This is a genomic window from Micromonospora sp. L32, assembly GCF_052068055.1.
Taxonomy (GTDB): Bacteria; Actinomycetota; Actinomycetes; order Mycobacteriales; family Micromonosporaceae; genus Micromonospora; species Micromonospora purpureochromogenes.
In genome coordinates this window covers 400356-625181 of the sequence record NZ_JBQHDD010000003.1, presented here as the reverse complement: position 1 = coordinate 625181, position 224826 = coordinate 400356, and the positions used below count along the sequence as shown (strand labels likewise).

At 73.4% G+C, this 224826-nt stretch carries 211 protein-coding genes, 6 tRNA genes and 6 pseudogenes (2 of these 223 running past the window's edge); 124 read left to right on the top strand and 99 right to left on the bottom strand.

The genetic code is table 11. The annotated features are described in order from the left end of the window. Positions 1-194, bottom strand: partial view of an aldo/keto reductase gene (locus ACTMTB_RS11830; protein WP_441144943.1) — the start only. 793 nt of this gene lie to the left of the window's left edge; the window shows 194 of its 987 coding nt (coding positions 1-194); it begins with the start codon at positions 192-194; its stop codon lies off the left edge, out of view. A 63-nt stretch (positions 195-257) separates the two neighbouring features. Then, positions 258-1007, bottom strand: a complete 750-nt coding sequence (locus tag ACTMTB_RS11825) for an SDR family oxidoreductase (protein ID WP_441144941.1) — start codon at positions 1005-1007, stop codon at positions 258-260. Positions 1008-1109: 102 nt separating this feature from the next. Here ACTMTB_RS11825 and ACTMTB_RS11820 point away from each other — a divergent pair, with 102 nt between their 5' ends. Further along, complete coding sequence (locus ACTMTB_RS11820) at positions 1110-1937, top strand: helix-turn-helix transcriptional regulator (RefSeq protein ID WP_441144939.1); 828 nt, start codon at positions 1110-1112, stop codon at positions 1935-1937. 4 nt (positions 1938-1941) lie between these two features. Here the strand turns inward: ACTMTB_RS11820 and ACTMTB_RS11815 are convergent, their stop codons facing one another. Next, the gene (locus ACTMTB_RS11815; protein ID WP_441144937.1) at positions 1942-3477 is read right to left on the bottom strand and encodes an NAD(P)/FAD-dependent oxidoreductase; all 1536 of its coding nucleotides are present in this window, start codon (positions 3475-3477) and stop codon (positions 1942-1944) included. A gap of 223 nt (positions 3478-3700) precedes the next feature. On the opposite strand from ACTMTB_RS11815, the gene ACTMTB_RS11810 reads away from it, so the two are divergent. Then, positions 3701-4954, top strand: a complete 1254-nt coding sequence (locus ACTMTB_RS11810) for a hypothetical protein (protein WP_441144935.1) — start codon at positions 3701-3703, stop codon at positions 4952-4954. Positions 4955-4961: 7 nt separating this feature from the next. Here ACTMTB_RS11810 and ACTMTB_RS11805 read toward each other — a convergent pair whose 3' ends face one another. From ACTMTB_RS11805 to ACTMTB_RS11775, 7 genes and pseudogenes are all read right to left on the bottom strand, one after another. Further along, positions 4962-5654 carry a hypothetical protein gene (locus tag ACTMTB_RS11805; RefSeq protein WP_441144933.1) on the bottom strand — a complete coding sequence of 231 codons (693 nt, stop codon included), beginning with the start codon at positions 5652-5654 and terminating at the stop codon, positions 4962-4964. A gap of 91 nt (positions 5655-5745) precedes the next feature. Further along, the gene (locus ACTMTB_RS11800; protein ID WP_441144931.1) at positions 5746-6597 is read right to left on the bottom strand and encodes an aldo/keto reductase; all 852 of its coding nucleotides are present in this window, start codon (positions 6595-6597) and stop codon (positions 5746-5748) included. Positions 6598-6748: 151 nt separating this feature from the next. Continuing rightward, positions 6749-6973, bottom strand: a complete 225-nt coding sequence (locus tag ACTMTB_RS11795) for a hypothetical protein (RefSeq protein WP_441144929.1) — start codon at positions 6971-6973, stop codon at positions 6749-6751. Positions 6974-7042: 69 nt separating this feature from the next. Beyond that, positions 7043-7891 carry a DUF4352 domain-containing protein gene (locus ACTMTB_RS11790; protein ID WP_441144927.1) on the bottom strand — a complete coding sequence of 283 codons (849 nt, stop codon included), beginning with the start codon at positions 7889-7891 and terminating at the stop codon, positions 7043-7045. Positions 7892-8067: 176 nt separating this feature from the next. Then, positions 8068-8478, bottom strand: coding sequence for a hypothetical protein (locus ACTMTB_RS11785; protein ID WP_441145014.1), 411 nt, complete (start codon positions 8476-8478; stop codon positions 8068-8070). A 94-nt stretch (positions 8479-8572) separates the two neighbouring features. After that, positions 8573-8719, bottom strand: a pseudogene (locus ACTMTB_RS11780) (ATP-dependent DNA ligase); the annotation flags it as partial. Beyond that, positions 8650-9072: an ATP-dependent DNA ligase gene (locus ACTMTB_RS11775; RefSeq protein WP_441144925.1), complete on the bottom strand. Its 423-nt coding sequence runs from the start codon at positions 9070-9072 to the stop codon at positions 8650-8652. The pseudogene ACTMTB_RS11780 and the gene ACTMTB_RS11775, both read right to left, overlap by 70 nt. A gap of 437 nt (positions 9073-9509) precedes the next feature. Here ACTMTB_RS11775 and ACTMTB_RS11770 point away from each other — a divergent pair, with 437 nt between their 5' ends. Continuing rightward, positions 9510-9698, top strand: a complete 189-nt coding sequence (locus tag ACTMTB_RS11770) for a hypothetical protein (protein ID WP_441144923.1) — start codon at positions 9510-9512, stop codon at positions 9696-9698. Positions 9699-9707: 9 nt separating this feature from the next. Here ACTMTB_RS11770 and ACTMTB_RS11765 read toward each other — a convergent pair whose 3' ends face one another. Beyond that, positions 9708-10103 (bottom strand): helix-turn-helix domain-containing protein, encoded by a 396-nt coding sequence (locus ACTMTB_RS11765; RefSeq protein ID WP_441144921.1) that lies wholly within the window; start codon positions 10101-10103, stop codon positions 9708-9710. A 16-nt stretch (positions 10104-10119) separates the two neighbouring features. Here ACTMTB_RS11765 and ACTMTB_RS11760 point away from each other — a divergent pair, with 16 nt between their 5' ends. Further along, positions 10120-11007, top strand: a complete 888-nt coding sequence (locus ACTMTB_RS11760) for a serine hydrolase (protein WP_441144919.1) — start codon at positions 10120-10122, stop codon at positions 11005-11007. A 154-nt stretch (positions 11008-11161) separates the two neighbouring features. After that, entirely contained in the window at positions 11162-12130 is a 969-nt protein-coding gene (locus ACTMTB_RS11755; RefSeq protein ID WP_441144918.1) for an MBL fold metallo-hydrolase, read from the top strand. Between the two features lie 59 nt (positions 12131-12189). Here ACTMTB_RS11755 and ACTMTB_RS11750 read toward each other — a convergent pair whose 3' ends face one another. From ACTMTB_RS11750 to ACTMTB_RS11740, 3 genes are all read right to left on the bottom strand, one after another. Further along, entirely contained in the window at positions 12190-12417 is a 228-nt protein-coding gene (locus tag ACTMTB_RS11750) for a TM2 domain-containing protein (RefSeq protein WP_088963721.1), read from the bottom strand. A gap of 142 nt (positions 12418-12559) precedes the next feature. Continuing rightward, on the bottom strand, positions 12560-13099 hold the full coding sequence (locus tag ACTMTB_RS11745; RefSeq protein WP_441144917.1) for a DUF1697 domain-containing protein: 540 nt from the start codon (positions 13097-13099) through the stop codon (positions 12560-12562). Beyond that, entirely contained in the window at positions 13096-13824 is a 729-nt protein-coding gene (locus tag ACTMTB_RS11740; RefSeq protein WP_441144915.1) for a dienelactone hydrolase family protein, read from the bottom strand. Before ACTMTB_RS11740 ends, ACTMTB_RS11745 begins: the two co-directional genes overlap by 4 nt. Before the next feature lie 125 nt (positions 13825-13949). On the opposite strand from ACTMTB_RS11740, the gene ACTMTB_RS11735 reads away from it, so the two are divergent. Continuing rightward, positions 13950-15026 carry a hypothetical protein gene (locus tag ACTMTB_RS11735; RefSeq protein WP_441144913.1) on the top strand — a complete coding sequence of 359 codons (1077 nt, stop codon included), beginning with the start codon at positions 13950-13952 and terminating at the stop codon, positions 15024-15026. On the opposite strand, the gene ACTMTB_RS11730 is transcribed toward ACTMTB_RS11735, so the two are convergent. The 5 genes from ACTMTB_RS11730 to ACTMTB_RS11710 form a co-directional block, all read right to left on the bottom strand. Continuing rightward, positions 14945-16396 carry an amino acid permease gene (locus tag ACTMTB_RS11730; protein ID WP_441144911.1) on the bottom strand — a complete coding sequence of 484 codons (1452 nt, stop codon included), beginning with the start codon at positions 16394-16396 and terminating at the stop codon, positions 14945-14947. The genes ACTMTB_RS11735 and ACTMTB_RS11730 overlap by 82 nt on opposite strands. Before the next feature lie 73 nt (positions 16397-16469). Continuing rightward, positions 16470-17033, bottom strand: coding sequence for an SOUL family heme-binding protein (locus ACTMTB_RS11725; RefSeq protein ID WP_441144909.1), 564 nt, complete (start codon positions 17031-17033; stop codon positions 16470-16472). Between the two features lie 40 nt (positions 17034-17073). After that, positions 17074-17799 carry a YqeB family protein gene (locus tag ACTMTB_RS11720; RefSeq protein ID WP_441144907.1) on the bottom strand — a complete coding sequence of 242 codons (726 nt, stop codon included), beginning with the start codon at positions 17797-17799 and terminating at the stop codon, positions 17074-17076. After that, positions 17796-18578, bottom strand: a complete 783-nt coding sequence (locus ACTMTB_RS11715; RefSeq protein ID WP_441144905.1) for an ABC transporter permease — start codon at positions 18576-18578, stop codon at positions 17796-17798. Before ACTMTB_RS11715 ends, ACTMTB_RS11720 begins: the two co-directional genes overlap by 4 nt. Continuing rightward, positions 18575-19474 (bottom strand): ABC transporter ATP-binding protein, encoded by a 900-nt coding sequence (locus ACTMTB_RS11710; protein ID WP_441144903.1) that lies wholly within the window; start codon positions 19472-19474, stop codon positions 18575-18577. The genes ACTMTB_RS11715 and ACTMTB_RS11710 overlap by 4 nt, the downstream gene beginning before the upstream one ends. Before the next feature lie 132 nt (positions 19475-19606). Between ACTMTB_RS11710 and ACTMTB_RS11705 the strand changes: the two genes are divergently transcribed. The 3 genes from ACTMTB_RS11705 to ACTMTB_RS11695 all read left to right on the top strand — a co-directional run bounded on the left by ACTMTB_RS11705 (position 19607) and on the right by ACTMTB_RS11695 (position 22296). Next, entirely contained in the window at positions 19607-20851 is a 1245-nt protein-coding gene (locus ACTMTB_RS11705) for a sensor histidine kinase (RefSeq protein ID WP_441144901.1), read from the top strand. Continuing rightward, positions 20830-21528, top strand: a complete 699-nt coding sequence (locus tag ACTMTB_RS11700) for a response regulator (RefSeq protein ID WP_441145011.1) — start codon at positions 20830-20832, stop codon at positions 21526-21528. Before ACTMTB_RS11705 ends, ACTMTB_RS11700 begins: the two co-directional genes overlap by 22 nt. Before the next feature lie 267 nt (positions 21529-21795). Continuing rightward, positions 21796-22296 (top strand): hypothetical protein, encoded by a 501-nt coding sequence (locus tag ACTMTB_RS11695; protein ID WP_441144899.1) that lies wholly within the window; start codon positions 21796-21798, stop codon positions 22294-22296. Positions 22297-22454: 158 nt separating this feature from the next. Here ACTMTB_RS11695 and ACTMTB_RS11690 read toward each other — a convergent pair whose 3' ends face one another. Further along, the gene (locus ACTMTB_RS11690) at positions 22455-23240 is read right to left on the bottom strand and encodes a D-Ala-D-Ala carboxypeptidase family metallohydrolase (RefSeq protein WP_441144897.1); all 786 of its coding nucleotides are present in this window, start codon (positions 23238-23240) and stop codon (positions 22455-22457) included. A gap of 325 nt (positions 23241-23565) precedes the next feature. Between ACTMTB_RS11690 and ACTMTB_RS11685 the strand changes: the two genes are divergently transcribed. Both ACTMTB_RS11685 and ACTMTB_RS11680 read left to right on the top strand, forming a co-directional pair. Next, positions 23566-24207 (top strand): DUF6642 family protein, encoded by a 642-nt coding sequence (locus ACTMTB_RS11685; RefSeq protein WP_441144895.1) that lies wholly within the window; start codon positions 23566-23568, stop codon positions 24205-24207. Between the two features lie 54 nt (positions 24208-24261). Next, positions 24262-24726: a PPOX class F420-dependent oxidoreductase gene (locus ACTMTB_RS11680; RefSeq protein WP_441144893.1), complete on the top strand. Its 465-nt coding sequence runs from the start codon at positions 24262-24264 to the stop codon at positions 24724-24726. Positions 24727-24729: 3 nt separating this feature from the next. Here ACTMTB_RS11680 and ACTMTB_RS11675 read toward each other — a convergent pair whose 3' ends face one another. Then, positions 24730-25368 carry an NAD(P)-dependent oxidoreductase gene (locus tag ACTMTB_RS11675; protein WP_441144891.1) on the bottom strand — a complete coding sequence of 213 codons (639 nt, stop codon included), beginning with the start codon at positions 25366-25368 and terminating at the stop codon, positions 24730-24732. 46 nt (positions 25369-25414) lie between these two features. Beyond that, positions 25415-26647 (bottom strand): serine hydrolase domain-containing protein, encoded by a 1233-nt coding sequence (locus tag ACTMTB_RS11670; protein WP_441144889.1) that lies wholly within the window; start codon positions 26645-26647, stop codon positions 25415-25417. Between the two features lie 78 nt (positions 26648-26725). On the opposite strand from ACTMTB_RS11670, the gene ACTMTB_RS11665 reads away from it, so the two are divergent. From ACTMTB_RS11665 to ACTMTB_RS11655, 3 genes are all read left to right on the top strand, one after another. Next, positions 26726-27319, top strand: a complete 594-nt coding sequence (locus ACTMTB_RS11665; protein ID WP_441144887.1) for a pentapeptide repeat-containing protein — start codon at positions 26726-26728, stop codon at positions 27317-27319. Between the two features lie 209 nt (positions 27320-27528). After that, entirely contained in the window at positions 27529-28416 is an 888-nt protein-coding gene (locus tag ACTMTB_RS11660; RefSeq protein ID WP_441144885.1) for a hypothetical protein, read from the top strand. 76 nt (positions 28417-28492) lie between these two features. After that, the gene (locus ACTMTB_RS11655; protein WP_441144883.1) at positions 28493-28930 is read left to right on the top strand and encodes a nitroreductase family deazaflavin-dependent oxidoreductase; all 438 of its coding nucleotides are present in this window, start codon (positions 28493-28495) and stop codon (positions 28928-28930) included. 134 nt (positions 28931-29064) lie between these two features. Here ACTMTB_RS11655 and dacB read toward each other — a convergent pair whose 3' ends face one another. After that, positions 29065-30648, bottom strand: a complete 1584-nt coding sequence (dacB, locus tag ACTMTB_RS11650; protein ID WP_441144881.1) for a D-alanyl-D-alanine carboxypeptidase/D-alanyl-D-alanine endopeptidase — start codon at positions 30646-30648, stop codon at positions 29065-29067. A gap of 341 nt (positions 30649-30989) precedes the next feature. On the opposite strand from dacB, the gene ACTMTB_RS11645 reads away from it, so the two are divergent. Beyond that, the gene (locus ACTMTB_RS11645) at positions 30990-31271 is read left to right on the top strand and encodes an iron-sulfur cluster biosynthesis family protein (protein WP_441144879.1); all 282 of its coding nucleotides are present in this window, start codon (positions 30990-30992) and stop codon (positions 31269-31271) included. Between the two features lies 1 nt (position 31272). Here the strand turns inward: ACTMTB_RS11645 and ACTMTB_RS11640 are convergent, their stop codons facing one another. Further along, on the bottom strand, positions 31273-32367 hold the full coding sequence (locus ACTMTB_RS11640; protein WP_441144877.1) for a beta family protein: 1095 nt from the start codon (positions 32365-32367) through the stop codon (positions 31273-31275). 164 nt (positions 32368-32531) lie between these two features. Between ACTMTB_RS11640 and ACTMTB_RS11635 the strand changes: the two genes are divergently transcribed. Further along, positions 32532-33110 carry an NADPH-dependent FMN reductase gene (locus ACTMTB_RS11635; protein ID WP_441144875.1) on the top strand — a complete coding sequence of 193 codons (579 nt, stop codon included), beginning with the start codon at positions 32532-32534 and terminating at the stop codon, positions 33108-33110. A gap of 36 nt (positions 33111-33146) precedes the next feature. Here ACTMTB_RS11635 and ACTMTB_RS11630 read toward each other — a convergent pair whose 3' ends face one another. The 3 genes from ACTMTB_RS11630 to ACTMTB_RS11620 all read right to left on the bottom strand — a co-directional run bounded on the left by ACTMTB_RS11630 (position 33147) and on the right by ACTMTB_RS11620 (position 35662). Next, complete coding sequence (locus ACTMTB_RS11630; protein ID WP_441144873.1) at positions 33147-33599, bottom strand: PepSY domain-containing protein; 453 nt, start codon at positions 33597-33599, stop codon at positions 33147-33149. 90 nt (positions 33600-33689) lie between these two features. Next, positions 33690-34967, bottom strand: a complete 1278-nt coding sequence (locus tag ACTMTB_RS11625; protein WP_441144871.1) for an ATP-binding protein — start codon at positions 34965-34967, stop codon at positions 33690-33692. Next, positions 34964-35662: a response regulator transcription factor gene (locus ACTMTB_RS11620; RefSeq protein WP_154943182.1), complete on the bottom strand. Its 699-nt coding sequence runs from the start codon at positions 35660-35662 to the stop codon at positions 34964-34966. Before ACTMTB_RS11620 ends, ACTMTB_RS11625 begins: the two co-directional genes overlap by 4 nt. A 103-nt stretch (positions 35663-35765) precedes the next feature. Between ACTMTB_RS11620 and ACTMTB_RS11615 the strand changes: the two genes are divergently transcribed. The 3 genes from ACTMTB_RS11615 (at position 35766) to ACTMTB_RS11605 (ending at position 38791) form a co-directional block, all read left to right on the top strand. Next, on the top strand, positions 35766-36224 hold the full coding sequence (locus ACTMTB_RS11615) for a septum formation initiator (protein ID WP_441144869.1): 459 nt from the start codon (positions 35766-35768) through the stop codon (positions 36222-36224). A 293-nt stretch (positions 36225-36517) separates the two neighbouring features. Further along, positions 36518-36910, top strand: a complete 393-nt coding sequence (locus ACTMTB_RS11610) for a cupin domain-containing protein (RefSeq protein WP_441144867.1) — start codon at positions 36518-36520, stop codon at positions 36908-36910. A gap of 96 nt (positions 36911-37006) precedes the next feature. Next, positions 37007-38791: a glycoside hydrolase family 15 protein gene (locus ACTMTB_RS11605; protein WP_441144865.1), complete on the top strand. Its 1785-nt coding sequence runs from the start codon at positions 37007-37009 to the stop codon at positions 38789-38791. Between the two features lie 71 nt (positions 38792-38862). Here ACTMTB_RS11605 and ACTMTB_RS11600 read toward each other — a convergent pair whose 3' ends face one another. Further along, the gene (locus tag ACTMTB_RS11600; protein ID WP_441144863.1) at positions 38863-40056 is read right to left on the bottom strand and encodes a threonine synthase; all 1194 of its coding nucleotides are present in this window, start codon (positions 40054-40056) and stop codon (positions 38863-38865) included. A gap of 14 nt (positions 40057-40070) precedes the next feature. Further along, positions 40071-41117 carry a DNA polymerase ligase N-terminal domain-containing protein gene (locus ACTMTB_RS11595; RefSeq protein WP_441144861.1) on the bottom strand — a complete coding sequence of 349 codons (1047 nt, stop codon included), beginning with the start codon at positions 41115-41117 and terminating at the stop codon, positions 40071-40073. 85 nt (positions 41118-41202) lie between these two features. On the opposite strand from ACTMTB_RS11595, the gene ACTMTB_RS11590 reads away from it, so the two are divergent. Next, positions 41203-41991 (top strand): aldo/keto reductase, encoded by a 789-nt coding sequence (locus ACTMTB_RS11590; protein WP_441144859.1) that lies wholly within the window; start codon positions 41203-41205, stop codon positions 41989-41991. A 69-nt stretch (positions 41992-42060) separates the two neighbouring features. Here ACTMTB_RS11590 and ACTMTB_RS11585 read toward each other — a convergent pair whose 3' ends face one another. Further along, positions 42061-43194, bottom strand: a complete 1134-nt coding sequence (locus ACTMTB_RS11585) for a GH12 family glycosyl hydrolase domain-containing protein (RefSeq protein ID WP_441144857.1) — start codon at positions 43192-43194, stop codon at positions 42061-42063. 408 nt (positions 43195-43602) lie between these two features. Here ACTMTB_RS11585 and ACTMTB_RS11580 point away from each other — a divergent pair, with 408 nt between their 5' ends. Continuing rightward, positions 43603-44709: an FAD-dependent monooxygenase gene (locus ACTMTB_RS11580; RefSeq protein WP_441145009.1), complete on the top strand. Its 1107-nt coding sequence runs from the start codon at positions 43603-43605 to the stop codon at positions 44707-44709. Positions 44710-44838: 129 nt separating this feature from the next. After that, complete coding sequence (gene ctaD / locus ACTMTB_RS11575; protein ID WP_441144855.1) at positions 44839-46593, top strand: aa3-type cytochrome oxidase subunit I; 1755 nt, start codon at positions 44839-44841, stop codon at positions 46591-46593. A 904-nt stretch (positions 46594-47497) separates the two neighbouring features. Here the strand turns inward: ctaD and ACTMTB_RS11570 are convergent. From ACTMTB_RS11570 to ACTMTB_RS11555, 4 genes are all read right to left on the bottom strand, one after another. Beyond that, positions 47498-48721: an MFS transporter gene (locus tag ACTMTB_RS11570; RefSeq protein WP_441144853.1), complete on the bottom strand. Its 1224-nt coding sequence runs from the start codon at positions 48719-48721 to the stop codon at positions 47498-47500. Between the two features lie 64 nt (positions 48722-48785). Next, positions 48786-49367, bottom strand: a complete 582-nt coding sequence (locus ACTMTB_RS11565) for an isochorismatase family protein (RefSeq protein ID WP_357919840.1) — start codon at positions 49365-49367, stop codon at positions 48786-48788. 16 nt (positions 49368-49383) lie between these two features. Continuing rightward, positions 49384-50670, bottom strand: coding sequence for a nicotinate phosphoribosyltransferase (locus ACTMTB_RS11560; RefSeq protein ID WP_441144850.1), 1287 nt, complete (start codon positions 50668-50670; stop codon positions 49384-49386). A gap of 16 nt (positions 50671-50686) precedes the next feature. Then, complete coding sequence (locus ACTMTB_RS11555) at positions 50687-53365, bottom strand: LuxR C-terminal-related transcriptional regulator (protein WP_441144848.1); 2679 nt, start codon at positions 53363-53365, stop codon at positions 50687-50689. Between the two features lie 203 nt (positions 53366-53568). On the opposite strand from ACTMTB_RS11555, the gene ACTMTB_RS11550 reads away from it, so the two are divergent. The 11 genes from ACTMTB_RS11550 to rdgB all read left to right on the top strand — a co-directional run bounded on the left by ACTMTB_RS11550 (position 53569) and on the right by rdgB (position 62746). Next, positions 53569-55131: a hypothetical protein gene (locus tag ACTMTB_RS11550; protein ID WP_441144846.1), complete on the top strand. Its 1563-nt coding sequence runs from the start codon at positions 53569-53571 to the stop codon at positions 55129-55131. A gap of 115 nt (positions 55132-55246) precedes the next feature. Further along, positions 55247-55537 carry an ATP-dependent Clp protease adapter ClpS gene (gene clpS, locus ACTMTB_RS11545; protein WP_088963684.1) on the top strand — a complete coding sequence of 97 codons (291 nt, stop codon included), beginning with the start codon at positions 55247-55249 and terminating at the stop codon, positions 55535-55537. Positions 55538-55539: 2 nt separating this feature from the next. Then, the gene (locus ACTMTB_RS11540) at positions 55540-56034 is read left to right on the top strand and encodes a DUF2017 domain-containing protein (RefSeq protein ID WP_172894756.1); all 495 of its coding nucleotides are present in this window, start codon (positions 55540-55542) and stop codon (positions 56032-56034) included. A 54-nt stretch (positions 56035-56088) separates the two neighbouring features. Continuing rightward, positions 56089-56577: a Mov34/MPN/PAD-1 family protein gene (locus ACTMTB_RS11535; RefSeq protein ID WP_441144844.1), complete on the top strand. Its 489-nt coding sequence runs from the start codon at positions 56089-56091 to the stop codon at positions 56575-56577. 62 nt (positions 56578-56639) lie between these two features. Then, on the top strand, positions 56640-56984 hold the full coding sequence (locus ACTMTB_RS11530) for a MoaD/ThiS family protein (protein ID WP_441144842.1): 345 nt from the start codon (positions 56640-56642) through the stop codon (positions 56982-56984). Positions 56985-56996: 12 nt separating this feature from the next. Next, positions 56997-57962 carry a PLP-dependent cysteine synthase family protein gene (locus ACTMTB_RS11525; protein WP_441144840.1) on the top strand — a complete coding sequence of 322 codons (966 nt, stop codon included), beginning with the start codon at positions 56997-56999 and terminating at the stop codon, positions 57960-57962. Positions 57963-58154: 192 nt separating this feature from the next. Then, the gene (locus ACTMTB_RS11520; protein WP_441144838.1) at positions 58155-58901 is read left to right on the top strand and encodes an MBL fold metallo-hydrolase; all 747 of its coding nucleotides are present in this window, start codon (positions 58155-58157) and stop codon (positions 58899-58901) included. 150 nt (positions 58902-59051) lie between these two features. Next, on the top strand, positions 59052-60191 hold the full coding sequence (locus tag ACTMTB_RS11515) for a glycosyltransferase family 4 protein (protein WP_357607888.1): 1140 nt from the start codon (positions 59052-59054) through the stop codon (positions 60189-60191). Continuing rightward, entirely contained in the window at positions 60188-61357 is a 1170-nt protein-coding gene (locus tag ACTMTB_RS11510) for a glycosyltransferase (protein ID WP_441144835.1), read from the top strand. Before ACTMTB_RS11515 ends, ACTMTB_RS11510 begins: the two co-directional genes overlap by 4 nt. A 46-nt stretch (positions 61358-61403) precedes the next feature. Continuing rightward, positions 61404-62132 (top strand): ribonuclease PH, encoded by a 729-nt coding sequence (gene rph / locus ACTMTB_RS11505; RefSeq protein ID WP_210774969.1) that lies wholly within the window; start codon positions 61404-61406, stop codon positions 62130-62132. Next, positions 62129-62746, top strand: coding sequence for an RdgB/HAM1 family non-canonical purine NTP pyrophosphatase (rdgB, locus tag ACTMTB_RS11500; RefSeq protein WP_441144833.1), 618 nt, complete (start codon positions 62129-62131; stop codon positions 62744-62746). The genes rph and rdgB overlap by 4 nt, the downstream gene beginning before the upstream one ends. Before the next feature lie 115 nt (positions 62747-62861). Here the strand turns inward: rdgB and hutH are convergent, their stop codons facing one another. The 6 genes from hutH to ACTMTB_RS11470 form a co-directional block, all read right to left on the bottom strand. Continuing rightward, positions 62862-64397, bottom strand: coding sequence for a histidine ammonia-lyase (gene hutH / locus ACTMTB_RS11495; protein WP_280838513.1), 1536 nt, complete (start codon positions 64395-64397; stop codon positions 62862-62864). Continuing rightward, a complete protein-coding gene (hutI, locus tag ACTMTB_RS11490) occupies positions 64394-65563 on the bottom strand; it encodes an imidazolonepropionase (protein ID WP_441144831.1) in 1170 nt (389 codons plus the stop codon). Before hutI ends, hutH begins: the two co-directional genes overlap by 4 nt. 69 nt (positions 65564-65632) lie before the next feature. Next, a complete protein-coding gene (locus ACTMTB_RS11485; protein WP_441145007.1) occupies positions 65633-66985 on the bottom strand; it encodes a formimidoylglutamate deiminase in 1353 nt (450 codons plus the stop codon). Next, the gene (locus tag ACTMTB_RS11480) at positions 66982-68181 is read right to left on the bottom strand and encodes an allantoate amidohydrolase (protein WP_441144829.1); all 1200 of its coding nucleotides are present in this window, start codon (positions 68179-68181) and stop codon (positions 66982-66984) included. Before ACTMTB_RS11480 ends, ACTMTB_RS11485 begins: the two co-directional genes overlap by 4 nt. Further along, positions 68178-69833 carry a urocanate hydratase gene (gene hutU / locus ACTMTB_RS11475; RefSeq protein WP_441144827.1) on the bottom strand — a complete coding sequence of 552 codons (1656 nt, stop codon included), beginning with the start codon at positions 69831-69833 and terminating at the stop codon, positions 68178-68180. Before hutU ends, ACTMTB_RS11480 begins: the two co-directional genes overlap by 4 nt. A gap of 13 nt (positions 69834-69846) precedes the next feature. Next, positions 69847-70698 (bottom strand): MurR/RpiR family transcriptional regulator, encoded by an 852-nt coding sequence (locus tag ACTMTB_RS11470; protein WP_280838517.1) that lies wholly within the window; start codon positions 70696-70698, stop codon positions 69847-69849. Positions 70699-70884: 186 nt separating this feature from the next. Between ACTMTB_RS11470 and ACTMTB_RS11465 the strand changes: the two genes are divergently transcribed. After that, on the top strand, positions 70885-72876 hold the full coding sequence (locus tag ACTMTB_RS11465) for a trypsin-like peptidase domain-containing protein (protein WP_441144824.1): 1992 nt from the start codon (positions 70885-70887) through the stop codon (positions 72874-72876). Between the two features lie 19 nt (positions 72877-72895). Here ACTMTB_RS11465 and ACTMTB_RS11460 read toward each other — a convergent pair whose 3' ends face one another. Then, on the bottom strand, positions 72896-73846 hold the full coding sequence (locus ACTMTB_RS11460) for an acyltransferase family protein (RefSeq protein WP_441144822.1): 951 nt from the start codon (positions 73844-73846) through the stop codon (positions 72896-72898). 186 nt (positions 73847-74032) lie between these two features. Between ACTMTB_RS11460 and ACTMTB_RS11455 the strand changes: the two genes are divergently transcribed. Further along, on the top strand, positions 74033-76228 hold the full coding sequence (locus ACTMTB_RS11455) for a sialate O-acetylesterase (RefSeq protein ID WP_441144820.1): 2196 nt from the start codon (positions 74033-74035) through the stop codon (positions 76226-76228). A 110-nt stretch (positions 76229-76338) separates the two neighbouring features. Here ACTMTB_RS11455 and ACTMTB_RS11450 read toward each other — a convergent pair whose 3' ends face one another. The 6 genes from ACTMTB_RS11450 to ACTMTB_RS11425 all read right to left on the bottom strand — a co-directional run bounded on the left by ACTMTB_RS11450 (position 76339) and on the right by ACTMTB_RS11425 (position 83869). Beyond that, on the bottom strand, positions 76339-77574 hold the full coding sequence (locus ACTMTB_RS11450) for an O-antigen ligase family protein (RefSeq protein ID WP_441144818.1): 1236 nt from the start codon (positions 77572-77574) through the stop codon (positions 76339-76341). Between the two features lie 112 nt (positions 77575-77686). Next, complete coding sequence (locus ACTMTB_RS11445; RefSeq protein WP_441144816.1) at positions 77687-79072, bottom strand: lipopolysaccharide biosynthesis protein; 1386 nt, start codon at positions 79070-79072, stop codon at positions 77687-77689. Continuing rightward, positions 79048-80115 carry a glycosyltransferase gene (locus ACTMTB_RS11440; protein ID WP_441144814.1) on the bottom strand — a complete coding sequence of 356 codons (1068 nt, stop codon included), beginning with the start codon at positions 80113-80115 and terminating at the stop codon, positions 79048-79050. Before ACTMTB_RS11440 ends, ACTMTB_RS11445 begins: the two co-directional genes overlap by 25 nt. Next, positions 80115-81080, bottom strand: coding sequence for a glycosyltransferase family 2 protein (locus ACTMTB_RS11435; protein ID WP_441144812.1), 966 nt, complete (start codon positions 81078-81080; stop codon positions 80115-80117). The genes ACTMTB_RS11440 and ACTMTB_RS11435 overlap by 1 nt, the downstream gene beginning before the upstream one ends. Before the next feature lie 90 nt (positions 81081-81170). Next, positions 81171-82601, bottom strand: a complete 1431-nt coding sequence (locus tag ACTMTB_RS11430; protein ID WP_441144810.1) for a sugar transferase — start codon at positions 82599-82601, stop codon at positions 81171-81173. A gap of 215 nt (positions 82602-82816) precedes the next feature. Next, on the bottom strand, positions 82817-83869 hold the full coding sequence (locus tag ACTMTB_RS11425; protein WP_441144808.1) for an LCP family protein: 1053 nt from the start codon (positions 83867-83869) through the stop codon (positions 82817-82819). Between the two features lie 127 nt (positions 83870-83996). On the opposite strand from ACTMTB_RS11425, the gene ACTMTB_RS11420 reads away from it, so the two are divergent. Both ACTMTB_RS11420 and ACTMTB_RS11415 read left to right on the top strand, forming a co-directional pair. Beyond that, positions 83997-84830, top strand: a complete 834-nt coding sequence (locus ACTMTB_RS11420) for a class I SAM-dependent methyltransferase (protein WP_357607952.1) — start codon at positions 83997-83999, stop codon at positions 84828-84830. A gap of 86 nt (positions 84831-84916) precedes the next feature. After that, a complete protein-coding gene (locus tag ACTMTB_RS11415) occupies positions 84917-85804 on the top strand; it encodes an expansin EXLX1 family cellulose-binding protein (protein ID WP_441144805.1) in 888 nt (295 codons plus the stop codon). Between the two features lie 3 nt (positions 85805-85807). Here the strand turns inward: ACTMTB_RS11415 and ACTMTB_RS11410 are convergent, their stop codons facing one another. From ACTMTB_RS11410 to bcp, 4 genes are all read right to left on the bottom strand, one after another. Beyond that, the gene (locus ACTMTB_RS11410) at positions 85808-86338 is read right to left on the bottom strand and encodes an N-acetyltransferase family protein (protein ID WP_441144803.1); all 531 of its coding nucleotides are present in this window, start codon (positions 86336-86338) and stop codon (positions 85808-85810) included. 88 nt (positions 86339-86426) lie between these two features. Beyond that, positions 86427-86502, bottom strand: a tRNA-Leu gene (locus ACTMTB_RS11405). After that, positions 86493-87086 (bottom strand): HNH endonuclease signature motif containing protein, encoded by a 594-nt coding sequence (locus tag ACTMTB_RS11400; protein WP_441144801.1) that lies wholly within the window; start codon positions 87084-87086, stop codon positions 86493-86495. The genes ACTMTB_RS11405 and ACTMTB_RS11400 overlap by 10 nt, the downstream gene beginning before the upstream one ends. 31 nt (positions 87087-87117) lie before the next feature. Further along, a complete protein-coding gene (gene bcp / locus ACTMTB_RS11395; protein ID WP_441144799.1) occupies positions 87118-87594 on the bottom strand; it encodes a thioredoxin-dependent thiol peroxidase in 477 nt (158 codons plus the stop codon). Positions 87595-87718: 124 nt separating this feature from the next. Between bcp and ACTMTB_RS11390 the strand changes: the two genes are divergently transcribed. From ACTMTB_RS11390 to ACTMTB_RS11375, 4 genes are read left to right on the top strand one after another with little or no spacing between them, the layout of a single operon-like run. Next, positions 87719-88435, top strand: coding sequence for an energy-coupling factor ABC transporter permease (locus ACTMTB_RS11390; protein WP_441144797.1), 717 nt, complete (start codon positions 87719-87721; stop codon positions 88433-88435). Further along, positions 88432-88833 (top strand): PDGLE domain-containing protein, encoded by a 402-nt coding sequence (locus ACTMTB_RS11385; protein WP_441144795.1) that lies wholly within the window; start codon positions 88432-88434, stop codon positions 88831-88833. The genes ACTMTB_RS11390 and ACTMTB_RS11385 overlap by 4 nt, the downstream gene beginning before the upstream one ends. Before the next feature lie 15 nt (positions 88834-88848). After that, positions 88849-89619, top strand: a complete 771-nt coding sequence (gene cbiQ / locus ACTMTB_RS11380; protein ID WP_441144794.1) for a cobalt ECF transporter T component CbiQ — start codon at positions 88849-88851, stop codon at positions 89617-89619. After that, positions 89616-90386 (top strand): energy-coupling factor ABC transporter ATP-binding protein, encoded by a 771-nt coding sequence (locus ACTMTB_RS11375; protein WP_441144792.1) that lies wholly within the window; start codon positions 89616-89618, stop codon positions 90384-90386. The genes cbiQ and ACTMTB_RS11375 overlap by 4 nt, the downstream gene beginning before the upstream one ends. 270 nt (positions 90387-90656) lie before the next feature. On the opposite strand, the gene ACTMTB_RS11370 is transcribed toward ACTMTB_RS11375, so the two are convergent. Genes ACTMTB_RS11370 through ACTMTB_RS11355 form a run of 4 tightly spaced genes read right to left on the bottom strand, consistent with a single transcriptional unit; the run spans position 90657 to position 93605 of the window. Continuing rightward, complete coding sequence (locus ACTMTB_RS11370; protein WP_441144790.1) at positions 90657-91754, bottom strand: hypothetical protein; 1098 nt, start codon at positions 91752-91754, stop codon at positions 90657-90659. Beyond that, positions 91751-92467: a DsbA family protein gene (locus tag ACTMTB_RS11365; protein ID WP_441144788.1), complete on the bottom strand. Its 717-nt coding sequence runs from the start codon at positions 92465-92467 to the stop codon at positions 91751-91753. Before ACTMTB_RS11365 ends, ACTMTB_RS11370 begins: the two co-directional genes overlap by 4 nt. Then, positions 92460-92984: a MauE/DoxX family redox-associated membrane protein gene (locus ACTMTB_RS11360; RefSeq protein ID WP_441144786.1), complete on the bottom strand. Its 525-nt coding sequence runs from the start codon at positions 92982-92984 to the stop codon at positions 92460-92462. The genes ACTMTB_RS11365 and ACTMTB_RS11360 overlap by 8 nt, the downstream gene beginning before the upstream one ends. Positions 92985-93017: 33 nt before the next feature. After that, entirely contained in the window at positions 93018-93605 is a 588-nt protein-coding gene (locus ACTMTB_RS11355) for a sigma-70 family RNA polymerase sigma factor (RefSeq protein WP_441144784.1), read from the bottom strand. A 108-nt stretch (positions 93606-93713) separates the two neighbouring features. Between ACTMTB_RS11355 and ACTMTB_RS11350 the strand changes: the two genes are divergently transcribed. From ACTMTB_RS11350 to ACTMTB_RS11335, 4 genes and pseudogenes are all read left to right on the top strand, one after another. Further along, positions 93714-94358 carry a zf-HC2 domain-containing protein gene (locus tag ACTMTB_RS11350; RefSeq protein WP_088963654.1) on the top strand — a complete coding sequence of 215 codons (645 nt, stop codon included), beginning with the start codon at positions 93714-93716 and terminating at the stop codon, positions 94356-94358. Positions 94359-94459: 101 nt separating this feature from the next. Then, positions 94460-96124, top strand: a complete 1665-nt coding sequence (locus ACTMTB_RS11345; RefSeq protein ID WP_441144782.1) for a copper resistance CopC/CopD family protein — start codon at positions 94460-94462, stop codon at positions 96122-96124. Positions 96125-96144: 20 nt separating this feature from the next. After that, complete coding sequence (locus ACTMTB_RS11340; protein WP_441144780.1) at positions 96145-96879, top strand: YcnI family copper-binding membrane protein; 735 nt, start codon at positions 96145-96147, stop codon at positions 96877-96879. Positions 96880-97544: 665 nt separating this feature from the next. Further along, positions 97545-97949, top strand: a pseudogene (locus ACTMTB_RS11335) (hypothetical protein); the annotation flags it as partial. A 147-nt stretch (positions 97950-98096) separates the two neighbouring features. On the opposite strand, the gene ACTMTB_RS11330 reads toward ACTMTB_RS11335, so the two are convergent. Then, entirely contained in the window at positions 98097-99347 is a 1251-nt protein-coding gene (locus tag ACTMTB_RS11330; RefSeq protein ID WP_441144778.1) for a glycosyltransferase family 87 protein, read from the bottom strand. Positions 99348-99419: 72 nt separating this feature from the next. Between ACTMTB_RS11330 and orn the strand changes: the two genes are divergently transcribed. Continuing rightward, positions 99420-100010 (top strand): oligoribonuclease, encoded by a 591-nt coding sequence (orn, locus tag ACTMTB_RS11325; protein WP_441144776.1) that lies wholly within the window; start codon positions 99420-99422, stop codon positions 100008-100010. Positions 100011-100121: 111 nt separating this feature from the next. Further along, positions 100122-100197: transfer RNA gene (locus tag ACTMTB_RS11320), tRNA-His, on the top strand. A gap of 50 nt (positions 100198-100247) precedes the next feature. Here the strand turns inward: ACTMTB_RS11320 and ACTMTB_RS11315 are convergent. Then, complete coding sequence (locus ACTMTB_RS11315) at positions 100248-101534, bottom strand: Ig-like domain-containing protein (protein ID WP_441144774.1); 1287 nt, start codon at positions 101532-101534, stop codon at positions 100248-100250. A 234-nt stretch (positions 101535-101768) separates the two neighbouring features. Continuing rightward, complete coding sequence (locus tag ACTMTB_RS11310) at positions 101769-103028, bottom strand: Ig-like domain-containing protein (RefSeq protein WP_441144772.1); 1260 nt, start codon at positions 103026-103028, stop codon at positions 101769-101771. A 185-nt stretch (positions 103029-103213) separates the two neighbouring features. Here ACTMTB_RS11310 and ACTMTB_RS11305 point away from each other — a divergent pair. The 4 genes from ACTMTB_RS11305 to ACTMTB_RS11290 all read left to right on the top strand — a co-directional run bounded on the left by ACTMTB_RS11305 (position 103214) and on the right by ACTMTB_RS11290 (position 106319). Further along, positions 103214-103286, top strand: a tRNA-Lys gene (locus ACTMTB_RS11305). 624 nt (positions 103287-103910) lie between these two features. After that, positions 103911-104711 (top strand): MarR family transcriptional regulator, encoded by an 801-nt coding sequence (locus tag ACTMTB_RS11300; RefSeq protein ID WP_441144770.1) that lies wholly within the window; start codon positions 103911-103913, stop codon positions 104709-104711. 698 nt (positions 104712-105409) lie between these two features. Beyond that, positions 105410-105613, top strand: a complete 204-nt coding sequence (gene cspE / locus ACTMTB_RS11295) for a transcription antiterminator/RNA stability regulator CspE (RefSeq protein WP_013283833.1) — start codon at positions 105410-105412, stop codon at positions 105611-105613. Between the two features lie 424 nt (positions 105614-106037). After that, positions 106038-106319: a hypothetical protein gene (locus ACTMTB_RS11290; RefSeq protein ID WP_441144766.1), complete on the top strand. Its 282-nt coding sequence runs from the start codon at positions 106038-106040 to the stop codon at positions 106317-106319. A 28-nt stretch (positions 106320-106347) separates the two neighbouring features. Here the strand turns inward: ACTMTB_RS11290 and ACTMTB_RS11285 are convergent, their stop codons facing one another. Further along, entirely contained in the window at positions 106348-107529 is a 1182-nt protein-coding gene (locus tag ACTMTB_RS11285; protein WP_441144764.1) for a low temperature requirement protein A, read from the bottom strand. Between the two features lie 479 nt (positions 107530-108008). Continuing rightward, positions 108009-108575, bottom strand: coding sequence for a helix-turn-helix domain-containing protein (locus ACTMTB_RS11280; RefSeq protein WP_441144762.1), 567 nt, complete (start codon positions 108573-108575; stop codon positions 108009-108011). 47 nt (positions 108576-108622) lie between these two features. Between ACTMTB_RS11280 and ACTMTB_RS11275 the strand changes: the two genes are divergently transcribed. Both ACTMTB_RS11275 and ACTMTB_RS11270 read left to right on the top strand, forming a co-directional pair. Then, entirely contained in the window at positions 108623-109414 is a 792-nt protein-coding gene (locus ACTMTB_RS11275; protein WP_441144760.1) for a class I SAM-dependent methyltransferase, read from the top strand. Positions 109415-109971: 557 nt separating this feature from the next. Continuing rightward, on the top strand, positions 109972-110199 hold the full coding sequence (locus tag ACTMTB_RS11270) for a hypothetical protein (RefSeq protein WP_441144758.1): 228 nt from the start codon (positions 109972-109974) through the stop codon (positions 110197-110199). Positions 110200-110486: 287 nt separating this feature from the next. Here ACTMTB_RS11270 and ACTMTB_RS11265 read toward each other — a convergent pair whose 3' ends face one another. Together ACTMTB_RS11265 and ACTMTB_RS11260 are read right to left on the bottom strand one after the other, a co-directional pair. Next, positions 110487-111062 (bottom strand): flavoprotein, encoded by a 576-nt coding sequence (locus ACTMTB_RS11265; RefSeq protein WP_441144756.1) that lies wholly within the window; start codon positions 111060-111062, stop codon positions 110487-110489. Continuing rightward, positions 111059-112402: a hypothetical protein gene (locus ACTMTB_RS11260; protein WP_441144754.1), complete on the bottom strand. Its 1344-nt coding sequence runs from the start codon at positions 112400-112402 to the stop codon at positions 111059-111061. The genes ACTMTB_RS11265 and ACTMTB_RS11260 overlap by 4 nt, the downstream gene beginning before the upstream one ends. A 425-nt stretch (positions 112403-112827) precedes the next feature. Between ACTMTB_RS11260 and amcA (ACTMTB_RS11255) the strand changes: the two genes are divergently transcribed. The 6 genes and pseudogenes from amcA (ACTMTB_RS11255) to ACTMTB_RS11230 all read left to right on the top strand — a co-directional run. Then, the gene (gene amcA, locus ACTMTB_RS11255; RefSeq protein ID WP_441144752.1) at positions 112828-112992 is read left to right on the top strand and encodes a multiple cyclophane-containing RiPP AmcA; all 165 of its coding nucleotides are present in this window, start codon (positions 112828-112830) and stop codon (positions 112990-112992) included. Next, positions 112989-113321, top strand: coding sequence for a hypothetical protein (locus ACTMTB_RS11250; RefSeq protein ID WP_441144750.1), 333 nt, complete (start codon positions 112989-112991; stop codon positions 113319-113321). Before amcA (ACTMTB_RS11255) ends, ACTMTB_RS11250 begins: the two co-directional genes overlap by 4 nt. Further along, the gene (locus ACTMTB_RS11245; protein ID WP_441144748.1) at positions 113318-114118 is read left to right on the top strand and encodes a hypothetical protein; all 801 of its coding nucleotides are present in this window, start codon (positions 113318-113320) and stop codon (positions 114116-114118) included. The genes ACTMTB_RS11250 and ACTMTB_RS11245 overlap by 4 nt, the downstream gene beginning before the upstream one ends. Continuing rightward, positions 114115-114297, top strand: coding sequence for a multiple cyclophane-containing RiPP AmcA (gene amcA, locus ACTMTB_RS11240; RefSeq protein ID WP_441144746.1), 183 nt, complete (start codon positions 114115-114117; stop codon positions 114295-114297). Before ACTMTB_RS11245 ends, amcA (ACTMTB_RS11240) begins: the two co-directional genes overlap by 4 nt. A 73-nt stretch (positions 114298-114370) precedes the next feature. Beyond that, positions 114371-115057: a pentapeptide repeat-containing protein gene (locus ACTMTB_RS11235; protein ID WP_441144744.1), complete on the top strand. Its 687-nt coding sequence runs from the start codon at positions 114371-114373 to the stop codon at positions 115055-115057. Positions 115058-115343: 286 nt separating this feature from the next. Continuing rightward, positions 115344-115513, top strand: a pseudogene (locus ACTMTB_RS11230) (cyclophane-forming radical SAM peptide maturase AmcB); the annotation flags it as partial. A gap of 31 nt (positions 115514-115544) precedes the next feature. Here the strand turns inward: ACTMTB_RS11230 and ACTMTB_RS11225 are convergent. After that, the gene (locus tag ACTMTB_RS11225) at positions 115545-116618 is read right to left on the bottom strand and encodes a uroporphyrinogen-III synthase (RefSeq protein WP_441144742.1); all 1074 of its coding nucleotides are present in this window, start codon (positions 116616-116618) and stop codon (positions 115545-115547) included. 263 nt (positions 116619-116881) lie between these two features. On the opposite strand from ACTMTB_RS11225, the gene ACTMTB_RS11220 reads away from it, so the two are divergent. The 4 genes from ACTMTB_RS11220 to ACTMTB_RS11205 all read left to right on the top strand — a co-directional run bounded on the left by ACTMTB_RS11220 (position 116882) and on the right by ACTMTB_RS11205 (position 120815). After that, positions 116882-118126: a CmpA/NrtA family ABC transporter substrate-binding protein gene (locus ACTMTB_RS11220; RefSeq protein WP_441144740.1), complete on the top strand. Its 1245-nt coding sequence runs from the start codon at positions 116882-116884 to the stop codon at positions 118124-118126. Between the two features lie 206 nt (positions 118127-118332). After that, a complete protein-coding gene (gene ntrB, locus ACTMTB_RS11215; RefSeq protein WP_441144738.1) occupies positions 118333-119127 on the top strand; it encodes a nitrate ABC transporter permease in 795 nt (264 codons plus the stop codon). After that, positions 119124-119930: an ABC transporter ATP-binding protein gene (locus ACTMTB_RS11210; RefSeq protein ID WP_441144736.1), complete on the top strand. Its 807-nt coding sequence runs from the start codon at positions 119124-119126 to the stop codon at positions 119928-119930. Before ntrB ends, ACTMTB_RS11210 begins: the two co-directional genes overlap by 4 nt. Positions 119931-120095: 165 nt before the next feature. Continuing rightward, positions 120096-120815 (top strand): Clp protease N-terminal domain-containing protein, encoded by a 720-nt coding sequence (locus tag ACTMTB_RS11205; RefSeq protein WP_441144734.1) that lies wholly within the window; start codon positions 120096-120098, stop codon positions 120813-120815. A 176-nt stretch (positions 120816-120991) separates the two neighbouring features. Here ACTMTB_RS11205 and ACTMTB_RS11200 read toward each other — a convergent pair whose 3' ends face one another. After that, positions 120992-121513 (bottom strand): hypothetical protein, encoded by a 522-nt coding sequence (locus ACTMTB_RS11200; RefSeq protein WP_441144732.1) that lies wholly within the window; start codon positions 121511-121513, stop codon positions 120992-120994. 113 nt (positions 121514-121626) lie between these two features. Then, a complete protein-coding gene (locus tag ACTMTB_RS11195; RefSeq protein WP_154943277.1) occupies positions 121627-121827 on the bottom strand; it encodes a DNA repair protein in 201 nt (66 codons plus the stop codon). 221 nt (positions 121828-122048) lie between these two features. Between ACTMTB_RS11195 and ACTMTB_RS11190 the strand changes: the two genes are divergently transcribed. Beyond that, positions 122049-122711: a GNAT family N-acetyltransferase gene (locus ACTMTB_RS11190; RefSeq protein ID WP_441144730.1), complete on the top strand. Its 663-nt coding sequence runs from the start codon at positions 122049-122051 to the stop codon at positions 122709-122711. A gap of 334 nt (positions 122712-123045) precedes the next feature. Further along, entirely contained in the window at positions 123046-123438 is a 393-nt protein-coding gene (locus ACTMTB_RS11185; protein WP_441144728.1) for an STAS domain-containing protein, read from the top strand. Positions 123439-123480: 42 nt separating this feature from the next. Here the strand turns inward: ACTMTB_RS11185 and ACTMTB_RS11180 are convergent, their stop codons facing one another. Further along, entirely contained in the window at positions 123481-124932 is a 1452-nt protein-coding gene (locus tag ACTMTB_RS11180; RefSeq protein ID WP_441144726.1) for a glycoside hydrolase family 3 protein, read from the bottom strand. 153 nt (positions 124933-125085) lie between these two features. Here ACTMTB_RS11180 and ACTMTB_RS11175 point away from each other — a divergent pair, with 153 nt between their 5' ends. After that, complete coding sequence (locus ACTMTB_RS11175; RefSeq protein ID WP_441144724.1) at positions 125086-126261, top strand: ROK family transcriptional regulator; 1176 nt, start codon at positions 125086-125088, stop codon at positions 126259-126261. A gap of 136 nt (positions 126262-126397) precedes the next feature. Here ACTMTB_RS11175 and ACTMTB_RS11170 read toward each other — a convergent pair whose 3' ends face one another. Together ACTMTB_RS11170 and ACTMTB_RS11165 are read right to left on the bottom strand one after the other, a co-directional pair. Next, on the bottom strand, positions 126398-127411 hold the full coding sequence (locus ACTMTB_RS11170) for an ABC transporter permease subunit (protein ID WP_441144722.1): 1014 nt from the start codon (positions 127409-127411) through the stop codon (positions 126398-126400). Then, positions 127408-128427 carry an ATP-binding cassette domain-containing protein gene (locus tag ACTMTB_RS11165; RefSeq protein ID WP_441144720.1) on the bottom strand — a complete coding sequence of 340 codons (1020 nt, stop codon included), beginning with the start codon at positions 128425-128427 and terminating at the stop codon, positions 127408-127410. Before ACTMTB_RS11165 ends, ACTMTB_RS11170 begins: the two co-directional genes overlap by 4 nt. A 75-nt stretch (positions 128428-128502) precedes the next feature. On the opposite strand from ACTMTB_RS11165, the gene ACTMTB_RS11160 reads away from it, so the two are divergent. Beyond that, entirely contained in the window at positions 128503-129402 is a 900-nt protein-coding gene (locus ACTMTB_RS11160; RefSeq protein ID WP_357615232.1) for an ABC transporter ATP-binding protein, read from the top strand. Between the two features lie 73 nt (positions 129403-129475). Next, a complete protein-coding gene (locus tag ACTMTB_RS11155; protein WP_441144718.1) occupies positions 129476-130378 on the top strand; it encodes a ribokinase in 903 nt (300 codons plus the stop codon). Positions 130379-130413: 35 nt separating this feature from the next. On the opposite strand, the gene ftrA is transcribed toward ACTMTB_RS11155, so the two are convergent. Further along, positions 130414-131373, bottom strand: coding sequence for a transcriptional regulator FtrA (ftrA, locus tag ACTMTB_RS11150; protein ID WP_441144716.1), 960 nt, complete (start codon positions 131371-131373; stop codon positions 130414-130416). Between the two features lie 73 nt (positions 131374-131446). On the opposite strand from ftrA, the gene ACTMTB_RS11145 reads away from it, so the two are divergent. Then, on the top strand, positions 131447-131905 hold the full coding sequence (locus ACTMTB_RS11145; protein ID WP_441144714.1) for a rhodanese-like domain-containing protein: 459 nt from the start codon (positions 131447-131449) through the stop codon (positions 131903-131905). 111 nt (positions 131906-132016) lie between these two features. Here the strand turns inward: ACTMTB_RS11145 and ACTMTB_RS11140 are convergent, their stop codons facing one another. Beyond that, positions 132017-132787, bottom strand: coding sequence for a hypothetical protein (locus tag ACTMTB_RS11140; protein WP_441144712.1), 771 nt, complete (start codon positions 132785-132787; stop codon positions 132017-132019). Between the two features lie 112 nt (positions 132788-132899). Here ACTMTB_RS11140 and ACTMTB_RS11135 point away from each other — a divergent pair, with 112 nt between their 5' ends. Beyond that, a complete protein-coding gene (locus ACTMTB_RS11135) occupies positions 132900-134405 on the top strand; it encodes an alpha/beta hydrolase (protein WP_441144710.1) in 1506 nt (501 codons plus the stop codon). A 164-nt stretch (positions 134406-134569) separates the two neighbouring features. On the opposite strand, the gene ACTMTB_RS11130 is transcribed toward ACTMTB_RS11135, so the two are convergent. Further along, entirely contained in the window at positions 134570-135052 is a 483-nt protein-coding gene (locus tag ACTMTB_RS11130; protein WP_154943292.1) for a DUF6232 family protein, read from the bottom strand. 561 nt (positions 135053-135613) lie between these two features. Here ACTMTB_RS11130 and ACTMTB_RS11125 point away from each other — a divergent pair. Then, entirely contained in the window at positions 135614-135781 is a 168-nt protein-coding gene (locus ACTMTB_RS11125; protein WP_441144707.1) for a hypothetical protein, read from the top strand. Here the strand turns inward: ACTMTB_RS11125 and ACTMTB_RS11120 are convergent. After that, positions 135727-136248 carry a DUF6232 family protein gene (locus ACTMTB_RS11120; protein WP_441144705.1) on the bottom strand — a complete coding sequence of 174 codons (522 nt, stop codon included), beginning with the start codon at positions 136246-136248 and terminating at the stop codon, positions 135727-135729. The genes ACTMTB_RS11125 and ACTMTB_RS11120 overlap by 55 nt on opposite strands. A gap of 97 nt (positions 136249-136345) precedes the next feature. On the opposite strand from ACTMTB_RS11120, the gene ACTMTB_RS11115 reads away from it, so the two are divergent. From ACTMTB_RS11115 to ACTMTB_RS11100, 4 genes are all read left to right on the top strand, one after another. Continuing rightward, complete coding sequence (locus ACTMTB_RS11115) at positions 136346-137119, top strand: enoyl-CoA hydratase-related protein (protein WP_441144703.1); 774 nt, start codon at positions 136346-136348, stop codon at positions 137117-137119. A 123-nt stretch (positions 137120-137242) separates the two neighbouring features. Beyond that, positions 137243-138865 carry an acetolactate synthase gene (locus tag ACTMTB_RS11110; RefSeq protein ID WP_441144701.1) on the top strand — a complete coding sequence of 541 codons (1623 nt, stop codon included), beginning with the start codon at positions 137243-137245 and terminating at the stop codon, positions 138863-138865. A gap of 149 nt (positions 138866-139014) precedes the next feature. Then, on the top strand, positions 139015-139986 hold the full coding sequence (locus tag ACTMTB_RS11105) for an ATP-binding cassette domain-containing protein (RefSeq protein WP_357617395.1): 972 nt from the start codon (positions 139015-139017) through the stop codon (positions 139984-139986). Then, a complete protein-coding gene (locus ACTMTB_RS11100; protein ID WP_280840654.1) occupies positions 139983-140795 on the top strand; it encodes an ABC transporter permease in 813 nt (270 codons plus the stop codon). The genes ACTMTB_RS11105 and ACTMTB_RS11100 overlap by 4 nt, the downstream gene beginning before the upstream one ends. Before the next feature lie 109 nt (positions 140796-140904). On the opposite strand, the gene ACTMTB_RS11095 is transcribed toward ACTMTB_RS11100, so the two are convergent. The 3 genes from ACTMTB_RS11095 to ACTMTB_RS11085 are packed head-to-tail and all read right to left on the bottom strand — an operon-like array spanning position 140905 to position 142061. Then, complete coding sequence (locus ACTMTB_RS11095) at positions 140905-141315, bottom strand: PLDc N-terminal domain-containing protein (protein WP_441144698.1); 411 nt, start codon at positions 141313-141315, stop codon at positions 140905-140907. 27 nt (positions 141316-141342) lie between these two features. Further along, on the bottom strand, positions 141343-141642 hold the full coding sequence (locus ACTMTB_RS11090; RefSeq protein WP_280840652.1) for a DUF202 domain-containing protein: 300 nt from the start codon (positions 141640-141642) through the stop codon (positions 141343-141345). Then, a complete protein-coding gene (locus ACTMTB_RS11085) occupies positions 141639-142061 on the bottom strand; it encodes a YidH family protein (protein WP_441144696.1) in 423 nt (140 codons plus the stop codon). The genes ACTMTB_RS11090 and ACTMTB_RS11085 overlap by 4 nt, the downstream gene beginning before the upstream one ends. Positions 142062-142072: 11 nt before the next feature. Between ACTMTB_RS11085 and ACTMTB_RS11080 the strand changes: the two genes are divergently transcribed. Further along, positions 142073-142870, top strand: coding sequence for a GNAT family N-acetyltransferase (locus ACTMTB_RS11080; protein WP_441144694.1), 798 nt, complete (start codon positions 142073-142075; stop codon positions 142868-142870). 2 nt (positions 142871-142872) lie between these two features. Then, positions 142873-143280 carry a hypothetical protein gene (locus ACTMTB_RS11075; protein ID WP_441144692.1) on the top strand — a complete coding sequence of 136 codons (408 nt, stop codon included), beginning with the start codon at positions 142873-142875 and terminating at the stop codon, positions 143278-143280. Positions 143281-143283: 3 nt separating this feature from the next. Here ACTMTB_RS11075 and ACTMTB_RS11070 read toward each other — a convergent pair whose 3' ends face one another. Then, the gene (locus ACTMTB_RS11070; RefSeq protein WP_441144690.1) at positions 143284-143490 is read right to left on the bottom strand and encodes a hypothetical protein; all 207 of its coding nucleotides are present in this window, start codon (positions 143488-143490) and stop codon (positions 143284-143286) included. A gap of 218 nt (positions 143491-143708) precedes the next feature. Here ACTMTB_RS11070 and ACTMTB_RS11065 point away from each other — a divergent pair, with 218 nt between their 5' ends. After that, positions 143709-144488 (top strand): electron transfer flavoprotein subunit beta/FixA family protein, encoded by a 780-nt coding sequence (locus ACTMTB_RS11065; RefSeq protein WP_154943305.1) that lies wholly within the window; start codon positions 143709-143711, stop codon positions 144486-144488. 11 nt (positions 144489-144499) lie between these two features. Further along, complete coding sequence (locus ACTMTB_RS11060; RefSeq protein WP_441144688.1) at positions 144500-145459, top strand: electron transfer flavoprotein subunit alpha/FixB family protein; 960 nt, start codon at positions 144500-144502, stop codon at positions 145457-145459. A 165-nt stretch (positions 145460-145624) separates the two neighbouring features. Here the strand turns inward: ACTMTB_RS11060 and ACTMTB_RS11055 are convergent, their stop codons facing one another. Continuing rightward, positions 145625-146116: an anti-sigma factor gene (locus ACTMTB_RS11055; RefSeq protein WP_441144686.1), complete on the bottom strand. Its 492-nt coding sequence runs from the start codon at positions 146114-146116 to the stop codon at positions 145625-145627. Between ACTMTB_RS11055 and ACTMTB_RS11050 the strand changes: the two are divergent. From ACTMTB_RS11050 to ACTMTB_RS11025, 6 genes and pseudogenes are all read left to right on the top strand, one after another. Continuing rightward, positions 146027-146227: pseudogene (locus ACTMTB_RS11050) on the top strand (class F sortase); the annotation flags it as partial. The gene ACTMTB_RS11055 and the pseudogene ACTMTB_RS11050 overlap by 90 nt on opposite strands. A 124-nt stretch (positions 146228-146351) precedes the next feature. Next, positions 146352-147527, top strand: coding sequence for a cysteine desulfurase family protein (locus tag ACTMTB_RS11045; RefSeq protein WP_441144684.1), 1176 nt, complete (start codon positions 146352-146354; stop codon positions 147525-147527). 196 nt (positions 147528-147723) lie between these two features. Next, entirely contained in the window at positions 147724-148797 is a 1074-nt protein-coding gene (gene mnmA, locus ACTMTB_RS11040) for a tRNA 2-thiouridine(34) synthase MnmA (protein ID WP_441144682.1), read from the top strand. A gap of 50 nt (positions 148798-148847) precedes the next feature. Then, a complete protein-coding gene (locus ACTMTB_RS11035; RefSeq protein WP_441144680.1) occupies positions 148848-149852 on the top strand; it encodes a methionine synthase in 1005 nt (334 codons plus the stop codon). Positions 149853-149888: 36 nt separating this feature from the next. Beyond that, positions 149889-150257: a VOC family protein gene (locus ACTMTB_RS11030; protein WP_280840642.1), complete on the top strand. Its 369-nt coding sequence runs from the start codon at positions 149889-149891 to the stop codon at positions 150255-150257. 33 nt (positions 150258-150290) lie between these two features. Further along, on the top strand, positions 150291-151304 hold the full coding sequence (locus ACTMTB_RS11025; RefSeq protein WP_441144678.1) for an ADP-ribosylglycohydrolase family protein: 1014 nt from the start codon (positions 150291-150293) through the stop codon (positions 151302-151304). 94 nt (positions 151305-151398) lie between these two features. On the opposite strand, the gene ACTMTB_RS11020 is transcribed toward ACTMTB_RS11025, so the two are convergent. Then, on the bottom strand, positions 151399-151902 hold the full coding sequence (locus ACTMTB_RS11020; protein WP_441144676.1) for a type II toxin-antitoxin system PemK/MazF family toxin: 504 nt from the start codon (positions 151900-151902) through the stop codon (positions 151399-151401). A gap of 175 nt (positions 151903-152077) precedes the next feature. Between ACTMTB_RS11020 and ligA the strand changes: the two genes are divergently transcribed. From ligA to ACTMTB_RS10990, 6 genes are all read left to right on the top strand, one after another. Continuing rightward, a complete protein-coding gene (ligA, locus tag ACTMTB_RS11015; protein ID WP_441144674.1) occupies positions 152078-154213 on the top strand; it encodes an NAD-dependent DNA ligase LigA in 2136 nt (711 codons plus the stop codon). A 157-nt stretch (positions 154214-154370) separates the two neighbouring features. Continuing rightward, complete coding sequence (locus tag ACTMTB_RS11010) at positions 154371-156755, top strand: putative bifunctional diguanylate cyclase/phosphodiesterase (protein ID WP_441144672.1); 2385 nt, start codon at positions 154371-154373, stop codon at positions 156753-156755. A 215-nt stretch (positions 156756-156970) separates the two neighbouring features. Continuing rightward, a complete protein-coding gene (gene gatC / locus ACTMTB_RS11005) occupies positions 156971-157276 on the top strand; it encodes an Asp-tRNA(Asn)/Glu-tRNA(Gln) amidotransferase subunit GatC (protein ID WP_088963593.1) in 306 nt (101 codons plus the stop codon). After that, entirely contained in the window at positions 157273-158748 is a 1476-nt protein-coding gene (gatA, locus tag ACTMTB_RS11000; protein WP_441144669.1) for an Asp-tRNA(Asn)/Glu-tRNA(Gln) amidotransferase subunit GatA, read from the top strand. Before gatC ends, gatA begins: the two co-directional genes overlap by 4 nt. A gap of 13 nt (positions 158749-158761) precedes the next feature. Then, the gene (gatB, locus tag ACTMTB_RS10995) at positions 158762-160261 is read left to right on the top strand and encodes an Asp-tRNA(Asn)/Glu-tRNA(Gln) amidotransferase subunit GatB (protein WP_441144667.1); all 1500 of its coding nucleotides are present in this window, start codon (positions 158762-158764) and stop codon (positions 160259-160261) included. Between the two features lie 122 nt (positions 160262-160383). Continuing rightward, complete coding sequence (locus tag ACTMTB_RS10990; RefSeq protein ID WP_441144664.1) at positions 160384-162741, top strand: transketolase-like TK C-terminal-containing protein; 2358 nt, start codon at positions 160384-160386, stop codon at positions 162739-162741. 604 nt (positions 162742-163345) lie between these two features. On the opposite strand, the gene ACTMTB_RS10985 is transcribed toward ACTMTB_RS10990, so the two are convergent. The 3 genes and pseudogenes from ACTMTB_RS10985 to ACTMTB_RS10975 all read right to left on the bottom strand — a co-directional run bounded on the left by ACTMTB_RS10985 (position 163346) and on the right by ACTMTB_RS10975 (position 168115). Next, positions 163346-164923 carry a metallophosphoesterase gene (locus tag ACTMTB_RS10985; RefSeq protein ID WP_441144662.1) on the bottom strand — a complete coding sequence of 526 codons (1578 nt, stop codon included), beginning with the start codon at positions 164921-164923 and terminating at the stop codon, positions 163346-163348. A gap of 123 nt (positions 164924-165046) precedes the next feature. Then, entirely contained in the window at positions 165047-166222 is a 1176-nt protein-coding gene (locus ACTMTB_RS10980) for a PQQ-dependent sugar dehydrogenase (RefSeq protein WP_441144660.1), read from the bottom strand. Between the two features lie 70 nt (positions 166223-166292). After that, a pseudogene (locus ACTMTB_RS10975) lies at positions 166293-168115 on the bottom strand (SpoIIE family protein phosphatase). 162 nt (positions 168116-168277) lie between these two features. On the opposite strand from ACTMTB_RS10975, the gene ACTMTB_RS10970 reads away from it, so the two are divergent. Further along, positions 168278-169204 (top strand): 2-hydroxyacid dehydrogenase, encoded by a 927-nt coding sequence (locus tag ACTMTB_RS10970; protein WP_441144658.1) that lies wholly within the window; start codon positions 168278-168280, stop codon positions 169202-169204. 6 nt (positions 169205-169210) lie between these two features. Here ACTMTB_RS10970 and ACTMTB_RS10965 read toward each other — a convergent pair whose 3' ends face one another. Continuing rightward, positions 169211-169585: a PH domain-containing protein gene (locus tag ACTMTB_RS10965; RefSeq protein WP_357997768.1), complete on the bottom strand. Its 375-nt coding sequence runs from the start codon at positions 169583-169585 to the stop codon at positions 169211-169213. Between the two features lie 212 nt (positions 169586-169797). On the opposite strand from ACTMTB_RS10965, the gene ACTMTB_RS10960 reads away from it, so the two are divergent. Further along, positions 169798-172383: a putative bifunctional diguanylate cyclase/phosphodiesterase gene (locus ACTMTB_RS10960; protein ID WP_441144655.1), complete on the top strand. Its 2586-nt coding sequence runs from the start codon at positions 169798-169800 to the stop codon at positions 172381-172383. Positions 172384-172412: 29 nt separating this feature from the next. Here the strand turns inward: ACTMTB_RS10960 and ACTMTB_RS10955 are convergent, their stop codons facing one another. Then, a complete protein-coding gene (locus tag ACTMTB_RS10955) occupies positions 172413-173432 on the bottom strand; it encodes a LacI family DNA-binding transcriptional regulator (RefSeq protein WP_441144653.1) in 1020 nt (339 codons plus the stop codon). A gap of 256 nt (positions 173433-173688) precedes the next feature. Here ACTMTB_RS10955 and ACTMTB_RS10950 point away from each other — a divergent pair, with 256 nt between their 5' ends. Beyond that, positions 173689-176181, top strand: coding sequence for a glycoside hydrolase family 2 protein (locus tag ACTMTB_RS10950; RefSeq protein ID WP_441144651.1), 2493 nt, complete (start codon positions 173689-173691; stop codon positions 176179-176181). 338 nt (positions 176182-176519) lie between these two features. Here the strand turns inward: ACTMTB_RS10950 and ilvD are convergent, their stop codons facing one another. Then, positions 176520-178367 carry a dihydroxy-acid dehydratase gene (gene ilvD, locus ACTMTB_RS10945; protein WP_441144649.1) on the bottom strand — a complete coding sequence of 616 codons (1848 nt, stop codon included), beginning with the start codon at positions 178365-178367 and terminating at the stop codon, positions 176520-176522. A 110-nt stretch (positions 178368-178477) separates the two neighbouring features. Here ilvD and ACTMTB_RS10940 point away from each other — a divergent pair, with 110 nt between their 5' ends. The 5 genes from ACTMTB_RS10940 to serA all read left to right on the top strand — a co-directional run bounded on the left by ACTMTB_RS10940 (position 178478) and on the right by serA (position 186805). Then, positions 178478-180829 carry a putative bifunctional diguanylate cyclase/phosphodiesterase gene (locus ACTMTB_RS10940; RefSeq protein WP_441144647.1) on the top strand — a complete coding sequence of 784 codons (2352 nt, stop codon included), beginning with the start codon at positions 178478-178480 and terminating at the stop codon, positions 180827-180829. Positions 180830-181065: 236 nt separating this feature from the next. Next, positions 181066-182949, top strand: a complete 1884-nt coding sequence (locus ACTMTB_RS10935; protein WP_441144645.1) for an acetolactate synthase large subunit — start codon at positions 181066-181068, stop codon at positions 182947-182949. Then, positions 182949-183464: an acetolactate synthase small subunit gene (gene ilvN / locus ACTMTB_RS10930; RefSeq protein WP_088963577.1), complete on the top strand. Its 516-nt coding sequence runs from the start codon at positions 182949-182951 to the stop codon at positions 183462-183464. Before ACTMTB_RS10935 ends, ilvN begins: the two co-directional genes overlap by 1 nt. An 86-nt stretch (positions 183465-183550) precedes the next feature. Further along, positions 183551-184564: a ketol-acid reductoisomerase gene (ilvC, locus tag ACTMTB_RS10925; protein ID WP_088963576.1), complete on the top strand. Its 1014-nt coding sequence runs from the start codon at positions 183551-183553 to the stop codon at positions 184562-184564. A 642-nt stretch (positions 184565-185206) separates the two neighbouring features. Beyond that, on the top strand, positions 185207-186805 hold the full coding sequence (gene serA / locus ACTMTB_RS10920) for a phosphoglycerate dehydrogenase (protein WP_441144642.1): 1599 nt from the start codon (positions 185207-185209) through the stop codon (positions 186803-186805). 63 nt (positions 186806-186868) lie between these two features. Here the strand turns inward: serA and ACTMTB_RS10915 are convergent, their stop codons facing one another. Then, the gene (locus tag ACTMTB_RS10915; RefSeq protein ID WP_441144640.1) at positions 186869-187225 is read right to left on the bottom strand and encodes a hypothetical protein; all 357 of its coding nucleotides are present in this window, start codon (positions 187223-187225) and stop codon (positions 186869-186871) included. A gap of 361 nt (positions 187226-187586) precedes the next feature. Beyond that, positions 187587-188462 (bottom strand): FAD:protein FMN transferase, encoded by an 876-nt coding sequence (locus ACTMTB_RS10910; protein ID WP_357616737.1) that lies wholly within the window; start codon positions 188460-188462, stop codon positions 187587-187589. A gap of 221 nt (positions 188463-188683) precedes the next feature. Here ACTMTB_RS10910 and ACTMTB_RS10905 point away from each other — a divergent pair, with 221 nt between their 5' ends. Beyond that, complete coding sequence (locus ACTMTB_RS10905) at positions 188684-189715, top strand: 3-isopropylmalate dehydrogenase (protein WP_441144637.1); 1032 nt, start codon at positions 188684-188686, stop codon at positions 189713-189715. A 232-nt stretch (positions 189716-189947) separates the two neighbouring features. Continuing rightward, positions 189948-191045 (top strand): branched-chain amino acid aminotransferase, encoded by a 1098-nt coding sequence (locus ACTMTB_RS10900; protein WP_441144635.1) that lies wholly within the window; start codon positions 189948-189950, stop codon positions 191043-191045. 149 nt (positions 191046-191194) lie between these two features. Here the strand turns inward: ACTMTB_RS10900 and ACTMTB_RS10895 are convergent, their stop codons facing one another. From ACTMTB_RS10895 to ACTMTB_RS10880, 4 genes are all read right to left on the bottom strand, one after another. After that, positions 191195-191935: a tyrosine-protein phosphatase gene (locus tag ACTMTB_RS10895; protein ID WP_441144633.1), complete on the bottom strand. Its 741-nt coding sequence runs from the start codon at positions 191933-191935 to the stop codon at positions 191195-191197. Positions 191936-191991: 56 nt separating this feature from the next. Then, complete coding sequence (locus tag ACTMTB_RS10890) at positions 191992-192450, bottom strand: PRC-barrel domain-containing protein (protein WP_441144631.1); 459 nt, start codon at positions 192448-192450, stop codon at positions 191992-191994. A gap of 159 nt (positions 192451-192609) precedes the next feature. Next, positions 192610-193140 (bottom strand): carboxymuconolactone decarboxylase family protein, encoded by a 531-nt coding sequence (locus tag ACTMTB_RS10885; RefSeq protein WP_441144629.1) that lies wholly within the window; start codon positions 193138-193140, stop codon positions 192610-192612. A 1-nt stretch (position 193141) separates the two neighbouring features. Then, positions 193142-193702 carry a peroxiredoxin gene (locus ACTMTB_RS10880; RefSeq protein ID WP_210778166.1) on the bottom strand — a complete coding sequence of 187 codons (561 nt, stop codon included), beginning with the start codon at positions 193700-193702 and terminating at the stop codon, positions 193142-193144. 367 nt (positions 193703-194069) lie between these two features. On the opposite strand from ACTMTB_RS10880, the gene cimA reads away from it, so the two are divergent. Beyond that, a complete protein-coding gene (gene cimA, locus ACTMTB_RS10875; RefSeq protein ID WP_441144626.1) occupies positions 194070-195653 on the top strand; it encodes a citramalate synthase in 1584 nt (527 codons plus the stop codon). Positions 195654-195696: 43 nt separating this feature from the next. Here the strand turns inward: cimA and ACTMTB_RS10870 are convergent, their stop codons facing one another. After that, positions 195697-196680, bottom strand: coding sequence for an endonuclease/exonuclease/phosphatase family protein (locus tag ACTMTB_RS10870; RefSeq protein ID WP_441144624.1), 984 nt, complete (start codon positions 196678-196680; stop codon positions 195697-195699). Between the two features lie 348 nt (positions 196681-197028). Here ACTMTB_RS10870 and ACTMTB_RS10865 point away from each other — a divergent pair, with 348 nt between their 5' ends. From ACTMTB_RS10865 to ACTMTB_RS10830, 8 genes are all read left to right on the top strand, one after another. Next, positions 197029-197559, top strand: a complete 531-nt coding sequence (locus tag ACTMTB_RS10865) for a hypothetical protein (protein WP_441144622.1) — start codon at positions 197029-197031, stop codon at positions 197557-197559. Positions 197560-197736: 177 nt separating this feature from the next. Next, positions 197737-198786 carry an AAA family ATPase gene (locus ACTMTB_RS10860; protein ID WP_441144620.1) on the top strand — a complete coding sequence of 350 codons (1050 nt, stop codon included), beginning with the start codon at positions 197737-197739 and terminating at the stop codon, positions 198784-198786. Beyond that, positions 198783-199787 carry a DUF58 domain-containing protein gene (locus ACTMTB_RS10855; RefSeq protein WP_441144618.1) on the top strand — a complete coding sequence of 335 codons (1005 nt, stop codon included), beginning with the start codon at positions 198783-198785 and terminating at the stop codon, positions 199785-199787. The genes ACTMTB_RS10860 and ACTMTB_RS10855 overlap by 4 nt, the downstream gene beginning before the upstream one ends. Then, positions 199784-200743: a VWA domain-containing protein gene (locus tag ACTMTB_RS10850; protein ID WP_441144616.1), complete on the top strand. Its 960-nt coding sequence runs from the start codon at positions 199784-199786 to the stop codon at positions 200741-200743. The genes ACTMTB_RS10855 and ACTMTB_RS10850 overlap by 4 nt, the downstream gene beginning before the upstream one ends. A gap of 31 nt (positions 200744-200774) precedes the next feature. Then, positions 200775-201638, top strand: a complete 864-nt coding sequence (locus ACTMTB_RS10845; protein WP_441144614.1) for a S1C family serine protease — start codon at positions 200775-200777, stop codon at positions 201636-201638. 107 nt (positions 201639-201745) lie between these two features. Continuing rightward, positions 201746-202054, top strand: a complete 309-nt coding sequence (locus tag ACTMTB_RS10840) for a hypothetical protein (RefSeq protein WP_441144612.1) — start codon at positions 201746-201748, stop codon at positions 202052-202054. A 9-nt stretch (positions 202055-202063) separates the two neighbouring features. Beyond that, positions 202064-202489, top strand: coding sequence for an alternative ribosome rescue aminoacyl-tRNA hydrolase ArfB (arfB, locus tag ACTMTB_RS10835; protein WP_334568763.1), 426 nt, complete (start codon positions 202064-202066; stop codon positions 202487-202489). 48 nt (positions 202490-202537) lie between these two features. Further along, the gene (locus tag ACTMTB_RS10830) at positions 202538-202912 is read left to right on the top strand and encodes a DUF4180 domain-containing protein (protein WP_441144610.1); all 375 of its coding nucleotides are present in this window, start codon (positions 202538-202540) and stop codon (positions 202910-202912) included. 142 nt (positions 202913-203054) lie between these two features. On the opposite strand, the gene ACTMTB_RS10825 is transcribed toward ACTMTB_RS10830, so the two are convergent. Both ACTMTB_RS10825 and ACTMTB_RS10820 read right to left on the bottom strand, forming a co-directional pair. Further along, positions 203055-203591: a class IV adenylate cyclase gene (locus ACTMTB_RS10825; RefSeq protein WP_441144608.1), complete on the bottom strand. Its 537-nt coding sequence runs from the start codon at positions 203589-203591 to the stop codon at positions 203055-203057. A gap of 12 nt (positions 203592-203603) precedes the next feature. Beyond that, a complete protein-coding gene (locus ACTMTB_RS10820) occupies positions 203604-204731 on the bottom strand; it encodes a radical SAM protein (RefSeq protein ID WP_441144606.1) in 1128 nt (375 codons plus the stop codon). Between ACTMTB_RS10820 and ACTMTB_RS10815 the strand changes: the two genes are divergently transcribed. Further along, complete coding sequence (locus ACTMTB_RS10815) at positions 204622-205935, top strand: helix-turn-helix domain-containing protein (RefSeq protein WP_441144604.1); 1314 nt, start codon at positions 204622-204624, stop codon at positions 205933-205935. The genes ACTMTB_RS10820 and ACTMTB_RS10815 overlap by 110 nt on opposite strands. Here the strand turns inward: ACTMTB_RS10815 and ACTMTB_RS10810 are convergent. Together ACTMTB_RS10810 and ACTMTB_RS10805 are read right to left on the bottom strand one after the other, a co-directional pair. Beyond that, entirely contained in the window at positions 205901-206815 is a 915-nt protein-coding gene (locus ACTMTB_RS10810) for a 3-methyladenine DNA glycosylase (RefSeq protein ID WP_441144602.1), read from the bottom strand. The genes ACTMTB_RS10815 and ACTMTB_RS10810 overlap by 35 nt on opposite strands. Before the next feature lie 34 nt (positions 206816-206849). Then, on the bottom strand, positions 206850-208328 hold the full coding sequence (locus ACTMTB_RS10805; RefSeq protein ID WP_441144600.1) for a hypothetical protein: 1479 nt from the start codon (positions 208326-208328) through the stop codon (positions 206850-206852). Between the two features lie 167 nt (positions 208329-208495). On the opposite strand from ACTMTB_RS10805, the gene ACTMTB_RS10800 reads away from it, so the two are divergent. From ACTMTB_RS10800 to ACTMTB_RS10785, 4 genes are all read left to right on the top strand, one after another. After that, the gene (locus ACTMTB_RS10800; RefSeq protein WP_154943356.1) at positions 208496-209299 is read left to right on the top strand and encodes a fumarylacetoacetate hydrolase family protein; all 804 of its coding nucleotides are present in this window, start codon (positions 208496-208498) and stop codon (positions 209297-209299) included. Between the two features lie 106 nt (positions 209300-209405). Beyond that, positions 209406-209477, top strand: a tRNA-Gln gene (locus tag ACTMTB_RS10795). Between the two features lie 138 nt (positions 209478-209615). Then, positions 209616-209688 (top strand) — tRNA-Glu (locus tag ACTMTB_RS10790). A gap of 167 nt (positions 209689-209855) precedes the next feature. Beyond that, positions 209856-209928, top strand: a tRNA-Glu gene (locus ACTMTB_RS10785). Between the two features lie 671 nt (positions 209929-210599). On the opposite strand, the gene ACTMTB_RS10780 is transcribed toward ACTMTB_RS10785, so the two are convergent. Continuing rightward, positions 210600-211286: an IclR family transcriptional regulator gene (locus ACTMTB_RS10780; protein ID WP_088963553.1), complete on the bottom strand. Its 687-nt coding sequence runs from the start codon at positions 211284-211286 to the stop codon at positions 210600-210602. Between the two features lie 49 nt (positions 211287-211335). Here ACTMTB_RS10780 and leuC point away from each other — a divergent pair, with 49 nt between their 5' ends. The 4 genes from leuC to ACTMTB_RS10760 all read left to right on the top strand — a co-directional run bounded on the left by leuC (position 211336) and on the right by ACTMTB_RS10760 (position 216456). Continuing rightward, positions 211336-212778, top strand: coding sequence for a 3-isopropylmalate dehydratase large subunit (gene leuC, locus ACTMTB_RS10775; RefSeq protein ID WP_441144597.1), 1443 nt, complete (start codon positions 211336-211338; stop codon positions 212776-212778). A gap of 15 nt (positions 212779-212793) precedes the next feature. Further along, positions 212794-213381: a 3-isopropylmalate dehydratase small subunit gene (gene leuD, locus ACTMTB_RS10770; RefSeq protein ID WP_441144595.1), complete on the top strand. Its 588-nt coding sequence runs from the start codon at positions 212794-212796 to the stop codon at positions 213379-213381. Positions 213382-213553: 172 nt separating this feature from the next. Next, on the top strand, positions 213554-214207 hold the full coding sequence (locus ACTMTB_RS10765; protein WP_441144593.1) for an HU family DNA-binding protein: 654 nt from the start codon (positions 213554-213556) through the stop codon (positions 214205-214207). Between the two features lie 131 nt (positions 214208-214338). Beyond that, positions 214339-216456: an endonuclease/exonuclease/phosphatase family protein gene (locus ACTMTB_RS10760; RefSeq protein ID WP_441144591.1), complete on the top strand. Its 2118-nt coding sequence runs from the start codon at positions 214339-214341 to the stop codon at positions 216454-216456. A 23-nt stretch (positions 216457-216479) separates the two neighbouring features. Here ACTMTB_RS10760 and ACTMTB_RS10755 read toward each other — a convergent pair whose 3' ends face one another. The 3 genes and pseudogenes from ACTMTB_RS10755 to cofC all read right to left on the bottom strand — a co-directional run. Next, a complete protein-coding gene (locus ACTMTB_RS10755; RefSeq protein WP_441144589.1) occupies positions 216480-217364 on the bottom strand; it encodes an NUDIX hydrolase in 885 nt (294 codons plus the stop codon). A 102-nt stretch (positions 217365-217466) separates the two neighbouring features. Next, positions 217467-219767 (bottom strand): RNA degradosome polyphosphate kinase, encoded by a 2301-nt coding sequence (locus tag ACTMTB_RS10750; RefSeq protein ID WP_441144587.1) that lies wholly within the window; start codon positions 219765-219767, stop codon positions 217467-217469. Between the two features lie 270 nt (positions 219768-220037). Beyond that, a pseudogene (gene cofC / locus ACTMTB_RS10745) lies at positions 220038-220661 on the bottom strand (2-phospho-L-lactate guanylyltransferase); the annotation flags it as partial. Between the two features lie 138 nt (positions 220662-220799). Here cofC and ACTMTB_RS10740 point away from each other — a divergent pair. The 5 genes from ACTMTB_RS10740 to ACTMTB_RS10720 form a co-directional block, all read left to right on the top strand. Continuing rightward, positions 220800-221525 (top strand): lysophospholipid acyltransferase family protein, encoded by a 726-nt coding sequence (locus ACTMTB_RS10740; RefSeq protein ID WP_441144585.1) that lies wholly within the window; start codon positions 220800-220802, stop codon positions 221523-221525. Positions 221526-221589: 64 nt separating this feature from the next. Next, positions 221590-222597: an NAD(P)H-dependent glycerol-3-phosphate dehydrogenase gene (locus ACTMTB_RS10735; protein WP_088963545.1), complete on the top strand. Its 1008-nt coding sequence runs from the start codon at positions 221590-221592 to the stop codon at positions 222595-222597. Next, on the top strand, positions 222594-223736 hold the full coding sequence (locus tag ACTMTB_RS10730) for a cystathionine gamma-lyase (protein WP_441144583.1): 1143 nt from the start codon (positions 222594-222596) through the stop codon (positions 223734-223736). The genes ACTMTB_RS10735 and ACTMTB_RS10730 overlap by 4 nt, the downstream gene beginning before the upstream one ends. Positions 223737-223874: 138 nt before the next feature. Beyond that, positions 223875-224666, top strand: coding sequence for a putative protein N(5)-glutamine methyltransferase (locus ACTMTB_RS10725; RefSeq protein WP_441144581.1), 792 nt, complete (start codon positions 223875-223877; stop codon positions 224664-224666). Positions 224667-224774: 108 nt separating this feature from the next. Beyond that, on the top strand, positions 224775-224826 hold the 5' portion of the coding sequence (locus tag ACTMTB_RS10720; protein ID WP_441144579.1) for an ROK family protein. It continues 992 nt past the right edge of the window; only the first 52 of its 1044 coding nucleotides appear in the window; it begins with the start codon at positions 224775-224777; the stop codon falls past the right edge of the window.

The following is a 224826-nucleotide window of genomic DNA, read 5'->3' as shown; positions in this document are numbered from 1 at the left end:
CCCTGCCCGCCGTTCATCCAGAACGCGTAGTTGTCCGAGGTGTCGACGAAGGTGCCACCGGCCTCGACGTACCGGTCGAGGATGGCGTACGACGTGGCCTCGTCGGTGGCGGTGCCGAAGAGCATCGCGCCGAGGCTGAGCACGCTCACCTCGCGCCGGGTCCGCGGGTCCGTGCCGATCGTGCGGTACCGCATGAGGTCTCCCATTCGACGTGGAGCCTCCACCCTGGACGTTCGAGCGCACTCGAAGTCAAGGGCTCACCAGGGCAGCACCCCGTACGAGTCGCCGGCGGCGAGGTGCCCCCAGAGCTGGCCGCTCGGCCCGCCCGCCGGCAGCGTCGCCAGGTGCACGCCCACCTCGGCCCCCTGCTCCGGCGTGCGGTAGCCGGAGGAACCGTTGAGGTCCGTCGCGCAGTAGCCCGGGTTCGCCGCGTTGACCAGGATCGGGGTGTCGCGCAGCTCCTTGGCGTACATGGCGGTGACCATGTTCAGCGCCGTCTTCGACGACGGGTAGGGCACCGAGGTCAGCGGCCAGAGGAAGCTCTCCGGGTCGGTCATCGCGGTGATCGAGCCGACCTCGCTGGAGACGTTGACGATCCGCGCGGCAGGGGCGCGGCGCAGCAGCGGCAGGAACGCGTTCGTCACCGTCACCACCGCGAAGACGTTCGTCTCGAACACCTCGCGCAGGGTGGCGAGGGTGGTCTCGCTGGGCAGCGCCGACCCGTCCGCCCGGGCGATCCCGGCGTTGTTCACCAGCACGTCCAGCCGGCCGTACGCCTCCTCGACGTGTCGCGCGGCGGCGGCGACCGACGCCGGGTCGGTCACCTCCAGCGGCACCGGGTGGGCGTCCGCGCCGCCGGCGCGCAGCGCCGCCACCGCCTCCCGGCCGCGCCCGGCGTCCCGCGCGCCGACCAGCACGGTCATCCCGCGAGCGGCGAGCTCCTGTGCCGTGGCGTACCCGATGCCCTTGTTGGCCCCGGTGATCAGGGCGATGTTCGTCGTGGTCATGGCGTCGAGCCTGCCGGCGGGCCGCGCCGGCCGGGAGAGACCGGCCGGGACTGGGACCGGCGGTACCACCTTCGGCGTCCGCGCGTGCGGCAGGCTGGGGGCATGACCGAACCCGGGTTGCGCCGCGACGAACTGGCCACCTTCCTGCGCACCCGTCGGGCCCGGTTGCGCCCCGCCGACGTCGGCCTCCCCGACGGGGTACGCCGCCGCACACCGGGCCTGCGCCGCCAGGAGGTCGCCCAGCTCGCCGGGCTGTCGGTCGACTACTACGTGCGGCTGGAGCAGGGCCGGGGGCCGCACCCGTCCCGGCAGGTGCTCGCCGCGCTGGCCCGGGCCCTGGTGCTCACCCGCGACGAGCGGGAGTACCTGTTCCGGGTGGCCGGCCAGAGCCCGCCGCCGGTGCCCGGGCCGAGCCGGGAGGTCACCCCCGGACTGCGCCACCTGATCGACGCGATGACCGAGACCCCGGCGTACGTGGTGGACGCCAAGTACGACGTGCTGGCCGTGAACCGGCTGGCCGCGCACTTCGTCGGGGACCTGTCGGCGGGGGAGCGCAACATGATCCGCTGGATGTTCCGCCAGCCCGCCCCGCGTCCGGACGACCCGGAGATGCTGCGCTTCGTGCGTGACTCGGTGGCGGACCTGCGCGCCGCCTACGGCCGCTATCCCGGCGACCGGGGCCTGGCCGAGCTGGTCACCGAGCTGCTCGGCGTCTCGCCCCGGTTCGCCGCGCTCTGGGCCGAGCACGACGTCGCCGAGCGTCGTCCGGTGGTGAAGCGGGTGACGCACGCCGAGCTGGGGCCGCTGGAGTTCGAGTGCCGGGTGCTGCTGGTGCCGGAGACCGACCAGCGGCTGATCGTCTACACCGCCGCGCCCGGCTCGCCCACCCGGGAGGTGTTCCGCCGGCTCGCCGACCGGGTGGGCACCTGACGAATCAGTTGACCCCGGTCGGTCGACGCTCCGCCGCGTGGGCGGCGGTCGTCGTGGCGACGGTACGTGCCGGCACGGTCGGCGCGTCCCGGCCGGTGCCCCGTCGCCCGTCGCCGCCCTTGTCGTTGCTCTGCTCGTGGTAGTCCTGCTCGACGTTGACCGTCCAGACGTCGTGGCCGGCGCCGTGCACGATGTTCTCGGCGGTCAGCATGGCGGTCAGCATGGAGTGGTCCTGGTTGTTGTAGCGGTGCATCCCGTTGCGCCCGACGGGGTGCACGTTGGGCAGCTCCCGCGCCAGCCACGCCCGGATGGTGTCGACGTTGTGCTGGTAGCGGTCGTCGTACACCGGGTAGGCCTTCGGCATCCGCACCACGTACCCGCTCTCCACCGCGCCCGGCCGCACCAGGCCGAGCTGCTCCAGCTCGGCGGTGGCCCGCGCGACGAGGTCGGCGTCGGAGGTCCGCCAGGTCTCGTCGTCCTCGAACACGAAGTACTCCAGCCCGAGGCAGGTGCGGCCGTCCTTGACCAGGTACGGCGACCAGGAGCCGAAGTTCTGGATCCGGCCCACGTTCACCGCCGGGTCGTGCACGTAGATCCAGTTGTCCGGGAAGGAGAACTCCTCCGGCACCACCAACGCCACGGTCAGGAAGTCCCGGTAGCGCAGGTCGGCGGCGCATTCGAGCACCTCGGGCGGGGCGGCCGGGCGCACCGCGGCCACCAGTTCGGAGATCGGCATGGACGAGATGACGTGGTCGACGGGGAGCCGGCGTTCCCCGCCCGGCCCGTCGACGGTGACCGCCACCGCCCGCCTGCCCTCGTGGTGCACGGCCTTCACCCAGGTGCCGGTGGAGACCTCGCCGCCGCGCTTGCGGATCTCCTCCGTGCAGCGCTCCCACATCATGCCGGGACCGAACTTCGGGTACTGGAACTCCTCGATCAGGCTGGTCACGTCCTTGCGGTTGCGGCGGGGCAGCAGCGCGTTGAGCACCGCGCGGGCCAGCGACAGGTTCTTGATCCGCTGGGCGGCCCAGTCGGCCTGCAACTGGTCTGCCGGCATCCCCCAGACCTTCTCCGTGTAGGTCTTGAAGAAGATCGAGTAGAGCCGCCAGCCGAAGCGCGCCGACACCCAGCCCTCGAAGTGCGACTGGTCCTTGGGCGGGCGCAGCCGCGCCCGGGCGTACGAGCCCATGCAGCGGGCCGCCTCCCGTACGCCGAGGTTGCGCAGGGCGTTGCCGGCGTTGAGCGGGTAGTCGTAGAGCGCACCCCGGTAGAAGATGCGGCTCATCCGGGGCCGGAGCAGGAACTCCTCGTCGGGCAGGATCTCGTGCCAGAACTCCTCGACCCGCCCCACCTTGGTGAAGAACCGGTGCCCGCCGATGTCGAAGCGCCAGCCGTCCCGCTCGACGGTACGGCTGATCCCGCCGACCACGTCGTCGGCCTCGAACACCCGTACCGTCGCGCCGTGCCTGAGCAACTCGTACGCGGCGGTCAGGCCCGCCGGGCCCGCGCCGATGACCACCGTGCCGTGACGCTCGTCCATCCTCACGCCGCTCCCTGCCCTCGGGTCCGTCGGACAGGCGCGGTTACCCGTTCTCTGCGCTGTCTCACCTCCACCGGCCCGGAACTCCTGATCATGCCGCTCGGGGCCGGGCGGTGGGGGGCGCGGAGGTGTCAGCCGGCGTAGGCGGGGGATGCCCGGCCGGCAGGTTCGCGGCCGCCGTGGGTGGGTCGCGGGTCGGACCGACTCCGTGAGGAAGCGCCAGATGACCGACGGGCCGCGGGACACCGCAGCGGACGGCCGCGCGCCCGCGACCGGTCTCCCGGCGCGCTGGGACCGCCTGCTCGGCCACGCCGGCGACCTCGTCGTCCGGGTGCCCGAGCGCTGGCGGTACGTGCTGGCCCTGTTCGTCGGCGCGAAGGTCGTCCTCAGCCTGGTCGGGGTGATCGCCCTGGCCGCCTGGGAGGGGGCGCCCGCCGCGCCCCCGGCGGACGAGATCAACACGCGCCTCGACCAGACGGAGATCTCGCCGCACCGCTGGATCTCAATGTGGTTCGCCTGGGACGCGCTGATCTACGACGGCCTGAGCCGGCAGCCGCTCACCGGCGAGTGGAAGGGGGGCTTCGGGTTTCCCCTGCTCTACCCGTTCCTGGGCCGGGTGGTGGCGGTGCCGCTGGGCGGCGACACCGCCCTGGCGCTGCTGCTGATCAGCAACGTCGCGTTCCTGCTGCTGCTCTACTACGCCCTGCGGCTGGGCGAGACGCTGCTCGGCGACGACGCCGCGGCGCGCCGGTTCACCCGCTACCTGGTGCTGCTGCCCACCGCGTTCCTGTTCCAGGCGGCGCTGACCGAGTCGCTGTTCCTCTGCCTGGCGCTGGCCACCTTCCACTACGCCGAGCGGGGACGGTGGGTGACGGTGGGCGTGCTGGGCTACTTCCTCGGGCTCAGCCGCTCGGTGGGCTTCCTGGTGGCCGTCCCGCTCGCCCTGGTCCTGCTCCGCCAGCACCGCTACCGGCTCGACCCGCGCAGCCTCTGGAGGTACGTCCGCACCGGCTGGCCGTTGCTGCTGATCCCGGCCGGCTGGCTCACCTTCATGGCGTTCTGCCGGTGGAAGGGCGGGGACTGGTTCGCCTACAAGCACGCCCAGGAGAAGGGCTGGGGCATCCGGGTGCAGAATCCGCTGCCGGTGATCTGGAACGGTCTCACCGGCGACACCCGGGACGCCGTCCGGGTCTGGTTCGCCGTCGCCGTGCTGGTGATCGTGATCGCCGGCGTCCGCCGGCTCGGGCTGCCCTACCTCGTCTACGCCGTGCTGATGGTGCTCGCGCCGCTGTCGATGGGGCCACCGGTGTACAAGAGCCTGCTGCGCTACCTGATCGCCGCGTTCCCGGTCGGCCTGGTCCTGGCCCGGTGGGCCCGCAACGCCACGGCGGACGCCTGGTTGAGCGCCGCGCTCGCCCTGGTGCAGGGCGGGCTGTTCGTGGTGTGGCTGGCCTACTGGACGCACTTCATCATCTGAACCGGCGCTACGTCGCCTCGCGGAACGGGTCGACGGCGACCCGGTGCAGCCGGGTCAGCAGCTTCGCGGACTTCTCCAGGTCGCCGGCCTCACCGGCGTTGAGTTCCAACACGTAGCTGCCGCGCGCCACCAGCACCGTGCAGAGGTAGGAGGTGTCGTCGTTGACCAGCCGCTCGCACCAGGAGACGGTGTCGGCGTCCGCGGGCACCAGCGGCGCCTTGGGGCGTACGACGGTGGTGGTCGTCCGGCCGTCCGGTTCCTGGTAGGTCCGGCACTTCGCCAGCGCCGACTTCAGCTCGCCGACCAACTTGCGCCCCGGCACGGTGAGGTAGCCGACGACGTACTGCCGGATCCAGACCTGCTCGCCCTTCCACTGCCGCTCCCGGTTCGCGGTCCGCTTGCGGTCCGACGGGAGGTTGTCGCGGCACGGGTGGGCCAGCTTGAACGCCTCGGCGGTCTCCGAGGTGACGTCCGTGATGGCCGGGTGGAAGTCGGTCAGGTCCACCAGCGCGGCCTTGACCTGACCGCGCACCTCGGCGGTCGACGTCGGGGTGGGCCGGGGCGGTGGTGGCGGGGTCGGTGCGGCGGAGACCGGCGCCGACCAGCGGGCCGGGGTCGCCTCCTCGGCGGGGCCGCAGGCAGCCGCGCCGAGGGCGACCAGCATCGACAACAGGAGTGCGGGGGTACGGCGGTGCGACATCGCGCGGACGCGGTCCTTTCGTACGCAAAGAAGGGGCCCCGGTTCGGGCCCCTTCTTTCGTGCGCCGTGCCGGCGCGCCGCGTTACACCCGTCAGCTCGGCAGGTAGTCGAACTCGTCCGGGTTGGGGCCCTGCCGGCCGGCCTCGCCCCGGTCCAGCCCGCTGATCCGCTCCATCGCCGCGTCGTCCAGCGCGAAGTCGAAGATCTGGAAGTTCTCCGCGATCCGGCTCGGGGTAGTCGACTTGGGGAAGACGATGTCGCCGCGCTGCACGTGCCAGCGCAGCACCACCTGGGCCGGGGTACGGCCGACCTCCTCGGCGACGTCGACCACGGTCGGGTCGTCGAGCACCTTGCCCTGGGCGATCGGCGACCACGCCTGCGTGATGATGTTGTGCCGCCGGTCGTACGCGCGCACCTCCTCGTTGCCGAAGTACGGGTGCACCTCGATCTGGTTGACCGCGGGCACTACGTCCGCCTCGGCTGCCAGCCGCTCCAGGTGCGGCACCTGGAAGTTCGACACGCCGATCGAGGTGGCCCGGCCGTCGCGCTGGAACTCCTCCAGGACCTTCCAGGTGGAGACGAAGTCGCCGTCGTAGCGGGTGGGCAGCGGCCAGTGGATCAGGAAGAGGTCGATGTGGTCCATCTTCAGCGCGGACAGCGTCGACTCGAACGCCCGGCGGGCGTCGTCCGGCCGGTGGAAGGCGTTGCTGAGCTTGCTGGTCACGAAGACCTGGCCGCGGTCCAGGCCGGAGGTGCGGACCGCCTCGCCGACCTCGGCCTCGTTGCCGTACATCTCGGCGGTGTCGATGTGCCGGTAGCCGATCTCCAGCGCCCGGCCCACGGCCTCGACGGTGTCCTTCGGCTCGATCTGGAAGACCCCGAAGCCGAGCTGCGGGATCGTGTTGCCGTCGTTGAGGGGGATGTCGGGAATCGTGTTCGCCATCCGGCTCTCTCTCCCATCGTCAGGGGCACCCCTCGGGCGCCGGAAGCGCTTCCACGGCGTCCGCCGCAGTGGTGCCACCCGGCTGTCCTACCCGGTCGGGCCGCTCCCTCACGGGCCCGGCCGGGTGATCTGCGACAGGCCCCACCACTGTTCAGTCGGCCGTGGCGTCGAACAGCACCGGCCAGGGCCGGGCCGACGGCGCCACCGCGGCCGGCGGCGCGGGCTCGACAGTGGCCAGCACCTCGGCCGCGAACTGGCCGAACATCGGTGCCGCGGGGTGCGGCTCGCGGTCCGGCCAGGCCGCCGCGGTCCGCTTCACCAACGGCCGCCCGGCCAGCGGGCGCCACCCTCGCCCCTGTAGGTTCAGCTGCTGCACGCCTGCGGGCCGACGATATCGGCGACAGCCCCGGCGGTTCTCCGGGGCTGTCGTCTGTTGCTGGGCCGGTCACAGAGTGACGACGGCGTCCTCGGCGAGGGTGAGCAGGCCGGCGGCGAACGTGATGGTCTTCAGCTTGGTGCCCTTCGGCACGTCGAAGTAGACGTTCGCCTTCACCGAGTTGCCCGGGTTGATCTCGTCGAGGAAGCCCTTGGCGTCGTCGTTGCCGTAGATGGCGGCTTCCCCGTCGACGTCGTACTCCCGGCCGGAGGCGTCCTGGGCGGTGATGGTGCCGTCGGCGTGGAACAGGTGGGCGCTCTTGGTGACGTTCTTAGCGGTCACGCTGACCCGGCAGAAGGTGCCCTGAGCCTTGTGGTTGAAGTAGCTGCTGCCGACCTGGGAGATCCCGCATTTCACGCTGTTGACGGTGAACTCGAAATCGCCGCCGCGCACCTTGTCGCCGATGCCGAAGGTCGTCGGCTTGGCCGGGGCCGGGGCTGCGGTCGTCTTCGCCGGCGCGGGCGCCGGGGCCGAGGTGGTCGGCGCCGCCGCGGCCGGGGCGGAGGTGCTGGTGGTGACGGCCGGGATGTCGCTGCTGGCGGACACGTCGGTCTTCTTGCCGTTGTCGCTGGCCAGGCCGATCACCATCGACCCGCCGCAGCACAGCACGACGAACGCACCGACGCCGATGAGGGTGGGGATCAGCCAGGGCCGCTTGCGGGCAGCAGGCGCCGCCGGCGCGCCGGGCTGCTGCCATCCGCCGGGCGGCGGCGGGTACTGGCCGGGCTGCTGAGGGAACTGGCCGGGGGGCGGAGGGTACTGCCCGGCGGGCACCTGCGGGAACTGGGCGGTCGGCGGCATCGGCTGCTGGCCCGGAGCCGGCGGCTGGTTCTGGGCAGGGTCGTAGGGGGTCGTCATTGAGTGGTGGTCTCCCAGGTCTGAATTCGCGCTGCCCCGTACCGAGCGCAATGCATCCAACGTTGTCACAGTGCTTTCACAGGCGCAGTCCCCCGGCCGTCCCGTCGTATACGCCGGTCAGCTCGGGAAACACCCGATCTGATGACCGCCGGTCGGACGTTGAGCCATCCCGGTGTCTACGCTCCGGCCGCGGCGTCCCAGAACGGGTAGGCCTCGTCGCCGAGCAGCAGGGGCACGTCGTACACCGACAGGTCCAGCCGCGGGCGCACGTACCACATTCGGTGGCGCCATCGCCGGTGCTCGAAAGCGGTGTCCACTTGGATCTCGGCCACCACGGTCGGCTCCACCTGCACGTAGCGCAGTGGCTCGGGTCGGTCCAGCTGCCCGCTCCAGCTCTCCGGCAGCGGCTGCGGCCAGGGGTGCGCGACGATGCCCCGGCGCTGCAACCGGGGTGGGGACAGCATCGGCGCGAGCTCCCGGCGTTGGACCATCGCCAACGGGTGCGTCCTTCCCGTGTAGCGCAGGTGTCCCCGTCGATCGAACCGGCCGAGGAGCAGCGTGCTCGGATTGGCGAGGCTGCTGGTCACCCCGCCGATGATCGCCTCGGTCGCCGCGCACCCGGAACTTCTGCCAGCCGCGCCGGCCGGGCTCGTACCGGCCGTCCAGCCGTTTGACGACCACACCCTCGATCCCGGCCGCGGTGTAGGTGGTCGGCCACTCCCCGACCTCGTCCATGTCGGTGGTCTGCGGCGTGCGGGTCAGCTGCGCGGGCGCATCCTCGAGCAACTCCGCCAGCCGGGCCTGTCGGTCGAACAGCGGCGCGTTGATCGCGACGTGGCCGCCGGCGTCGGCGAGCAGATCCCACATGACGTAGTGCGCCGGTGTTCCCGCGCCATTATCAGCAGGCCCCGGCCGGCGGTGATCCGGCGCTGCAGTCGGGCGACGCTGATGCGCCCCCGCTCCCACACGATCAGCTCCCCGTCGAGGATCACCTGCGGTGGGAAGGTGTGGCGGATCGGCCGGGTGATGTCCGGGAAGTACGGGGTCAGGTTCTTGCCGGCGCGCGACTGCAGGTAGACGCCGGCCGCCTCGACGAAGGCGAGGGCGCGGAAGCCGTCCCACTTGGGTTCGTAGGCCAGGCGCGGCCCCTGCGGCACCGCGTCCACAGGGGCCGACAGCATCGGTGCGAACGGCCGCCGCATCACTGGCTCGGCCCGGCCGAGGGTCACCCCGGCCGGGCCGAGCCGCCCTGGCTGCGCACCGTGCTCATCCGGCCCCCTGCCGCGATCGTGCCGGACCGGCATGGCACCGCGGGCGCAGATCGGGAAGGGCGAATGGCTCAGCGCTCTTCTACCCTGAACACGACGACGCCCCGGGCACGGACCGGGGGGCTGTCGTCGTGTTCTCGGTGTGCCAGCTCCCCGTCGGGCTGGCGATGTCGTTCGCGACCCGCATGGGTTCACCAGGGTTACCTCGTGCAGGAGTAGAGGGCTACGCTTCCGACCGTGCATCCGCTTGGGCGCGGCGTGACATCCGCCGTCAGCGTGACAAGCCGGCTGCGGTGCCGGTACTTGCGGCTGTGCGACGAGGGCCCGCGCCCTACAGAGGAGCTGCCTGGATGAGTGGAGCAGAGAGGGAAGGCGGGAAGAAGAAGCCCTCACCGCTGCGTGGGCTCCTGGTCGGCCTCGTCATCCTCCTGATCTTCCCCGCTACCCGCGACATGCTGTTTACCCTCGGTGCTTGGATTCTGGGCGCCCTCGCCGCCGTGCTAATCGCGATCTTCATTTTCCTGAAGCCCAGGCGATAGCGCGAGCGGTTAGATCGGGTCTACCGCCAGCGTGCTCCGGCTGAAGGCAGCCAGGATCCGTTGATGGGTCTGGCGGGGGAGCGATCGTGACCCAGGTTCACCGAGCGGCGTACCGGGCCTGGCCGGCGCCTGACGCATCAGGTGGCGTACCCGAAGCTCGCCGGCCAGCAGCTCCTCGGCCTCGCCGAGCAGCAGCTGGCCGGCGGTGGTCAGCCGCACCTGCCGCCGGGACCGGTCGAACAGCTCCACCGCCAGCTCGCGTTCCAGGCCCTGGATCGACTGGCTCAGCGGCGGTTGCGCCATGCCCAGCGCCTCGGCCGCCCGGCCGAAGTGCAGCTCGCGGGCGACCACCACGAAGTGCCGTAGGTGGCGGAGCAGGTCACGCCCGGACCCTACGGCAGCCACCGGTTACCGTGCCGGGGTGGCAGCGGAGCAGCGCGTCGAGGAGATCTTCGCCCGGGCCGGCATCACCGGCAGCCTGCACGTCGTACCCGTGGACGGCCCGGCCGGGCGGGCGGTCGCCGTGCGGGCGGACGAACAGACCCCGATCGCCTCCGTGTTCAAGATCCTGCTGGTGCTGGAGTTCGCCCGGCAGGTCGCCGCCGGGCAGCTCGATGCGAGCGAGCGGGTGCTGGTCCGGGCCGGCGACCGGCTCGGCGGGTGGGGGGTGGCCGGCTGCGCCGACGACGTCGAGGTGTCCCTGCGCGACCTGGCGTACTTCGCCATGTCGGTCAGCGACAACACCGCCGCCGACCTGCTGCTGCGCCGGGTCGGCGCGGACGTGCTGCCGATGCTCGCCGCCGAGCTGGACCTGCCGCGTACCCGGATCCTCGGTGGACCAAGGCAGCTGGTGGAGCTGATGCTCGCGGACGTGGGCGCCCACACCGAGGCGGACTTCGCCCGGATCTTCCCGACCCTGCCGGAGGATCGGGTCCGGGCGATGCGGGTCTTCGACCCCGCGCACACCACGTCGAGCACGGCCCGGGAGATCACCCGGCTGCTCGGCCTGATCTGGCGGGATGAGGCGGGCCCCGCCGCGGCCTGCGCCACCGTCCGGGAGCTGATGTCGCGGCAGCTCTTCTGGACCCGGCTGGCCTCCGGCTTCCCGGCCGGGGTACGCGTCGCCGCGAAGACCGGCACCCTGCCGGGCCTGCACCTGGAAGCCGGGGTGGCCGAGTACCCGGACGGCAGCCGGTACGCGATGGCGGTCTTCGCCCGCACCGACCGCCTCGCCACCCGCCGGATCGACGTCGACCTGGCCATGGGGGAGGCCGCCCGGACGGCGGTGGAGGCGTTGCGGGCGGCCTGACTTTCCGCACACCGACCCGGCATCCTGGCGGCGGTGAGCTGGACCGATATCGCTGCGGATATCGCCGACGCCGGCCTTCGATCTTGGACGTGGCGGTGGGCGCGGTGGTGGGGTGGGAACCGACCGTGCACACCGCAGACGGGGAGGATCCACCATGTCCGCACGCCCGCTAGACCGCCGACGTTTCCTGCGCACCACCGCCGCCGGGGCCGCCGTGGTGACCGCCGGCGGACTCGCCACCGGGACGCCGGCGCCGGCCGCGCCGACCGCCGCCGCCGGCCGCACCCGCCAGGGTGCGGTGAGCTTCCGCTGGTGGGGCACCTCCGGCTGGCGCATCGACATCGGCGACCGCACCGTCCTGGTCGACCCGTACCTGAGCCGCTACGACACCGGGCTGTTCCGGGGCGCCTTCAACCCGGCCACCCCGCTGACCGTCGAGACCGCCGTCGTCGACTCCCTCGTGGACCGGGCCACCACCGTGCTGGTCACCCACACCCACTGGGACCACTACAACGACGTGCCGCACATCGCGAAGAAGGCCGGCGCCCGGGTCTTCGGCACGCTGACCGCGTACCACCTCGGGCTGGCGTACGGGCTGCCGGCGAGCCAGCTCAGCCCGGTCAAGGGCGGGGAGGTGCTCGACTTCGGCGACCACACCGTCGAGGTGGTCAGCTCCCTGCACAGCCGCAACGCCGGCTGGTCGATGGCCTTCCCCGGCGTACGGGTCAGCCAGCCCACCCGACCCGCCGCCATCGCCGACCTGCCCGAAGGGGACACGCTGGCGTACCAGGCGCGCGTCGACGGCGGTCCGGCGGTGTTCTTCATGGGTGCCAGCGACTTCGCCGAGCGCAACCTCACCGGACTGGCCCCGGACGTGGCGATGGTGGCGTTGCAGTCCACCACCGCGACCGCGGACTACGTGCCCCGGCTGATGGCCGCGCTGGACCACCCGAAGGTCGTGGTGCCGGTGCACTGGGACAACTTCGAGACCCCGCTGGTCAACCCGCCGGTCGTCGGTCCCGCCGACCGGCGGCGCCTCGACGACCTGGTCGCCGCCGTCCGCCGGGCCTCGCCCCGCACCCGCGTGCTGGTGCCGGAGTACGGGACGGCGTACCACTTCTGAGCGGGGACGCGGCGGGGCCGGGATCGCGCGGATCCCGGCCCCGCCGGCGTACGCCCGAATCACTTGGCGAGCGGCTGGCCCTGCTTGTCCTTGAAGGAGCCGACCAGGATCATGATGAAGTCGATCAGGGTCCAGATCCCGAGGCCACCGAAGGTGACCAGCTGGAGGACGCCGGTGCCGACCTTGCCGACGTAGAAGCGGTGCACGCCGAGGAAACCGACGAAGAAGCAGAGCAGCAGCGCGACGACCCAGGACTTCTGGGTGCCGACGGTAACGGGAGCGGTCACTGCGATCCTTTCTCAGGTGAGATAGCCGCGGGAGCGTATCGAGAGGCACCGACCCGAGGCAAGATCGTAAAACCGCCGACCAGCCGGACGGACGAGCAGTTCCGGACCGATATGGTGGCCCCGGCCGCTCCGGTCGCTCCGGTCAGGACGCGGTCAGGTCCCGCAGGGCCCGCACCGACTTCCAGTTGCGGGTCGTGGCCACCACACCGAGCTGCTTCTCCAGGTACGCGTTGGTGAACTTCGACCGGCCGTACCCGCCGTCGGGGAAGTGCAGGTGGACCTCCCGACCGGCCACGGTGAACTCGACGTTCTCGTTGCCGGGCACGGTCAGCGCCGCGACCTTCGCCTTCGTCGGGGCCGTGGCCAGGAAGGCGACCAGCAACCGGGTCGGGTCGTCCTGCCGGCCGGCGTACGGGCTGCCGTCGACCACCGCTGCCAGCTCCGCGCCGCTGCGGACCAGCACCGGCACGGTCAACCCCAGCTCGCCGGCGAGCGCCTGTTCGATGCCCTTCGCCAGCCGGGCGGCGTCGGTGGAGGTGCTGCCGAACACGACGTTGCCCGACTGGAGGTAGGTCTTCACGTCGGCGTGCCCCAGATCGGCGACCAGGCGGCGCAGGTCGGCCATGGACAGCCGGGTGGTGCCGACGTTGACGCCGCGCAGCAGCCCCGCGTACCGGATCATGCCGGCTCCCCGGCGGTGCTCAGGTGCCGGTCGAAGAAGGCGACGATGCGGCGCCGGGCCTGGGTCGCCGACGGCTCGTGCGGCCCGCCACCGACGCGGGCCACCACCTGCTGCATCCGGGTCAGCTCGCCCGGCCGGTGGTGGTTGAGGAAGCCGTGCCGCGCCTGCGGGTAGACGGTGACCTCGTGCGGGACCTCATTGGTGGTCAGCGCCGCCTCCAGTCTGGCCGGGGCCGACCGGAGGCTGACGTCCTTTCCGCCGAAACTGCCGATCACCGGGCATGCCTCGGCCAGCAGCCGTTCGGCGGCCTTCGGTACCTGCCCGTAGTTGATGCTCGCGGCGGCGAACCCGTGCCCGGGCGCGAGTTGCAAGGCGAAGCCGCCGCCCATGCAGAAGCCGATGACCCCGATCCGGCCGGTGCAGTCCGGCCGTCCGGCGAGCCAGGCGCGGGTCGCGTCCAGTTCGTCGAACGCGCGGCCGGTGCCGCTGAGCAGCGCGCGGAAGGTCGCGCGCACGCAGCGGCCCCGCTTGTCCCACGAGTAGAGGTCGGGGGCCACCGCCAGGAAACCCTCGCCCGCCAGCCAGTCCACCTGGCGGCGGACATCCGGCGTCAGGCCGAAGGCGTCGTGGACGACGACCACGCCGGGCCGCGGCCGGTCACCCTCCGGTTCGCTCAGGTACGCGGGCAGCGTCCCCTGAGCGGTCGGGATCTCCACGTCGGCCACGGAGCCTCCTCACCTGTCGACGCCCGGTACCGCCCAGCCTAGGCAGACCCGCTACTCACGTGAAGGCGCGAAGCGCCCTGATAACGGACACCACGATCACGGCGGCGGGGGACTACCGTGCCAGGATGCGCGCCCTACGCCCCGCCGCCGGCCTGCTCCTCGCGGCCACCGCCGTGGTGCTCTGGGCGGTCGGCATGACCGTCCTGCAACCGCTGACCGAGCCGATCGGGCCGTGGCCGGAACGGTTGGCGGGTATCAACACCTACTGGGCGCGCGACGTCCGCTTCCTCGCCATCCTGCTGGTCGCCCTCGGGTTGGTGCTGGCCGGCGGGGGCGACCGCCGGTGGACCCACCCCGCGCTGGTGCTCGGCGCCGGGGCGGTGGTGGCGGACGTGCTGCTCGACCGGGCCGACGTCACCGGCGTCCCGGCGACCGTGCTGCTGGTGGCCGGCGGTTGGGCGGCGGTCGGCCTGCTCACCGCGTTCCTGGTCCGCCGGCACGGGCGACCCGGCCGGCCGGTCCACTGGCAGCACCGCCGCGCCCTGGGCATGGCGGCTGCCGTCGCCGCGACGCTGGTCGTGGTGGCCGGCGCGCTGCGGTCGCCCACCGACCGGGAGCCCGAGCTCACCCCGGCCTGCCTCGCCGCGGCGGCGCTGTCGCTCGCCGCGTCGCTGGGCTGCGCACTCGCCGCCGCCCCCGCGCCCGGCCGGGAGCGCCGGTGGTGGGCGGCGCTCGGCCTCGCGCTGGCCGGCGCGGTCGGCCTGGCCGTCGGCCGGCTTCTCCCACCCGGTCACCGGTGGTGGCCGGTCCTCGCCCTCGGGGTGGTCCTGCTGACCGGTACGACGCTGCTGTCCTGGGACCGCCCGGGCGGCCGCCCGCCGTGGCGGCGGCACGCCATGGCCGCCGTCGCGATGCTCCTCGGCCTGCCGACCGTGGGCTGGCTGGCGCTGCTGGCCCAGGCCGCCCTGCCGGTGGGCGCCGTGCTCACCGCCCGGGCGGGCAACATCGCGGTCGACGCCATGGACACCGACGCGCTCTGGTCGCTGGCCGGCCTGCTCACCGGCCTGGTGCTGGGGCTGCTGCTGGCCTGGCCCAACGCCCTCGGGCACCCGGCCGGGGGTCAGCCCCGGCCGGCGGCGCCCGGACCGGAGGGACCGCCGGGACCGGACGGGCCGCGCCGGGCCAGCGCCGAGCGGCGGTAGCCGTACAGGGCGTAGACGACCGCGCCGATCACGAACCAGACCGCGAACCGCAGCCACGTCTCCGGGGCCAGGAAGGTGATCAGCCAGACCGAGAAGAGCGCGCCGACCGCCGGCACCACCGGCATACCCGGCAGCCGGAACGTGCGCGGCGCCTCCGGGCGGCGGTAGCGCAGCACGATCACCGCGATGCAGACCACCACGAAGGCCAGCAGGATGCCGATGTTGGTCAGCTCCGCCGCCTCCCGGATCGGCAGGAAGCCCGCGATCAGCGCGGAGCCCACCCCGACGATCCAGGTGACCCGGGTCGGCACCCGACGTACCGGGTGCACCTTGGCGAACCAGGACGGCAGCAGTCCGTCCCGGCTCATCGAGAACCACACCCGGGTCACCCCGAGCATGAAGGTGAACATCACGGTGAGGATGCCGATGATCGCGCCGACGGCGATCACGCTGGCCAGGCCGGAGAGGCCCACCGAGGCGAACGCCGAGGAGAAGCCGCTCTCCGGGTCGATCTCCCGGTAGTTCTGCATGCCGGTGAGCACCAGCGTGGCCAGCACGTACAGCACCATCGAGATGAGCAGCGAGTAGATGATCGCCTTGGGCATGTGCCGGCGGGCGTCCCGGGATTCCTCGGCGGCGGTGCTCATCGCGTCGTACCCGAAGACGGCGAAGAAGACGGTGGCCGCGCCGGTGAGCGCCCCGCTGATGCCGAACGGGAAGAACGGCGAGTAGTTGGCCGTCCGGATGTGGAAGAAGCCGACCACGATGACCAGCAGCACCACGGCGACCTTCAGCCCGACCACGAACGTCTCGAAGCGGGCCGCCGTCTTGATGCCCAGGGTGAGCAGGTACGCGATGAACAGGCAGAGCACCACGGCGAACAGGTCGACCACGTGCCCGTCGCCGGTGCCCGGCGCGCCGAGCATCCAGGCCGGCAGGTCGAGGCCCAGCTCGCCGAGGAGGAAGCCGAAGTAGCCGGAGATGCCGATCGCGACCACCGCCACGATCGCGGTGTACTCCAGCAGCAGGTCCCAGCCGATGAACCAGCCCACCGCCTCGCCGAGCACCACGTAGCCGTAGGTGTAGGCCGAGCCGGCCTTCGGGATCATGCCGGCGAACTCCGCGTACGACAGCGCGGCGGCCGCGCTGGCCAGGCCGGCGATCAGGAACGACACCAGCACGGCCGGGCCGGCGGTCTCGCTGGCGACCGCGCCGGCCAGGGCGAAGATGCCGGCGCCGATGATGCCACCGATGCCGATCGCGGTGAGCTGCCACAGCCCCAGCGAGCGGGACAGCTGCTCGCTCGTGTCGGCGATCTCCTCGACCGGCTTGCGACGGAAGATGCCGGTGCCGTTGCCTGCGGAGCTCATCGTCGTCCCCTTCACCCTCAGTGTCGAGTCCCGCCGGGGGACGTACGCCCCAACGACGCGACCCGGGCCCCGGTCACTCGACGACCGGGAGCACGACCTCGTTGCGGCGCAGGAACCAGGGCTTCCACGGTGGGTCGAAGCGGGCGTACCGGATCGCGCCGGTGGGACTCAGCCCCGCCGCGGTGACCGCCCGGCCCAGCGCGGTTGCCCGCTGTTCGAACGCCTTCTGGCTCCACCGGCCGGAGAACCGCATGGCGGCGGCGAGCTGTGCGGGGACCTCCCGGATGGTGATCCGGGGATCCTCCGGTTCGGGCGCGGTGGCGGCGGTGAGCGCGGCCGGCAGCACGAAGCGCACCACCCAGCAGCCGGGTCGCTCACCCTCCTCCTGCACCATCGGCGCCGTCCGCGCGATCTGCTCGGAGCCGGCGGACTCCTGCACCACCGGGGCGGTCATGCCGACCTTCCGCCGGGACCGGTTCGCCCCGGAGATGTACGCGGCCAGCGGCCGGAACCCCGCGCTGCCCGCCTCCAGGAACGATCCGTCGACGCGCAGCTCGGCGACCAGGTGGGCGGGGTACCGGCGCAGCTCGAAACCGGGGTGCCTGGCCACCACCCGGTACGGCTGCTGCTCGGTCATGGGCCACGCTCCCGGCCGTCAGGGCTCCTCGACAGCCACGCTACAGTCCGTCACCGCTTTCCTCCGGGTGAAGCGGAAGCCGGACCAGCCGCCAGTACTGCCGCCCGTCCTCGTCGCGTACCACCACCCCGAGCCGGGCCAGTTCCCGGCGCAGGTCCCGCGCGTCGTCCCCGCGCCGGGCGTCGACGGCCCGCTGCCGGGCCCGCAGCAGCGCGTCCGCGCCGGCCGGCAGCCCCGGCAGCCCCTCCACCCACCGCCGGTACGCGTCCCGGTGCGGGTCGTCCTCCTGCCACGGCCAGCCCTGCGCGGTGAACGCCGTGCGCAGCCGCTCGCGGCTCAGGTCCGACTTCTCCCGGGCCAGTTCGGCGTCGTCCCGGTCGAGCAGTACCAGCGCCTTGCCGTCGACGAAGACGCAGGCGACCGAGGCGCGGGCGATGTCCCGGCCGTGGCCGTCGCGGTGCAGCCGCACCGCCGTCCGGTCGACCGTCACGGTGAGCCGTTCCCGCGTCCCGACGTACGCGACGAGCAGGCCGGCCAGCGCCGGCAGCGCCGTACCGCCGGCCAGCGCCTGCCGTTCGGGCAGCCCGGCCAGCAGCTCGAACCAGCCCTGGAACGGCACCCACGGCAGGTCGGCGAGCCAGCCGGACACGGCGGTCAGCGCCGCGCCCAGCCCCGCGCCGAGCAGCGGGAACCCGCCCCACATCAGCACCAGCTCGCCGACGCCGCCGTCAACGACGCTGGCCTGCTCCTCGGCGCGCACGCTCACGCCACCTCGCGGCGCAGGGTGCGGACCAGGCCGGCGGCGAGCGGTGCCACCATCCAGACCAGCAGGGACACCCCGAGCCGCCCCCACTGCCCGGCGGTCACCTCGGCGCCGAACAGCGGCTCCATGGTCACCGAGGTGTCCAGCCAGCGGGCCGGTCCGCGCAGCGCCGCGACCGTCATGGCGAGGATGCTCCACACGGTGGGCAGCAGCAAATAGGTCACGATCGCCAACGGGGTGTTCAGCAGCAGCAGGCCGAAGGCAGCGCCCATCAGCGCGCTGGTGACCTGGAGCACGGCCGCGTGCCCCAGCTGGGACCAGTCGAAGACCCAGCTGCCCGCCCCGCCGGTGGCCCGGGCGGCCAGCGTGCCGGCGGTGGCCACCGCCAGGCTGACCGCCACCGAGGCCAGCGCGGCCAGCACCACCGCGGCGAGCTTCGCGACCACCACCCGTTCCCGGCGCGGCACCAGCGCGAAGGTGGTCAGCGCGGTGCGCTGCGACCACTCGGCGGTGATCGACAGGATGCCCAGCACCGGCAGCAGCAGCCCTACCGGCAGCAGCGACGCGGTGAAGAACGCGGTGAACGTCTGCGCGGCCTCGTCGAGGACGAAGAGCTGCACGGTGGCGATGGCGGCGGCGATCAGCCCGATGGTGGCCAGCAGCCAGCGGCCGGCCCGGGTGTCGGCGAGCTTGCGCAGCTCCACCTCGGTCAGCCGGACCAGCGACGGTCCGGGCGGCGCGGGACGGACGGTCACGGCGGGTGCGGCGGTGGTGGTGGTCATTTCACGGCTTCCTTCGTCGACGTGCCGGCGGTGAGGGTGAGGAAGAGCTGTTCCAGGCCGCCGCTGCCGGCAGGCCGTAGCTCGGTCAGGACGAGACCGGCGTCCGCGGCGACCTGCCCCACCGCCTCCGCCTCGGCCCGCACCAGGAGCCCGCCGTCGGTGCCGGCGTCGGCGGGCAGGCCGGCCCGGTCCAGGGTCAGCCGCAACGCCCGCGGGTCCCGGGCGCGGACCAGGGTGCCGGTGCCGGCGAGCAGTTCGTCCTTGCCGCCCTGCGCGACCACCCGGCCGGCGCCGATCACCACCAGGCGGTCGGCGACCGCCTCCACCTCGCGCAGCAGGTGCGAGGAGAGCAGCACGGTGCCGCCCCGGTCGGCGAAGTCGCGCAGCAGGCCGCGCATCCAGAAGATCCCTTCCGGGTCGAGGCCGTTGGCCGGCTCGTCCAGGATCAGCACCCGGGGGTCACCCAGCAGCGCCAGCGCCAGGCCGAGCCGCTGCCGCATCCCCAGCGAGTACGCCCCGACCCGCCGCTTCGCCGCCACCGCGTTCAGCCCGACCAGGTCGAGCTTGGCGGCGACCTGCCGCCGGTCGACGCCCATGGTCCGGGCGGCCAGGGTGAGTGCCTCCCGGCCGGTGCGCCCCGCGTGCTGGGCGGAGGCGTCGAGCAGGACGCCGATCTCCCGCCCAGGGTTGGCCAGCTGGCGGTAGGGGCGTCCGGCGACGGTGGCCCCGCCGGACGTCGGCGGGGTCAGGCCGCAGATCATCCGCATGGTGGTGGACTTGCCGGCGCCGTTCGGGCCGAGGAAGCCGGTGACCGTCCCCGGCTCGCAGTGGAACGACACGTCGTCCACGACGGCGTGCGGACCGTACCGCTTGGTGAGGTGTTCGACCGTGATCATGCCGTCGAGCCTGTCGGGGCCACCCGGCGTCGCGCTGCGGCCGGTGGTCGAGAGCCCGGTACACCTGTGGCCACGGCGGTCGTCGACTTTGGTAGCTGTCGCCGACGCCGGACGGCTACCTAGCATTGGCGGGTGAGCAGTGCCGCCGTACCCGAACTTCCCTGGCTGTTGCCGGGGGCCCTGACCCCCGCGACCCCGGTGGCCCGCCGCACGACGCGCGACTGGCTGGTCGACGGGCTCGCCTTCCTGCTCGCGCTGCTCTGGGCGCTGCTGGCCTTCGCGGACTCGGTCGGGCCGGCGCCGGAGTTCGCGCTCAACGCGGGGCCGTCCTGGCTCAACGAGGTCGACCTGGTGACGGGCCTGCTCACCGCGGCGGCCCTCTGGCTGCGCCGGCGCTGGCCGGTGGCCCTGGCCGTGGCCAGCCTGCCGCTGGCGGTCTTCTCCGTCACCGCGGCGGTGGCGCTGCTGATCATCCTGTTCACGGTGGCGGTGCACCGGCCGTTCCCGGTGGCGGCCACGCTGGTCGGCGCGCACCTGCTGGTGACGCCCGTCTACATCAGCGTCCGGCCCGACCCGGCCCTGCCGTTCTGGGCGGCGCTGATCTGGACGACGTCGTTCCTCGGCGGGGTGCTGGCCTGGGGGATGTTCGTCCGGGCCCGCCGCCAGCTGGTGACCTCGTTGCGGGAGCGGGCGCACCGGGCCGAGGCCGAGCAGCAGCTGCGCGTGGCCCAGGCCCGCCAGCTGGAACGCACCCGCATCGCCCGGGAGATGCACGACGTGCTGGCCCACCGGATCTCCCTGCTCAGCCTGCACGCCGGGGCGCTGGAGTTCCGGCCGGACGCGCCGCCGGAGGAGGTGGCCCGGGCGGCCGGGGTGATCCGGGCCAGCGCCCACGCCGCTCTGCAGGACCTGCGCGAGGTGATCGGGGTGCTGCGGGCGGAGACCGGCGAGGCGGAGCCGGAGACGCCGGAACGCCCCCAGCCGACCCTTGCCGACGTGCCGGCGCTGATCGCCGAGTGCCGGGCGGCCGGCGTCCGGGTGAGCACCGAGGACCTGGTCACCGATGCCGCGTCGGTGCCCGCCGCGGTCGGGCGCAGCGCGTACCGGATCGTGCAGGAGGGGCTGACCAACGCCCGCAAGCACGCCCCGGGTGCGGTGGTCCGGGTCGGGCTGGCCGGCCGGCCCGGTGACGGCCTCACCGTCGAGATCCGCAACCCGTGGCCGGTGGGGGAGCACGCCGCGCCGTCCATCCCGGGGGCGGGCACCGGGCTGGTGGGCATCGCCGAGCGGGTCGGGCTCGCCGGTGGCCGGCTGGAACACGGACGCGACCCGGCGGGCGACTTCCGGCTCGCCGCCTGGCTGCCGTGGCCGGCGTGACCGGCCAGGAGGCGGCACCGGTCCGGGTGCTGATCGTCGACGACGACGCGCTGGTCCGGGCCGGGCTGTCGATGATTTTGGGCGGGGTGCCGGACGTACGGGTGGTCGGCGAGGCCGCCGACGGCGCCGAGGTGCCGGCGGCGGTCGAGGCGTACGCGCCCGACGTGGTGCTGATGGACATCCGGATGCCCCGGGTGGACGGGCTGGCCGCGACCGAGGCGCTGCGGGCGCTGCCCCGGCCGCCGGAGGTGCTGGTGCTGACCACCTTCGACGCCGACGACCAGGTGCTGCGGGCGCTGCGCGCCGGGGCGGGGGGCTTCCTGCTCAAGGACACCCCACCCGCCGAGATCGTGCAGGCGGTGCGCCGGGTGGCGGCCGGTGAGGCGACGCTCTCCCCGACGGTCACCCGCAAGCTGATCACCCACGTCACCGCCGGCGGGCCGGCCGGCCCGGATCCCCGCCGGGAGCGGGCGCTGCGGCTGCTCGACGGGCTGACCGGGCGGGAACGGGAGGTGGCCGTCGCGCTGGGGCGGGGCCGGACGAACGCGGAGATCTCCGCCGAGCTGTACATGAGCGTGGCGACGGTCAAGGCGTACGTGTCGCGGCTGCTGACGAAGCTGGAGCTGAACAACCGGGTGCAGGTGGCGCTGCTGGTGCACGACGCGGGCCTGGTCTGACGCCCCCCTGCTCGCCCTCAGGAAGGCACTCATTTTTGGTTGTATCACCGATGAGAGTATCGGTGGGATCGACGCCAATGACCTGGGGCGGCTGCTCGCGTGACCTGGGGCGGCTGCTCGCGCAGCGGGCCCGGATGCCCGGGGCCGGCGGAGGACCTCCTCACCGGGTGGCGCGATTGAACTTTCGTCCGGTTCGGGCCGTACCACTGGCCGAGGATGCGCTGCGGCGATCAGCCGCAATCGCTGCCGAGCTGCGGGAGGCCTGCCTTGCGAGTTGGTGAGCAGTCGACGGATCCCATCGATCAGATCCTGGGTGAGGTGCCGGTGCCGGCGCCGCTGACACCGGAGGACGTCCGGCTCGCGGTCCGGGCGGTGGTGGTGCACGCCGCCGAGGAGTGGCCCAACGGGCCGCTGTGCCGCAACGACGGCGCGTCGTACCCGTGCCGCCTGCACCGCTGGGGCCGCCGGGTGCTGGAGACGCACGGGCTCAACGAGCGTCAGATCGACGCGTTGATCCGGCACGGCAACCCCTTCGTGCACGTGCCGTTCCCGTTCACCTTCAACGGTCCCGCCACCGCCCGGGCCGACCGGCCGGCCCCGGTCCACCCGGGCCGTACCCCGACCGACCGGCCGGCCCCCGGCCATCCGACGCGCGGCCAGACCGGCCGGGTCACCGCACCGGGAGTCCGGCCCGCCGTCCGGTCCGGTGGGCCCGGCCGTCCGGTGGCGCCCCCCGCCACCGCGCCGCGCTGGCCCCGGGCGAGCTGAGCGGAGGTACGACCGCCCGCATCGCCCGGGCGCCACCTCGCCGGCCGGCCCGACGGTCCCCTACCCCCGGGTCGGCCGGCGATGTCCTCGCCGACCGGTGTGCGCGACGTGGCGGCGTCCCACGGAGGGACACCGCCACGTCGGGTGGATCGTTCGGCTCAGTCGCCGCTGCCCACCCCGCAGTCCGGGGCGGACCAGGAGGTGGTGTTCGCCGTCCGGTCGCTGTTGTTCTCCCGGCGCGAGTCCACGTGCACGTGGGTGCTGTGGCCCGGGTACCCGGGGCCGAGGATCCCGCTGAACCCGTGGTTGCGCGAGGCCCGGGCGAGCTCGCACAGCGACCTGTTCCGCGAGGTCAGGTCGGCGGCGTTGCCGTAGAGGTGCTGGCTGTCCGACGCGCCGCCGACCTGGTTGTTGCAGGTGGTGCTGCGGAAGCCGCTGGTGACGTTGATCGGCTGGTCGCCGAGCCCCCGGCGCAGCGCCTCCAGCTTCCACATGGTCCGTACCGCGTTGGCCCGGGTCTGATCCGCCGACAGCGGGCCCCCGCTCCACCCGCTGCGGCCGCAGCCGTTGTCCAGCTCCGAGTAGCTGAAGTGCGCCGGGGTGCAGTCGTTGTCCTGCAACTGGTAGAGCTTGTTGAAGGTCTGTGGCCCGGCGATGCCGTCGCTGCGCAGCCCGTACGCTGTCTGGAACCGCTTGACCGCGGCGGCGGTCTCCGGTCCGTAGCGGCCGTCGATGCGGACGATCCCGCCGGCGCCGGCCCAACCGGCGACCCGGATCTGCAACTGACGAACGTCGTTGCCGGAGCTCCCGGCGGAGAGAGTGCGTTGCCAGGTGTAACAGCCGTCGGCGTGGGCCGCTGGAGCCGCGACCACCGCGGCGATCGCGGCGCCCGGCAGCGCCAGGGCGAACGCGACGGCAGCTCGCTTCAAGGTGTTCACGCGCACAGAAGTCCTCCCGATAGGAGAGCGATTGAGGTGACCCGTCAGGACATCGACCGGAACGTCCCGCGCTTTTCACCCTGACAGTTCCCCTGCCGGTTGGTGGCGATTAATGAGAATTGTCCTCACGATCGGCCGTCCCTGGGCATTGCCTGGGAATTGCGGTGAATTGCGAAACACCCGTTCGGAGCAGACATCGCGGGACCGGAATGGACGACCCGGCAGGTCGGGAAGGTGACACGGGGGAGCCGGCGGGCACACTCCGGGTGATGTCGCCGCACCGTCCGGGCCCGGTAACGTCAGGCGCGGCGGTGTGACGGGGGAGGTGGACGTGGCACGCGGTGGCGTCTTCTGCGTCGAGGGGCAGTGGCACCGGGACCTCAACGAGCGCGGCTCCGTGCTGCCCACCCTGGAGCTGCTGGAACGGCTCGGCCGGATCCGCTTCATCCACAAGGACGCCGCCACCCGGGACGAGCTCTTCTACTTCCTCGACCGCTGGCTGCTCAAGCAGTACGCCGACTACCGGGTCGGTTTCTTCGCCATGCACGGCGAGCCGAGCCGGCTCTGCCTCACCGACTGGGATTCCGTGGAGCTGACCGACGTGGCGCAGCGGATGGCCGGCCGGTGCGAGGGACGCCGGCTCTATTTCGGCAGTTGTTCGGTGCTGCGGGCCTCCGATGCCGTGCTACGCGACTTCCTGGAGGTCACCGGAGCGGCCCTGATCTGCGGTTTCACCCGCGACGTCGACTGGGTCGAATCGGCCGCCTTCGAAACCGTGCTGCTCGACGTGCTGTCCAACGGCCAGCGGCACAACGCCGCCGAGCTGCGGATGGGCTCGGCGCACTGGGCGCCGCTCGCGGCGTACCTCGGTTTCCGGGTGATCTACGCCAACGGCCGCGCCTGGCGCCCGCCGTCCCGGCCCCGGGTCCCCACCCAGGCGGCTCCCGGTGGGGTCTCCGGCCGGGCCCGCTGACCCGGCCCGGCCCGCGGCCGGAGCACGCCGGCCCCGGCCTGGTAGAACCGACGCATGGCACGCACCATCGCGAGCAACACCCGGGTCGACCGGGACGCCCTGATCGAGTTCATCCGCCCCCGACACCGGGTCCTGCTGATGACCACCCGGTCCGACGGCCGGCCGCAGTCCTCGCCGGTCTCCTGCGGCGTCGACGCCGAGGGCCGGCTGGTCATCTCCACCTATCCGGAACGGGCGAAGGCGGCCAACATCCGCCGCGACCCGCGCGTCTCCGCGTGCGTGCTCTCCGACGACTGGGACGGCCCCTGGGTGCAGGTCGACGGCACCGCCGAGGTGCTCGACCTGCCGGACGCTGTGGAGCCGCTGGTGGAGTACTTCCGCAGCATCTCCGGCGAGCACCCGGACTGGGACGAGTACCGGCAGGCGATGCTCCGCCAGGGCAAGTCCCTGATCCGGGTCACCATCGAGAGCTGGGGGCCGATCGCCACCGGCGGCTTCCCGGCCCGGCTGGCCGACTGAACCTCAGTACGCTGCGGTGAACCGCATGTTCTCGAAGCGCGGGTTCTCGATCTCGTCGACGATGGCGACCGCCAGGTCCTCGTAGGTCAGCACCGAGCGGCCGCCCTCGTCGACCACCGGGTGCTCGGTGCCGGTGCGGTAGCGGCCGGTCCGCTCGCCCGGGTGGAACTCCACCGGCGGCGGGGACAGATACGTCCAGGTCAGCCCGTCGGCCGAGGACCGGTAGAGGGCGAGGGCGTCGGCCTGGCCCAGCGCAGCGTCCCGGTACTCGTCGGGGAAGTCCGGCTCGTCGAGGAGCGGCGTGTCGTTCGGCGTCAGCAGGGTCGCCCCGCCGCCGACGTGGATCAGCCGGGGCGGGTTCGGCACGTCCCGCAGGACGGTGACCAGGTTCTCCGCCGCGTCGCGCCAGAGCGCCCGCTCCCCGCCGCCGATCGCCACCACGATGACGTCGGCGTCGATGGCCAGCTCCCGGACGCTCTGCGCCGAGGTGGCGTCCCCGGTCACCACCTTCACCCCGGCGGGCAGCCAGGTGAGCGCCTCCGGGCGGCGGACCGCCGCCGTGACCCGGTGTCCCCGATCGGCCGCCTCCGTGACGATCCGCGAGCCCGCGGCACCGGCGCCGTACACCACGACGTTGCTCATGCCGTCCAGGCTATGGACCGGCCCGGCCGCTCGTCGGCGGAACGGCTCAGTCGACCAGGGCGGAGTAGACCAGCTGGCGCAGCTGCGAGCGCAGCGGGTAGGTGCTCGACGGCATCAGCTGGGTGAACAGCAGTGCGGTGATCTCCTCCACCGGGTCGACCCAGAAGGCCGTGCTGGCCAGGCCGCCCCAGTAGTACTCGCCGACGCTGCTGGGCACCCGGGCGGGCACCGGGTCCTGCACCACGGCGAAGCCCAGGCCGAAGCCGATGCCGTCCAGCACCGTCTCGGCGAACCCCTCCGGCTCGAACGACGCCAGGTCGCCGCCGCCGGGCAGGTGGTTGCGGGTCATGTAGCGCACCGTGCGGGGCGCGAGCAGCCGTACGCCGTCCAGCTCGCCGCCGCGCAGCAGCAGCTGGGTGAACCGGTGGTAGTCGGCGGCCGTGGAGACCAGCCCGCCGCCGCCGGAGAGGCAGTCGGGGCGGTTCAGCGCGGCCGCCCCGATCCGGTCGACGCGGACCGCCTGCCCGGTGCCGGGATGCGGGGTGTAGAGGGCGGCGAGCCGCTTGGCGTCCGGCTCGTCGACCCACCAGCGGGTGTCGGTCATGCCCAGCGGGGTGAGGATCCGCTCGGTGAAGAACGCGTCCAGGCGCTGCCCGGAGACCACCTCGACCAGCCGGCCCAGCACGTCGGTGGAGACGCCGTAGTTCCAGCCGGTGCCGGGCTGGAACATCAGCGGCAGCCGGGCCATCCCGGCCGAGGCGCCGGCCAGGTCCAGCCCGGCCGGCACACCCAGGTCGTAGCCGGCGGCGCGGTAGAGGGCGTCGACCACCGAGGTCTGCGCGAAGCCGTACGTCAGGCCGGAGGTGTGGGTGAGCAGGTGCCAGACCCGGATCGGCTCGATCGCCGGCACCGTGTACGGCTTGAGCGCCGAACCCTTGTCGAAGACCCGGACGTCGGCGAACTCCGGCAGCCAGCGGCTGATCGGGTCGTTCAGCTCGAAGTGGCCCTCCTCCCAGAGCATCATCGCCGCGACGGAGGTGATCGGCTTGGTCATCGAGTAGATGCGCCAGAGGGTGTCCCGCTCCACCGGCGCGCCGGCCTCCACGTCGCGCATGCCGTACGTCGAGGAGTGCGCGATCTCGCCGCGGCGGGTGACCACGATCTGCCAGCCGGCGAGCCGGCCGTCGTCGACGTACCGGCCGAAGTGTCGGTCGATGCGCGCGAGCCGCGCTGGATCGAAGCCGATGAGGTCCGGGTCGGTAGTACGTGCCACGCTCACGTCGCCGAACCTACTAGTCGGTACGCGGGCGGCGGAAGGCCCACCGCCGCTGTCGGTGCCGCCGCATAAGGTGGTGCGATGCCCGAGCCGACCGAGGACGTCACCTTCCGCCAGCAGGACTGGTACGCCGAGGAGCTGGTCGACCGGCACTTCGTCAACTGCGTCTTCCACGATGTCGACCTCACCGAGGCGGTCAGCCGGAACGCCTCCTTCACCGGGTGCACCTTCGGCAACGTGCGGTTCAACTCCTCCCGGCACGTCGACTCGGCCTTCACCCGCTGCGTGTTCCGGCGGTGCAACTTCTTCGAGGCGGAGTTCACCGGCTGCAAACTGGTGGGCAGCACCTTCGACCAGTGCGACCTGCGGCCGCTGCGGGTCGCCGGCGGCGACTGGTCGTTCGTCGCGCTGCCCGGGGCGGACCTGCGCGGGGTGAGCCTCACCGACGTGCGGATGCGGGAGGCGGACCTGACCGGGGCCAACCTGACCGGGGCGACGGTGACCGGCGTCGACCTCTCCGCCGCCCAGCTGCACGCCGTGCGGCTGGGCCGGGCGGACCTGCGCGGCAGCGATCTCACCGCGCTGGACCCGACGGCGGTCGAGCGGGCGGGCGCGGTGATCGACGCGGAGCAGGCGCTGGTGCTGGCGCAGGCGCTGGGCTTCGAGATCCGCTGATTCCCGGTGGGACGCGGCTGGCCCCGAACCGGACAGGCGGCTATAACTGACAGGAAAGTTTCCGTTACTACCGCTTGGTAACGAACTGGAAACGCCCCTGCCCCCGCAGGTGGCGCAAGAGGCCGTTCGGATGAAAACGTGAGGCGGCTCACGCAGCGACCCGCGACCGCCGCGCGGGCGCGACCGTGGGTGGGGAGAGCGGAGAAGCGGTGACGGACGACGAGCCGAGACGGACGGGGTTCGACCGGGGCCTGAGCACGGCACGCCGGATCGCCCGGCACCGGCACCGTCGTCGGTGGACCGTCGAGGCGCTGACCGCCGTCGTCTGCCTCGCCGCGCTGGTGGCGTACCTCAGCATCGATCCGAAGCCCGAGCCGCGCGGTGAGGGCGAGGCGCTGCCCGGCGCGGCCTCCACGCCGGCCGGCCGCCCGACCGGCCTGCCCGGCCAGGTGACCGAGGCCGGTGTCGCGTCGCCGGGGCTGCGGCCCCGGCAGCGCCCGCCGACGCCCTCACCGTCGCCCTCGCTGACCCCGACGCCGGCGCCGAAGCCGACGCCGCCGCTGCTCAGCGTGGACCGGGCCGACGTGCCGGCCATGGTGGACCTGACCCACCTCGGCGCCCGGGACTGGGTGCACTGGGGGCTGCGCGGCCCGGACTCCGTGGTCCGCAAGCGCGGAGGCTCGGGCGAGATCCGCGACGAGGGCGGGCCGGGCGCGCGCAGCAGCTACGACACCGACCCGGAGCTGTTCGGCTGGCGCGACGGCGCCCCGGTGCAGGGCGAGGGCGGCACCTCGACCGGCATCCACACCTGCCACGTCGGCAACGGGTTCCGCCTCGCCGTGCTCGGCAGCGGCGAACTGCGCACCGTGCACCTCTTCGCCGGGCTCTGGATGGCCCGCGGCCGGCTCGATGTTCGGCTCTCCACCGGTGGCTCGACCAGCACCCTGCGCCTGGAGGACCCGCACACCAACCACAGCGCCCAGTTCGTCGTCCGGTTCCGGGTCGCGCCGGGGCAGAAGCTGCTGATCTCCTGGACCAACGAGGAGACCTTCAACGACTGCGGCAACGTCGCGCTGCGCGCGGTCGCCCTGCGCTGACCCGGTGCGCCGGCTCTGCGCGGCCGGCCGGAGTAGCGTGGGCGCGACGACGGCGACGAGGCGCGGGAGGCGGGCCGTGACGGCGAGCGAGCAGGTGCTGGACAGCCCCGAGGGCTGGGTGGCCGACCACATCCGACGGTACGTCGAGACCGGTGGCGAGCAGGGGCACGAGTGGCGGCCGGGCGTCTTCACCCTGCTGCTGACCACCCGTGGCCGCCGCAGCGGCAAGTTGCGCCGGACCGCGCTGATCTACGGCCGCGACGGCGACGACTACCTGGTCGTGGGCTCGCAGGGCGGCGCGCCCCAGCATCCGGCCTGGTACCTGAACCTGCTCGCCGATCCCGAGGCCGAGGTGCAGGTGGGCGCGGAGACGTTCGCGGTGCGGGCGCGGACCGCCGGGCCCGCGGAGAAGCCCCGGATGTGGCGGACGATGGTCGACATCTGGCCGGCGTACGACGACTACCAGACCAGGACCGACCGGGAGATCCCCGTGGTGGTGCTGGAGCGGGTCTGACGCAGCATCGTCCCCAGTGGCCAGCGGGTCGGGCCGGGCTACGACCCGCGCCGCGCCGTCGCCCGACTGCGGGAGGCCGCCGCCGGCTGAGCCGGCGGGTGCGGGGCCCCGTCCCGGCGGCCCCGCACCCGTTCTCAGCAGGCGATCGGCTTTACCCAGGAGCACTCCAGCCCCTCGGGGGCGCGCGGCGCGTCGGGCGCCACCGGCGGCGCCACCCGCGCGGTGCTCACGCTCTTCTCGGTGTACGACGCCAGCGCGATGGCGATCTGGTCCTCCAGCCCCTTCACCGACGAGGCCAGGTAGTTGTTGAGCACCACGGAGAAGGCCAGCACCCGGCCGTCGGCGTCGGTGACGTAGCCGGAGAGGCCGGAGACCCCGGTCAGGCTGCCGGTCTTGGCGTGCACGTTGTTCGCCGCCGGCGTGTTGCGCATCCGACTCCGCAGCGTCCCGCCGACGAAACGCTCGGCGTTGCCGGCGATCGGCAGGGCGGCGTACCAGTCGGCGAACCAGGGCTCGGCGCGCACCGCGGCGAGCAGGGCGACGAACTCGGCCGGCGGGATGAGGTTGCGCCGGGACAGCCCGGAGCCGTCGCGCTGGCGCAGGGTGCCGGTGTCCATGCCGGTGTCGGCGACGTACTCGCTGATCGCGGTCAGCCCCGTCGACCAGGTGCCCGAGCCGGAGATGACCCGCCCGATCTCCTTGGTGAGCACCTCGGCGTGCCCGTTGTTGGACAGCTTCAGGAACGGCACCATCAGCTCGACCAGGGTCATCGAGTCGTGCCGGGCCACCGGTGCCGCGTCGTCCGGGGTGGCCCGGCCGAGCACGGTACGCCCGAGCACCCGCACGCCGTGGCGGCGCAGCGCGGCCCGGAAGACGTCAGCGGCGTACCCGGTCGGCTCCCAGACGGTCATCCAGTCGCTGGACGGCGCGTCGCCGACGGCGATCTGGCCGGTGACCACCACGGTGTTGGTGCCGTGCTCCCGTTCGAAGGTGATCGTGGTCTCGCCCTCGGCCACCGTCTCGGCCCGGTTGTCGATCCGCACGTAGCCGTTGGGCGGCGTCATGGTGACCGTCGGCGGCGCGCCCGCGCTCGTGGCCGGGGCGGCCTGCACGATCACGGTGCCGGCGTCGTAGTCGGTGTCCGGGGCGACGGTCAGCGCCGAGACCTGCGCAGCGTAGTAGTACGACTCGTCATCCCACGTCCAGTCCGGACCGAGCCGGGTGCGGTCGTAGCGGGTGTCGTCGGCGACCAGGTTGCCGGTCACCACCCGTACGCCGTCCGCGGCCACCTCGGCGGCGAGCGCGTCGTAGTCGGCGGCGAGCATCGTCGGGTCGCCGCCGCCGCGCAGGTAGAGGTCGCCGGAGACGAGCCCGGCCCGGCGCTGCCCGGTGGAGTGCACGTCGGTGGTGAACCGGTGCCCCGGGCCGAGCAGTTCCAGTGCCGCGGTCGAGGTGAGCAGCTTGGTGTTGGAGGCGGGGATCAGCCGGCGGTCACCGTTGCGGTCGTACAGGGTCTGCCCGGTGGCGGTGTCCACCACGACCACGCCCGCCTGCGCCCCGGTGAGCCGGGCGTCGGCGAGGATCGCGTCGATGGTGGCGTGCAGCCGGGTGGCCGCCGGGGTCGGCGACTCGGCGGTGGCGGGGAGGGCGCCGGCGGCGGCCACGGTGGCGGCGAGCGTCGCCAGCGCCAGACTCCGGGTAAAGAGACGACGATGCATGCGTCGACGCTGTCATGGAGATTTCCGCCAGGCAAGACTCCTCGCCGAAAGTTTTTTCCGGATCTCGGTCCTGGTGCGGCGGGGCGGCGGCTGACCGGTCCCGGCCACCTCGGTCCCAGCGTACGGTGCCAGCGGCGCTGAGGAGCGGAAACGCCGTAGGCGCGGGGGCGCTCCCACAGAGCCCGGTCTATTTGACGGACGCCCGCCCAGGGGGCACGGTGGGGGTGAGGGGGCTGCGCGATGCGCCCCGATTCGCCGGGCGACGACAGGTTCGCCATCAGGTGCGCGCTTCGCCACTCCGCGCGAGGCCCCGCTGCCGAGAACCCATGAGGAGTTCCGACATGCTCAAGATGACCGACAACGCCGTGATGGTGATCCGCGACCTCGCCCTCCAGCAGGACGTCGCCCAGGACGGCGGGCTGCGCATCGCCGCGGACACCGACGCCGGCTCGCTCACCATCGAGCTGGTGCCGGAACCGGCGCAGGGCGACAAGGTGGTCGACAACCAGGGCGCCCGCATCTTCCTCGACCCGGACGCCGCCGAGCTGCTCGAAGACACCTCCGTCGACGCAACCGTCGACGACGAGGGCATCGTGCAGTTCGGCTTCACCGAGAAGGGGTGACTCAGCCGGCCCGGCGCGCCTCGCCGCCCCGGTGCGGCCGGGTGGGACGTCCGCGTTCCTCCTCGCCGTGCCACGGGCCGGGGCGCTGGTCCCGGGCCGGCCGGGTCAGCGTGGCCAGCACGTGCGCCAGATGGTGCGACGTGCTCCACGCCGTCCAGTTGGTCGGCGAGCCCGCACCGGCCACCCGCCGGGCGCGGCGCAGCAGCTCGTGGTCGCCCCAGGAGAAGCCGGCCCCGGCCGGCGGCCAGTGCGGCGCCGCCACCAGCGTGCGGCACAGGTCGGCGAAGCGCTCGTCGCCCCGGCCGCCCCGCCGCGACCAGCGGTAGACCCACCAGGCGCCGTCCGCCGTGTACCGCACCGTGGGGAACCGGTCACCCGGCCCCTCCCCGGCGGGCGACGCGGCGGCGACGCCGTAGTCGCCGTACCCGACGCCGAGGTCGGCGAGGCGCTGCCAGAGCAGCCAGTCCCAGCGGTCCAGGCGTACCGGCTCGTCGGTGGGGAGGCGGGACAGTGTCGGCGGCATCCCGCCGGCCGCCACGGTCACCGTGCGCCAGGCGTGCCGGCGCGCCCAGTCCACCAGCCGCCGCACCCGTGGCTCGGTCACCCGCAGGTCGGCCGGGCAGCAGACGTCGCCGGCGTCGATGAGCAGGTCGCACTGCTCCGGCACCAGCCGGCCGTACCGCCAGATCCGCTCCGCCGCGGCGGTGGTCGCGTCCGGCCCGGCCCGGTCCTGGCCGGCCCGCAGCCGGACCACGGCGCGCCGGGCGTACGCCTGCGCCGCGACGCCGTGCGCCACCAGCCGGCGGTCGCTGTCGGCCAGCCCGATCACCGGCACCACCGGTACGCCCCAGCGGACCAGCTCGGTCTCCGGCAGCTCGGGCAGGGCGGAGACGTCGACCGCCGGGACGAGCCCGGCCGGCAGTCGGCCGAGCAGGTCGAGCGTGATCGGGTCGACTGTGGAGAGTTCGATGACCGGAGCGAGCAGTGGAGCCACGGCGCCGTCCAGATGGGACAGCGCCTCCAGCTCGCCCCGCCGGCTGGCGAGGATGGGGTGGTAGACCGGTTCCGCCACCCGGCCCCGGTGGGCGGGCACCATACTTCAGCCTAGCCAGACATTCGCCTGTATCACAGGGTTGAACGGCCGGTGGTGACCGCAAACCGTTGCGGCCGACCGCCGATCGGCCCGGCCGAAGTCAGGGGTGGGCCGGCCGCTCGGGCCGTGCTTGACTGGCCGGTGCCGCCGACGGTGAGGAGCAGCCGATGCCGCAGGACGCCCGGATCCTGCTCGTCCCGGGGAGCACCCGGGCCGGGTCCACCAACACCGCCGCCCTGCGTACCGCATCCGCCCTGGCGGTGCCGGGGGTGACCACCACGCTGTACGACGCGCTGCGGGAGCTGCCCGCCTTCGACCCGGACCAGGTCGACGCGCCGCCTCCGCCGGTGGTGGCGCTGCGCGCCGCGCTCGCCGACGCCGACGCGGTGCTCTTCTGCACCCCCGAGTACGCCGGCACCCTGCCGGGCAGCTTCAAGAACCTGCTCGACTGGACGGTCGGCAACGGCGACCTGTACGGCAAGCCGGTGGCCTGGGTGACCGTGGCCGCGCCCGGCCGCGGCGCCGGGGCGGAGCAGACCCTGCGGATGGTGCTGGGCTACCTCGGCGCCGAGATCGTCGAGCCCGCCTGCGTACGCCTGCCGGTACCCCGCGACGGGGTCGGCGCGGACGGGTTGCTGGCCGACGCGGAGCTGCGGACCGGCCTGGCCGACCTGCTGGGCCACCTCGGCGCGCACGTCGACCGGGCCGTCGCCGTGCCGGCCTCCGGTCCGCCCGCCCGCCCCTGACCGGGCGCCGGCGGGCGGTCCGGCTCCGCTGCCGGCTCAGTCCCCGTGCCGGTCCCCGCCGTGGTCGTCGCCGCCCCGATCGTCCCCGCCGTGCCGCCGGTCGTCGTCGCCGGTCTCCGACCGGACGCGCAGCACCGCACCGGTGTCCCGGTCGACGTGGACGTCCCAACCGGCGACGCCGGCCACCACCTCGACGCTCCACACCGGACGGCCGTGCTCCCGCTCGGCCTCGACGTCGACGACCCGGCCGCCGCCCACCGCGGCGAGGGCGATCGCCCCGGCCCGGTCCCGGCCGACCCCGACCGGCGTCGCCCCGGCGGTGGACGGGCTGTCGTCGGGCGTGGGAGTGTCGCCGACGCCCGTGACGGCGAGGGCGGCGCGCGGGGCGCCGGCCTGCCGGTCGGCGGCGGTGACGCCGAGGGCCGCGCCGGTCAGCGCCAGCACCGCCACGCCACCGGCCGAGGCCAGGATCAGAGAGGTACGCCGCATGATGTCCACCTTCCGTCGGTCCCGTTCGCTGTCCTGCCGAGCATCGACCGGAGGCGGATAGCGGCGCGCTGTCCCGACGCTAAACGGTGGTTATCCCGGCGGTCGGCCCAACCGCAGGCGCACCACGGCCCCGCCGCCCGGCCCGGTGCCGAGTTCGAGGTGACCGCCGCCGGCCCGGGCCGCCCGGTCGGCGATGTCCAGGCCGAGGCCGGTCGACCCGGCCCCGCTGGACCCCCGCCGGGCCGCCCCGGCGGGCAGCCCGGGCCCCTCGTCGGTGACGGTCAGCAGCACCCCGTCGGCGTCCGCCGCCAGCTGCACGGCGAACGGGGTGCCGTCCGGGGTGTGCGCGAAGACGTTGCCCAGCAGGGCGTCCACCACCGCCGCCAGCTCGTCGGCGGCCACCCCGACGGGCAGCGGCCCCGACGCCAGCTCCAGGGTCACCCGCCGGCCGGTGTCCTCGGCCAGCACCGACCAGAACGCCACCCGCTCGCCGACCACCGCCGCCGCGTCGCTGACCGCGCGGCCGGCGGCGGGCGAGCTGCGCCAGCGGGCCTCGCGGATCAGCCCGCTGACCGCCCGTTCCAGCCCGTCGACGGCCGCGGTGACCCGGGCCGCGTCGTCCGGGTCGCGCAGCGACTCCGCCTCCAGCCGCAGCGCGGTCAGCGGGGTGCGCAGCCGGTGCGACAGGTCCGCCACCTGCTCCCGCTCCTCCCGCAGCAGCACCTGGATCCGGCCGGCCAGGTGGTTGAGCGCGCCGGCCACCTCGCGCAGCTCCGCCGGCCCGGCCGGCTCGACCCGGGCGTCCAGCTCGGCGTTGGCCAGCCGGTGGGACACCGTGGACAGCTCGGTGATCGGACGGGTGAGCGAGCCGGCGAGCCGGTCGGCGACCACCAGCCCCACCACCACCAGGAGCGCGCCGAGCAGCGCCAGCACCGTCCACGCCCGGGTCACCCCGGCGGTCAGCTCGGCCCGGGGCACCACCGTGCGGATCACCGCCGCCCCCTCCGGCCGGCCCTGGACGGCGATCACCACCTCCCGCCCGCCGTCGGACTCCGCGGTCAGGCTCTGCCCGCGCGCGGCCAGCGCCACCGCCGGCGTACGCGGCGCGGGCGCGCCCAGCACCGTGCCGTCGGGCAGGAAGACGGTGACCGGCCGCCCCGACTCGGCGACGAGCTGCTCGACGGTGATCCGGACCGTGTCGAGCTCGGCGGTGCCGACCACCGGCACCAGGCTCTGCGCGTCGGCCGTCGCGCGCACGGTCGCCCGGTCCTCGGCCACGGTGCGGACCAGCAGCGCCAGCGGCACCAGGAAGGCGATCAGGGTGAGCACGCTGACCGACGCGACCAGCAGGGCCAGCCGTCGTCTCACCCGACGGTCCCGGGCGGCGGCGCCAGCCGCACGCCGACGCCCCGGACGGTGTGCAGGTAGCGGGGCTGCTGGGCGTTCTCGCCGAGCTTGCGGCGCAGCCAGGACAGGTGCACGTCGACGGTCTTGTCGGCGCCGCCGTACGGGATCCGCCACACCTCGGTGAGCAGCTCCCGCTTGGTCACCACCTGCCCGGGCCGGCCGGCCAGGTGGTGCAGCAGGTCGAACTCGCGCGGGGTCAGCTCCACCGGGACCCCGTCCAGGCTGACCTGGCGGGTACGCGGGTCGATCCGCAGTCCGCCGACCACCAGCGCCGGGTCGGCGTCCCGGTCCTCCGGGGCGGCCCGCCGCAGCACCGCGCGGGCCCGGGCGTCCAACTGCGCCGCGGTGAACGGCTTGACCACGTAGTCGTCCGCCCCGGCGTCGAGGATCCGGACGATCTCCCGCTCGTCGTCGCGCGCGGTGGCCACGATGACGGGCACCGAGCTGACCGCCCGGAGCATCCGCAGCAGCTCGGCGCCGTCCAGGTCGGGCAGTCCCAGGTCGAGCACGACCAGGTCCGGCCGGTCCTCGAGCGCGTCCCGCAGGCCGGTCAGGGCGGTGGAGGCGGCGGCCACGGCGTGCCCGCGGTCCCGCAGCGCGCGGATCAGCGGCGTACGGATGGTGAGATCGTCCTCGATCAGCAGGAGGCGGGCCACACCTGGCAGGCTAATCCGCGCCGCCGCTGCCGGCCGCCGGCCGCAACCCTCCCTTAACCCTGCCCTGGGCGCGCCGCAACCCGGCGTCCGGCAGACTCGGGGAATGCCCGGTCGCCCCCTGCTCGCCGTGCTCGGTTGGCTCGCCACCGCGGTCGCCGCGCTGCTCATCGGCCTGGCGGCGATCCGGCTGGTGGGGGAGAGCATCAGCGGCACCCCGGGTGGCGTACGCAGCCAGGAGGAGGTGCGGGCGCTCGCGGCGGGGCCGCCGTCCGCCGCCGGGGTCACCCCGCCGGCCGCCGGCCCGACACCCTCCGGCGGCGCCGTCACCTCGGCCGCGGGCGCGCGTCGGGTGCTGGCCGCCACCGGCGGGACGGCGGTGGCCGAGTGCGGACCGTCGGGGGTGCGGCTGGTCTCCTGGGCACCGGCGCAGGGCTACCGGGTACGCGACGTCGACCGGGGCCCGGACGAGCACGTCGAGGTCCGCTTCGCCGGCCCGGAGGGCGAGGACGAGCTGAGGGTGGTCTGCGTCGGCTCCCCGCCCGTGCCCCAACGCCGCCACTGAGGCATAACCGCAGGTCAGAGGCGCGCCCATGGTCGGCCCTGACGTGAAAGCCCGGACACGGGCGCACGGCGCCGCCCGACCCCTGGGTCGTCACGTCGCCGCGCTCCGGCCGTCTCCCACCACCGCAGCCCTTCGGCGGTACGCCAGCGGGGACCTGGCTCGACAGCCGCGCGTACGCAGCCGTCAGTGTGGTCGATGCCCGTTGCGCGGGGCGGCAAACCTCGGGCGGGTGGGGAATTCCACCATCTGACAGTCCCGGCGTGACGGAGGCCCGGGCCGGGTATGAGCGCGCCATGAAGCATTTCACGATCGCGACCGTCGCCCAGAAGAGCCCGGACTTCCGCCGGGTGCTCTGGACCGGTGAGAAGACCCAGCTTGTGATCATGACCATCCCGCCAGGCGGCGAGATCGGTGAGGAGGTGCACGACGGGATCGACCAGATCCTGACCTTCGTCAGCGGTACCGGCGAGGCGCGGGTGGCGGGGGAGACCAGGGAGGTCGTCCAGGGCGACCTGGTGGTGGTGCCGGCCGGCACCAAGCACAACTTCGTCAACACCGGGCCCAACCCGCTGGTGCTCTACACCGTCTACGGCCCGCCGGAGCACGCCGACCAGGTGGTGCACCGGACGAAGGAGGAGGCCGACGCGGCGGAGGCGGCCGGCGAGGACGAGCCGCCGACGTCCTGACCGCCCCGGCGGCACGGTCCACGGGCCCCGCCGACCGGCCCGCCCGGCCGGCCCGTTGACCGGCCTGAACCCGGTCGGTCCGGGTACCCGGGGCGGGTGGACCAGCCGCCGATCTCCGACTACGGGTTCCTCTCCGACTGTCGCTCCGGTGCGCTGGTCGGCCGGGACGGCTCGGTCGACTGGTGGTGCCCTGACCGGTTCGACGCGCCGTCGGTCTTCGGCCGGCTGCTCGACCCGGACGCCGGGTACTGGCGGCTGGCGCCGCTCGGGCCGTCCCGGGTGGAGCGCGCGTACCAGCCGGACACGCTGGTGCTGCGGACGGTCCACCACACCCCCGAGGGGAGCGTCGCGGTCACCGACGCGCTCGCCGCCGAGGTGGGCGCCCGCGGTCACCAACTGGGCATGAACTCCCCGGCGGTGCTGCTGCGGGTGGTCGAGGGGCTCGGCGGGCGGGTCCGGATGGGGCTGGACTTCGCGCCCCGCCCCGAGTACGGCCTGCTCACGCCGTACCTGCACGAGAAGCCCGACGGTGCGGTGGTGGCCGTCGCCGGCCCGGTGGCGCTGACCCTGCGCAGCAACGGGCCGGCGCTGCGCGCCGGGCGGGACCGGGTCCGCCAGGAGTTCGAGGTCACCGCCGGGCAGTGCGTCGGCTTCGATCTGGCGTACGCGCCGGTGCACGGCGACCGGCCGGCCCGGGTGGACCCGTTGACCGCGCTCGTCGAGACGGAGCGGGCGTGGCAGGCGTACCGGGGGCTGCACCACTACGACGGTCCGTACGCCGAGCAGGTGCGCCAGAGCGCGACCGTACTCACCGGTCTGACGTACGCCCGCAGCGGCGCGGTCGCCGCCGCGCTGACCACGTCGCTGCCGGAGCGGTACGGCGGCGACCGCAACTACGACTACCGCTACTCCTGGCTGCGCGACTTCGCGATGACGATGCGGGCGCTCTGGGTGGCCGCCTGCCCGACCGAGCCGAACCGGCTCTTCGCCTGGGCGGCCCGCGCGATCGGCCGGATCGGCGACGAGCCGGTCCCGGTGCTCTTCGGCCTGGCGGGGGAACGGGACATCTCCGAGCGCGAGCTGGTGCACCTGCGCGGCTACGCGGGCAGCCGCCCGGTGCGGGTCGGCAACGACGCCTGGCGGCAGCGGCAGCTGGACGTGCCCGGTGAGGTGATCTCGGCGGTCTGGCGGCTGCACGATTACCTCGGCGAGACCTTCGACGAGGAGCTGCGCGAGATGGTCGTCGGGCTGGCCGAGCAGGTCGCCGCGACCTGGCGGTTGCCGGATCACGGAATCTGGGAGACCCGGGACGCCGAGCGGCACCACCTGTCGTCCAAGGTGCTCTGCTGGTGCGCCCTGCACCGGGCGGTCCAAATGGCGCCCCGGCTGGGTGAGCGGGCCGACCCACGGCGGTGGGCCGCGATCCGCGACGAGATCCGGGACACCGTGCTGCGCGACGGCTGGAACGACCGGGTCGGGGCGTTCACCGGGGTTTTCGGGTCGGCGGAGCTGGACGCCTCGGCGTTGCTGCTGCCGATGTCGCAGTTCCTGCCCGCCACCGACCCTCGGATGCGCGCCACCATCGACGCGATCGAGCGGGAGCTGGGCGGCGACGACGGCCTGGTACGACGGTGGGGCACCGACCCGGCCGGTTTCGTGCTCTGCTCGTTCTGGCTGGTCGAGTGCCTGCTGTTGGCGGGCGAGGAGGGCCGGGCCCGGCGGCTGTTCGAGCAGGTGCTCGGGCACGCCAACGACCTCGGGCTCTTCGCCGAGCAGGTGGACCTGCGTACCGGCGCGCAGCTGGGCAACACGCCGCAGGCGCTGTCGCACATCGGGCTGATCAACGCGGCCTGGCGGTTCGCGGACCTGAGCTCCGGCTGAGCGCCGCGACGAGATCCTGCAACACTCCTGCAACCGCCAGGCATTGACGGTGCTCGGCCGCCCCGACCGGGTCAGGCCGCCACCACGGGTACGCCGGAGACGTCCACCGTCTCCGGGTACTTCAGCCCCGCCCCGGTGTTCAGCACCACCACCCGCTCGCCGGCCCGGATCCAGCCGCCGGCGCGCAGGTGCCGGGCGGCGGTCAGGCAGGCCGCCCCCTCCGGGCAGAGCAGCAGCCCCTCCCGGCAGGCGAAGTCCCGCAGGTCGGCCAGGATCTCCGCGTCGTCAACGGCGAGCGCGGTGCCGCTGCTCTCCCGCAGCGCGGCCAGGATCAGCTCGTCGCCCAGCGGGGCAGGAACGGTGATGCCGAAGGCGACGGTGCGCGCGTCCGCCCAGGGCTCCGCCCGGTCCTGCCCGGCGGCGAACGCCCGCACCACCGGGGCGCACCCGGTGGACTGCACCGCGACCAGGCGAGGCAGCTTGTCCTCCACCCAGCCCAGCTCACGCAGCTCGTGCATGGCTTTGTGGATGCCGATCAACCCGACCCCGCCGCCGGTCGGATAGATGATCACGTCGGGCACCTGCCAGCCGAGCTGCTCGACGATCTCGTACCCCATGGTCTTCTTGCCCTCGAGCCGGTACGGCTCGCGCAGCGTGCCCGCGTCGAAGACCGTCCCGCCCGAGTCGGCGACCAGCTTCGCCACCCACCGGCCGGCGTCGCTGATCAGCCCGTCCACCAGGCGCAGGTCCGCGCCCGCGGCCAGGCACTCCCGCCGGCAGATGGTCGGCGCGTCCAGCGGCATGGCGATGGTCGCGCCCATGCCCGCCCGGGCCGCGTAGGTGGCCCAAGCCGCCCCCGCGTTGCCGTTGGTCGGCATGGCGATCCGCTCGACGCCCAGCTCCCGGGCGCGGCTCACGCCCACCGCCGCGCCGCGCGCCTTGAACGACCCGGTCGGCGTCAGCCCCTCGTCCTTGACGATCAGGTCCGGAATGCCGATCTGCGCCCCGTACGCCGGCGCGCGCAACAGCGGCGTCCAGCCCTCGCCCAACGTGGTGACGTGCCGCTCGTCGGCCACCGGCAGCACCTCGCGGTAGCGCCACAGGTCGGCCGGGCGCAGGCCGAACCGCTCCGGCGTCACCGCCTCGGCCACCGCCGCGAGGTCGTAGCGGGCCAGCAGCGGCGAGCCGCACCCACACAGGTTGGCCGGTCGGTCGGCGTCGTGCTCCCGTCCGCAGCGCGGGCACTCCAGGTGGGTCAGGTACACGATGCTCCTCGCCGTCAGCCTGGCTCGATGCTCAGCCAGCGGCGGCTGCGTCGGCCCGGCTCGTAGACCGAGTCCAGCCGCTTGGCCACCACCCCGGGCAGCCCCTGCCCGCGGGCCGTGTCCAGCGCCTCGGCGCCGGTGCCGGGGAACCACGGCGGAGTCTGCCAGTGCGGCCCGGCCAGCGCCAGACCGTCGAGCAGTTCCCGGCGCTGCGCGTACGGCACGTCGAGGCTGGCCACACCCTCCAGCCAGAGCAGATCGAAGAGCAGGAACTGCGCGTCGGCGGCGGCCCGCTTCGGCCGGGCCGGGCGGACCCGGCCGGCGGAATCGATCCGGACCAGGACCCCGTCCAGCACGGCTTCCGTCGGGGCCAGCGCCTCGGCCATGTCCCGCAACCAGGGGTACGCCCCGGTGACGTCCTCGTCGGTCTCCGACAGCAGCCGCAGCCGGCCGCCGGAGACGTACGCCATCGCCCGCACGCCGTCCCAGCGCAGCTCGTAACCCCACTCCGAGCTGTCGCCGGGTAACCGGCCCGACGGGGTGGGGTGCATCGGGCGGACCAGCTCCGGCATGCTCGTCCAGCCGGGCGGGGGCGGGTCGGTACGGCGGACCATCCAGTCCCGCCCGTCGCGGCCGCCGGTGGCGAAGAGGACGTACCGGCCGCTGGTGCGCGCGCCGTGCAGCACCACGATCACCTCGTCGTCGCGCCACTTCTCGCACTGGTAGGTGCCCCGGTCGTGCACGGTCATCGTTCCGCCGCCGTACTCGCCGGCCGGGATCTCGCCGTGGAAGTCGAGGTACTCCATCGGGTGGTCCTCGGTGTGCACGGCCAGGTGGTTGCGCCCGGTGTCCCGGGGCAGGCCGCGCGGCACCGCCCACGAGGCGAGCACCCCGTCGCGCTCCAGCCGCAGGTCCCAGTGCAGCGCGCGGGCGTGGTGCTGCTGGATCACGAACCGGGCCTCGCCGGCCCTCCGCCGCCGGCGCGGCCGCTCCGGCGGCACCGGTTCCGGGGTACGCGCCGCGTCCCGCTTGCGCCGATACTCCTCCAGACGGTCCGCCACACCGGCATTCTCCGGCAAACCGCCTGGCTCCGCCGGTTGCCCGGTTCCGGGCATGTCACCGGCGATCACGGGTAGAACGGTCGGTATGGACCAGCACCTCGACCAGCCCACCGCGCTGCTCCCCGGCGACGTCCGGATGCCGCTGCTCGGCTTCGGCACCTGGCAGGCCAGCGGCCAGGCTGGTTACGACGCCGTGCTGGCCGCCCTCGACGCCGGCTACCGGCACATCGACACCGCCACCATGTACGGCAACGAGGAGGAGGTCGGCCGGGCGATCAAGGAGAGCGGGCTGCGCCGCGAGGACATCTTCATCACCACCAAGCTGCCGCCGGACCGGGTGGGGCGGGAACGGGAGACCATCGAGGCCAGCCTGCGCGCGCTCGACACCGATCACGTCGACCTCTGGCTGATTCACTGGCCGCCGTCCTCGCCGGCCGACAGCATCCCAGTGTGGCGGGAGCTGCTGGCGGCTCGGGACGAGAACCTGACCCGGGCGGTCGGGGTGAGCAACTACAGCACTGCGCTGATCGACGAGCTGATCCAGGCCACCGAGGAGAACCCGGCGGTCAACCAGATCCGCTGGAGCCCGTCGCTGTACGACCGGCAGCGCCACGTCGAGCACCGCGACCGGGGCGTCGTGCTGGAGGGCTACAGCCCCTTCAAGACCAGCGACCTCTCCGATCCGGTACTGACCCGCATCGCCACCGCGCACGACGTGTCGCCTGCCCAGGTCGTGCTGCGCTGGCACATCGACCACGAGATCGTGGTCATCCCCAAGTCGGTCACCCCGGAGCGGATCAGGGCCAACGCCGATATCTTCGATTTCTCGCTGACGGCCGAGGAGATGCGCGACATCGACGCGCTCGGCGGCTGACCAGTGGACGCTTCAGCAGGTGGGAAGGGGCGTGACCGAGTGGTCACGCCCCTTCGGTCAGCTGGAACGTCACGCCCGTGAGCAGGCCACCCCGTTGAGCGAGAAGCTGGTCGGCGACGAGTAGGCGCCGCTCAACGTCCCCTGATACCCGAAGTTCGCGGTACCCCCCGGCGCGATCGACCCGTTGAAGCCGACGTTCCGCGCACTCACCGCCGACCCGCTCTGCGTCACGGTCGTGTTCCACGCGTTGGTGACCTGCTGCCCGGCAGGCAGGTTGTAGGTCAGGTTCCATCCGTTGATGGTGCTGGAGCCGCGGTTGGTGATCGTCACGTCGGCGGTGAAGCCGTTGTTCCACGAGTTCGGCGTGTACTTCACCGCGCACCCGCTACCCGTCGGCGGCGGCGTGGTGGTCGGCGGCGGCGTGGTGGGCGGAGTCGTCGAGCCGCCGCCGTTGACGCTGGCCGAGAAGGAGGACACCCCGAGCCCGGCGCCGCCCTGCCACGGCTCGAAGCCGGCCTGGATGCTGGTCAGGTACCAGCTGCTGGTGATCGCGCCGCGGTCTTTCACGTCGTTGATGAAGTCGAGGACGCTGAGGTTCATGCTCGTGATCGGCGACGGCGCGACGTACGAGATGACGTTGTTGGAGCCGTTGCTGCCTCGCCAGACCTCCCAGGTCCGGCCGACGACGGTGGTCGTCCCGACCGGCGAGCCGATCGGCTGGATCGGGCCCTGGCGGTTGAGCCAGATCATGATCTCCATCTGGTTCACCCCGTCCTTCTTCGGCGTCGGGTCGAGCCAGATGTCGTACGAGGCGTTGTAGATGGCCCCGCTGACGTACTTGTAGCTGATGCTGCTGGTGGCGCTGCTGATCTGGCTGACCTGGATCGGCAGGTTGGTGCCGGGGGAGCAGTTGGTGTAGTGGCAGCCGAAGAAGACCGACGGGTACGCGGTGGGGGCGCCGTTGGTGGGGTTGCTGCCGTTCTGGGTCGTGATCTCGAAGCCGGTGCTGGTGACGTTGATGCACTGCTGGGCGGAGGTGCCCCAGCGGTTGTTCTGCACGACGTACCGGTTCTGGATCACGGTGGAGCCGAACTGCTCGCAGATCTGGGTGTCGGCTGAGGCCGTGCCGCCGAGCGCGACGGCGACCAGCGATCCGGCGGCCAGCAGGCCGGCGGCGGCGATGGCGCGGAGTGGACGTTTCATCATGCTCCTCGAGATGCCGGCGTGGGGGCGCCGGATGGGACGGGGGAGAGGCGCGGGAGCGCTCCCATATCATTCGACACATTTACATGTCTGCAACAGGAGTGCAACCGGACCGGCTGCCTGAACCCGACCCGGACGGCGGAGGGCGCTGCGGTGGACCTTCGACGCCGCTTCCGCATCGCGCCATCGCGAGCCGGCGAAGCCGCAGCTCAGTCGGGAGTGGGAGGCGTCGGCGTACCGGGGGATGGCGGGTCGGCCAGGCGGTGACGTGAATCGTTTACACGAATGGGAGCGTGGGTCCGACGAGCGGTACCGCCAGGGCCGATCAGGCCTACCGTGTGTCGATCGCGCGGAGTAGTGTCTTGCCTCCAACGCGTGCCGATCCCCCCTCCGGAGGCGTACACCACCATGGGTGGCTCCCCCCTGCGCATCCTTGTCGTCGGCGCGGGCATCGCCGGTCTGGCCGTCGCCCGGGCGCTGCGGATGGCGGGTTTCCGTCCGGACGTCACCGAGAAGCTGCCCCCGAACGAGCTGGTCGAGACCGGTCTCTATCTGCCCGGCAACGCCGACCGCGCGCTGCGCCGGCTCGACCTGGACGGCCCGGTCCGCCGGCTCGGCCAGGTGATCCACCGCCAGCGCTTCCTGGACGCGGCGGGCGAGCCGCTCTGTGAGGTGGATCTCGACGCGCTCTGGTCCGGCGTCGGCGAGTGCCGGGCGCTGCTCCGGCGCGACCTCTACCAGGTGCTGCTCAGCGGCGCCGGCGGCGCGGTGCGGCACGGCGCCGAGGTCAGCGCCGTCGAGCTGCTGCCGGCCGGTGTCGGGGTCACCTTCACCGACGGCACCGGCGGCGAGTACGACCTGGTGATCGGCGCCGACGGGCCCCGTTCGGCGGTGCGTTCCCTGGCCGCGCTCGGCGGGCCGCCCCGCCCCGCCGGGCAGGTGGTCTACCGGGGCGTGGTGCGCGACGGTCCGGAGATCGCCGAGTGGACGGCCCTGCTCGGGCAGCGCGCCGGCTTCCTGGTGGTGCCGATCGGCGCGGGCCGGCTGTACTGCTACGCCGACGAGGCCGGCACGGTCGTCCCGGCCGATCCGGACGCGCGGCTGCGCGAGCTCTTCGGCGAGTACGGCGGGCCGGTGCCCGCGGTGCTGGACGCGCTGCGCGACGTCCAGGTGGGGCTCACCGACGAGGTCGAGCTGGGCCGCTGGCACCGCGGGCGCGTGCTGCTCGTCGGCGACGCCGCCCACGCCACCGCGCCGACCCTGAGCCAGGGTGCGGCGATGGCGCTGGAGGACGCGGTGGTGCTCGCCGAGTCGCTGACCGCGGCCGGCAGCGTCGAGGCGGCGCTGGTGGCGTACGAGAGTCGCCGCCGCCCGCGTACCCGATGGGTGCGGGACCGGACCCGCGACCGCAACCGGACCCGGGACGTCCCGCCGGCGCTGCGCGACCCGCTGCTGCGCGGGCGCGGCGGTCGAATCTTCCGCGAGCACTACCGGCTGCTCGTCGACCCGCTGTAGAGCGGCCCTCCATCCTGCCGCACCACCCCGAGCGGCGCACCCACCTGCCGGGGACTATCCTCCTTGCGGATGACGGCTCGCAGATAGAAGCGCGTGCCGAGCGGGACAACCGAGAACCGGAGGCCATTCGTGACCACCGTCGCACCCAAGCCGGTCGTGACCCGGCCATGGCCGGTCCGAGAGCCGGTCAAGGGGTCGGCCATCGCGCGGCTGCTGCGCACCACGGACGCGAAGCAGATCGGGATCATGTACATGGTCACCGCGTTCGTGTTCTTCATGATCGGTGGCCTGATGGCCCTGATCATGCGTGCCGAGCTGGCGCGGCCGGGCCTGCAGTTCCTGTCGCCCGAGCAGTACAACCAGCTGTTCACGATGCACGGCACGATCATGCTGCTGTTCTTCGCGACGCCGATCGTGTTCGCCTTCGCGAACTACGTCGTGCCGCTGCAGATCGGCGCCCCTGACGTCTCCTTCCCCCGGCTCAACGCCTTCGCCTACTGGCTCTACCTCTTCGGTGGCACCATGGCGACGGCCGGCTTCATCAGCCCGGGTGGCGCCGCCGACTTCGGCTGGACCGCCTACACCCCGCTGAGCACCGTCGAGCACTCGCCGGGCGTCGGCGCCAACATGTGGGTCGTCGGCCTGGCCATCTCCGGTCTGGGCACGATCCTCGGCGCGGTCAACCTGATCACCACGATCCTGACCCTGCGGGCCCCGGGCATGACGATGTTCCGGATGCCGATCTTCACCTGGAACATGCTGGTCACCAGCCTGCTGGCGATCCTGGTCTTCCCGCTGCTGGCCGCCGCGCTCTTCGCGCTCGCCGCCGACCGGCTGATGGGCGCCCACGTGTACGACCCGGCCACCGGCGGGCCGATGCTCTGGCAGCACCTGTTCTGGTTCTTCGGCCACCCCGAGGTGTACATCATCGCGCTGCCGTTCTTCGGCATCATCAGCGAGGTCATCCCGGTCTTCTCCCGTAAGCCGATCTTCGGCTACAAGGGTCTGGTCGCCGCGACCATCGCCATCGCCGCGCTGTCGATGAGCGTCTGGGCGCACCACATGTTCGGCACCGGCCAGGTCCTGCTGCCGTTCTTCAGCTTCCTGAGCTACCTGATCGCCGTGCCCACCGGTATGAAGTTCTTCAACTGGCTCGGCACCATGTGGCGGGGCCAGATCACCTTCGAGACGCCGATGCTCTTCTCCATCGGCTTCCTGGTGACCTTCCTCTTCGGTGGTCTCACCGGTGTGCTGCTCGCCAGCCCGCCGATCGACTTCCACCTGCACGACTCGTACTTCGTGGTGGCGCACTTCCACTACGTGCTCTTCGGCACGATCGTGTTCGCTGTCTTCGCCGGCATCTACTTCTGGTTCCCGAAGATGTTCGGCCGGATGCTCGACGAGCGGCTCGGCAAGATCCACTTCTGGCTGACGATGATCGGCTTCCACACCACGTTCCTGGTGCAGCACTGGCTGGGCAACGAGGGCATGCCGCGTCGGTACGCCGACTACCTGCCCAGCGACGGCTTCACCACGCTGAACACGATCTCCACGATCGGCGCGTTCATCACCGGTATCTCGACCCTGCCGTTCATCTGGAACTGCTGGAAGTCGTACAAGACCGGCCCGGTGGTCGAGGTCGAGGACCCGTGGGGTCACGGCAACTCGCTGGAGTGGGCGACCAGCTCCCCGCCGCCCCTGCGCAACTTCGACCGGATGCCGCGGATCCGCTCCGAGCGGCCGGCCTTCGACCACAAGTTCCCGGAGCTGGCCGCCGGCCACAGCCTGGCCGGTCCGCCGGAGGGCGGCTCCAAGCCGCTCACCAGCGAGTCCGACGGTGGCGCCAGCTACCGCGAGGACACCGCGAGCAACATCGACCGCTGACGCGCCGCACGCGACACCGACGACGGGCGCCGCACCCCACCAGGGGTACGGCGCCCGTCGCCGTTCCGGCTCGGGCCGGTGTCGGTCGTGGCGTTCCGGTCTGGGCCGCACCCGGTTTAGGCGACGCCCGTCGCCGTTCCGGCTCGGACCGGCGGCGGTCGAGGCGTTCCGGTCTGAGCGACGCCCGTCGCCGTTTCGGCTCGGACCGGCGTGAGCCGTGGCGTTCCGGTCTGGCGGCGCTCGGTTGCCCGTCGCCTGGGCGGCGCTCGCGGCTGGCCGGTCGGGTCTCGGCGGCGGCGTCTGCCCCGGTTCCGGGCTCGGCTCTCCTGGCGCCGGCCCCCGCATCGGGAACAGCTGGTCCGCTCGACCCCGGCTCGCCGGCGACCGCGGAATCTGGGCGGGTGAATCGTGGATCGTCACACCCGCCGGGAGGCGCATGCGCTCGTGAGCGATATACCTGAGAGGCATAAATATGCCTCTCAGGTATATCGCTCATCGGGTATGTGTCCGAACGCCGAGACACGCCGACCCGGGGCCACCGCGACACGCTTGACCCCCGATGCCCGACACCCGGCTGCCGGTCTGCCTGGCTTGGGCCATCCGATCGCTGGCCTGCCCGACCGCCCCGACCGCCCGACCGCCCGGCTGCCGGGTCGCTGGCCTGCCCGACCGGCGGCGTGGCCGACCGGCGGCGTGCCCGACCGCCGGGGCCGCCGGTCTGCCCGACCGCCGGGCTGCCGGCTGCGCCAGCGCCGGGCCGCCGGGCACCGGGGTTGCCGGGCACCGGGGTTGCCGGGCCGCCGGGCACCCGGGCTGCCGGGCCGCCGGGCACCCGGGCTGCCGGGCTGCCGGGCCGCCAGGCAGGGTGCGAGAGCGGTACCGGACCGCCTGGCGGACGGCGGGGTCAGGTGGTGGCGGGGGCCAGGTCGGCGGCGTCGGCCACGTCGGACACGGCGGCGGTCTCGCGGCGGTGGCGCAGTTCGACGGGGAGCACGGCCAGCGTCACCGCCAGCCCGATCGCGCCGGTGACCGCGAAGCCCCACAGCGGCAGCGAGGCGTCGATCACCGCGCCGGCGAGCGGCGCGCCGAGCGCGATGCCGACGGTGACGGCGGAGCCGTGCAGGCCCATCGCCTCGCCGCGTACGCCCGCCGGGGCGAGCCGGCTGACCGCGTCGGAGGTCGCCGCGATGGTCGGGGCGCAGAGCGCGCCGGCCGGGATGAGGGCCAGGCAGAGCAGCCACCAGTGGCCGCCGCCCAGCCCGACCGGGATGGTGCAGAGGCTCAGCGCGGCGGTGAGCGCCAGCGGCGAGAACGAGCGGCGGACCGCCCCGTACGCGAACCCACCGACCAGCGAGGCGACCGCCCACATGGTGAGCACGGCGCCGGTCCAGCCGACCTCGCCGCTGGCCCGCAGCACGGCGACCACCGCGACGTCGGTGCCGCCGAGGACCAGGGTCGCCGCGCCGCTGACCGCGAGCACGGCCAGCATCCGGGGGGTGAGCCATTCCCGGCGGGGCGTGCGGGGCTGCGGACCGGCCGGCTCGTCCGCGCTGCGGGTGGGCGGGTTGAGCAGCCAGAACGCGACGCCCGAGGCGACCACGCCGGTGCCGACCGCCCAGAGGGTGGTGCGCGCCGAGACGGTGGTGGCCAGCGCCACGGCGAGTGCGGGCCCGACCATGAACGACAGCTCGACGGACATCGAGTCCAGCGCGTACGCGGGGCGTCGCCGGTCCTCGGGGGCGAGCGCGGCGATGGACTGCCGGATCACCGAGAAGATCGGCAGGGCGAGCAGGCCGGCGAGGAACGCGGCCGGCAGCAGCACGGGCAGCGAGAGCGTCGGCGCGCTCGCCCAGAACACCGCCTCGGCAACGGTGGTCAGGGCGACCACCGGGCGCAGGCCGCGCCGGTCGACCAGGCGGCCGAGCAGCGGCGAGCCGAGCGCCGCCCCGACGGTCATCGCGGCCCCGACCAGGCCGGCGGCGCCGTAGCCGCGGCCGAGGTCGAGCACCACGAAGAAGGTGAGCGTCACCCCGGTCGCGGTGAGCGGGATGCGGGCCAGCACGGACACCAGCAGCAACGACCGGAGCCCGGGCAGGGCGAGCGCTTGCCGGTAAGGCGTCAAGTTCATGATGGTCCGTACCTCCGGCGGCCATCCTCGACCGGAGGTACGACATCGGCAAGCGATTACCGGCTCAAGCGTCCCTGATCACAGGCTCGCCCCGCAGGGTGACGCCGGCGCCGTCCATCGCCCGCAGCGCCACGTCGAGGGTGGTCCGCGCGACGGCGGCCGTGAGGTCGAGCAGCACGGTGGTGGCGAAGCCCTCCCGGGCGGCGTCCAGCGCGGTGGCCCGGACGCAGTGGTCGGTGGCGATCCCCACCAGGTCGACCCGGTCCACGTCGTGCCGGCGCAGCCAGTCGGCGAGGCACTCGCCGTCGTCGGCGTGCCCCTCGAAGCCGGAGTACGCCGCGGCGTGCTCGCCCTTGTGGAAGATCATCTCGACCCGGTCGGTCTCCAGGTCCGGGTGGAACTCGGAACCGGCGGTGCCGACGACGCAGTGCCGAGGCCACGAGTCGACGTAGTCCGGCGGATCGCCGAAGTGCGCGCCCGGGTCGACGTGGTAGTCCTTGGTGGCGACCACGTGGTCCCAGCGGTCCGGCTCGGCGGCGAGCAGCCGGGAGACGCCGGCCGCGACCCCCGCGCCACCGGCGACGGCGAGGGACCCGCCCTCGCAGAAGTCGTTCTGCACGTCCACGATGATCAAGGCGTTGGCCATCGGAGTGACTCCTTCGTCAGCTTGCCGGGACGACGGTGACCGGCACCGCCGGGTCACCGCCGGAGAGCTTGAGCCCTTCCCACGGAATGGAGATCAGGCACTGCCGCAGGTGCTCCCGCGACTCGTCGAGCGAGGGCAGCACGACCGGCTCCCCGTCGACGATGAAGGAGCGCTGGAGCAGCCGGTCGTTGGGCTGCCGGTCCGGCACGCCCTGCGGCACGATGATCTCCTCGGTGGCGGTGCCGGTGGGCTTGTGCCGGCGTACCGCGACCTTCCGGCCGCCGATGGTGGCCTTCTGCTCGGAGCGCTTGACCACCGGCCGCCCGTCCACCTCGACCAGCTTGTAGACCAGCCCGACGGTGGGCGCGCCGGAGCCGGTGACCACGGCGGTGCCGGCGCCGTACATATCCACCGGCTCGGCGGCGAGGGCGGCGATGGCGTACTCGTCGAGGTCACCCGAGACGATGATCTTCGTTTCGGTGGCGCCGAGCGAGTCGAGCAGTTCCCGGGACTGCTGGGCGATCACCGCCAGGTCGCCCGAGTCGATCCGGATCGCCCGCAGCTCCGGCCCGGCCACCTCGATCGCGTTGCGGATGCCCTGGCTGATGTCGTACGTGTCGACCAGCAGCGTGGTGTCCTTGCCCAGCGTGGCGACCTGCGAGGCGAACGCCGTCTTCTCGTCGTCGTGCAGCAGGGTGAACGCGTGCGCGGCGGTGCCGGCGGTGGGGATGCCGTAGCGCCGGCCGGCGGCGAGGTTGGAGGTGAACCGGAACCCGGCCAGGTACGCCGCCCGCGCCGCGGCCACCGCCGCCTCCTCGTGGGCCCGCCGGGAGCCCATCTCGATCAGGGTGCGGCCACGGGCGGCGGTGACCATCCGAGCGGCGGCGGCGGCCACCGCGCTGTCGTGGTTGAGCACCGACAGGACCAGCGTCTCCAGCACCACGCACTCGGCGAAGCCGCCGGAGACGGTGAGGATCGGTGAGCCCGGGAAGAAGAGCTCGCCCTCGGCGTACCCGTCGACGTCGCCGGTGAAGCGGTAGCTGGCCAGCCACTCGGCGGCCCGGTCGTCCACCACCCCGGTGCGGCGCAGGAAGTCCACCTCGTCGGCGTCGAAGCGGAAGTCGCGGATCAGGTCGACCAGCCGGCCCGTCCCGGCGACCACCCCGTAGCGCCGCCCGGCGGGCAGCCGCCGGCTGAACACCTCGAAGGCGCAGCGGCGTTCGGCGGTGCCGTCCCGGAGGGCGGCGCTGACCATGGTCAGCTCGTAGTGGTCGGTCAGCAGCGCGGGGCGAAGGGAGCTCACCGACCCAGCCTAGAGTTCACGCCGATTCCGTGCCGTCGTGGCCCGTGAACGACCGCAGCGCCGCCGGCAGCTCCGCCCGCCCGGTGATGCCCAGCTTGCTGTAGACCCGCTGGAGGTGGTTCTCCACCGTGCGGGTGGAGAGGAACAGTCGCTCGGCGATGGCCCGGCTGGTCACCCCGGCGGCGGCCAGCGTGGCGATCTGCCGTTCCCGATCGGACAGTGCCGGTCGCAGCGCCTCCAGCGCCGGTGTGCGGATCTGGTCGCAGCCGCCGAGCAGGCCCGCGAGCCGCTGGTGGGCGGCGCCGGCCGAGGCGGCGCGTTCCCGGCGCAGCTCGCGCAGCGCGGTCGCGGTCGCCTCGGCGGCCCAGACCGGCAGGTCGAGCGCGGCGAAGCCGTCGGCCACCGCCAGCAGCTCGGCGTCGTCACCGGCGACGGTGGCCCGGGCGTACCGGGCCAGCAGCGGCGGCAGCACCCCGTCGACCTGCTCGGAGAGCTCACCCAGCCGTTGCGCGACGGTGCGCCGGCTGCCGTCCGTGCAGGTCGGGCCGACCGGGGCCGTCGCCTGCCCGAGCCGGACGAGGTCGTGCAGGACCAGCACCTCGTGCCCGGCGAAGCCGTCGGCGCGGAGCCGGTCGGCCAGGTCGCCCAGGTGCTTGGTGGCCCCCGGCAGGTCGCCCCCGGCCGCCAGCACCGCCCCGCGGGCCTGCTCCAGCCAGGGGTAGAGCACCACCATGCCGGGCGCGTGCGTCCGGTCGGCCTCGGCCATCGCCTCGGCGGCGTGCTCGGCCTCGCCGCGCAGCGCCGCCGCCTGGGCCCGTTCGGCCTGCGCCAGCCCGGCGTAGACGCGGCTGGTGGCCAGCACCGCGCAGGCACCGAGGCTGACCTTGAGCGCCTCGCCGCTGCGGCCGCGCAGCCGGGCCGCGTACGCCTGGAGGATCGCCAGGTAGCCGGTGCCGAGCCGGAAGTCGCCGGCCCCGGCCAGGTCGGCGAACTCGTCGGCGACGATCGCGTCGATGCCGGCCAGGTCGCCGGCGAGGGCCAGCCGGGTGCCCCGGGCCAGTTCCATCGCGAGCTGAAGATAAGGCATGTCGCTGCGCCAGTGCGGCGCCTCCGCCGCCACCCGGGCGATCGCGGTCGCGCTGCTGCGGAACTGTCCCCGCGCCGCGTCCAGGTGGGCGATGGTGCAGCGGGCCAGCTCCCGCGCCGCCACACTGGCGGCCGGGCGGTCCAGCACCGACCGGGCGAGCCGGAGCGCCGCTGTGCCGTCCAACCCGTGCAGCCGCATGATCGCCTCGAAGGCGCGGACCCGCGCCTGGTCGCCCGGGTCGGTCAGGGCCGCGCCCGCCTGGGCGATTTCCTCCACGGTGGACTCCCGGCTGAGCCCCCAGTAGCTGACCATGCCGCGCACGGTCAGCCAGCGGCTGCGCCGCCGGTCGCCGTCGATCTCGCCGGCCACCGCGTCGAGCACCCGGATCGCCTCGTCGGGCCGGTCGGCGAACATCAGGATGGTGGCGAGCAGCTCCGCGGCGTCGAAGCCGCCGCCGGCGTCGAGCGCCGCGCGGGCCAGCCGGGTCGCCAGGGGTACGTCGTACCGGGCGAACGCCTGGGCGGCCGCGCCGAGCAGCAGCGTGGCGTCCTGGGCGGTGCCGGAGTCCAGCCGCCACACCGCGACCCGGAGCAGGTCGCCCCGGCGCCGCGCGCCGACCTGCTCCAGCAGCTCCGCCAGGCGGGCCTGCAACCGTCGGGTCCGGGTGACCGGGCAGCGGCGGCGCATCATCTCGCCGTAGAGGGGGTGGGCCAGCCGGACGTCGAGCCGCCGGTCGTCGCGGACCATGGTGATCAGGCCACGCTCCTCGGCCAGCTCCACATCGGCCTGGTCGGCGGCCTGGTAGAGCAGGTGCAGGCCGAGCGGTTCGCCGAAGGCGACCAGCTCCACCACGGCGCGCACCCCCGGCTCCAGCCGCCCGATCCGGGTGTCGATCAGGTCGGTGAGGCTGGGGGCCAGCTCCAGCCGGCCGGTCCAGCGCCAGACGCCGTACTGGCGGTCCAGCTCACCGCCACCGGCGGCGGCCAGCACCAGCTCGCGCAGCAGCAGCGGGTTGCCGGCGGAGAGCCGGAACAGCCGGTCCGCCGAGCCGGCGTCGACCGGACCGTCCAGGATGGCCGCGAGCAGGTCGGCCGTCTCGGCCGGGCCGAGCGGGGCGAGCTCGAAGTGCTCGACCAGGTCGTCGGTCCACAGCGCCCGGATCGGCAGCGGCACCTGCTCGCCGTTGCGCAGCGTCCCCAGGATGGTGGTGTTCTCCTGGCGGGCGAGCAGGTGGACCAGCGCGGCCGACGGCGGGTCGAGCAGGTGGGCGTCGTCGATGGCGAGCACGATCCGCCGCCCCGCGGCCTGCTCCTGCAACACCTCCACACCCCAGCGCAGCACGCCGGCGGGGGAGAGCCCCTGCGGCTGCTCGGCGGGGAGCACCTGGGCCAGCCCGCCGAACGGCAGCGCCGCGGTGGCGGTGCTGGCCGCCACGTACCAGATCGCGTAGCGGTCGGCGGGCAGCGCGCTGACCCCCTCGCGCAGCAGCCGGCTCTTGCCGATGCCGGCGTGGCCGCTGAGGATGAGCCCACGCCCCTCGGCTTCGTCCACGGCCGACTGCAGACGGTCAAGTTCATCCGTTCGGCCGACGAAGCTCCACCGACTCATCCGTGCAGCATATCGACGGAATTCCGTCCGCGCGCACACCGTCACGCTGCGAAGTTGAGTAATCTCGTGGTTACCGGTGAGTACCCGCGGTTTTCGGTGCTGGGGGGTGTCGGACGTACCCTTCCGGCAGTCGGGTGCCACCGCACCGGATGTCCATGCGGGCTGCTCACCGCCGCCCGCCCGCCAGCCACGGGAGGCCGCCGATGAAGCCCGGTCCACTCCCCGGGGTCGACGTGCCCGGCGGTCCCGGCGGGGCGGCCGAGCTGCCCCGCTGCGGTCCGCTCCCCGCCCGCGTGGGGGTCACCGAGCCCGGCCCCGACGAGCCGCTCGTGGCGGTCGCCGCCGGGCCGGCCGCCGCGGCCCGCCGCGAGGTCCTCGCCGCCCTGCTCGGCGTCGCCTCCGGCATGCTGGACGTGCCGGCGGGCAGCTGCCTGCTGGTCCGGCACGCCCGGGTCGCCACCCGCGCGGCGTACGTGCCGGGCTACCGGCAGCCGCACTCCTACGGCGCCGACCAGGCGGCCGCCGGCCCGGCGCTGGCCCGCCCGCCCCGCCGGGTCGAGCTGAGCCTGCCCGAGCCGCTGCTGCGTCACTTCGCCGTGCTCGACACCCCGGACACCGACACCCTCGGAGTCGCCGGCGGCCGGATGCTCCTGGACGCGGTCGGCCGCGGCGGCGCGCTGCTCTACGTCATCGGCGCCGACCAGACCTTCACCGGCGCGGAGCTGCACCTGCTGGCCGAGGTGGCCCGGGCCCCGGTCGAGGTCTTCTTCGTGGTCACCCCCGGCGCGGGCGGCTGGGCCCCGGCCGAGGCGGCGGGCGGGACGGACGACACGGAGGCGCCCGTCCCGTCGCCCCGCGACGCGTCGTCCGAGGCGCCGGCCCTGCTGGACCCGGCGGAGGTCAGCGTCGAGGCGCACCGGGCGGCCCTGCTCGCCGCCGTGCCCGCCCTCGCCGGCGCCCGCTGGTTTCCGGTGCACCGGGCCGAGCATCCCGGCCTGCGCCGGGCCCTGGTCGGCTGGGCCGCCGACGAGGGGCTGCGCCGGGCCAGCCTCCAACCGCCCGTGCTGCCCGGCGCCCACGGCCGGGTGGCCGTCGTGCCCGACGCCGACGCGGGGGACTGGTCGGAGCGGCTGGAGCGGCAGACCCGCACCTGCGCCCGCAGCATCCGCCAGCACCTCGCGCTGGAACTGGCCAACATCCACCTGCGCGCGGTCCAGGAGATCGTCTTCGGGGTGGGCTGCGCGGGCCTGCCGCAACTGCTCGACCGGGAGATGGAGGCGCTGTCCCTGCTCGCCACCGCCCAGTGCGACGAGGCCGTGCGCGCGGTCATCGACGACGCCGCCGCGCGGGTCCTCGGCGCGCCGCTGGCCGAGGGGGTCCGGCAGCGGATCGCCGCGGCCGTGCGGTGGGGCCTGGCCGACCAGCCGCAGGGCCGGGACCTGGAACGGGTGCTCCTGGTCACCAGCACCGCCGGGGTGGGCGACCTGGTCGGCACCGGCGCGATCGACGCGCTGGCCGGCCATCCCGGTGCCACCCGTTCCGAGGTGCTGCCGCCGGTCGCGGTGGCGCTCTCCGGCGGGTGCTGGCAGCACTGGCGCACCCCGGGCAACAACGACCCGATGGCCGCCCGGTCCTGGGCCCAGCGCGCCCTGCGCGAGGTGGAGCTGGAGCTGTCCCGCGAGGTGTCCCGGCGCTTCGAGGCGGTCCGTCTCTCCCTTGGCGCGGTGCTCTCCGATGCCCTCGACCACGGCATCCTGCTCGCCTGAGCGCGGCGTCGTCACGTCGCCGCCTCGCCCGGTCCGCGCCGCCCGGGAGGGTGATCCGGGCCGCCCCGGCGTTCCGGTTCATCGGTTCGCCGAATCCGGTGGCACGATGGGGGGCATGGCGGCTCCACAGGTTGCACCGGTCGAGACGCCGGACACCGACGAGGTGCCGGTCTCGGACCGGCCTTGGGTGACGATCGTCTGGGACGACCCGGTCAACCTCATGACGTACGTGACCTGGGTCTTCCAGAAGCTGTTCGGGTACAGCCGGGAGAAGGCCGAGAAGTTGATGCTGGACGTGCACCACAAGGGTCGGGCCGTGGTGTCCAGCGGCGCCCGGGAGCGGATGGAGCACGACGCGTCGCAGCTGCACGCGTACGGGCTGTGGGCGACGGTGGACCGCTCGTGAGCATGTTCCGCCGCCAGGGCGGCCGCTACGTCGCCAGCTTCGCCGTCGACGAGGTGCGGGTGCTGCGCAAGGTCGCCTCCGAGGTGGTCGGGCTGCTCACCGACGGGTTCGACCACTCCGACCCGGTGGTCGGGCGGCTCTTCCCCGACGCGTACCCGGACGACCCGGCGAACACGGCGGAGTTCCGCCGGTACACCGAGGGCGACCTCAAGACCGCCAAGATCGACCAGGCCGGCGCGATCCTGGCCGCGCTGCCGGACGAGGCGGGCGGCGAGGTGCGGCTGGACGCCGAGGCGGCCGAGGCGTGGCTGCGGGCGCTCAACGACGCCCGGCTGGCGATGGGCGTCCGGCTGGAGATCAAGGACGGCACCGACCTGGGCGAGGAACTCGACGACGCGGTCGCCGAGGACCCGACCTCCTCGCGGGTGTTCCAACTGTCGGTCTACGCCTACCTGGGGTATCTCCAGGAGTCCCTGCTCAACGCCCTGATCGACTAAGTGTGACGGTCACCGCCTCGCAGTCGGCGGCCGGTGGGCGCTAGGCTGGGCGGCGTGCTGAGCATCGACCGGTCGATCGTCGAGGCGATCGTGGCGCACGCGCGCCGGGACCACCCGGACGAGGCGTGCGGCGTGGTCGCCGGTCCCGCCGGCAGCGACACCCCCACCCGGCACATCCCGATGGACAACGCCGCGCGCTCGATGACGTTCTACGAGTTCGACTCGATGGAGCAGCTGCGGGTGTGGCGGGAGATGGACGACCGCGACGAGGAACCGGTCGTCATCTACCACTCGCACACCGCGACGGAGGCGTACCCGTCCCGGACGGACATCTCCTTCGCCGGCGAGCCCGGGGCCCACTACCTGCTGGTATCCACCCGCGAGCCGGGCAGCGAGGAGATCCGCTCCTTCCGGATCGTCGATGGCGTGGTGACCGAGGAGCCGGTGCGGATCGTGGACGCCGCGGTGGACCCGCACGCCGTCCAGTCCTACATGTTCGGGCAGAGCCCGGCGACGGTCGACTACGAGTGTTCCGGCCGCTGACCTTCAGCGCCGTTCACTTCCCGTCCGTCACCGAGGCACACCCGATCAAGGAGCACGACACCATGGCCATCGAGGTTCGCATCCCCACCATCCTGCGCAGCTACACCGGCGGCGCGAAGGTCGTCGAGGGCGCCGGGGACACCCTGGGCGACCTGCTCACCGACCTGGACTCCCGGCACGCCGGCCTGCGGGGCCGGCTGGTCACCGATGCCGGCGCGCTGCACCGCTTCGTCAACGTCTACGTCAACGACGAGGACGTCCGCTTCCTCGGCGCGCTGGACGCCAAGCTCACCGACGGCGACAGCGTGACCATCCTGCCGGCCGTCGCCGGTGGCGCGTTCGGCTTCGCGGCGGCAGCCGCCATCGCGTCGCACGCCGTCTCCCGGCGCGCAACCGTCGCTCGCTGACCGGCGGGCGTCATGGCTCGCTACGACAGCCTGCTCGACGCCTGCGGTGGCACCCCCCTGGTGGGGTTGCCCCGGCTCTCGCCGACGGTGCCCGATGGGGCACCGCCGGTGCGGCTCTGGGCGAAGCTGGAGGACCGGAACCCGACCGGCAGCATCAAGGACCGGGCGGCCCTGTTCATGGTCCGCGCGGCCGAGGAGTCCGGCCGGCTCCGGCCGGGTGACACCATCCTCGAACCGACCAGCGGCAACACCGGCATCTCGCTGGCCATGGTGGCCAAGCTCCGCGGCTACCGGCTGGTCTGCGTGATGCCGGAGAACGTCTCCACCGAGCGGGTCCAGCTGCTCCGGATGTACGGCGCGGAGATCATCTTCTCGCCGGCCGCCGGCGGCTCGAACCAGGCCGTCGCCACCGCCAAGCAGATCTCGGCGGAGCACCCCGACTGGGTGATGCTCTACCAGTACGGCAACGAGGCCAACGCCCGGGCGCACTACGAGACGACCGGCCCGGAGCTGCTGCACGACCTGCCCACCATCACCCACTTCGTGGCGGGTCTGGGCACCACCGGCACCCTGATGGGCACCGGCCGCTACCTGCGGGAGAAGGTCGACGGCATCCAGGTCGTCGCGGCGGAGCCGCGCTACGGCGAGCTGGTCTACGGCCTGCGCAACATCGACGAGGGGTACGTTCCGGAGCTCTACGACGCCACCGTGCTGTCCCGGCGCTTCTCCGTGGGCACCCGGGACGCCGTGCTGCGGACCCGGCAGCTGGTGGAGGTCGAGGGGATCTTCGCCGGCTTCTCCACCGGCGCGATCCTGCACGCCGCCCTCGCGGTGGCCCACGAGGCGGTGCGGGACGGCCGCCGCGCCGACGTTGCCTTCGTGGTCTGTGACGGCGGCTGGAAGTACCTCTCCACCGGCGCCTACGGCGGCACGCTCGCCGACGCCGAGGACGCCCTGGAGGGGCAGCTCTGGGCGTGAGGCCCGACCCCGGGCCGGCCGGTCCACGCCGGCCGGCCCGTGGGTGTCACGTTGATGACAACTTCCATTAGATGATTCTTGCCCCGCCGTCGCTGCGCGTAGGCTGCGCAGCGTGGCGTACGCGTCGGTAGAGATCATCGGCGAGGCTCGCACCGGCGTGTCGACTACGATGAGTAACGACAAGGCGACGGGATGAGACTGACCGTTCTCGGCTGCGCGGGCAGCTTTCCCGGCCCCGAGTCCCCCTGCTCCGCCTACCTCGTCGAGGCGGACGGCTTCCGGCTCCTGATCGACTTCGGCTCCGGGTCGCTCTCCACCCTCCAGCGCTACGCGGGGCTGCACGCCCCGGACGCCATCCTCCTGACCCACCTGCACTGCGACCACATCCTCGACGCCGCCTCGTACGTGGTGGTCCGCCGGTACGCCCCCGACGGGCCGTACCCGCCCCTGCCGATGTACGCCCCGTCCGGCGCGCCGGACCGGCTGGCCGCGGTCTACGACCAGGAGGACAGCACGGTCGAGGACGTCTACCAGTTCTACGGCCTGCAACCCGGCACCTTCCCGATCGGCCCGTTCACCGTCACCGTCGACCGGATGAACCACCCGGTCGAGACGTACGGGGTGCGCCTGGAGCACGGCGGGCGGGTGCTCTGCTACTCCTCGGACACCGCGCCCTGCGACGCGCTGCTGCGGCTGGCCCAGGACGCCGACGTCTTCCTCTGCGAGGCGAGCTACCTCGACGGCATGGAGAACCCGCCGGACCTGCACCTGACCGGCCGGGAGGCCGGCGAGGCGGCGACCAAGGCGGGGGTCGGCCGGCTGTTGCTGACCCATCTCGTGGTGGCCTGGGGCAGCGAGTCGCACACCGTCGAGTCCGCCGCCGGCGCGTATGCCGGGCCGCTGGAAGTGGTCCGGGCCGGCGCCGCGTACGACGTCTGAGCGGGCACCTACAGCCGGTCGTGCCGCCCTGGGATCTCCTGGATTGACCGACTGAGCCGGGTCCGCCCGGCGCGCGTTCGTGGTGGAATGTTCGCCACCGCGTCAGCGGCAGGTCGTCCCGTGCACCGCTGCCGCCCCCACGGTGACACCATGCGGATCGCCATCGTGACCGAGTCGTTCGCGCCGGACGTCAACGGCGTCGCGCACTCGGTGGTCCGAACGGCGGAACATCTCGTCGCCCGTGGCCACGAGCCCATGGTCATCGCCCCGTCGCCGCCCGGTGCGAAGCGGCGTCCGATCGACCGGTTGCCGTACCCAGTGGTCCGGATCCCCAGCGTGCCGCTCCCGCGCTACCAGGGCTTCCGGCTCGGGATGCCCAGCCTCCGGCTGGCCGAGGCACTCCTCGGCCACGCGCCCGACGTGGTCCACCTGGCCAGTCCGTTCGTCCTCGGCGCGCGGGCCGCCACGCTGGCCCGGCGGCACGGGCTGCCCACGGTCGCCGTCTACCAGACCGACGTCGCCTCGTACGCCCGGGCGTACCGGGTGGGGTGGGGGGAGGCGGCGGCCTGGCGGCGGCTGCGGGAGATCCACAATTCGGCACAGCGCACCCTCGTGCCCTCCACCCGGTCCGCCGCCGACCTGATCGCCAACGGCGTGCAGCGGATCTGGCTGTGGCGTCGCGGCGTCGACGCGGAGCGTTTCCACCCCGACAAGCGCTGCGCCGGGCTCCGCCGCGCCCTCGCGCCACGCGGCGAGATCCTGGTCGGGTACGTCGGACGCCTCGCCCCGGAGAAGCGGGTGGAGCTGCTGTCGGCCGCCGCCCGGTTGCCCGGGGTGCGGATCGTGGTCGTCGGGGACGGCCCCGCCCGGCGGCAGTTGGAGAAGGCCCTGCCCGAGGCGCGGTTCCTCGGCGTTCAGCACGGCGAGGCCCTGGCCCGGCTCTACGCCAGCCTCGACATCTTCGTGCACACCGGGCCGCACGAGACCTTCGGCCAGACCCTCCAGGAGGCGGCGGCCAGCGGACTGCCGGTGGTGGCGCCGGCCAGCGGCGGTCCGGTGGATCTGGTCGAGCCGGGCGTGACCGGGCTGCTGGTGCCGCCCGGCGACGCGGACGCCCTGGCCGGGGCGGTGGCGACGCTCGCCGGCGACGCGCGGCGGCGGACCGCGTACGGGGCCGCCGGCCGGGCCGCGATCGGCCGGCGCAGCTGGACCGCCATCGGCGACGAGCTGATCGGGCACTACCAGGCGGTCCTGGCCGGTGTCCCGGCCGGCGGCCTGCCGGTCACGTGACCGGCGGCGCCGCCCCGGCCGGGCGGGGGCTGCGGATCGTCCGGCTGGCAAACTTCGTCGCCGCCCGCTCCGGCGGGCTGCGCACCGCCCTGCGACACCTCGGCGAGGGCTACCGGGCGGCCGGGCATGACCCGGTGCTGGTCGTTCCGGGACGCCGGCCCGCCGTGAGCCGCCAGCCCTGGGGCACGGTGCTGACCGTGCCGGGGCCGGCCGTGCCGGGCAGCGGCGGCTACCGGGTGCTCACCGGCCGGCGGACGGCGCAGCGGCTGCTGACCCGGCTCGCCCCCGACCGGCTGGAGGTCTCCGACCGCGCCACGCTGCGCTGGACCGGCGAGTGGGCCCGCGCGCACGGGGTGCCCTCGGTGATGGTGTCCCACGAGTGCCTGACCGGGCTGCTCGGCCAGTGGCGGCTGCCGGCGGCCACCGCCCGCCGGGTGGCGGACCGGCTCAACCGGCTCACCGTGGGGGCGTACGACCGGATCGTCTGCACCACCCGGTGGGCGGCCGAGGAGTTCGACCGGATCCACGCCCCCCGGGTCGACCTGGTACCGCTCGGCGTGGACCTCGACACGTTCCACCCGGACCGGGCGGAGCCGGCCCTGCGGGAGCGGTACGCCGACCAGACCGAGGTGCTGCTCGTCCACTGCGCTCGGCTCTCCCCCGAAAAGCGCCCGGAGTTGGCGGTCGACACCCTGGTCGAGCTGCGCCGCCGGGGCGTACCGGCGGTTCTGGTGCTGGCCGGCGACGGGCCGTCGCGGGGCGCGCTGGCCCGGCGGGTGGCCGGGCTGCCGGTGCACCTCACCGGCTTCCTGCCCGACCGGACCGCGGTCGCCGCCCTGCTGGCCAGCGCCGACGTGGTGCTCGCGCCGGGGCCGGTGGAGACGTTCGGGCTGGCCGGCCTGGAGGCGCTGGCCAGTGGGACGCCGGTGGTGGTGAACGCCGCCAGCGCGCTGCCGGAGGTGATCGCCGGAGCGGGAATCGCCGCGTACGGCACGGCGGCCTCGATGGCCGACGCGGTCGTCCGGCTGCTGGACCGGCCGGAGGCGGCGCGGCGGGCGACCGCCCGGGCGCGGGCCGAGGAGTTCAGTTGGCCCGCCGCGGTCGCCGGTTTCCTGCGGGTGCACGGGGCGGAACCGGACGGCACGCCGCCGCGGCTGCCGGGCTGAGGACACCCCGGGGCGGTTCGATCACTCGACCGCATAAGGTGCAGGCATGGCGCGACCTGACGGGCGGCTGCCCGACCAACTCCGACCGGTGACCCTGACCCGCGGCTGGAGCACCCATCCGGAGGGCTCCGTGCTCGTCGAGTTCGGTGGCACGCGGGTGCTCTGCACCGCCAGCGTCACTGAGGGGGTGCCCCGCTGGCGCAAGGGCTCGGGGCTCGGCTGGGTGACCGCCGAGTACGCGATGCTGCCCCGGGCCACCAACACCCGCTCGGACCGGGAGAGCGTCAAGGGCCGGGTCGGTGGCCGGACCCACGAGATCTCCCGGCTGATCGGCCGGAGCCTGCGGGCGGCCATCGACCTCAAGGCGCTGGGCGAGAACTCGATCGTGCTCGACTGCGACGTGCTCCAGGCCGACGGCGGCACCCGGACGGCGGCGATCACCGGCGCGTACGTGGCGCTGCACGACGCGGTGACCTGGCTGGCCGGGCGCAAGGCGCTGGCCGGCAAGCCGGAGAAGGTGATGCACCGGTCGGTGGCGGCGGTCAGCGTCGGCATCATCGCCGGCGAGCCCCGGCTGGACCTCGACTACGCCGAGGACGTCGCCGCCGAGGTCGACATGAACGTGGTCTGCACCGGCGAGGGCGACTTCGTCGAGGTGCAGGGGACCGGCGAGGCCGGCATCTTCTCCCGTACGCAGCTCGACTCGCTGCTCGACCTGGGGCTGTTGGGCTGCGTGGAACTGGCCGACGCACAGCGGAAGGCACTCGCATCATGAACAAGGTCCTGCTCGCCACCCGCAACCGCAAGAAGCTGATCGAACTGCAGCGGATCCTCGACGGCGCGCTCGGCGCGCACCGGATCGCCCTGATGGGGCTGGACGACGTCGAGGAGTACCCGGAGCTGCCGGAGACCGGCCTGACCTTCGGCGAGAACGCGCTGATCAAGGCCCGGGAGGGCTGCCGCCGCACCGGCCTGCCCACCATCGCCGACGACTCGGGGATCGCGGTCGACGCCCTCAACGGCATGCCGGGCGTGTTCAGCGCCCGCTGGGCCGGCCGGCACGGCGACGACCGGGCCAACCTCCAGCTGGTGCTGGACCAGATCGCCGACCTGCCCGACGAGCACCGCGCCGCCTCGTTCGTCTGCACCGTCGCGCTGGTGCTGCCCGGCGGCAAGGAGCACCTGGTCGACGGCCGCCAGGCCGGCCGGCTGCTGCGCGCGCCGCGCGGCGAGGGCGGTTTCGGGTACGACCCGATCTTCCTCGGCGACGGTCAGGACCGCACCAACGCCGAGCTGACGCCGGAGGAGAAGGACGCGATCAGCCACCGCGGCAAGGCCCTGCGCGAACTGGCGAAGCTGGTCGCCAAGGTCCTCCCACCCACCCCCTGACCCCCTCCCGCGTCACCCGACGAGCCCGCGCACCTTCACGGAAAGAGTGGCTATTCCGCGTCGAATAGCCACTCTTTCCGTGTAAGTGCGGGTCGGGGCGGGGGGAGGGGGCAGGTCAGGCGAGGGGGCCGAGTTCGCGTTCGATGGCGGCGCGGAGGTCGGGGCCGGCCAGGACGGCGCGGGCGGCCTCCATGACCGGGGCGAGGAAGACGTCCGGGCCGGGCTCGCCGGCGACCGGGGCCAGCGCCTCGACGGCGGCCCGGCCGGCGGGCGACGGGGTGAGCGGCGCGCGCAGCTGGAGCCCGCGTACGGCGGCCAGCAGCTCCACCGCGAGCAGGCTGGTCAGGTTGTCCAGCACCGTGCGCAGCTTCTTGGCCGCCGCCCAGCCCATCGAGACGTGGTCCTCCTGCATCCCGCTGGTGGGCAGCGAGTCCACCGAGGCGGGGGCGGCGAGCCGGCGGTTCTCCGCCACGATCCCGGCGGCCGTGTACTGGGCGATCATCAGGCCGGAGTTGACCCCGGCGTCGGGGGAGAGGAACGCCGGCAGCTCCCGGTTGCGGGCCACGTCGAGCAGCCGGTCGACCCGGCGCTCGGCGATCGCGCCCACCTCGGCGGCGGCGATGGCCAGGTAGTCGGCGGCGAAACCGAGCGGCGCGCCGTGGAAGTTGCCGGTGGACTCCACCCGGCCGTCGGGCAGCACCACCGGGTTGTCCACCACCGAGAGCAGCTCCCGCGCGGCCACCGTCGTGGCGAAGTCCAGGGTGTCCCGCGCGGCGCCGGCCACCTGCGGGGCGCAGCGCATCGAGTACGCGTCCTGTACCGCGTGCGCCAGGTCGTCGCGGTGCGAATCCATCACCCGCGAGTCCTGGAGCAGTCGGTGGATGTTCGCCGCCGACGCCGCCTGGCCGGGGTGCGGCCGGATGGAGTGCAGCTCGGGCAGGAACGGCCGCTCGGAACCGAGCATCGCCTCGATGGCCAGGGCGGCGGTCACGTCGGCCATGGTGAACAGGTGCCGGGCGTCGTGGATCGCCAGCAGCAGCATGCCCAGCATGCCGTCGGTGCCGTTGATCAGCGCCAGCCCCTCCTTGGCGGCCAGCGCGATCGGCTTCAGCCCGACCCGGCTCAGCGCGTCGGCGGCGTCCATCCGCTCGCCGGCCGGGCCGAGCACCCAGCCCTCACCGAGCAGCACCAGCGCGCAGTGCGCCAGCGGCGCCAGGTCGCCGGAGGCGCCGAGCGAGCCGTGCTCCGGCACCCACGGGGTGATCTCGTGGTTGAGCAGGTCGACCAGGGCCTCGGCGACCAGCGGGCGGACACCGGAGTGGCCCAGCGCCAGCGAGCGGACCCGCAGCAGCATCATCGCCCGGACCACCTCGCGGGGCATGGGCGCGCCGACCCCGGCGGCGTGCGAGCGGATCAGCGCGTGCTGGAGCTCGGCCCGCCGCTCGGGCGCGACGAAGGTGTTCGCCAGCGCGCCGAAGCCGGTGGAGACGCCGTAGACGGGTCGGCCGGCGGCCTCGATGCCGTCCACGATGGACCGGCTGGTGCTCATCGCCTCCACGGTGGCCGGGTCGAGGACGACCTTGGCGGTGCCGCGGGCCACCGCGAGCACGTCGGCGGGGGTGATCCCGGTGGGCAGGATGGTCACGGTCATTGCGGAACTCCGTTGTGCAGAACCTGGCGGATCAGTGGTACACCGGGCCGGTAGGCCAGGTGCAGGTGGGACGGGGCGTCGAGGATCACGAGGTCGGCCCGGACGCCCGGGGTGAGCACCCCGACGTCGTCGCGGCGCAGCGCCAGCGCGCCCCCGGCGGTCGCGGCCCAGACCGCCTCCGCCGGGGTCATCCGCATCTCGCGTACGGCGAGCGCGACGCAGAACGGCATCGACGAGGTGTACGACGAGCCGGGGTTGCAGTCGGTGGCGAGCGCCACGGTCACGCCCGCGTCGAGCAGCCGGCGGGCGTCCGGGTACGGCGAGCGGGTGGAGAACTCCGCCCCGGGCAGCAGGGTGGCGACGGTCGGCGAGCCGGCCAGCGCGTCGACGTCGGCGTCGCTCAGGTGGGTGCAGTGGTCGACGCTGGCCGCGCCCAGCTCCACCCCGAGCCGTACCCCCGGGCCGGGGCCGAGCTGGTTGGCGTGCACCCGTACGCCCAACCCGGCCGCCTGCCCGCAGGTGAGGATCGCCCGGGTGTGGTCGGCGTCGAAGGCGCCCCGCTCGCAGAAGACGTCCACCCAGCGCGCGTACGGGGCGGCGGCGGCGAGCATCGGCCCGCAGACCAGCCCGACGTAGTCGTCGGGGCGGTCGGCGTACTCGGCGGGGACGACGTGCGCGCCGAGGAAGGTGGTCTCCGCGCTGACCTCGGCGGCGATCCGCAGCGAGCGGGCCTCGTCGGCGACGGTGAGGCCGTACCCGCTCTTGATCTCCATGGTGGTGCTGCCCTGCCGCATGGCTTCCGCGCGCAGCCGCCGCACGGTGGCCCGCAGCTCCTCGTCGGAGGCGGCCCGGGTCGCGCCGACCGTGGTGCGGATGCCGCCGCCGGTGTACGGCTCCCCGGCCATCCGGGCCGCGAACTCGGCGGCCCGGTCCCCGGCGAAGACGAGGTGGGCGTGGCTGTCCACGAACCCCGGCAGCACCGCGGCGCCGCCGGCGTCGATCCGCCGGTCGGCGGCCGGGGCGTCCCGGGACGGGCCGATCCAGGCCACCCGGCCCTCCTCGACCAGCAGCGCCACCCGGCGGCGGATGCCGAGCGGGCCGCCCTCGCCCGCGCCGGCGACGTTGGTGACCAGTTCGCCGATGTCGTCGACCAGCAGGCTGCTCACGGCGTCCCTCCGCGCTCCGGTCCGGTGCCCCGGAACCCGCCGGCCGTCCACGCCGGTCGGCCCGCGCGGCTACGCACCGGACACCGCCGCGATCGCGTCGCGCAGCTCGGCCGGCACGTCCACGGTCAGGTGCACGCCGTCGCGCACCACCTGCCGCCCGTCGACCACCACCGAGCTGACGTCGGCGGCGGTCGCCGCGAAGAACGCCCCGACCGGCGGCACCCCGGCCGTGCGGGCGGTGTCGAGCCGTACCGTGACCAGGTCGGCGCGGTCACCGACGGCGAGCCGGCCGGCGTCGGCCCAGCCCAGCGCGGCGTGCCCGCCGGTGGTCGCGGCGGCCAGCAGGTCGACGGCGGTGAAGTGGCCCCGCCGGCGGGTGCGCAGCCGCTCGTCCAGCTCGACCGCGCGGGCCTCCTCGAACAGGTCGACCACGGCGTGGCTGTCACTGCCCAGGCTGAGCGGGCTGCCGGCTTCGACCATCCGCCGGACCGGCCCGAGCCCGTCGGCCAGGTCCCGCTCGGTGGTGGGGCAGAGGCAGACCCCGGTGCGACTCTCCCCGAGCAGCGCCACGTCCGCGCCGGTCGGGTGGGTGGCGTGCACGGCGGTGACGGCCGGCCCGAGCACCCCGTGGTCGGCGAGCAGCCGGGTGGGGGTGCGGCCGTGCGCGGCCCGGCAGGCGTCGTTCTCGGCGGGCTGCTCCGACAGGTGCACGTGCAGCGGCGCGCCGCGCCGGTCCGCCCAGCCGGCGACGGTGGCGAGCTGTTCCGCCGGCACCGCGCGGACCGAGTGGATGGCCGCGCCGACCCGCGCGTGCCCGGCGTCAGGGGTGAACGCGCCGACCCGGTCCGCCCAGCGCAGCGCGTCGCCGTCGCCGAAGCGCCGCTGCGGCCCGGCCAGCGGGGCGCCGTCCACGGTGGCGGTCAGGTAGCAGGTGTCCAGCAGGGTGATCCGGACGCCGGCCTGCGCGGCCGCCTCGACCAGCGCCGCCGACATCGCGTTCGGGTCGTCGTACGGGGTGCCGTTCGGGCCGTGGTGCAGGTAGTGGAACTCGCCGACGCAGGTCACCCCGGCCAGCGCCATCTCCGCGTACGCGGCCCGGGCCAGGGCCAGGTACGAGTCCGGGTCGAGCCGCTGCGCGACCGCGTACATCCCGTCCCGCCAGGTCCAGAAGTCGCCCCGCCCGGCGTGGGTACGCCCGCGCAACGCCCGGTGGAAGGCGTGCGAGTGGGCGTTGGCCAGGCCGGGCAGCGTCAGCCCGGGCAGCCGGACGGCGTCACCGAGCACCTCCACCCCGGCGGTGGGCCGGCCGGCGGTCAGCGGGGCGACCGTGGTGATCCGCCCGTCGACCGCCTCGATCAGCACGTCCGGGGTGGGCTCGGCGTGCTCGGGCAGCCAGGCGTACTCGGCGAGCCAGCGGGTCATCGGCATGCCAGCTCCTGGAGCACCCGGGCCAGGGCGGTGACCCCGGCGGCGCAGTCGGCGTCGGCGGCGGACTCGGCGGGGGAGTGCGACACCCCGGTCGGGTTGCGCACGAAGAGCATCGCGGTGGGCAGGTGCGCGGCCAGCACCCCCGCGTCGTGCCCCGCCCCGGTGGGCAGCACCGGCGCGTCGAGCAGCTTGGCCAGCCGGTCGGCCAGCCCGCCGTCGAAGGCGACCAGCGGGGTGGCCGACTCCTCCGTGCAGGTCAGCTCCGTGCCGTCCCGCTTCGCCCGCTCGGCCGCCTTGGCGTGCACCGCCCCGACCAGCCCGCGCAGCGTCTCCGGTTCGGCCGCCCGGGCGTCCAGCCAGCCGGTCACCCGCGACGGGATCGCGTTGGTGGCGTTCGGCTCCACCGACACCCGGCCCACGGTGGCGTGCGCGTCGCGCAGCCGGGCCTCCTTGTTCGCCGCGAGCACCGTGAACGCGTACGTCAGCATCGGGTCGCGGCGGTCGGCCATCCGGGTCGTACCCGCGTGGTTGCCCTCGCCGTGGAAGTCGAAGCGCCAGCGGCCGTGCGGCCAGATCGCGCTGGCGACCGCGACCGGCGCGTCGGCCTCGACCAGCGCGCGGCCCTGCTCGACGTGCAGCTCCACGAAGGCGGCGAAGCGGCCGAGCAGCGCCGGGTCGGCGCCCGCGGGCCGGTCACCGAGCGCCTCGGCGAAGCTCACCCCGGCCGCGTCGCGCAGGCCGGCCGCGCGCTCCACCGCGATCTCCCCGGTGAGCAGCCGCGACCCCAGGCACGGTACGCCGAACCGCGCCCCCTCCTCCTCCACGAACGCCGCCACCGCGATCGGCCGGTCGGGCGTGACGCCCGCGCCGCGCAACTCGTCGACGGCGAGGAACGCGCTGACGATGCCGAGCGGCCCGTCGTACGCCCCGCCGTGCGGCACCGAGTCGAAGTGGCTGCCGGTGAGCACCGCGTCGCCGGCCCGCGGGTCACCCCACCAGGCGAAGAGGTTGCCGTTGCCGTCGGCGGTGACCGGCATGCCCCGGTGCTCGGCCTGCTCGCGGAACCACTCCCGCAGCCGCAGCTCCGGCTCGGTCAGCGCGTAGCGCAGGTAGCCGCCGCTGCCGGCGTCCCGCCCGACCGGCGCGATCTCGTCCCACAGCGCCCGGAACCGGCCGGCGAGGTCCGTCACGCCGGTCCCTCGGCCATCGGCACCCGGACCCCGGTACGGCCAGCGACCTCGCGGGCGGCCTCGTACCCGGCGTCCACGTGCCGGATCACGCCCATCGCCGGGTCGTTGGTGAGCACCCGCTCGATCTTCTGCCCGGCCAGCGCCGTGCCGTCGGCGACGCAGACCTGCCCGGCGTGGATGGACCGCCCGATGCCCACCCCGCCGCCATGGTGGATGGACACCCAGGACGCCCCGCTGGCGGTGTTGACCAGCGCGTTGAGCAGCGGCCAGTCGGCGATCGCGTCGGAGCCGTCGGCCATCGCCTCAGTCTCCCGGTAGGGGCTGGCCACGCTGCCGCAGTCCAGGTGGTCCCGGCCGATCACCACCGGCGCGGACAGCTCACCGGAGGCGACCATCTCGTTGAACCGCACCCCGGCCTTGTCCCGCTCGCCGTAGCCGAGCCAGCAGATCCGCGCCGGCAGGCCCTGGAAGGCGACCCGCTCGCCGGCCATCCGCATCCACCGGGCCAGCGACTCGTTCTCCGGGAACAGCTCCAGGATGGCCCGGTCGGTGGCCGCGATGTCCTTCGGGTCGCCGGAGAGCGCCGCCCAGCGGAACGGGCCCTTGCCCTCGCAGAACAGCGGCCGGATGTACGCCGGCACGAAGCCGGGGAAGTCGAACGCCCGCTCGTAACCGGCGAGCTGGGCCTCACCGCGGATCGAGTTGCCGTAGTCGAAGACCTCCGCGCCCGCGTCGAGGAAGCCCACCATCGCCTCGACGTGCTTCGCCATCGAGACCCGGGCCCGGTCGGTGAACTCGGCGGGCTTCGCCGCCGCGTAGTCCCGGGCGTCGGCCAGCTCCACCCCCACCGGCAGGTACGACAGCGGGTCGTGCGCGCTGGTCTGGTCGGTCACCACGTCGATCTCGACGCCGCGCACCAGCAGCTCGGGGAAGACGGTGGCGGCGTTGCCGACCACGCCGACGCTCAGCGCCCGGCGGTCCCGCTTCGCGGCGAGCACCCGCTGCACCGCGTCGTCCAGGGAGTCGGCGATCTCGTCGAGGTAGCGGTCGTGCACCCGCCGCTCCAGCCGGCTGCGGTCCACGTCCACGATGAGGCAGGCGCCGCCGTTCATGGTCACCGCGAGGGGCTGCGCCCCGCCCATCCCGCCGCAGCCGGCGGTCAGCGTCAGCGTCCCGGCCAGCGTGCCGCCGAAGCGCTTCGCCGCCACCGCCGCGAACGTCTCGTAGGTGCCCTGGAGGATGCCCTGGGTGCCGATGTAGATCCACGAGCCGGCGGTCATCTGCCCGTACATGGTCAGGCCGAGCTGCTCCAGGCGGCGGAACTCCGGCCAGGTGGCCCAGTCGCCGACCAGGTTCGAGTTGGCCAGCAGCACCCGGGGCGCCCACTCGTGCGTGCGCATGACCCCGACCGGGCGGCCGGACTGCACCAGCATCGTCTCGTCGTCGCGCAGCTCGGTGAGCGTACGCACCAACGCGTGGTACGACGGCCAGTCCCGGGCGGCCTTCCCGGTGCCGCCGTAGACGACCAGGTCGTCCGGGCGCTCGGCCACCTCCGGGTCGAGGTTGTTCATCAGCATCCGCAGGGCGGCCTCCTGCGGCCACCCCTGGGCGGTGCGTGCGGTGCCGCGAGCGGCGCGGACGGGCTGGTGCATCTTGAAACTCCTCTCAGCCGAGGAACAACTGGCGACGGGCGGCGGACGACTCGAACGCCTCCAGGCGGGCCTGCGTGTCCGCCGGGGAGGCGTCGCAGATCGCCTGGAGGACCACCATGGCCAGGGTCATCGGGGCGGTGTGCAGGTCGAAGACGAGGTCGGTGCCGACCGTGGCGGGCAGCACCAGTTCGGCGTACTCGGTCGCCGGGCTGACCGGCGAGTCGGTGATCGCGACGACGGTCAGCCCGGCGTCGCGGGCCTCCCGCAGCGCCTCGAAGGTCTCCCGGGGGTAGCGGGGCAGGACGAAGGCGAGCAGGGCGCTCGCCCCGGACGCCGCCGCCTGCTCCAGCCGGTCGGTGAGCAGGCTGCCGCCGTCGTCGAGCACCCGGACGTCCGGGTGCACCTTCGCGGCGAAGTAGGCGAAGTACGCGGCCAGCGGCGCCGCCGCGCGCAGTCCGAGCACCGGCAGCGGGCGGCTGGCCGCCAGCAGGTGCCCGGCGGCGGCGATCCGGTCCCGGTCGGCGAGCTCGTCGGCGAGCCGCTCCAGGTTCGCCATCTCGGCGCGGACCGCCCGCTGGAGTTCGTTGCCGTCGCCGTCGCCGCCGGTGGCGCCGCCGGAGGTCAGCTCGCGCAGCCGTCGGCGCAGCGCCGGGTAGCCGTCGTGGCCGAGCGCGACGGCGAACCGGGTCACCGACGGCTGGCTCACCCCGGCCAGCTCGGCCACCTCGGCCGCCGACAGGTACGACGCGGCGGCGGCGTGCTGCACCAGGCAGTGCGCGATGCGGCGCTGGGTGGGCGTGAGCCGGACGCCGTGGAACAGGTCGAGCACCCGGTCGGGGGGTGCGGCGACGGCTCCGTCATTCATGGCGTGACTGTATGCATGAAAACTTTCAGACGCAACCGTCGTCCGTTCGGTCACACCCGGCCGACCGTCGGAAGTCCACACGGGAGTAGCCCCTGGTGGGGCGGGGTGCGGCCGGGACTGCCGGCGGCCGCCGCGCTCGCGGCGTTTCTGTACTATCCGCACGGCGGGTGAGCAGAGGAGTGGGGCATGCAGCCGGACGGTCCGTACAGGTTCACCGAGGTGATGGGCGTCTGCCAGGTCGGCAGAGCCTGGTGGGCCGTCGACGGGCAGGACCGGCTGGTGACCGTCGCGGTGCTCGAACCCGTGGTGGCCGAGGATCCGGCCTGGCGTCGGGCCTTCTCCGGGATGGCCGACGCGCTGGCCGCGCCGGGCGGTGGCGGCGGGCCGTACCTGGCCGCCGACTTCACCGCGGCCGCGCCCTGGGTGGCGTACGCGGCCGACGGTGGGCCGGGTGCCGACTACCTGTTCCTCGCGCTCGGCCACGAGATCCGCAGTGAGCGCCCCGACGACGACGGCACCGTGGCCATGCTCCAGGTGCCTCCGGCCGACCAGTCCCAGCCGGCTCCGTGGGCCATCCAGGGCGACCCGACCCAGGCCCGGTCGGTGTCCGCGCCGCCGCAGCAGGTCTCCGCGCCACCGGATCAGGTCTCCGCCCCGCCCCAGCCGGTCTCCGTGCCCCCGCACCAGATCAGCGCGCCCCCGCACCAGGTCTCCGTGCCGCCCTACCAGGTCTCCGTGCCGCCCCACCAGGTCTCGTCGCCGCCCGAGCAGGTGTCGACGCCGCCGGCGTTCTCGCAGCCCGACCAGCCGGTCAGTGTGCCACCGCACGATCCCTTCGCCGCGCCGGTCCGCCGGATCCAGCCCTCCGCGCCGCCCCGGCGCCAGACCGGGCTCTGGGCCGCACTGGCGGCGCTGCTACTGGTGGCCGTGGTGGGTGGCGGGGTCGGCCTCTGGGCGATCTCGGCAGACGACTCCGCTGCGCCGGAGACCACGCCTGCCGTCCCCTCCACCGCGTTTCCCAGCGCCACCCCGGTGAACCCCGGGCTCAAGCCCTGGGCGCAGGCGGCGCTGCGCAGCCCGGAAGAGCGGGCACTGGCGACCGTGGGGCCGTCCATGGTCTTCGTGGAGGTCATCTTCACCGGGTACGTCCGCAACAAGCAGGACAATGCCCTGCTGCGCAAGACGCCGATCACCTTCAACCGGCGGTGCACCGGTTTCGTGGTCAATCATGACGGCCACGTCCTCACCAACAGCCAGTGCGTGCGTCCGACCCAGGACATCGTGCTCAACAACGCCCTTGGTGCGCTGGGCAACGCCCTCGTCGCCGAGGGTGGACTCAACGCCAAGGACGTCCCCGCCTTCACCAGGGCCAGAATGAAGACGGCCGTCTTCACCGGTATCGAGCCCGGTGCGCAGCCGGACGCCAAGCTCTACGGCCAGCTCAACGTGGCCAAGGGGGACGTCACGGACAGTCCGGCCATCCCCGGTGCCGTGGTCCAGTCGCTCGCCCTCGAGGCGGGAAACCTCGCCCTGGTCAAGCTCGCTCAGGAGAACCTCCCCGCCGCCGAGTTGAACACCGCGCCCGCCGTCGCCCCGGACACCTCGCTGCTCATCCTGGGATACACCACCACCGACACCAGCTACCGCACGGCCACCTACAACGTGCTCTCCAAGTCGGTGACGGTCACCGGGGTGGACACCCAGTCGCCGGTGAACCTCTACCGGATCAATGAGGACCTCGGTATCTACTCCCGCGGCGGCATCGCCATCGACCCCGCCGGCCGCGTCGTCGGGATGCTGGACAACGACCTCCTGCGGCCGGACAAGGCCAACCGCGTCGTCGTCCCGGTGTCCACGATGACCGGACTGCTGGCCGGGGCCGGAATCCAGAACAGTCTCGGTGAGCCGGACAAGCTCTACCGCAGCGGCCTCGACGCATACTTCGCCGGCCAGAACGCGACCGCGGTCGACCGCTTCGACGCGGTCGTGGAGGCCTCGCCCGCCAATCTGTTGGCGCGCTCCTACCGGCAGGCGGCCGTCGACAGCGGGGGCGGCGAGGACACCTCGAGCCGGCCCGGCTGGGCGGTTCCGCTGCTCGCCGGCTCCGGCGGTGCGCTCGCCGTCGGGCTCGTCGTCCTGATGGTGATGCTGGCCAGGCGCCGCGACAGCGCGGCCTGAGGACGGCGCCGGCCCGCCGTCAGGGCCGGGTCGCGGCCGTGCCGAGCAGGTAGGGGCTGGCTGCCGTGCGGAGCGCGATCAGCGCGAACGCCCAGGGAAGCACGAGGGCGGCGGCCAGGTCGACGAGACCGCCGTCCGGCGGGGTGTGCAGCACCCAGAGCACGCCGGCGTGGCTCAGCACGACCGCGATGCCGCACGCGGAGAGCCGGCCGATCGTCCGGGCCGAGGCGGCGCCGACCCGGGAATCGAGCTCCTCGGCGAGGCACACCAGCCCACCGCTGATCAGCACGGCGGTCAGCACACCGAGCCCGGGAACGCCGAAGTCGCCCGCCTTCACGTCCAGCGGGGTGCTCAGACCGGTGACCACCAGCAGCACACCCACCGCGAGCATCGCGGCGGCGGCCGCGGTGGGCAGCTGCGGTCGCAGCTGGCGCAGCAGCCGGCCCGAGAGCACGAAGACCAGGCAGGCCGGGACGAGGAACAGACCCAGCGGAGCGGCGGTGGCGAACCCGGGCGCCAGATACGCGGCGACCAGCCCGACCAGGGCGACCGCCCAGGTGACCACCGCCGGGAACCGCTCCAGTCCCCGGTAGGCGACAGCGATCAGGAAGAGCACCGAGACGAACCAGAACGCCGAGAACGGCCGGACGGCGGCGCTGCCGCCGTACAGGGCGTCACGGAACGCGCCATCGGCCACCTGGCCGGTGGCCGCCTCGGCCGCCGCGAGCACCGCGAACAGCACCACGAACCAGGCCACGTACGGCAGGCCGAGCGACCGCCAGCGCTTGCGTAGCTCGCCCCCCACAGGCCGGCCGGGCGTCCAGAAGTAGCCGGTGAGGAGGAAGAAGAGCGGCACGTGCCAGGTGTACACGGCGGCCCTGGTGACGCTGTCGCTCCAGACGTGACCGACGACCACCGCGGCGATGCCGACGACGCGAAGGATGTCGATGCCGGCGGACCGCGTGCCCACCGGCGCCGTTGTGCTCGTTGCGGCCATGGCGGGCATCATTGCAGACCGCTACGAACGGGGAGGTGCCCACCCGGCCCGGCGCAGGCGCCCGTACCCGTCCGGTCTGTCCCGGCCGGCCATCGGTGAACGCCGCGCATCGCATAGCCTTGCCGCGACGACGTGGCCGACCCGTGTGGAGGTTCGAGGGTGTTCCGTGCTCCCTCCTGGCTGGAGCGCCTCCGTTCCCTGCCGCGAAGGGCGTGGCTCGCCCTGGGCTTGGTCGGACTGACGCTCTGCTCGGTCGCTCTCGTCAGCTGGCCGTCGGCGAAGCCCGGAACGCCCGACGCCGCCTGGTCCGCCCCCGAGTCCCGGCGGTCCCCACCGCCCGCCATCCCGGTGGACGGCACCAGTTGCGCGGCCAACGTGGGGGCGATGGCCGACTTCACTCCGGTCGCCGCAGTGGACCTGCCGACGCGTGCGAACTGGCGGAACAGGACGCCGCAGTACGCCTTCGACCGCACCGGGGCCGTGGCCGGCGGCTTCGACCGGGTCGGCTACTGCCTGGAGCTGAACGGCCCGGCCGGCCCGCAGTGGGTGTGGACCGCGATGACGGCGTTCACCACCGACGTCCACCGGCTCGGCCCACCCACCCGAGCGGGTCAGATCGTGCGGCAGCGGGTCAACGACCTGGAGGTCGCATCCAACGTCGAGGGTCTGACCAGTGGTACGGGGCTCGCCGGCTACCTGGAGATGTGGCCCAACAACTACGGCACGGGAAGCTCCGGCCAGATCTCCGGCGCCTATGCCGACCGGTACGACGCGGACGATGACGTGTCGCCCGCCCTCGGGTACGGCTCGTTCCAGGTGCATCTCGTCGGCGCCACCCGTCCCTCCACCACCCCGCCCGCCACCGTCCTGGCAATCAACGGCTTCACCGCCGCGAACGCGCCGCTCTCGATCGGCATCGGCTCCGCGCCGGCCGGTCACCCGGACTGGACGTTCGCCGGCAACGCCGCCAGCTACACGCAACGCCGCCTGACGGTGTACGCCCGCCCGTCCGTGCTGACCGTGCAACGGCACCCCGCAGACCGTCAGTTGTATCCCCGGGACGCCAACAACGGCGCCACGGTCTTCGTTTCGGGCACGGTGACCGATGCGCGGGTCAGCGCCGTGCAGCTCAAGGTGACCAGTGGCGCCGACGGCTGGGAGTACAGCGCGCCGGCCGCCGTCGGGAAGGACTTCTCCTTCCGGCACCGCATCAACGCCGCGCTGCGGGAGTACCGGTTCGAGCTGCGCGTGCTCGGCGACGGGGTCGACCGGCGCGTCGGGCTGTGGGAGGGCGTGGTGGCCGGCGACGTCTACGTCGTCCAGGGCCAGTCGAACGCCGTCGCCGCCATGCATCGAGGCTCGTCGGCGGCCGAGGAGTCGCCCTACATCCGCAGCTACGGCTCGTCCACCGCCGACCGGACCCTGGCGACCACCTCGCGCGGCTGGAACTACGGCGTCGGTGACGCCGGGCGACAGCCCGGGTCGGTCGGCCAGTGGGGCATCCGGATGGCACACCGGATCATGGACACCTACCAGGTGCCGGTGGCCGTTCTCAACGGCGCGGAGAACGGCAGGTCGATCGGGTTCTTCCAGCGCGTCGCCACCCGGCCCGACGACCTCGGCACCAACTACGGCCGGCTGCGGCAACGCCTGGTGGGTGCCGGGGTGCTCCGCCACGTACGCGGCGTCTTCTGGTATCAGGGCGAGTCCGACAACGACGACGCCGCAGCCCACGTGGCCGGTTTCACAGCGCTGCTGCGGAACTGGCGGGCGGAGATCGGCGACTCGGGCACTCGGTACTACGTCTTCCAGGTCCGCACCTCGCCCTGCGGCGTCAGCACGACCGGAAGACTGCGGGAGGCGCAGCGGCGGATGGCGGACACGCTCGGCGTGACGCTGCTGTCGACCAACGGCCTGTCCGGTCACCAGGGTTGCCACTACGCCTGGGAGCAGGGCTACCGCGAGCTGGGTGACCGGGTCTTCGCCGTGGTCGCCCGGGACCTGTACGGCGGCCCAGGGGAAGGGGTCGCGCCACCCAATCCGCGTTCAGCGTCCTACTCGCCGGCCGGGCGGACCGAGATCGTCATCCAGTTGCGTGACGACGACCCGCTCACCGTCGAGCCGGGGGTGGCCGCCGACTTCCGGATCGAGGGCAGCAAGGTCACCGTGGTGGGCGTCGCGTACCGCGACGGTGGCCAACTCGTGCTGACGCTCTCGGGCCCCGCGGACGGGGCGTCCGGGGTGAGCTACCTGAGCCACGCCGGTGCCGGCCCGTGGATCGTCAACGCGGTCGGCACGGGCCTGCTGACCTTCCAGGCCCTGCCGATCGGCCCGGACCGGCCCACCGGTCCCTGATCGGGCCGTGGGCGGCGCGGTCGACCCCGAGAGTTGCCGTCCGCACCCCGCTCCGTGCGAGTCCGCGGCGCGGCCGGGTCCCACCGGACCACGGCCGCGCCTCCTCCAGATCAGGCGCCGGCGGTGGTTCGGCGCGCACCGTGTCGCGAGGTCAACCGGCGCAGGGCGGCGATCCCGCCGGGTCGGTCGACGGCGTCCACCGGGCCGGGGGCGGGCAGCGCGTCGGCCCGGGCGGCGACCGACCGGGTCAGCATCAGGGCGATGGCGATCCAGGACAATCCGTCCACCGACAACGGGTTCCAGACGACCTCGGTCACGGAGTAGACGAGCAGGAGCACGACCGGCGCCTTCCCGGTGAAGGCACGCCCGTCGGACACGCCGCCGTGCAGCAGGGCCGTCGCCCAGAGCCCCCAGATCGCGAGCGCCACGAAGCCACCCGCGAAAATCGCGAGCACGTATCCGGAGTGGAAGAAATGCGTCGGTGCCTCCCCGACGTCCCGCAGGTAGTACCACTTGGAGACGCCGACGCCGGTGGCCTTCATGTCAGCCATGTACTCCCGGGCGTGGATCCAGATGTTGCCCCGGTTGCTCAAGGTGGTCCGGTCGGCCGTCCACATCAGGTAGGTGGCAGCCGTGAGGAACGTCAGCACCACGGCGATGCAGAGGGCGAGGTGGATCCGGGTGAACCGCCGCCCGCGCTCGATCAGGTAGCCGCCCGCCAGCCAGGCGCCGGCGGCGGCCAGGGCCAGATAGCTCGTCCGGGAACCCGTGGCGACGATGATCAGCAGACAGAACGCGGTCGTCGCCAGCAGTTCGGCACGGCGCAGCGCGCACAGGCCGGCGACGAGCGTGAACGTCGCGATCATGGCGATGTAGTTCTCGGACTCGAAGAAGCCCTTGAACAACGCGCCCGCCACCGAGCACTTCTCCAGTTTCCCGGCGGTGCAGGGTCGCCACGCACCGTCGGAGAAGACGGTCGGGATCGTCAGCACCGACAGCACGGCCAGCCCGGTGTACGCCAGCGCCCGGACGCTCAGCGCGGTGCCGGCGGCGAGCAGCACCCCGGCCAGCAGCAGCAGCCCGGCGGCCGCGTACGCCACCAGCCGCGGGCCGTACAGGCCGGACCCGACGAGGGCGTCCACGGCGAGGCACCACAGCAGCAGCGTGGCGATCGACCACCAGGAGATCCGCAGCCACCGGTCGGGGCTACCCCGCAGGGACCGTCGGCCGGACAGGACCGCCCAGGCCAGCAGGGCCAGCACCAGCAAGCCGATCAGCGCGGAGCTGCGGTCTCCGGCGAGCACCGGCGCGGCGTTGGCCAGCACGGCGAAGGCCACGAACGCCATCGCCGTCCGGCTGTCTCCGAATGCGGCCGCGACCCTGCGACGCGCGGCCACCAGCCATGCGACCGTCGCGACACCGCCCGCGGTCAGCAGCAAACCGAAGAGGGTGACCAACTCATGTCCTTCCAATAGAGTCCGCCGGCTGCCGCGCGGGTGCGACGCCCCGGGGCGGATCACGCCGGACGGCCGCGGCGAGGCAACTCCACAGCAGCACGCCGAGGAGCGCGTCGCAGACCAGGCTGGAGGCCACCGCGCCCTGCCATCCGTACGCCGGGATCAGCCACACGTTCAACGCCGCATTCACCACGCCGACCGCGATCTGGCACACCGTACGACGGCCCTGCATCCGGCTGCCCGACAGGGTGTCGGCCGCCAGGTAGTGGATCGACTTGAGGACGAGCAGCGCGCTGAGGCCCTGCAACGCCGTGGTGGCCGCCGCGTACTCGGGCCCGAAGACGATCGGCATCGTCCAGGCGAAGGCCACCAGCAGCAGGGACGCCGGGACGCTGAACATCAGGTACCGGGGCAGCAGCCGACGGGTCAGCCGGAGCGCCGCCCGGGGCCCCTCCCGTCCGGCCTCGAAGAAACGCGGGTAGGCGACCGCGGCCATGGACCGGCCCGGCGTGTACGCGAAGTCGACGACCCGGTACGCCGCCGCGTAGATGGCGGCGCTCTCCGGGCTGCCCAGCCGGGACAGCATCACCTTGTCGAGGTCGTTGTAGACCGTCTGCGCGGACAAACCGACGGCGAAGAGCATGCCCGTGCTCGCCTGGGCGAGCGAGCCGCGCACGTCCGGCCGCAGCCCACCCGCGCCGCGCACGCCGTACCAGATCACCACCAGGCAGATCACGGCGGAGAGGAGCGCGGAGGTGAGCGCCCACGCGTGCAGCGTCAGCGGCTGGCGGCTCGACACCACCAGGGCCACCGCCGCGGCCAGCCGGCAGACATGCAGCACGGCCGGGACGACCGAGGCGACGAAGACCCGACCGCGGGCCTGCACGGAGGCCGCCACCACCTCGATGAGACGCCACGCCACCAGGTCCGCGACGGCGAGCGCGGCGATGTCGACCAGCTTGACCTGGCCGCCCCAGATGGCCGTCCCGGCGGCCGTCACCAGCACGGACGCACCGGTGCCGAACACCGCGGTGAGCACCAGCCCGCGAGCGAGGTGATGGTGCCAGTCCGCCGGTGAATCGGCGTGACTCTGGAAGATCAGGCTGGGCGCGCCGGCGGACGCGAACGGCGACACCACGGCGACGAGCGCGCTGATGCCGACGAAGAGTCCGTAGGTCCCGATCGGCATCTCCCGGGCGAGGAGGACGAAGAGCGCGCCCTGGGCGAGGGTGCGCAGCAGCGTTCCCGACAGGAAGGTGCCGGACTTGCGGAGGAAACCGTCGCCGCGACCGGCGGACGAGCGGCGCGCCGGGGCAGCGGAGTCCTGCCCGCCCACCCGGTCGGGGGTGTTGTCGGTCAGGGTCACCGGGTCAACGCCTCCACCCACCGGCGGCTCACCTCGGCGGGGTCGAGGGCCGCGCACCGGGCTCGCCACGCCTTCTCGAAGTCGGCGCGGGTCGGACGCTCATCACCGGTCATCCGCAGGATCGCGTCGGCGAGCCCCTCCGGCGTCGGTTCGGTGGCCAGCGTGCCGGGCACCAGGTTCGGGATCAGTTCGTCCATCGCGGGCATCGGGAGGGTGGCGACGGGCAGGCCGGCCTCGGCCGCCTCGACCAGGCTGAACCCGAAGGTCTCGGCGCGGGACGGGTGCACCAGCAGGTCCGCCTCCGCGAGGAGCCCCGCAACCCCCGGCACCCGTCCCAGGAACGTGGTCCGGTGCTCGAGCCCGAGTTCGTGGGCCCGGTTCTCCAGCATCTGCCGCTCCTCACCGTCACCGGCGAGGGTCAGGTGGTAGTTCTCCGGCAGAGCGGCCAGCGCCGACAGCGCACAGCCGTGGTTCTTGTACGGGCGGAAGGCGGCGGTGGTGAGCAGAGCGATGCGTGTCCGGTCGGCGACCTCGCGGGGGGCGACGAACCCGGCGAGCGGGACCGGGTTGGTGATCGTGACGACCGGCTGCCCGGGCGTGAGCTGCCGTACCGTCCGGGCCACGCCGTCGGAGACCGCGATGACCAGCCGCGGGCGCAGCGCCCCGAGCCGGGTCATCCGGGCGAGCGTGCGGACCCGCCGGTCGATGCGGAGCCGCTCCGGCAGCAGCGAATGTTCCCAGGCCAGGAAGCTGCGGCCGGACCCTGCCAACGCGGCGCCGACCGGGACGGTGCCCCAGAGTCCGCTGGACACGACTTCCACGTCCGGAGGCAGGGCCCGGATCCGCCGGCGCAGCGGTGGAACCGCCTCCACCAGGCGGGTGATCCGGGTACCCACGCCGAGATGGTCGATGTCGAGGTCGTCGAGGCCCGGCGGGACGGCCCGTGACAGGACCGTCGCGGAGACCGTCACGCCGTGCGCCCGCAGCCCGCGCATCAGCAGCACGGCGGCGCGCTCCATGCCGTAGAGCGGCTCCAGCTGGGGGAGTACGAAGTGCAGGCGCATCAGCGGACTCCGTCCGTGGGCCGAGGACTGGGGGAGTCGGCGACCGGCCGCGACCCTCGCATCGCGACGCGCTCCAGAGCGGCACGGGGCACGATACCGATTGCTGCCAGCGCGGCGTTGGGGGCCGAGGGAGGCGCGCTTCGCCGGATCGCCCGGGTCATCTCGCGGACGCCCTCCCAGTCCCGCGCCTGGAGGGCGTAGCGCAGGGTCTGTGCCGCGACGAAGTCGGAGAAGGTCTGCCGGGCCCACACTCCCTCCCAGCGCCTGGCCCACTCCCAGGACGTCCGCCAGTCCGCCCGCGCCGAGATCGATCCCGGGCTGCCCACGGTGTAGATCGCGGTGGCCTGCTCGACCTGCGTGATCCTGGCACCGGGGATCCGGGCGGCGCGGATCAACCAGTCCCAGTCCTGGTGGCGGGGAAGTGTTTCGTCCCACCGGCAGGTGGTGGCGAGTTCCCGGGTCGTCAGCAGGGTCGACGTGGGCAGTGACTGCCGACCCACGCCGAGGCGACGCCGCTGGAAGAGGTAGTCCTCCGGGAGGGTGCCGTCGGCGATCAGGGTGGCCGGCGCGGCGGTGGGCAGGGGTAGGCCACCGTCCCTGCGTTGCAGGATCCGGGACGACACCACGGGCAACCAGCCCTGCGCGGCCAGGCGTTCCAGGACGGGCACCTGGACCGCGAGCTTGTCGGGAAGCCAGGCGTCGTCATCGTCCAGGAAGGCCACGTGGCTGCCCGGGGCGGCGTGGGCGACTCCCAGGTTGCGGGCGTACGAACCTCGCCGCCCACCGCCGGTGCACACCACCTCGTCCACCTCCCCGCCCAGGTCCCGCACGGTCGCCGGCACGTCGGGCAGGTCGCAGACGACCACCACGTGCACGGACATCCCGCGCTGCGCGCGAGCCGACCGCACGGCCTCGGCGACGCTGGGCCTACCCGTGGTCGGGATGACGACCGAGACGTCCGGCATGGGATCTCCAAGGGTTCAGGGTGCGGTCCGTTGCTGGGCGTGCTGCTGCCAGTCCCATCCGACGGCGTCGGGTGGGTCGGGGTTCCCGGCTCAGCGGCCGCCGCCGCGGAACACCTCGGCCACCGTGCGCAGCAGCACCTTGGCGTCCAGCCACAGCGACCAGTTCTCGATGTAGTAGTTGTCGAACCGGGCGCGGTCGGAAATCGGCGTGTCCCCGCGCAAGCCGCTGACCTGCGCCAGCCCGGTGAGCCCCACCGGAACCCGGTGGCGCATCGCGTAGTTCGGGTATTCGGCGGAGAACTTCTCCACGAAGTACGGGCGCTCCGGCCTGGGCCCCACCACGCTCATGTCGCCGCGCAGGATGTTCCACAGCTGCGGCAGCTCGTCGAGGGACGTACGACGCAGGAAACGTCCGATCGGCCGGAGCCGTTGGTCGTGTGCGATGGACCAGTTCGTCTGCGACTCGTGCTGGTCCACCGGTCGCATCGACCGAAACTTGACGATGTTGAAGGGCTTGCCGTGCCGGCCGATCCTTTCCTGCCGGAAGAAGATGCCGCGTCCACCGTCGACGAACACGGCGATCGCGCAGAGCAGCAGCACCGGGCTGAGCACCACGAGCGCAACCACGGCGAAGGCCACGTCCGAGGCCCGCTTGAGTGCCCACCGTGGTCCGGAGAGGGTGGTGTCGCCGACCTTGACGATCGGGATGGCGCCGATGTGGTCGCCGTGCGAACGGGAGCCCCACAGCCGGGGCACCGCCCACAGGTCGCAGCTGGCGTTCGCCGGCCGGCGGAGGACCTCCATCAGCAGCGGCTCCGGACAGTCCGGGTCGGCGACGATGAGCACGTCGCACTCGACGATGGCGACCAGTTGTTCGAGTTCGTGCAGGCCGCCGATCAGCGGATGCGCCGGCGGAGCCTCACGGGACGGACTGTCCACGCAGCCGACGAAACGCAGGCCGTACTGGGGGTAGCGGCGTAGCAGGCGGGCGAGTTCCACCGAGGTCGGCCCGCTTCCGATGATGATCGCGTTGTGCTCCACCCACCGGCGCTTGCGGGCGATGGTGGCGATCTCCCGGGTGAGCGCCCGCCCGATGACGACCAGCCCGGCGGACATGCCCACTCCGCGGGTGAAACCGATTAGGTATTCCGCGGACTCGTGGCGCAGGGCTGCGACCATGGCGACGACCGCGGCGGAGGCCAGCAACCGGCCGCAGAGGCTGGGCAGTTCGTCGAGGATGCTCACGTGCCGCCGCGCGTGGTAGAGCCCGCCGGCGGCGAAGAAGGCAACGGTGAGGCCGGCCATGACCAGTGTGCCGCGCCAGTTATGGTGGGTGACCAGCAGCGGCGCGAGCAGCGCGGCGATGTCCACGGGGGCCGTCATCATCCAGGCGCGCAGGCCCCGGGTGCGCCGCGAGGCGCGGGAGCCGGCGTACGGTAGCACTGTGGTCGCATCCAGCCCCAGCCGGCCGGTGCCGTCGCCGTGGCTTCCCGGGCCTGCGGCGGGCGGGATCGTGGGCATGCCACCGCGGCTGTGCTCGTCACCTTCAGCCGCGACGCGATGCGGCGCGTCGTCGTCGTGCGTCGCCGCCGTACTGGGTTGAACCGTTGACGGTTGGCTTGGCATGGTCGTCCTTCCCCCGTGCTGCCCGGGCCGCGCATGAGGGGCCACCGGGGCGCACGCAGGATATGAAGTGGTTCGTTGCGTCACCAGGGCCGACCAGGCAGTCCGATGTCCTACTTTCTGGCGGCCACGATCTCCGGCACCGCGTCCCGGCGGACGGCATCGTAGAAGGACCGCACCTTGTCGGTGTCGGCGAAGACAACGCTTTCGGTGCCCACCTGGCCCGTGCCCCTGGTGGGGCTGGTGAAGAAGGCGAGGTTGCCGCCGCGCAACCCGCGCAGGTCGGTCGCCATGTCCAACAGCGACATTCCCTCGTCGACCGAGACGGCTGCCGAGGAGGCCTTGACGAAGTCGTTCAGCTTGCCGGGGCTCGTAAGGATGCCGCCGGAGGCCGCTTTGTCCAGGATCGCCTTGATCACCTGCTGCTGGTGGCGAATCCGGGCGAAGTCCCCGTCCGCGAACTGCTTGCGCTGCCGTGAGTAGTCCAGCGCCGTCTCGCCGTCCATCTTCTGCATGCCTTGCTGGAACGTGCGGAACGGTGGGTGGATCGAGGTGAACGTCTTGTCCGAGTAGATGTCCACGCCGCCCAGGGCGTCGATGATGTCCGTGAACCCGGCGAAGTCGACCACCGCCACGTGGTCCACGCGGACCTTGGTGAACTCCTCGACGGTCTGCACCATCAGCGGAATCCCGCCCCAGGCGTAGGCGGCGTTGATCTTGGCCTCCCGGCCACCGTGCTGACCGTCCTTGGAGCGCGGCACCCGCACCCAGGTATCCCGAGGAATCGAGATGAGCTGAGCGCTCTTCCGGTCCTTCGGCAGGTGGGCCAGGATGATCGTGTCGGTACGCGAACCGGTGGTCTTCTCCGGATCACGCGAGTCGCTGCCCAGGATCATGATGTTCATCGCGTCCTTGGCCACCACCGGCGGACGGTTCTCCTGCGGCACCTCGGTGAAGGCGTCCACCCGGTCGATGTCCTTCTCCACCGAGCGCAGATAGAACGCACCCGCACCGACGCCACCGGCACTCAGCAACGCCAGCACCAGCAGCGTCGTCAGCACGATCCGACGACGACGGCGACGTGGCCGTGCCGGGTTCTCCACATCGACACCTGCGTCGACTGGCTCGACCGGTTCGGAATCCACGAGCTGCTGGCGATCTGACATGGCCGCGATGCTACTGACTCACCTTTGCCGCCGGGGACCCTCGTCCGGACGGTCAGCCCCGACCACCCGGTCGGTGAATCCAAAACTTTCCTCGCCACTCTTCACCTTCACCTGGTAGAACCTCGGCGTGGACGCAACGACGCTTCGCCGGGCCATCGCCCGCACCCGCCTCGCACCGGTCGCCGCCTTCCCGAAGCGGCTCCGCCGCGTCGCCCGGCACGACGCCAGGGTCATCCGCACCTCCGCCCGTTGGCTGTTCACCTCCCGCGAGCACCACAACTACACCTACGAGCTGACCAAGCTGAGCCGCCAGCACCTGACCTGGTTCGTCAGCGTCGTCTGCGACACGCCCGTCAAGCAGGTCCGCGCGTACGTCGAGGAGATCGAGTCCGACGACACGCTGCGCGGCCACATCGAGCGGGCCACCGCCGGCGCCGCCCGCCGCGGCCTGGCCGACAAGCAGGTCCGGTACGCCCGGCGCGTCGGCTGGTACGCCATCGTCCGCGCCACCCGGCCCAGCCACGTTGTCGAGACCGGCGTCGACAAGGGGCTGGGCAGTTGCGTGCTCGCCGCCGCCCTGCTGCGCAACGCCGCCGACGGGCACCCCGGGCGGCTCACCTCGCTGGACATCAACCCCGAGGCCGGCTACCTCGCCCGCACCGCACCCTGGTCCGACGTGGTCGACCTGGTCATCGGCGACTCCATCGCCTCCATCGCCGCCCTGGACCGGCCCGTCGACCTGTTCCTGCACGACAGCGACCACAGCCGGGCCCACGAGAAGCGCGAGTTCGAGGCGGTCGAGCCGAAGCTCGCCCCCGGCGCGATGCTGCTCACCGACAACGTCACCCACACCGACGTGCTCGCCGCCCACGCCGAACGCACCGGCCGGCGCTTCCTCGCCTACCGGGAGACCCCGCGCGACCACTGGTATCCCGGCGACGGCATCGGCGCGGCCTGGTGAGGGCGCTCCGGGCGTTGGGGCGGCCGGCTTAGCTTTCGCTTAGCCGGCTTGTCGCCCGGCGTGCCGGTCCGGCAACATCGACCGGCGTGACCGACGGCAGCGCTCCCGGCGACCCCGCCCCCCGTCCCACGGCGGGCCGCCGCCGGGCCCCCCGCTCCGCCCGTACCCGCTGGCTGGCCGCCGGCGGCGTCGCGGCGCTCGCCACCGTGCTGGGGCTCAGCCTCGCCCTGCGCTCCGGCGCCGCACCCGCCTGCGCCGCACCTCTGGCGTCCGCCGCGCCGCCCGCCGGCGGCACCGTCCACAAGGGAAAGGCCACCTTCTACGACTCGAAGGGCGCGGGCGGCAACTGCTCCTACCCGTCCGCGCCGGCCAACCGCCGCTACGTCGCCCTCGGCCCGTCCGAGTACGCGGCCGGCGCCGCCTGCGGTGGCTTCCTCGACGTCACCGGTCCGCGCGGGACCGTCCGGGTGCTGGTCATGGACCAGTGCCCGGAGTGCGAACCCGGTCACCTCGACCTGTCCCGGGAGGGGTTCGCCGAGATCGCCGACCCGGTGCAGGGCGTCGTCGGGATCAGCTACCGCGCGGTGGTCGACCCGCCGCTGCCCGGCCCGCTGACCTTCCGGATCAAGGAGGGCGCCTCGCAGTGGTGGTTCGCCGTGCTCGTCGGCCAGCACGGCAACCCGCTGCGCTCGGTCGAGGTGCGGCAGGGCAGCTCCGGCGCCTGGCGCGACGCGGCAGGACTACACCGGATGGCGCCCGGCCAGGTGCAGCGCAGCACGGTCAGGATGTACGGCGGTGCCGCCCCCGCCAGGGCCACCACGCCGGCGCGGTCGCCGTCGGCGCGCCCCAGCCGGACGGCATCCCCGTCGGTGTCGGCGTCGCCGAGCCTCGCGGCGGCCGCCTCCCCGCCGGCCGTGCTCGACGCGGCGGTGGCGCCGGTGGACCCCACCCGTGCGGCCGGTTGCGGCAACTGACCGTCAGCCCGCCGGCTCGTCCAGGTCCCGCCACATGAGGATCTCGTCGCGGTCGTCGCCGGGGGCCACCCGCAGCGCGCCCGGCAGCCGCCCGATCTCCCGGTAGCCGAGCCGGGCGTAGAACGTCTCCAGGCCGAGCCCGCCCCGCACCGTCACGTGCAGCGCCCGCCAGCCCAGCTCCGGGGCGCGGCGCGCCGCCTCCCGCATCAGGTCGAGGCCGTAGCCCCGGCCCTGGGTGTCCGGGTGGACCATCACCCGCTTGAGGATGCCCCAGTGCGTCTTCAGGTGGAACCGGTTGTCCGCGAAGATCAGCACCGCGACGAGGCGGTCGTCCTCGTACCCGACGAGCAGCCGGTCCGGCCCGTCGGTGATGTCGGCGAGGGTCCGCTCGGCGACCGGACGGACCTCGGCGGCGCTGACCGGGGCGACGAAGCCGACCGCGCCGCCGGCGTTGGTGACGTCGACCCAGAGGTCGACGATCCGCTCGCGCAGGTCGGGGGTGAGATCGGGGTCGAGGACGAAGCGCAGACTCACGCCGGCAATCCTGACGAACCGGCGCGGCGTGAGCCCGCGATGGTGACGCGCCTGACAGTCTCAGCCGTTGCTGTCCGTCAGGGTTGAGTAGGGCCGACGGGACTCGAACCCGCACTGGTACGGACCTAAACCGTATGCCTCCTGCCAAATTGGGCTACGGCCCCTTCACCGTGTACACCGGCAGCTTCCACGGCCATTCCGGCCGACGGCGAAGACGTCTGCCGATCGGGTAGCCGGTCGGTGTCACAGCCTCCGGATCGTAGACCACATCCGGCTCGACCACAGCCGGCCTGCGGGAGCCGGCGTAGGTGGCGGTCTGGCTGTGGCAGTTCGGGCAGAGTAGCCGCAGGTTGTGCGCGCGATTGTCGAGGAAGTCGCCGTTGATGTGGTCGACGTGCAGGGTCAGCGGGGCGTTCTGCCATGTGCTGCCGACACCGCAGGCCTCGCATTCCTCCGGCAGCCCGATGGCCGCCAGCGCCCGCTTGAGGCGCCAGCCTGGAACCCTCCGGCTGCCGGTGGGACGCTTGACCAACTGCTGCGGTAGGGGTGTGCGGATTCCCCGGCCGCCCTTGTTGTGCACCTGGGCGAAGTGGGACGTATCGATACCGAAGCGCTTGAGTTGCCGGCTGATGTGCGCGTGTGAGCCACCGCTCAGACGCACGCCGAGCAGCCGTAGCACGTCGGTGACGCTCCGGGCCTGCGCCGCCGCCTCCGCCAGCATTTCCGGCGTGTACTTGTATCGGACCACGCACGGACCGTAGCGGCCGGGTGTGACAGCCTCAGTCGAGGCCGAGGTCCCGCCGCAGCTTCGCCACGTGCCCGGTGGCCTTGACGTTGTAGAACGCCCGCTCGATCTTCCCGTCCGGGTCGATGACGAACGTGGAGCGGATCACCCCGGTCACCGTCCGGCCGTACATCTGCTTCTCGCCGTACGCGCCGTATGCGGTGAGCACCGCCTTGTCGGCGTCGGCGACCAGCGGGAAGGTGATGGCGTCGCGCTCGCGGAACTTCGCCAGCTTCTCCGGCTTGTCCGGCGAGATGCCGACGACCTCGTAGCCGGCGGCCTGGAGCGAGGCGAGCGAGTCGCGGAAGTCGCAGGCCTGCTTGGTGCAGCCGGGGGTCATCGCGGCCGGGTAGGCGTACAGGATGACCCGGCGGCCGCGCAGGCCGGCCAGGGAGAGCGTCTCGCCGGTGTCGGTCGGCAGGGTGAAGTCGGGGGCGGGGTCGCCGGGGTTGAGGCGGTCGGGCGCGGTCATGGCAGCGACCTTACCGCCGTCCGGGACGGCGTCGGGCGACGCGCGCCGGGCCGCGTGGTGATCAAGACCATGGCTTGTTGCCAAGTCTTGGCAACAACATGGCCTGCCAAATAGGCTGCGCGGTGTGGACACCCTGGCGATGCACATCTCGAACGGGATCATCAACGGTCCCGTGGCGGGGATCTTCGCGGCCGTCGCGCTCGCCGCGCTGACCTTCTGCGTGCTGCGCAGCCGGCGCGACCTGGACGACCGGCTGGCCCCGATGGCCGGCCTGGTCGCCGCCTTCATCTTCGCCGTCCAGATGCTCAACTTCCCGATCTTCACCGCCGGGGTGAGCGGCCACCTGCTCGGCGGCGCGCTCGCCGCGCTGCTGGTCGGTCCCTGGGTGGGCGCGCTCTGCGTGGCGGTGGTGCTGGTCGTGCAGGCGCTGGTCTTCGGCGACGGCGGCGTCGCGATGCTCGGCCTGAACATCACCAACATGGCGATCCTCGGCACCGCCGCGGCGTACCTGCTGATCGCCGGGCTGCTGCGGGTGCTGCCCCGCACGCCGGCCGGGCTCGGGGTGACCGCGTTCGTCTCCGCGCTGCTCAGCGTGGTGGTGGCGGCCCAGGGCTTCGTCTTCCAGTACTGGCTGGGCGGCACCACCGACCTGGGCGGCAACATCACCGGCCTGGCCGGCACGATGGCCGGGGTCCACCTGCTGATCGGCATCGGCGAAGGCCTGATCACCGCGACCACCGTGGTCACCGTCGCCAAGGTCCGGCCCGACCTGGTGTACGCGCTGCGCGCCCTGAAGCCGGCGACGCCGGCGTCCGTCCCGGCCGTCGGAGGTGTCCGGTGAGGAAGCGTTCCTGGGGTTTCGTGGCCGTCGGCCTGCTGGTGGCGCTGCTGCTCGCCGGCGTGGCCAGCAACTACGCCTCGTCGCACCCGGACGGGCTGGACTCGTCCCTGCTCAAGGGCTGCACGGTCGACGCCGACGGTGAGATCACCGGTGGCTCCTGCCCGGCCCAGCAGGCGAAGGACCACGAGCTGGCCGACAGCCCGCTGGCCGACTACGGCATCCGGGGAGTGGACAACGGCTTCCTCTCCACCGGCCTGTCCGGGGTGCTCGGCGTGCTGCTGACCTTCGCCGTCGGCGGTGGCGTCTTCTGGCTGCTGCGTCGGCGTGGCCCGGCCCGCCCGGACGACGCCGACGACGCCCCGCGCGAGGACCGGCAGCCCGCCGGCACCGCGGGCTGAGCAAGGGGTACGCGGATGGGCGCGGGACACGCGCACGTGCTCTACCGGGACGCGGCCTCACCGGTGCACCGGCTGGCCCCCGAGGTCAAGATCGCGGCGATGGTGCTCTTCACGCTCGCCGTGGTGGCCACCCCGCGCGAGGCGTTCTGGGCCTTCGGCGGGTACGCCCTGCTGGTCACCGGGGTCGCCGTGCTGGCCCGGGTCGGGCTGCGCTGGCTGCTGCTGCGCGCCACGATCGAGCTGCCGTTCGTGCTGTTCGCGTTCGCGCTGCCGTTCCTGGGCGCGGGGGAGCGGGTGCCCGTCGCCGGGCTCAGCCTCTCCGTCGACGGCCTCTACGGCGGCTGGAACATCCTCGCCAAGGGCACCCTGGGCGTACTTGCGTCGCTCCTGCTGGCCGGGACCACGACGACCCGTGACCTGATCCTCGGCCTGGACCGGCTGCGCTGCCCGCAGATCCTCACCCAGATCGCCACGTTCATGCTGCGCTACCTGGACGTGCTGGTCGGCGAGGCCCGCCGGATGCGGGTGGCCCGGGTGTCCCGGGGTGACGACCCGCGCTTCCTGTGGCAGCTGCGCGGCTTCGCCGCCGGCGTGGGGGCGCTGTTCCTGCGCGCCTTCGAGCGCGGCGAGCGGGTCTACCTGGCGATGGTGTCGCGGGGCTACTCCGGGCGGATGCCGGCGGTCTGGCAGGGCGCGGGCGCGGCGAGCGCCGGGCAGTGGCTGGCCGCGGCGACCGTGCCGCTGGCGGCCGTCTTCATCGCCGCCACCGCCGTCGTCCTGACATGATCGGGTACGTGCAGACCGCTGTCTCTCTGGACGTCCGCGGCGTCCGGTACGCGTACCCGGACGGTCACCTCGCCCTCGACGGGGTGGACCTGACGGTGCCGCGCGGCGAGCGGGTGGCGCTGCTCGGCCCGAACGGCGCCGGCAAGACCACCCTGGTGCTGCACCTCAACGGCATCCTCACCCCGACCGAGGGGACGGTCAGCGTCGGCGGGCTCACGATCAGCCGGGACCGGGCCGAGCTGGCCGAGGTCCGGCGCCGGGTGGGCATCGTCTTCCAGGACCCGGACGACCAGCTCTTCCTGCCCACGGTGGCCGAGGACGTGGCGTTCGGTCCGGCGAACCTGGGGCTGCGCGGGGCGGAGCTGGCCGAGCGGGTCGACGAGGCCCTGGCGGCGGTGAAGATGAGCGAGCACCGCGACCGCGCCCCGCACCACCTCTCCTTCGGCCAGCGGCGTCGGGTGGCGGTGGCCACCGTGCTGGCCATGCGCCCGGAGATCCTGGTGCTCGACGAGCCTTCGTCCAACCTCGACCCGGCCGCCCGGCGGGAACTGGCGGAGATCCTGCGCGGCCTGCCGGTGACCCTGCTGATGGTGACCCACGACCTGCCGTACGCGGCGGAACTCTGCGAGCGCGCGGTCATCCTGGACGCCGGCCGCATCGTCGCCGACGCCCCCACCCCGGAGATCCTCGGCGACGCCGACCTCCTGGCCCGGCACCGGCTCGAACTGCCCTACGGCTTCACCCCGCACTCCCTGCCCCGCCCCTGACGCCCCCCGCCGTGATTCCGACCGGGAGTCGGGCACCCGGCGTGGTCCAGTTTGATCCACTCCGTTTGCGGCGTGTCGCGGCCTCCCCGCGCCGAGACACCGCCACACGCCGCAAACGGAGTCGATCACCGGCCGGCGTTGACGTCCGCGTGGAGTCGATGACCGGCCCGTGTTCACGTCCGCCCGGAGTCGATCAGCGGCCGGCAGCCGCGCCCGCCGCGCGATGCGGACCGGGCCGGGCAAGGCCAGGGACCGGAAGGACGGGCGCGGTCAGGCGGGGACTTCGGTGTGGGTCGTTGCCGCCGGGGCGGTGCGGGAGGCGGCGTGCAGGCGAAGGATCCCCGCGCCGACCGCGCCGGCCCCGCCGACCAGGACCGCCAGGAGCAGCAGCCGGGCGTACTGCCCCGGCCAGGGGGCGGGGGCGACCGCGCGGGAGAGGACGCCGAGGTTGGCGACGCCGGCGAAGAGCGCCAGGCAGGCGCCGGACAGCGCCAGCGCGAAGTCGGCCGCGGCCGGCCGGCGGGCCAGCGCGTAGCCGCCCGCGGCGATCGCCCCGAGCCCGGTGAGCAGTGGCCAGATCTGCCCGCTGAGCAGCCCGCCCAGCACCCCGCCGACGCCCTCCGCGCCGGCGTCCAGCTCCCGCCCGACCACCAGGACCACCGCCGCCGCGCCGCCGAGCGCCAGCAGCGCCCCGACCGCGCGCAGCGCGCGGTCCCCGGCGATCGAGCCGGCCGGCAGCAGCCCCGCCGCCGCGACGGCCAGGAAGCCGAGCGTGGCGGCCACCCACCAGGGGTACGGGTCCGGCGGCGGCACCCAGTCCAGGGTGCCCCGGATCGCCACCTGCTCACCGCCGTCGCGGACCGGCACGGCCCAGTCGCGTACCCGGTGCGTCCGGTTCGGGTCGGCGACGGCCTGGGCCGGCGGCCCGGACTCCCGCCACTGGGTCCGCTGGTCGTGCCAGCGCACCCGCGGCTCGTCGGCGATCCGCCGCCACTGCGGCGGCGCGGCCGGGTCCGCCTCGGGCGGCAGCGTGGTGTCGCCGGCCAGCGTCCGGTTCAGGTACGTCGCCGGGGAGCGGCTGTTCTCGTACGCCCCGCCCGGCCCCACCCGCAGGTACGGCTCACCCGAGTAGCCGATCACCTCGACGTCCCGGCCGGTGCGGTTGACCAGCTCCAGCCGGGCGCCCGCCTCGACGGCCCGTACCGTCAAACCGGGCCGGGCCGGGGCGAGGCCGGTCGCCTCGGTGCGGTAGTCGGTGCCGTCGGGGGCGTCCGCGCCGTGCGCGGCGGCCGGCGTGGCGAGGGCGAGCAGGGTGAGCAGCGCGGCCGTGGCGACCAGGCCGGCCCGGCGGAGCAGGGCGAGGATCACTTGCCGGCCGCCTCCACGGCCGCGGTGATCCCGGCCGGGGTGCGGTCGGCGACCTCCCTGCCGTTGACCTTGATGGTCGGCGTGCCGGTGACGCCGGACCTGCTGGCATCCTCGGTCACCTTCTCGGTCCACGGCTTGTACGTCCCGTCCTTCACGCAGGAGCCGAACTCGTCCCGGTTCAGGCCGACGCCCGCGCCGATGTCGATCAGCTCGTCGTTGCTGAGCCCGGCGCTGCCCTCCGGTGGCTGCCGCGCGAAGAGCGCGTCGGTGAACTCCTTGAACTTGCCGCCCTGGGCGGCGCAGCCGGAGGCGGCCGACGAGCGGGTGGAGTATTCCGTGGTGGAGTAACGGTTCAGGTAGGCCACCGGATGGAAGACCACCCGGGCCTTGCCGTCCTTCACCAGCTGGTCGATGGTGGCGCCGCTGACCTGCTGGAACTGCTTGCAGGCCGGGCAGAGGTAGTCCTCGTAGAGGTCGATGGTGACCGGACCGCCGCCGATCACGATGCCGGTCCCGGCGTCGTTGGCGCCGGGCGGCGCGGTGAACTTGTCGGCGCGCTGGCTGGACCAGACGCTCCAGCCGATCAGGCCGGCGATCACCAGCACGACGACCGCGGCGACGGACGCCCAGAGCGTGCGCCTGCGCCGGCTCTCCCGGGCCAGTTGCTCGCGGACCACCCGGGCGGCGTCGCGCTGCCCCTTGCGGCTACTCATCGTCGTCCTCCACGGCGGGTTCGCCCGTCAGCCAGCCGTCCACCGAGACGAGGGTGCGGGGCCAGATCAGCAGGAACCCGGCCAGCGCCAGGAATCCCAGGTCCCGGAGGATCTCCGGGAGGTAGCTCGGGGCCTGCCCGGCGGCGAGCTGGCCGCCGCTGCCGAAGCAGCCGCAGTCGATGGCCAGCCCGCGGCTCCAGGCCGAGACGATGCCGGTGACGAAGACCACCAGCAGCGCGGCGGAGACGCCGGCGGCGAGCCGGGTGGCCAGGCCGAGCAGCAGGATCGCGCCGAGCGCCAGCTCCACGAAGGGCAGCGCCGCGCCGACCACCATGGCCACGTCGTACGGCAGCAGCTGGTACGCGTTGACCGCGCGCCCGGAGGCGGCGAGGTCACCGACCTTGGCGGCGCCGGCGACGAGCCAGACCGTGGCCAGGCCGAGCCGGGCGGCCAGGCCGATCCAGGGGCGGACGGCGGGCCAGCGGGCGGCCCGGATGCGGGGTGCGGTCACGATCATTGGTCGTCGCGTCCGGCCGATTGGTTCCACCGTTCAGCCGGCCAGCGCGTCGCCGACCGCGTCGACCAGGTCGTGCCGGGCGCGGGCCACCCGGGAGCGGATGGTGCCGACGGGCACCCCGGCCACGGCGGCCGCCTCGGCGTACGAGAGGCCGAGCAGCTGGGTCAGCACGAACGCCTCGCGGCGCTCGGCCGGCAGCCGGCGGACCAGGTCGGCGGCGCCGAGGTGCCCGGCCGGGTCGGGGTGCGGGCGGCCGGTGTGGGCGTCGGCGGCGAGCCGCTCGTCGAGCCGGCGCCGCCGGACGACGGTGCGCAGATGGTCGGCGCAGGCCCGCCGGGCGATGCCGAGCAGCCAGGTACGCGCGCTGGCGCGCCCCTCGAAGCCGGCCAGCGCCCGGAACGCCCGCAGGTAGGTCTCCTGGGTGAGGTCGTCGGCGGTGTCCGGGTCGACCAGGGCGGCGGTGAACCGCCACACCTCGGCCTGGGTGGCCCGGACGAAGGCGGCCTGGGCGGGGGGATCACCGTCGCGGGCGCGCAACGCCCAGTGCGTCGCCGTGTCGCGCGCAGTGCCGGGTGCCGCGTCGGGGCGGCCGGCGGTGGTGTCGCGCGGGGCGGGGATCACGTCACCCGAGGTTACGCGGCGTACCCGGGGCGAGCAGGGTCGTTCGGCCCTTTCTATGGCCCGGCCCACGTCGGGAACTTTCCCGCCCCACCACCCGACTACCTGCTCATGAAGTGCGACGACGTACGCGTGGCGCTGTCGGCGCGGCTGGACGGCGAGGATCCGCAGGCACCGGCCGCGGCGCTGGACGCGCACACCGCTTCCTGCCCCGACTGCCGGTCCTGGCTGGCCCGCGCCGAGCAGGTGACCCGGCTCACCCGGGTCCGCTCCGTGCAGGTGCCGGACCTGACGGCCCGGGTGCTGGCGGCGGTCGCCGCCGACCCGGTGCTGGCCGCGCGTTCACCGGCGGCCGTCCGGGCCGCCCGTCGTCAGGTGCTGCGGGTCGCGGTGGCGGTGGCCGCGGTGGCCCAGCTCGCCATCGCGCTGCCGATCCTGCTGGCCGGGCTCGGCGTGGCCGCCGACCCGCACACCAGCCGGGAGATGGCCTCCTTCGACGTGGCCCTCGCGGTGGGTTTCGCGCTGGCCGCGTGGCGACCGGAGCGGGCCCGGGCGTTCCTGCCGGTGGCGCTGGTGCTGGCGCTCTGCCTGGCCGGCACCAGCGTGGTCGACATCGCCAACTCCACCACCGCCCTGGTGCACGAGGTCGGCCACCTGGCCGCCGTGGTGCAGGCCGGCCTGCTCTGGGCGCTCGGCCGGGTCAGCGGCGAGGCCGACCGGCCCTGGTCGCGCGCGGTCGTGGCGGGGCGCGGGTGAGGCCGACCGTCCCGGGGCCGCCCGCCGCCGCCCCGCCGGGGTCGGACCGGTCCGGCGCCGGTACGAGGTCGGGTCGGCGCAGGGGCGTCGCGTCGGCGAGCATGGCCGGCATGAACGTCGTCGATCGTCGTTGGTTCGCGCGGCTGGGTACCGCCGCCGGCCTGCTGGTCACCCTCGTCGCGCTGCTGCTCGCCCCGGCCGCCCCGGCCAGCGCCCACGCCGTGCTGGCCAGCAGCAGCCCGGTCGCCTCGGCGGTGGTGCCGAGCGCCCCGGCCGAGGTGGTGCTGACCTTCAGCGAGTCGGTGCGCAAGGTCACCGGCAAGATCCGGGTGATCGCCCCGGACGGCTCCCGGGCCGACCGGGGCGAGCCCACCTTCGAGGGTGCGCTGGTGACCGTGCCGGTGGACCCGTCCGGGCCGCGCGGCACCTACCTGGTGAGCTACCGGGTGATCTCCGCCGACAGTCACCCGGTCTCCGGCGCCTTCACCTACTCGGTCGGCGCGCCCTCGACGCCCCCCACCGACTCGGGGGCGGAGAGCCGGGCGAACCCGGTGGTGGAGAACGCGGTCAAGGTGGCGAAGTACCTGGGCTACGTGGGCCTGCTGCTGGTGGTGGGTCCGGCGCTGGTGCTCGCCGCCCTCTGGCCGCACCGGCTGTCCCGGCGGGGCCCGGCCCGGCTCGCCTGGGCGGGAGTCGGGCTGCTCGCGCTGGCCACCCTGGCCGAGCTGTGGTTGCAGGTGCCGTACACCGCCGGGGGTGGGCTGACCGACGTCACCGGGGCCGGCTTCAGCGAGATGCTCGGCAGCACGTACGGCACCGCGCACCTGGTCCGCCTGGGTCTGCTCGCGGCGGCGGCGTTCCTGCTGCGCCCGCTGACCCGCGGCCCGGTGGGTCGTAGTGACGCGCTCATCCTGGCCGTGCTGGGCGGGGCGGGGCTGTTCACCTGGCCGCTGGCCGGGCACCCGGCGGCCTCCCCGGCGCCGGCCGTGTCGGTGGCCGTCGACGCGGTGCACCTGGGCAGCATGGCGGTCTGGCTGGGCGGGCTGGTGATGCTGGCGGTCTTCCTGCTGCGCCGCGCCGACGAGCGGGAGCTGGGGGCGATCCTGCCGATCTGGTCCCGCTGGGCGGCGCTGGCGGTGGCGGCGCTGCTGCTCGCCGGGATCGTGCAGGGGCTGATCGAGGTGGGCGGCGTGCGGCCCCTCGTCGACACCACGTACGGCCGGCTGCTGCTGGCCAAGGTGGGGCTGTTCGTGCTGGTGGTGGCGGTGGCCGCGTACTCCCGGTGGCTGGTGCGGCGGCGGACCGCCGCGCAGCGTCCGGTGCCGGTGCGGCGGGCCATCTGGGCCGAGCTGGCGATCACCGCGGTGGTGCTCGGGGTGACGGCCAGCCTGGTGCAGACCACCCCGGCCCGGGTGGCCGCCGATGACGTGGCCGGCGCCCCCGCCGGCTTCTTCTCCACCACGCTGACCAGCCCGATCTACTCGCTGCAGGTGGAGCTGGATCCGGCCGAGCGGGGCAACAACTCGCTGCACCTGTACGCGTACACCAGGGACAACCGGCCGCAGCCGGTGGCCGAGTGGAAGGTGACCGCCGCGCTGCCGTCGGCGGGCATCGAGCCGATCGACATCCCGCTGCTGCCGCTGACCGACAACCACGTGACCGGGGAGATCAGCTTCCCGAGCGCCGGCGAGTGGCAGCTGCGCGTCACCGCCCGCACGTCCGACATCGACCAGGCCACGGTGACCGCCACCGTGCCGATCAGGTAACCAGAAGGGCTCTCCCACAGATGATCCGTCTCCGGCGTCCCGCAACCGCCGCCGCTCTCGCGCTCGCCGCCGTCACCACGGCGGTGCTCGGCTTCGCCGGGCCCGCCTCGGCGCACGTCACCGTCAACCCCAGGGAGGCCGCGCAGGGTTCCTACGGCCGCTTCGCCTTCCGGGTGCCGAACGAGAGCGACACCGCCTCCACCACAAAGGTCGAGGTGGTGCTGCCGGAGAACGCGCCGGTCGGCTCGGTCTCCACCATGCCGGTGCCCGGCTGGACGGTGGCGGTGGAGAAGCGCAAGGTGGACCCGCCGATCGAGGTGCACGGCAGCCAGCTCACCGAGGCGGTGTCGAAGCTGACCTGGACGGCCACCGGCGACGCGGCGGTGAAGCCGGGCCAGTTCCAGGAGTTCCCGGTCTCGATGGGCCCGCTGCCGCAGGTCGACCGGATGGTCTTCAAGACCCTGCAGACGTACTCCGACGGCAACGTCGCGCGGTGGATCGAGGAGCCGACGCCCGGCGCCGAGGAGCCGGAGAACCCGGCGCCGGTGCTCACCCTGGCCCCGGCCTCGGCGTCGGCCTCGGCCACGCCGGGGGCGTCGCCGGCCGGGCAGGCCGCAACCGACGACGACGACGAGGACTCCGACGGGGCGGCGACCGGACTGGCCATCGCCGGTCTGGTGGCCGGGCTGGCCGGCCTGCTCCTCGGTGGACTGGCCTTCGCCCGGACCCGCCGAGAGGCGACGCCGAAGGCCTGACCCGCTCCGCCCGCCGGCCCGTCGGAGTCGCTCCGGCGGGCCGGCGGCTGTCCGTCCCGAGCGATATGCGCAGATCACGGCGGTCTCGTCGGTAAGGTCGGCCGGGTACCCGGTCACCGAAGGAGACGGAACGGATGCGGTTCGTGCGGTCGCTCGTCGGAATGCTGCTGTTGGTCGTCGGGATCCCCGCCCTGCTGGCGGGAGGCGGCCTCAGTCTGGTCGCCCGGCACGCGAGCACGGACGGCACCTTCAGCGCCCGCTTCGAACCGGTGCGCAGCGCGGGCCGCGCGGTGGTGGTGCAGGACGTCGACGCGCTGCTGCGCGCGGAGGCGCCGTTCACCCGGGTCGGCGAGGCGAGGCTGCGGCTGACGGCGCGTACCGCCGACGGGCCGGCCTTCGTCGGCTTGGCGCCCGCCGACGAGGTCCGCCGCTGGCTCGCCCCGGTCCCGCACGTCACGGTCGACCGGATCGCGCTGGCCCGCGGGCCGTTGCCGGTCCGGTTGACCGACGCCGGCGCCGCGCCCACCGCCGGGCCCGCCGGCGCGGTCCCGGCCGCTCCGCTCGACGCGCCCTTCTGGGTACGCGAGGGAATCGGCGCGGTCGAGTGGACCCCGGGTGAGCTGGCCGACCGCCGGTTGAGCCTGGTGGTGATGCGCCCCGATGGCGGCGCGGACCTCGCCCTGGACCTGCGGGCCGAGGTGCGGTCGGACTGGTTCCGCCCGGTGGCCTGGGGCGCGCTGGCCGGCGGGCTCCTGCTGATCGTGCTGGCGGTGCTGGTGCTGCTGCGCCCGGTACGCCCGCGCGAGGTGGTCTTCGTGGTCGAGCCGGACCAGGTTCCGGTGCTCGCCGGTCGGCTGGGCGTCAGCTCGCTCAGCGGCCTCGGCGCGGCGCCCGAGCCGGAGCGGCAGTTGGTGTCGGTCGGGGCACCCGAGCGGTCCCGGGCCGCCATCGGCGCGGTGCCGGCGCGCCGTCCGGCCACCCTCGCCGACCTGCCGCCGTGGCCGCCGGAGCGTCCCGAGGAGACGGCCGAACCGGTGCCCGGCAGCCCTCGGCCCGCCGGTACGGACTGACCCGCCACGGCGAACGGCCCGCCGCGCTGCCGACGCGGAGGGCCGTCCTCACCGGGGGATCGGTGCTACCCGACAGACGTCTGCGGTAGGTGTCGCCAGATTAGCGGCGAAAGTCGGCCACTGGAAGATCTGTCCATTTAGCGCAACTTATCTGTCGGTCGGCTCCGCCCGCCGGCGCACCGGGAGCGTCACCAGCAACAGCAGGGCCAGCAGCACGTAGGCGTTGCGCACCAGGAACTCCGCCGGGGTGTCGGTACGCGCCGGGGCCACGCCCCAGTCGAAGAAGGACACCACCCCGTAGATGATCACGAACGCCGTGCCGACCGCGAGCGCGAGCAGTCGACGGCGCCGCCGGGCCCCCGCCACGGTGTCCCGGTCCGCGCGCAGCGCCGCGTCCACCAGCACCACCACCGCCGGGATGAACCAGTAGATGTGGTGGGTCCAGGTGATCGGGCTGACCAGGCCGCCGACCAGCCCGGTGAGGGTCAGCCCGGCGAGTTCGTCACCGGCCCGGGCGGCGCGGGCCGCCCGCCACAGGCCGTACCCGGCGACGACCGCGACCAGGGCCAGCCAGAGCAGCTGGTTCGGTTTGGCCGGCGCGTCGATCCGGCTGAGCAGCCCGAACAACGACTGGTTGCCGGTGTAGTCGGTGCGTCCGACCCGGTTGGTGGCCCACAGCTCGTGCGTCCAGAAGCGCCAGGAGTCCCGGGGCGCGAACGCCGCGGCCAGCAGCGTCGCCGCCGCCGCGGTGACGCTGGCCACCACCGCCGCCCGCCACCGCCGGCTCACCAGCAGGTAGGCGATGAAGATGCCCGGGAAGAGCTTGAGCGCCGTCGCCAGCCCGACGCCCACCCCGGCCCAGCGCCGCCGCCGGGGTACGGCGAAGAGCAGGTCGGCCAGGATCAGCACCACCAGCAGCATGTTGATCTGCCCGAAGGTGATCGTCTCCCGGGTGCTCTCCACCGCGAACACCAGCAGCACCGCCACGATGAGGGTGAACGTCCGGGGCAGCCCGTGCCGTTCGATCACCGGGCGGACCAGCCACCGGGTGGTCACGATCACCCCGATCGCGGTCAGGACGGTGAAGACGGCGATCGTCACGCCCAGCGGGAGCATCGCGAACGGCCGCAGCAGCAGCGCGCTGAACGGTGGATAGGTGAAGTACAGCTCGCCCTGGACCCGGTCCGGCTGCACGTAGTCGTAGAGCGGGTGCCCGGACGACCACCAGTCCATCGCCCGCATGTAGATCTTCAGGTCGAAGAAGTCGTGCACCATGCCGGGCAGGTAGAGCGCCGGCAGCACGGCGGCCAGCGCCAGCACCGTGACGACCCGACGGACCGTCCGGCCCCCCTGGTCGTCGGAGTCGACGGCGGGTGGCGCGACCGGTTCTGCTGGCACGGGGAAACCCTAGCGGTCCGCTCCGCCGCCGGTGCCGAGGCGCGACACCTGGGCTGCGGCTAGTCTGTCCCGGTGGCTGACCTTCTCGTCTGGATCGACTGTGAGATGACCGGGCTGGATCTCGCCGGCGACGCGCTGATCGAGGTCGCCGCGCTCGTCACCGATCCCGACCTCAACGTGCTGGGCGAGGGGGTCGACGTGGTCATCCACGCCGACGAGGCGGCCCTGGCGGCGATGCCGGAGATCGTGGCCACGATGCACGGCAAGTCCGGGCTGACCGAGGAGGTGCGGCGCTCCACCGTCACCCTGGCCGAGGCCGAGGACATGGTGCTGGATTACGTCACCAGCCACGTCAAGGACCCGCGTACCGCCCCGCTGTGCGGCAACTCGATCGCCACCGACCGGGGTTTCATCGCCCGGGACATGCCCCGCCTCGACGCCCACCTGCACTACCGCATGATCGACGTGTCCTCGATCAAGGAGCTGACCCGGCGCTGGTACCCCCGGGTGTACTTCGGCCAGCCGCAGAAGGGCCTCGCCCACCGGGCGCTGGCCGACATCCGGGAGAGCATCCGCGAGCTGGAGTACTACCGGCGGACGATCTTCGTACCCCTGCCCGGACCGGACGTGGAGACCGCCAAGGGGATCGCCGCCCAGCTGTAGGCCGGGGAGTCGGCCCGCGCGGGCGGGCGGTGCGCAACCCGCTGGACGGAGGCGGCCCGGGTGTGGCTATTATTAGTCCGCACCGCCCGGGCGACCGGCGCGGAAGGCATGGTGGCTGTAGCTCAGTTGGCAGAGCACCGGGTTGTGGTCCCGGTTGTCGTGGGTTCAATTCCCATCAGTCACCCCAGACACGAAGGCCCCCTCCGCGAGGAGGGGGCCTTCGTCGTGTCCGGCCGGTCAGGGGGTGGGTTCCACGCTGGGAGCCTCGTCGCCGGGGGTGGCCTCCGGGCTCGGAGTGGCCGCCGGCTCCTCGTACGGCACGGCGCTGCCCTTGACGTAGTCGTCCCAGCTCATGTTCCAGTCGGTCCAGCCGTTGCCGTTCTGGAGCTTGCGCTCGGTGCCCTTGACCGTGATCGGGTCGCCGATGCGGGTGTTCTCGAAGAGCCACTTGCCGTCGGCCATCGAGACGTTCACGCAGCCGTGCGAGACGTTGACCCGGCCCTGCTTCCCCTCCGACCAGGGCGCGGCGTGGATGAACTCGCCGCCCCAGGTGAGCCGCTGGGCGTAGTCGATCTTCGTCCGGTACCCCTCCTCGGGGCCCAGCTCCGCCAGCGTGTCGAAGACCGTCTTGCGGAGCTTCTCGATCACCACCATGGTCCCGCTGGACGAGGGGGTGGTCTTCTTGCCGAGGCTGACCAGGATCGTCTTGACGACCTTGCCGTCCCTGGTGACGGTCATCCGCTTGGTCTTGTTGTCCACCTGCATCACCAGCGACGGGCCGATCTTGACGTCGACGGTCAGGTCGGAGCGGCCGTACCAGCCGTCGCCCATCGGCAGCCCGCCGGCCTGCACCCGGTACGACACGGTGGTGCCCGACTGCCAGAACTCCTTCGGGCGGTAGCGGACCTCGGTGGGGCTGGACCAGTGCCAGATCCCCGCCTGCGTCGGCGTCGTGGTGACGGTCATCCGACGCTGGACGTCGTCGCGGTAGTCCTCGGGGATGGCCCGGCCGAACCGGACGATCAGCGGCATGCCCACCCCGACCACCTGGTTGTCGCCGAGGAAGCTGGTGATCCGTACCTGCTTGTCGGGCTTGGCCATCACGGTGAAGGCGCTGGTCGCGGTGGCCGGCTTGCCGTCGTCACCGGTCGCCGTGACGGTGGCGGTGTACTTCTCGCCGTACTCCAGGGCGCCCGCGGGGAGCCAGCTCTTGCCGTCCGCGGCGAGCTCGCCCTCGACGGCCTTGCCGCTGGCGTCCGTGAGCTCGACGCTGGTCTCCTTGGCGTCCTTCGTGGTGAAGGTGATGCCGGTGGAGGCCGGGACGTCGGTCGCGTCGGCCTTGGGCTCGGTGATGGTGGCCGCGGCCTTCGGGGCGCTCTCGCCGCTGCCCTGCCAGCTCGACGGCTTGTCGTCGCCGGAGCCCGTGCAGGCGGAGGTGAGCGCCAGCGTCGCGGCGAGGAGCCCCGCCGCGAGTGCGCGGCGCCGCCCGGCGTGCCGGGTCAGCCGGTGGTGGGTAGCTCGCATGATTCCCTCACAGTCGTGGTCCCCGATGCCCCATCCTCTCCCACTGACGCGAGAGAGCGCCGGTCGGTTGCCGGCCGTGAACAGAAACACGCCGATGGGGGAGTGCGAATAGCGGTAAAATGCGGGGCTTTCGCGAGGGATGCTCGGTTCCTCTGGCCCCACGCGCCAGTGACCGGCGCGGGCCGGGCCCGCTCCGGTCGGGCCGGCGTGACCGCCGACCCGACCGGGTGGGTGTCACAGCAGCGGGCCGGAGCCGCCGTCCGGCACGGGCAGGGCGCTGCCCTTGACGAACTCCGACCAGCTCAGGCTCCAGGCCGTCCAGCCGTTGCCGGGGGCGACGCGGCGCTCGGTGCCCTTGATGGTGATCGGGTCGCCGATCTTCGTCTGCTCGAAGAGCCAGCGGCCCATCGCCATCGAGACGTTGACGCAGCCGTGCGAGACGTTCTGCCGACCCTGCACCCCCTCGGACCAGGGCGCCGCGTGGATGTACTCGCCACCCCAGGTCAACCGCTGGGCGAAGTCGATGTCGGTGCGGTACCGGTTGTCCGGGTCGGGGTCGTCCATGGTGTCGAAGACCGTCTTCTCCTTCTTCTCCATCACCACGAGGGTGCCGCTGGAGGAGGGAGTGCTCTTCTTGCCCAGGCTGACCGGCAGGGTGCGGACCACCTCGCCGTCCTGGTACACGGTCATCTTCTTGGTGTTGTTGTCGACCTTCATCACGAAGGATCGGCCGATCTTGGCGGTCGCCGTACGGTCGACGTTGCCGTAGCGGCCGTTGCTCAACGGCATGCCGGCCAGCGCGATCCGGACGTCGAGGGTGGTGCCCGGCTTCCAGTACTCCGGAGCCCGGTAGTAGGCCTGGGTGCCGTTGTAGACCCAGTGCCAGGCGCCCGGCTGCGGCGGGTCGGTCTTGACGAACATCCGCTTCTGCACCGCCGCCCGGTCCTTCTTCGGGATGCCCGGGTGGAACTCGACGACCACCGGCATGCCCACGCCGTACGTCTTGTCGTCGAAGAGGTAGAGGCCGGAGCTGATCATCGACTTCGGCTTGGTCATGGTGGTGAAGGTGCTGGTGCCCTGCCGGGGCTCGCCGCCGGTGCCGGTGCCGGTCACCGTGGCGGTGTACTCGGTGCCGTACTTCAGCGGGGCCGACGGCACCCAGGAGGAACCGTCCAGCCGCATCCTGCCCGCGACCTGCTTGCCGTCGGCGGAGGCGAGGGTGACCGAGGACACCGTGCCGCCGCCCGGCAGCTTCGCGCTGATCTCGGTGCTCACCGGCTTGTTCTTCGCCCCGTCGGCCGGGCTCACCGTCAGGCTCTGGGCCGGCGCGGAGGTCTCGGCCTCCTGCGAGGCCGCGGGTGCGCCCGTACCCGGAGCCGCGGCGCCGACGAACTCGGCGGCCTTCTTCTGGTCGTCTCCGCACCCGGTCAGTGCCAACGACGTCACCAGGGCCAGGGCACCCACCATCGCCCCGGCCCGCGTGAACCTGCCCATTCCCACCTCAGTTCTCGCGTGCCTGGCGACATGGTGCCGTATCGACGCCGCCGTCCTGGTCCCGCCAAGCGGTCCGCCGAGCGATTTCGTGGCCTTTGCCCGTTAAGCTCGGCCGAACAGGTGAGCCGGGTATCGGATTGGAACCGGGCTCAGGGACCTGCTAATGTTCTCTCCGTTGCCAACGAGCGCCGCTAGCTCAACTGGCAGAGCAGCGGACTCTTAATCCGCGGGTTCGGGGTTCGAGTCCCTGGCGGCGCACAGGTGATCAAGGCTCTGGCCTGGTGGTTCTCCACCAGGCCGGAGCCTTTTTCGTGTCCGTGGCGATGGCTGGGTGCTCGGTGGGTGATCGGGAGCGGTGGGACCGTTCCGGCCGGCGGTGGACGCGGTGCGGTGGTCATGGACGCGTGCTCTGATGTGGCCGCAGTCCGCCGTGTGGTTCTCGCCGGGCGGGCTACCGTAGCGCGTCGATGGCGCGGGACTGCTGGTGTCACCCTCGGTGACGACCGTGATGATGGCTCCGATGCGGCGGTGAGCTTCCACCGGGCCGGCGAGGCCGCTGTATGGCGGGTGTTGCGAGGCGGGCAGTCTGGCCTAAAAGATCAACTCGCCGCGGTCCGGTCTGCCTCCATCGTTGTTTTTGCCCTCAGCTCTTCGGCCGGTTCTCTGAACAGTGATCTCCAAAATCGGCCCCAAAACCCCGGTTTGGAGACGAGGGGTGCTTGCGGAGCCCGCCAGTGCTTCGTCCGATGCCCCGGAAGAGGCTCGTCCTCGGCCTCGGTGATCTCGGTTGCGCTGCCCCGAGGCGGTTCCTCTGACCACCCTCCGTTACCGGTCGGCGAAACCGGCTGTCCAGCTGTCGGTGTCTGGAGGGATCATCACAGGATGGGTGACGACGCGGCCGTGCTGCGGTTGTCGCCGCGGCGGTGGCGGATCTTGTCGTTCCTGGCGCAGCACGCTCTGGCGTCGACGATGGATCTGGCCCTGGTCTGTGACGTGTCGCGGCTGACGGCTCACCGGGACCTGGTCTGGTTGCACGAGGCGGGGCTGGTGAGCCGGCAGCGCTCGGAGGAGGACCGTACCCACACCTGGTGGTACAAGGCGACCGCCGAGGGGACCGAGCGGCTCCGCCGTGATTTGGCGGCCTCGGGGCGGCCGGTGCCTCTGCAACTGGGCCGGCGGCATCCGAGCGCGTCGGACGATCTGCTGTTCCTGCCGCTGGTCGAGGTGTCGCGGCGGAATCCGGGGCGGTGTGGGCTGTTCCAGTGGCTGGCGACGATGGACGCCTCGGCGTGGCTGCGCCCGCACGATCTGGCGTACCTGCGCGCCGACGGCTATGGCGTCTGGCTTGAGGATGGACGGTGCCTACGGTTCCTGGTGCACGTCGACCGTGGCCCGGTAGGTGAGGTAGTCGCCGAACACGAGAAGCGGACGTACGGGCTGGGCGGGCTGCTGGCCGGCTACCGGCGTACCGATCCGGTGGTGCCGGTCGGGGCCGTGTTGGTCGTCGCCGAGGACGCCGAACGAGAGGAGCAGTTGCTGGCCGGCCTGGTCCGCGAGCCGCTGCGGGCGCTCATCGCCACGACCAACAGGAACATGTTGTATCGGCACTGGCCGAATGAGCAGCTTTGGCGGGTACCGGGCGAGGACGAGCACCGCAGCCGACTGATCGAGATCGCCGGCTGAAATAGGAGGACGTTCCGACGCCGACAAGCATGAGTCGATCCGAGGAGACTCGGAGTGGCGTCAGGTGGCGGCGACTCGTCGGACGCACTCGTCTGCCGATGTGCGCGCACCTGACCTTGCTTCAAGGCGCCCCTCCGATGTCAGGCGATCGCGCGGGTGCGGCCGCCCCGCACGGCCACCAGCGTCGGCACGACGCGAACCACACCAAGGTTCTCCACCGAAACCACTGGGCGAGCCGGCCGATCCGCCTACCTGACCCCGTCCCGCCTCAGAGCGAGACAGCGCTTCCGCAGGTGCCCACGCCGAGCCCGTGTGGACGGACATCGTGGCCGCTCGGCCTGACGGCGCCCGACCAGAATTCACGCCACACCGGGCGCGACCTGCCGATTCTCGGTGTCGCTGCTACTTTTTCAGTCTTGCAACCAGCCCATCGTGAAACCGGTCAACGTGCCGTCGACGCGGCGTGGCAAGCAGAGGAGTGACCAGGTCCACTCACCGCCATGGGATCGACGACAGATCATGTGCTACGGTAACCGAGTTGCAGTTTTGATTTCCGTAGACGTTTTCCGGCGCCTGATGGGGCATCTGAAACCCATCCAGGCGCTTTTCGTTTTTCGTGTCGTTTCGACGCGGGTGATCAACGCGGCGGCGTAAGGGTCCGCAGAGTGCGGTCTCTAACAGCCTGCGAAGGAGCAGACATGACTACAGGTACCGTGAAGTGGTTCAACGCCGACAAGGGCTTCGGCTTCATCAGCCCGGACGACGGCGGCGCCGACGTCTTCGCCCACTTCTCTGCAATCTCGGCGAGCGGCTTCCGCAGCCTCGACGAGAATCAGAAGGTGGAGTTCGACATCACCCAGGGCCAGAAGGGCCCGCAGGCGGAGAACATCCGCCCGCTTTGATCCACACTGCGAACGGCGGCCCGACTGGTTCAGCGGGCCGCCGTTCGGCGTTTCATGCGCTCACCACGGCATCGCGAAAATCGTCTGATCGGCAGAAGGCCGGCCATCTCGGTGTGGAGCCAGCTCAGCATTGCCCCCGTGTTCTCTTCTTCGGATCGATTCGGACCTCGGGCGCTAGTATGCCCAGGCCGACTGTCAGCTCGCCCAAGGCGCGCCTTCGGCTCATGAACCAGACAGACACAGACGTCGACCCTTATCGCTGACGAGCCGAATTCCGCATCGCCGTCGTCCTGACGGTCGAGGCACGTACGGTCGCGGTCCAAGTGGAGCACACCATGGTCGGACTCAACGCCTCGCCTCCTGATGACTGTCAGACAGCCGGGACCCGGGGTGCGCGGCGTTACATCCTGAAGGGTTGATGACTATGACGACGACCTACTCGGGTCCTGCGAGGCTGATCCTGGTCGACGGCGCATGCATATCCGGCATGGCTTCCCTCAGTACCAACCATCGCGGAGGACTCAACGGCTGGGGCGGCACGTTCCGTCCGGACGAGATCACGACAGACCTTCGCAACGCCGTCGAAGGGCTGCAATTGGAACTGCCCTACGATCGGATGGGGACAGTCGCCGTCACCGGCATACGCAAGCTACTCGCCACGCAGGTGTTGATGTCGTTGGCAGGCCGCGGACCCGCACCATTCTGATCGTGCGCCGCACGGCCGCCACTTCCGGCTAGCCGGGTGGTGACGGCGGCTCGGGCGGGCGTCCGCGGGCGCGGGCTGCGTCGGATATGGCGATCCCGGTCAGGACGAGGGCAGCAGCGGCGGCGACCACGACTGGCGGCAGGGGGAGCATCGCCGGCGTCAGGGCGGCCAGCGCAAGGACGCCGATCGGTCGGGACCGGGACACGCGGCCGAATACCGCGTGCTCGAAGCGGGCGCGCCCGGCCAGGTACAGCGCGGGTCCGCCGAGGATGACGGCGATCCAGGCCGGCGGGGTGTGCCCGAGTGGATGGGCGATGACAAGTTCGTCGCCGACGGCTACAGCGACCACGCCGGCCACCATGGCCAGGTGGGCGTATGACGCCGATCCGGCGAGGCGGACCGGGTCGGCAGACACGGCAATCGCTTCCGCCAGGACTTGTCCAGCGCGGTATATGTAGATCCGCCACAGCAGCACGGTGGTCGCGATCGACACTGCGAACGCGGCGGCCCCGTCCGGCGTGAAGCCGCTGGTGCTCAGCGCCAGTCCGGTAACCAGGATCAGCTCGCCGAGCGCGATGATGAAGAACTGCCGGTAGCGCTCGGACAGGTGCTCGCCCGAGATCACGAGGTCTTGGCTGGGCGTTCGGCCCGCCCCCGGGGTGGGGAAGCCGATTCTGCCTGCCGTGTGGTCAAGGACCACCGCGAGTGCCCACAACGCGCCACGCGCCGTACCGTGCATGAGCGCCCCCGCGATCCACGGCAGCGCCGACAGGCCGTACCAGAACAGCCCGCGCATGGCGTGGCGCTGCAGTTGGTGGTTACGCAGAACGGCCACGAGGACGAGCCCGCGGCCGAGCTGGATGGCGACGTAGGCGCCCGCGAAGATCAGGCCCGTGTCGCCGAATGCCTCGGGCACCGCGGCCGCCATCACCAGGCTGCCGACCATGGTCGCGATGACCAGCGCCTGGAATACCGGTCGTTGCGGGTCCGTCCGGTCGGTTAGCCACGCGGTGCTGGACCAGACCCACCACATGGCCCCCAACAGCACCAGCGTCCGGAAGGCACCGCTCCACCCGAGATCCTCGGCCAGGCCGCGCGAGAGCTGAGCGAGCGCGAGGACAAACACCAGGTCGAAGAAGAGTTCCAGGAACGTAGCCCGCTGTGGATCCCCGGCTTTCCGCACCAGCCCGGCCGCCCTGCTCGTCGTCATCGGCTCGCCCGTTCTGCCAGCTCTGCTCCAGGTTTGGGAGCATTCTGACATGCGGCAGCGGCGGTGACCGCGGACGTGCTGCCGTGGACTGGATCGAGCGACCCGCGTTACACGGACGGGCGACGGTCGAGGCCGGTGAGTTCCTTCCATCCGTCGCCGCTGGATCGGATTAGCTCGTCGACCTTGGCCAAGCGTCGGGCCGGTGCTACAGAGGGCGGAGTGTCACCCAGGTCCTGATACCGATATGTCACGCAGGTCCTCAAACCGGACAGCCGGCTGCCGGCAAATGTCGGGCTTCACTTGATGCGTGACGCATTGGTTCCACTTGACGCGTTACGGGTTTCCGCGCGATGGGCTGCGGCTGTTACATGGAGTTACTACTCAGCCGGACGCCGGGCGGACTCGACGGCCCGTTAGAGGCGCGCGGTCAGCGGCAGAAGCGGATACCCGCAATCGTCGGACTTAAGCCAATGCTCCGGTCAGCGCGCCGGGCCGAGGTGGGTGCGCTCGCCGTCGTGGTCGAGGATGCACAGCACCTCGGCCGGTCCGCGGTCCGCGCCGAACGCGTGCGGCACCATCGTGGAGAACTCGGCAGCCTCGCCCGCCTCGACCCGGATGGTCCGCTCGCCGAGTTGCAACACCACGGTCCCGGAGAGCACGGTGAACCAGTCGCGCCCCGGGTGCACCCGCAGATCCGCCGGGATCGGCCGGGTGATCCGCAGCTTGGCGACCGTCATCCGGGGCGCGGCGTCGCCCTGGGACAGCAGCCACGTGGTGATGCCCCGCTCCGGCTCGTGGTGTGGCCGGATCACCACGTCGTCGTCCCCGCCCGCCTCGACCAGCTGGTCCAGCGTGATGCCCAGCGCCCGGGCGATCGGGGTGAGCTGGTCGAGCGCGATGCGCCGGTGGCCGGTCTCGATTCGGCTCAGCGTGGACGGGCTCAGATAGCTGCGCGCCGCCAGCTCGTCCAGCGACCACCCGCGGGCCGTCCGCAATCCGCGGATGCGCTGCCGGACGAGGGCGTCCAGATCTCCGTCTTGCTTCATACGCAAGACCTTATGCCAACGGCGCATGATCGGCGTACGGTCGGCGCATGGCACACACGCACCTGGGCGAGATGCTCGAACTCGACGCCGCCGTCCTGCACGAGTATTACGCGGAACTGATCGGCTGGGTCGGCGCACAGCTGCCGGACCGGCCGCACATCGTCGACCTCGGCGCGGGCACGGGCGTCGGCAGCCGATCGCTGGCCCGCCACCTGCCCGCCGCCCGGATCACCGCCGTCGATGTCGACGAGGAGATGCTCGCGCACCTGCGGCACAAGGCGGACGAGGAGGGCCTGGGGGACCGGATCCGGACCGTAGGCGCGGATCTGGACCAGCCCTGGCCGCAGCTCGAGCCGGCCGACCTGATCTGGGCATCCGCGTCCCTGCACCACATCGGTGACCCGGACAGGGCGCTGGCCCGGGCGTACGAGCTGACCCGCCCCGGCGGCCTGTTCGCCGTGGTCGAACTCGACTCGTTCCCGCGCTTCCTGGACGACCCGGCCGGCGCCGCGCTGGAGGAGCGGTGCCAGGCCCTGCTCGCCGCCAAGCGCCTCGAACACGGCCTGCACATGGGCGAGGCGTGGGGCGAGCGGCTGGCCGGCGCGGGCTACACCGTCGAGGCGGAGCGCCACTTCGACCTCGTCCTTCGGCCGCCGCTGCCCGCCGCGACCGGCCGCTACGCGGAGATCTCGCTGGGCCGCATCCGCCACGGCCTGGAGGACCGCCTCCCGGCCGAGGACCTGGCCGCCCTGGAGCAGCTGGCCGCCGACCTTCCGCACCGCACCGACTTCACGGTGCGCACGGAGCGTACGGTCTGGCTGGCCCGTCGCCCCACCTAGCTAGGCCGCCTACGGGGGGTCTGATCGTTGCCTGGGGGTCAAGGAGTTCCTGACCCCCGTACGACCCCAACGGCAATGCAAAAGCGGCACGGGGAGCAAGACCAGCACGGGGCTCCGCAGCAGGTCACACACGATGGCCGCCACCGAGCGAGGGTCCTCTTAATCCGCGGGTTCGGGGTTCGAGTCCCTGGCGGCGCACCAACGAGCAAGGCCCTGACCTGGTGGTTCACACCGGGTCGGGGCCTTTTTCGGGTACGTCGGTGGTGGGTGGGTCGCTCTGTGGGTGCTCCGGAGCCGTCGGACCGGGTCGACGCCGGTTGGACGCGGCGGGTGTTCGGGGACGCCGTTCGGTGGCGGCCAGGTATGGGGTGGCCGGGTGGACGGGGTCGCGGCTGTCGGTGGTTTCCGGGTGGCCTAGCGTTGGGGGCGGGCCGATCTTGCTTGAACGCGTTATGCCGGTTCTGTGGCTTCCGTAGTCGGCTCTTCGGTTAGCGCATGGGACTGGTCCGAGCCCGTGGGACCTAGACTCCTGCTGGCGCGGCAACGGGAGGCCACCCATGATCGAGAAGATTCTGCGGGCGCTCAGTGGCGCCGCGTCTGACCGCACCGGCAGCAATACTCGGACGCTCTACCACTGGCGCTGCTCGTGCGGCGCCCAATCTCGCGGTCCCGGCGGTTGGCTCATTTCCCTGGACGCGGAGTACGCCGCCCAGCGGCACCAGTGGAACAAGGGCGTCGAACACCAGATGCCGGAGGTCTACTCGACCGAAGAGGAAGTCCCGTAGAGCGTCCCATAGGGGCTCGCTTATTTTGATCGACTTTAGAACTCGTGCGGAACGAGAGCCGGCGTTCATCGCGCTCGCTTTGGGACGTCGAGGGGGCACACCCCCGGTTTCAAAGTCGTCGTAGTAAACGGCGTCGAGGCGGGTCAGCGGGTGGCCGAGGAGCGCCGTGACCTGCCGGGCGAGGGTGAATTTGCCGCTGCCGCCGCAGTCAATGACAGCGATCCGGTTCATCTCTTCGCGGGCAGCTGGATGGGTGCGGCGTGACACGGTGGCTGACTCGATCGAGGTCAGGGGTGGCCGGGAACGGCCGATCGAGCTTCCTTGGCAAGCTGGGCTGCTGTCTCGAACGCCACCGCCCAGGGAAAGACTTTCTGCCGCTCGTTGCCGCCGCCGGGCTGGTGCGGATCCCATCCGTCCTCGGAGCCCAGCAGGACGCGTATCCGCTCGTCGCGTAGGGCCGCCACCGCGCGTTGAAAGGGCGCCCGTGCGGCGAGGGCGGCGTTGACGAAGGGGACGATGACGGTCGGTACCTGCCGTCCGATGAGTTCGGCGACGGAGGTCATGGCGTAGTTGTCGGCCAGGCCGAGGGCGATCTTGCTGATCGAGTTGTAGGTGGCGGGCGCGACGACCAGCGCGTCGGCGGGAGGAAGCGACCGGCGAGCGCCGGGTGATGACTGGTAGCTGGACCGGATGGGACTGCCCGTTGCTGCCTCGATCGCGGTCGGATCGATGAAATCCAGGGCGCTGGGGGTCGCGGTGACGGCCACCGTCCAGCCACGTGCGCCCGCGACCTGGGCCAGTTGGAGTACGTCGGTGGCGGGCCCGGCGCCGCAGACGACGACTTGGAGGTGACCGGCGGTCACAACCGGATCCCGGCGTCGTGGGCGAAGCCGACAGCGGCAGTGCGGACGAAGCCGTTGGCGAGCATGGCGAGGTCGCTAGCGGTGCGCTGGACCGCTGGTCGGCAGCGGATCTCTTCCGGTGCCACCTCGTACGCGGTGCGCAGCGCGCTGAGGCCGTGCTCGTAGCGGCCCCACTGGGTGTAGGCGCGTGCCACGTCAACGAACAGGGACGCCTTGCGCTCAGCCAGCGTCACTTTCTCAAGCGGCACCTTGCGGGCGATCGCGATGGCCGTTCCGGCGTCGCCGAGGGTCAGCGAGATGTTGACCCGGTGCAGCAGGACGTTGGTGGCGCCGAAGCCGGTCCACCGGTCGTTGCCGTCGTAGCCGAGGCGGGTTGCAGCGCGGGTTGCCTCATCGAGCATCGCGTGTGCGGTGTCCCGGTCGTCTCGGCGGGCGGCGGCGATGGCCCCTCGAAGGACGAGGGCGCCGTAGACGGCCACCGCATCGGTCGACGCGAGGCGGGTGTCCCGGTCGAGCGAGTCGGCAGCATTCCCAGCGAGGGTCACCGCCTGGGCGTCGTGGCCGTTGCCCATGAGCGCATGGGTCATGATCCGGGCGCTCGCGGCGATCGCCACCGGGTCCTGGCTCATGGCAGCGGCCCTGGTGCTTCTCTCGGCCGTTACCAGGGCCATCCCGGGATCGCCCACCTTCAGCAGGACGCTGCCAACGACGTGGTACAGGTCGGCGGCCAGGACCTCGACCCGTGGCCGCTGATCGCCCTCCGCGCCGGACTTCACCGGCTCGAGGGACGGCAGCAGCGTCACAAGCCGGTCGAGTACGCGCTCGTACCGGCAGGCCTGATAGTCGACCTTGGCGGAGGCGACGGACCGGGAGAACTGCGGGAAGGAGAGAGCCGCACCGTCCGAGTGCGCGGGCGAGAAGAACGCGTCGAGCAGCGGAGCGACGTTGGGCGCGGCAGCGACGCCGATCGCCGCCCCGCGTAGAAGGTCTCTCCGTCTCACGTCACCCCCCGAGCCCGAGCCCGAGTCACCGTCTCCGTCATCGCCAGTATCCGCATGCGCGCCGGCATCCGGCCGCGCAGCACCCACAGCTGCACCGCTGGTGCCAACCGCACGCAGCGCCTCGAAGCGTTCCCGTACCTCAGGTGTGGCTCGGGCCAGCACGGTGTCCAGCGCGGCTTGCATGTCCGCGCGGGGGAGCACCTTGTCGCCCTGGCTGCTCCACTTGGCCACGGTCCGCCGCGCCGCGCCGAGGTGCTCGGCGAAGGCGGTCACGCTCATCCGCAACGCATTCCGGAGCGCGTTCGCGTCCTGGCCGGTCCAGGTCGTCACCGTAGCCATCGCACGTCCTTCCGGAACGGACAGTCATCGGTGGAGGTGATGGTAGCCGCACGTGGGGTGACGGCAGGTGCACTGCGGGTGCACCGGCGAGACATTCCGTCCGGCCACCGCCCAAGCCAGCCTGGATGTGCCGACGCGCCGGCCCACAGCGGTGCGCCGGTGGGCCAGCGGCAACCTCACGGCAGGGAAATCAAGATGGACGTGCCGATCGGCGACAGGTCGGAACGCGACCCGACGCACCGGCAAGTGCTCGCGCCGGGCACTCCGTCGACCGCACGGGTGACTCCCCGTTCGCGTACCGCCAGCAGGGCTGCGTGGGCGGGTGACCGGCGGTCTGCTCCCAGCCGCCGGCCGACGGCGGTGGGCTTGCCGGGATCCCGGCAAGCCCACCGCACACAGAGGCCAGCGCCGGCCGGGGGCCGGCTATGACGGTGTACGTGTCGCGGTACGCCGCGACCGGTGAGCTGGCGCCAGACCGCGCAGCGGGGGTTCCGACCTTGACACGGCCGAACCGGGCCGATCCGCCGCTGCTGACGCACGTCTGGCGGATCGTGTTCGAGCGGCAGGCGCGGGAGAGCGACCGTCGATGAACGGCGACGGCCCATCTGCCGCTGAGGCTGACCCGAAGATGCCGTCGGAGCATCTGCCGCTGCGTCCGCTCTGGCTATGCAGGGCCTGCGGGCAGCCCTGGCCGTGCGGACGGGCCAAGCTCGCTCTCCTGGCCAGCTACCAGGACAGCCGGCTCAACCTGCTGCTCTACCTGTCCGGCTGCCTACACGAGGCCATCGACGACCTGCACCGACTCAACCCGCGAACCACGGGCGACGTCAGGGACATGTTCGACAGATTCCTCGGCTGGCCGGCCCGGCACCGCAGCCGCCCGGCCGCCACCGAACCGCTGATACCGGAGGAGACATGACCGTCCGGGACATCGGCATCATCGCCACGACAGGACAGCTGGCCATTGTCGGGGCCTTCCACACTCTGTTCCTGCAGCCCACCAGCTTCTGCAACTTGAACTGCAGCTACTGCTACCTACCCGACCGGCGCTCCCGCCAGCTCATGTCCGTCCCGGTTGCGACCGCCTGCGCGCGCGTCGTCACACCCGAAACCATCGGCCACGCCGACGACCTCGTCGAGTTCTTCACCGCCCTGCCGGACTGCGAGTCGGTGGGCTTCAACATCGAGGAGCAGGAAGGCGCCGCCCGCACGCCGGTGCCGGAGGAAGCCGCGTACCGGTTCTGGAGCCGACTCGTCCGGCACCGGCTCGCCGGCGGTCCGCTCCGGATCCGCGACCTGGATCGCTTGGCCGACTACCTTGGCGCCACCCGCGCCGGTCTCACCGACCACGGCCCGTACGAACCGATCCCCACAGTCGCCCACGACGGTCAGGTGGTCCTGCTGTCACCGGAACTGCTCGGCATCACAAGCCCGCAGTACGCCGACTTCATTGCGGGCAACGTCCTTCGCGAGCCGATCGGCGGCATGCTCGCCCGCGCTCAAGAGCTGCGATACGTCAGCGAGTTCGTGACGGCGCTCAACGATTGTGCGGACCGCTGCACGTTCTACGACTTCTGCCGGAGCGCCCAGGCCGGCAACCGCTACTTCGAACACGGCACCTTCACCGCCCGGGAGACCGCTTACTGCCGCACGACCCGGCAAGCCCTGATCCGCGCCGCCGCGGATCACCTCACCCCTCAAGGAGGACCGTCATGACCAACGCCCTCGCCGCGCTTCTCGACGCCCCGCCGGACCGCCTCGCCCTCCTCGGCGTCGACCCGGAGCACGCGGTAGCGTCGATCGACGCGGCCAAGTTCGACAACCGCCCCACCTGGGACAACAAGGGGAAGTTTGACAGCCGCCCCGGCTGGGACAACTGGAACAAGAAGAAGTAGCCCGTCCGACCGGCGGCTCGAGTCGACGCGCGGGGTGGCATGCCCGCCCCGCGCCCGAACAGGTTGGAAAGACATGCGTACGACCACCGTGGGCGACGTGACGATCCTCCTGCCCGACCTCGACCCGGAAGACCTCGACCAGGTCACCGACCTACCCGACAGCGACCTCCGCGACGGCCTCGTGGAGAACGTCTCCTGGCGAGGTCAACAGATCGCCGACTGGAGCATCCGAGGCTGCCAGATCACCGGAGCGGATCTCGGTGAGATCACCTGGGAGGGCGGCGCACTCTACGGCTGCGAGATCGTCCGGACGGACCTGTCCGGGGCGGCCCTCACCGGCGTCAGCATCGAGCGGTGCTCGGTCACCGGCTCCCGATTCACCGGGAGCCGACTCATCGACGTTCGCCTGAAGGATGTCCTGTTCGACAACTGCCGGTTCGACTACGCCACCCTGAACCGCGTCAGCGCCGCCGGTTCGGTGGCCTTCACCGACTGCACCCTCGTCCAGGGCACCTGGTCGTCCTGCCGGCTCTCCGGTGTCGCATTGCGGTCGTGCGACCTGAGCGATTTGGAACTGGACTCCTGCCGTCTCGACGGTGCCGATCTGCGGGGCAGCCGGCTGCACGCCTTCGCGGCACCACTGGACAATTTGCAGGGCGTCGCCCTCACCGAGGACCAGCTTCCCGAGCTGACCCGGATGGCCGTCGATGCCCTGAGCATCGACGTCCGCGCCGATGCGGCGCGCGGCCACGACCGCTGACGCCGCTACCGGCTGCGGCTTTGATTGAGATAGCAGCCGCGAGACCGAGCGAGTGGTCCCCGTCGGTCGCAGACACCGTCCACGGCTCATGAGGCCGTCTACCTGGTCGGGAGCGCGGCTCCGTCCTCGAGGTAGACGCCGCCGCGTCCGATCGTGGTAATCGCCGCGGTGACCCGCCGAGCCAACCGGGGGATCAACGTCGCCGTCCGAGTCGAAGTCGTGAATGCCGCCTTCGCCAGCATGGTGGTGCGTGTCCGTGACGGGCAGCGTCGCGGGATGCGCACCGCTGGTATCTGCTCTTACCAGTGCTACCGGCCATCCGGCGATCGCCGGTAGCTTCCACACCCTGGTCATGCAGCCCCCACCAGCTTCTGCAACCTCGACTGCAGCTACTGCTACCTGCCCGACCGCAGGTCCCGCCGCCTCATGAGCAATGCGGTCGCGCAGGCGTGCGCCGTTCCAGATCTCGGCAATGGACGGACCGCGCTCAGTCCACGATGAGGCGGTAGCCCCGGCCGATGTCGGTGGCCACGAGCCAGCCGTATTCTCCGAGCTCCGCCCGCAGGCGCCATACGGCCTGGTCGGCGCCGAAGCTTCCGCCGCGGTGGGACATGGGTACGAACCGTTCGATGGTGCTGCGGGACAGCGTGTGACCCGGGTAGTCGGCGAGGGAGCGCATGACGGTCGCCGGCCGCGACCCGAGCCGGATAGTCGTACCGTTGACCAGCACGGCATTGCCCTGCACGGTGAAGCGATGACCGCGGGCATGGAACTGCCGGCGGCGCGCCACCAGGACCTCCACGAGGTGCCGGGCGAGTTCGTCGGAGCTGCCGTCGGCCGCCCAGGAGACCGGTATGTCCCGGGAGCGGAAGAACGAGGCCGACTCCGCGTGGGCGGTCGCGACCGCGACGTCCGTCGCCAGCGCACGCAGCAGCAGGTACCCGCGACCGGCCCGGGTCGTGAAGTCGACCAGCGCGCTCGCTCCGGCGGCGGTGGCGAACGTGACCGCGTGCACCTCGCGCTGGATGACCATCTGTGCGAGCCGGTTCAGCGGTGCCAGGCCGACTGGTCGAGCCGAGCCACGGGTCGGCACGACCATCACCTCGATGCCGTGCGTGCGGAGTCTGTCGACCGATCGCGCCGGCAGCGCGTCGTCGGTCGTCACCGCGACCCGGCGGCTCACCGGGTCGCGGCCGAGCAGCCAGGTCACCGCCTCGCCGAGGTCGCCGGTCGACGACACCCAGTCGTGGGTGAAGCCGGTCTCCACCAGTGAGGCGCTGACCGACTCGTTCATCGACAGGATGCTCGCGGAGCTGAGCCCGGACCGGAGCGGATCCGACAGTCCCCATGCTGCCGCCGCGGACAGCCACCGTGTCCATCCCGCCGCGGTGGTGGCGAGGACATGATCGACCGGAGCCTGGATGAGCCGCCGGGTGGCGATGCGCAATCTCGCGTCCCGGTAGCCGGGCACGGTACGCAACACCGGTAGGTCAACGATCACCGCCCCGTGCTGACGTAGCAGCGCCGCGACATGTTGCTGGCCGCTGTCGGTAACGACCACCGTATATCCTGTCAACGTCGGGCCAGCTCCGGTCGACGTCATGCGGGGAGTCTGGGGGCGGTGCGTTTCTGGTACGTTGCCGGCCGTACAGCAAGTGGTGAGCCGTTTCTCCCATCGAAGCTCTTCGTGGCATGATGTCTCCGACACATCCGCTCGTCGGATTCATTAACCGCGGCGCAACAAATGCCTTGTGCACCTCGCCTCACGTGGAGTTGATGGCTCGGCAATGCCCATGATTTCCGGCGACCCTACGGTCTCGGGCCATGACCACCTCCCTGAACCGCCGCGGCTTTCTTCGCCTTACCGGATCTGCTGCCGCCGTGGCGGCTGCCGGTAGCATCCTGACCGCGTGCGCTGTCGATGAAAACCCCGGCCAGGCCGCCGGCGCTGGCGGTAAGAACCTGCGCAAGGTCAAACTCGGATTCATCGCGCTCACCGACTGCGCGCCATTGATCGCGGCCAAGCAGCTCGGCTACTTCGCCGAGCGTGGCCTGGACGTCGAACTGATCAAGCAGGCATCGTGGCCGGCGACCCGGGACAACCTTCTGAGCGGCGAGATCGACGGCGGGCACGTCCTGTTCAGCATGCCGCTGTCGGTCGCGATGGGCATCGGCGGAAAGGCCGGCACGACCGACCTCAAGATCGCCATGGTGCTGAACAACAACGGCCAGGCCATCACGCTGAAGAAGGCGTACGCCGGTGCCGGTTACGGTGACCTCGGTGCGGCGAAGGAGCTCCTCGAGAAGGAGAAGCCCAAGCTGGCCATGACCTTCCCGGGCGGCACCCACGACACATGGCTGCGCTACTGGCTCAAGGCCACCAAGGCCGACACCTCCAACATCCAGGTCTCGGCGGTTCCGCCACCGCAGATGGTGTCCAACATGGCCGCCAACAACCAGGACGGGTACTGCGTGGGCGAGCCGTGGGGTGCGGTGGCGGTTCAGAAGGACATCGGGTTCACCCACATCACCACTCAGGACATCTGGCAGCACCACCCGGAGAAGGCGCTGGTGGTGGGTGCCAAGCTCACCAATGACCAGGACACGTTGGCCGACATCATGAAGGCCACGCTCAAGGCCGCCAGGTGGCTGGACGACCTCGCCAACCGCGACAAGCTGGCCGACATGCTGGCGCCGGTGGGCTACGTCAACGCGCCGGCCGCCAACATCAAGGGCCGACTGCTCGGCCAGTACGACCTCGGCGCCGGTCTCGGCACCAAGACCTACACCGGCGATCAGATGATGTTCTTCCGGGACGGCGAGACGTCGCTCCCGCGACGCTCCCATGTGTACTGGTTCCTTGCCCAGTACCAGCGCTTCGGCCTCGTCAAGGAAACTCCGGACTACGCCAAGCTCGCCGACGAACTCATCCTGCACGACCTTTATGCGAAGGTCGCCGCCGCCGAGGGCATCAAGATTCCGGACGACGACATGGCACCCTTCCACATCAAATTGGACAACATCATGTTTGACCCGAAGAACGTCGCGGACGAGGCCAGGCGGCCATGACCTCGGGCGACGCAACACCGAGCGCCGTCGCGCCGGCCGCGAACGACTCGAGTGGTCCCACGCTGACGTCAGTCGCCCCGGCCGATGGGGCAGGCGAGGGAATCGGCGCGCCGGCGACGCCAGCCGCCGGAAACGGATCGCGGTCGGCGGCCCCGACCGCAGACATCGACGTTGCCGGCCACCGTGGCCCGGCGACACCCTCCTGGTTGACCGCGTGGGGCAGTCGACTGGCCAGCTTCCTGGTGGCCGCCCTCTGGGCCGTGGTCGGTCTCGCGGTGTTCGTGGCGCTCTGGCAGTTCGCGACCCTTGGCTCAACCGCGGTGCCGGGTCCGCTCGACAGCGCCCGGACCCTCGGCGACCTGCTCAGCCGACCGTTCTTCAACACCACCAACGACAAGGGCATCGGTCTGCACCTGTACGTCTCGCTGAGGCGGGTGTTCCTGGGATTCGGTCTGGCCGCGCTGGTCGGCATCGCGCTCGGGCTGATCATGGGCGCGGTCCGACCCGTCTGGTCCGCGCTCAACCCGCTCGTGCAGGTGCTCCGTCCGGTGTCGCCACTGGCCTGGTTCCCGATCTGGCTCTACATCATCGAGGAACCGGCACAGTCGGCGGTCATCGTCATCTTCATCACCGCGCTGTGGCCCACTCTGATCAACACCGCGGCGGGTGCCGGTTCCATCCCCCGCGACCAGCGCAACGTGGCACTGGTCTTCAAGTTCCGACCGCTGGCGTACCTGTGGCACGTGCTGATACCCAACGCGCTGCCCTCCATCATCACCGGCCTGCGGCTGTCCATGGGCATCGGCTGGATGGTCATCGTCGCGGTCGAGATGCTCCAGGGCAACTCCGGCATCGGTTACTTCGTCTGGAACTCGTACAACGCCCTGGAACTCGACAAGGTGGTCGCGGCAATCGTGCTCATCGGTGTGGTCGGGCTCGTCCTCGACACGATCCTGCTCATGCTCTCCCGGTGGGTCACTCCTGAGGAGGTACACGGATGACCATCGCCATCAACGGCGTCCGCAAATCGTTCCGGCGCCGGGGGCACGCGCCCCAGGAGGTGCTGCGCGGCGTCGACCTGACCATCGACACCGGCGAGTTCGTCTCCTTCATCGGGCACTCCGGCTGCGGAAAGTCGACCCTGCTCAACATCGTCGGCGGGCTGGTCACGGCGGACAGCGGCACGGTGCGGATCGACGGGCAGCCGGTCACCGGGCCGGGGCCCGACCGCGCGATGGTGTTCCAGAACTACTCGCTGCTGCCGTGGCTGAGCCTGCGGCAGAACGTCCGGGTTGCGGTGCAGGAGTCCCGCCCGGACTGGAAGCGGGCCCGGGTCGACGAGATGGTCGAGCGGTACCTGACCGCGGTATCGCTGTGGGAGCACCGCAACAAGCGGCCGGGGCAGGTCTCCGGCGGCATGGCGCAGCGTGCGGCGGTGGCCCGGGCGTTCGCGGTTGCGCCCCGAACACTGTTGCTCGACGAGCCGTTCGGCGCCCTGGACGCGCTGACCCGCTCCCGGCTGCAGCAGCAACTCGTCGACCTGTGGGACAGCGAGTCGGAGACCGAGACCGTGTTGATGGTGACGCACGGTCTGGACGAGGCGATCCTGCTCGCGGACCGGATCGTGGTGATGGCCAACCTGCCCTACCCGTCGGTGCGCACCACCATCGACGTACCGATTCCCCGGCCACGCAACCGTACGACTGTCGTGCACCATCCCGCGTACGACGGCATCCAGAAGCAACTCGTGGATCTCCTCATCGCGGACAACGACGTGGAGCCCGTCGAGGCTGCGGTGGCCTGAGCGCAACCGACGACGCCTCGGCCGGATCTTGGAGGCTTGCGGGAACACGCCGTGAGAATTCAAGGTCCGGCTCCCACGTCCCATCGGCGCATCATCGCCGCCCACGTCGATCCCGGTCGTCAACCAGTGGTTGACGCACGAGGGTCGTCAACCTATGGTTGACGCATGACGGATCCCATCCAGATGACGAACCCGGTACGCCTCGACGACCTCATCCGGGCCATCAAGAAGGCCCATCCCGACGCGCTCGATCAGCTCAGCGACGCGGTCATCGCGGCCGACCACCTGGACGAGCTGGCCGACCACCTGATCGGCCACTTCGTGGACCAGGCCCGGCGCTCCGGTGCCTCGTGGACCGAAATCGGCAAGAGCATGGGGGTCAGCAAGCAGGCCGCCCAGAAGCGCTCCGCCGCGAAGGTCGACGCGGCCGCCGCCCTCGACCCGAGCGCCGGCTTCGGCCGCTTCACCCCGCGGGCCCGCAACGTCGTGATGGCCTCGCAGAACGAGGCCCGGGCCACCGGGCACGCGGAGATCCGCGCCGAGCACCTGGTACTGGGGCTGCTGGCCGAGCCGGACGCGCTGGCCGCCAAGGCGATCGTCGACGAGGGCGTATCGCTGGACGCCGTGCGGCAGGCGGTGACGGTGGCGCTCCCGCCCCCCGCCGACCAGGTGCCCGACCTGATCCCCTACGACGCGCAGGGCAAGAAGGCCCTCGAACTGACCTTCCGGGAGGCGCTGCGCCTCGGGCACAACTACATCGGCACCGAGCACATCCTGCTCGCCCTGCTGGAGCTGGAGGACGGCTCGGGCGTGCTCTCCGGGCTGGGACTGGGCAAGGACGGTGTCGAGGAACGCATCATGGCCACCCTGGCGCTGTACCGGTGACCCCCGCGGGGGACGCGATGTCCCCCGCACCGGGGAGTTCCCGCCCTCCGGATGTCGGCAGAGTCCCAGATGGACCGTCTCCCGCCGGCCCGCACGGCCGGCGCGGGGGCGGTGACGGTCCGTCGGTGGCCGGGGCGCGGCACGGGGGGACGCCCCGGCCATCGACGGGTACGGGGTCAGGCGACGGCGACGGGGAAGCCGTAGCGGGCGGCGTGCTCGGGGTCGGTCGGGTCGACCTGCCGGATCCCGGCGTCGGCGAGGCGCTTGTTCACCTCGTCCAGCTGCTCGCGGACCAGTCGGGCCTCCTCCTCGGTGACCCGGCCGCGGTGCGGCCGGCCGGCGTGCTCGATGGTGCCGTAGTCGATCTTTTCGGCGCTCTTGCGCGCCTTCGGCGGGCGTACCCGCTCGGCGGTGCGCAGCAGTTGGGCCATCGGTACGTCGGTGGCCATCGCGTCGAACTCGCTGGCGGTCAGCACCACCCGGCGCGGCTCGCCGCCGCCGTGCCGGTCGTGGATCTCCACCACCGCCACGTCCAGCGCCGCGTCGTCGATGCTCTCCACCTCGATCGGGGTGGCGTCCAGTTGCACGGGCCCGGCCACCAGGTCAGGGTGCTCCAGCACGACGACCTTGACCACCTCGTCGTCGGCCTGCAGTACCGTGCCACTGAAGTCGGAGACGTGGATCGTCTTCTTGCCCATGCGCGGAGCTTCTCCTGTCGTAGGCCGAGTTTCGGACCACAAGACGCTACCCGACAGGTGTGCGAAAGCCCCGGCTGGACGCCCCGGGTGTGTCGCCGCTTTCTCCGGCGCGGTCAGCGGGCGGTGAGGCCCCGGCGGGAGGAGACGCCCGCGGGAAGGCTGTTGAGGTCGCCCCAGGAGAGCGCGGCGTTCACCCCGCGCCCGGTCCGCGCCTCCCGGTACGGCGGTTGGGCCGGAAATCGCCCGGCGGCCTCGGCCGCCCGCCAGATCCTCGCGGTGTCCTGCTGGTACCGGTCATTCGGCTGATTCGGCATGACCATTACCGTCCCAAAAGAAGTTGTACATGTATGGAAATGAATATGACGGTCGATCGATGTCTCGGGTTCCCGGACATCGGCCTCGCTCAGTACGTCTACCCGGGCGGCCAGGCCGTCAACCGGCCCCCGTCGAGCGCAACGGAAGGTCGGCCCGGCCGGCACGGCGTACGGTGATCACGACGAGGTGGTCGTACCCGAGCGGGCGAGGGAGGTGTCCGGTGCTCGACCGCCGGCTCTACCTGCACCTGGTCACCTGGCTGGGCCAGTGGCCGGCCGGCCCCGGCCTGCACGTCGTCGGCTCCCGCCGGCGCGGGCGACCGGCCTGGGACGGGCGGCTGCGACCGGCGATCGCCGTCCAGGCCGCCGGCAGCACCGTGCTCTCGGTGCCGCCGGAGCGGGTGGCGGCGATCCGCGCGCTGGCCCGTGGGCCGGAGGCCGAGCTGCTCGCGGCGCTGCCCGCCGCCGTCGGCCAACCGGACTGGATGCTGGCCGACGACGTCTTCCGGTGGTGCCTGGACCCGGCCCCGCTGCCCGAGGTGGGGCGCTGGGTCCCGCCGACCGACCCGGCGTTCCCTCCCTGGCTGCGGCTGTTCGACCGGGAGGTGCTGGTGGTCCGGGACACCGACGGCGGCTACCTCGCCGGTGTCGGGATCAAGCGACACGACCCGCACGGACACGAGCTGGCGGTGGGGACGACGCCGGCCGCGCGCGGCCGGGGCCTGGCCCGCCGGCTGGTCGCCCAGGCCGCCCGGCGGGTGCTCGACGAGGGCGCCGTCCCGACGTACCGGCACGACCCGGCCAACGTCGCCTCGGCCCGGGTGGCGGAGGCGGCCGGCTTCCCGGACCGGGGCTGGCGATCGTACGGCGTCTATCCCCGGTGACCGGTCGCGCGGGTGTGGCGCCGCGCTGACCGCGCCGCGCGGCGTCGTGCTGGCAGGGCGCGGACCGTGGATTCCGGGCCGAATCCACGGTCCGCAGCCTTCCCCCCAGGCCCTCCGTGTGCCGGCGTACCCGCCGACCGGTCCCGTTGATGGTGACGCTACGTACGGATCGGCCCGTGAGCAAGAGGTAACCGACCGTTTCGGCGTGTCCGGTAGTGGACTTGAGCTGCGGCAAGGGTCGTCGACCCGGTCGACGGCGATGGTGACGGAGCGTGCGGGGTGAGCGGACGGCGGACCGCGATCCAGGCTGTCGCGCCGCCCGGCGGGTATCGTCGTGCCGCGACGGTGGCAGCTCGGCGAGGAGCGGGACATGCGGGTGGACAGGCGGCACGAGGACGGCGGGCGGATCGTCCTGCGGCCCGTCGGCGACCTGGACATCGCCACCGCCGCCGTGGTGCAGGACGCCCTGGACGCCGCCCTCGACCTGCCGGACACGGTGGAGCTGGTCGTGGACCTCGCCGAGGTGCCCTTCCTGGACTCGACCGGCGTCGCCGCCCTGCTGCGCGGGGCCGCCGAGGCCGTCGGTCGGGGCGCCAGGTTCCGGGTGGTCGACCCGCAGCCGGTGGTGGCCCGGGTGCTGCGGATCACCGGCGTCGACAGCCTGGTCGGGCTCGCGCCCCGGCACCGGAACCCGTCCGCCGTCGACCCCGACGCCCCCGCCGCCTAGGAACCGGCCACCCTTGTCCGGGGGCGGCGCCGCAACCGGGTCTCAGCCGATCAGCCCCAGCGCCTCCGCCGCCGCCCGGCCGTTGGCGTGGCTCGCCCCGTAGGTGGTGACGAACGCGCGCGCGCCGGTCGGCCGCCAGCGCCCCGGCCAGCCCATCTCGACCACGGTCACCGGGTACGCGGCGGCCAGCGCGTCGACCAGCTCGGCGCCGCCGGGCAGCCGGTGCAGGTGCCGCCCGACCAGCACGATCGGCCGGCCGTCGGCGAGCCGCCCCAGCGCGGCGGCATCCGTCTCGGTGGCGACGACGCGTACCTCCTCCAGGCCGTCCAGGTGCGGGCCCAGGCCCCACGGCACCCGCCCCTCGGCCATGGTGGCGGTGGCGTGCAGCTGCACCACCAGCGGCCGGGCCAGCCCGTCGACCTCGCCCTCGACGCGGACCGCCCGGCGCGCGGCGGCGTACCCGAGGTCGGTGGGGATGGTCGGCGGGATGCCGGCGGCCCGGGTCCAGGCGGCGAGCGCGGCGGTGCGGCCGGCCGCCTCCTCGACCCGGGCGCGGTCCAGCCGGCCGTCGCCGATCGCCGCGACGATCTCGCCGGCCACGTGCTCGACCAGGGCGGCGTCGACCTTCGCGCCGATGCAGAGCAGGTCCGCGCCGGCGGCCAGCGCGCGCACGGCGGCCGGCCCGACCCCGCCGGCGGCCAGCGCGGCGCCCTGCATCTCCAGCGCGTCGGTGATCACCGTGCCGGTGAAGCCGTACTCGCCGCGGAGCAGGTCGACCAGGACGGCCCGGCTGAACGTGGCCGGCCCGTCCCCGGTGAGCGCCGGCACCCGGATGTGGGCGGTCATCACGGCCCGGGCGCCCGCCTCGACGACCGCCGCGAACGGCGGCAGGTCGCGCTCGCGCAGCAGGGCCGGGGACACGTCCACGGTGGGCAGCTCGTGGTGCGAGTCGGCCACGGTGGCGCCGTGCCCGGGGAAGTGCTTGGCGCAGGCGGCGACCCCGACCGACTGGAGACCCTCGACGGCGGCGGCGGCGTGGGCGGCGACCCGGGCCGGGTCGGCGCCGAACGACCGGGTGCCGATCACCGGGTTCTCGTCGGCGGTGTTGACGTCGACGGTCGGGGCCAGGTTGACGGTGATGCCGAGGGCGGCCAGCTCGGCGCCGATGGCCGCGTAGACCCGGCCGGTGAGCGCGGTGTCGTCGACCGCGCCGAGCGCCGCGTTGCCCGGGTACGGGCTGCCGGTGGCGTGCGCCAGTCGGGTGACGTCGCCGCCCTCCTCGTCGATGGCGATCAGCACGTCCGGCCGGCCGGCGCGCAGCGCGAGGGTGCTCGCGGCCACCTGCGCGGGATCGTGGACGTTGGTGCCGAACAGGGTGTGCCCGGCCAGCCCCTCGGCGACCAGGTCGACGGCCCACTCCGGCGGCACCGGCCCCGGGTACGCGGCGAGCAGCGTGCCCAGCGCGAGCCGGCGCAGTCCTGGATCCAGCCCCACGTGTCTTTCCCCCTTCGGTGCCGGACGGCACGAGTGTCGCACCGGGAGCGGTCGGTCGTCCGAGTTCCCGGGTACGGGGTGGCCGATACGCTACGGGCACCCGCCCGCAGGTCGATTCGGTTGGCGAAGTTTACGGAAATCAGAGGACGTGGCATGAGTGCGACCCGGCTGCCCGGCACACCCCGCCTGTTGCGGGCGCTCAACGACCGAGCGGCACTGGAACTGCTGCTCGAACGGGGCCCGCTGACCCGGGCCCGGCTCGGCGAGCTGACCGGCCTGTCCAAGGTCACCGCCTCGCAGCTGGTCGAGCGGCTGGAGGAACGCGGGCTGGTCACCCGGGTCGGTGAGCAGGCCGGCGGGCGGGGCCCGAACGCCCAGCTCTACGCGGTACGCCCGGGCAGCGCGCACGTGGTCGGCGTGGACGTCGGCGCGGAGCGGGTGGTGGCGGCCTGCGCCGACATCACCGGAGCCGTCATCGGCCGGGTGGAGCAGTCCACCCGGGACACCGACGACCCGGTCGGCGTGGTGCACAACGCGGTGGTGCGGGCGGCGAGCAGCGCCGGCGCGGAGCTGTCCAGCGTGCGGCGGGTGGTGCTGGGCACCCCCGGCCTGGTGGACCCGGGCACCGGCGACATCACCTTCGCCTTCAACCTGCCGCGCTGGCACCGCGGCCTGCTCGCCGCGCTCCGCGAGGACCTGCACACCCCGGTGGTCTTCGAGAACGACGTCAACCTGGCCGCCGTCGCCGAGGCGCAGTCCGGCGCGGCCCAGGGGCTGGCGGACTTCGTGCTGGTCTGGGTGGGCGCCGGCGTCGGTCTGGCGATCATGCTGGGCGGGCGGCTGCACCACGGCAGCAGCGGCGCGGCGGGTGAGATCGGCTACCTGCCGGTGCCCGGCGTGCCGATCCCGCGCGACGTCTCCCGCCGGGCCAAGCCGGCGTTCCAGCAGCTCGCCGGGGCGGACGCGGTTCACGCGGTGGCCCGTGAGCACGGCTTCGACGCCGGCTGCGCGGCCGACGCGGTGCGCGACGCCGTCGCCGCCGGTACGGCCGGCGCCCCGATGCTCGACGAGCTGGCCCGGCGGCTGGCCCTCGGCGTGGCCAGCACCTGCGTGGTGCTGGACCCGCCGCTGGTGGTGCTCGCCGGCGAGGTCGGGCAGGCCGGCGGGGCGGCGCTGGCCGAGCGGGTGCAGCAGGAGGTCGCCGCGATCACGCTGGTCCGGCCCCGGGTGGTGCCGACCGGGCTGACCGAGGAGCCGATCCTGCGCGGCGCGCTGCGCACGGCGCTGGACGCCGTCCGGGACGAGGTCTTCGGGTCGACGGTCGGCTGACGCCCGTCGCCGTACGCCACCCGTCATGTGAAGGAATTCTTCACCACCGGCCCGGCCTCGGCAAGATCCTGCCGAAGTCGGGCCGGTGGTGACCGGGCCGTGCCGGGCCGATCGCCCGTCCCGGGCACGGCGGCAGTCAGATCAGGTCGCGCCGGCGGAAGACCGCGAACGCGGCGGCGGTCACCGCGCCGGCGAGGGCCAGCAGCACCAGCAGCGCCGGGGCCCAGGTGATCGTGTACGTGCCGTCGCAGAAGCCGAAGCCCGACGCGTTCCGGCAGACCTGGTCGTCATAGAACTCCACCTTGCCGGCGAGCCAGGCCGCGATGTAGGTGGAGAGCATCAGCTGGTCCGGGCGGGCCACGTCGAGGATCTCGAACACCAGCCGTGCGCCCAGTTCCCAGACCACCGCGTACGCGGCCACCGCGCCGAGCGCCGCCGAGGTGTGCCGGCCCAGCGTGGCGATGCCGAAGCCCAGCGCGGTGGCGAGCAGCACCAGCACCAGGCCGCGCCCGTAGCGGCCGGCCAGGTCCTGCCAGAACACCGCGTCCAGCCGACCCGGAAGCCCGGCCGCCTGCGCGATCGTCCAGAACGTGCCCAGGTAGACCACCGTCGCCACCACCGACAGCAGCGTCACCACCCCGAGCAACGTGCCCAGCTTCGCGCCGAGCACGGTGAGCCGACGCGGCCGCCACAGCAGCAGGTTGACCACCCCGCCGGAGTTCAGGTCGGCGCCGATGTACGAGGCCCCGACCAGGAAACCGAAGAGCACCAGGAACGCGATCAGGAAGTACAGCAGCGGACCGGCCTGCTGGCCGAAGACGAAGACGCCGCTGAGGTAGTCGGCGACCACCGGCAGCTGGTCCTGCAGCACCGGGTCGGCCTCACTGCAGTCGGCCGGCAGGTACCTGTTCTCGTCGACCGGCAGCTCGCCCGCCTTGACCTTCAGGCAGTACTCGTGGTTAGCCTCCATGGCCCGGATGACCTGGGCGAGCTGCGCCTCCGCCGCGGCCAGCTCGCGGGCCGACGGTTGGTGCGACCCGACCAGGGTGGTGGCCGTGGTGATGGCGAAGGCCAGGGCCAGCAGCACCAGCATCAGCTGGACGAAACGGCGGGCGGCGAGCCGCTCCACCTCGGCACGGACGAGGTTCACGCCTGCACCCCCCGGCCGGTGGTCACGTCGAGGTCGATCATGGATGCGTCAGGTCCCTCCCCGGGCAGGGCGGCCTCGCCCACCTGCCTCGGCAGTGTCGGATGTGGTGCGGTGCCGGTCAGTTCCAGGAAGACGCTCTCCAGGTCGGGGCGGATCGGGGTCAGCTCGCGTACCCAGACCCCCTGCTCGCCCAGCGTGCGGGCGATCAGCTCGGGGTCCTCCGCGCCGGCGACCACCAGCAGCCCGTCGTGCTCGGTGACCGACAGGCCGGCCGCTCCCAGCAGGTCGGCGGCTCGGCCCGGCTCCGCCACCCGTACCCGCCACTCGTGCTGGTCGTAGCCGGCCAGCACCTCCTCGACCCGGCCCGCCGCCACCCGGCGACCCCGAGAGATGATCGTGACGTGGTCGCAGATCAGCTGGATCTCGGCCAGGATGTGGCTGGAGACCAGCACCGTCACCCCCGCGTCGGCCAGCGACCGCATCAGGTCCCGCATCTCGCGGATGCCCGCCGGGTCCAGCCCGTTCGCCGGCTCGTCCAGGATCAGCAGCTCGGGATCCTTGAGCAGGGCGGAGGCCACGGCCAGCCGCTGCCGCATGCCCAGCGAGTAGCCCTTCACCCGGTCGTTGCCCCGGTCGCGCAGCCCGACCTGCTCCAGCACCTCGTCGACCCGGCCGGTCGGCACCCCGCCGGCCAGTGCCAGCAGCCGCAGCGTGCGGTGACCGGTGAAGTTGCCGAAGAACTGCGGGCTCTCCACGATCGCGCCGACCCGGCCGGCCACCCGGGCCAGCTTCTCCGGGGCGGGGGAGCCGAGCACGCTCATCCGGCCGCCGTCGGCGCTCACCAGGCCCAGCAGGGCGCGCAGGGTGGTGGTCTTGCCGGAGCCGTTCGGGCCGAGGAAGCCGTGCACCTGCCCGGCCTCGACCAGCATGTCGAAGCCGTCGACCGCGACCCGCCGCCCCTGCCGCAGGGTGTGGAACGTCTTGCGCAGCCCCTCGATCTCGATGACCGCGCTCATCGGCGCTGCTCCTGACCTCGATCGGGCATGGCACGTCCTCCGGCTGTGGTGACCAACGACACGGCGCCTCACCCTATGGCCGGAGCCTCGCCCGTGGGGGGCACCCCGCAGGCTGCGTGGTTGGATGGAGCGGTGACTGGTGACCTGATCCCCGGCGCCGCCGGCGCCCCCGCCGCCCCCGCACCCGTGGACGCGGATCTGGTGGTCAGCCTCGACGGTGTCGGCGTCAAGCGCTCCGGCACCGCGCTGCTGCACGACGTGGACTGGCGGGTCGAGCTCGACGAGCGGTGGGTCGTCCTCGGCCCCAACGGCGCGGGCAAGACCACCCTGCTCAACCTGGCCGCCGGCCGGCTGCACCCGACCAGCGGCACCGCGCACGTGCTCGGCGAGCGGATCGGCCGCACCGACGTCAACGAGCTGCGGATGCGCATCGGCCTCTCCACCGCCGCGCTCGCCGAGCGGGTACCCGCCGAGGAGCGGGTCAGCGACGTGGTCGTCACCGCCGCCTGGTCGGTGGTCGGCCGGTGGCGGGAGAGCTACGACCGCACCGACGAGTCCCGGGCCCGCGCGTTGCTCGGGCAGCTGGGCGTCGGGCATCTCGCCGAGCGGGCGTACGGGACGCTGTCCGAGGGCGAGCGCAAGCGGGTGCAGATCGCCCGCGCCCTGATGACCGACCCCGAGCTGCTGCTCCTCGACGAGCCGGCCGCCGGGCTCGACCTGGGCGGGCGCGAGGACCTGGTGGCCCGGCTGGCCGAGCTGGCGTACGACCCGGACGCCCCCGCCCTCGTCCTGGTCACCCACCACGTCGAGGAGATCCCGCCGGGCTTCACCCACGCGCTGCTGCTGCGCGAGGGCGGGGTGGTCGCCCAGGGGCTGCTCGCCGAGACGCTCAGCGGTGACAACCTCTCCAAGACCTTCGGCCTGCCGCTGGTGGTCGAGCGGCGCGGCGAGCGGTACACCGCCCGGGCCGCCTGAGCCCGGGCGCCCGGCTCCCGGCCGGCGGCTGGTCCTAGACTCGCCGCAACACGCAGGTCGGCAGGAGGTCGTGGTGCGGCAGACCCGGGTCGTCGTGGTGGGCAGCGCGAACATGGACCTCGTCGGCACCGGCCCGGCGCTGCCCCGGCCGGGCGAGACCGTGCTCGGCAGCGACTTCGTGACGGTGCCCGGCGGCAAGGGCGCCAACCAGGCGATCGCCGCGGTCCGGGCCGGCGCGTCCTGCGCCTTCCTCGGCGCGATCGGCTCCGACGCCTTCGGCGTCACCCTGCGCGCCCGGATCACCGCCGCCGGGGTGGACACCGGCCAACTGCGGGTGGTCTACGGCGCGTCCGGGGTGGCGCTGGTCATGGTCAACGCCGTCGGGGAGAACGCCATCCTGGTGACCCCCGGCGCCAACACCGCCTTCACCGGCCTCACCGGTGCCGAGCTGGACGCCGTACGGGAGGCGGACGTGCTGGTCGCGCAGCTGGAGATTCCGGTCGAGACGGTGACCGCCGCGGCGCTGGCGGCCCGGGAGACCGGCACCCGGGTCATCCTCAACGCCGCGCCGGCCCGGCCGGTGCCGGCCGAGCTGCTGGCCGCGGTGGACCTGCTCGTGGTCAACGAGCCGGAGGCGCAGGCGCTCACCGGCCGGGGCCGGGACGAGCCGCGTGCGCTGCTGGAACTCGTGCCCCGGGCGGTGCTGACCCTGGGCGGCGAGGGTGCCTGGTACGGCGATCGGGACGGCGCGGACGTGCACGTGCCGGCGGTCGAGGTGGACGTCGTCGACACCACCGCCGCGGGTGACGCCTTCACCGCCGCGCTGGCGGTGGCCTGGGGCGAGGGCCGGGAGGTGCTGGACGCGGTGCACTGGGCCGCTGCGGCCGGCGCGGCCTGCGTACGCCGGCTCGGCGCCTCGGTGGCGCTGCCCCGGCGCGACGAGATCGACGCGCTCTACGCCCCGCCGGCCGGCTGACGCCACCCACCCGCGTCCCCGACACGGCGCCCAGGTCAGGCGGCGTCGCGGGGGAAGGCCCGACGGTACGCCGACGGCGAGGTCCGCATCGCCCGGCCGAAGTGGTGCCGGTAGGTGACCGCGCTGTCGAACCCGACCGACCGGGCCACCTCGGCGACCGGCAGCCCGGTCGACTCCAGCAGCACCAGGCTGGCCCGCACCCGCTGGTCGATCAGCCAGCGGATCGGGCTGGTCCCGGCGGCCCGGGCGAACTGCCGCAGGTAGGTACGGGAGGACATGTGCGCCTGCCGGGCCAGCCGCTGCACGGTCAGCGGCTCGGCGAGGTGGGCCAGCGCCCAGTCCATGCTGCGGGCGATCCGGTCGTCGCCCGGGTCGGCCGGCACCGGCGTCTCGATGAACTGCGCCTGCCCGCCGTCGCGGTGCGGCGGGATCACCAGCCGCCGGGCCACCGCGTTGGCGATCGCCGCGCCGAAGTCCCGGCGGACGACGTGCACGCAGAGGTCCAGGCCGGCGGCGCTGCCCGCGCTGGTCAGCACGTCGCCGTCGTCCAGATAGAGCACGTCCGGGTCGACGTCGACGCGCGGGTACCGCCGGGCCAGCAGGTCGGCGTACCGCCAGTGGGTGGTGGCACGCCGGCCGTCGAGCAGGCCGGCGCCGGCGAGCGCGAACGCCCCGGAGCAGATCGACATGATCCGCGCGCCGGCCCGGTGCGCCCGGCGCAGCGCGGTGACCAGCTCCGGTGACGGGTCGGCGGTCACGTCGGGCACGCCGGGGACGATCACCGTCCCGGCCCGGGCCAGCACGTCGAGGCCGTACGGGGTGTGCAGGGCGGCGCCGCCGACCACCGGTACCGGACCGGGGCGCTCCGCGCAGACGGTCAGCGCGTACCAGTCGACGTCGAACTCGGGGCGGGGCAGCCCGAACACCTCGGTGACGATGCCGGTCTCGAAGACCGACATCCCCGGGTACGCCAGCACGGCCACCGTACGGGTCATGGCGGGATGTTAGCGGAGGACGTCGTTCCCGCCACTCCCGCCGGTGGCGGTGGCCGGCCGAGGATCTACAGGCATGTCGAACACGCTCTCGGTGCCACCGGCCGATCCGGCCGTCGCCGCCGCCCACTTCCTCGACCGGCTGACCTTCGAGACCGACGTCAGCGACGTGCACGCCGACCTGACCGCCCGGGTGTCCGGCCTGGTGGTCGTCGACTCCCGGGGGCCGGACGCCTGGCGGCAGGGGCACCTGCCCGGCGCGGTGCACCTGCCGACGGCCGAGATCGCCACTCGGGCCGCCGAGCTGGTGCCCTCCGGCACGGCGGTGGTCACCTACTGCTGGGGGCCGGGGTGCAACGGCGCCACCCGGGCGGCGCTGGAGTTCGCCCGGCTCGGCTACCGGGTCAAGGAGATGCTGGGCGGCTACGAGTACTGGGTCCGGGAGGGGCTGCCGGTGCGTACCGAGACCGGGGAGACCCGCCGGCCGGTCGACGACCTGACCGCGCCGCGCGCCACCGCCCGCTGCGACTGCTGACCGGTCCCGGCGCCGGCCCCGCCCGGTCATGATCGACACCGGTTGCGGCGTGTCGCGGTCTCCCCGCCGCCGGACACCGCGACACGTCGCAAACGGAGTGGATCACGCGGGTCAATCGGCCGGGTCGTCGGTGCGGCGCTCGCCCCGGCGGCGCAGCATGCCGAGGCCGGGGATGCCGGCGACGGCGAGCTTGAGGTCGCGGGTGACGTCGAGCAGGTCGTGCAGGTCCGGGCCGACCCGGTCCAGGGTGGCCAGGATCGGCAGGATGTCGGCGGTCAGGTGCTCCTTGAGCTTGGGCAGCTCGTCCACCAGCCGGATCGCCGCGGTGACCTCCTCGTGGCTGAGCTGCTCGATGAAGCGGGTCGCCATCGGCGCGGCCCGGCGCAGCGCCGGCTCGTACGCGGCCATCAGCCCGGTCGCGGTCGCGGCGGCCTGCTCGGCGGCGACGATCGTGCCGGCGGCCCGGCTGGCGACGGCGTCCGCCTCGGCGACCACCGTGCCGGCCGCCCGGGCCACCCGCTCGGCCTCCCCGACCACCACGGCCGCCGCGCCGGACACCTGCTCGGCCTCGCCGACCACCACGGCGGCCGCCGCGGCCACCTCGGTGGCGGTCTCGATCGCGGTGGTCGCCGCCGCGCTGATCACCGCGACCTCGCGGGCCGCCGCCTCGGCGTCGGTGAGCACCCGGTCGGTCCGGTCCAGGGTGCCCTCGATCCGGTCCACCACCCCGTTGATCCGGGCCAGCAGCGCCTCCACGCCGTCGAGCACCGCGAACGCGCGGGCCGGCACGGCGGCGAACGAGGCGGCCGAGCCGAACGCCTGGTCGAGGGCGGTGCGGGTGAGGCCGACGACCGCGGTGGGCCGGGGGAGGGGGATAGCCATGTGACCAGTGTGCGTCGGCCCGGCCACCCGCGCCCGACGGCGCGGTCCCGGTCACTGCCCGGCCGGGCGTCGCGGGCACCGGCCCGCCCGCCCGGGCGATAGGGTGCCCGGCATGTCGGTCCGCCCCCTCGGCGCCACGCCGGCCGCCCGCCGGGTCGCGGTCCTCGCGGTCCTCGCCGTGCTCGCCCTGGCGTTCGGCGGGTACGGGCTGGCCCGGGCCGACGCGGGGCTGAGCACCCGACGGGCGACCGTCGACGGGGTGCCGCTGACCGAGGTGCGGGCCACCGGCGTGGCGGGCCGCCGACCCGGCGTGGTGATCGCCCACGGGTTCGCCGGCTCGGCCCGGCTGATGCGCCCGATCGCCGACACGGTGGCCCGGCAGGGCGCGGTCGCGCTGCTGGTCGACGTCGCCGGGCACGGCGCCAACCCGGCCCGGCTGCCCGGCGCCGGGCGGGACGCCGCCGACTCCCGCGCCACCCTGGAGCGCGACCTGTCCGTCGCCGTCGCGTACCTGCGTACCCGGCCGGACGTCGACCCGGCGCGGATCGTCCTGATCGGACACTCGATGGGCGCCGGCGCGGTCACCCGCTACGCCGCCGGCCACCCGGACATCGCCCGCACCGTCGCGATCTCGCTGCCCGACTCCGACGACCTGCCCGACGGCCGGCCGGACGGGCTGCTGCTGATCGTCGGCGGCGCGGAGTTCCCCGCCTTCCGCGACACCGCCGAGGCGACGTCCCGCCGGGGCGTCGGGCGGCGGCTGGTGGTCGTACCCGGGGTCGAGCACATCTCGGTGCTCTTCGCCGGTCGTACCCATGACGAGGTCGCGGCGTGGGTCGGTGGCGGCGCAGACCCGCCGCGACCCCTCGCGCGGCTGGCGCCGGCCGGGTTGCTGCTGCTCGGGTTCGGGCTCGGCTTCGTCCCGCTGGCGACCCTGCTGCTCGGCCGCCGGCCCCGGCCGTCGTGGCCGGCCGCCCCGACCCCCGCGGTGCTGGCGGTGGCGGCGTCCGCCGCCGGCCTGGGTGCGCTGGCCGGCGCGCTGGCGCCGACCACCCGGCTTCCGCTCGCGGTCGGTGGTCACGTCACCGGTTTCCTGCTGGTGACCGGCGTGCTGCTGGCCGCCGCCGCGCGGTGGTGGCCGCTGCCCGCCGCCACCTCGACCACGGTCCCGGCGACCGCGCCGGTCGCCCGCCGCGCGCCGGCCCGGTCCGCGCTCGCCGCCGTCCTGCTCACCGGGTACGCGGTGACCGCCGTCGCCGTGCCGATCCACCTCGGGTTCACCTCGGCGCTGCCGGTGGGCGACCGGTGGTGGCTGCTGCCCGTGGTGGCCGCCGCCTGCCTGGTCTTCCTCACCGGCGCGGAGCTGGCGACGGCCGGGCGGAGCTGGCGGTACGCGGCCATCGGCGGGATCGCCGTGCTGGCCCTGACCGCCTCGGCCGTGGTGGGGCTGGCGCCCGGGTTCGTGCTGCTGGTGGTGCCGCTCTTCGCGGTGCTGGTCGGCTGGCAGGCGGCCTGGGCGGCGGTGCTGCGCCGGGCCGGCGCGCCCCGGTGGCTGCCGGCACTGGTCGGTGCGGCGCTGCTGGCCTGGCCGATGGCCACCACCCTGCCGCTGAGTTGAGAGGTCGCCGGTACGGAATCCGGCCCGTGCCGGCAAGGGCTCAGCGCCCGCCGGTGAGACCGCCGGTCGTCATGGCCGGGTGCGGGCCACCCGCAGTGCCCACCAGATCAGCGGCGCCTGCAACGGCAGCCGGCCGTAGGCGGCAGCCTCGCCACGACGGGTGGTCATCGGTGCTCTCCCTGGTGCTCGACGGCGCGCTGCACAGCCCGGTAGATCTGCCCGAACCGTAACGCGTCCGGGGTGCGCACCAGCATCACCTCCTGCCCGTGGTGCTGCACCCACAGCTCGTGCACCCGGTTGCCGCGCTCGTAGGAGCGGTCCAGCCAACTCAGCGGCAGCTCCAGGAACGGGGTCAGGGCCAGCGCGCCGACCGCGCAACCGGCGAGGATGACCAGTGCCAGCTTCCAGTTGCCCCGGTCCTGCGCCGACCAGGCCAGCGAGACCACGCAGACCAGCGCCACCAGTGGTGGCAGCGAGAGCAGCAGCACGAGGACACCCCGGCCCAGCACCCGCCCCCGGACGGCCAGCGTCGTCGCTCCCCGCGCGTGCCAGACGTACGTCACGTCGGCGATCCGGACCGCCTGCCCACCGGCCCGGATCGACTCCGAGGTCACCTGGACGGTGTCGTCCCGGTAATAGAGCGTCATCACTAGACCCTAACCATCCGTGGACAGGACCCACCCCCGTCGTTCCGGCAGCCGGTCGCCCCTCCGGTCCGCGCGTCCGCCCGGGGTCCGGGGTGCGCTGCTGGACGCTGTGGAGCTGATGTCGTCAACGACTCACCCAACCGGCCGGCCATGCCCGGCGTGCGTCGGCGTCGAGCCGTGCCTGCGCGGTGGCGAGTCCGGCCTTCGTGCGATGCACGACGGGTGGCTCGACGGCGACGAGTGGAACGTCATGGGTGTCAAGAGGCGCCGGTGACACCCATGTGGTTCCACCGGTGGCCCGGGCCGGTGGCGCAGGGGCAGTGGCGGGCGAGGCTCGGGGACGGTTCACGGTCCGCAGTGGAGGCGCGCCACTGCGGCTGAGTCGTCTACGACATCAGCTCTACAGCGTCGGGGACCACATGCTGCCGCCACAGCTCCCGGCACCGGGCCGTCAGCACGGACCAGCGCCACCGGCGCAGACCCCGCCACCGGGCTCGCCCGCCGGGTGCGCGGACCGGGGGACCGGACGGCGTCGCGGCGGGCGACCGGGTGGTCGTCTCGATGGCGCAGACCTACCGGCGGGACGCCACCGGCGCCACGGCCGTGCAGAGCGCCTGCAAGATGTACCGGTTGGCCGGCGGCCGGATCGTGCAGTTCTGGGGCGAGCAGGACCTCTACGGCCTGCTGCGGGGGCTGGAGATGGTGCCCGACGGGCCGATCGAGTTCTGAGCGCCGGGGATCGGGCGGCGGCTCTCCATCGCCCGCTGCACCGCCCGGTAGACCTGGCCGAAGCGCAGCGCGTCACCGGTGCGCAGCAGCAGCACCGGCCGGCCCCGCCAGCGGGCCCACATCTCCCACTGCCGGCTGCCCCGGGCGTACGAGCGGTCGAGGTGTTCGAAGAGGAAGTCGGCGAGCGGGCCGACGGCGAGCCCGACCAGCACCGAGGCGCCCACGATGGCGACGGTGACGGTGAGCGAGCGGTGCAGCCAGACGGCCAGCGCCACGCCCAGCACGGCGGCGACCAGGGGGCCGGCCAGGGCCGCGCCCAGGGCGCCGCGCCCGACGAGCACCCGCCACGAACGGCTGCCCCGCTGGTGCCAGACCATGCCGATCTCGGCGAGCGGGAAGGTCCGCCCGTCCACCCGGATCGCGGTGGAGGTGACCTGCACCGACCTGTCGTCGTAGTACGTGATCATGGCGGTACTCCCGGTGGCGGGGCTGACACCAGCCTACGTACCCCAACGACCGGGCCGTAAGGTTGGCACGCTACTTCGACGAGGAAGTGAGGGCAGCGTGAGCGAGTTCGTGCGGCTGGAGACCAGGGACGGCATCGGCACCATCCGGCTGGAGCGGCCGCCGATGAACGCGCTCAACACCCAGGTGCAGGAGGAGTTGCGCGCCGCGGCCGCGGCGGCCACCGCCGACGCCGGCGTCCGCGCCGTCATCGTGTACGGCGGGGAGAAGGTCTTCGCCGCCGGCGCGGACATCAAGGAGATGGCCGACATGTCCTACGTGGACATGGCGGAGCGCGCCGCGGACCTGTCCAGCGCCCTCGGCGCGATTGCCCGGATCCCCAAGCCGGTGGTCGCCGCGATCACCGGGTACGCCCTCGGCGGCGGCTGCGAGCTGGCCCTGGCCTGCGACTGGCGGGTGGTGGCCGAGGACGCCAAGCTCGGCCAGCCGGAGATCAAGCTCGGCATCATCCCCGGCGCCGGCGGCACCCAGCGGCTGGCCCGCCTGGTCGGCCCGGCCCGCGCCAAGGACCTGATCATGTCCGGCCGGATGGTGGACGCCCAGGAGGCGCTGCGGATCGGCCTGGCCGACCGGATCGCCCCGGCCGCGCAGGTCTACGACACGGCCGTCGAGCTGGTGACGCCGTACCTGACCGGCCCGGTGCAGGCGCTGCGCGCGGCGAAGCTCGCCGTCGACGGCGGCCTGGACATGGACCTCAACTCCGGTCTGGCCTGGGAGAGCCAGCTCTTCGCGGCGCTCTTCGCCACCGACGACCGGCGCGAGGGCATGGCCGCCTTCGTGGCGAAGCGCAAGCCGGACTTCACCGGCCGCTGACCGTCGGCCCGGGCCGGCGACGCCGCGTGTGGGCGCCGGCCCGCCAGGTGAACCGAGAAGTGTTCACATCCTCCGTACCGGCCAGTAGCGTGTGACACCGGTCATGTGACGAGGGGAGCGGCGATGACGGAACGGGTCGAGGGCCACGGCGGGGAGCTCGCGCTGGCGGCGCTGCGCGCCAACGGCGTACGGGAGATGTTCACCCTCTCCGGCGGGCACGTCTTCCCGCTCTACGACGCCGCCCACAAGCACGGGTTCCCGATCTACGACGTGCGGCACGAGCAGTCGGCGGTCTTCGCCGCCGAGGCGGTGGCCAAGCTCAACCGCCGTCCCGGCCTGGCCGTGCTCACCGCCGGCCCCGGCGTCACCAACGGCGTCTCCGGCCTGACCAGCGCGTTCTTCAACGCCTCGCCGGTGCTGGTGCTGGGCGGGCGGGCGCCGCAGTTCCGCTGGGGCTCGGGCAGCCTCCAGGAGATGGACCACCTGCCGCTGGTCGCCCCGGTCACCAAGCACGCCGAGACGGTGTTCCGCACCGACGACATCCCGCGCGCGGTCACCGCCGCCCTGACCAGCGCGCTCACCCCGCACCGGGGGCCGGCCTTCCTGGACTTCCCGCTGGAGGCGGTCTTCAGCGTCGGTGACGCCGAGCTGCCCGCGCCGGTCGCCGTCGCGCCGGTCGAGCCGGACCCGGACGAGGTGGCCCGCGCCGGCCGGCTGATCGCGGGCGCGCAGCGCCCGGTGTTCATCGCCGGCTCCGACGTGTACGCCGGCGACGCGGTCGCCGCCCTCCGCGAGGCCGCCGAGGCGCTCGGGGTGCCGGTCTTCACCAACGGCATGGGGCGCGGGGCGCTGCCGCCGGAGCACCCGCTCGCCTTCGCCAAGGCCCGCCGGGTCGCCCTGAAGGGCGCCGACGTGGTCGTCGTCATCGGCACCCCGCTGGACTTCCGGCTCAGCTTCGGCGACTTCGGCGACGCGGCGGTGGTGCACATCGTCGACGCCCCCAGCCAGCGGGCCGGGCACGTCCAGCCCGCCGCCAGCCCCGCCGGCGACCTGCGGCTGATCCTCTCCGCGCTGGCCGGGCAGACCGGTGACCGGGTCGACCACGCCGACTGGGTCGCCCAGCTGCGTACGGCCGAGGACGCCGCGAAGGCCCGCGACGCCGAGGAGATGGCCGCCGACACCGACCCGATCCGGCCGGCCCGGGTCTACGGCGAGCTGCGTCGGGTGCTGGCTTCCGACGCGATCACCATCGGCGACGGCGGCGACTTCGTCTCGTACGCCGGCCGCTACCTGGAGCCGGCCCAGCCGGGCACCTGGCTCGACCCCGGCCCGTACGGGTGCCTCGGCACCGGCATGGGCTACGCGATGGGCGCCCGGGTCAGCCACCCGGACCGGCAGATCTGCGTGCTGATGGGCGACGGCGCCGCCGGCTTCTCGCTGATGGACGTGGAGTCCCTGGTCCGGCAGCGGCTGCCGGTGGTCATCGTGGTCGGCAACAACGGCATCTGGGGGCTGGAGAAGCACCCGATGCGGGCCATGTACGGCTACGACGTCGCCGCCGACCTCCAGCCGGAGCTGCGCTACGACAAGGTGGTCGAGGCGCTCGGCGGGGCCGGCGAGACGGTGGCCAAGCCGGCCGACCTCGGGCCGGCCCTGGCCCGCGCCTTCGACGCCGGGGTGCCGTACCTGGTCAACGTGCTCACCGACCCGACGGACGCGTACCCGCGCTCGTCGAACCTGGCCTGACCACGACGCCGTGACCGCCGCAGCCGGGTGACCGGCGGCGGCGGTCACGTTCTGTCAGCAGCTAAATCGGCGGAATGTCAGCGGCCGTCGTCGTAACGTCAGACCCCTCGCGCATCGTTGGGCGACCAGCGATAACGATCGGAGTTCTGATGACATACGCGATCCGCGCCGAGGGGCTGGTGCGCCGCTTCGGCGCCACCACCGCCCTCGCCGGGGTCGACCTGGAAGTTCCCACGGGGACGGTATTCGGGTTGCTCGGCCCCAACGGCGCCGGAAAGACCACCGCGGTACGGGTGCTCGCCACCCTGCTCGCCCCGGACGAGGGGCACGCCACGGTCGGCGGGTACGACGTCGGCCGCGACGCCCACCGGGTGCGCCAGCTGATCGGTCTGACCGGCCAGTACGCCTCGGTCGACGAGACCCTCACCGGCACCGAGAACCTGCTGCTCATCGGCCGGCTGCTCGGGCTCGGGCGGGCCCAGGCGCGGGCCCGCGCCGCGGAGCTGCTCGCCGACTTCCAGCTCACCGACGCCGCCGGCCGGGCGGCCAAGACCTACTCCGGCGGCATGCGCCGTCGGCTGGACCTGGCGGCCAGCCTGGTCGGGCGGCCGCAGGTGCTCTTCCTCGACGAGCCGACCACCGGGCTGGACCCGCGCAGCCGCAACGAGCTGTGGGACATCGTGCGCACCCTGGTCGCCGACGGGGTGACCGTGCTGCTCACCACGCAGTACCTGGAGGAGGCCGACCAGCTCGCCGGCCAGATCGCGGTGGTCGACCACGGCCGGGTCATCGCCCAGGGCACTCCCGAGGAGCTGAAGGCGAAGACCGGCGGGCAGGTGCTCACCGTGCGCCCGGTCGACCCGGCCGACCTGCCGACCGTGCGGGCCATCGCCGGCGAGGTGGCCCGGGCGACGCCGGAGGTCGCCCAGACCACCGTCACCGTGCCGGTGAACGACCCGGACGTGCTGCCCGCGGTGGTCCGCCGGCTCGACGCCGCCGAGATCCAGGTGGCGGAGCTGGCCCTGCGCGGTTCCAGCCTGGACGAGGTCTTCCTCTCCCTCACCGGCCACCGGGCCGAGCAGGACGCCTCCACCGACGTACTCGAAGGGACCCCGGCATGACCGCCGTCACCGCGCCCGCGCCGTCGCTCGCCCCGGCCCGCCGGCTCGGCGTCGGCGCCGGCCTGCGGCACACCCTCACCCTGGCCTGGCGCAGCCTGGTGCAGATCAAGCACAACCCGATGGAGCTGCTCGACCTGAGCATCCAGCCGGTGATGTTCGTGCTGCTCTTCACCTACGTCTTCGGCACCGCCATCGCCGGCTCGTCCGGCGAGTACCTGACCTTCATGCTGCCCGGCATCATGGTGCAGAACGCGCTCTTCGCCACCATGACCACCGGGTTCGGGTTGAACAACGACCTGACCAAGGGGGTCTTCGACCGGCTCCGGGCGCTGCCGATCGCCCGCTGGGCGCCGCTGGCCGGCCGGATCCTCGCCGACACGGTCAAGCAGGCCTGGTCGATCGCGTTGCTGCTCGGCGTCGGGATGATCCTCGGCTTCCGGGTCGGCAACGGTGCCCTCGGCGTGCTGGCCGCGTTCGCCCTGCTGCTGGCGTTCACCCTGGCCGCGTCCTGGATCTCGGTGCTGGTCGGGGTGCTGGTCAGCGAGCCGGAGAAGGTGCAGATCTTCGGCTTCATGGTGATCTTCCCGCTCACCTTCACCAGCAACATCTTCGTGCCCACCGACCGGATGCCCGGCTGGTTGCAGAACTGGGTCGAGGTCAACCCGGTCACCGTCGTCGCCGACGCGCTGCGGGGGCTGCTGGTCAGCGGCCCGGTGGCCGGCCCGGTGCTGCAGACCCTGCTCTGGGGCGCCGGCATCGCGGTGCTCTTCGCTCCGCTGTCGCTGCGCGCCCTCAAGCGTCGGGTGTGACCCGGACGGCCTCCCCGGCCGTCTCCCTCCGGGCGTCCGGACCGTTCTCCCTCCGGGCGTCCGGGCCGCTGCGGGCGCCCGTCACCGCGGATGTGCGAGCGGGATCCGCCTAGACCTCCGGGCGGTCCTCCTCGCGCGGCGGGTCGCCCTCGCGGTGGCGCAGGTCGTCCTCGCGCCGGCGCAGGTCCTCCTCCCAGCGGCGGAACAGCTCCTCGTCGTCACGACGGGAGCGTTCGGCGATGGAGTCGAGGAACTCCGGGTCGTCGTCGGGCGCGACCGGTCGGCGCCGGTCCCGTCCGGTGGAGGCGGGGCCGGCCGGGCCGGGCCGGGCGGGGGTGGCCTTGCGGCCGGCGAGGAACCAGGCGATCGAGCCGACCAGCGGGAAGAACAGGATGATCAGCACCCACGCGATGCGGGGCAGCGCGCGGATGTTCCCCTCGTCGGCGGAGAGGCAGCTGATCAGGGCGCAGACGGCCAGGACGATCTGGACCGCGAAGAGCAGGAGGGACAACCGGGCCATGCCCCCATGATGGCGCACCGCGACCCGTCACCACATCCCGCGCAGGACCAGCGCCACGGCGAGCAGCGCCAGCACGGCGGTGGCCAGGGCGACCGAGGGCAGGGCCGGCGAGCCGACCCGGATCGGCCCGCTGCCCGCGGCCCGGCGCCAGCAGGCCACCAGCGCCCCGGCCCAGACCAGCACCACGGCTGCGGCGAGCAGCGCGCCGGGCACGTCCCCGGTGAGGGCGAGCCGGACCGCCAGCACGGTCACCACGGTGAGTGCCAGGGCGGTGCGCCGCCAGGCCAGCCGGGTGCGCTCCGGTTGCAGCCCCGGGTCGCCGGTCACCGGCCGCCGACCCCCCGCGCCAGCACCGCGAAGACCAGCAGCAGCGCGCCCAGCCCGACGATCAGGGCGAGCACGGCGGGGAATCGGGAGGCCGGCAGCTCCTCGCCGAGCCGGATGGCCCGTTCGGTACGCGCCCAGCGGTCCACCGCCCGCACCGCCACGGCGCCGCCGAGCAGCAGCAGCGCGACCGCGATCGCCTCGCGCAGATGGCGCACCGGCGTCGGTGGCAGGAACTGGGCGGCGGCCAGCCCGCCGGCGATCAGCGCCAGCCCGGTGCGCAGCCAGGCCAGGAAGGTGCGTTCGTTGGCCAGCGAGAAGCGGTAGTCGGGGGCGGTGCCGACCGACCTGAGCTCCGACGGGTCGAACCACCGCCTGATCGCCTGCCACACGGCGCCGATTATCCGCTTTGTACCGGGCATAGCCTGGACGGATGACCGATCTTGACCCGCACGCGTTGCGCGACAGCTACGACACCCAGATCCGCCCGGAGATCCCGGATCCGGTGCCGGCCGGGGTGACCGTCGAACGGGACGGCCCGCTGGTCCGGATCCTCGGCCTCGACCACGGCGGCTTCCTCACCTACCGGACGCTGGACGGGCTGGCCGGCGCGGAGCTGGACGCGCTGATCGCCCGGCAGGTCGAGCTGTTCCGGCAGCGGGGCGAGTCGGTGGAGTGGAAGCTGAACGCCCACGACGAGCCCGCCGACCTGGCCGACCGGCTGCGCGCCGCCGGGTTCGTGCCGGAGGACCGGGAGACCGTCCTGATCGGGCCGGTCGCGCCGCTGGCCGGCGCCATCCCGGTGCTCCCCGAGGGGGTACGCCTGCGGGAGGTCACCTCCCGGGCGGACCTGGAGCGGATCGCCGCGATGGAGCAGGAGGTGTGGCAGGCCGACCGCAGCCACCTGGTGACCGGGCTGGAGAAGGAGATCGCCGCCGATCCGCAGTCGATCACCGTGGTGGTGGCCGAGGCGGGGGACCGCGTCGTCAGCGCCGGCTGGGTCCGCTACCTGGCGAACACCGGCTTCGCCAGCCTGTGGGGCGGCTCGACGCTGGAGCAGTGGCGGCACCGGGGCATCTACCGGGCGCTGGTGGCGTACCGGGCGCGCCTGGCGGACCAGCGGGGCAAGGCGTTGCTCCAGGTGGACGCCTCGGAGGACAGCCGGCCGATCCTTGAGCGGCTCGGCTTCGTACCGGTCACCACGACCACCCCGTACGTCTACACTCCGTGATGATGGAGCAGCGGCTGACGGACGACGAGCGGCTCACCCTCAAGACCGGCGCGTTCGGGGCCGTCTTCCTGGTGTCGAACGCCGATCCGGGCATGTTCGCCATGATCCGGGAGAGCATCGCCGCGTCCGGGGCGCTCAACGGCGCCAGCGGGGTGGTGAAGGAGGCCCTCACCACCGGACCGCTGCCCAGGTTGCCCCGGGACTCCCCGCTGGAGGTCGAGTCCGTGGTGCTGCCGGCGCTCGGCCGGGCGGTCGACATCCTGCGGGAGAAGTCGCCGCAGGACCTGGCCGCGTACCGGGACGTGGTGCTGGCGGCGGCCGACCGGGTGGCCCAGGCGCACCGGGGGATCGCACCGGCCGAGGCGGCCGTGATCGAACGGATCAGGGGAGCCCTCGCCGAGCCGGCGTGACCGCTACCCGTTCGCCGGGGGCGGCCCGCCCGCCGGGTCGCCGCCGGGCGCCGTCCAGACGGTGTGCACGGTGTCGCGGACGCAGAGGTCACGGACCCGGCCGCACGCGCACCGGTACGCCTCCGGCGCCGCCGGGCGGCCGCAGCGCTCCGGTGCGCGGTCGCCGCCGGCCGTCGCGCCGACCGGACGCGCCGCGTCCTGTCCTGACATGTCGTGACACCTCCCGGTTTGTGAGTCTAGCCGGGAGCGCGGCTCCGGTGAGCTGTGTCACTCTGAGTGCCCAGGAAGCCGAATCTACTGACAGGTAACATTGCGCCGTGGGCAACTGCACAAGCGCCCGCGGTTGACCGGGCGTCAACGGACGCGCGAGGCTGCGCCCGTGACCGGGCGAGCGATCGCCACACCAACAGGAGGGTCGTCGAAACGCGATGAACATCGTCGTACTCGTCAAGCAGGTGCCCGATTCGGGCGCGGACCGCAACCTGCGTCCTGACGACAACACCGTCGACCGCGGTTCGGCGAACAACGTCATCAACGAGATGGACGAGTACGCCATCGAAGAGGCGTTGAAGATCAAGGAGGCGCACGGCGGCGAGGTCACCATCCTGACCATGGGTCCGGACCGGGCGACCGAGTCGATCCGCAAGGCGCTCTCCATGGGCCCGGACAAGGCCGTGCACGTGGTGGACGACGCCCTGCACGGGTCCTGCGCCGTGGCCACCTCGAAGGTGCTCGCCGCCGCCCTCGGTCAGCTCAACGCCGACCTGGTCATCTGCGGTGCAGAGTCCACCGACGGCCGGGTCCAGGTCATGCCGCACATGATCGCCGAGCGGCTGGGCGTCGCGGCGCTGACCGGCGCCCGCAAGCTCACCGTCGACGGCGCCACGCTGACCGTCGAGCGGCAGACCGAGGAGGGCTACGAGGTGGTCACCGCCTCGACCCCGGCCGTGGTCTCCGTCTGGGACACCATCAACGAGCCGCGCTACCCGTCCTTCAAGGGCATCATGGCCGCCAAGAAGAAGCCGGTGCAGACGCTCTCCCTGGGTGACCTCGGCGTCGCCCCGACCGAGGTGGGCTTCGACGGCGCGACCAGCGCCGTACTGGAGCACACCAAGCGCCCGCCGCGTTCCGGCGGCGCCAAGATCACCGACGAGGGCGAGGGCGGCGTCAAGCTGGTCGAGTTCCTCGCCACCGAGAAGTTCGTGTGAGAGGTCTGGACATGTCTGAGGTTCTCGTCGTCGTCGAAGCCACCCGGGAATTCGGCGTCAAGAAGGTCACCCTGGAGATGCTCACCCTCGCCCGCGAGCTGGGCACCCCGAGCGCGGTGGTGCTCGGTGGCGCCGGCGCCGCCGAGGCGCTGAGCGCCAAGCTGGGTGAGTACGGCGCGGAGAAGATCTACGCCGCCGAGAGCGAGGAGATCGACGGCTACCTGGTGGCCCCGAAGGCCACCGTGCTGGCCGAGCTGGTCAAGCGGGTGCAGCCGGCCGCCGTGCTGCTCGCCTCCGCGCAGGAGGGCAAGGAGATCGCCGCCCGCCTCGCCGTCAAGCTCGACAACGGCATCCTGACCGACGTGGTCGGCCTGGCCGCCGACGGCACCGCGACCCAGGTCGCCTTCGCCGGCTCCACCATCGTCAAGTCCAAGGTCACCAAGGGCCTGCCGCTGGTCACCGTCCGGCCCAACTCGGTCAACCCGACCCCGGCGCCGGCCACCCCGGCCGTCGAGCAGCTCACGGTGGCGGTCACCGACACCGACAAGCTGGCCAAGGTCATCGACCGGGTCGCCGAGCAGAAGGGCTCCCGCCCCGAGCTGACCGAGGCCGGCATCGTGGTCTCCGGTGGTCGTGGTGTCGGCAACGCCGACAACTTCAAGCTGGTCGAGGAGCTTGCCGACCTGCTCGGCGGCGCCGTCGGCGCGTCCCGCGCGGCGGTCGACTCCGGCTTCTACCCGCACCAGTTCCAGGTGGGCCAGACCGGCAAGACCGTCTCCCCGCAGCTCTACGTCGCGCTGGGCATCTCCGGCGCGATCCAGCACCGGGCCGGCATGCAGACCTCGAAGACGATCGTCGCCGTGAACAAGGACGGCGAGGCCCCGATCTTCGAGCTGGCCGACTTCGGCGTGGTGGGCGACCTGTTCAAGGTCGTGCCGCAGGCCGCCGAGGAGATCCGCAAGCGCAAGTGACGCCCGCTCGGGGCGCCGCCAGCCGGCGCCCCGACGCGACGCACATACAGAGAAAGAGTGGCCATCCTTCGCGGAATGGCCACTCTTTCTCTGTATCTGTTCCCGTTCCCGTCGCGGTGGGAAGGGAGCTGATCGGCGGGCCGGGGAGCTGAGCCGGCCCGCCGATCAGCCCGTCAGGGTGCCCCTCAGCAAACTGTCGCCGGAGTGGGCGGGCTCGTTGTCGTACTGCTCGGCGGAGACGTCGACAACCGAGTATGCCTGAAGATCGACATTTGGTGGTAGCGGGAGCAGCGCATCCCCCGACGGATCGCGCAGCACGCCGATCGAGAACATCTCCATGCTGGTCGGGTTGATCAGCCAGACCTCGTAATACCCCGGAACGTCCGGGAGATTCGCCGCGTGCAGGTGCAGTCGGCCGTCGGTGAAGATCCGGGCGTCGCCGTTGGCGTCCTTCGGCGTCGTCCCGTACCGGCCAGCGGCGCGCTGGCCAGGACGGCCTGCTGCGGTGCCTGATCCGGCTCCCGGTCGGCGGCGCCCAGCACGGCGAGGGTGCCGACCACGCCGAGCACAGCGCCCGGCGCCGACGGCAAGCAGCGGGCGTACCGGGTGGTTGCCCGCGAGGAGTGCGCCAAGACGAAGATCCCGCTGGAGCGGCACTTCGCCCGGGACGGCAGACCGCGGCTGACGCTGATCACCTGCGGCGGCCCGTTCGACCCGAAGACCCGGCACTACCGGGACAACATCGTCGTCACGGCCGTACCGGCCTGAGCCGTGACACAGCCGGACCCGGCACCCGCCGGCCCGGCCGCCCCGGTTGAGCCCTCGTGCGGCGCCCGGCCCCCGGTGATCCGGCGTCCGGCGGGACGGCTGCAGGCCGTTAGGCTGAACGGTGATGGCATACCTGGATCACGCGGCGACGACCCCGATGCTCGACGAGGCGTTGGAGGCGTACGTCGCCACCGCCCGCGAGGTCGGTAACGCGTCGTCGCTGCACGCGGCGGGCCGGCGCGCCCGGCGACGGGTGGAGGAGTCGCGGGAACGGGTCGCCGCCGCGCTGGGCGCCCGCCCCTCCGAGGTCGTCTTCACCGGCGGCGGCACGGAGAGCGACAACCTCGCCGTCAAGGGCGTCTTCTGGGCCCGCCGCGCCGCCGACCCGGGCCGGGTCCGGGTGGTCTCCAGCGCGGTCGAGCACCACGCGGTGCTCGACGCGGTGGACTGGCTGGCCGACCACGAGGGCGCCGAGGTGGGCTGGCTGCCGGTGGACGCCGCCGGCCGGCTGGACCCGGACCGGCTCCGCGCCGAGCTGGGCGCGCACGCCGACCGGGTCGCCGTGGTGACCGCGATGTGGGCCAACAACGAGGTCGGCACCGTCCAGCCGGTGGCCGAGCTGGCCGCGGTGGCCGCCGCGCACGGGGTGCCGTTCCACACCGACGCGATCCAGGCGGTCGGTCAGGTGCCGGTGGACTTCGCCGCCAGCGGCGTCTCGGCGCTCACCGTCACCGGGCACAAGCTCGGCGGCCCGACCGGGGTCGGTGCCCTGCTGCTGGCCCGCGACGTGCCGGCAACCCCGCTGCTGCACGGCGGCGGCCAGGAGCGCGACATCCGCTCCGGCACGCTCGACACCGCCGGCATCGTAGCCTTCGCGGTCGCCGTCGAGGCCGCGGTGAAGGGCCAGCAGGAGTACGCCGTACGGGTGGCCGCGCTCCGCGACGACCTGGTCCGGCGGGTCCGCGAGGCGGTGCCCGAGGTGGTCTTCAACGGCGACCCGACCGACCGGCTGCCCGGCAACGCGCACTTCTCCTTTCCCGGCTGCGAGGGCGACGCCCTGCTGCTCCTGCTCGACGCCCAGGGCATCGCCTGCTCCACCGGCTCGGCGTGCTCCGCCGGGGTGGCCCAGCCCTCGCACGTGCTGATCGCGATGGGCGCCGACGACGACCGGGCCCGCTCCTCGCTGCGCTTCACCCTCGGCCACACCAGCACCCCCGCCGACGTGGACGCCCTGATCGCCGCCCTCCCGGCGGCTGTCGACCGGGCCCGCCGCGCGGCCGCCCTGCGTACCCTCCGCTGACCCGCCGCCTCCCGCCCGGCCTCTCGTCGACTGTCGCCGGCCCCGAGGGGCGGCCGCTGGTGATGCTTCGCCCGGTTCGTCCCGGCCGTCGGTGCCGGAACGCGCGGCTGGCGGTGACCGGCGGCGCAGCGGGGCGGCGGGGGTGGGGACGGCGGCGCGAGGGCGGATAGGGTCGAGGGGTGCGGGAGGTGTCACGGTGAGGGTTCTGGCGGCGATGTCGGGCGGGGTGGACTCCGCCGTCGCGGCGGCGCGCGCCGTGGAGGCGGGGCACGACGTGACCGGGGTGCACCTGGCGCTGGCCCGCAACCCGCAGACCTACCGCACCGGGGCGCGCGGCTGCTGCACCCTGGAGGACTCCCGGGACGCGCGGCGGGCCGCCGACGTGATCGGCATCCCGTTCTACGTCTGGGACATGGCCGAGCGGTTCCACGCCGACGTGGTGGACGACTTCGTCGCCGAGTACGCGGCCGGCCGGACCCCGAATCCCTGCCTGCGCTGCAACGAGAAGATCAAGTTCGCGGCGGTGCTGGACCGGGCGGTGGCCCTGGGCTTCGACGCGGTGGTCACCGGCCACCACGCCCGGCTCGGCGCGGACGGTCTGCTGCGCCGCAGCGTCGACCTCGCCAAGGACCAGTCGTACGTGCTCGCCGTGCTGACCCGGGAGCAGCTCGACCGGTCCCTCTTCCCGCTCGGCGCCTCCACCAAGGCGCAGGTCCGCGAGGAGGCGGCCCGGCGTGGGCTGGCGGTGGCCGACAAGCCGGACTCGCACGACATCTGCTTCATCGCCGACGGCGACACCCGCGGCTTCCTCGCCGGCCGGCTCGGTGAGGCGCCCGGCGAGGTGGTCGACGCGCTCACCGGCACGGTGGTGGGCAGCCACACCGGCGCGTACGCGTACACCGTCGGGCAGCGGCGCGGCCTGCACCTGGACCGGCCCGCCCCGGACGGCCGCCCCCGCTACGTGCTCTCCATCACCCCGAAGACCAACACGGTGATCGTCGGCCCGGCCGAGGCGCTGGACGTCTCCCGGGTGCAAGCCGCCCGTCCCGTCTGGACCGGCGGCGAGCGGCCGACCGCACCGGTCGAGTGCGAGGTGCAGCTGCGCGCCCACGGCGACGTGGTCCCCGCCACCGTGGAACTGGCCGACGACGGGCTCCGCGCCGAGCTGCGCCGTCCGGTACGCGGGGTGGCCGCCGGGCAGGCGATCGTCGCGTACCGGCCGGACCCGGCCGGGGACGTGGTGCTCGGCTCGGCCACCATCACCGGCTGACCGCGGCCGTCCGCCGCCGGCCGGCCACGCCGAGCGGCTACCCTTCGGCCGTGACTGATCAGCCTTGGCCCTGGCCCGCGGGGGCAGCAACCGGCATCGGTTCGCTGCCCGGCACCGACATCGCCGAAGCGCAGCGGGTCGTCCTCGGCGAGCTGCCCGCCCTGCCCCACCTGCCCGAACTGCCCGCCCGTGGGCCGGGCGCCGACCTCGTCGGGCGGACCGGCGGGTTGCTGGTGGAGCTGCCGGTCGAGCTCTACGCGGCCCGCTGGCGGATCGCGTTGCGCCCCGGCCGGGACCTGCGCCGGGCCCGGGACCTGATGGAACGCGACCTCGACCAGCTCGCCGAGCAGGCCGAGGGGTACACCGGGCCGGTGAAGATCCAGGCGGCCGGACCGTTCACCCTGGCGGCCGCGCTGGAGCTGCCGATCGGCGGGCGGCTGCTGCGTGACCCGGGCGCGGTGCGCGACCTGGCCGGATCCCTGGCCGAGGGGCTGCGGCTGCACGTCGGGGCGGTGGCCCGCCGGCTGCCCGGGGCGTCGGTGCTGCTCCAGCTCGACGAGCCGTCCCTGCCGGCGGTGCTCGCCGGGCGGGTGCCCACCGAGAGCGGCTTCGGCGCCCACCGGCCGGTCGGGTCCGAGGTGGCCCGCGCCCTGCTGCGCACCGTGATCGAGGCGGCGGGGGTGCCGACCGTGGTGCACTGCTGCGCGCCGGACGTGCCGCTGGAGCTGATCCGGTCGACCGGGGCGGTCGCCGTGGCGCTGGACCTCTCGCTGGTCACCGACCTGGACCCGCTCGGCGAGGCGATCGACGCCGGGCTCGGGCTGTTCGCCGGCGCCGCGCCCACCCAGCCGCCGTCCGCCGGTCGCGCGCCGACCTCGGCCGAGGTCGCCGACCGGGTACGCGCGCTCTGGGACCGCCTCGGCTTCCCGCGCCGCCAGCTCGCCGAGCAGGTGGTGGTCACCCCGGCCTGCGGCCTCGCCAACGCCACCCCGGGGTACGCCCGGGCCGTGCTGGCCGCCTGCCGGGACGCCGGCCGGCGACTGCACGAGGAGTGAGGTTTTTCGTCGTACCCGGCGGGCAGGATGACCGTCATGATTGGACAGCTGCGTTCGACGGTGATCGACTGCCCCGATCCAAGGGCCCTGGCCGGCTTCTATGCCGAGCTGCTCGGCCTGCCGCTGGTGGAGGAGGACTCCGACGGCGACGACTGGGTGGTGCTCGGCGGCTCGCCGGGGCACCAGCCGCGGCTCGCCTTCCAGAAGGCGCTCAACCTGCGGGCCCCGGCCTGGCCGGACCCGGAGCGGCCCCAGCAGTTCCACCTCGACGTCACCGTCGACGACATCGAGGCGGCGGAGAAGGCGGCGCTCGCCCTCGGCGCGCGCCGGCTGCCGGGCGAGGGGGACGGCTGGCGGGTCTACGCCGACCCGGCCGGTCACCCGTTCTGCCTCTGCTGGGACTGAGCCGGCGGCGGCCGGGGGTTGCGGCCGGGCGGCATGATCGCGGGCGTGATCGACTCCTCGCCCCGCCGTGCCTCCGGTTCGCTCTTCGGTCTCGCCTACGGCGACGCCCTCGGCAAGCCGACCGAGTTCCTGACCGTCGCCGAGATCACCCGTCGCTACGGCCCGGGCGGCCCGCGTGAGCTGGTCGGCGATCCGGCGCTGGTCACCGACGACACGCAGATGGCGCTGGCCGTGGCGTGGGCGCTGCACGACGCGTCCGCGTACACCCCGGAGGTGGTCGAGCCGCTGCTGCGGCAGCGTTTCCTCGACTGGGCGGTCAGTCCGGACAACAACCGCGCCCCGGGGATGACCTGCCTGCGGGCCTGCGCCGAGCTGGGCCGTGGGCTGCGCTGGCAGGAGGCGACCGTGGCCGGTTCCAAGGGCTGCGGCGCGAACATGCGGGTCACCCCGGTCGGGCTGCTCGACGTCGACCTGGACACCCTCGCCGGGTTGGCCCAGCTCCAGGCCGGTCTCACCCACGGTCATCCGACCGGCCTGGCGGCCAGCGAGCTGACCGCGTACGCGGTGCGGTTGCTGCGCGACGGCGCGGGCCTGGCCGAACTGCCCGACCTGCTCATCGCGCGGGCGGGGGAGCAGCGGCGGGTCTACCGCGCCGACTGGCTCGGCGACCTGTGGCAGCGGTGCGGCGCGACGTCCCCGGAGGAGTTCGTCGCCCGGGGCTGGGACGAGTGCCGGCAGGCGCTGGACCGGCTGGTCGCCGCGCTGGGCCGGCCCGACGACGGCGGCGACCCGTGCCGGGACACCGGCGAGGCGTGGATCGCCGAGGAGGCGCTGGCCACGGCCCTGCTGTGCGCGCTGCGCCACCCCGACGACGCGGTCGCCGCGATCGCCCGGGGCGCGACCACCGCCGGCGACTCCGACTCGATCGCCGCCCTGGCCGGCGCCTTCGTCGGCGCCGCCCACGGCATGGCCGCCTGGCCGCAGCACTGGTCCACCCGCATCGAGTACGCCGACCAGCTCACCACCCTCGCCACCCGCTGGGACTGACCCCCGCGGCCACTCCCGTTGATCATGAGGTTGGCGGCGGTTCGAAGATCGACCACCGCGGCAAACCTCATGATCAACGCGGGTGGGGTGGGGGTCAGGTGGGGAGGTGGGGGAGGGAGCGGAGGCGGTGCCAGAGGGACTGGTCGCAGGTGCCGGCGCGGTGGGTGAAGGCGTTGCTCGGGACGGGGACGGACTCGGCCAGGTCGAGCCAGCTGTCGTGGTCGGCGTCGGGGTCCCACTCCCGGGTGGGGATGCGGACGTGGTCGTCGCGGTTGCTCTTGTCCTGACTGGTGATCTTGAGGACGTCGGCGCCCCGGTCGTCGGCGCGGAGCACCAGGCAGGGGCGCACCTTCGAGCCGGTCCCGTCGTGGAACGGGACGTCGGCCCACCAGATCTCGCCCGGTCGGGGCGTACCCGTCGGGGTGCGCGGGCGGGGCGGCGCGGTGGGGCGGGCCCGGTCGCGCGGCGGCGTGCCCCGCTCGGGCCGGGTGCGTTCGCCCCCCGCCGGGCGGCCGCCGCGTCGTCGCCACTCGTTCCAGGCCCAACCGGCGGCCACGGCCAGCACGACCAGCACCGCCCACCACACCCACTCAGGCATTCCCACCCCTGCCTCTCCGGCGCCGACGCCGCCGACGTCCGGCGATCGTCGCACGGCCGTCGGGTCGCCGCCCGTCGGGCGCGGCAGGGGTGGCGGGAGATTGTCCCACCGGCCCGATACGGTGCGGAGGTAGCGTGATCACGGGGAGATCCCACTGGTGTCCGGAGGCGGCAGGGTGTCCGAAGAAGCGATCCCTCAGCAGGTCAGCCCCGCGCAGGAGGCGGCGGCCGGCGGCGAGCCGACCCCCGAGGCGCGGGAACGGCACGCCACGCTGAGCCAGGAGCTCACCGAACACCAGTACCGCTACTACGTCCTCGACGCGCCGACCATCTCCGACGCCGAGTTCGACCGGCGGCTGCGCGAGCTGGAGGCGCTGGAGGCGGAGTTCCCGGCGCTGCGCAGCCCCGAGTCGCCCACCCAGCGGGTCGGCGGCACCTCTTCCACCGACTTCACCCCGGTCACCCACGCCGAGCGGATGCTCTCCCTCGACAACGCCTTCGCCGACGAGGAGTTGGCCGCCTGGGCCGAGCGGGTCGAGCGGGACGCCGGCGGCCCGGTGCCCTACCTGTGCGAGCTGAAGGTCGACGGCCTGGCCATCAACCTCACCTATGAGAAGGGCCGCCTGGTCCGGGCCGCCACCCGGGGCGACGGGCGCACCGGCGAGGACGTGACGGCCAACGTCCGCAGCATCCGGGACGTGCCCGGCCGGCTGACGCCGTCGGCCGAGTTCGGCGACCTGCCCGAGCTGCTGGAGGTGCGCGGCGAGATCTACTTCCCGGTGGCCGCCTTCGCCGACCTCAACGCCGGCCTGGTCGAGCAGGGCAAGGCCCCGTTCGCCAACCCGCGCAACGCCGCCGCCGGCAGCCTGCGGCAGAAGGACCCGCGGATCACCGCGTCCCGGCCGCTGCGCCTGGTGGTGCACGGCATCGGCGCCCGGCGCGGTTTCCGGCCCACCGCCCAGTCCGAGTCGTACGCGGCGCTCAAGGCGTGGGGCCTGCCGACCAGCGACCGCTGGCGGGTGGTGCCCGACCTGGCCGGCGTCGCGGACTACATCGCCTACTACGCCGAGCACCGGCACGACGTCGAGCACGAGATCGACGGCGTGGTGGTGAAGGTCGACCCGGTCGCCATCCAGGGCCGGCTCGGCTCGACCAGCCGGGCGCCGCGCTGGGCGATCGCCTTCAAGTACCCGCCGGAGGAGGTGACCACCAAGCTGCTCGACATCGACGTCAACGTCGGGCGCACCGGGCGGGTCACCCCGTTCGCCGTGCTCGAACCGGTGCGGGTGGCCGGCTCCACGGTCGCCCTGGCGACCCTGCACAACGCCCGCGAGGTGGAGCGCAAGGGGGTGCTGATCGGCGACACGGTCGTGCTGCGCAAGGCCGGCGACGTGATCCCCGAGGTGCTCGGCCCGGTGGTCGACCTGCGGCCCGCCGACGCCCGCCCGTTCGTCATGCCCACCACCTGCCCGGCCTGCGGCACCCCGCTGGCGCCGGCCAAGGAGGGCGACGTCGACATCCGCTGCCCCAACAGCCGCAGTTGCCCGGCCCAGTTGCGGGAGCGGGTGTTCCACCTGGCGGGGCGGGGCGCCTTCGACATCGAGGTGCTCGGCTACAAGGGCGCCGCCGCGCTGCTCGACGCCGACATCATCACCGACGAGGGTGACCTGTTCCAGCTCGACGCGGAGCAGCTCGCCCGCTCGCCGTTCTTCGTCAACAAGGACGGCAGCCTCGGCAGCAACGCCACCAAGCTGCTGGACAACCTCGCCGTCGCCCGGGAGCGCGACCTGTGGCGGGTGCTGGTCGCGCTCTCCATCCGGCACGTCGGCCCCACCGCCGCGCAGGCCCTCGCCCGGCACTTCCGCTCGATCGAGGCGATCGACGCGGCCAGCGAGGAGGAACTCTCCTCGGTGGACGGTGTCGGCCCGACCATCGCCGCCAGCATCAAGGAATGGTTCGCCGTCGACTGGCACCGCGAGGTTGTGCAGAAGTGGGCCCGGGCCGGCGTACGGATGGCCGAGGAGGCGGTCGACGAGGGGCCACGCCCGCTGGAGGGGGTCACCGTGGTGGTGACCGGCACCCTCGCCGGGTTCAGCCGGGACCAGGCGTCCGAGGCGATCCAGAGCCTCGGCGGCAAGGTCAGCGGCTCGGTCTCCAAGAAGACCGGCTTCGTGGTGGTCGGCGACAACCCCGGTTCCAAGGCCGACAAGGCGGCCAGCCTCAAGGTGCCGGTCCTCGACGAGGACGGTTTCCGGGTGCTGCTCGACCGGGGGCCGGACGCGGCCCGGGAGGTCGCCCGGGTCGAGGGGTGAGCCGGGGCGGCGGCGGGGATCTTGGGGTCGTATACCAACTTAATTACGACTACGACCGATTCGTGACTGTCGCCTCGGGTTACGGCCACTCAGGGCGTTTCATTGGGGCACGGTGCGCGACCGGCGCGCGCCGTGGACCGCGTGCCCGGGAGGTGCGATGGAGACCGCCGACCCCCGCAACTCCGTCCCGCCCGGGCGGGAGGCGCGGTTCGCCGGTTTCGTCGCCGCGGTGGTCGGGCTGGCGCTGCTGGTCTCCGCCCTGCCGCTGATCGGGCTCCCCGACCGCCTGCCCCGGCTGCCGGCGGCGTTCTGGGCGATGGCGGCGCTCGCCGTCGCCTGTGACGCGCGGCCCTTCGTCCCGCCGGGCCGGCGGCACACCTCGGCCGTCTTCCCGTCCACCTGCTTCACCTTCGCGATCCTGCTCGGCTGGGGGCTGGGCCCGGCCGTGGCGGTGCAGGCCGTCGCGGTCGCCGTCTCCGGCTGGCGGATGCGCCACGCCCTCTGGCGGACCACCTTCAACGCCGCCCAGTACGCCTGCGCGCTCGGCGCCGCGTACCTGGTGCTCCGGCTCGGGCCGGGCGGACTCTTCGACGGCGGCCGGCTGGGCTGGACGGACGTGACCGCCGTCGGCGGCGCCACCCTCACCTGGTTCGCCGTCAACTACGGCCTGGTCAGCGGCGCGCTGCGGCTGCGCTTCGGCGGCCGGTGGTGGCCGAGCGTGCGCCAGGCGCTGCCGTACGAGCTGCTCTCCACCGGTTCGCTGCTGCTGCTCGCCCCGGTGCTGGTCACCGCCGCCCGGGCCAGCGCCGCGCTGATCCCGCTGGTGCTGGTGCCGCTCTTCGCCGTCTACCGGATGTCCCGGCTCTCCACCGAGCAGGAACACCTCGCCGCGCTGGACCCGCTCACCGGCCTGCCCAACCGCAAGGCGCTGCTCGCCGAGGTGGCCGAGCAGGTGCACCTGCACGCCGAGCGGGTCGCCAAGGGCGACCGGGACGCCAACCTGGCCCTGCTCCTGATCGACCTGGACCGGTTCAAGAACGTCAACGACGCGCTCGGCCACGCCGTCGGCGACCGGCTGCTGGTCGAGGTGAGCGCCCGGCTGGTGGACGTCGTCGGCGGCCGGGACATGCTGGCCCGCCTCGGCGGGGACGAGTTCGCGATCGTCGCCGGCCGGCTCGACGGCGTGGACGAGGCCCGCGAGCTGGCCGACCGGGTGGTCGCGGCGCTCACCGAACCGGTGTCGCTGGACGGGCTGCCGCTGGACGTCGGCGCCTCGATCGGCATCGCGCTCTTCCCCGAGCACGGCGAGGACTTCGCCACCCTGATGCGCCACGCCGACGTGGCGATGTACGACGCCAAGCACCGCAACGACACCATCGCCGTCTACGCCGCCGAGTCGGACCACAACTCGGCCGAGCGCCTGGGGCTCCTGGCCGACCTGCGCCGCGTACTCGAGGCGGGGCCGCCCGCCGGGCGGACCGTGCGGGGCGGCGACGGCGCCGCGCTGCCCGCCCGGCTCGCCGCCGGGACGGACGCCGGGGGACCGGACGGCGCCGGGACGAACGGCGCGGGCGGGCGGTGGTGGCCCCGGCGCCGGCGGGCGCGGATCGCGGTGGACGGCTCCGACGAACTGCTGAACCAGATCCTGACCGGCGCCGACCCGACCCGCCGCCGCGCCGGGCAGCCCGCCGCCGAGCCCGAGCGGCCCGAGCCGCCGGCCGTTCCCGCCCCGGTGGAACGGGCCGAGGACGCGGCGGCCGACGTCGGCGCCATCACGATGTACTACCAACCGCAGATCGCCATCGCCACCGGCGAGGTCGTCGGGGTGGAGGCGCTGCTGCGCTGGCGGCACCCGCGCCGGGGCATGGTGGACCCGGAGGAGCTGATCCGGGTGGCCGAGCAGAGCGCGGTGATGCGGCTGCTCACCCAGCGGGTGGTCGACGACGTGGTGGAACAGCTGGCCAAGTGGTCGGCGGCCGGCATCCACCTGCGGGCGGCGCTCAACGTCAGCGTCCGTGACCTGCACACCGGCGAGATCGCCGACCGGATCGCCGACCGGCTGGCCGCCTTCGGGGTGGCCCCCGAACGCCTGCAACTGGAGATCACCGAGGGCGCGCTGATGGCCGACCCCCGGCGGGTGCTCACCACCATCTCCCGGCTGCACCGGATCGGGGTGGCCATCTCCCTGGACGACTTCGGCACCGGGTACTCGTCGTTGCAGCACCTGCGCCGGCTGCCGCTGGCCGAGGTGAAGGTGGACCGATCGTTCGTCCTCGGGATGGCCGACGACGCCGACGACGCCGCCATCGTCCGGTCGATGATCGAGCTGGCCGGCGCGCTCGGCCTGCGGGTGGTCGCCGAGGGCGTGGAGGACGAGCGGACCTGGCGGATGCTGCACGCGGCCGGCTGCGACGTGGCGCAGGGCTGGTTCCACGCCCGCCCGATGCCGGCCGACGAGCTGGTGACCTGGCTGGCCCGGTACCGGCCGGTGCACCCGACCGGCGGCCCGGACGCCGACGCGCCGCGCCGCCCCACCCGCTGACTCGGCGGTGGTGGGCCGACCGGTGAGGCGGCCGTGGCGGGCCGACCGGCTGAGCCGGCGCAGGCGACGGAACGTCCCGCCGGGCGGGTGCGGGGGGAGTCGGAGGCGTCGGCGTGACCGCAGGACAATAGACTCGCTCCGGTCACCGCGCGTCATCTCCGATCGCGCGGCCGGCACACCGCAGACGCAGCAGGACAGCCACGAAGGGGGCACCGATGGCCGCCATCTCCCGCGAGGAGGTCGCGCACCTGGCGCGACTGTCGCGGCTCGCCGTCACCGAGGAGGAGTTGGACGTCTTCGCCGGCCAGCTCGACGTGATCCTTCAGTCGGTGGCCCAGGTCGGCGAGGTCGCCGCGGCGGACATCCCGCCGACCTCCCACTCGGTGCCGCTGACCAACGTGCTCCGCGAGGACGTGGTGACGCCGTGCCTGACCCCGGAGGAGGCGCTGTCCGGCGCGCCCGACGCCGACCAGCAGCGGTTCCGCGTCCCGCGGATCCTGGACGAGGATGTGGCCTCATGAGCGACCTGACGAAGCTGACCGCGACGGAGATCGCCGGTCTCGTCGCCAGCGGGGAGACCTCCGCCGTCGAGGTGACCCAGGCCCACCTGGGCCGGATCGCCGCCGTCGACGACCGGGTGCACGCCTTCCTGCACGTCGACACCGAGGGCGCGCTGGCCGCCGCCCGGGCGGTCGACGAGCGTCGGGCCGCCGGCGAGGAACTGGGCCCGCTGGCCGGCGTGCCGGTCGCCGTGAAGGACGTGCTCACCACCAAGGGCGTGCCGACCACCGTCGGGTCGAAGATCCTCGAGGGGTGGCGCCCGCCGTACGACGCGACGATCGTGCAGCGGCTGCGCGCCGCCGGCACGGTGATGCTCGGCAAGACCAACATGGACGAGTTCGCGATGGGCTCCTCCACCGAATACTCCGCGTACGGCCCGACCCACAACCCGTGGGACCTGGACCGGATCCCGGGCGGCTCCGGTGGCGGCAGCGCCGCCGCGCTGGCCGCGTACGAGGCGCCGCTGGCGATCGGCTCGGACACCGGCGGCTCGATCCGCCAGCCCGGCGCGGTCACCGGCACCGTCGGCGCGAAGCCCACCTACGGCGGCACCTCCCGGTACGGCCTGGTGGCGTTCTCCTCGTCGCTGGACACCCCCGGTCCGTGTGCCCGTACGGTGCTCGACGCCGCGCTGCTGCACCAGGTGATCGGCGGGCACGACCCGCGCGACTCGACCTCCATCCCGGCCCCGGTGCCGGACGTGGTGGCCGCCGCGAAGCTCGGCGCCACCGGCGACCTGACCGGCGTGAAGCTCGGCATCGTCACCGAGTTCACCGGCGAGGGCGCGGAGCCGGGCGTGATGGCGGCCTTCCGCGAGTCGGTCGACACCCTGGCCAAGCTGGGCGCCGAGATCGTCGAGGTGTCCTGCCCGCACTTCCGGTACGCCCTGCCGGCGTACTACCTGATCGCGCCCAGCGAGTGCTCCTCCAACCTGGCCCGGTTCGACGGCGTCCGGTTCGGCCTGCGGGTCGGCGACGACGGCAACCGGTCGCTGGAGGAGGTCATGTCGCTGACCCGGGAGGCCGGCTTCGGCGCCGAGGTCAAGCGGCGCATCATGATCGGCACGTACGCCCTCTCCTCGGGCTACTACGACGCCTACTACGGGCAGGCGCAGAAGGTCCGCACCCTGATCACCCGGGACTTCACCGCGGCCTTCGAGCGGGTCGACGCGCTGATCTCGCCGACCACCCCGTTCGTGGCGTTCGCGATCGGCGCGCGCACCTCCGACCCCTACCAGATGTACCTGGCGGACCTGTTCACCATCCCGACCAACCTGTACGGCGGCCCGGGCATCTCGGTGCCCTGCGGCCTCTCCGACGGGCTCCCCGTCGGCCTGCAGGTGATGGCCCCGACGATGGCCGACGACCGGATGTACCGGGTCGCCGCCGCGCTGGAGTCCGTGGTCGGCACGTTCACCCCACCGGCGCTGTGAGGCAGGAGCTCAGATGACCACGACACTGCCCGCGTACGACGAGGTCGTCGCGCGCTACGAACCGGTGATCGGCCTGGAGACCCACGTCGAGCTGGGCACGAACACCAAGATGTTCTGCGGCTGCCCGACCGACTTCGGCGGCGAGCCCAACACCCGGGTCTGCCCGGTCTGCCTGGGCCTGCCCGGCTCGCTGCCGGTGGCCAACAAGGCGGCCATCGAGGCGACCATCCGGATCGGCCTGGCGCTGAACTGCTCCATCGCCGAGTGGTGCCGCTTCGCCCGGAAGAACTACTTCTACCCGGACATGCCGAAGGACTTCCAGATCAGCCAGTACGACGAGCCGCTGTGCTTCGACGGCTACCTGGACGTCGAGGTCGGCGGCGAGCTGGTGCGGATCGGCATCGAGCGGGTGCACCTGGAGGAGGACACCGGCAAGACGCTGCACGTCGGCGGCGCCACCGGCCGCATCCACGGCGCGACCGAATCGCTGGTCGACTACAACCGCGCCGGCATCCCGCTGGTGGAGATCGTCACCAAGCCGGTGCCGGGCACCGGCGCGCTGGCGCCGGAGGTGGCCCGGGCGTACGTCACGGAGCTGCGCGACGTGCTCCGCTCGCTGGGCGTCTCCGACGTGCGGATGGAGGAGGGCTCGCTGCGCTGCGACGTGAACACCTCCCTCAACCTGCCCGGCGAGGAGTGGGGCACCCGCACCGAGACCAAGAACGTCAACTCGCTGCGTTCGGTGGAGCGGGCGGTCCGCTCGGAGATGCTGCGGCAGGCCGCCGTGCTCGACGCCGGCGGGAAGATCACCCAGGAGACCCGGCACTTCCACGAGGACACCGGCGACACCACGCCGGGCCGGTCCAAGGAGACCGCCACCGACTACCGGTACTTCCCGGAGCCGGACCTGGTGCCGCTCGCCCCGGACACCACCTGGGTGGCCGAGCTGAAGGCCGCCCTGCCGGAGCTGCCCCGGCTGCACCGCCGCCGGCTGCAGCAGGAGTGGGGCCTGTCCGACCTGGACATGCAGTCGGTGCTCAACGCCGGCGCGGTCGAGCTGATCGAGGCCACCATCGCCGCCGGCGCGACCCCGGCCGCCGCCCGCAAGTGGTGGCTGGGTGAGCTGTCCAGGCGGGCCAACGAGGCCGGCATCGAGCTGGCCGACGTCGGGGCCACCCCGGCGCAGGTCGCCGAGCTCCAGGGCCTGGTCGACGCGGGCAAGCTCAACGACAAGCTGGCCCGTACCGTCCTGGAGGGCGTGGTGGCCGGCGAGGGCTCGCCGACCCAGATCATGGCCAACCGGAACCTGGAGGTCGTCTCCGACACCGGCGCGCTCACCGCCGCCGTGGACGAGGCCATCGCCGCCAACCCGGAGGTCGCGGACAAGATCCGCAGCGGCAAGGTCGCCGCGGCCGGCGCGCTGGTCGGCGCGGTCATGAAGACCACCCGCGGCCAGGCCGACGCCAAGACCGTCCGTGAGCTGATCCTGGAGCGCCTCGGCGCCCAGGGCTGAGCCCGACACGTCGAAGGCCGCCGTCGCGACCCGGCGGCGGCCTGCCCGCTTCCCCCCCGAGTACGCGCGATCCGCGCCACCCCTCGCGAGGGCGTCAACGGCGACGCCCGGATGGAGTCACCGTGAACGAGCACGACCTCGACGTCCTCGACGAGATCCAGCGGCGGGTGCTCTGGCTCGCCACCCGGATCGTGGACGCGGCCAACCACGACCGGGACACCGGCGACGGGGTGAAGGTCGGCGGCCACCAGGCCTCCAGCGCCTCCCTGGTCACCGCGATGACCGCGCTCTGGTTCGCCCACCTCGACGCCGAGGACCGGGTCGCCGTCAAGCCGCACGCCTCGCCGGTGTTCCACGCCATCCAGTACCTGCTGGGCAACCTGGACCGGTCGTACCTGCCGAAGCTGCGGGCGCGGGGCGGGCTCCAGTCGTACCCGTCGCGCACGAAGGACCCGGACGAGGTGGACTTCTCCACCGGCTCCGTCGGGCTCGGCGCCGCCGCGCCGCTGTTCGCCGCGGTCACCCGCCGCTACGTCGACGCGCACTTCGGGGCGCGTCCGCACTCCCGGTTCGTCGCCCTGATCGGCGACGCCGAGCTGGACGAGGGGAACATCTGGGAGGCCGTCGCCGACCCGGCCACCACCGGGCTGGGCAACGTGATGTGGCTGGTCGACTTCAACCGCCAGTCGCTGGACCGGGTCGTCCCCGGCATCCGGATCAACCAGTGGCGGGGCCAGTTCGAGGCCGCCGGCTGGCACGTCGTGGAGGTCAAGTACGGCCGCAAGCTCGCCGAGGCGTACGCCCGGCCGGGCGGCGCGGCGCTGCGCGACTGGATCGACCTGATGCCCAACGAGCAGTACCAGTCGCTGTTCGGGCTGGCCGGGCCGGCCCTGCGCAAGCAGTTCCTCGACGGCGCGCCGGCCGAGGTGGGCGCCTTCGTCGCGGACATCGGAGACGACGAGCTGGGCCCGCTGGTGACCGACCTGGGCGGGCACGACCTGGAAGCCATGCTCGACGCGTACGCCCAGTGCGACGCGGTCACCGACCGGCCCAGCGTGGTCTTCGCGTACACCGTCAAGGGGTGGGGGCTGCCGATCGCCGGCAACCCGCGCAACCACTCCGCGCTGCTCAGCACCGAGCAGGTCGACGCGTTGCGCGAGGCCAACGGCCTGATCACCGAGACCGAGTGGGACCGCCTCGACCCGGCGTCGCCGGCCGGCATCCGGGCCGGCGAGCGCCGGGAGGCGCTGTCCCGCGCGCCCCGCGAGCGGTCGCTGGGGGTCACCGTCCCGGAGACCACCCGGGTACGCGCCAACAAGCCCGTCTCCACCCAGGAGGTCTTCGGCCGGGTGCTGGTCGACCTGGCCCGGGATCCCGCCGTCGCGCCGTACCTGGTGACCACCGCGCCGGATGTGGCCACCTCCACGAACCTCGCCGGGTTCATCAACAAGACCGGCGTCTTCGCCCCCACCGAGCAGCGCTCGTGGACCGAGGACCGGATGCTGCGCTGGACGGAGAGCCCCGCCGGCCAGCACATCGAGCTGGGCATCTCGGAGATGAACCTGTTCCTGCTGCTCGGGCAGCTCGGCCTGTCGTGGGACCTGTCGGGGCAGCCGCTGCTGCCGATCGGCACCGTCTACGACCCGTTCGTCCTGCGCGGCTTGGACGCGTTCCTCTACGGCACCTACTCGGGCTCCCGGTTCGTGGTCGCCGGCACCCCGTCGGGCATCACCCTCGCCCCCGAGGGCGGTGCCCACCAGTCGACCATCACCGCCTCCGTCGGCCTGGAACTGCCCGGCGTCACCTTCCTCGAGCCGGCGTACGCGGCCAGCCTGGACTGGCTGCTCTGCGACGCGCTCGGGCAGATCGCCGGCGGGTCGACGCCGGCGGCCACCGCCGCGCCGGCCGAGGACGGGGCGTACTACTTCCGGCTGAGCACCCGGCCGATCGACCAGGCGCCGTTCGAGGCGGCCCGGGCCCGGATCTCCGACGCGGTGCTGCGGCGGCAGGTGGTGGCCGGGGCGTACCGGCTGGTCGACGCGCACCAGGCGTACCCGCAGCTGGCGGACGCCCCGGTGGTCACCCTGGCCGGCTCCGGCGCGGTGCTGCCGGAGGTGCTCGCGGCGGCCGCGGAGCTGGCGGAGGAGGGCATCGCCGCGCACGTGGTGGACGTGACCTCGCTGGACCGGCTCTACCGGGCCTGGCAGCGGACCCTGCGCCAGGGTGTACGGACCGCGACCGTGCCGAGCGTGCCCGGCGCGCTGCGAGCGGCGTTCGGCGACCGGGCCCCGGTGGTGACCGTGCACGACGCCGCCTCGCACGCGATGGCCTGGCTGGGCTCGGCGCTCGGCGTGCCGGCGGTGCCGCTCGGGGTGGACGAGTTCGGCCAGTCCGGCAGCGTCCGCGAGCTGTACGAGCTGCACGACCTGCTGCCCGGCAGCATCGTCAACGCCGCCCTGGCCGCGCTGTCCCTGCGCTGAGCCAGGGGCGCGAAGCCTGAGCCGAGCTCGCCCCGCCGCCATCCGCCCGTGGCGGGGGCGGGACCGGCCCGGTTCGCGTCGGGCGCATCGACCCAGCGGTCCCGGCCCCCGTCCGGTCCGTTGCGGAGGTCGGTGGCGGCGGCCGGACCGGCTCGGTTCGCGTCGGGCGCACGGACCGAGCGTTCCCGGCCTCCCGTCGGGCTGTTTCGGAGGCGCCTGTCAATCACCCGGGGTGAGGGTCGCGGAGGGTGACGGTCGGCGTGGGGCCGCGCACCTCCGGTCCCCCCTTTGCTCTGCTGCCCTCCCGGCAACACCGCTACTGACCAGGGCATCGCCGACAAGGATCTCCAGATGCTCAATCACCTTGGGTGACTGTCGCCTCCGCGGCAGCAGAGCAAAGCGTGTGAGCCGGAGTGCCGGTGGCGGAGAGAAGCTTGCGCTGGGTGACGATCCCCGGAGCCGGAGCCGGAGCCGGAGCCGGAGCCGGAGCCGGAGCCCTGCTTGCGGGTCCCGGCGTCGGCCGGGCAGCCAGCGCTCGGCCGTGGGTCGCTGCCGGCACGAGCCGGCCGTGCGCTCGCTGCCGTCAGATCGCGGCCGGGGTGGGTCAGCGGGTCGGGGTGGGGGTGACGGGGACCGGGGCACCCTTCGCCGGCTCCTTGACCACGTGGCGTTCCAGGTTGACCTGCGCCTGTCCGGTGCCGCCGACCGTGATGTCGTCGTAGGCCTGGAGCAGTTTCTGCTGGTCGAAGTAGAGCACGGTCATCGACAGCGGGGTCGGCTTCTCACCCTCGAGACCGCGCAGCCCGGCCCCGCCGGTCGAGCCCTCCACCATCAACTGGGTGGACTGCTTGCCGAGCTGTTGCGGCAGCTTGGACACCTGCCGGGCGTGGGTGTGCCCGGCGAGTACCAGGGGGCAGGTGCCGGAGAGCGGGCCGGCGGAGGCCGGGTCGTGCACCAGCGCGATGTTCACCGGTCGGGGTGAGCGCTGCACGGTGGCCGCGAGCTGCTCACCGGCCCCGATCACCTGTTCGGCGACCTGCTTGGTCAGGCCGCTGCCGGCCGGCGAGGTCTCCTTGTCCGGGGTGAACCGGGGGTCGCCGATCCCGGCGATGGTCAGCCCGGCGACCGTGGTGGTCGAGTTGTTGAGCACGATCGCGTTGGGCTGCCGGGCCACCGCCGCAGCGGTGCGCGAGGAGTCGTGGTTGCCCCGGATGTAGACGTACGGCTTCTTGAGCAGCCCGATCGAGCCCACGAAGGAGGCCTCCGGCTCGCTGCCCCAGTCGGTGATGTCGCCGGTGTCGATCACCACGTCGATGTCGAACTGCTCCACCACGGTGCGGATCAGCTGCCAGCCGGTCGGGTTGAGGTGCATGTCCGACACGTGCAGCACCCGGGTGGTGCCGGGCGCCGGCTCGTACACCGGCAGCGCCGAGACCGTGGTGTAGAGCTGGCTGACGTTGCCGACGATGCGCTGCAGCTGCTCGGCGTAGCGCGAGTAGTCGTTGGCGATGCGGCGGGCGTCGCCGACGATCGCCGGGGCGTTGACCAGCAGCCCCTCGTACCGTGGCTCCTCGATCGCCTGGGGGCGCAGGGTGCCCGCGGCGAGCCCCAGGCTGCCGGCGGTGACCGCCAGCGCGAGCCCGGTGGACCACGCGGTGCGTCGGACATCCCGGAAGATCAGCCCGGCCAGCAGCAGCGTGGCCAGCACGGCCGACCCGGCGGTACGCAGCCCGAGCCGCATCACGCCGTCGCGGACGTCCTCCACCGCCGACAGGCTGGCCCGGTTGATGCTGGCCGGGTCGTCGATCAGCGCCTCCGTCTTGCGCTGGTCCAGCGCGCCCAGCCGGACGGTCAGGTGGGTCGGCCCGTCGTGGCTGTCGAGCTGGAGCGCGCCCAGCGGCGGGACGTCGACGGTGGTGCTGCCCTTGACTGCCGGGGCGAGGGTGAGGTTGGCCCGGAACGGGCCGATGTCGGTGTTCACCCGGCCGCCGGCCAGCACCCCGATCACGGCTCCGGCCAGCGCCACCGTCAGGACGGCGAGCACCACGCCCACCCGCCGGGCCCACCCCGACCGGCCCGACCGGCCGGCCCGGTCCCGCCCGGGCGGCCAGCGTCGCTCACGCCGGGCCGGGGGAGTGTCCTCGTCCCCGGGCCCGCGCTGCTCGTTCTCCCCACCGTCCATGCTGAGATTCTGACCTGCCCAATGATGGATCTTGGCAAACCCGACCGACGGCGGCGTGTTCCGCGCCGGAACTCCCGGTGTGTCGCGCCTCCCGGCGGCTCGTGACAGCCGTTCGGCCGGTGCTCAGCTGCGCCCGGCACCACCGTCGGCGAAGACCAGCCTCAGCAGCCGGTCGTCCTCCGGCGCCGGCTTGCCCCGCCCGTCGTGGTTGGACGTGGAGACCCAGAGCGAGCCGTCCGGGGCGGCGGCCACCGCGCGCAGCCGACCGTACCGGCCGGTCAGCAGCTGGCGGGGCTGCCCGAGCACGGTGCCGGTGTCGGTCAGCTCGAGCAGCCACAGCCGCTCGCCGCGCAGGCAGGCGGTGACCAGCAGCCGGCCCGTGGCGGCCAGCCCGGAGCAGGACGCCTCCGCGGTGCGCCACTGCACGATCGGGTCGGCGTACCGCTTGTCGCCGGCCTGCCCCTCGACGGTGGGCCAGCCGTGGTTGGCGCCCTTGTCGATCCGGTTGACCTCGTCCCAGGTGTTCTGGCCGAACTCGGTGGCGTACATCCGCTTGCCGGCGTCCCAGGCCATGCCCTGCACGTTGCGGTGCCCCAGTGACCACACCGGCGAGCCGGGGAACGGGTTGCCGGGCGCCGGTCTGCCGTCCGCGGTGATCCGCAGGATCTTGCCGCCGAGGCTCTTCCGGTCCTGGGCGAAGTCCCGGTTGCCGGCGTCACCGGTGCTCACGTAGAGCTGCCCGTCCGGGCCGAAGGCCAGCCCGCCGCCGTCGTGGTTGCCCGCTTTCGGGATGCCGGTGAGGATCGGCGTCGGCGTGCCGCCGAGCTTCAGCCGGGCGACCCGGTTGTCCCGCTCAGTGGTGTAGTAGACGAAGACGGTCTGGTCCTTGGCGTACGCCGGGGAGACCGCGATGCCGAGCAGCCCCGCCTCGCCGCCGGCCGCCACGTCCGGCACGGTCTGCACCGGCGCGACCCGCAACCCCTCCGTCCCGGACTCCGGGCCGACCTTGAGGATTCGCCCGCTGTCCCGCTCGGTGACCAGCGCGCCGCCGTCCGGCAGGAACGCGATGCCCCACGGCACCCGCAGCCCCTTGGCCAGGACGGTGGCGACCACCTCCTGACCGGCGCCGCCGGCGCTCGCCGACGCGGACGGGGTGGGCAGGTTGGGGGGCTCGCCGGCCGGGTCCGGCTCCGGCGGGCCGAAGCTGCACCCGGAGGTGGCCAGCAGCAGCGCCGCGCAGGACGCCACCAGCGCCGCGCGACGGCGGCCGGTGCGGGGGTACGGGGGACGGGCGCTCACCCGGCCCAGCCTAGCCCGCGAATCCGGACTCCCCGGCCCACCGGCGGCGGTTGAGGGCTTCGCGACCCGCTCAGCGGGCCCGGACGGCGAGCAGCGCGACGTCGTCCTCGCGTCGGTCTGAGGAGGAGAGCAGCAGGTCGCACAGCTCGGCGAGGGGGAGCGGACCGGTGTCGGAGAGTCGGCTCAACAGCTCGGCCAGCCCCTCGTCGATGGAGCGGTCCCGGCGCTCGATCAGGCCGTCGGTGTAGAGCAGCAGGGTGTCCCCCGCCGCCAGGGTGGTCTCCTGGCTGCTGCGGGGGATCGGCCGGGCGAAGCCGAGCAGCGGCTCCCGTCGACGCCGAGGACCCGGACCACGCCCTCGGCGTCGACCAGCAGCGGCGGTGGATGCCCGGCGTTGCACCAGCTCACCGTCAGGCCCCCGGCCTCGAGGGGACGCAGCCGGGCCAGAGTGGCCGTGGCGGCGGCCGGGATGCGCAGTCCGGAGATGGCGCGGTCCAGCCGGGTCATCAGCTCGTCCACCGGGTCGGTCCGGCCGAAGGCGTTGCCCCGGACCAGGTTGCGCAGCTGGCCCATGGTCGCGGCGGCCTCGATGTCGTGGCCGGCGACGTCACCGATCGCCACGACCAGGTCGCCGTCGGGCTGGACGAAGGCGTCGTACCAGTCCCCGCCCACCTCGACCCGGTCCGCCACCGGCTGGTAGCGGGCGGCCAGCTCGACCCGGGGGCTCTCCGGCAGGACCGGCAGCATGCTGTGCTGGAGCACCTCGGCCACGTGCCGCTGCTCGTCGTACATCCAGCTGTTGCCGAGCGCCTGGCCGGCCCGGCGGCCGATCTCCAGGGCGATGTGCAGGTCGCTGTCGTCGAAGGGCCGCCGCCCCGGGGAGTTTATCAGCGTCACGCAGCCGACCACCGCACCGCGCCCGGGCGCCGGCACCGGCACCGACAGGTGCGACGCGAAGCCGAGCCGGTCGGCGAGCGACACCATCTCCGGGTCGGTGGTGGCCCGCCGGACGTCCTCCAGGGTGGCCGCGCTGCCCAGCACGGGCTGGCCGGTGCGCAGCACCGTACGGGTGATCGACTGCGAGCCGAGAGCGGTCGTCATCAGCTCGGCGAAGCGGTCGACCTGGGCGGCCCGGCCGGGATCCCGGTGCAGGGCGGTGACCCGGCGCGGCGCGCCGGCCCGGTCGACCAGCGTCACCAGTGCCCAGTCGGCCAGCAGCGGCACCACCGCCGCGGTCAGCCGGTCCACCGCGGTGGCCACGTCGAGGGTGCCCGTCAGGGTCTCGCTCAGCGCGGAGAGCAGCTTGAGCCGCTCGTGCGCCTCCTCGGCCCGCCGCCGGGCCTCCTCCGCGCCGTCGAGCGCGATCCGCAGCCGCAGCTCCGACGAGCACGCGGCGGCGAGGTCGGCCAGGGTACGCAGCTGGTCGGCGGTCCAGGCGCGGGGCTTGCTGTCGATGGCGCAGAGCGAGCCGAGCACCCGGCCGTCCAGGTCGGTCAGCGGCATCCCCGCGTACGCGACCACGCCCAGCTCCGCGATGGCCAGGTTGTTCCACACCCGGGGGTAGAGCCGGGCGTCGGGCAGCACCATCGGGATCTCGATGTCCACCACGTGCTGGCAGAACGAGTGGCTCAGCGGGGTCTGCCGACGGGCGGCCCACGGCTCCGGCAGGCCGACCGCGCCCGGGAAGAACTGCCGTTCGCCGGTGACCAGCGACACCAGCGCGACCGGCACCTCCAGCAGGTCGCTCACCAGCCGGGCGAAGCGGTCGAACGCCTCGTCGGGTTCGGCGTCCAGGCCCGTCTCGGCGAGCGCGCGCAGCCGCGCCGGGTCCGTCAGCGCGGGAATGTCCACGGCGGGCAGCGGACCGCGACGGTGCGGGGAGCGCTCGGTCATCGGCCACCTGTCTGCGGACGTGCGGGGCACCGGGTTGCGCTCCGACCCTCGGTTATACCCGGCAGGCGGCGGTGACGCCCACGGGCGGTGACGACCGCCGCCCGCCCCCGATGAGCCGGTGCGCCGGACCGGGTCGGGTCGCGGTCGCTATCGTCGGCGGACGTGAAGGTATGGATTCCGCACGAGGCCGGGGTCGGGTTGCTCGGCGAGGCGCCCGCGGGCGTCACCGTCCAGGCGTGGACGGACCCAGGACGCCCGCCGTCGGACCCGGCCGGGGTCCGGTTCTGGGTGCCGCCGTTCCTGGCCGCCGGGGACACCGCCGGGATGCTGGCGCGGCTGCCGGACCTGGCGGTCATCCAACTCCTCTCCGCCGGGGCGGACGCCTGGGTCGGCCAGGTGCCGAACGGGGTGACCCTCTGTGACGCGCGGGGCGTGCACGACGCCGGCACCGCCGAGTGGGTGCTCACCGCGATCCTGGCCCAGCTGCGCGGGTTCCCCGCGATGGCCCGGGCCCAGGCCCGTCGGGAGTGGGCGTACGACGAGGTCGCGCCGACCGACGAGCTGACCGGCAAGCGGGTGCTGATCGTCGGCGCCGGCTCGATCGGCGCGGCGGTGCACGCCCGGCTGGCCCCGTTCGACGTCACCGTCACGCTGGTCGCCCGCACCGCCCGCCCGGCCGAGGGCGTGCACGGGGTGGACGAGCTGCCCCGGCTGCTGCCGGAGGCGGAGGTGGTGGTGCTGCTGGTGCCGCTGACCGAGCAGACCAGGGGCATGGTGGACGCCGCCTTCCTCGCCGCGATGCCCGACGGCGCGTTGCTGGTGAACGCGGCCCGGGGTCCGGTGGCCCGGACGGAGGCGCTGGTGGCGGAGCTGTCCAGCGGCCGGCTGCGGGCCGCGCTGGACGTCACCGATCCCGAGCCGCTGCCTGCCGACCATCCGCTGTGGGAGCTGCCCAACGTGCTGCTCACCCCGCACGTCGCCGGCTCGGTACGCGGCCTGCTGCCGCGGGCGTACCGGCTGGTGGGTGCGCAGCTGCGGCAGTTCGCCGCGGGGGAGCCGCTGGTCAACACGGTGACCGACGGCTACTGAGCGGGCTCAGCGCTCGCCGGGCAGGTGCTGGCCGGTGGCGGAGACCAGCCGGGGCAGGTCGGTGCCGCGCACCGCGGGCAGCATGATCTCCTGCCCGTCGTCGAGGCGGGCGACGGCGCGGCCGCGGTTGTCGGCGGTCAGCTCGACGACCCGGTCCCACGCGATCCGGCGGCTGCCGGCCACGGCCCGCAGCCGCAGCTCCCGCCGGTCGGCGTCGGTGCCCGCCCGCCACGCCCAGACCGCGACGGCCAGCGGGATCAGCAGCACCGGCAGCAGGTACCACTCGGCGGTGGCCAGCGGCAGGGCGCCGATGAAGGCGACGATCGCCGCGACCAGGATGGCCTGGTTGTACCGGAAGCGGATGGTGTCGGCGCTACTCACCCTCCGATGATCCCACCCCGGCACCGCCCCGCTCCGCCCGGGCGGTGGACGGTGACCGGCACTATCCGGCAGTGACATGAGTCACTGAACAGGGCCGTAACCGACGCTCCGATCCGTCGTTGGCGGGGTGGTGGGTGTCGGATATCTGTCCTGTGCCCCGTCCCGCCCGCATCGCCGCACCGCCCCGTGTCCCCCTCACGAAGGCGACCGTCGTGCCTCACTCGTACCTGGTCCACCGCCCCGCGCCCGCGGTGGCCGCCCTGCTGGCGGCGGCCGCACTGCTGGCCGCCGCCGCCCTGGCCGGCGTGCTGCCGCCGCTGGCCGCCACGACGCTGGCCGGCGCGGCCGGCTGCGCCCTGGCCGGTGTCCGACTCTCCCGGGAGGCCGCCGTCGGTGGCGGCCGGGACCGGCGGGCGCCGCGTCGCCGGCGGGCCGCCGCGCTGCTCGACGCCGCCGTGCTGGTGGTCGGCCTGACCGTCGCCGTCCTGCCGCTGGCCGCCGGGGAGCAGCGCGCGAACGTCGCGGCCCAGGGGCTGGCCGCCGCGACCCTGCTGTACGTCGGCGGCCTGCTCCTGCTCCCCGGCCAGTCCCGGCTGGCGCCCCGGGTCCGGCTGGGCCGGACCGTCGACGTCCTCGGGCTCGGCACCGCCCTGTTGTTCGCCGGTTGGGTGCTGTTGCCGCCGGGTGACGTCCCTCCGCTGGCCCGCGCCGTCACGGTGCTCGGTGCGGGCGGGCTCGCCGCGCTGCTGGTGAGCGCGCTGGCCGAGCGGCGCCGTCGGCCCGGCGCGGCGCTCTGTCGGGCCGGCGCGGCGACCGCCCTGCTCGGCCTCGCCGATCTGGTGGTGCTGCTGGCCTACCGGGCGCCGGCCGTGGCGACGCTGACCGCGGTCGCGCCGCTGCTGGCGGGTGCCCTGTTCACCGCCGCCGGGATGGCGCGGGTGTCGGCCGGGGATCCGGCCCTGGGCACCGGTCCGCCGCCGGCCTGGCCCCGGGTGACCGCGCCGGCCGCGGTGGCCACCCTCGCCGCCGGGTACCACCTCTGGGCGGTCGGCAGCTTCACGCCGACCGCCGTCCTGCTCGGACTCGCGGTGATCCCGCCGCTGGTCGGCCGGGAGCTGATCACCGCCGCCGACAACCGGCACTGGGCCAGCCGGCTGGCCGCCCGGGAGGCGCACTTCCGGGCGTTGGTCTCCGGTGGCCGCGACCTGATCCTGCAGCTCGACGACGAGCTGCGGGTGCGCTGGCTCTCCGCGGCCGGCGCCCGTTGGTTCGGTCTGCGCGACGACGAGGTGCGCGGCCGGCGGCTGGTCGAGCTGCTGCACCCCGACGACGCGCCGGGCGCGCTCGCCCGGCTCGCCGCGCCCCGGGGTGGCCAGGAGCCGCTGCTGCTGGTGGCCCGGATGGCCACCGGCGACGGGGGCTGGCGGGAGACCGAGTCGACCGTGAGCGACCTGCGCGGGGTGCCCGAGGTCGACGCGGTGGTGCTGCACGTGCGCGACATCGGCGAGCGGCGCCGGTTGGAACGCGAACTGCACCGACTGGCCGCCACCGACCAGCTCACCGGCCTGGCCAACCGGCGTGAGCTGATGCGGGCGCTCGGCGCGCGGGGCGACGGCTCGGGCGCGCTGCTGCTGCTGGAGGTGCACGGCCTTGGCGCGGTGACCGAGGGATCGGGACCGTCGGCGGTGGACGGCCTGCTGCTCACGGCCGCCCGCCGGCTGCGCGACGTGGTCGGCCCGCACGACCTGGTCGCCCGGGTGGCCGGCGAGGAGTTCGCCGTGCTCACCGACGCCGGCCCGGTGCCGGCGTACGCGCTGGGTGGCCGCCTGGTCGCCGCGCTCGGCGAGCCCTGCCCGACGGCCGGGTCGATGGTGCGGCTGCGGGTGAGCGTCGGCCTGGCCGAGCTGGCCGGCATCGGGCCGGAGGACGCGCTGCGCCAGGCGGATCTGGCCCGGCGGCGCGCCGTCCAGCTCGGCCGCAACCGGGTCGAGTGGTACGACGCCTACCTGGAGGAGCAGCTGGTCCGCCGGCTGGACCTGGAGCGGGAGCTGCCCGGCGCGGCCACCCGGGGTGAGCTGGACCTGGTCTACCAGCCGGTGCTGGGGCTGGCCGACCGGCAGCCGGTCGGCACCGAGGCGTTGCTGCGCTGGCGCAGCCCGGTGCTGGGCACCGTGCTCCCGGCCGAGTTGCTGCCGGTGGCCGAGGACCTCGACCTCGTCGGCGAGCTGGGGCGCTGGGTGCTGGACCGCGCCTGCCGGCAGCTCGCCAGCTGGTCGACGGGGGGCCGGGAGCTCTGGATGGCGGTCAACGTGACCCCCCGGGAGTTGCTGGCCCCGGACTTCCTGCCCAAGGTGGCCGCCACGCTGGCCGGGCACGGGGTGCCGGCGCACCGGCTGGTGGTCGAGGTGGCGGAGCCCCGGATCGGCCGGGACCTGCCCACCGTGGTGGCCCGGCTGGCCGGCCTGCGGTCGCTGGGAGTGCGCACCGCGCTGGACGACTTCCGCGCCGAGCACGCCTCCCTGGCCCAGCTGCGCCGGCTCCCGATCGACCTGCTCAAGGTCCGGCCGCAGCTGGTGGGGTCGACGCACGACCCGCAGCGACCGCTGATCGACGTGGTGGTCAGCCTCGGCGAACGGCTCGGCCTGTCGGTGGTGGTGGAGGAGCTGGAGTCCGACGCCGACGTCGACCGGGCGCAGCGGGCCGGCTGCCCGTACGGCCAGGGGTTCGCGTTGGCCCGGCCGGCCACGGCGGAGCGGGTGGAGGCGTACTTCGAGGAGTTCCCGTCCGCCTCCCGCTGACCGCCCGGTTCAGCAAATGCTGAACCGGTTCACCTGATCCTGGGCGGTGCGGTGCTGCCGCGCGGGGTCAGGTGGGCGGTCTCGTCCTGCAGGCCGCTCACCGGCTCGCCGGCGATGACCGCCAGCAGCTGCCGCGCGGCGTGCGCGCCGTACGCCGGGATGTCCCGGCCCAGCGCGGTCAGCGGCGGGTGCACCAGCTGGCAGAGCGGCGAGTCGTCCCAGGCCACGATCGAGAGGTCGCCGGGGACGGCCAACCCCATCTCCTGCGCCACCGAGAGGCCGGCGATCGCCATGACGTCGTTGTCGTAGATCACCGCGGTGGGGCGGTTGGCGGAGCTGAGCAGGCGGCGGGTGGCGCGGGCGCCCTCCTCGCCGGTGTAGTCGGACCAGACGGTGACGGCGTCGGCCAGCCCGAGTCGCCGGCACACCTCGGCGAAGGCGTCGGTACGGATCTCGGTGTGCAGCAGCGAGGGCAGGCCGCCCACCCGGGCGATCCGCCGGTGCCCGAGGGCGACCAGGTATTCGACCGCCTCCACCAGCGCCGCCGCGTCGTCCGACCAGACGCTGGCCAGGCTGCCGGTGTGGCCGGGTCCGCCGATCACCACGGCCGGCAGTTGCAGCTCCTCCAGGGCCGGCACCCGCCGGTCGTCGGTGCGCAGGTCGCAGACGAAGACCCCGTCGACGCGCCGCTCCGCCCACCAGCGGCGGTAGACCGCGATCTCCGCCTCCTGGTCGGCCACCACCTGGAGGGTGAGCGCGTACGACCGGGCGGAGAGTTCCGCCTCGACGCCGCTGATCAGCTCCATGAAGAACGGCTCGATGCCCAGTATCCGGGCGGGCCGGCACAGGGCCAGGCCGACGGCGTTGGCGGTGGCACCGGAGAGCGCGCGGGCGGCGCTGCTCGGGCTGAACCCGATCTCGGTGGCGATGGCCAGGATCCGTTGACGGGTGGCCTCCGAGACGCCCGGCTGCCCGTTGAGCGCGTACGACACCGCGCCCTTGGACACCCCGGCACGTCGCGCGACGTCGGCGATGGTCGGCCGCTTCACCGGCGTGCTCCTCAATCCTCGCGGCCCCCCGGGCCGGTCCCACGGCGCCGGGATCACCGGCGGCCCTCACGCTACCCCGACCCGGTCGGGCGAACGCCCCGCCGGATCGGCGGACAGCGGACCTGCTGCACGATCACTTGCACGGTTAAGCGTACGACCCGTACGGTGGACTCACTTATCCGGTTCAGTCAACGTCCCTCGATATCGGGAGCGTTCCCCGCTTGGCGCGCGGAATCATGGAAGGCGCGGTGAAGTCGTGACCCGGCAGACGTTGCACGAGGGCTGGACGCTGCGGGCCGTACCGGGGTCGCAGGTGCCGGACGGGATCGCCGGCCGGGCGGTGCCCGCCACCGTGCCCGGCTGCGTGCACACCGACCTGCTGGCCGCCGGGCTGATCCCCGACCCGTTCGTCGACGACAACGAGACGACGCTGGCCTGGATCGGGCGGACCGACTGGGTCTACGAGACCACCTTCGACCGGCGGCCCGGCGACGACGAGCGGGTCGACCTGGTCTGCGCCGGCCTCGACACGGTCGCCACGATCACCCTCAACGGGGTCGAGGTCGGCCGCACCGAGAACATGCACCGCGGCCACCGGTTCGCCGTCGGCGCGCTGCTGCGCCCGGGAGCGAACACCCTGACCGTCCGGTTCGACTCGGCGTACCGCTACGCGCAGCGGCACCGGGACGCCCTCGGCGACCGGCCGAACGCCTACCCGGAGCCGTTCCAGTTCATCCGCAAGATGGCCTGCAACTTCGGCTGGGACTGGGGACCGACCCTGGTCACCGCCGGCATCTGGCAGGAGATCGGCCTGCACGCCTGGTCCACCGCCCGGCTCGCCACCGTCCGGCCGCTGGTCACCGTCGCCGGCGGGGTGGGACGGGTCGAACTGCACGTCGAGGTGGAGCGGCTCGCGGTAACCCCGTTGACCGTCCGGGCCGCCGTCGCCGGCGCGGCCGTCGAGGCCGTCGTCCCGGCGGGGGAGCGCACGGCGGTGGCGACCCTCACCGTCCGCGACCCCGGGCTGTGGTGGCCCCGGGGGTACGGCGAGCAGGCGCTGCACCGGCTCGACGTCACGCTCTGCGCGCCGGACGGCCGGACCCTGGACACCTGGTCCCGCCGGATCGGCTTCCGGTCGGTACGCCTCGACACCACCCCGGACGCCCACGGCACCCCCTTCGCCCTGCACGTCAACGACACCCCGGTCTTCGTCCGCGGGATCAACTGGATCCCCGACGACCCGTTCCCCAGCCGGATCACCCGGGACCGGCTGGCCCACCGGCTCGACCAGGCCGCCGGAGCCGGGGTGAACCTGCTGCGGGTCTGGGGTGGCGGCCGGTACGAGTCGGAGGACTTCTACGACCTCGCCGACGAGCTGGGGATCCTCGTCCAGCAGGACTTCCTCTTCGCCTGCGCGGCGTACCCGGAGGAGGAGCCGTTCGGCACCGAGGTGGCCGCCGAGGCCACCGAACAGGTCACCCGGTTGGCCACCCACCCGTCGCTGGTGCTCTGGACGGGCAACAACGAGAACATCTGGGGCTGGTACGACTGGGACTGGCAGGAGCCGCTGGCCGGGCGTACCTGGGGGCGGGGCTACTACCTCGACCTGCTGCCCCGGATCGTCGGCGAGCTGGATCCGACCCGGCCGTACTGGCCGGGCAGCCCGTGGTCGGGCAGCGAGGAGATCCACCCCAACGACCCGGCGCACGGCACCATGCACATCTGGGACGTCTGGAACACCGACGACTACACGAAGTACCGCGAGTACGTGCCCCGCTTCGTCGCCGAGTTCGGCTACCAGGCACCCCCGGCGTACGCGACGTTGCGCCGGGCGCTGACCGACGAGCCGCTCGCGCCCGACTCGCCGGGCATGGCGCACCACCAGAAGGCCACCGACGGCGACGCCAAGCTCCAGCGTGGACTCGACGCCCACCTGCCCGAGCCGGCCGACTTCGACGACTGGCACTTCCTCACCCAGCTCAACCAGGCGCGGGCCATCCAGCTCGGGGTGGAGCACTTCCGTTCGCACCGGGGGGTCTGCGCCGGCACCATCGTCTGGCAGCTCAACGACTGCTGGCCGGTGACCTCGTGGTCGGCGATCGACGGCGACGGCCGCCGCAAGCCGCTCTGGTACGCGCTGCGCCGGGCGTACGCGGACCGGCTGCTCACCGTCCAGCCCCGCGACGGCGGGCTGGCCCTGGTGGCGGTCAACGAGACCGGCGAGCCGTGGCGGGCCCCCGCGACGGTCACCCGGCTGACCCTGGCCGGTGAGCCGAGGGCGAAGACGGCGTACCCGCTGGACGTCCCGGCGTACTCGGCGGTGGTGCTGGCGCTCCCCGCGGACCTGGCCGGGCCGGAGGAGGCCCGCCGGGAGCTGCTGGTCGCCGAGGCCGGCGACACGGCCGAGCGGGCCCTCTGGTTCTTCGCCGAGGATCGGGAGGTCGACTGGCCGGCGGCCCGCTTCGACGCGACGGTCGCGCCGGGCGACGACGGCCAGCGGGTCCGGGTGACCGCCCGGACGGCGCTGCGCGACCTGACCCTCTTCCCGGACCGGCTGGACCCGTCCGCCGACGTCGACCGGGCGCTGGTCACCCTGCTGCCGGGGGAGTCGGCGACCTTCACCGTGCGGGCCGACACGGCGCTCGACCCGGGGGCGCTGACCGCCCGCCCGGTGCTGCGCTGCGTCAACGACATCGACGCCGCGACGCGGGCGGTCCCGGCCGCCGCCACGGAAGGAGCCACGGAGTAAGGCGCGACGGGCGGCGGCTGGCCGGCATCCTGCGACCAGCCGCCGCCACGGTCACCGAACGCGGCGAAGTCGGTCGTCCCGGGTTGCCGGCCCGCGCTGGCCGGCGGCGGTCGGGGTGCCCCGCGCGGCGCGCCGCACGGGCGCTACCCGGCGTGGTCCGCGCGGACCCGCACCCGGTGGTGAGCGATATACCGCTGAGTCATATTTATGCCTCTGAGGTATATCGCCCACCAGGCATACGCCCTCCCGCCACGACACGCCTGCTGGCGTTCACCCGATCGCGGGCGTGGCGCGACCCCGGTCACCCGAAAGAGGTCACCGCCGCGCCGGGGCGCCGCTCACTCCGGCACCCGCCGGTACGCGCCGTCGCTGGCCGACGTCGCCATCGAGGCGTACGCGCGCAGCGCCGCCGACACCGGCCGCTGCCGGTCGACCGGGGTGTACGGCCGCTCCCGCTTCTCCTCGGCGACCCGGCGCGCCTGGAGCACGTCGTCGGGCACGTTGAGCTCGATGGACCGGCCGGGGATGTCGATGACGATCTCGTCGCCCTCGGCGACCAGCGCGATCAGGCCGCCCGAGGCCGCCTCGGGGGAGACGTGCCCGATGGAGAGCCCGGAGGTGCCGCCGGAGAAGCGGCCGTCGGTGAGCAGCGCGCAGGCCCGGCCCAGCCCCCTGCCCTTGAGGAACGAGGTGGGGTAGAGCATCTCCTGCATGCCGGGGCCGCCCTTCGGGCCCTCGTAGCGGATCACCACGACGTCCCCGGCGACGACCTGCTTGGCCAGGATCGCCGAGACCGCGTCGTCCTGCGACTCGTAGACCTTCGCCGGGCCGCGGAAGGTCAGGCACTCCTCGGGCACTCCGGCGGTCTTCACCACGCAGCCCTCCGGGGCGAGGTTGCCGTACAGGATGGCCAGCCCACCGTCGGCCGAGTACGCGTGCTCCCGGTCCCGGATGCAGCCGCCGGCCGCGTCGGTGTCCAGCGACGACCAGCGGTTGGTGGTGGAGAACGGCTCGGTGGTGCGCACCCCGCCCGGGGCGGCGTGGAACAGCTCGACCGCCTCCGGCGTCGGCGAGCCGCCCCGGACGTCCCAGTCGGCCAGCCAGCGCTCCAGCGAGGGGGAGTGGACGGCGTGCACGTCCCGGTGGAGCAGGCCGGCCCGGGTCAGCTCGCCGAGGATGGCGGGGATGCCGCCGGCCCGGTGCACGTCCTCCATGTGGTACTGCGGCGAGTTCGGCGCGACCTTGGCCAGGCAGGGCACCCGGCGGGAGATCGCGTCGATGTCGGCCACCTGGAAGTCCAGCTCGGCCTCGCGGGCGGCGGCGAGCAGGTGCAGGATCGTGTTCGTCGATCCGCCCATCGCCACGTCCAGGGCGACCGCGTTCTCGAACGCGGCCCGGCCGGCGACGACGCGGGGCAGCACCGAGGCGTCGTCCTGGTCGTACCAGCGCTTGGCGATCTCCACGACGGTGCGGCCGGCCTCGACGAAGAGCGACCGGCGCGCGGCGTGGGTCGCCAGTGTCGAGCCGTTGCCCGGCAGCGCCAGGCCGATCGCCTCGGTGAGGCAGTTCATCGAGTTGGCGGTGAACATGCCGGAGCAGGAGCCGCAGGTCGGGCAGGCGGAGCGCTCGATCTCGCCGAGCTGGTCGTCGGTGACCGCCTCGTTGGACGAGGCGATCATGGCGTCGATCAGGTCGATCTTGGAGTGCACGATCCCCTCGATCGCCACCGTCTTGCCGGCCTCCATCGGCCCGCCGGAGACGAAGACGGTCGGGATGTTCAGCCGCAGCGCGGCCAGCAGCATCCCCGGGGTGATCTTGTCGCAGTTGGAGATGCAGACCAGGGCGTCCGCGCAGTGGGCGTTGACCATGTACTCGACCGCGTCGGCGATCAGCTCCCGGCTGGGCAGCGAGTAGAGCATGCCGCCGTGGCCCATGGCGATGCCGTCGTCGACAGCGATCGTGTTGAACTCGCGACCCACCCCGCCGGCCTCGGCCACCGCGTCGGCGACCAGGCCGCCGAGGTCCTTCAGGTGTACGTGACCCGGGACGAACTGGGTGAAGCTGTTGGCGATGGCGACGATCGGCTTGCCGAAGTCGTCGTCGGTCATCCCGGTGGCCCGCCAGAGGGCCCGGGCGCCGGCCATCGTCCGACCGTGGGTGGAGGTCCTCGACCGCAGCTCAGGCATGCATACCAGTCTTGCACCGTCCCGGCGGTAGGCCCCGGCGGTCCGAGCGTGTCCCAACAGATGCACACCCGGTGCCCCGCGCGGGGCGCGGATCCGGCACAGTTGAGGACGTGCGTTTCCCCCCGGGCATGGTCGCCGTCGCGCTCCCCAGCGCCCTGGTCGCCGTGACCGCCACCCTGCTGCTCGTCGGGTCGGTCCGGCGTCGCAGCGGCCCGGACCGCCGGCCGTACGCGCTGCTGGCCGCCGCCGGCGGGTTCGCCCTGGTCGGCCTGCTGGTCGGGGTGGGCCTGGTGCTCGGTGATCCGCACCACCCGCCGCATCCGGCCCGACTCACCGGCTGGCCCGTCCTGATCTCCGCCGCGGTGACGCTGAGCGGCCTGGCCGCCGCCGCCGGACTGCTCCGCCTGCCGGGGGCGGTGGTGTCCCGGCCGGCGACCGCCCGGCTGCTGCTGGACGCGCTGATCGTCGCGACGGCCCTCTGGTTCGTCGGCTGGGTGCTCTTCTCCACGCCGACCCGGCTGCTCGGGTCGGCCACCCCGGTGGCCTGCCCGGCGATCCTGCTGGCCACGGTCAACGCCGCGCTGACCGTCGGGGTGACCCTGACCGTGCTGCTGCGCGCCGCTCCGCCCCGGGGCCGGTTCGGGCTGCTCGGCGCCGGCATCACCGGCGTCGCCGCCGGCGGGCTGGGCGTGGCCGGCGGGGTCTGCCAGGGCGGCCCGGGGATGACCCTGACCAGCGCCGCGCTGCTCGCCATGGGCCTGCTGGCGGTCGCGCTGGCGGTGCACCGGGTCGAGGCGCCGGGGCAGGTCGACGTCGACCTGATCCGGCGGGACGGCGCCTACGCCTTCGTCCCGATGTTCGCGATGGCGGCCTCGGCGATGTACCACCTGGCCCAGGGCGGGCGCTTCGACGCGCTCGGCATCGTCGCCGGCAGCGTCGAGGGGTTCGCGCTGGTGGCCCGGCAGTACCTCACCCTCAACGACATGCGCGGGTACGCCGGCCGGCTGGCCGAGCGCGAGAAGCACTTCCGCGAGCTGGCCCACACCGACCCGCTGACCGGGCTGGCCAACCGGCGGGGCCTGCTGCGGGAGCTGCAACGCTGCGCCGACGAGGGCGTCGGGTGCGTGCTGCTCGGGCTCGACCTGGACGGCTTCAAGAACGTCAACGACATGCGCGGCCACGACGTGGGCGACATGGTGCTGGCCGAGGTGGGCCGGCGGCTGAGGGGCAACCTGCGCCCCGGCGACCTGGCCGCCCGGCTCGGCGGCGACGAGTTCGCCGTGCTGATGCGCGGCCGGCTGGCCGACGCCGACGTGGTCGCCGAGCGGCTGCTCGGGGTGCTCGGCCGGGCGTACGAGCAGCCGAACGGGCCGGTCTTCCTCTCGGTGAGCATCGGGGTGGCCGGGCAGTGTGGCGAGCCCGACTCGGTGGCCCTGCTGCGCCACGCCGACCTGGCCCTGCGGTACGCCAAGCAGCGCGGGAAGAACCGCATCGAGCGTTACGACGGCACGCACGACCAGCTCCTGCTGCGGCGGACCCGGCTGGAGCACGAGATGCGCGGCGCGATCGAGCGCGACGAGCTGCGGCTGGTCTTCCAGCCGGTCGCCTCGCTGCCCTCGGTCCGCCCGGTCGGCGCCGAGGCCCTGCTGCGCTGGCACCACCCGGAGCTGGGCAACGTCCGCCCCGACGAGTTCATCCCGCTCGCCGAGGAGTGCGGGGTGATCGCCAAGCTGGGCGCCTGGGTGCTGCACCAGGCCTGCTGGCAGCTCTCCCGCTGGCTGGCCGACGGCCACGACGTCTGGGTCTCGGTCAACGTCTCCCCGCGGGAGCTGCACGCCCCGGAGTACGTCGTCCAGGTGGCCGAGGCGCTGCGCGCCCACCACGTGCCGCCGCAGCGGCTGGTGCTGGAAGTCACCGAGCACGCCGTCGCCACCGACCTCGACGAGCTGATCCGGCGGCTGACCGCGTTGCGGCGCACCGGGGTGCGGATCGCGCTGGACGACTTCGGCGCGGGCTACTCGTCCCTCGGCCAGCTGCGCCGACTGCCGATCGACATCCTCAAGATCGACCACAGCCTGGTCGCCGAGCACGAGCCGGTCCGCCCGGTGGACACCGACGGGCCGGCCTTCGCCCCGATGGTCGACATCGTCATGCGCCTCGGGCACCAGCTCGGGCTGGAGGTGATCGCCGAGGGCGTCACCACGCCGACGGAGCTGGCCGCGGTGGTCGCCGCCGGCTGCCGGTTCGGCCAGGGCGCGCTCTTCGGCTGGGGCGTGCCGGCTGAGCACCTGGAGGCGATGCTGGACGCCGCCACCTCGCCCGGCGCCCGCCCGGGGCCGTTGCCGGCCACGCCGCTCGCCGCTCGCCGGCCGGTGCCGGCGCCGCGCGTCGGTGGGACGGGATCCGCGCAGGTCGGACCGGTCGCCAAGCCCGCGACGGGAGACGGTGTCCCCCGTTCGTGAACCAACATGTGGGATCAGTTGACTCATCGCGTGAGATGCGTCAGGCTGGTCCACATGTCGTCGATCCCGTCGCAGCGAGTACTTACCTGAGCGCACTCTCCGTCACCGAGAGTGCGCTGGCCCCGTGCATCTGCACGAGGGCCGTTTTTATTGCCGTCGGACTCCACCGGGCGGGCCCCGCCCGCGTCGCACGTGTCGAAAGAGCCTCCACCCTCCAGCCGAAGGCCTGAACCGCCATGACGAGACCCACGCCAGAGACACTCGCCCACTCCGCCCGGCGGGCGCGGACGGCCACCGAGCCGGCCGGCGACGCCGACCACACCCCCGCGCCGCGCGGGGCCGCCGCGGCCACCCCGGCCGTACGGCAGCCCGCCCCGGCCCAGGTCTCCGGGGCCGGCTCGCTCGTGCGGTCCCTCGAGGCGCTCGGCGTCGAGGTCGTCTTCGGCATCCCCGGCGGGGCGATCCTGCCCGCGTACGACCCGCTCTACGACTCGACCGTGCGGCACATCCTGGTCCGCCACGAGCAGGGCGCCGGACACGCCGCCACCGGGTACGCGCAGGCCACCGGCCGGGTCGGCGTCTGCATCGCCACCTCCGGCCCGGGCGCGACCAACCTGGTCACCCCGATCGCCGACGCGTACATGGACTCGGTGCCGATGGTCGCGATCACCGGTCAGGTCGCGCGGCCCTCGATCGGCACGGACGCCTTCCAGGAGGCGGACATCCAGGGCATCACGCTGCCGATCACCAAGCACAACTTCCTGGTCCAGACCCCGGAGGAGATCCCGCAGGTGCTGGCCGAGGCCTTCCACCTGGCCTCCACCGGGCGGCCCGGGCCGGTGCTGGTCGACATCCCCAAGGACGTCCTCCAAGCGCCGACCACCTTCGCCTGGCCGCCCACCCTGGACCTGCCCGGCTACCGGCCGACCCTGCACCCGCACGGCAAGCAGATCCGCGAGGCGGCCCGGCTGATGGCCATGGCCCGCCGCCCGGTGCTCTACGTCGGCGGCGGCGTGCTCAAGGCCGGCGCCACCGAGGGCCTGCGCAAGCTCGCCGAGCTGACCGGCATCCCGGTGGTCACCACGCTGATGGCGCTGGGCGCGTTCCCCGACTCGCACCGCCAGCACCTGGGCATGCCCGGCATGCACGGCACCGTCGCCGCGGTGTACGGCCTGCAGAAGTCCGACCTGATCGTGGCGCTGGGCGCCCGGTTCGACGACCGGGTCACCGGCCAGCTGGACTCGTTCGCCCCGGACGCCACGGTGGTGCACGCCGACATCGACCCGGCCGAGATCGGCAAGAACCGGCACGCGGACGTGCCGATCGTCGGTGACGCCAAGCACGTCATCGACGAGCTGATCGCCGCGGTCACCGCCGAGCGCAAGGCCGGCCACCGGTCCGACCTGGCCGACTGGTGGACCCAGCTGGACGACCTGCGCCAGCGTTACCCGCTGGGGTACGAGGAGCCGGCCGACGGCACCCTCTCCCCGCAGTACGTGATCAAGCGGCTGGGCGAGATCGCCGGCCCGGACGCGGTCTACGTGGCCGGCGTGGGCCAGCACCAGATGTGGGCCAGCCAGTTCATCTCGTACGAGAAGCCGGGCACCTGGCTCAACTCCGGCGGCCTCGGCACCATGGGGTACGCCGTGCCGGCGGCGATGGGCGCCAAGGTCGGCCGGCCGGACACGGTGGTCTGGGCGGTGGACGGCGACGGCTGCTTCCAGATGACCAACCAGGAGCTGGCCACCTGCGCGCTGGAGGGCATCCCGATCAAGGTCGCCGTGATCAACAACGGCAACCTCGGCATGGTCCGGCAGTGGCAGACCCTCTTCTACGGTGAGCGGTACTCCAACACCGAGCTGGGCACCCACAAGCACCGCATCCCCGACTTCGTCAAGCTGGCCGAGGCGCTCGGCTGCGTCGGGCTGCGCTGCGAGACGCCCGAGGACGTCGACAAGACGATCGAGGCGGCGATGGCGATCACCGACGCGCCCGTCGTGATCGACTTCGTGGTCGGCAAGGACGCGATGGTCTGGCCGATGGTGGCCGCCGGCACCAGCAACGACGAGATCATGTTCGCCCGTGGCGTCCGCCCGGCCTTCGACGAGGACGAGATCTGATGACTCTGCACACCCTTTCGGTCCTGGTGGAGAACAAGCCGGGTGTCCTGGCCCGGGTCTCCGGCCTGTTCTCCCGACGCGGGTTCAACATCGACAGCCTCGCCGTGGGCGAGACCGAGAACCCGGACGTCTCCCGGATCACCATCGTGGTCAACGCCGAGTCGTCCCCGTTGGAGCAGGTGACCAAGCAGCTCAACAAGCTGGTCAACGTACTGAAGATCGTGGAGCTGGACCCGCAGGTCTCGGTGGCCCGGGAGCTGTTGCTGGTCAAGGTCCGCGCGGACCGCAACGCCCGGGCGCAGGTGCTGGAGACGGTCAACCTGTTCCGGGCCCGGGTGGTCGACGTCGCGCCGGACACGCTGACCATCGAGGCCACCGGCACCCCCGACAAGCTGGACGCGCTGCTGCGCGACCTCGAACCGTTCGGCATCAAGGAGATGGTCCAGTCCGGCACGGTGGCGATCGGGCGCGGCTCGCGCTCCATCACCGCTGGGCCCGCGCTGCGCGCCGCCTGATCTGACCTCGCCGGCGCTCCGCGCCGCCCGAACCACCGCACAAGTCCACGACGGGCCGCTCGGACCGCCGTACGAAAGGGAAGTCAATGAGCGTTGAGGTGTACTACGACGACGACGCCGACCTGGGCCTGATCCAGGGCCGCAAGGTCGCGGTGATCGGGTACGGCAGCCAGGGCCACGCCCACGCGCTGTCGCTGCGCGACTCCGGCGTCGACGTGGTGATCGGCCTGCCGGCGGGCTCGAAGAGCCGGCCGAAGGCCGAGGAGCAGGGCCTGCGGGTGCTCACGCCGGCCGAGGCGGCCGCCGAGGCCGACGTCATCATGATCCTGGCGCCGGACACCGCGCAGCGCGGTCTGTACGCCGAGGCGATCGCCCCCAACCTCGCCCCCGGCAAGGCGCTCTTCTTCGGCCACGGCTTCAACATCCGGTACGACCTGATCAAGCCGCCGGCCGACGTGGACGTGGCGATGGTCGCCCCGAAGGGCCCCGGTCACCTGGTCCGCCGCCAGTACGTCGACGGCAAGGGCGTGCCCTGCCTGGTCGCCGTCGAGCAGGACGCCAGCGGCACCGCGTTCCAGCTCGCCCTGTCGTACGCCAAGGGCATCGGTGGCACCCGGGCCGGCGCGATCCGGACCACCTTCACCGAGGAGACCGAGACCGACCTCTTCGGCGAGCAGGCGGTGCTCTGCGGCGGCGCGGCGGCGCTGGTGCAGACCGGGTTCGAGGTGCTCACCGAGGCCGGCTACGCCCCCGAGGTGGCCTACTTCGAGTGCCTGCACGAGCTGAAGCTGATCGTCGATCTGATGTACGAGGGCGGCATCGCCCGGATGCGCTACAGCGTCTCCGACACCGCCGAGTACGGCGACCTCTCCCGTGGCCCCCGGGTCATCGACTCCCGGGTCAAGGACGAGATGCGCAAGATCCTCGGTGAGATCCAGTCCGGCGAGTTCGCCCGCGAGTGGGTGGCCGAGGACGAGGCCGGCCGGCCGAACTTCGCCAAGTGGCGGGCCGAGGGCGCGGCCCACCCGATCGAGGAGACCGGCCAGAAGCTGCGCGCCATGATGAGCTGGGTCGACCGGCCCATCACCGAGACCGCCTGACGCGCGGCCCCGCCCCGGCGGGGCCACCGCGACGCGGCCCGCGACCCGACGCTCTCCCCGGCGTCGGGTCGCGGGCCGCGTTGGTTCGCGACCGTCGGCGACGGGAAGGAACCGCGTCGCCGCCGAGCCGGGGTGTCGCCGCGGACACTCCGGTGCCCGTCGAGCCGTATGCCGCACCGTCATTTTCATGCCGCTGAGGCATGTCGCTCACCGCATGTCCGGCGTCGGTGTCCGTCACGCTGCGTGCGGGCTCATACCCAGGGCCGGTCCGTGGGCCCACCCGGCCCAGGTGGGGCGGAGCGCATGCGCCGGGCGGTGGCGGTGGGCCGGCTGCCCACGTGCTGGGACCGGGTGACCAACGCCTCGGCCAGCGGCGGGCCGAACCGGAGCGGCGCCCGCCGGGCCAGCCGGCGCAGCAGGGCCGCGCCACCGGGTGGCCGGGTGAACGCGGGATGACGAGCGTGCGACAACCCTGTGTGAGGGCCCTCACCCCGCCGTCCGGGACACGTCGGGCATCGGGCCACCTACGATCCCTGGTAGGTGCGTAGCCGGCACCTAACCGGCCATGGCACGGATCAGCGCAGGGCGCAGCGCGGCGTCCCGACGCCCCAGGCCGACCGCATACGACGTCTACGAGGACCGATGAATCCTGTCGTACTGATCGCCGAAGAACTCGCCCCCGCCGCCATCGAGGTGCTCGCCCACGACTTCGACGTACGCCACGTCGACGGCACCGATCGCCCGGCCCTGCTCTCCGCGCTCTCCGAGGCCGACGCGGTGATCGTGCGCAGCGCCACCCAGATCGACGCCGAGGCGATCGCGGCCGCGCCGCGGCTCAAGGTGGTCGCCCGGGCCGGCGTCGGGCTGGACAACGTCGAGGTGCCGGCCGCCACCGCGCGGGGCGTCATGGTCGTCAACGCTCCCACCTCCAACATCGTCTCCGCCGCTGAGCAGGCCGTCGCGCTGCTGCTCGCCGTCGCGCGCAACACCGCCGCGGCCAGCGCCGCGCTCAAGGCGGGGGAGTGGAAGCGGTCCAAGTACACCGGCGTCGAGCTGCAGGGCAAGACCGTGGGCGTGGTCGGCCTGGGTCGCATCGGCGTGCTCTTCGCGTCTCGCATCGCCGCCTTCGGCACCCGGCTCATCGCGTACGACCCCTACATCCAGCCGGCCCGGGCCGCCCAGCTCGGCGTCCGCCTGGTGGGCCTGGAGGAGCTGCTGCGGGAGAGCGACTTCATCTCCATCCACCTGCCGAAGACCCCGGAGACCGTGGGCCTGATCGGTGAGAAGGAGCTGGCGGTCGTCAAGCCCGGCGTCCGGATCGTCAACGCCGCCCGCGGCGGCCTGGTCGACGAGCAGGCCCTGGCCGACGCGATCGCCGAGGGCCGGGTCGCCGGCGCCGGCGTCGACGTGTACGCCAAGGAGCCCTGCACCTCGTCGCCGCTGTTCGCCTTCGACAACGTGGTGGCCACCCCGCACCTGGGCGCCTCCACCCACGAGGCGCAGGACAAGGCCGGGCTGGCCGTGGCGAAGAGCGTCAAGCTGGCGCTGCAGGGCGAGTTCGTGCCGGACGCGGTCAACGTGCAGGCCGGCGGCGTGGTCGCCGAGGACGTCCGCCCGCTGCTGCCGCTGGCCGAGAAGCTGGGCCGGGCCTTCACCGCCGTCGCCGGCGGGGTGGCCGCCAGCGTCACCGTCGAGGTGCGCGGCGAGATCGTCAGCCACGACGTGTCGGTCCTCAAGCTCGCCGCCACCAAGGGGCTGTTCAGCTCGGTGGTGGAGGAGCAGGTCACCTACGTCAACGCGCCGCACCTGGCCGCCGAGCGGGGCGTCGAGGTGACCCTCGCGACGCAGGCCGAGACGGTCGACCACGCCAACCTGGTCACCGTCCGTGGGGCGCTGCCCGACGGCCGTACGGTCAGCGTCTCCGGCACCGTCACCAACACCGGCACCCGCGACGTCATCAAGCTGACCGAGGTGGACGGTTTCGACGTGGAGATCGGCGCGGAGGGCATCCTGCTCTTCCTGCGCTACGTCGACCGGCCCGGCGTGGTCGGCACCGTCGGCACCCTGCTCGGCGAGGCCGGCGTCAACATCGCCGCCATGCAGGTGGCCCGTCGGGAGGCCGGCGGCGAGACGCTGATGACCCTCACCGTCGACCAGGCGCTCGGGGCGGACCTGCTCACCTCGGCGGCCGACTCGATCGGCGCGACCTCGGCCAGCGCCGCCGACCTGCGCGACGAGTAGTACCGGCAGGCACGACGCAGGGGGGCCCGGCCGTCTCGGCCGGGCCCCTCGCCGTACCGCGGGTCAGCCCGCGACGCGGGACGGCGGCGGATAGACCGAGCCGTCCTGGGCGTCGAAGAGCATCAGGTCGTGCTGGCCCGCCAGCCGCTCGATGTCGAGCAGCACCTGGTCCTCGCAGGTCGGCACGAGGTTCAGCTCGACGTGGTCGCCGGCCGCGTGCAGCGGTGCGACCTCCCACGGCGTACCCGGTCCGGCCGGCCGGTCGGGGTAGCTCGCGGTGATGGCCCGGTAGAAGGCGACGACCCGTGGGTCGGGGTGCCGGTCACCGTGGCGTCCCTCGCGGCACCGCCGCACCGCCGCCCGGACGTCCTCCGGCGTGGCCCCGTCAGGCAGGGCCCACACGCTCAGATCGAAACTCACGGCGGACAGCGTGCCATCCGCCGTTCACCTTTACGCAGCGGACCCGCCGACGAGCGACTCCGAGGTGACGCGAGGTCCGTCCAAGACGGTCCGCTGTGGAGACTCTTGCGTCGAGTTGCGTCGATTCGCTAGCGTACCGGTGCGGTCGCCGGCCGAGTGGAGCGTTCGGCCCGTCTTCGGGTGACGAGGTCAGGCGTTCCGGCCGACCGGTCCGCACCCCTCGATTGCGCGAGCCACGCGCACTCGTCGCTGACCGGCCCCCACGGTCGTTGCCGAGACCGTGGGGGCCGATCGCGGGCCCGCCGGCCGCGCCACCGAAGTGGACCCCCTCCACCGGTCGGCCGACGTGCCCCCGCCGCGCTCAGCGACGCCGGTGGGCGAAGAGCGCCTGATATCCCGAGCCGTTGCGGAACCAGGCCAGCCCGGTCGGGCCGGCCGCGTACAGCGCGGTGGCGTAGGCGTCCGCCACCGCCAGGTCGGGCCCGACGACGGTGGCGGCGACCAGCTGGTCGGCGGGTTCGCCGGTGTGCGGGTCGACCACGTGGTCCCGGCGGCCCGTCACCCCGGAGGTGCCCACCGCGCCGGCCGTCATCTCCAGCACCAGCGGCGGGCGACGCCCGTCGGTCGGGTGGTGCACCGCGACCCGCCAGGGCCCGCCGTGCGCGGCGTGACCCCGGACGGTGAGGTCGGCGCCGGAGAGCACGGCGTAGTCGTGGATGCCGGCGGCGCGCAGCCGGGCCGCCGCCCGCTCCACCGCCCAGCCGTTGAGCAGGCCGCCGGGATCGAAACCGCCGGGTACGGCCCAGGCGTCGAACCAGCCGTCGGTGGCGGCGCGCATCGCGGCGCAGCGGTCCACCAGGTCCGCCAGCGGCGGGTACGACTCGGGCGCGATCTCGCCGCGGCGCAGCCGGGAGACCAGGCTGTCCGGCCGGCCGGGGCCGTAGGTGAGGTCGATGGCGCGCAGTTCGGCGACGGCGTCACGCAGTGCGTCCCCGACCAGCCGGCGCCCGACGTGCTCGGGGGCGTTGAGCAGCAGCGAGTACTCGGCGGTGCTGGTGCGTACGGTGTGCCGGACGGCGATCCGGTCGACGGCGGCCTCGCCGGTGCGGTCGACCCGGTGGCTGCTGGTGCCGAGCCGCAGGTCCGGCCGGCGCCGGCCGAACGCCGCCTGGTCCACCCACCGGGTGCGGGGCTGCTCGTTCGTCCCGGCCGGTCGATACCGCTGGTCGATCCGCATGACACCGCTCCTTCGCCGACGGCGCCGCGGCACCGCGGCGAATCCCGGCACGGGCCCCCGTGACCCGCTCGTCATCGACCATAGGCAGCGGACATGACCGCACCATGAATGTCACCTGGGAGCCTCCTGAGCATCCGTATGTCCCGAATGTTGGAAGGTGCGTACCGGGAGGCGGGACGGGGACGTACCGTGCACGAGAACGACGAGGTGAGGAGCGCCAGGTGGCACGGATCGCGGTGGTGGCCGGGGACGGTATCGGACCCGAGGTGGTCGCGCAGGCCCTCAAGGTCCTCGACGCCGTGCACCCCGGGATCGAGGCCACCCGCTACGACCTCGGCGCGGAGCGGTACCACCGCACCGGCGAGGTGCTGCCCGACGCGGTGCTGACCGAGCTGGCCGACCACGACGCCATCCTGCTCGGCGCCGTCGGCGACCCCTCGGTCCCGCCGGGCGTGCTGGAGCGCGGCCTGCTGCTCAAGCTCCGCTTCGCCTTCGACCAGTACGTCAACCTGCGTCCGTCGCGGCTCTGGCCCGGCGTGCCGGGTCCGCTGGCCAACGTCAAGCCCGGCGAGGTCGACCTGGTGGTCGTCCGGGAGGGCACCGAGGGGCTCTACGCGGGCGCCGGCGGCGTGCTGCACCGGGACACCCCGGCCGAGGTGGCCACCGAGGAGAGCCTGAACACCCGGCACGGGGTCGAGCGGGTCGTCCGGGACGCCTTCGCCCGGGCCGCCCGGCGCGAGCGCCGCAAGGTGACGCTGGTGCACAAGACCAACGTGCTGACCCACGCCGGTTCGCTGTGGGCGCGCGCCTTCGCGGCGGTGGCCGCCGAGCACCCGGACGTGACCACCGAGTACCAGCACGTCGACGCCGCCGCGATGTTCCTGGTGACCCAGCCCCAGCGCTACGACGTGGTGGTCACCGACAACCTCTTCGGCGACATCCTCACCGACATCGCCGCCGCCGTCACCGGCGGGATCGGGCTCGCCGCCAGCGGCAGCATCAACCCCGACGGGACGTACCCGTCGATGTTCGAGCCGGTACACGGCTCGGCGCCGGACATCGCCGGCAAGGGGCTCGCCGACCCGGTGGCCGCGGTGCTCTCCGCCGCGCTCCTGCTCGACCAGCTCGGCGACGCCGACGCCGCCGCGCGGGTGACCGCCGCGGTCGCCGTGGAGCTGGCCAACCGCACCCCGGGCGTACCGCTGCGCACCGACGAGGTCGGCGACCGGCTCGCCGCCCACGCCGTGGCCTGACCGGCCGCCGGCACGCTCGACACGGTCCGCCTCCCGGGTCCGCCGGACCCGGAGCCGGGCCTTTCCGGCCCCACCGTCGTCGCTGCTCCGCACGCCCCCGCGCCGCCCCATCCGGGGCGTTCGATCCGCCGGGGCGGAGCTATCCGCTGAACGACCGTTCGGGGTAAGTTTCTGGCACCAGTGATTCGGTGTGCGATCCCGCACGCCGTCGACCCGCAGGGAGGTCAGCGCGATGAGCGGTGGTGACAAGCTCGATTTCGAGATCCGTCCGAATCCCGCACCGGTATCCGCCGCCGACCGGGCCGCCCTGCTGGCCAACCCGGGCTTCGGCCGGGTCTTCACCGACCACATGGTCACCATCCGCTATGCCGAGGGCAAGGGCTGGTACGACGCCCGGGTCGAGTCGCGCGCGCCGATCCCGATGGATCCGGCCAGCGCCGTGCTGCACTACGCGCAGGAGATCTTCGAGGGGCTCAAGGCGTACCGGACGGCGGACGGGGCGGTCACCATGTTCCGCCCCGAGGCCAACGCCAACCGGTTCATCGCCTCCGCCCAGCGGCTGGCCATGCCGGAGCTGCCGGCGGAGACGTTCGTCGAGTCGCTGCGCCGGCTGGTCGAGATCGACCGGGAGTGGATCCCGGACGGGCCGGACGCCAGCCTCTACCTGCGGCCCTTCATGTTCGCCAGCGAGGTCTTCCTCGGCGTCCGCCCGGCCAACGAGTACCTCTACTGCGTGATCGCCTCGCCGGCCGGGGCGTACTTCGCCGGCGGGGTCAAGCCGGTCACCGTCTGGGTCTCCCCGGACTACACCCGGGCGGCGCCCGGCGGCACCGGCGCGGCGAAGTGCGGCGGCAACTACGCCGCCTCGCTGGCCGCCCAGGCCGAGGCGATCGAGGCCGGCTGCGACCAGGTGGTCTTCCTCGACGCGGTGGAGCGCCGGTTCGTCGACGAGCTGGGCGGCATGAACGTCTTCTTCGTCTACGACGACAACACCCTGGTCACCCCGCCGCTGACCGGCACGATCCTGCCCGGCATCACCCGCGACGCGGTGCTCACCCTGGCCGCCGCGGCCGGGCACCGGGTCGAGGAGCGGCCGGTCAGCTTCGCCGACTGGCAGGCGGACGCCGCCAGCGGCCGGCTGCGTGAGGTCTTTGCCTGCGGCACCGCCGCGGTGATCACCCCAATCGGCCGGGTGCGCTTCCCCGACGGGGAGTTCCTCATCGGCGGGGGCGAGCCGGGCCGGTCGACCATGGCGCTGCGGGACCAGCTGGTGTCGATCCAGCGCGGCGAGGCCGAGGACCCGCACGGCTGGGTGCAGCGCGTCCTCTGACCACTCGTGCCGACCGCCGGCCCGCCGCCGTGCTGCGGCGTGGCCGGCGGTCAGGGCCACGCGGTCGCGGCTTGCGGCGTGTCGCGGTGTCCGGCGACCGGGAGACCGCGACACGCCGCAAACGGTGAGTCGATCGGCTGGGCAGTCGGCTAGTCGAGCAGGTGGTCGCGGAGGGCGGTGAGCTGGTCGTCCGTCACTCCGGCGTGGCGCAGGTAGCCCTCCACCGAGCCGTGCCCCTGCCGCAGCTCGGTCAGGAAGAGCGCCATCGCCTCGGCCGGCGAGGCCAGGAACGGCGGGGGCGGTTCCTCGGTCTGCGGGGCGGTGGCCGCCAGCCAGGCGCTGAACCGGGCCGACGCCTCGCTGCTCAGCGCGTAGTCCTCGGCGATGTCGGCGTCGCTCACGCCGAGCACCGAGAGGGTGAGCGCGCAGACGATACCGGTGCGGTCCTTGCCGGCCACGCAGTGCACGACCACCGGGGCGGTGGCGCTGTCGGCGATCAGCCCGACCGCCTCGGCCAGCCCGGCGGTGCCGGTCTGGGCGAGGTCGGCGTACCGGTCGGCGAGGTAGCGGGCCAGGCTGGCCCCCGGCTCGTACCGGCGCTGCGCCCAGTCGGCGTGCTCGGGGTGGATGTGCCGGTAGGTGAGCCCGTCCAGCTCCGGCACCCGGCCGTCCCGTTCCACCTCGGACGGTCGCCGTAGGTCGATCACGGTCCGGATGCCGAGGGCGACGAACGCGTCCCGGTCGGCCCCGTCGAGCCGGTGCGGTGAGTCGGAGCGGTAGAGCCGGCCCCACCGGACGGTACGGCCGTCGTGGCCGGGGTAGCCGCCGACGTCGCGGAAGTTGAACATGGCGGAGAAGGGGATCCTGCGGTTGACCTCGATGGCGTCCACCCTGACACGGTAACGGCCGGTGGGTCACCCCACCGGCCGTCAGTTTCTCGCCTCGGTCAGCGTGCGGTGCCCGGGGGGAGGTTGCCGTAGCTCTCGTCGTAGTAGCCGCCCAGCTTGTCCCGGTAGGCCGGGTCGCTGTGGCTGGTCTCGTCGTACTCCGGCGCGGCCTTGATCTGGTCCTTGCTGCGGTCGACGTAGACCTTGCGGTCGTCGTGGTCGACCTGGTTGACCGTGCCGGCCGGCAGCATGACCTTCTTGCCGAAGATCCACGGCCCGGTCTCGACGACCAGGTAGCTGCCGCCGACCTCGTGACTCGCGCTGTCGATCTTGCCGATGCCGCCGTCGGTGGCCTCGACCTTGTAGCCGACCAGGTCGGCGTCGGCCACCCCGGCCTCGTCGCGGTAGCTCCACGGGTTGAAGGCGCCCGTGGGCGCACCCCCGGCGAAGGCTCCCTGACCGCCGTCGAGCACCGGCTCGGTGGTGCCGTGCGTGCTGTGCGGGCCGAGCCTGTCCATGGGTAACTCCTGTCCCGACTTTTTCCGTCGTTGTGGAGGGATCGTCTTCCGTGTCCAGAAAACAGGTACCCGGACCGGACCCCTCCCACACCACGGGGCCCGCAACGCCGGTGGGCCGGCACCGCGGGTCGCGGCACCGGCCCACCGGGGCGTACCAGGTCAGGCCAGCGCGGCCTGCGCGTCGAGGGCCACCGCGGCGGCGTGCACGACGGCGGCGATGCGCAGCGCCTCGTGCACCTGCTCCCGGGTGAACCCGGCACCACGCAGCGCCTTCTCGTGCGACTCCAGGCAGACGCCGCAGCCGGTGATCGCCGAGACGGCGAGGCACCACAGCTCGAAGTCGCCCTTGTCGACGCCCGGCCGGGCGATGATCTGCATCCGCAGCCGGGCCGGCATCGAGGCGTACTGGTCGTCGCCGATCAGGTGCTTGGCACGGTAGTAGACGTTGTTCATCGCCATGATGGTGGCGGCGCCCTTGGCGGCCTCGATCGCCTCCGGCGTGAGGTGGGCGGTCGCCTCGTCGGCGATCTCCTTCAGCACGACCGGGTTACGCGCCGCGACCGCGCAGGCCAGGGCGGTGCCCCAGGCATGCTCCGGCTTGAGGGTCGAGGTGCCGACGGTCGAGCCGAGGTTGAGCTTGATGTCCTTGGCGTACTCGGGCAGAGCCGCCTTGACCGCGTCCAGACCCATCTCAGGCACCGGCGCCGGCGAGCAGCGCGTTGGCGTCCAGGGTCTCGCCGCCCTTGTTCCAGTTGCACGGGCACAGCTCGTCGGTCTGCAGGGCGTCGAGCACCCGCAGCACCTCGGAGACGTTGCGGCCGACCGAGCCGGCGGTGACCATGGCGAACTGGATCTCGTTGTCCGGGTCGACGATGAAGGTGGCCCGCTGCGCCACGCCGTCCTCGCCGAGCACGCCGCAGTCGGCGGTCAGCTCGCGCTTGATGTCGCTGAGCATCGGGAAGGGCAGCTCGCGCAGGTCCGGGTGGTCCTTGCGCCAGGCGTAGTGGACGAACTCGTTGTCCACCGAGACGCCGAGCACCTGGGCGTCGCGGTCGGCGAACTCGCCGTTGAGGCGGCCGAACTCGGCGATCTCCGTCGGGCAGATGAAGGTGAAGTCCTTCGGCCAGAAGAAGACGACCCGCCACTTGCCCTCGTGGGACTTGTGGTTGATGGTCTCGAACGCCTTGTCGGCGTCCAGGGAGACGCAGGCGGTGAGTTCGTACTCAGGGAAGCGGTCACCGACAGTGAGCACGGGTCCTCCTTGGCAGCGGTTGTCAACGGCGCGGGGGCCGGTAACTTGATCGGTTCCAGATACTTCCGCAGCGCTGTTTCCGCCTGGTGGCGGCCGGGTGACTTGTGAAGTCGATCACCAGCGCCGCGTTCCGTCCGGGTCGCGGTGATTGATCGGGCATTGGACACCCTGGGTAACCGTCCCGGTATGTGGATTGTGCCTCCCAAAACCTGGGGTGGGGTGGCAGAGTGGCGATCGTGACCAGCACCGTCCTGATTATTGGCAGCTAGCGCGCCGGCTTCCCCTCCGCCGAGCGCGCAGACCTCCCGCATCCGCGGGGGGTCTTTTTGTTGCTCCCCCGCCCGAGGTCCGTGAGGAAGGCACTCCCATGACGTTCCAGGTGTACGACACGACGCTGCGCGACGGTGCCCAGCGTGAGGGGCTCAGCTACTCGGTGGTCGACAAGCTGGCCGTGGCCCGGCTGCTCGACGAGTTCGGGGTGGGCTTCATCGAGGGCGGGTGGCCGGGCGCGGTACCGAAGGACACCGAGTTCTTCCGCCGGGCGCGGACCGAGCTGGACCTGCGGCACGCCGTCCTGGTCGCCTTCGGTGCCACCCGCCGGGCCGGGGTGCCGGTGGCGGCCGACCCGCAGGTGCGCGGGCTGCTCGACGCCGAGACCCCGGCGGTGGCCCTGGTCGCCAAGGCCGACCTCCGCCACGTCGAGCGGGCGCTGCGCACCACCGGCCCGGAGAACCTGGCGATGATCCGCGACACCGTCGCCCACCTGGTCGCCGAGGGTCGGCGGGTCTTCGTCGACGGCGAGCACTTCTTCGACGGCTACCGGCACGACCCGGCGTACGGCGCCGCGGTGGTGGAGACGGCCCTCGCCGCCGGCGCCGAGCGGTTCGTGCTCTGCGACACCAACGGCGGGATGCTGCCGTCCATGGTGACGGCCGCGATCGCCGACCTGACCGCGCGCACCGGCATCGCCCCGGAGCTGTTCGGCATGCACGCCCAGAACGACACCGCCTGCGCGGTGGCCAACACCGTCGCCGCCGTCGAGGCCGGGGTCCGCCACGTCCAGGGCACCGCCAACGGGTACGGCGAGCGCCCCGGCAACGCCGACATCTTCTCGGTCGTCGCCAACCTCCAGCTCAAGCTCGGGCTGCCCGTCCTACCCGAGGGCTGCCTGGAGCAGATGGTGCGGGTCGCGCACGCCATCGCCGAGATCGCCAACATCGCCCCCGACACCCACCAGGCGTACGCCGGGGCCGCCGCCTTCGCCCACAAGGCGGGGCTGCACGCGAGCGCGATCAAGGTCGACCCGTTGCTCTACAACCACGTGGACCCGTCGGTGGTGGGCAACGACATGCGGATCCTGGTGACCGAGATGGCCGGCCGGGCCAGCGTCGAGCTCAAGAGCCGCGAGCTGGGCCTGGACCTGGCCGGCCATCCGGAGGCGCTGTCGAAGGTCACCAGCCGGGTCAAGGAGCTGGAGGCGGGTGGCTGGTCGTTCGAGGCGGCCGACGCGTCGTTCGAGCTGCTGGTCCGCTCGGAGCTGCCGGACGCCGCGCCGCCCCGGCCGTTCGCGCTGGAGTCCTACCGGGTGCTGGTCGAGCACCGCGAGGACGGCGCGGTGGTCTCCGAGGCCACCGTGAAGATCCGGGTACGTGGCGAGCGGGTGATCGCCACCGCCGAGGGGAACGGCCCGATCAACGCCCTCGACGAGGCGTTGCGGGTCGGCCTGTCCCGGCACTACCCGGAGCTGCGCGACTTCGAACTGGCCGACTACAAGGTGCGCATCCTGGAGGGCAGCCACGGCACCGGCGCGGTGACCCGGGTCCTGCTGGAGACCGCGGACGGCACCGGCCGGGACTGGACCACCGTCGGCGTGCACCCCAACGTGGTCGAGGCGAGCTGGCACGCCCTGGTCGACGCGCTCACCTTCGGCCTGGACCGCGCCCGGGTCTGAGCCGCCCGTCGGCGCGATCGGGCCGGGTCGGGGCCCGCCGGGGTCAGGCCGCCGGCAGGCGCAGCTCGGCCAGCACCGCGCGGTGGTCGCTGCCGGGCACCGGGTGCACGGCGACGGACCGGACGGCGATCCGCCGGTCGACCAGCACGTGGTCGATGGTGACCGGTGGGATGAGGTCGCCGTCGTACGGGCCCCAGGTGCCGGCGAGCCCCGCCCCGGCGGCGTCGGCCGCGTCGACGTACCCGGTGGCCAGCAGCGCGCGCAGCGGGGCGTGGTCGAGGGTGGCGTTGAAGTCGCCGGCGAGGATGCGCAGCGGCCCGTCCGGGGTGGCCGGGGGCTGCGCCCGCAGGTCGGTGAACCACTCGTCGACCGCGGCGACCGCGTAGGGCGCGGCCGGGTGCGTCGACTCGACCCGCACCGGCGGCGCCCCCGGCACCGCCACGACGGCGTACGCCTGGGTGAACTGGAAGCCGGCGTTGCGCCGGAAGCCACCCTCGGTGAGCGGGAGCCGTGAGTAGAGGGCGGAGCCGGTGGTGCCGACCTCCGCATTGAGCTCCTGGTGGGGCAGCAGCCGGGTCAGGCCCTGCCGGTCGAGCGCGTCGCGGGCCGCCGGGGTGAACTCCTGCACGGCCAGCAGGTCCACCCGGTGCCGGCGCACCAGGTCCACCACCGTCCGCGCGTCGGCACCGCCCTTGAGCAGGTTGGCGGTGAGCACCCGCAGCACCGGCCCGCCGGCCGCCGGCTGGTCGGCGGCGACCGCCCGGGGGGCCACCGCGCCGAGCAGCGCCAACGCCACCACCGCCGCGGCCACCGCCGGCCCGCGGCGCCGCAGGGCGAGCGCCAGCACCAGCGCGACCAGGCTCCAGCCCGCGACGTACGGGGTGAAGGCGACCGCCTGCACCAGCGGCCCGCGCTCCAGCCCGGCGAGGCGGACCAGCGCCCAGGCGGCACCGGGCACGACCGCCAGCCAGCAGAGCAGGGCGCGTACCGGCGGTCGGGTCCGGGCCGGCGGCTCCGTGGTGATCATGGACGTCAGACTAGCGCTCATGCCCGCGCCGCAGGCCCCCCGACCCGTTTCATGAATGGTGCAGCCCTCGCCTCTCACAATTACGGAAACCATCCGGAAAGAATGCGGAGCGCCTTGATCGACTATTGACGCTCGGCTTTTTCCGGTTTACCTTCCTCCTGGTTGTGGCGCCACAACACAGCGTAGTAATCCCAGCTCAAGCCGGGTAAAAAAGCGTTGAGAAGTCAACGTTTCAGGTGCGGTCGAAAGTGTATTGCTTTCGTCAACCCGGCTCGTCCGCAGCATCATCCGGCTCGCCGAAAATGCGGGTCGGCCGTATCACCACGGTCAGAAAAAGGGAGACCTGTCATGACCACATTCTTCAGGCGCAGGGCGGCGGCGGTGACGCTCGGCGTCCTGGCGCTCACCCTGGCCGGCGGGGGAATCGCCGCCGCCCAGCCGACGACCAGGGCCGGGGCGGAGGTCGGCCAGCCCGGCGTCCGGCAGCCCGGCGGCAACACCCAGCCGCCGGTCTCGGCCGCCGACGCGCGTGCGGCCAAGGCGGCGGTGCGGCAGGGCGCGACCCTGGCCGCACCGCCGGCCGCCGGCGCCGTCGCCTTCGCCGTCGTGGCCGCCAACGGCACGCTGCTGCACCACTCCGCCAACGTCGTGTCCGTCACGAAGTACGGCGCCGGGCAGTACCAGGTGCTGCTGGACTACAACGTCGTGCTGAAGGCGCACGTGGCGACGATCGGCACCAACGACCCGGGTAACGTCCCGCCCGGTGGTGAGGTGGCCGTCGCGCCGCGCTACCTGACTCCGAACGCGGTCTTCGTCCAGACCCGGACCTCCGGTGGCTCGGCGGCCGACCGCCCGTTCCACCTGGTCGTCGCCAACTGAGCACCGCCCGCTACGGTGCCGGCCCGCACGTGGGGGTCGGCACCGTCTGGTGTGGAACGCACCGTCGTCGCCCGCTAACGAGGTAACGGGTGCCTCGTCCCGCTCCGGGTGGGAAAGTGCCTGCCAGGGGGTGATATTCCGACGTTTGTCCGCCCGGTGCCCCGGGAAGCAAGCACCGTGACGGACATCTCGGACACCCTGGCCAGCCTGCCCAGCCCGGCCGATCCCGACGCGGCGGCCACCGAGCTGGAACAGACCCTCTTCGAGGTCAGACGCGTGATCGTCGGGCAGGATCGGCTCGTCGAGCGCCTGCTCACCGCACTGATCGCCGACGGGCACTGCCTGCTGGAGGGCGTACCCGGCGTGGCGAAGACCCTTGCCGCGCAGACCCTCGCCACCGTCGTCGGCGGCACCTTCTCCCGGATCCAGTTCACCCCGGACCTGGTCCCCTCCGACATCGTCGGCACCCGCATCTACCGGGCGTCGAAGGAGAGCTTCGACGTCGAGCTGGGCCCGATCATGGCCAACCTGGTGCTGGCCGACGAGATCAACCGGGCCCCGGCCAAGGTGCAGTCCGCCCTGCTGGAGGCGATGGCCGAGCGCCAGGTCTCCATCGGCGGGCGGAGCTGGCCGGTGCCGGTGCCGTTCCTGGTGCTCGCCACCCAGAACCCGATCGAGTCCGAGGGGGTCTACCAGCTCCCCGAGGCGCAGCGCGACCGGTTCCTCATGAAGATCGTCGTGGACTACCCGAGCGACGCCGACGAGCTGGCCATCCTCTACCGGATGAGCACCGACCGGCCCCGCGCCCACCAGGTGCTCGACCCGGGCCGGCTGCGCGGGCTGCAACAGCGCGCCGAGCACATCTTCGTGCACCACGCGCTCGCCGAGTACGTCGTCCGCCTCATCCTCGCCACCCGCGACCCGGGCCGCTTCGGGCTGCCGGAGATCGCCCCGATGCTGGCGTACGGGGCGAGCCCCCGGGCCACCCTCGGCCTGGTCGCCGCGGCCCGCGCCCAGGCGCTGCTGCGCGGCCGGGAGTACGTGCTGCCGGAGGACGTCCGCGATCTCGCCGTCGACGTGCTGGCCCACCGGCTGGTGCTCTCCTTCGACGCGGTCGCCGACGGGGTCTCGCCCGAGGCGCTGGTGCACCGGCTGGTGCAGGCGGTGCCCCCGCCCGTGCTGGCCACCGGGCAGCCCGAGCACGCCGCCGACCTGGCTGCCGCATGAGGCGCCGCACCGCGCCGGCGCCCGCCGGACCGGGCCTGGCCGACCTCGCCGGGGACCAGCGGCTGCGCCGGCTGGAACTGACCGTGACCCGTCGGCTGGACGGGCTGCTCCAGGGCCAGCACCGGGGTCTGCTGCCCGGGCCGGGCAGCGAGATCGCCGGCAGCCGGGAGTACCGCCCCGGCGAGGACGAGGTGCGCCGGATGGACTGGGCGGTGACCGCCCGCACCACCGTGCCGCACGTCCGCGAGGTCGACGCCGACCGGGAACTGAGCACCTGGCTGCTGGTCGACGCCAGCCCCAGCATGGAGTTCGGCACCGCCGAACTGGACAAGCGGGAGCTGTCGGTGGCCGCCGTCGCGGCGATCGGCTTCCTCACCGCCGGCACCGGCAACCGGCTCGGCGCGCAGCTGCTCACCCCGACCGGGCTGCGCCGCTTCCCGGCCCGCAGCGGCCGTACCCATCTGCTGGGCGTGCTCCGCACGCTGCTGGCCGCGCCGCGTACCGGTGACCACGACGAGCGGACGGTCCCGCCCGACCCACCCGACCTGACGGAGGCGCTCGCGGCCGTGCAGCGGGTCGCCACCCGGCGCGGCCTGGTCGTGGTGGTCTCCGACTTCCTCGACGGCCTGCCGGAGCACCACGACGAGCCCACGCCCTGGGAGCCGGCGCTGCGCCGCCTCGCCGCCCGGCACCAGGTGCTCGCGGTCGAGATCACCGACCCGCGCGAGCTGGAACTGCCCGACGTCGGCCTGATCACGCTCGTCTGCCCGGAGACCGGCCGGCGGCGGGAGGTCTGGACCGGCGACGAGGCGCTGCGCCGGCGCTACGCCAGCGCGGCGGCCGCCCAGCGCGAGCAGGTACGCCGGGCGCTGCGCCGGTCCGGCGCCACCCACCTGCCGCTGCGCACCGACCGGGACTGGACCGCCGACGTGGTACGGCACGTGCACGCGCAGCGCCGCCTGGCCGCCGCGCCGGCCGCCGCCCGGGGAGGTGTCGCGTGACCTGGCAGTCGCCCGCCCGGCTCCTGCTGCTGCTCGGCGTGTTCGCGCTGGCCGGCGGCTACCTGCTCGCCCAGCGCCGGCGCAGCCGGTACGCGGTGCGCTTCACCAACCTCCGGCTGCTCGACCGGGTCGCGCCGACCCGGCCGGCCTGGCGGCGGCACGTGCCGGCCGGTCTCTTCCTGGCCATGCTGGCGCTGCTGGTGGTCGGCTTCGCCCGGCCGACGGCCGAGGTGCGGGTGCCCCGCGAACGGGCCACCGTCATGGTCGCCGTCGACGTCTCCACCTCGATGCTCGCCACCGACGTGGAACCGGACCGGCTCGCCGCCGCCAAGCACGCGGCCCGGCGGTTCGTCGACGTCCTGCCCGACGAGTTCAACGTCGGCCTGGTCGCGTTCGCCGGCAGCGCGGCGGTGGTGGTGCCGCCCGGCACGGACCGGGAGGCGCTGCACGAGGGGATCGACCGGCTCGCCGAGGGCATCACCGGGGTGCAGGGCACCGCGATCGGCGAGGCGATCAGCGCCTCGCTCGGCGCGGTCAAGAGCCTGGACTCGACGGCGGCGAAGAAGCCACCGCCGGCCCGGGTCATCCTGCTCTCCGACGGGGCGAACACCTCCGGCATGGACCCGATGGAGGCCGCCGCCGCGGCCGTGGCGGCCAAGGTGCCGGTGCACACCATCTCCTTCGGCACTCCCGGCGGGTTCGTCGACCGGGGCGGCCGGCCGATCCAGGTGCCGGTCGACGGGCAGACCCTCAAGGCGGTCGCCGAGGACACCGGGGGTGGCTTCCACGAGGCGGGCAACAGCGCGGAACTGCGCAAGGTCTACGAGGACATCGGCTCGTCGGTCGGCTACCGCACCGAACGCCAGGACATCTCCGCCCGGTTCATCGGCCTCGGGCTGATGTTCGCGATGGGCGCCGCGGCCGGGTCGATGCGGTGGTTCTCCCGCCTGCCCTGAGCCCGCCGAAGCGACAGTGAGGAGCGCACGCATGGCAGTGCAGACCGGACTGGGCGAGCCCCGGGGACCGTGGTTCGTCTCGCCCGAGCTGGGACCGGACGGGCGGCCCCGGTGGGACGTACCGGGGGCGGGGGAGGGCCCGTCGCGGCGACGCTGGCGCGGCCGGCTGCTGACGGCGGCGGCGGTGGTGGCGCTCTCCACCGTCTCCGGCGCGGCGGCCGGTGGCTGGGTGGCCGGCCGGGACGGCGGTGCGGGGCCCTCGGCGGCGTCCGCCGCGCCGGTGCCGGCCGAGCTGGTGACCGCGGCGCAGAAGACCGTGCCGGGCGTGGTGTCGGTGATGGTCGGCGGTGGCGCGGCCAGTTCGGCGTCCGGCTCCGGGTTCGCCATCGACAACCAGCAGCACATCGTCACCAACGACCACATCCTGGCCAAGGGCGGTGGCGGCGAGGTGACCGTGGAGCTCTCCGACGGCCGCCGGTACGCCGCCGAGGTGGTCGGCCGGGAGCCGGGCAGCGACCTGGCGGTGCTCCGGGTGCCGGCGGTGGCCGGGCTGGCACCGTTGCCGCTGGCCAAGCCGCGCTCCACCAAGGTCGGTGAGCCGGTGCTGGCGGTCGGTTCGCCGCTCGGCCTGGCCGGGACGGTCACCGCCGGCATCGTCAGCGCCCTCGACCGCCAGGTACGCCTCGGCACCACCCGGCGCAGCGCGGTGCAGACCGACGCCTCGATCAACCCGGGCAACTCGGGAGGGCCGCTGGTCAACGCCCGGGGGGAGGTGGTCGGGGTGAACACCGCGATCGCCACCATCGACGGCAACGGCTCGATCGGCATCGGGTTCGCCATCCCGATCGAGCAGGTGCAGCAGACCGCCGACACCATCATCGGCAAAGGCGGCTGAGTCGGGCGCGCCCAGGACGCGGCGGTCGTAACGGTAAAACTGTCGGATTCCTGGCGCGGAACCATCGGGCCATAGAAATATCACGCTGAGTATGGATACTGGCGTGGGTGGAGCTTCCTCTCATAGCGGTCCTGCTGGCGGTGGGACTCTTCATCGGATGGGGCGTGGGCGTGCAGTACGCCCGGGCCAAGCGCGGCTGGACCGACTACAAGGCCGCCAAGAACGCGGTGCCGGGCGCCCGGAAGACGGCGTGGCTGCTGGTCCGGGCCGTCACCACCAAGGTCGGCGTCATCGCGCTGCTGCTCGTCGGGGCGGTCGCGTACGCCGCCGTCGGCCCCGACCACGAACGGGCGGAACCGGCACCCAGCCCGTCGCCGAGCTCGTCTGCCACCCCCGGTGCCCCGAAGGGGCGCTAGCCTCGGGGCGTGGACGACGGACTGCGGGTGACCGACCGGTGGATCGTGCCCGCCGCCGAACTGCGGGAACGGTTCTCCCGCTCGTCCGGGCCCGGCGGGCAGGGGGTCAACACCGCCGACTCCCGGGTGGAGCTGAGCTTCGACCTGGCCGCCTCGCCCAGCCTGCCGCCGGCGCTGCGGGCGCGGGCGCTGGAACGGCTGGCCGGCCGCCTGGTCGACGGGGTGGTGACCATCGCCGCCAGCGAGCACCGCGCCCAGCTCGCCAACCGGGAGGCGGCCCGGGAGCGGCTGACCGCACTGCTGCGCGAGGCCGTCGCGCCGCCGCCACCGCCCCGGCGGCCGACCCGCCCGTCGCGCGGCGCCAAGGAACGCCGGCTGGCGGAGAAGAAGCGCCAGTCGCAACGCAAGCGGGACCGCCGGGTCGACGGGGACTGAGCGGTAAATCCGGTGTGCCCGCGGGGGAGCGGTGCCTAGGCTGCCAGCATGTCCACCGACACCCTCGTCACGCTGCACGGTCGTTCGCTGCTCGCCTGCGCCCCCGACGGGCCCCGGCTGTGCGGGGGCGGCGACGCGCTGGAGGTGATCGGCGAGGCGCTCGGCCAGCGGGCGGAGCTGGTGGTGCTGCCGGTACGGCGGCTCGCCGACGAGTTCTTCACGCTGCGCACCGGGGTGGCCGGTGAGCTGGTGCAGAAGTTCGTCAACTACCGGCTGCCGGTGGTGGTGGTCGGCGACATCTCCGCGCACGTCGCCCGCAGCATCGCCCTGCGGGACTTCGTCACCGAGTCCAACCGAGGGCGCCAGCTCTGGTTCGTCGAGACGATGGCGGAGCTGGAGGAGCGGCTGCGCCCGGCGGCGTGAACCGGCCGGCGCCCCACTGAATGGCGGGGGGCCCCGCCGGGTGCGGCGGGGCCCGTCAGCCCAGCGCGGTCAGCAGCGTCGTCGACACCGGCGGCTCGGGGCGGCCGAACTTTCGAGGGCACAAGATCCACGGGCCGAAATCTCAGCCGAAACCGACGACCTTGTGCTCGTCGAGCTCGATGCCGTAACGCCTGTACACCTTCGTGGTGTTCTCGCTCGTCAGCTGCCGCTCCTCGAAGCCGAGAATGGCGGCGATCCGCAGCACCTCCTCCGGCGAGGTCGCCTCGATCTCCAGGTACGGCGGGATCATCGGCCACTCGTCGATCTCCAACTCGGCGCCGTCGAGGAGGAAGCTCGTCCGGCGATTCTCCTGGTACGACTTGGGGTGAAAACCGAGAAGCCCGAGAAGCTCGTTCGTCGAATCCAGGCTGTTAACCGCGACCTCGACCTCGTACGTGCCATCGATTCCGTCGTGAGCGATCTCCTTGACGGCCAGCGTCGTTCCGGCTCCCGTGTCACGTAGGCGGATCCACCTGCTCTGATCGCCCGGGGTTATGTCGTAGACGTAGCGTCGCTGGAGCGCCGTCGGGCCGACCTGCCGGCCGCCCTTGGAGAGGATCAGCTCAGCCACTTCTGAGGGATCGATGTCGAGTACCTTGGCCTCGTACTCTGCGGGCATGAGGTCTTCCTCTCACGACTGCTGATCTGCTGACAGTTGACGGTACTCGGCATCGCGAAGTGCCAAGACCTCATGGTGCAGGTCGTTGCCCACGAATTCCTCGACGGGCAGGCAGAGGTCCATGCGCTGGATGCACACCCCTACTTGGTAACCCCCAGCCCTGTTTCGGTAGAGACGCACGCCGTAGAACCCCTCTTGGCAGTCGGTGTCGTTGTTGAAGCGGCATCCCGAGCAGGTCACCGGAAGCCGGACACGTCGAATCCGTTTGGCCCATACGATGCGACCGTCAGGCAGTGTGTAGGACGTCCGACTGCCGGACACCCCCGCGGTCACGTGCTGCTCCGTCGGCTCTGCTCCCAGGCCGTCGAGAATGCGGTCGATTGCGTCGATCGACTCCAAGCCATGGTCGAGGGAGTTCAGCAGGCGCACGGAGAGCCGGGGTGAGTAGTCCTCCAGCAGGCGGATCACCCGGGGAGCGTGGGTGTGGTCCGGTACGACGATGTTGGCACTTGCGCGAACGCCGAGGCGGTCGGCCATGGAAACCGAGCCTTTCAGCGCGAGGAGCTTCCGTTCCGCCCGACGCACGTTGGCGAACCGCGAGTGCTGAACCTCCGCGAGTTCCTCGGCAGTGGTGCCGAAGATGCTGAAGTTGATCCGGTCCAGGCCGGCCTGAGCGCAGTCCTCCAGCACGGCTGCTCCCCGTTCACCGTTCGAGGTCACGCAGACCCTCAGACCAGCGTTCGTGCCGGCGCGGACGATCTCCCCGAGACGGGGGTGCAGGGTCAGTTCTCCACCTGTCAAATGGAGTTCATCCAATAGCAGTGCATCACGCAGCACCGCCAAGGTGGAAGCGAACTCGGCGTCGGGGATGACGGCGGAGGGTAAGAAGGCGGCTCCGTTCGTGGCGAGGTAGATCGACACTCGTCCGGACGCCCCGCCCGAGAAGTAGTTGCCGTCGGCTCGGACATTGTCAGTGACGACCGGCGTTCCCTCGTTATGGCAGAAGGTGCAGGTCAAGCCGCAACTGTCAATGACCTTCAGGCGGAGAGTTCGGTCGCTGTGCACGACGGTCGGAATGGCTGATTTCGTTCTTGCCCCCGCCCCTGACAGCCGTCCCCCGGTGGTACGCGCAGTGATCATGCAAAGGTCCCCTCGGATCTCGGGCGCACAGCTCGACGCTCGCGGAATCTGTGCAGGACGCTGTCGCCCTGCACCGGTGTCTCCAGCTGTGCGGGCCTTTCTCCGGGTGGTTACGTACGCGCGCCGCATCAGCTGGACAACAGCGTCAGGGATCGGCGAGGATCGTTGGGCTGATGATTGTTTCCCGCTGTTGCCCAGTGTCGTGATGACCGAAGAAGCTCTCCCGCTCGGCGGGATCCTCAGGGGCGCCCGTGAGGCGGCCGGGTGGAGCCTGTCTCGGATGGGGCGGGTCACCGGCTTCAGCAAGCCGTACCTGTCAAAGCTGGAGACCGGCGAGAAGGAGGTCAGGACCTGGCATATCGAGGCGTACGACAAGGCGTTGGGAGGTGACTCCGTGCGTCGCCGGGCGCTACTCGTGATGGGGGCCGGCATGGTCTCTCGAACGCTGTGGGCCGAGCTCGACACGCCGATTACGCCACCGCCTCGACTTGTCGCACCTGATCTGGCCGCGCTCGAGGCGTCGGCCGACATGTTGACGGGTCTTGGCTTGCAGCACGGAGGACTCGCCTCAGCCTCGGCGGCGCGCGGCCAGCTCAGATATGCGGTCAGCCTGCTGGATCTGGACATGCCGGAGAAACTGAGGGCTCGTCTGCTGGCGGCCGTCGCCCGTCTCGCTGATCGCGCCGCATGGTCGATGGCCGACAGTGGGCAGCCGAAGCGCGCGGAAAAGATCTACGACTTCGCGCTCACCGTGAGTCCTGACCCTGTCCAGCGCTGGCTCAGCCTCGTGAACCTCGCCAATCTCCGGCTTGAACAAGACCAACCGCGCCGCGCGCTGGACCTCCTCGAGCAGACCGAGCCCGATCTGCCGGTTCTCCGCTTTCTGACCCACTCCGCTCAGGCGCACGCTCACGCACGTATCGGCGACTTCGGGCGAACCCTGCGGCATATCGAGACAGCCGACTCAGCGCACGCTGCCGTCGACCTCGAAGACCTTCCGCCAGCGGTCCGGCCTTACGCCTCGGGCCACCAGGCGCACGCACATTCAGCCGCAGGCCGGGCGCTCCATGTACTGGCGGAGGCCGGGCGGCCAAGGGCAGCCCCGCTCGCCGCAGAGCGGCTCGAAGCAGCTGTCGATGCCTTCGGGCCGGAGCGCGCACGGGCTATAGCTAGCTGCCGGAGGCGGTTGGCCTCCCTGCCGTGAACTGACCAAGAGCACGCTCGCAGTAGCCGATCAGGCGTTGACGAAGCGCGCCGGCGCGCGCCGCGAAGTCACGCTGACAGCGGACATACTCGGCCCGTCCCTCGGGCGTCTCGATGGGCAGGAAGTCGAGCCCGATGCTTGTCAGGTCGTACGGACTGGCCCGCATGTCAAGCGTCCGAATCTCCTTGGCCAGCTCGAAGCAGTCGGCGATGAGCTCGCTCGGAACGAGCGGCGCCAGCTTGTAGGCCCAACGATAAACGTCCATGTTCGCGTGTAGGCACGCTGGCTGATCATGCTCGTGTTGCGTCTCGCGGGTCGGCTGGAGCACGTTCAGGGGGCGGGCTGCCGGAGTGAAGAAGCGGAAGGCGTCGAAATGACTGCACCGGACGGCCAACTCGTCGACGAGAGCGGCTGTCGCTTCCGCGCCGAGCCGCAACGGAAGGACGTTGTGGCGTACCTCGGCCTGCGTCTGCCGGTAGACCATCGCCCACTCGTGCATCCCGAAGCAACCGAAGTGCGGCGGCCTGGTGGCGGTGGAGACGAGCAGGCGGTGAATCCACTCCACCGATTCCCGGCGCCGTTCCAGTACCGCCAGCACGTCCAGATGGGCTGCGCCGTGCTCGTCGCTGACGTAGAAGGCCCCGAACTCCTCGGGCCTTGCGTGCTGTAGCAGGAATCCCGGGCCGGGTTGCCACCGCCGAAACTGGGCCGGCCGGTAGTTGTAGTAGGTGAGGAGGAACTCCTCGATCGATTGCCGGCCGTGCCTTGCTCGCTTCGCAAGGTGATCACCCAGCAAGCTGTCGACCCGGGCGACGTGCGCGGCCCGGCGGGCCTGCCAGTCGGCCGCGTCGAGGGCGGCGGGCGCGAGGGCGGCGGTCACGGACCCAAGGGTACGACCGCCGCCCGGCCGCCGGTCAGGGCACGTCCACCCGGACCCCGGCGGAGAAGACCCCGCTGCGCAGCTCCAGCTGCTTCGGCTTCTGCGGCCCGTTGAGCGTGAACACCAGCGGCAGCACCACCCGGTTGCCGGCCGCGACCGGCTGGGCGAAGACGTCCCGGCCCAGGTTCGCCAGCCGGGTGGCCGGCTCGTCGGTGCTGACCCAGTTGCCCCCGGGCAGGTAGGCGCGCTGGAGTTCGCCGTGCCACGCCTGCTGCTCGGGGGTGAGGTTGCGCACCCCGACGGTCGCGTGGCACCGGCGGCCCGTCCCGCCGGCCGTCTCGCAGGCCACCCGGTAGACGGTGAACTCGAACGCGTTCTCGCGCAGCGGCACGCCGACGCTGCCGGTGGCGCCGCGACCCATCCAGGCGCCACTGGTCGGCTGCTTGGTGGTGTCGATCGCGGCGACCCGCTGGGTGGCCGTCCACCCGGCGGCGACGACCACCCCGGCCAGGATCGCCGCGGCCACGCCGACGATCATCCAGACCGGTGGCGTCCGCCGTCGCCCCGACCCGCCCGGGGCAGCCGGGCGCGGGTAGACCGTGCCACCGCCGGGCGCGGCGGCGCCGCCCGCGTACGTGGGATTGCCGACGACCGTCGGGGCCGCGCCGGTCGGCTCGACGCCGCTGCGCCGCCGCCGGGCCCGCTGCCCCCACCACAGGCCGCCGCCGGCGATCACCAGCAGCGCGGCCAGCGCCGCCGCCAGGATCGGCGGCCGCCGCCAGGCCGGGGCCGCCTCCTCCACCCGGGTCGCCGGTGCCGCCGCGGCCTGCCAGGTGGCGGTCGCGCAGTCGTACGGCCGGTTGCCGTCGCTGGTGAACGCGCAGGCCGGCGCGGTCACCGAGGTGCCCGGCGGGGTCGCCGCCAGGGCGGTGTCCAGCGTCGTCGTGCTGCGGGCGGGCAGCCGGAGCCGCCAGGTCACCTCGGCCGTGCCGTTCCCGGCGGACCGGATGGCCCGACCGCCCGCACTGACCGCGGTCGGCGAGGCGCCGGCCGGCAGCTCCTGCCGCACTGTGGTGTCGAGCGGGAAGCCGCTGTCGTTGCGCAGCTGGATCCGGTAGCCCGGCACCGGCGTCCCGGCCGGTGCCACCGTCACGGTGACCGGCTGGGCCGGTCGGGGCGAACCCGGGTTCGCGGTGGTGGCCATCCCCGGCGCCGGCATCCCCGGGGGCACCGGGATCACGGCGCCGGTCGCCGCCGCCCCGGGCGCCGCCGGCGACGCGTGCCCCGCCGGCTGAGGGGTGGCCATCGGCGTGGCCGGACCCGTGGGCAGGGGTGTGGCGGCCGGGCCGGTGGGCGTGGCCGTGGCCGGCGGGCTGGCCGGCGTGGTGACCGCCGGTGCCGCTTCGGCCCTGGTCGTGGGCGTCGCCGTCGGCAGCGCCGGTACGGCGGCGAGGATGCCCAGGCCGTTCACGAACACGGCGAGGGCCCTGTGGTGTCGTCTCGATGCAGGCATACGAACCGAACCTCCGGAGCCGACGGTAGGGGCGCGGACGCTCCGCCCGGGTACGAAGTGCCGAAGCTCGCCCCGATCGCCGGCCGATCCCCTACCCTGCGCCGACGCCGCCGCGCCCTCCGGCGTCGACGGGGTGCCACCACGTGGGCGGGAGCTAGATTGGCCAGGTGCGTATCGCTCGTTTTGCTCATGCCAAGGGAATGTCGTTCGGGGTCGTCGAGGGCGAGCCGGGGGTGGGCCCGGAGGGCCTGACCATCGCCGAGATCGAGGGCCACCCGTTCGGTCAGGTCACCTTCTCCGGCGCCCGCTGGGCGCTCTCCGACGTCCGACTGCTCTCGCCGATCCTGCCCAGCAAGGTGGTGTGTGTCGGTCGCAACTACGCCGAGCACGCCGCCGAGCACGGCAGCGAGGTGCCGAAGGAGCCGCTGCTCTTCCTGAAGCCGTCCACGTCGGTGATCGGCCCGCGGGACGCCATCCGGCTGCCCATCTTCTCCAAGCAGGTCGAGCACGAGGCGGAGCTGGCCGTGGTGATCGGCGCCCCGGGCGCCCGTCGCGCCGACCGGGCCGCCGCGGCGAAGGCCATCTTCGGCTACACCTGCGCCAACGACGTGACGGCGCGGGACCTCCAGCGCTCGGACGGGCAGTGGACCCGGGCCAAGGGCTTCGACTCGTTCTGCCCCATCGGCCCCTGGATCACCACCGGGCTGGACGTCTCCGACCTGGAGATCCGGTGCGAGGTGGGTCGCAACCCGGACGAAATGGAGGTACGCCAGCTCGGCCGGACGAAGGACATGGTCTTCGACGTACCGGCCCTGGTGTCCTACATCTCGCACGTGATGACGCTGCTGCCCGGCGACGTGGTGCTGACCGGCACGCCGGCGGGGGTTAGCCCGCTCACGGAGGGGGATACGGTCACCGTGCGGATCGAGGGGATCGGCGAGCTCACCAATCCGGTGGTGCCGGTCGCCTGACGCGTCCGACGCCCTGTTTTCGCAGCTCACAGGCGTTTCGGGGGGTTGGATTTGGCCTGCCGGCGCGGGGAGGGTAAAGTTCATTCCCGGCGCCGCAAGGGGCCAATGGGGTATGGGGTAATTGGCAGCCCGACTGATTCTGGTTCAGTTAGTCTAGGTTCGAGTCCTGGTACCCCAGCGCAACCGCGGATTCGCGAGAATCCCGGACGCTGGATTCTGGCGGAGTTCCGCTCCGTCCCTCCCGAGGGACGGCAGATGATCTCTGATAGAGTGCAGCTTCCCCACCCGCCAGGGTGGGGAAGCAAGTTGAAGTTCTGGCCCCGTCGTCTAGCGGCCCAGGACGCCGCCCTCTCAAGGCGGTAGCGCCGGTTCGAATCCGGTCGGGGCTACAGTGCTGACAGCCCGTTCCACCTCGGTGGGGCGGGCTGTTTCGTGTTCCCGGCTCCTCGTCTGCCGGGCTTCCGGAGCCGCCGGACCCCCTCGTCCTCGGACGCCGGTGGTGCCGCTAGACTACAGCCGCACCGCCCACCAGGGCGGTGAAGCAGGAAAAGTGCCTGGCCCCGTCGTCTAGCGGCCCAGGACGCCGCCCTCTCAAGGCGGTAGCGCCGGTTCGAATCCGGTCGGGGCTACATCGCCGAACGGCCCGTCTCGCGACAGCGAGGCGGGTCGTTCGCCTTTCCCGGCCGCGGCCCCGGCCGGGTGCGCGCCTGCGCAGTGGACGGCGCTCGGAGCCGCCTTCAGGAAGCGTTGGCCGGGTGCCGGCGGGCGGGGGTTCGGTGAGTCAGGTGCCGGAGGCGGCGGCTCTGCGAGTGCCGGCCCGCCCGGTGCGTGTCGCGGAGGCGGCGGCCCGGCGCGGCTCAGCCAGTGCCGGCCCGCCCGGTGCGTGTCGCGGAGGCGGCGGCCCGGCGAGCGACTGGTTCCGTGGAGTCGGCCCGCCGAGCGGGAGCCACAGGCGTGTCGCAGGACGCTGTAGAGCCGATGTCGTAGACGAATCACCGGTGGGGGTCGGCGGCCCGGCGGCAGTCCGCCCGTGATTCGTTCACGACATCAGCCCCACAGCGAGCGACCCCCTACCCAGACCGGCCGAGAGATCGGATCGAGGTCGCCCCCGGCCGCCGGCCTCGGTGATCAAGAGGTTTGCGTCACGCCCGAGGCGGCTGCGGACGCAAACCTCTTGGTCAACTTTCAGCCCAGGTGGGCCGAGCCCGGGTCGGGCGGCGCCGGCCAGGGGGCAGGCCAGCGCCGGGTTGAGCGGAGGCAGGGCCAGGTCGGGTGTGGCGAGGCCGGTGCGGGGGCGGGATCAGAGGCCGGAGAGGCGCTGGCCGGCCCTGACCACGGCCATGGCGTGGCGTTCGCCGGGTCGGCGGCCCAGGCGCTCGATCGGGCCGGAGATGCTGATCGCGGCGATCACCCGGCCGGTGCGGTCGCGGATCGGGGCCGAGACGCTCGCCACACCCGCCTCCCGCTCGGCGACGCTCTGCGCCCAACCGCGACGGCGTACCTCGGCGAGGGTGCGGCCGGTGAACTTGGCGCGGGGCAGCAGCGGCATGACCGCCTCCGGGGGCTCCCAGGCGAGCAGGATCTGCGCCGCGGAACCGGCCGTCATCGGCAGCACCGAGCCGACCGGCACGGTGTCCCGCAGGCCGCTGGCCCGCTCGGCGGCGGCCACGCAGACCCGCTCGTCGGCGCGGCGCAGGTAGAGCTGGGCGCTCTCCCCGGTGGCGTCGCGCAGCGCGGCCAGCAACGGCTCGGCGGCGGTCAGCAGCACGTCGGGGGCGGCGTTGGCCAGCTCGCCGAGCCGGGGCCCCGGACGCCAGCGCCCCTGGGTGTCCCGGACCAGCATGCGGTGGATCTCCAGCGCCTGCGCCAGCCGGTGCGCGGTGGCCCGGGGCAGCTTGGTGCGTTCAACGAGTTCGGCCAGGCTGGCGCCGTCGACACAGGCGGCCAGGATGACCACCGCCTTGTCGAGGACGCCGACACCGCTCATACTGTGTCCCACAAGCCGAAACTTACCTCCCAGAATTTAGGATGTCCAGATGGTGGGAGTCACTCGACCGAGGACCCTGGCCGAGAAGGTCTGGGACGCGCACGTGGTACGGACCGCCGAGGGTGAACCGGACCTGCTCTACATCGACCTGCACCTGTTGCACGAGGTGACCAGCCCGCAGGCGTTCGACGGGCTGCGCCTGGCCGGTCGTCCGGTTCGCCGTCCCGATCTCACGCTCGCGACCGAGGACCACAACACCCCGACCGGGTACGACGACCCGAGCTTCCGGTCCCGCCGGGGTGATCTGCTCACCATCGCGGACCCCACCTCGCGTACGCAGATCGAGACGTTGCGCCGCAACTGCGCCGAGTTCGGGGTGCGGCTGTACCCGCTCGGCGACGAGAACCAGGGCATCGTGCACGTGATCGGCCCCCAGCTGGGCGTCACCCAGCCCGGCATGACGATCGTCTGTGGCGACTCGCACACCGCCACCCACGGCGCCTTCGGTGCGCTCGCCTTCGGCATCGGCACCAGTGAGGTCGAGCACGTCCTGGCCACCCAGACGCTGCCGCAGGCCCGCCCGCGCACCATGGCGGTCACGGTGACCGGCCAGCTCGGTCCCGGCGTCACCGCCAAGGACCTGGTCCTCGCGCTGATCGCCCAGGTGGGCACCGGCGGCGGGCGCGGCCACATCGTGGAGTACCGGGGCGAGGCGATCCGCGCGCTGTCCATGGAGGGGCGGATGACCGTCGCCAACATGTCCATCGAGTGGGGCGCCAAGGCCGGCCTGATCGCGCCGGACGAAACCACCTTCGCGTACCTCAAGGGGCGGCCGCACGCGCCCCGGGGCGCCGACTGGGACGCGGCGGTGGCCTACTGGCGGACCCTGCCCACCGACGAGGGCGCGAGCTTCGACGCCGAGGTGACCCTCGACGCCAGCCGGATCACCCCGTTCGTCACCTGGGGCACCAACCCGGGGCAGGGCGCGCCGCTCGGCTCGGCCGTGCCGGCCCCGGAGGACTTCGGCACCGACGCGGAGCGGACCGCCGCCCGCCGGGCGCTGGAGTACATGGCGCTGACCCCGGGCACGCCGCTGCGCGACCTCGCGGTCGACGTGGTCTTCGTCGGCTCCTGCACCAACGGGCGGCTGGAGGACCTCCGCGCCGCCGCCGACGTGCTGCGCGGGCGCAAGGTCGCCGACGGCGTACGCATGCTCGTGGTGCCCGGATCCGCGGCCGTGCGGGAGGCGGCCGAGGCGGAAGGGCTGGACAAGGTCTTCGCCGACGCGGGCGCCGAGTGGCGATTCGCCGGCTGCTCCATGTGCCTCGGGATGAACCCCGACACCCTGAAGCCCGGCGAGCGCTCGGCCTCGACCTCCAACCGCAACTTCGAGGGCCGCCAGGGCCGGGGAGGGCGCACCCACCTGGTGTCCCCGCCGGTCGCCGCCGCCACCGCCGTGGTCGGCCGGCTCGCCGCCCCCGCCGACCTGTAGAAGGGCAGCCGAGAGATGGACAGGTTCACCACCCACACCGGCACCGCCGTGCCGTTGCGGCGGTCCAACGTGGACACCGATCAGATCATTCCGGCCGTGTACCTCAAGCGGGTGACCCGGACCGGTTTCGCGGACGGACTCTTCAGCGCGTGGCGGGAAGATCCGGCATTCGTGCTCAACGATCCGGCCCATTCCGGAGCGTCGATTCTCGTGGCCGGTCCGGAGTTCGGCACCGGATCATCACGCGAGCACGCCGTCTGGGCGCTACGCGACTGGGGCTTCCGCGCGGTGATCTCGCCGCGATTCGGTGACATCTTCCGGGGCAACGCGCTCAAGGAAGGCCTCCTACCGGTGGAGCTGGAATTGAAAGCCGTCGAGGAGATCTGGGACCGGGTCGAGTCCGATCCGACCACCGAGGTCGCCGTCGACCTGGTCGCCCGCGAGGTCCGGGTCGGCCCGGCGAGCTGGTCGTTCCCGCTGGACGACCACAGCCGCTGGCGGCTGATGGAAGGCTTGGATGACATTGGACTCACCCTCCGGCACGCCGCCGAGATCAGCGCGTACGAGGCGTCCCGGCCGTCGTTCAAGCCCGCCGTGGCATAGCCGTACGCCCGACCGCTCATCGGTTTTCGCCCCCACCGGTCCGCCCGGTGGGGGCGAATCCGTTACGACACAAGGGCTTTTTTCCACCGAATGTTTGTGTCCCGCCAGCACAGGGCATACCGTGCGCGCAGAATGGCTCGCGTCGAGTCAGTTGCACAATCGGGAGGAAGTCGTGAACAAGGCCGAGCTCATCGAGGCGCTCGCCGCTCGCCTGGGGGACCGGAAGACGGCGACGGCGGCGCTCGACGCGGTCATCGCCGAGGTCCAGGGGGCGGTAACCAAGGGCGAGAAGGTGGCGATCACCGGATTCGGAGCGTTCGAAAAGCGCGTCCGGGGCGCCCGAACAGCGCGCAACCCGCGTACCGGTGAGGCGGTGAAGGTCAAGAAGACATCCGTCCCGACCTTCCGCGCCGGCGCCGGTTTCAAGGAGATGGTGGCCAGCGGCAAGGTGCCGAAGGCCGCCGCGCCGGCGAAGAAGACCACTGCGGCCGCAGCCAAGGCCGCCGGCGCGAAGGCGACGGGGGCCAAGGCGACCGGCGCCAAGGCCGCCGCCGCGAAGAAGACCACCGCTGCGGCCGCCAAGAAGACCGCCGCGGCCAAGGCCGCCCCCACCAAGAAGGCCGCGCCGGCGAAGAAGACCGCCGCGGCCACCAAGACCGCCGCGGCCAAGAAGACCACGGCGGCGAAGAAGACCACGGCGGCGAAGAAGACCACGGCGGCGAAGAAGACCACGGCGGCGAAGAAGACCACCGCCGCCAAGAGCACGGCGGCCAAGAAGGCTCCGGCGAAGAAGGCTCCGGCCAAGAAGACCGCCGCCCGGCGCTGACCTGCGCACGTACGCCCGTGAGGGGCGCCCACCGCACGGTGGGCGCCCCTCACGGCGTTTCCCGCCCGTTGACCCGGGGCCCGCCGGCTGCGCAGAATCGCCGCACCCCCACCGGTCGGCGAGGAGGCCTCGTGCGCTACCGCCACCGCACCACCGTCGTCACCGCCCTCGGCCTGGTCCTGCTGACCGACGTGCTGCGGGTCTTCCTGCCGTCGGTCATCACCATCTTCGGGCAGGCGGCGTCCACTCCGGCCGAGCTGCTCGGGGCGTTCGCGCTCGGCTGGTTCGTGCTCGCCCTGGCCGTGCCGCCGCTGCTGCGCCGGGTCGGCGTCCGGCCGGTGGCCCTCGCCGCCGCGGTGGTGCTGGCCGGCGCCCGGCTCGCCGTCACCGCCTTCCCCGGCGGGCGGGTACAGCTCTGGCTCGCCACCGCCGGCCTGGTCGCCGGGCTCTGCTGGCTCACCGCCGTGGCCGCCGGGACGAACCGGCCGGTACCCGGGCTGGCGCTCGGGCTGGCCGCCGCCGCGGTCCTGCACACCGTCTCCGACACCTACCGCTCGCCCTGGCTGGGCGGTGCGGAGGTCTGGGTGGTGGGCGTCGTGCTGGCCGCGCTCTTCCTGGCCGGACAGGCCCTGCCCGCGCCGCCCGCCGGCGCCGGTGGCGCGCGTGCCTGGCTGCTGGCCGGGCCGGCGCTGCTGCTCGCCGGCATGGTGGCGCTCTCCCCGGCGGTGGCCCGCACGGCGATGTCGTACCAGTTCGGGCTGCTGGAGTCGTCGCCCGCGCAGGGCTCGGGAGCGGCCGTCGCGCCGCTGTTCGGGCCGCTGCCGGTCGCGGTGGCGGTCGGCGGGTTCCTGCTCGCCGCGCTGACGCCGCCGCGCCGGCCGGCCGGGCGGTGGATCGGCCCGGTGGCCCTGCTCGCCGGGGCCGTGCTGGTGGCCCTGGGCCGGGGCGAGCTGCTGCTGCCGGCCGTGCTGCTCACCGCGGTCGGCCTCGGTGCCTGCCTGGCCCGCTGCGACACCGCCGAGGAGCCGGCGCCGGCGATCCCGGCGATCCCGACGACCAGCATCGAGCCAGCGACCGTGTCGGCCGGCGTCTCGTCGGCGACGGCCGCGACCGGCGTCACGCCGACGGCACCCGCCGGCGTCGCGCCGGCCGCGGGGGACACCGGCGTCGCGCCGGCCGCGGGGGGACCGGGCGACGGCGAGGCGAGCGGATTCCACCGGGCGGCGGGCCGCCGCGGGTACGCCACGGTCGGCGGGATGCTGGTCTTCGCCGTCGCGGCGGTGCTCTACTACGCCGCCTACGACCTCGGCTACCCCAACGGATGGGTGCCGGTGGCCGTGGCCGTCCTGACGGCTGCCGTCGCGTTGTCCGCTGGGCCCGCACCGGCGCGTACCGGGCCCGTGCCGGCGCTGTCCGCCGGGCCCGTGCCGGCGGGTACCGTGCCGTCGCTGCCCCCGGTGCGGACCGCCGCGTGCGCCACGGCGCTGGCGCTGGTCGCCGCGTTGACCGTCGACGAGACGCTGGTGGCCGGCAACCGCGAGGGACCGCCGGCGACGGTGCGGGTGGCGGCGTACAACATCCGCATGGGCTTCGGCATCGAGGGCCGGTTCGATCCGGACGCCCTGGCCCGGGCCGTCGGCCGGGCCGACGTGGTGGTGCTGAGCGAGGTGGACCGGGGTTGGCTGCTCAACGGCGGCCACGACACCCTCGACCTGCTGGCCGAGCGGCTGGACATGCCGTACGTCTTCGCTCCGGCGGCCGACCCGCTCTGGGGCGACGCGGTGCTGAGCCGGTGGCCGTTGGCCGCGGCGCGCACCCGCCGGCTGCCGGCGGTGGGCGCGCCGACCGGGGCGCAGGCGCTCGGCGTCACCGTCGACCTCGGTGCCGACGTACGCCTCGCGGTGGTGGCCACCCACCTGCAACCGCCGCCCGGGCGGGAGCCGGTGGTCCAGGCCCACGAGGTGGCCTCGTTCGCCCTCGGGTACGCCGCCGGCCGCCCCCTGGTGGTGGCCGGCGACCTGAACACCGAACCCGGCGCTCCCGGCTTCGCGGAGTTCACCCGCGCCGGCCTGGTGGACGCGCTGGCGGCGGCCCGGCCGTTGCCGACCAGCCCGGCCGACGACCCGCGCGAGCAGATCGACCACGTCCTCGTCTCCCCCGGGCTCACCGGCGCCGACGCCGTCGCGCCGCGCGGCACCGCCAGCGACCACCTGCCGGTCGCGGTGACCCTGACCCTGCCGCCCGCCTGACCGGGACAGCGCACCCGCCGGTCTCAGAGCCGGTCGGCGGCGACCAGCCGGTCGGCGGCGAAGGCGAGCAGCCAGCCGCCGCCCTTCGGGGTGCTGAAGTCGTCGGTCCGCCCGGTCAACCGCTCCAGCGCGCCCGGGATCACCTTGCCCTGGCTGCACACCGCGACCGGTTCGCCGGCGGCGGCCAGCTCCGCCAGCCGGCCGGCGACCGCCAGCGCGCACTCGTCGCCGAGCTGGCCCGGCCGCGGCTCGTCCAGGTCGCCGTCCACCTCGATCGGCAGGTCGAGCAGGGCGGCCGCCGGGTCGAGGGTCTGCACGCAGCGACGCGCCGAGGCGGACAGCAGCCGGGTGGGTCGGACCAGCGCCACCAGCGGGGCCAGCCGCTCGGCCTGGGCCCGGCCGGTCACGTCCAGCGGGCGCCCGTCGTCCGGACCGGACCAGGTGGCGCGCTTGCCGGCGCGGGCGTGCCGGACCAGCACGATCGTTCCGGTGACCGGGGGCAGCGCGGCGAACGCGGCCAGCACCTCCGCGTCGTGCGGGTAGCTGACCAGCCGGATCGCCTCGTCGACGGCGAGCCAGCGCACGTCGTCGACCTCGGTGCCGGGCTGGAATCCGCCCTCGCCCACCGCCCGCATCGACCAGTAGTCCACCGCCTTCGGCCGACCCTCGCTGCGGTAGCGCACCGTGGGGAGCCGGACCTGCGGCACGGCCCGTACGTCGGTCTCCTCGGCCACCTCGCGGACGGCGGCCAGCAGCGGGTGCTCGCCGGGCTCCAGCTTGCCCTTCGGCAGCGACCAGTCGCCGTAGCGGGGCCGGTGCACCAGACAGACCCGGAGGCCACCGTCGGCGTCCGGCTGCCAGGCGACTCCACCGGCCGCCCGGATGTCGACCGGTTGCTCCTGCGCCATCTGATCACCCTACGTCCGGGCGACCCGCCGTACGGGCCGCTCAGCTTCGTCCGACGGCACAGCGCCGCGCGCCCGAACCGTGACGGCGGCGGGCCGTCCCGGTCAGCCGGCGGTGCCGCCCACCCGGCGCAGCAGCAGCTCCTGCAGGTCCGTCAACGGCTCCTCCGGGGTGCCGGCGCGGCGGGTCCAGGTGCCGTCGCCGGCCAGCTCGAACGAGTCCACCTCGGGGCTGAACGCGGCGGTCAGCACGTGGTCGAGTTCGGCCCGGGCGACCGGGTCGCTGACCTGTACCAGGGCCTCCACCCGCCGGTCCAGGTTGCGGTGCATCAGGTCGGCCGAGCCCATCCAGAACTCGGCGTCGCCGTTGTTGCCGAACCGGAAGATCCGCGAGTGCTCCAGGAACCGGCCGAGGATCGAGCGGACCCGGATGTTGTCCGACAGCCCCGGCACCCCCGGCCGCAGCGTGCACATGCCCCGGATCAGCAGGTCGACGTGGACGCCAGCCCGGGACGCCCGGTAGAGCGCGTCGGTGATCTCCTCGTCGACCAGCGCGTTCACCTTGAACTGCACCAGCCCGGGCATCCCGAGGCGGACGTGGTGGATCTCCCGCTCGATCCGCTCGATCAGGCCGCTGCGGATGCCCTGCGGCGCCACCAGCAGCCGCCGGTACGCGGTCTGCCGGCTGTAGCCGGTGAGCACGTTGAACAGGTCGGTCAGGTCGGCGCCGATCTCCGGGTCGGCGGTGAGCACCCCGAAGTCCTCGTAGAGCCGGGCGGTCTTCGGGTGGTAGTTGCCGGTGCCGATGTGGCAGTAGCGGCGGATCTGGTTGCCCTCCTGGCGTACCACCAGGGCGGTCTTGCAGTGTGTCTTGAGCCCGACCAGGCCGTAGACGACGTGGCAGCCGGCCCGTTCCAGGGTGCGCGCCCAGCCGATGTTGGCCACCTCGTCGAAGCGCGCCTTGACCTCCACCAGCACCACCACCTGCTTGCCGGCGGCGGCCGCGTCGACCAGCGCGTCGACGATGGGGGAGTCGCCGCTGGTGCGGTACAGGGTCTGCTTGATGGCGAGCACGTTCGGGTCGGCGGCGGCCTGCTCGATGAAGCGCTGCACGCTGGTGGCGAACGAGTGGTACGGGTGGTGCACCAGCACGTCCCCGTCGCGCAGCGTGGCGAAGACGCTGCGCGGCACCTCGCCCTCGGCGAGCCGGGGGTGGGTGGCCGGCACGAACGGCCGGTCCTTCAGGTCCGGGCGGTCGGCCTCGCCGTAGAGCTGCCAGAGCGCCGAGAGGTCGAGCAGCCCGGGTACCCGGAGCACGTCGTGCCCGTCCATGTCCAGTTCCCGGACGAGCAGCTCCAGCATGTGGTCGGAGATGCTGGCGGCGACCTCCAGGCGTACCGGCGGGCCGAAGCGGCGCCGGGCCAGCTCCCGCTCCAGCGCCTGGAGCAGGTCCTCGTCGCGGTCCTCGTCGACCTCCACCTCGGCGTTGCGGGTGACCCGGAACAGGTGGCACTCGACCACCTGCATGCCGGAGAAGAGCTGGCCCAGGTGCACCGAGATGAGTTCCTCCACCGGCAGCATCCGCAGCCCCGGCTGTTCCCGGGCCACCCGGACGAAACGCGGCACGTTGTTGGGCACCTTCACCCGGGCGAACAGCTCGGAGCCGCCGTCCGGGTCGCGGACCGCCACCGCCAGGTTCAGCGACCGGCCGGAGATGTACGGGAACGGGTGCGCCGGGTCGACGGCGAGCGGCGTGAGCACCGGGAAGATGTGCTCACGGAAGTAGGTGCGCAGTCGTTCCCGCTCGGGATCGTCCAGCTCCGCCCAGCGCAGGATGCGGACGTCCTCGGCGGCCAGTTTGGGCAGCACGTCCTCGACGAAGCAGGCGGCGTGCCGGCCGACCAGTTCGGCGGCCTTCTCGGTGATCAGCTCCAGCTGGGTGCGCAGCGGCAGCCGGTCACCGCCGCGTACGGGCAGGCCGGCGGAGAGGCGACGCTTCAACCCGGCCACCCGCACCATGTAGAACTCGTCGAGGTTGCTGGCGAAGATGGCCAGGAACTTGGCCCGCTCCAGCAGCGGGGTGCGCGGGTCCTCGGCGAGCGCCAGCACCCGGGCGTTGAAGTCCAGCCAGGAGAGCTCCCGGTTGAGGAACCGGTCCTCGGGCAGCGGCGCGACGGCCGGCGGCTCGCCGTCCAGACCGGTCGGCGGGGTGGGCCGGTCGCCCGGGTCGAGCACCTCCTCCAGCCCGGCGGAGGCCCCGGCGGCGCTGGCGCCGGGGGAGTCGGGCGCGGTGGCGACGGTCTCCTCGGGAGCGCGGGTGCCGCCGCGGCGGCGGGCGCCGTTGCGGGGGCCAGTCGGGTCGGCGGCGTGGGGCGGACGGGCGGGGTGCTCGCGAGGGGTGCTCACCTGCTCATAATCACCCGATCCTGGTTAACGCAAAATGAACTCGGGCGGGTCGGTTCAGGCCATCGTCGGCAATGTCACCCGGACGACCTCGCCGTCCGGACCGAGGTCCACCCGCAGCCGCTGCCCGAGGCGGAGCAGTCGGAGCCCGGAGGCGTCGAAGGCGGGCGCCGGGAAGGCCAGCTCGGTGCCGTCGTCCAGGAGGAGCACGCCGGTGCGGGTCTGCGCGTCGAAGGTCGCCACCGTGCCCTGCATGCCAGCACCGTACCCCGACGCGCTCTCCCCTCGGGCCGCGGCGAGCGCGGCGGTGCGCGGCCCCAGCCCGAGGTGCCGCGCCGCCGCCAGGTCGGCGGCGGTGTCCACGTCGCGGCGCAGCGAGGGCCACGGCCCGGCCAGCGGCAGCGCCCCGCTCGCGGCGTGCGCCGCCGCCGAGTCGACCCCGAACCGGGGCTCCAGCGGCACGCCGGGCGGTGTGGTGAGCAGCACGGTGCCGCTGCCCGGGGCGTCGGCGACGAAGCGGCGTACCCGCGGGTCGTCGGCGGCGGCCCGCAGCGCCGCCGCCAGCTCCGCCGGACGCAGCGCCGGCAGGTCGGCGGTGAGCCCCGCCACCCAGCCGCCCGCGGCGGCGGCCGCGGCGCCGTGCCGCAACGCGGCGTTCAACCCGGCCTCCGGCTCGTCCGGCACGATCCGGGCGCCGGCCGCGCCCAGCAGCGCCGCGGCCCGCTCGTCGCCGGTGACCACCAGGACCTCGGCGACCGCGGGGCAGGCCCGCACCGCGCGGACCGTGTCGGCCGCCAGGGCCAGGGCCAGCTCCTCGTGGGGTACGGCCGGCAGCGCGCCCCGCAGCCGGCTCTTCGCCGCGCCCAGGCGCTTCACCGGCACCACCACGGTCCACAGGCTCTGACCCACGCGACAATCCTGCCAGCGTCGACGGTGGTACCCGCACTGGCCGTACCCGGGGCGAGCAGGCATGATTTCCGCTGCGGGCCGCACCGGTGGGTGCGGCGCGCGGGGTTGGGGCGACGAGGAGGCAGGGTGACACGGCGCAGGCTGGGTTTCTGGCAACGTTTCGCCGTGGCGCTGGTCAAGCCCGTGATGCTGGTCTGGACCCGGCGCACCTGGCGCGGCGCCGAGCAGTTGCGCCGCGACGGCGGCATCATCATCGTGCCCAACCACCTCTCGCACGCCGACCCGCTGGTCTCGGCGCACTTCATCTACGAGGCCGGCCGCTGGCCGCAGTACCTCGGCAAGGCCAGCGTCTTCCGGGTGCCGGTGATCGGGTGGATCCTGCACCGCTGCCGGCAGATCCCGGTGGAACGCGGCACCGCCGACGCGGTCAAGTCGCTGGACAAGCTGATCGCGGCGCTCGACGCCGGCGGCGCGGTGGTGATCTACCCGGAGGGCACCATCACCCGCGAGCCGGAGCTGTGGCCGATGAAGGGCAAGACCGGGGCGGCCCGGCTGGCGCTGGCCACCGGCGCGCCGGTGATCCCGCTGGCGATGTGGGGCCCGGAGAAGCTGTTCGACCCGCGGACCACCCGCTTCGGCCTGCGCCCCCGCACCCCGGTGACCGTCGTCGCCGGCGAGCCGGTCGACCTGAGCCGGTGGGCGGGCGACACCCCGAGCCGGGCGGTGCTGGAAGAGATGACCGACGAGATCATGTTGAGCCTGCGCGCCCTGCTCGCCGACATCCGGGGTGGCACGCCGCCCCCGCTGTGGGAACGTCCCGCCCGTCCGCGTACTCCCGAGGTGACCGAATGAGCGAGCGGATCGACCAGCTCAGTGTGGTGGCGCCGCGCGCCGCCGATCGTGTGGAGGCGAGGGCATGAGCGGCCATGTGGCGGTGCTGGGGGCCGGGTCCTGGGGGACCGCCTTCGCCAAGATCCTCGCCGACGCCGGCCGGGACGTGACGATCTGGGCCCGGCGGGAGTCGGTCGCCGACGCCATCCGGGTCCACCGGCGCAACCCGGACTACCTGCCCGACCTGCGGCTGCCCGAGCGGGTCACCGCGACCGGCGAGGCGGCCAAGGCGATCTCCGGCGCCGAGCTGGTGGTGCTCTCGGTGCCGTCGCAGACGCTGCGCGGCAACCTCGCCGACTGGGCCGGCCACCTCGCCCCGGACTCGACCCTGGTCTCCCTGATGAAGGGCATCGAGCTGGGCACCACCCGGCGGATGAGCGAGGTGATCGTCGAGACCGCCGGGGTCAGCCCGGACCGGGTGGTGGTGGTCTCCGGCCCCAACCTGGCCCCCGAGATCGCCGCCGAGCAGCCCGCCGCGACCGTGGTCGCCGGCACCGACGCCCGCCGCGCCGCGCTGGTGCAGTCCTCCATCCGCACGCCGTACTTCCGCCCGTACACCAACGACGACGTGATCGGCTGTGAGCTGGGCGGGGCGGTCAAGAACGTGATCGCCCTGGCGTACGGGATCGCCACCGCGATGGGCTTCGGCGACAACACCCGGGCCATGCTGATGACCCGCGGGCTCGCCGAGACCGCCCGGCTGGGCGTCGCGCTCGGCGCCGACCCGATCACCTTCGCCGGCCTCGCCGGCATGGGTGACCTGGTCGCCTCCTGCTCCTCGCCGCTGGCCCGCAACCGCACCTTCGGCGAGCACCTCGGCCGGGGGGAGACGCTGGAGCAGGCGCAGGCGGCGACCCGGCAGACCGCCGAGGGCGTGAAGAGCTGCCTGGCCATCCGGGACCTGGCCCGGGCGCACGGGGTGGAGATGCCGATCACCGAGCAGATCGAGCGGATCTGCCACGAGGGCATGGACCCCCGGCTCGCCGTGGACGCCCTGATGAGCCGCACCGCCAAGCCGGAGTCGTACGAGTGAGCGCCGCCGAGCCGCAGTGGCGGGACGGTACCCGCTGCGTCCGGGCCGGGCTGCCGGAGCCGGTGCCCGGCGACCCGTTCCTGCCCGGGCCGGTCTTCGCCGCGCCGTACCACCTCGACCCGTGGGAGGGGCCGGCCGCCGCGGCGAACGGCTACGGCCGGCCGGACAACCCCACCCGGCGGCTGCTGGAGTCGGCCATCGGCGAGCTGGAGGGGGGCGACTGCCGGGTCTTCGCCAGCGGTCAGGCCGCCATCACCGGGCTGCTGCTGGCCGTGCTGCGACCCGGGGACACCGTGCTCCTTCCCGCCGACGGGTACTTCCCGGTGCGCGCCTTCGCCACCGCCACCCTCGAGGGGATCGGGGTGCGGGTCGGGTTCGTGCCGACCGTCGGGCCGTACCCGTCGTTCGAGGGCGTCCGGCTGCTGATGCTGGAGACCCCGGCGAACCCCGGCCTGGACGTGGCCGACGTCGCCGCGCTCGCGCGGGAGGCGCACGCCGCCGGCACCCTGCTGGTGGTCGACAACACCACCGCCACGCCGCTCGGGCAGCGCCCGCTGGACCTCGGCGCCGACCTGGTGGTCGCCTCCGGCACGAAGGCGCTGACCGGGCACTCCGACCTGCTGCTGGGCTACGTGGCGACCCGCTCGGCGGAGCTGCTGGCGACGCTGACCGCCTGGCGCACCACCACCGGCGCGGTGCCCGGGGCCTTCGACGCCTGGCTGGCGCACCGGTCGCTGGCCACCCTCGACCTGCGACTGGCCCGGCAGTCCGCCAACGCGGCGGCGGTGGCCGAGCTGCTCGCCGGGCGCGCCGACGTGACCGGCCTGCGCTGGCCCGGGCGACCGGCGGACCCGGCGTACCCGGTGGCCTCGGCGCAGATGCGGCGGATGCCCGGCGTGGTCTCCTTCGACCTCGGCGCCGCCGACCGGGTGAGCCGGTTCGTCGAGGCCGCTCGGCTGGTCGTCGCCGCGACCTCCTTCGGCGGCCTGCACACCACCGCCGACCGGCGGGCGCAGTGGGGCGACGACACCGCGCCGGGCTTCGTCCGGCTCTCCTGCGGGGTGGAGGACACCGCCGACCTGGTCGCCGACATCGCCGCCGCGCTGGACGCCGCCGGTCCGGTCCGTCCGCTATCGTGATCCCCGGCCCGTGCGGGCCCCGACCGGAGGAGGTGAGTCCGATCCGCCAGACAGCAGGAACGGCGCTCCCCTCCGAGTCCCCGTCGCACCGCTAGGCGACGGCCGGGAGCGCCGACGAGCGTTCCCGAAAGGCATCCCATGGCACCGACCGCGTTCCACGTCGACCGTCCCGCCCTCGTCTCGCGGCTGCGCGCCGCCGGCTGCGTCTACGCCGAGGACGAGGCGGAACTGCTCCTCACCGCCGCCGACTCCGCCGAGACGCTGGCCGCGCTCGCCGACCGCCGGGTCGCCGGCGTTCCCCTGGAACACCTGCTCGGCTGGGCCGAGTTCTGCGGGCTGCGGGTCGCCGTCGACCCCGGCGTCTTCGTGCCGCGGGGCCGTACCGCCCTGCTGGTGCAGGCCGCGGCCGCGGTCGCCGGGCCGGCGCCGGCGGTGGTCGACCTCTGCTGCGGTTCTGGCGGCACCACGCTCGCCCTCGCCGGGCGCCTCGCCCCGCGCTGGCTCGCCGCCGTCGACGTGGACCCGGCCGCGGTGGCCTGCGCCCGGCGCAACCTCGCCGGCCACGACGTGCCGGTGCTGACCGGCGACCTGTACGACCCGCTCCCGCCGGCCTGGCGGGGGCGCCTCGACCTGGTGGTGGCCAACGCCCCGTACGTGCCGACGGAGGCGGTGGCGCTGCTGCCGGCCGAGGCGCGGCTGCACGAGGCGCCGGTGGCGCTGGACGGCGGGGCGGACGGGCTGGCCGTGCTGCGCCGGGTGGCCGCCGGGGCGGTGGACTGGCTGACGCCCGGGGGCCACCTGGTGGTGGAGGTCAGCGAGACCCAGGCGGACGCCCTCTGCGCGGCGATGAGCGCGCTGGGGCTGGTGCCGACGGTGGTGCGGGAGCCGGAGTGGGACGCCACCGCGGTCACCGCCCGCCGGCCGGGCTGACCGCCCGGCCGCCGCCGGATCGGCGGGCGTGATGGCCGTTCGCGGCATGGCGGGGGCGAAAGACGGGAACTAGCCTCGTTCCAAGGTCGGGCGGGAGGCGGTGGCAGCGTGGACGTGCCGGTGGTGGTCGGTCTGGACAACGGTGGCACGAGCGACAACG

Bases quoted from the DNA above. Each gene is read 5' to 3' on its own strand.
- ACTMTB_RS11365 (WP_441144788.1), bottom strand. From the start codon at position 92,467: ATGAGTAGCCGCAAGGGGCAGCGCGACGCCGCCCGGGTGGTCCGCGAG.
- ACTMTB_RS11075 (WP_441144692.1), top strand. From the start codon at position 142,873: ATGGAGCAGCGGCTGACGGACGACGAGCGGCTCACCCTCAAGACCGGC.
- ACTMTB_RS10985 (WP_441144662.1), bottom strand. From the start codon at position 164,923: ATGGACGGTGGGGAGAACGAGCAGCGCGGGCCCGGGGACGAGGACACT.
- ACTMTB_RS10815 (WP_441144604.1), top strand. From the start codon at position 204,622: ATGACCTTCAGGCGGAGAGTTCGGTCGCTGTGCACGACGGTCGGAATG.
- ACTMTB_RS11105 (WP_357617395.1), top strand. From the start codon at position 139,015: ATGACATACGCGATCCGCGCCGAGGGGCTGGTGCGCCGCTTCGGCGCC.
- ACTMTB_RS11100 (WP_280840654.1), top strand. From the start codon at position 139,983: ATGACCGCCGTCACCGCGCCCGCGCCGTCGCTCGCCCCGGCCCGCCGG.
- amcA (WP_441144752.1), top strand. From the start codon at position 112,828: ATGACGGTGTACGTGTCGCGGTACGCCGCGACCGGTGAGCTGGCGCCA.
- ACTMTB_RS11580 (WP_441145009.1), top strand. From the start codon at position 43,603: ATGGGTGGCTCCCCCCTGCGCATCCTTGTCGTCGGCGCGGGCATCGCC.
- ACTMTB_RS11470 (WP_280838517.1), bottom strand. From the start codon at position 70,698: ATGAATGACGGAGCCGTCGCCGCACCCCCCGACCGGGTGCTCGACCTG.
- ACTMTB_RS11555 (WP_441144848.1), bottom strand. From the start codon at position 53,365: ATGAGTCGGTGGAGCTTCGTCGGCCGAACGGATGAACTTGACCGTCTG.
- ACTMTB_RS11160 (WP_357615232.1), top strand. From the start codon at position 128,503: ATGGCCGGAGCCTCGCCCGTGGGGGGCACCCCGCAGGCTGCGTGGTTG.
- ACTMTB_RS10885 (WP_441144629.1), bottom strand. From the start codon at position 193,140: ATGGGTCTGGACGCGGTCAAGGCGGCTCTGCCCGAGTACGCCAAGGAC.
- ACTMTB_RS11825 (WP_441144941.1), bottom strand. From the start codon at position 1,007: ATGACCACGACGAACATCGCCCTGATCACCGGGGCCAACAAGGGCATC.
- ilvC (WP_088963576.1), top strand. From the start codon at position 183,551: ATGAGCGTTGAGGTGTACTACGACGACGACGCCGACCTGGGCCTGATC.
- ACTMTB_RS11590 (WP_441144859.1), top strand. From the start codon at position 41,203: ATGGACCAGCACCTCGACCAGCCCACCGCGCTGCTCCCCGGCGACGTC.
- ACTMTB_RS11250 (WP_441144750.1), top strand. From the start codon at position 112,989: ATGAACGGCGACGGCCCATCTGCCGCTGAGGCTGACCCGAAGATGCCG.
- ACTMTB_RS11800 (WP_441144931.1), bottom strand. From the start codon at position 6,597: ATGGCGAACACGATTCCCGACATCCCCCTCAACGACGGCAACACGATC.
- ACTMTB_RS10735 (WP_088963545.1), top strand. From the start codon at position 221,590: ATGAGCGGCCATGTGGCGGTGCTGGGGGCCGGGTCCTGGGGGACCGCC.
- ACTMTB_RS11175 (WP_441144724.1), top strand. From the start codon at position 125,086: ATGAGTGCGACCCGGCTGCCCGGCACACCCCGCCTGTTGCGGGCGCTC.
- ACTMTB_RS11205 (WP_441144734.1), top strand. From the start codon at position 120,096: ATGACGGATCCCATCCAGATGACGAACCCGGTACGCCTCGACGACCTC.
- ACTMTB_RS11045 (WP_441144684.1), top strand. From the start codon at position 146,352: ATGGCATACCTGGATCACGCGGCGACGACCCCGATGCTCGACGAGGCG.
- gatC (WP_088963593.1), top strand. From the start codon at position 156,971: ATGGCCGCCATCTCCCGCGAGGAGGTCGCGCACCTGGCGCGACTGTCG.
- ACTMTB_RS11375 (WP_441144792.1), top strand. From the start codon at position 89,616: ATGATCGGGTACGTGCAGACCGCTGTCTCTCTGGACGTCCGCGGCGTC.
- ACTMTB_RS11350 (WP_088963654.1), top strand. From the start codon at position 93,714: ATGAAGTGCGACGACGTACGCGTGGCGCTGTCGGCGCGGCTGGACGGC.
- leuD (WP_441144595.1), top strand. From the start codon at position 212,794: ATGGACAGGTTCACCACCCACACCGGCACCGCCGTGCCGTTGCGGCGG.
- ACTMTB_RS11220 (WP_441144740.1), top strand. From the start codon at position 116,882: ATGACCACCTCCCTGAACCGCCGCGGCTTTCTTCGCCTTACCGGATCT.
- ACTMTB_RS11030 (WP_280840642.1), top strand. From the start codon at position 149,889: ATGATTGGACAGCTGCGTTCGACGGTGATCGACTGCCCCGATCCAAGG.
- ACTMTB_RS10935 (WP_441144645.1), top strand. From the start codon at position 181,066: ATGACGAGACCCACGCCAGAGACACTCGCCCACTCCGCCCGGCGGGCG.
- ACTMTB_RS11680 (WP_441144893.1), top strand. From the start codon at position 24,262: ATGGCACGCACCATCGCGAGCAACACCCGGGTCGACCGGGACGCCCTG.
- ACTMTB_RS11130 (WP_154943292.1), bottom strand. From the start codon at position 135,052: ATGACGCTCTATTACCGGGACGACACCGTCCAGGTGACCTCGGAGTCG.
- ACTMTB_RS11810 (WP_441144935.1), top strand. From the start codon at position 3,701: ATGACCGACGGGCCGCGGGACACCGCAGCGGACGGCCGCGCGCCCGCG.
- ACTMTB_RS10890 (WP_441144631.1), bottom strand. From the start codon at position 192,450: ATGGACAGGCTCGGCCCGCACAGCACGCACGGCACCACCGAGCCGGTG.
- gatA (WP_441144669.1), top strand. From the start codon at position 157,273: ATGAGCGACCTGACGAAGCTGACCGCGACGGAGATCGCCGGTCTCGTC.
- ACTMTB_RS11450 (WP_441144818.1), bottom strand. From the start codon at position 77,574: ATGGCGTTCGTGGCCTTCGCCGTGCTGGCCAACGCCGCGCCGGTGCTC.
- ACTMTB_RS10865 (WP_441144622.1), top strand. From the start codon at position 197,029: ATGACCACATTCTTCAGGCGCAGGGCGGCGGCGGTGACGCTCGGCGTC.
- ACTMTB_RS10900 (WP_441144635.1), top strand. From the start codon at position 189,948: ATGAGCGGTGGTGACAAGCTCGATTTCGAGATCCGTCCGAATCCCGCA.
- ACTMTB_RS11570 (WP_441144853.1), bottom strand. From the start codon at position 48,721: ATGAACTTGACGCCTTACCGGCAAGCGCTCGCCCTGCCCGGGCTCCGG.
- ACTMTB_RS11745 (WP_441144917.1), bottom strand. From the start codon at position 13,099: ATGATCCGGTACGCGGGGCTGCTGCGCGGCGTCAACGTCGGCACCACC.
- ACTMTB_RS11165 (WP_441144720.1), bottom strand. From the start codon at position 128,427: ATGAGCGCGGTCATCGAGATCGAGGGGCTGCGCAAGACGTTCCACACC.
- ACTMTB_RS11285 (WP_441144764.1), bottom strand. From the start codon at position 107,529: ATGACGACGAGCAGGGCGGCCGGGCTGGTGCGGAAAGCCGGGGATCCA.
- ACTMTB_RS11315 (WP_441144774.1), bottom strand. From the start codon at position 101,534: ATGCGAGCTACCCACCACCGGCTGACCCGGCACGCCGGGCGGCGCCGC.
- ACTMTB_RS11140 (WP_441144712.1), bottom strand. From the start codon at position 132,787: ATGGCTATCCCCCTCCCCCGGCCCACCGCGGTCGTCGGCCTCACCCGC.
- ACTMTB_RS11520 (WP_441144838.1), top strand. From the start codon at position 58,155: ATGAGACTGACCGTTCTCGGCTGCGCGGGCAGCTTTCCCGGCCCCGAG.
- ACTMTB_RS11485 (WP_441145007.1), bottom strand. From the start codon at position 66,985: ATGACCCGCTGGCTCGCCGAGTACGCCTGGCTGCCCGAGCACGCCGAG.
- ACTMTB_RS11120 (WP_441144705.1), bottom strand. From the start codon at position 136,248: ATGATCACGTACTACGACGACAGGTCGGTGCAGGTCACCTCCACCGCG.
- ACTMTB_RS11095 (WP_441144698.1), bottom strand. From the start codon at position 141,315: ATGGCCCGGTTGTCCCTCCTGCTCTTCGCGGTCCAGATCGTCCTGGCC.
- ACTMTB_RS11585 (WP_441144857.1), bottom strand. From the start codon at position 43,194: ATGAAACGTCCACTCCGCGCCATCGCCGCCGCCGGCCTGCTGGCCGCC.
- ACTMTB_RS11080 (WP_441144694.1), top strand. From the start codon at position 142,073: ATGACCGATCTTGACCCGCACGCGTTGCGCGACAGCTACGACACCCAG.
- ACTMTB_RS11525 (WP_441144840.1), top strand. From the start codon at position 56,997: ATGGCTCGCTACGACAGCCTGCTCGACGCCTGCGGTGGCACCCCCCTG.
- ACTMTB_RS11310 (WP_441144772.1), bottom strand. From the start codon at position 103,028: ATGGGCAGGTTCACGCGGGCCGGGGCGATGGTGGGTGCCCTGGCCCTG.
- ACTMTB_RS11085 (WP_441144696.1), bottom strand. From the start codon at position 142,061: ATGCCCGGTACAAAGCGGATAATCGGCGCCGTGTGGCAGGCGATCAGG.
- ACTMTB_RS11025 (WP_441144678.1), top strand. From the start codon at position 150,291: ATGATCGCGGGCGTGATCGACTCCTCGCCCCGCCGTGCCTCCGGTTCG.
- ACTMTB_RS11200 (WP_441144732.1), bottom strand. From the start codon at position 121,513: ATGGGCAAGAAGACGATCCACGTCTCCGACTTCAGTGGCACGGTACTG.
- dacB (WP_441144881.1), bottom strand. From the start codon at position 30,648: ATGCATCGTCGTCTCTTTACCCGGAGTCTGGCGCTGGCGACGCTCGCC.
- ACTMTB_RS11630 (WP_441144873.1), bottom strand. From the start codon at position 33,599: ATGCGGCGTACCTCTCTGATCCTGGCCTCGGCCGGTGGCGTGGCGGTG.
- leuC (WP_441144597.1), top strand. From the start codon at position 211,336: ATGGTGGGAGTCACTCGACCGAGGACCCTGGCCGAGAAGGTCTGGGAC.
- hutU (WP_441144827.1), bottom strand. From the start codon at position 69,833: ATGCACCAGCCCGTCCGCGCCGCTCGCGGCACCGCACGCACCGCCCAG.
- ACTMTB_RS11145 (WP_441144714.1), top strand. From the start codon at position 131,447: ATGTCGAACACGCTCTCGGTGCCACCGGCCGATCCGGCCGTCGCCGCC.
- ACTMTB_RS11735 (WP_441144913.1), top strand. From the start codon at position 13,950: ATGCGCGCCCTACGCCCCGCCGCCGGCCTGCTCCTCGCGGCCACCGCC.
- ACTMTB_RS11675 (WP_441144891.1), bottom strand. From the start codon at position 25,368: ATGAGCAACGTCGTGGTGTACGGCGCCGGTGCCGCGGGCTCGCGGATC.
- ACTMTB_RS10825 (WP_441144608.1), bottom strand. From the start codon at position 203,591: ATGCCCGCAGAGTACGAGGCCAAGGTACTCGACATCGATCCCTCAGAA.
- ACTMTB_RS10805 (WP_441144600.1), bottom strand. From the start codon at position 208,328: ATGCCTGCATCGAGACGACACCACAGGGCCCTCGCCGTGTTCGTGAAC.
- ACTMTB_RS10820 (WP_441144606.1), bottom strand. From the start codon at position 204,731: ATGATCACTGCGCGTACCACCGGGGGACGGCTGTCAGGGGCGGGGGCA.
- ftrA (WP_441144716.1), bottom strand. From the start codon at position 131,373: ATGACCCGTACGGTGGCCGTGCTGGCGTACCCGGGGATGTCGGTCTTC.
- ACTMTB_RS11820 (WP_441144939.1), top strand. From the start codon at position 1,110: ATGACCGAACCCGGGTTGCGCCGCGACGAACTGGCCACCTTCCTGCGC.
- ACTMTB_RS11805 (WP_441144933.1), bottom strand. From the start codon at position 5,654: ATGTCGCACCGCCGTACCCCCGCACTCCTGTTGTCGATGCTGGTCGCC.
- ACTMTB_RS11110 (WP_441144701.1), top strand. From the start codon at position 137,243: ATGACGGAACGGGTCGAGGGCCACGGCGGGGAGCTCGCGCTGGCGGCG.
- cspE (WP_013283833.1), top strand. From the start codon at position 105,410: ATGACTACAGGTACCGTGAAGTGGTTCAACGCCGACAAGGGCTTCGGC.
- ACTMTB_RS11430 (WP_441144810.1), bottom strand. From the start codon at position 82,601: ATGCCCACGATCCCGCCCGCCGCAGGCCCGGGAAGCCACGGCGACGGC.
- ACTMTB_RS11270 (WP_441144758.1), top strand. From the start codon at position 109,972: ATGATCGAGAAGATTCTGCGGGCGCTCAGTGGCGCCGCGTCTGACCGC.
- ACTMTB_RS11515 (WP_357607888.1), top strand. From the start codon at position 59,052: ATGCGGATCGCCATCGTGACCGAGTCGTTCGCGCCGGACGTCAACGGC.
- ACTMTB_RS11020 (WP_441144676.1), bottom strand. From the start codon at position 151,902: ATGCCTGAGTGGGTGTGGTGGGCGGTGCTGGTCGTGCTGGCCGTGGCC.
- ACTMTB_RS11540 (WP_172894756.1), top strand. From the start codon at position 55,540: ATGTTCCGCCGCCAGGGCGGCCGCTACGTCGCCAGCTTCGCCGTCGAC.
- ACTMTB_RS11210 (WP_441144736.1), top strand. From the start codon at position 119,124: ATGACCATCGCCATCAACGGCGTCCGCAAATCGTTCCGGCGCCGGGGG.
- ACTMTB_RS11360 (WP_441144786.1), bottom strand. From the start codon at position 92,984: ATGATCGTGACCGCACCCCGCATCCGGGCCGCCCGCTGGCCCGCCGTC.
- ACTMTB_RS11125 (WP_441144707.1), top strand. From the start codon at position 135,614: ATGGCGCAGACCTACCGGCGGGACGCCACCGGCGCCACGGCCGTGCAG.
- ACTMTB_RS11610 (WP_441144867.1), top strand. From the start codon at position 36,518: ATGAAGCATTTCACGATCGCGACCGTCGCCCAGAAGAGCCCGGACTTC.
- ACTMTB_RS11195 (WP_154943277.1), bottom strand. From the start codon at position 121,827: ATGCCGAATCAGCCGAATGACCGGTACCAGCAGGACACCGCGAGGATC.
- ACTMTB_RS11290 (WP_441144766.1), top strand. From the start codon at position 106,038: ATGACGACGACCTACTCGGGTCCTGCGAGGCTGATCCTGGTCGACGGC.
- ACTMTB_RS10755 (WP_441144589.1), bottom strand. From the start codon at position 217,364: ATGGCGCAGGAGCAACCGGTCGACATCCGGGCGGCCGGTGGAGTCGCC.
- clpS (WP_088963684.1), top strand. From the start codon at position 55,247: ATGGCGGCTCCACAGGTTGCACCGGTCGAGACGCCGGACACCGACGAG.
- ACTMTB_RS11565 (WP_357919840.1), bottom strand. From the start codon at position 49,367: ATGGCCAACGCCTTGATCATCGTGGACGTGCAGAACGACTTCTGCGAG.
- ACTMTB_RS11645 (WP_441144879.1), top strand. From the start codon at position 30,990: ATGCTCAAGATGACCGACAACGCCGTGATGGTGATCCGCGACCTCGCC.
- ACTMTB_RS11775 (WP_441144925.1), bottom strand. From the start codon at position 9,072: ATGCTGTCGGCCCCTGTGGACGCGGTGCCGCAGGGGCCGCGCCTGGCC.
- ACTMTB_RS11715 (WP_441144905.1), bottom strand. From the start codon at position 18,578: ATGACCACCACCACCGCCGCACCCGCCGTGACCGTCCGTCCCGCGCCG.
- ACTMTB_RS11815 (WP_441144937.1), bottom strand. From the start codon at position 3,477: ATGGACGAGCGTCACGGCACGGTGGTCATCGGCGCGGGCCCGGCGGGC.
- ACTMTB_RS11710 (WP_441144903.1), bottom strand. From the start codon at position 19,474: ATGATCACGGTCGAACACCTCACCAAGCGGTACGGTCCGCACGCCGTC.
- ACTMTB_RS11135 (WP_441144710.1), top strand. From the start codon at position 132,900: ATGTCGGTCCGCCCCCTCGGCGCCACGCCGGCCGCCCGCCGGGTCGCG.
- hutH (WP_280838513.1), bottom strand. From the start codon at position 64,397: ATGACCGTGACCATCCTGCCCACCGGGATCACCCCCGCCGACGTGCTC.
- ACTMTB_RS11275 (WP_441144760.1), top strand. From the start codon at position 108,623: ATGGCACACACGCACCTGGGCGAGATGCTCGAACTCGACGCCGCCGTC.
- ACTMTB_RS11260 (WP_441144754.1), bottom strand. From the start codon at position 112,402: ATGGCTACGGTGACGACCTGGACCGGCCAGGACGCGAACGCGCTCCGG.
- ACTMTB_RS10870 (WP_441144624.1), bottom strand. From the start codon at position 196,680: ATGATCACCACGGAGCCGCCGGCCCGGACCCGACCGCCGGTACGCGCC.
- ACTMTB_RS11280 (WP_441144762.1), bottom strand. From the start codon at position 108,575: ATGAAGCAAGACGGAGATCTGGACGCCCTCGTCCGGCAGCGCATCCGC.
- ACTMTB_RS11340 (WP_441144780.1), top strand. From the start codon at position 96,145: ATGATCCGTCTCCGGCGTCCCGCAACCGCCGCCGCTCTCGCGCTCGCC.
- ACTMTB_RS11615 (WP_441144869.1), top strand. From the start codon at position 35,766: ATGCCCGGTCGCCCCCTGCTCGCCGTGCTCGGTTGGCTCGCCACCGCG.
- ACTMTB_RS11065 (WP_154943305.1), top strand. From the start codon at position 143,709: ATGAACATCGTCGTACTCGTCAAGCAGGTGCCCGATTCGGGCGCGGAC.
- ACTMTB_RS11435 (WP_441144812.1), bottom strand. From the start codon at position 81,080: ATGCCGGACGTCTCGGTCGTCATCCCGACCACGGGTAGGCCCAGCGTC.
- ilvD (WP_441144649.1), bottom strand. From the start codon at position 178,367: ATGCCTGAGCTGCGGTCGAGGACCTCCACCCACGGTCGGACGATGGCC.
- ACTMTB_RS11440 (WP_441144814.1), bottom strand. From the start codon at position 80,115: ATGCGCCTGCACTTCGTACTCCCCCAGCTGGAGCCGCTCTACGGCATG.
- ACTMTB_RS11465 (WP_441144824.1), top strand. From the start codon at position 70,885: ATGCAGCCGGACGGTCCGTACAGGTTCACCGAGGTGATGGGCGTCTGC.
- ilvN (WP_088963577.1), top strand. From the start codon at position 182,949: ATGACTCTGCACACCCTTTCGGTCCTGGTGGAGAACAAGCCGGGTGTC.
- cimA (WP_441144626.1), top strand. From the start codon at position 194,070: ATGACGTTCCAGGTGTACGACACGACGCTGCGCGACGGTGCCCAGCGT.
- ACTMTB_RS10725 (WP_441144581.1), top strand. From the start codon at position 223,875: ATGGCACCGACCGCGTTCCACGTCGACCGTCCCGCCCTCGTCTCGCGG.
- ACTMTB_RS11060 (WP_441144688.1), top strand. From the start codon at position 144,500: ATGTCTGAGGTTCTCGTCGTCGTCGAAGCCACCCGGGAATTCGGCGTC.
- ACTMTB_RS11070 (WP_441144690.1), bottom strand. From the start codon at position 143,490: ATGTCAGGACAGGACGCGGCGCGTCCGGTCGGCGCGACGGCCGGCGGC.
- ACTMTB_RS10830 (WP_441144610.1), top strand. From the start codon at position 202,538: ATGTCCACCGACACCCTCGTCACGCTGCACGGTCGTTCGCTGCTCGCC.
- ACTMTB_RS11550 (WP_441144846.1), top strand. From the start codon at position 53,569: ATGAAGCCCGGTCCACTCCCCGGGGTCGACGTGCCCGGCGGTCCCGGC.
- ACTMTB_RS11635 (WP_441144875.1), top strand. From the start codon at position 32,532: ATGCCGCAGGACGCCCGGATCCTGCTCGTCCCGGGGAGCACCCGGGCC.
- ACTMTB_RS11345 (WP_441144782.1), top strand. From the start codon at position 94,460: ATGGCCGGCATGAACGTCGTCGATCGTCGTTGGTTCGCGCGGCTGGGT.
- ACTMTB_RS11010 (WP_441144672.1), top strand. From the start codon at position 154,371: ATGGAGACCGCCGACCCCCGCAACTCCGTCCCGCCCGGGCGGGAGGCG.
- ACTMTB_RS10845 (WP_441144614.1), top strand. From the start codon at position 200,775: ATGGCAGTGCAGACCGGACTGGGCGAGCCCCGGGGACCGTGGTTCGTC.
- ACTMTB_RS11425 (WP_441144808.1), bottom strand. From the start codon at position 83,869: ATGTCAGATCGCCAGCAGCTCGTGGATTCCGAACCGGTCGAGCCAGTC.
- ACTMTB_RS11245 (WP_441144748.1), top strand. From the start codon at position 113,318: ATGACCGTCCGGGACATCGGCATCATCGCCACGACAGGACAGCTGGCC.
- ACTMTB_RS11235 (WP_441144744.1), top strand. From the start codon at position 114,371: ATGCGTACGACCACCGTGGGCGACGTGACGATCCTCCTGCCCGACCTC.
- ACTMTB_RS11770 (WP_441144923.1), top strand. From the start codon at position 9,510: ATGAGTGGAGCAGAGAGGGAAGGCGGGAAGAAGAAGCCCTCACCGCTG.
- serA (WP_441144642.1), top strand. From the start codon at position 185,207: ATGAATCCTGTCGTACTGATCGCCGAAGAACTCGCCCCCGCCGCCATC.
- ACTMTB_RS11725 (WP_441144909.1), bottom strand. From the start codon at position 17,033: ATGACCGAGCAGCAGCCGTACCGGGTGGTGGCCAGGCACCCCGGTTTC.
- rph (WP_210774969.1), top strand. From the start codon at position 61,404: ATGGCGCGACCTGACGGGCGGCTGCCCGACCAACTCCGACCGGTGACC.
- gatB (WP_441144667.1), top strand. From the start codon at position 158,762: ATGACCACGACACTGCCCGCGTACGACGAGGTCGTCGCGCGCTACGAA.
- amcA (WP_441144746.1), top strand. From the start codon at position 114,115: ATGACCAACGCCCTCGCCGCGCTTCTCGACGCCCCGCCGGACCGCCTC.
- ACTMTB_RS11665 (WP_441144887.1), top strand. From the start codon at position 26,726: ATGCCCGAGCCGACCGAGGACGTCACCTTCCGCCAGCAGGACTGGTAC.
- ACTMTB_RS11730 (WP_441144911.1), bottom strand. From the start codon at position 16,396: ATGAGCTCCGCAGGCAACGGCACCGGCATCTTCCGTCGCAAGCCGGTC.
- ACTMTB_RS11790 (WP_441144927.1), bottom strand. From the start codon at position 7,891: ATGACGACCCCCTACGACCCTGCCCAGAACCAGCCGCCGGCTCCGGGC.
- ACTMTB_RS11300 (WP_441144770.1), top strand. From the start codon at position 103,911: ATGGGTGACGACGCGGCCGTGCTGCGGTTGTCGCCGCGGCGGTGGCGG.
- ACTMTB_RS11755 (WP_441144918.1), top strand. From the start codon at position 11,162: ATGTCCGCACGCCCGCTAGACCGCCGACGTTTCCTGCGCACCACCGCC.
- cbiQ (WP_441144794.1), top strand. From the start codon at position 88,849: ATGGGCGCGGGACACGCGCACGTGCTCTACCGGGACGCGGCCTCACCG.
- ACTMTB_RS10855 (WP_441144618.1), top strand. From the start codon at position 198,783: ATGAGGCGCCGCACCGCGCCGGCGCCCGCCGGACCGGGCCTGGCCGAC.
- bcp (WP_441144799.1), bottom strand. From the start codon at position 87,594: ATGACCGCGCCCGACCGCCTCAACCCCGGCGACCCCGCCCCCGACTTC.
- ACTMTB_RS10910 (WP_357616737.1), bottom strand. From the start codon at position 188,462: ATGCGGATCGACCAGCGGTATCGACCGGCCGGGACGAACGAGCAGCCC.
- rdgB (WP_441144833.1), top strand. From the start codon at position 62,129: ATGAACAAGGTCCTGCTCGCCACCCGCAACCGCAAGAAGCTGATCGAA.
- ACTMTB_RS11640 (WP_441144877.1), bottom strand. From the start codon at position 32,367: ATGGTGCCCGCCCACCGGGGCCGGGTGGCGGAACCGGTCTACCACCCC.
- ACTMTB_RS10780 (WP_088963553.1), bottom strand. From the start codon at position 211,286: ATGAGCGGTGTCGGCGTCCTCGACAAGGCGGTGGTCATCCTGGCCGCC.
- ACTMTB_RS11530 (WP_441144842.1), top strand. From the start codon at position 56,640: ATGGCCATCGAGGTTCGCATCCCCACCATCCTGCGCAGCTACACCGGC.